187 protein-coding genes, 9 tRNA genes and 1 other RNA gene (1 of these 197 only partly in view) are annotated in these 230686 nt (G+C 38.4%); 112 read left to right on the plus strand and 85 right to left on the minus strand.

All coding sequences use genetic code 11. From position 1 onward, the window contains the following. Positions 1–448: 448 nt before the first annotated feature. The 6 genes from JET18_RS00055 to JET18_RS00080 form a co-directional block, all read right to left on the minus strand. The gene (locus JET18_RS00055) at positions 449–2053 is read right to left on the minus strand and encodes a BamA/TamA family outer membrane protein (protein WP_202088232.1); all 1605 of its coding nucleotides are present in this window, start codon (positions 2051–2053) and stop codon (positions 449–451) included. A gap of 143 nt (positions 2054–2196) precedes the next feature. Next, positions 2197–2985, minus strand: a complete 789-nt coding sequence (locus tag JET18_RS00060; RefSeq protein ID WP_202088233.1) for an SDR family oxidoreductase — start codon at positions 2983–2985, stop codon at positions 2197–2199. 321 nt (positions 2986–3306) lie between these two features. After that, complete coding sequence (locus tag JET18_RS00065) at positions 3307–3981, minus strand: hypothetical protein (RefSeq protein WP_202088234.1); 675 nt, start codon at positions 3979–3981, stop codon at positions 3307–3309. Positions 3982–4014: 33 nt separating this feature from the next. Continuing rightward, entirely contained in the window at positions 4015–5241 is a 1227-nt protein-coding gene (locus JET18_RS00070; RefSeq protein WP_202088235.1) for a 3-phosphoshikimate 1-carboxyvinyltransferase, read from the minus strand. 94 nt (positions 5242–5335) lie between these two features. Continuing rightward, the gene (locus JET18_RS00075) at positions 5336–5662 is read right to left on the minus strand and encodes a nucleotide pyrophosphohydrolase (RefSeq protein WP_202088236.1); all 327 of its coding nucleotides are present in this window, start codon (positions 5660–5662) and stop codon (positions 5336–5338) included. Continuing rightward, positions 5662–7074, minus strand: a complete 1413-nt coding sequence (locus JET18_RS00080) for a hypothetical protein (RefSeq protein WP_202088244.1) — start codon at positions 7072–7074, stop codon at positions 5662–5664. Before JET18_RS00080 ends, JET18_RS00075 begins: the two co-directional genes overlap by 1 nt. A 181-nt stretch (positions 7075–7255) precedes the next feature. Between JET18_RS00080 and JET18_RS00085 the strand changes: the two genes are divergently transcribed. The 9 genes from JET18_RS00085 (at position 7256) to JET18_RS00125 (ending at position 17092) form a co-directional block, all read left to right on the plus strand. Then, positions 7256–7507, plus strand: coding sequence for a type B 50S ribosomal protein L31 (locus tag JET18_RS00085; RefSeq protein ID WP_034707789.1), 252 nt, complete (start codon positions 7256–7258; stop codon positions 7505–7507). Positions 7508–7789: 282 nt separating this feature from the next. Continuing rightward, the gene (locus JET18_RS00090) at positions 7790–8950 is read left to right on the plus strand and encodes a putative sugar nucleotidyl transferase (RefSeq protein ID WP_202088245.1); all 1161 of its coding nucleotides are present in this window, start codon (positions 7790–7792) and stop codon (positions 8948–8950) included. Between the two features lie 459 nt (positions 8951–9409). Next, positions 9410–9919 carry an RNA polymerase sigma factor gene (locus tag JET18_RS00095; protein ID WP_062653934.1) on the plus strand — a complete coding sequence of 170 codons (510 nt, stop codon included), beginning with the start codon at positions 9410–9412 and terminating at the stop codon, positions 9917–9919. Then, positions 9894–10565 (plus strand): hypothetical protein, encoded by a 672-nt coding sequence (locus JET18_RS00100; RefSeq protein ID WP_202088246.1) that lies wholly within the window; start codon positions 9894–9896, stop codon positions 10563–10565. Before JET18_RS00095 ends, JET18_RS00100 begins: the two co-directional genes overlap by 26 nt. 64 nt (positions 10566–10629) lie before the next feature. Beyond that, a complete protein-coding gene (locus JET18_RS00105; RefSeq protein WP_202088247.1) occupies positions 10630–11910 on the plus strand; it encodes a DUF4252 domain-containing protein in 1281 nt (426 codons plus the stop codon). 13 nt (positions 11911–11923) lie between these two features. Then, the gene (locus tag JET18_RS00110; RefSeq protein ID WP_202088248.1) at positions 11924–12424 is read left to right on the plus strand and encodes a DUF4252 domain-containing protein; all 501 of its coding nucleotides are present in this window, start codon (positions 11924–11926) and stop codon (positions 12422–12424) included. A gap of 27 nt (positions 12425–12451) precedes the next feature. Beyond that, positions 12452–13156, plus strand: coding sequence for a hypothetical protein (locus JET18_RS00115; protein ID WP_202088249.1), 705 nt, complete (start codon positions 12452–12454; stop codon positions 13154–13156). A gap of 172 nt (positions 13157–13328) precedes the next feature. Next, positions 13329–14789, plus strand: coding sequence for an IMP dehydrogenase (gene guaB / locus JET18_RS00120; protein ID WP_202088251.1), 1461 nt, complete (start codon positions 13329–13331; stop codon positions 14787–14789). Between the two features lie 434 nt (positions 14790–15223). Continuing rightward, positions 15224–17092 carry a zinc-dependent metalloprotease gene (locus tag JET18_RS00125; RefSeq protein ID WP_202088253.1) on the plus strand — a complete coding sequence of 623 codons (1869 nt, stop codon included), beginning with the start codon at positions 15224–15226 and terminating at the stop codon, positions 17090–17092. Positions 17093–17148: 56 nt separating this feature from the next. On the opposite strand, the gene JET18_RS00130 is transcribed toward JET18_RS00125, so the two are convergent. The 4 genes from JET18_RS00130 to ruvC all read right to left on the minus strand — a co-directional run bounded on the left by JET18_RS00130 (position 17149) and on the right by ruvC (position 21782). After that, a complete protein-coding gene (locus tag JET18_RS00130) occupies positions 17149–17346 on the minus strand; it encodes a KTSC domain-containing protein (protein WP_202088255.1) in 198 nt (65 codons plus the stop codon). 338 nt (positions 17347–17684) lie between these two features. Next, positions 17685–19547, minus strand: a complete 1863-nt coding sequence (locus JET18_RS00135) for an AAA family ATPase (protein ID WP_202088257.1) — start codon at positions 19545–19547, stop codon at positions 17685–17687. Between the two features lie 14 nt (positions 19548–19561). Continuing rightward, complete coding sequence (locus tag JET18_RS00140; RefSeq protein ID WP_202088259.1) at positions 19562–20632, minus strand: DUF4407 domain-containing protein; 1071 nt, start codon at positions 20630–20632, stop codon at positions 19562–19564. Between the two features lie 595 nt (positions 20633–21227). Continuing rightward, positions 21228–21782: a crossover junction endodeoxyribonuclease RuvC gene (gene ruvC / locus JET18_RS00145; protein WP_202088261.1), complete on the minus strand. Its 555-nt coding sequence runs from the start codon at positions 21780–21782 to the stop codon at positions 21228–21230. 289 nt (positions 21783–22071) lie between these two features. On the opposite strand from ruvC, the gene JET18_RS00150 reads away from it, so the two are divergent. Both JET18_RS00150 and JET18_RS00155 read left to right on the plus strand, forming a co-directional pair. Further along, the gene (locus JET18_RS00150) at positions 22072–22563 is read left to right on the plus strand and encodes a hypothetical protein (protein ID WP_202088263.1); all 492 of its coding nucleotides are present in this window, start codon (positions 22072–22074) and stop codon (positions 22561–22563) included. A gap of 2 nt (positions 22564–22565) precedes the next feature. Continuing rightward, positions 22566–23930 carry a T9SS type A sorting domain-containing protein gene (locus JET18_RS00155; protein WP_202088267.1) on the plus strand — a complete coding sequence of 455 codons (1365 nt, stop codon included), beginning with the start codon at positions 22566–22568 and terminating at the stop codon, positions 23928–23930. Positions 23931–23980: 50 nt separating this feature from the next. Here JET18_RS00155 and JET18_RS00160 read toward each other — a convergent pair whose 3' ends face one another. Both JET18_RS00160 and JET18_RS00165 read right to left on the minus strand, forming a co-directional pair. Next, entirely contained in the window at positions 23981–24520 is a 540-nt protein-coding gene (locus tag JET18_RS00160) for a 2'-5' RNA ligase family protein (RefSeq protein WP_202088269.1), read from the minus strand. A 13-nt stretch (positions 24521–24533) separates the two neighbouring features. Further along, positions 24534–25649: a serine hydrolase domain-containing protein gene (locus tag JET18_RS00165; protein WP_202088271.1), complete on the minus strand. Its 1116-nt coding sequence runs from the start codon at positions 25647–25649 to the stop codon at positions 24534–24536. Positions 25650–25808: 159 nt separating this feature from the next. Here JET18_RS00165 and JET18_RS00170 point away from each other — a divergent pair, with 159 nt between their 5' ends. Then, a complete protein-coding gene (locus JET18_RS00170; RefSeq protein WP_202088273.1) occupies positions 25809–27221 on the plus strand; it encodes a pyridoxal phosphate-dependent decarboxylase family protein in 1413 nt (470 codons plus the stop codon). Positions 27222–27444: 223 nt separating this feature from the next. Here the strand turns inward: JET18_RS00170 and JET18_RS00175 are convergent, their stop codons facing one another. Further along, positions 27445–28155, minus strand: coding sequence for a Dph6-related ATP pyrophosphatase (locus JET18_RS00175; RefSeq protein ID WP_202088275.1), 711 nt, complete (start codon positions 28153–28155; stop codon positions 27445–27447). Positions 28156–28284: 129 nt separating this feature from the next. Between JET18_RS00175 and JET18_RS00180 the strand changes: the two genes are divergently transcribed. Beyond that, on the plus strand, positions 28285–31017 hold the full coding sequence (locus JET18_RS00180) for a M16 family metallopeptidase (protein ID WP_202088277.1): 2733 nt from the start codon (positions 28285–28287) through the stop codon (positions 31015–31017). A 121-nt stretch (positions 31018–31138) separates the two neighbouring features. Here JET18_RS00180 and JET18_RS00185 read toward each other — a convergent pair whose 3' ends face one another. Beyond that, a complete protein-coding gene (locus tag JET18_RS00185) occupies positions 31139–34486 on the minus strand; it encodes a methylmalonyl-CoA mutase family protein (RefSeq protein WP_202088279.1) in 3348 nt (1115 codons plus the stop codon). A gap of 357 nt (positions 34487–34843) precedes the next feature. Between JET18_RS00185 and JET18_RS00190 the strand changes: the two genes are divergently transcribed. Further along, the gene (locus JET18_RS00190; RefSeq protein WP_202088281.1) at positions 34844–35176 is read left to right on the plus strand and encodes a hypothetical protein; all 333 of its coding nucleotides are present in this window, start codon (positions 34844–34846) and stop codon (positions 35174–35176) included. Between the two features lie 39 nt (positions 35177–35215). Here the strand turns inward: JET18_RS00190 and JET18_RS00195 are convergent, their stop codons facing one another. Next, complete coding sequence (locus tag JET18_RS00195; protein WP_202088283.1) at positions 35216–36322, minus strand: DUF3667 domain-containing protein; 1107 nt, start codon at positions 36320–36322, stop codon at positions 35216–35218. Between the two features lie 354 nt (positions 36323–36676). Between JET18_RS00195 and rplM the strand changes: the two genes are divergently transcribed. From rplM to rpsB, 3 genes are all read left to right on the plus strand, one after another. Further along, positions 36677–37132: a 50S ribosomal protein L13 gene (gene rplM / locus JET18_RS00200; RefSeq protein WP_034706094.1), complete on the plus strand. Its 456-nt coding sequence runs from the start codon at positions 36677–36679 to the stop codon at positions 37130–37132. Positions 37133–37138: 6 nt separating this feature from the next. Further along, positions 37139–37525, plus strand: a complete 387-nt coding sequence (gene rpsI, locus JET18_RS00205) for a 30S ribosomal protein S9 (protein WP_034706090.1) — start codon at positions 37139–37141, stop codon at positions 37523–37525. A 207-nt stretch (positions 37526–37732) separates the two neighbouring features. Continuing rightward, positions 37733–38494 carry a 30S ribosomal protein S2 gene (rpsB, locus tag JET18_RS00210; protein ID WP_034723189.1) on the plus strand — a complete coding sequence of 254 codons (762 nt, stop codon included), beginning with the start codon at positions 37733–37735 and terminating at the stop codon, positions 38492–38494. 121 nt (positions 38495–38615) lie between these two features. Here rpsB and JET18_RS00215 read toward each other — a convergent pair whose 3' ends face one another. The 9 genes from JET18_RS00215 to tsf form a co-directional block, all read right to left on the minus strand. Then, complete coding sequence (locus JET18_RS00215; protein WP_202088285.1) at positions 38616–39053, minus strand: DUF6759 domain-containing protein; 438 nt, start codon at positions 39051–39053, stop codon at positions 38616–38618. A gap of 9 nt (positions 39054–39062) precedes the next feature. Further along, positions 39063–39758 carry a DUF6759 domain-containing protein gene (locus JET18_RS00220; protein ID WP_228728459.1) on the minus strand — a complete coding sequence of 232 codons (696 nt, stop codon included), beginning with the start codon at positions 39756–39758 and terminating at the stop codon, positions 39063–39065. 18 nt (positions 39759–39776) lie between these two features. Continuing rightward, positions 39777–40454: a tRNA (guanosine(46)-N7)-methyltransferase TrmB gene (gene trmB, locus JET18_RS00225; protein WP_202088286.1), complete on the minus strand. Its 678-nt coding sequence runs from the start codon at positions 40452–40454 to the stop codon at positions 39777–39779. Positions 40455–40553: 99 nt separating this feature from the next. Continuing rightward, positions 40554–41327 carry a DUF6759 domain-containing protein gene (locus tag JET18_RS00230; protein ID WP_202088287.1) on the minus strand — a complete coding sequence of 258 codons (774 nt, stop codon included), beginning with the start codon at positions 41325–41327 and terminating at the stop codon, positions 40554–40556. Positions 41328–41532: 205 nt separating this feature from the next. Further along, positions 41533–42321 (minus strand): hypothetical protein, encoded by a 789-nt coding sequence (locus JET18_RS00235; protein WP_202088288.1) that lies wholly within the window; start codon positions 42319–42321, stop codon positions 41533–41535. A 161-nt stretch (positions 42322–42482) separates the two neighbouring features. Beyond that, complete coding sequence (locus JET18_RS00240; protein ID WP_202088289.1) at positions 42483–45881, minus strand: T9SS type B sorting domain-containing protein; 3399 nt, start codon at positions 45879–45881, stop codon at positions 42483–42485. 114 nt (positions 45882–45995) lie between these two features. Continuing rightward, positions 45996–48836, minus strand: a complete 2841-nt coding sequence (locus JET18_RS00245) for a T9SS type B sorting domain-containing protein (protein WP_202088295.1) — start codon at positions 48834–48836, stop codon at positions 45996–45998. A 138-nt stretch (positions 48837–48974) separates the two neighbouring features. Continuing rightward, positions 48975–51782 carry a T9SS type B sorting domain-containing protein gene (locus JET18_RS00250; protein ID WP_202088297.1) on the minus strand — a complete coding sequence of 936 codons (2808 nt, stop codon included), beginning with the start codon at positions 51780–51782 and terminating at the stop codon, positions 48975–48977. A gap of 228 nt (positions 51783–52010) precedes the next feature. Beyond that, the gene (tsf, locus tag JET18_RS00255) at positions 52011–52838 is read right to left on the minus strand and encodes a translation elongation factor Ts (RefSeq protein ID WP_202088299.1); all 828 of its coding nucleotides are present in this window, start codon (positions 52836–52838) and stop codon (positions 52011–52013) included. A 144-nt stretch (positions 52839–52982) separates the two neighbouring features. Between tsf and JET18_RS00260 the strand changes: the two genes are divergently transcribed. Next, on the plus strand, positions 52983–53744 hold the full coding sequence (locus tag JET18_RS00260) for a DUF6759 domain-containing protein (protein WP_202088301.1): 762 nt from the start codon (positions 52983–52985) through the stop codon (positions 53742–53744). A 66-nt stretch (positions 53745–53810) separates the two neighbouring features. Here the strand turns inward: JET18_RS00260 and JET18_RS00265 are convergent, their stop codons facing one another. The 7 genes from JET18_RS00265 to JET18_RS00295 all read right to left on the minus strand — a co-directional run bounded on the left by JET18_RS00265 (position 53811) and on the right by JET18_RS00295 (position 62603). Next, the gene (locus JET18_RS00265; RefSeq protein ID WP_202088303.1) at positions 53811–54767 is read right to left on the minus strand and encodes an acetyl-CoA carboxylase carboxyltransferase subunit alpha; all 957 of its coding nucleotides are present in this window, start codon (positions 54765–54767) and stop codon (positions 53811–53813) included. Between the two features lie 48 nt (positions 54768–54815). After that, the gene (gene gltX / locus JET18_RS00270; protein ID WP_202088305.1) at positions 54816–56540 is read right to left on the minus strand and encodes a glutamate--tRNA ligase; all 1725 of its coding nucleotides are present in this window, start codon (positions 56538–56540) and stop codon (positions 54816–54818) included. A gap of 213 nt (positions 56541–56753) precedes the next feature. Further along, a complete protein-coding gene (locus tag JET18_RS00275; RefSeq protein WP_202088308.1) occupies positions 56754–57659 on the minus strand; it encodes a glycosyltransferase family 2 protein in 906 nt (301 codons plus the stop codon). Positions 57660–57693: 34 nt separating this feature from the next. After that, a complete protein-coding gene (locus JET18_RS00280) occupies positions 57694–59121 on the minus strand; it encodes a hypothetical protein (protein WP_202088309.1) in 1428 nt (475 codons plus the stop codon). A 33-nt stretch (positions 59122–59154) separates the two neighbouring features. Then, a complete protein-coding gene (locus tag JET18_RS00285) occupies positions 59155–60375 on the minus strand; it encodes a glycosyltransferase family 61 protein (protein ID WP_202088310.1) in 1221 nt (406 codons plus the stop codon). A 66-nt stretch (positions 60376–60441) separates the two neighbouring features. After that, positions 60442–61629: a glycosyltransferase family 4 protein gene (locus tag JET18_RS00290; RefSeq protein WP_202088311.1), complete on the minus strand. Its 1188-nt coding sequence runs from the start codon at positions 61627–61629 to the stop codon at positions 60442–60444. Next, a complete protein-coding gene (locus JET18_RS00295) occupies positions 61626–62603 on the minus strand; it encodes a glycosyltransferase family protein (RefSeq protein WP_202088316.1) in 978 nt (325 codons plus the stop codon). The genes JET18_RS00290 and JET18_RS00295 overlap by 4 nt, the downstream gene beginning before the upstream one ends. 59 nt (positions 62604–62662) lie before the next feature. On the opposite strand from JET18_RS00295, the gene JET18_RS00300 reads away from it, so the two are divergent. Further along, positions 62663–63742, plus strand: coding sequence for a glycosyltransferase family 4 protein (locus tag JET18_RS00300; protein WP_202088318.1), 1080 nt, complete (start codon positions 62663–62665; stop codon positions 63740–63742). Here the strand turns inward: JET18_RS00300 and JET18_RS00305 are convergent. From JET18_RS00305 to pdxA, 17 genes are all read right to left on the minus strand, one after another. Beyond that, a complete protein-coding gene (locus tag JET18_RS00305) occupies positions 63739–64482 on the minus strand; it encodes a polysaccharide deacetylase family protein (RefSeq protein ID WP_202088320.1) in 744 nt (247 codons plus the stop codon). The genes JET18_RS00300 and JET18_RS00305 overlap by 4 nt on opposite strands. Positions 64483–65093: 611 nt before the next feature. Continuing rightward, positions 65094–65849, minus strand: coding sequence for a glycosyltransferase family 2 protein (locus JET18_RS00310; RefSeq protein WP_202088323.1), 756 nt, complete (start codon positions 65847–65849; stop codon positions 65094–65096). Next, positions 65849–67096, minus strand: a complete 1248-nt coding sequence (gene rocD, locus JET18_RS00315; protein ID WP_202088325.1) for an ornithine--oxo-acid transaminase — start codon at positions 67094–67096, stop codon at positions 65849–65851. Before rocD ends, JET18_RS00310 begins: the two co-directional genes overlap by 1 nt. A 223-nt stretch (positions 67097–67319) precedes the next feature. After that, positions 67320–68183 (minus strand): hypothetical protein, encoded by an 864-nt coding sequence (locus JET18_RS00320; RefSeq protein WP_202088326.1) that lies wholly within the window; start codon positions 68181–68183, stop codon positions 67320–67322. A 51-nt stretch (positions 68184–68234) separates the two neighbouring features. Beyond that, positions 68235–69449, minus strand: a complete 1215-nt coding sequence (locus JET18_RS21860) for a hypothetical protein (RefSeq protein WP_228728460.1) — start codon at positions 69447–69449, stop codon at positions 68235–68237. A gap of 76 nt (positions 69450–69525) precedes the next feature. After that, complete coding sequence (locus tag JET18_RS00330) at positions 69526–73764, minus strand: C40 family peptidase (protein WP_202088327.1); 4239 nt, start codon at positions 73762–73764, stop codon at positions 69526–69528. Positions 73765–73781: 17 nt separating this feature from the next. Continuing rightward, complete coding sequence (locus tag JET18_RS00335) at positions 73782–74573, minus strand: hypothetical protein (protein WP_202088328.1); 792 nt, start codon at positions 74571–74573, stop codon at positions 73782–73784. Between the two features lie 57 nt (positions 74574–74630). Next, a complete protein-coding gene (locus JET18_RS00340; RefSeq protein WP_202088329.1) occupies positions 74631–75002 on the minus strand; it encodes a hypothetical protein in 372 nt (123 codons plus the stop codon). 93 nt (positions 75003–75095) lie between these two features. Next, the gene (locus tag JET18_RS00345; RefSeq protein ID WP_202088330.1) at positions 75096–76433 is read right to left on the minus strand and encodes a DUF3289 family protein; all 1338 of its coding nucleotides are present in this window, start codon (positions 76431–76433) and stop codon (positions 75096–75098) included. Positions 76434–76562: 129 nt separating this feature from the next. Continuing rightward, positions 76563–77060 carry a YdcF family protein gene (locus JET18_RS00350; protein ID WP_202088331.1) on the minus strand — a complete coding sequence of 166 codons (498 nt, stop codon included), beginning with the start codon at positions 77058–77060 and terminating at the stop codon, positions 76563–76565. 4 nt (positions 77061–77064) lie between these two features. Further along, a complete protein-coding gene (locus JET18_RS00355) occupies positions 77065–78978 on the minus strand; it encodes a type VI secretion system Vgr family protein (protein WP_202088333.1) in 1914 nt (637 codons plus the stop codon). 180 nt (positions 78979–79158) lie between these two features. Beyond that, positions 79159–79566 carry a type VI secretion system tube protein TssD gene (gene tssD / locus JET18_RS00360; RefSeq protein WP_202088335.1) on the minus strand — a complete coding sequence of 136 codons (408 nt, stop codon included), beginning with the start codon at positions 79564–79566 and terminating at the stop codon, positions 79159–79161. 291 nt (positions 79567–79857) lie between these two features. Beyond that, the gene (gene accC, locus JET18_RS00365; RefSeq protein ID WP_202088336.1) at positions 79858–81213 is read right to left on the minus strand and encodes an acetyl-CoA carboxylase biotin carboxylase subunit; all 1356 of its coding nucleotides are present in this window, start codon (positions 81211–81213) and stop codon (positions 79858–79860) included. A 99-nt stretch (positions 81214–81312) separates the two neighbouring features. Continuing rightward, positions 81313–81798, minus strand: coding sequence for an acetyl-CoA carboxylase biotin carboxyl carrier protein (gene accB, locus JET18_RS00370; protein WP_202088337.1), 486 nt, complete (start codon positions 81796–81798; stop codon positions 81313–81315). Positions 81799–81925: 127 nt separating this feature from the next. Beyond that, positions 81926–82129 carry a 50S ribosomal protein L32 gene (gene rpmF / locus JET18_RS00375; RefSeq protein WP_007843326.1) on the minus strand — a complete coding sequence of 68 codons (204 nt, stop codon included), beginning with the start codon at positions 82127–82129 and terminating at the stop codon, positions 81926–81928. A 66-nt stretch (positions 82130–82195) separates the two neighbouring features. After that, positions 82196–82729, minus strand: a complete 534-nt coding sequence (locus JET18_RS00380; protein ID WP_202088338.1) for a YceD family protein — start codon at positions 82727–82729, stop codon at positions 82196–82198. Between the two features lie 84 nt (positions 82730–82813). Further along, positions 82814–83905 (minus strand): 4-hydroxythreonine-4-phosphate dehydrogenase PdxA, encoded by a 1092-nt coding sequence (pdxA, locus tag JET18_RS00385; protein ID WP_202088339.1) that lies wholly within the window; start codon positions 83903–83905, stop codon positions 82814–82816. Positions 83906–83953: 48 nt separating this feature from the next. On the opposite strand from pdxA, the gene JET18_RS00390 reads away from it, so the two are divergent. The 3 genes from JET18_RS00390 to JET18_RS00400 are packed head-to-tail and all read left to right on the plus strand — an operon-like array spanning position 83954 to position 86695. Further along, on the plus strand, positions 83954–84538 hold the full coding sequence (locus JET18_RS00390; protein WP_202088340.1) for a riboflavin synthase: 585 nt from the start codon (positions 83954–83956) through the stop codon (positions 84536–84538). 1 nt (position 84539) lies between these two features. Beyond that, the gene (locus JET18_RS00395) at positions 84540–85994 is read left to right on the plus strand and encodes a sensor histidine kinase (RefSeq protein WP_202088341.1); all 1455 of its coding nucleotides are present in this window, start codon (positions 84540–84542) and stop codon (positions 85992–85994) included. Continuing rightward, the gene (locus JET18_RS00400; protein ID WP_202088342.1) at positions 85994–86695 is read left to right on the plus strand and encodes a tRNA1(Val) (adenine(37)-N6)-methyltransferase; all 702 of its coding nucleotides are present in this window, start codon (positions 85994–85996) and stop codon (positions 86693–86695) included. Before JET18_RS00395 ends, JET18_RS00400 begins: the two co-directional genes overlap by 1 nt. A gap of 96 nt (positions 86696–86791) precedes the next feature. Here the strand turns inward: JET18_RS00400 and JET18_RS00405 are convergent, their stop codons facing one another. After that, positions 86792–87502: a cell division ATP-binding protein FtsE gene (locus JET18_RS00405; RefSeq protein WP_202088346.1), complete on the minus strand. Its 711-nt coding sequence runs from the start codon at positions 87500–87502 to the stop codon at positions 86792–86794. A gap of 154 nt (positions 87503–87656) precedes the next feature. Continuing rightward, entirely contained in the window at positions 87657–87815 is a 159-nt protein-coding gene (rpmH, locus tag JET18_RS00410; protein WP_039365072.1) for a 50S ribosomal protein L34, read from the minus strand. Positions 87816–88049: 234 nt separating this feature from the next. Here rpmH and JET18_RS00415 point away from each other — a divergent pair, with 234 nt between their 5' ends. Then, positions 88050–89054: a DHH family phosphoesterase gene (locus JET18_RS00415; RefSeq protein ID WP_202088347.1), complete on the plus strand. Its 1005-nt coding sequence runs from the start codon at positions 88050–88052 to the stop codon at positions 89052–89054. 86 nt (positions 89055–89140) lie between these two features. Here JET18_RS00415 and JET18_RS00420 read toward each other — a convergent pair whose 3' ends face one another. The 6 genes from JET18_RS00420 to tilS all read right to left on the minus strand — a co-directional run bounded on the left by JET18_RS00420 (position 89141) and on the right by tilS (position 97065). Continuing rightward, positions 89141–89968: a patatin-like phospholipase family protein gene (locus JET18_RS00420; RefSeq protein WP_228728461.1), complete on the minus strand. Its 828-nt coding sequence runs from the start codon at positions 89966–89968 to the stop codon at positions 89141–89143. A 65-nt stretch (positions 89969–90033) separates the two neighbouring features. Continuing rightward, positions 90034–90816 (minus strand): alpha/beta fold hydrolase, encoded by a 783-nt coding sequence (locus JET18_RS00425; RefSeq protein WP_202088348.1) that lies wholly within the window; start codon positions 90814–90816, stop codon positions 90034–90036. A 449-nt stretch (positions 90817–91265) separates the two neighbouring features. Next, positions 91266–91784: a biopolymer transporter ExbD gene (locus JET18_RS00430; protein WP_202088350.1), complete on the minus strand. Its 519-nt coding sequence runs from the start codon at positions 91782–91784 to the stop codon at positions 91266–91268. 196 nt (positions 91785–91980) lie between these two features. Next, positions 91981–93531, minus strand: coding sequence for a T9SS type A sorting domain-containing protein (locus JET18_RS00435; RefSeq protein ID WP_202088351.1), 1551 nt, complete (start codon positions 93529–93531; stop codon positions 91981–91983). A 152-nt stretch (positions 93532–93683) separates the two neighbouring features. After that, positions 93684–95750: a protein-disulfide reductase DsbD family protein gene (locus tag JET18_RS00440; protein ID WP_202090657.1), complete on the minus strand. Its 2067-nt coding sequence runs from the start codon at positions 95748–95750 to the stop codon at positions 93684–93686. Beyond that, positions 95740–97065, minus strand: a complete 1326-nt coding sequence (tilS, locus tag JET18_RS00445; RefSeq protein ID WP_202088352.1) for a tRNA lysidine(34) synthetase TilS — start codon at positions 97063–97065, stop codon at positions 95740–95742. Before tilS ends, JET18_RS00440 begins: the two co-directional genes overlap by 11 nt. Before the next feature lie 90 nt (positions 97066–97155). Here tilS and JET18_RS00450 point away from each other — a divergent pair, with 90 nt between their 5' ends. From JET18_RS00450 to JET18_RS00475, 6 genes are all read left to right on the plus strand, one after another. Beyond that, a complete protein-coding gene (locus JET18_RS00450; RefSeq protein WP_202088354.1) occupies positions 97156–97989 on the plus strand; it encodes an OmpA family protein in 834 nt (277 codons plus the stop codon). Positions 97990–98462: 473 nt separating this feature from the next. Next, complete coding sequence (locus JET18_RS00455; protein ID WP_202088356.1) at positions 98463–98615, plus strand: CCPGW family putative bacteriocin; 153 nt, start codon at positions 98463–98465, stop codon at positions 98613–98615. A 379-nt stretch (positions 98616–98994) separates the two neighbouring features. After that, on the plus strand, positions 98995–99642 hold the full coding sequence (locus tag JET18_RS00460) for an O-methyltransferase (RefSeq protein ID WP_202088357.1): 648 nt from the start codon (positions 98995–98997) through the stop codon (positions 99640–99642). Positions 99643–99730: 88 nt separating this feature from the next. After that, the gene (locus tag JET18_RS00465) at positions 99731–100447 is read left to right on the plus strand and encodes a C40 family peptidase (RefSeq protein ID WP_202088358.1); all 717 of its coding nucleotides are present in this window, start codon (positions 99731–99733) and stop codon (positions 100445–100447) included. Positions 100448–100464: 17 nt separating this feature from the next. Continuing rightward, entirely contained in the window at positions 100465–100932 is a 468-nt protein-coding gene (locus JET18_RS00470) for a DUF1648 domain-containing protein (RefSeq protein ID WP_202088359.1), read from the plus strand. 20 nt (positions 100933–100952) lie between these two features. Further along, positions 100953–102182, plus strand: coding sequence for a 3-deoxy-D-manno-octulosonic acid transferase (locus tag JET18_RS00475; protein ID WP_202088360.1), 1230 nt, complete (start codon positions 100953–100955; stop codon positions 102180–102182). A gap of 282 nt (positions 102183–102464) precedes the next feature. Here JET18_RS00475 and JET18_RS00480 read toward each other — a convergent pair whose 3' ends face one another. From JET18_RS00480 to JET18_RS00490, 3 genes are read right to left on the minus strand one after another with little or no spacing between them, the layout of a single operon-like run. Continuing rightward, positions 102465–103091, minus strand: coding sequence for a deoxyuridine 5'-triphosphate nucleotidohydrolase (locus JET18_RS00480; RefSeq protein ID WP_202088361.1), 627 nt, complete (start codon positions 103089–103091; stop codon positions 102465–102467). Beyond that, a complete protein-coding gene (locus JET18_RS00485) occupies positions 103091–103846 on the minus strand; it encodes a glycosyltransferase family 2 protein (protein ID WP_202088362.1) in 756 nt (251 codons plus the stop codon). Before JET18_RS00485 ends, JET18_RS00480 begins: the two co-directional genes overlap by 1 nt. A gap of 22 nt (positions 103847–103868) precedes the next feature. Then, the gene (locus tag JET18_RS00490) at positions 103869–104846 is read right to left on the minus strand and encodes an acyltransferase family protein (protein WP_202088363.1); all 978 of its coding nucleotides are present in this window, start codon (positions 104844–104846) and stop codon (positions 103869–103871) included. A 199-nt stretch (positions 104847–105045) separates the two neighbouring features. Here JET18_RS00490 and JET18_RS00495 point away from each other — a divergent pair, with 199 nt between their 5' ends. The 14 genes from JET18_RS00495 to JET18_RS00560 all read left to right on the plus strand — a co-directional run bounded on the left by JET18_RS00495 (position 105046) and on the right by JET18_RS00560 (position 124192). Then, complete coding sequence (locus JET18_RS00495; RefSeq protein WP_202088365.1) at positions 105046–105519, plus strand: lipocalin-like domain-containing protein; 474 nt, start codon at positions 105046–105048, stop codon at positions 105517–105519. 185 nt (positions 105520–105704) lie between these two features. Continuing rightward, positions 105705–108518 (plus strand): leucine--tRNA ligase, encoded by a 2814-nt coding sequence (gene leuS, locus JET18_RS00500; protein WP_202088367.1) that lies wholly within the window; start codon positions 105705–105707, stop codon positions 108516–108518. A 240-nt stretch (positions 108519–108758) separates the two neighbouring features. Beyond that, a complete protein-coding gene (locus JET18_RS00505; protein WP_202088369.1) occupies positions 108759–109622 on the plus strand; it encodes a MotA/TolQ/ExbB proton channel family protein in 864 nt (287 codons plus the stop codon). A gap of 68 nt (positions 109623–109690) precedes the next feature. After that, complete coding sequence (locus JET18_RS00510; RefSeq protein ID WP_202088371.1) at positions 109691–110293, plus strand: ExbD/TolR family protein; 603 nt, start codon at positions 109691–109693, stop codon at positions 110291–110293. Positions 110294–110308: 15 nt separating this feature from the next. Further along, complete coding sequence (locus tag JET18_RS00515) at positions 110309–110881, plus strand: ExbD/TolR family protein (protein WP_202088373.1); 573 nt, start codon at positions 110309–110311, stop codon at positions 110879–110881. 23 nt (positions 110882–110904) lie between these two features. Beyond that, positions 110905–111744, plus strand: a complete 840-nt coding sequence (locus JET18_RS00520; protein ID WP_202088375.1) for an energy transducer TonB — start codon at positions 110905–110907, stop codon at positions 111742–111744. Positions 111745–111819: 75 nt separating this feature from the next. Continuing rightward, positions 111820–112017 (plus strand): DUF308 domain-containing protein, encoded by a 198-nt coding sequence (locus JET18_RS00525; protein ID WP_081987447.1) that lies wholly within the window; start codon positions 111820–111822, stop codon positions 112015–112017. Beyond that, on the plus strand, positions 112007–112882 hold the full coding sequence (locus JET18_RS00530) for a PstS family phosphate ABC transporter substrate-binding protein (protein ID WP_202088377.1): 876 nt from the start codon (positions 112007–112009) through the stop codon (positions 112880–112882). Before JET18_RS00525 ends, JET18_RS00530 begins: the two co-directional genes overlap by 11 nt. 92 nt (positions 112883–112974) lie before the next feature. Next, positions 112975–114624, plus strand: coding sequence for a tetratricopeptide repeat protein (locus tag JET18_RS00535; RefSeq protein ID WP_202088379.1), 1650 nt, complete (start codon positions 112975–112977; stop codon positions 114622–114624). Between the two features lie 82 nt (positions 114625–114706). Beyond that, a complete protein-coding gene (gene bshB1 / locus JET18_RS00540) occupies positions 114707–115426 on the plus strand; it encodes a bacillithiol biosynthesis deacetylase BshB1 (RefSeq protein ID WP_202088381.1) in 720 nt (239 codons plus the stop codon). A gap of 35 nt (positions 115427–115461) precedes the next feature. Beyond that, positions 115462–115537, plus strand: a tRNA-His gene (locus JET18_RS00545). A gap of 601 nt (positions 115538–116138) precedes the next feature. Next, complete coding sequence (locus JET18_RS00550; protein ID WP_202088383.1) at positions 116139–118376, plus strand: RCC1 domain-containing protein; 2238 nt, start codon at positions 116139–116141, stop codon at positions 118374–118376. Positions 118377–118687: 311 nt separating this feature from the next. Then, positions 118688–119122, plus strand: a complete 435-nt coding sequence (locus JET18_RS00555; RefSeq protein ID WP_202088385.1) for a hypothetical protein — start codon at positions 118688–118690, stop codon at positions 119120–119122. A gap of 24 nt (positions 119123–119146) precedes the next feature. Continuing rightward, positions 119147–124192, plus strand: a complete 5046-nt coding sequence (locus JET18_RS00560; protein ID WP_202088386.1) for a DUF4132 domain-containing protein — start codon at positions 119147–119149, stop codon at positions 124190–124192. Positions 124193–124368: 176 nt separating this feature from the next. Here JET18_RS00560 and JET18_RS00565 read toward each other — a convergent pair whose 3' ends face one another. Beyond that, positions 124369–124704 (minus strand): DUF3276 family protein, encoded by a 336-nt coding sequence (locus JET18_RS00565; protein WP_034701927.1) that lies wholly within the window; start codon positions 124702–124704, stop codon positions 124369–124371. 99 nt (positions 124705–124803) lie between these two features. Then, positions 124804–126465 carry an ABC transporter ATP-binding protein gene (locus JET18_RS00570; RefSeq protein WP_202088388.1) on the minus strand — a complete coding sequence of 554 codons (1662 nt, stop codon included), beginning with the start codon at positions 126463–126465 and terminating at the stop codon, positions 124804–124806. A 90-nt stretch (positions 126466–126555) separates the two neighbouring features. Here JET18_RS00570 and JET18_RS00575 point away from each other — a divergent pair, with 90 nt between their 5' ends. From JET18_RS00575 to JET18_RS00590, 4 genes are all read left to right on the plus strand, one after another. After that, positions 126556–127461: a transcription antitermination protein NusB gene (locus tag JET18_RS00575; RefSeq protein ID WP_202088391.1), complete on the plus strand. Its 906-nt coding sequence runs from the start codon at positions 126556–126558 to the stop codon at positions 127459–127461. Position 127462: 1 nt separating this feature from the next. Continuing rightward, complete coding sequence (locus tag JET18_RS00580; protein WP_202088393.1) at positions 127463–127981, plus strand: DUF1573 domain-containing protein; 519 nt, start codon at positions 127463–127465, stop codon at positions 127979–127981. Positions 127982–127985: 4 nt separating this feature from the next. After that, on the plus strand, positions 127986–128360 hold the full coding sequence (gene yajC / locus JET18_RS00585; protein WP_202088395.1) for a preprotein translocase subunit YajC: 375 nt from the start codon (positions 127986–127988) through the stop codon (positions 128358–128360). 579 nt (positions 128361–128939) lie between these two features. After that, positions 128940–129674, plus strand: a complete 735-nt coding sequence (locus JET18_RS00590; RefSeq protein ID WP_202088397.1) for an SDR family NAD(P)-dependent oxidoreductase — start codon at positions 128940–128942, stop codon at positions 129672–129674. Here the strand turns inward: JET18_RS00590 and JET18_RS00595 are convergent. The 4 genes from JET18_RS00595 to ku form a co-directional block, all read right to left on the minus strand. Next, entirely contained in the window at positions 129671–130210 is a 540-nt protein-coding gene (locus JET18_RS00595) for a hypothetical protein (protein ID WP_202088399.1), read from the minus strand. The genes JET18_RS00590 and JET18_RS00595 overlap by 4 nt on opposite strands. Before the next feature lie 47 nt (positions 130211–130257). Beyond that, entirely contained in the window at positions 130258–132129 is a 1872-nt protein-coding gene (gene ligD / locus JET18_RS00600; protein WP_202088401.1) for a DNA ligase D, read from the minus strand. A gap of 71 nt (positions 132130–132200) precedes the next feature. Beyond that, on the minus strand, positions 132201–132803 hold the full coding sequence (locus JET18_RS00605; protein WP_202088403.1) for a DNA polymerase ligase N-terminal domain-containing protein: 603 nt from the start codon (positions 132801–132803) through the stop codon (positions 132201–132203). Beyond that, positions 132803–133588, minus strand: coding sequence for a non-homologous end joining protein Ku (ku, locus tag JET18_RS00610; RefSeq protein ID WP_202088414.1), 786 nt, complete (start codon positions 133586–133588; stop codon positions 132803–132805). Before ku ends, JET18_RS00605 begins: the two co-directional genes overlap by 1 nt. A 42-nt stretch (positions 133589–133630) precedes the next feature. Between ku and JET18_RS00615 the strand changes: the two genes are divergently transcribed. Together JET18_RS00615 and JET18_RS00620 are read left to right on the plus strand one after the other, a co-directional pair. After that, positions 133631–134302, plus strand: a complete 672-nt coding sequence (locus JET18_RS00615; protein WP_228728462.1) for a Crp/Fnr family transcriptional regulator — start codon at positions 133631–133633, stop codon at positions 134300–134302. Between the two features lie 157 nt (positions 134303–134459). Further along, the gene (locus tag JET18_RS00620) at positions 134460–135731 is read left to right on the plus strand and encodes an adenylosuccinate synthase (protein ID WP_202088416.1); all 1272 of its coding nucleotides are present in this window, start codon (positions 134460–134462) and stop codon (positions 135729–135731) included. A 79-nt stretch (positions 135732–135810) separates the two neighbouring features. Here the strand turns inward: JET18_RS00620 and JET18_RS00625 are convergent, their stop codons facing one another. The 4 genes from JET18_RS00625 to JET18_RS00640 form a co-directional block, all read right to left on the minus strand. Continuing rightward, positions 135811–137142, minus strand: coding sequence for a M12 family metallopeptidase (locus tag JET18_RS00625; protein WP_202088418.1), 1332 nt, complete (start codon positions 137140–137142; stop codon positions 135811–135813). Positions 137143–137483: 341 nt separating this feature from the next. Further along, the gene (locus tag JET18_RS00630) at positions 137484–138215 is read right to left on the minus strand and encodes a carbon-nitrogen hydrolase family protein (RefSeq protein ID WP_202088420.1); all 732 of its coding nucleotides are present in this window, start codon (positions 138213–138215) and stop codon (positions 137484–137486) included. 44 nt (positions 138216–138259) lie between these two features. Next, positions 138260–140014: an aspartate--tRNA ligase gene (gene aspS / locus JET18_RS00635; protein WP_202088422.1), complete on the minus strand. Its 1755-nt coding sequence runs from the start codon at positions 140012–140014 to the stop codon at positions 138260–138262. A gap of 158 nt (positions 140015–140172) precedes the next feature. Beyond that, on the minus strand, positions 140173–140532 hold the full coding sequence (locus tag JET18_RS00640) for an ankyrin repeat domain-containing protein (protein WP_202088424.1): 360 nt from the start codon (positions 140530–140532) through the stop codon (positions 140173–140175). 111 nt (positions 140533–140643) lie between these two features. Here JET18_RS00640 and JET18_RS00645 point away from each other — a divergent pair, with 111 nt between their 5' ends. Beyond that, on the plus strand, positions 140644–142038 hold the full coding sequence (locus JET18_RS00645) for an MATE family efflux transporter (RefSeq protein ID WP_202088426.1): 1395 nt from the start codon (positions 140644–140646) through the stop codon (positions 142036–142038). A gap of 270 nt (positions 142039–142308) precedes the next feature. Continuing rightward, positions 142309–142428 (plus strand): 30S ribosomal protein THX, encoded by a 120-nt coding sequence (locus tag JET18_RS00650; protein ID WP_202088427.1) that lies wholly within the window; start codon positions 142309–142311, stop codon positions 142426–142428. Positions 142429–142480: 52 nt separating this feature from the next. On the opposite strand, the gene JET18_RS00655 is transcribed toward JET18_RS00650, so the two are convergent. The 3 genes from JET18_RS00655 to JET18_RS00665 form a co-directional block, all read right to left on the minus strand. Beyond that, the gene (locus tag JET18_RS00655) at positions 142481–143140 is read right to left on the minus strand and encodes a DUF937 domain-containing protein (protein ID WP_202088428.1); all 660 of its coding nucleotides are present in this window, start codon (positions 143138–143140) and stop codon (positions 142481–142483) included. An 83-nt stretch (positions 143141–143223) separates the two neighbouring features. Continuing rightward, complete coding sequence (locus JET18_RS00660; protein ID WP_202088429.1) at positions 143224–144483, minus strand: protein O-mannosyl-transferase family; 1260 nt, start codon at positions 144481–144483, stop codon at positions 143224–143226. Position 144484: 1 nt separating this feature from the next. Further along, positions 144485–144994, minus strand: a complete 510-nt coding sequence (locus JET18_RS00665) for a DUF2480 family protein (protein WP_202088430.1) — start codon at positions 144992–144994, stop codon at positions 144485–144487. Between the two features lie 164 nt (positions 144995–145158). Between JET18_RS00665 and lpxB the strand changes: the two genes are divergently transcribed. The 11 genes from lpxB (at position 145159) to JET18_RS00720 (ending at position 159989) form a co-directional block, all read left to right on the plus strand. After that, the gene (gene lpxB / locus JET18_RS00670; protein WP_202088431.1) at positions 145159–146262 is read left to right on the plus strand and encodes a lipid-A-disaccharide synthase; all 1104 of its coding nucleotides are present in this window, start codon (positions 145159–145161) and stop codon (positions 146260–146262) included. A gap of 12 nt (positions 146263–146274) precedes the next feature. Beyond that, entirely contained in the window at positions 146275–147360 is a 1086-nt protein-coding gene (locus JET18_RS00675; protein WP_202088432.1) for a glycoside hydrolase family 99 protein, read from the plus strand. 219 nt (positions 147361–147579) lie between these two features. Further along, on the plus strand, positions 147580–149349 hold the full coding sequence (locus JET18_RS00680; RefSeq protein ID WP_202088434.1) for a ComEC/Rec2 family competence protein: 1770 nt from the start codon (positions 147580–147582) through the stop codon (positions 149347–149349). 144 nt (positions 149350–149493) lie between these two features. Next, complete coding sequence (locus JET18_RS00685; RefSeq protein WP_202088436.1) at positions 149494–150156, plus strand: succinate dehydrogenase cytochrome b subunit; 663 nt, start codon at positions 149494–149496, stop codon at positions 150154–150156. A gap of 16 nt (positions 150157–150172) precedes the next feature. Then, positions 150173–152185: a fumarate reductase/succinate dehydrogenase flavoprotein subunit gene (locus tag JET18_RS00690; protein ID WP_202088438.1), complete on the plus strand. Its 2013-nt coding sequence runs from the start codon at positions 150173–150175 to the stop codon at positions 152183–152185. A 24-nt stretch (positions 152186–152209) separates the two neighbouring features. Then, positions 152210–152977 carry a succinate dehydrogenase/fumarate reductase iron-sulfur subunit gene (locus JET18_RS00695; protein ID WP_039365171.1) on the plus strand — a complete coding sequence of 256 codons (768 nt, stop codon included), beginning with the start codon at positions 152210–152212 and terminating at the stop codon, positions 152975–152977. A 282-nt stretch (positions 152978–153259) separates the two neighbouring features. After that, a complete protein-coding gene (locus tag JET18_RS00700) occupies positions 153260–154786 on the plus strand; it encodes a TlpA family protein disulfide reductase (RefSeq protein WP_202088440.1) in 1527 nt (508 codons plus the stop codon). A gap of 166 nt (positions 154787–154952) precedes the next feature. After that, positions 154953–156359, plus strand: a complete 1407-nt coding sequence (gene rlmD / locus JET18_RS00705; RefSeq protein WP_202088442.1) for a 23S rRNA (uracil(1939)-C(5))-methyltransferase RlmD — start codon at positions 154953–154955, stop codon at positions 156357–156359. Positions 156360–156394: 35 nt separating this feature from the next. Further along, positions 156395–158869 carry a zinc-dependent metalloprotease gene (locus tag JET18_RS00710; protein WP_228728463.1) on the plus strand — a complete coding sequence of 825 codons (2475 nt, stop codon included), beginning with the start codon at positions 156395–156397 and terminating at the stop codon, positions 158867–158869. A gap of 6 nt (positions 158870–158875) precedes the next feature. After that, positions 158876–159355 (plus strand): DUF6452 family protein, encoded by a 480-nt coding sequence (locus JET18_RS00715; protein ID WP_202088445.1) that lies wholly within the window; start codon positions 158876–158878, stop codon positions 159353–159355. Then, a complete protein-coding gene (locus JET18_RS00720; protein ID WP_202088447.1) occupies positions 159321–159989 on the plus strand; it encodes a DUF6048 family protein in 669 nt (222 codons plus the stop codon). The genes JET18_RS00715 and JET18_RS00720 overlap by 35 nt, the downstream gene beginning before the upstream one ends. 341 nt (positions 159990–160330) lie before the next feature. On the opposite strand, the gene JET18_RS00725 is transcribed toward JET18_RS00720, so the two are convergent. Further along, the gene (locus JET18_RS00725; protein WP_202088449.1) at positions 160331–160552 is read right to left on the minus strand and encodes a hypothetical protein; all 222 of its coding nucleotides are present in this window, start codon (positions 160550–160552) and stop codon (positions 160331–160333) included. 262 nt (positions 160553–160814) lie between these two features. Here JET18_RS00725 and JET18_RS00730 point away from each other — a divergent pair, with 262 nt between their 5' ends. From JET18_RS00730 to JET18_RS00740, 3 genes are all read left to right on the plus strand, one after another. Next, positions 160815–165209, plus strand: coding sequence for a GEVED domain-containing protein (locus JET18_RS00730; RefSeq protein WP_202088457.1), 4395 nt, complete (start codon positions 160815–160817; stop codon positions 165207–165209). Between the two features lie 266 nt (positions 165210–165475). Then, complete coding sequence (locus JET18_RS00735) at positions 165476–170452, plus strand: GEVED domain-containing protein (RefSeq protein ID WP_202088460.1); 4977 nt, start codon at positions 165476–165478, stop codon at positions 170450–170452. Positions 170453–170877: 425 nt separating this feature from the next. Continuing rightward, complete coding sequence (locus JET18_RS00740) at positions 170878–173298, plus strand: fibronectin type III domain-containing protein (protein ID WP_202088462.1); 2421 nt, start codon at positions 170878–170880, stop codon at positions 173296–173298. A gap of 373 nt (positions 173299–173671) precedes the next feature. Here JET18_RS00740 and coaE read toward each other — a convergent pair whose 3' ends face one another. From coaE to ruvB, 4 genes are read right to left on the minus strand one after another with little or no spacing between them, the layout of a single operon-like run. Next, positions 173672–174295, minus strand: a complete 624-nt coding sequence (gene coaE, locus JET18_RS00745) for a dephospho-CoA kinase (protein ID WP_202088464.1) — start codon at positions 174293–174295, stop codon at positions 173672–173674. Between the two features lie 9 nt (positions 174296–174304). Next, positions 174305–175171 carry an MBL fold metallo-hydrolase gene (locus JET18_RS00750; protein WP_202088466.1) on the minus strand — a complete coding sequence of 289 codons (867 nt, stop codon included), beginning with the start codon at positions 175169–175171 and terminating at the stop codon, positions 174305–174307. Between the two features lie 14 nt (positions 175172–175185). Continuing rightward, a complete protein-coding gene (locus tag JET18_RS00755) occupies positions 175186–175797 on the minus strand; it encodes an FMN-binding negative transcriptional regulator (protein ID WP_202088468.1) in 612 nt (203 codons plus the stop codon). Between the two features lie 6 nt (positions 175798–175803). Then, positions 175804–176826 (minus strand): Holliday junction branch migration DNA helicase RuvB, encoded by a 1023-nt coding sequence (gene ruvB, locus JET18_RS00760; protein WP_202088470.1) that lies wholly within the window; start codon positions 176824–176826, stop codon positions 175804–175806. A gap of 193 nt (positions 176827–177019) precedes the next feature. Here ruvB and hutI point away from each other — a divergent pair, with 193 nt between their 5' ends. The 5 genes from hutI to JET18_RS00785 all read left to right on the plus strand — a co-directional run bounded on the left by hutI (position 177020) and on the right by JET18_RS00785 (position 184352). Then, positions 177020–178246, plus strand: a complete 1227-nt coding sequence (hutI, locus tag JET18_RS00765) for an imidazolonepropionase (protein ID WP_202088472.1) — start codon at positions 177020–177022, stop codon at positions 178244–178246. Positions 178247–178249: 3 nt separating this feature from the next. Then, complete coding sequence (locus JET18_RS00770; protein WP_202088474.1) at positions 178250–179344, plus strand: DUF695 domain-containing protein; 1095 nt, start codon at positions 178250–178252, stop codon at positions 179342–179344. 248 nt (positions 179345–179592) lie between these two features. After that, positions 179593–181605, plus strand: coding sequence for a BCCT family transporter (locus JET18_RS00775; protein WP_202088475.1), 2013 nt, complete (start codon positions 179593–179595; stop codon positions 181603–181605). Positions 181606–181745: 140 nt separating this feature from the next. Further along, positions 181746–182669 (plus strand): formimidoylglutamase, encoded by a 924-nt coding sequence (gene hutG / locus JET18_RS00780; RefSeq protein ID WP_202088476.1) that lies wholly within the window; start codon positions 181746–181748, stop codon positions 182667–182669. Positions 182670–183059: 390 nt separating this feature from the next. Next, positions 183060–184352 (plus strand): aldehyde dehydrogenase family protein, encoded by a 1293-nt coding sequence (locus JET18_RS00785; protein WP_202088477.1) that lies wholly within the window; start codon positions 183060–183062, stop codon positions 184350–184352. Positions 184353–184553: 201 nt separating this feature from the next. Here the strand turns inward: JET18_RS00785 and pyk are convergent, their stop codons facing one another. Genes pyk through JET18_RS00810 form a run of 5 tightly spaced genes read right to left on the minus strand, consistent with a single transcriptional unit; the run spans position 184554 to position 188732 of the window. Continuing rightward, a complete protein-coding gene (gene pyk, locus JET18_RS00790; RefSeq protein ID WP_202088478.1) occupies positions 184554–185999 on the minus strand; it encodes a pyruvate kinase in 1446 nt (481 codons plus the stop codon). Further along, the gene (locus JET18_RS00795) at positions 185992–186465 is read right to left on the minus strand and encodes an IPExxxVDY family protein (RefSeq protein ID WP_202088479.1); all 474 of its coding nucleotides are present in this window, start codon (positions 186463–186465) and stop codon (positions 185992–185994) included. The genes pyk and JET18_RS00795 overlap by 8 nt, the downstream gene beginning before the upstream one ends. After that, on the minus strand, positions 186443–187204 hold the full coding sequence (gene rnc / locus JET18_RS00800) for a ribonuclease III (RefSeq protein WP_202088480.1): 762 nt from the start codon (positions 187202–187204) through the stop codon (positions 186443–186445). The genes JET18_RS00795 and rnc overlap by 23 nt, the downstream gene beginning before the upstream one ends. Before the next feature lie 9 nt (positions 187205–187213). Further along, complete coding sequence (gene fabF, locus JET18_RS00805; protein ID WP_202088489.1) at positions 187214–188458, minus strand: beta-ketoacyl-ACP synthase II; 1245 nt, start codon at positions 188456–188458, stop codon at positions 187214–187216. Between the two features lie 34 nt (positions 188459–188492). Beyond that, entirely contained in the window at positions 188493–188732 is a 240-nt protein-coding gene (locus tag JET18_RS00810) for an acyl carrier protein (protein WP_002976354.1), read from the minus strand. Between the two features lie 357 nt (positions 188733–189089). Here JET18_RS00810 and JET18_RS00815 point away from each other — a divergent pair, with 357 nt between their 5' ends. The 18 genes from JET18_RS00815 (at position 189090) to JET18_RS00900 (ending at position 205972) form a co-directional block, all read left to right on the plus strand. Further along, the gene (locus JET18_RS00815; RefSeq protein WP_202088491.1) at positions 189090–190505 is read left to right on the plus strand and encodes an aldehyde dehydrogenase family protein; all 1416 of its coding nucleotides are present in this window, start codon (positions 189090–189092) and stop codon (positions 190503–190505) included. Between the two features lie 68 nt (positions 190506–190573). Beyond that, positions 190574–191368 carry a helix-turn-helix domain-containing protein gene (locus JET18_RS00820; protein WP_202088493.1) on the plus strand — a complete coding sequence of 265 codons (795 nt, stop codon included), beginning with the start codon at positions 190574–190576 and terminating at the stop codon, positions 191366–191368. A 409-nt stretch (positions 191369–191777) separates the two neighbouring features. Beyond that, on the plus strand, positions 191778–192068 hold the full coding sequence (locus JET18_RS00825; protein ID WP_202088495.1) for a hypothetical protein: 291 nt from the start codon (positions 191778–191780) through the stop codon (positions 192066–192068). A gap of 14 nt (positions 192069–192082) precedes the next feature. Continuing rightward, positions 192083–192898, plus strand: coding sequence for a hypothetical protein (locus JET18_RS00830; RefSeq protein WP_202088497.1), 816 nt, complete (start codon positions 192083–192085; stop codon positions 192896–192898). A 132-nt stretch (positions 192899–193030) separates the two neighbouring features. Continuing rightward, a complete protein-coding gene (locus tag JET18_RS00835) occupies positions 193031–193450 on the plus strand; it encodes a transposase (RefSeq protein ID WP_202088499.1) in 420 nt (139 codons plus the stop codon). Between the two features lie 30 nt (positions 193451–193480). Further along, the gene (locus tag JET18_RS00840) at positions 193481–193780 is read left to right on the plus strand and encodes a helix-turn-helix domain-containing protein (protein ID WP_202088501.1); all 300 of its coding nucleotides are present in this window, start codon (positions 193481–193483) and stop codon (positions 193778–193780) included. 25 nt (positions 193781–193805) lie between these two features. Continuing rightward, entirely contained in the window at positions 193806–194081 is a 276-nt protein-coding gene (locus tag JET18_RS00845) for a hypothetical protein (protein ID WP_202088503.1), read from the plus strand. A gap of 300 nt (positions 194082–194381) precedes the next feature. Beyond that, a complete protein-coding gene (locus tag JET18_RS00850; protein ID WP_202088508.1) occupies positions 194382–195173 on the plus strand; it encodes a helix-turn-helix transcriptional regulator in 792 nt (263 codons plus the stop codon). A 161-nt stretch (positions 195174–195334) separates the two neighbouring features. Next, complete coding sequence (locus JET18_RS00855) at positions 195335–196129, plus strand: LuxR C-terminal-related transcriptional regulator (protein WP_202088511.1); 795 nt, start codon at positions 195335–195337, stop codon at positions 196127–196129. Between the two features lie 291 nt (positions 196130–196420). Beyond that, a complete protein-coding gene (locus JET18_RS00860) occupies positions 196421–197743 on the plus strand; it encodes a tyrosine-type recombinase/integrase (protein ID WP_202088515.1) in 1323 nt (440 codons plus the stop codon). Positions 197744–197776: 33 nt separating this feature from the next. Further along, positions 197777–198577: a hypothetical protein gene (locus JET18_RS00865; RefSeq protein ID WP_202088517.1), complete on the plus strand. Its 801-nt coding sequence runs from the start codon at positions 197777–197779 to the stop codon at positions 198575–198577. A 102-nt stretch (positions 198578–198679) separates the two neighbouring features. Then, a complete protein-coding gene (locus tag JET18_RS00870; RefSeq protein ID WP_202088519.1) occupies positions 198680–198958 on the plus strand; it encodes a helix-turn-helix transcriptional regulator in 279 nt (92 codons plus the stop codon). Between the two features lie 510 nt (positions 198959–199468). Next, positions 199469–200731, plus strand: coding sequence for a hypothetical protein (locus JET18_RS00875; protein ID WP_202088521.1), 1263 nt, complete (start codon positions 199469–199471; stop codon positions 200729–200731). Positions 200732–200849: 118 nt separating this feature from the next. Next, on the plus strand, positions 200850–201590 hold the full coding sequence (locus JET18_RS00880; RefSeq protein ID WP_202088523.1) for a hypothetical protein: 741 nt from the start codon (positions 200850–200852) through the stop codon (positions 201588–201590). Between the two features lie 391 nt (positions 201591–201981). Further along, the gene (locus tag JET18_RS00885; protein WP_202088524.1) at positions 201982–202557 is read left to right on the plus strand and encodes a hypothetical protein; all 576 of its coding nucleotides are present in this window, start codon (positions 201982–201984) and stop codon (positions 202555–202557) included. Between the two features lie 121 nt (positions 202558–202678). After that, positions 202679–203275: a hypothetical protein gene (locus JET18_RS00890; protein ID WP_202088525.1), complete on the plus strand. Its 597-nt coding sequence runs from the start codon at positions 202679–202681 to the stop codon at positions 203273–203275. A gap of 544 nt (positions 203276–203819) precedes the next feature. Further along, entirely contained in the window at positions 203820–205460 is a 1641-nt protein-coding gene (locus tag JET18_RS00895; protein ID WP_202088526.1) for a hypothetical protein, read from the plus strand. A gap of 17 nt (positions 205461–205477) precedes the next feature. After that, a complete protein-coding gene (locus tag JET18_RS00900) occupies positions 205478–205972 on the plus strand; it encodes a hypothetical protein (RefSeq protein ID WP_202088527.1) in 495 nt (164 codons plus the stop codon). 438 nt (positions 205973–206410) lie between these two features. Here the strand turns inward: JET18_RS00900 and ssrA are convergent. Continuing rightward, positions 206411–206809: a transfer-messenger RNA gene (gene ssrA / locus JET18_RS00905) on the minus strand. 150 nt (positions 206810–206959) lie between these two features. Next, on the minus strand, positions 206960–210793 hold the full coding sequence (locus JET18_RS00910) for a T9SS type B sorting domain-containing protein (RefSeq protein WP_202088533.1): 3834 nt from the start codon (positions 210791–210793) through the stop codon (positions 206960–206962). 402 nt (positions 210794–211195) lie between these two features. Between JET18_RS00910 and rpsU the strand changes: the two genes are divergently transcribed. The 17 genes from rpsU (at position 211196) to JET18_RS00995 (ending at position 224073) form a co-directional block, all read left to right on the plus strand. After that, a complete protein-coding gene (gene rpsU, locus JET18_RS00915; RefSeq protein WP_202088535.1) occupies positions 211196–211393 on the plus strand; it encodes a 30S ribosomal protein S21 in 198 nt (65 codons plus the stop codon). 82 nt (positions 211394–211475) lie between these two features. Further along, on the plus strand, positions 211476–212363 hold the full coding sequence (locus JET18_RS00920; RefSeq protein WP_202088537.1) for a tyrosine-type recombinase/integrase: 888 nt from the start codon (positions 211476–211478) through the stop codon (positions 212361–212363). Further along, positions 212360–212650, plus strand: coding sequence for an HPF/RaiA family ribosome-associated protein (locus JET18_RS00925; RefSeq protein ID WP_202088538.1), 291 nt, complete (start codon positions 212360–212362; stop codon positions 212648–212650). The genes JET18_RS00920 and JET18_RS00925 overlap by 4 nt, the downstream gene beginning before the upstream one ends. A gap of 109 nt (positions 212651–212759) precedes the next feature. Beyond that, positions 212760–212833: transfer RNA gene (locus JET18_RS00930), tRNA-Thr, on the plus strand. A gap of 19 nt (positions 212834–212852) precedes the next feature. Then, positions 212853–212933: transfer RNA gene (locus JET18_RS00935), tRNA-Tyr, on the plus strand. A gap of 85 nt (positions 212934–213018) precedes the next feature. Then, positions 213019–213091: transfer RNA gene (locus JET18_RS00940), tRNA-Gly, on the plus strand. A 95-nt stretch (positions 213092–213186) separates the two neighbouring features. Then, positions 213187–213260, plus strand: a tRNA-Thr gene (locus JET18_RS00945). 21 nt (positions 213261–213281) lie between these two features. After that, positions 213282–213362 (plus strand) — tRNA-Tyr (locus tag JET18_RS00950). An 85-nt stretch (positions 213363–213447) separates the two neighbouring features. Further along, positions 213448–213520 (plus strand) — tRNA-Gly (locus tag JET18_RS00955). Between the two features lie 42 nt (positions 213521–213562). Next, positions 213563–213634 (plus strand) — tRNA-Thr (locus tag JET18_RS00960). Between the two features lie 488 nt (positions 213635–214122). After that, positions 214123–214803, plus strand: coding sequence for a response regulator transcription factor (locus JET18_RS00965; RefSeq protein ID WP_202088539.1), 681 nt, complete (start codon positions 214123–214125; stop codon positions 214801–214803). Beyond that, positions 214804–216168: an ATP-binding protein gene (locus JET18_RS00970; protein WP_202088540.1), complete on the plus strand. Its 1365-nt coding sequence runs from the start codon at positions 214804–214806 to the stop codon at positions 216166–216168. Between the two features lie 367 nt (positions 216169–216535). Further along, positions 216536–217777, plus strand: coding sequence for a TolC family protein (locus tag JET18_RS00975; protein WP_202088541.1), 1242 nt, complete (start codon positions 216536–216538; stop codon positions 217775–217777). 3 nt (positions 217778–217780) lie between these two features. Continuing rightward, positions 217781–218866, plus strand: coding sequence for an efflux RND transporter periplasmic adaptor subunit (locus JET18_RS00980; RefSeq protein WP_202088542.1), 1086 nt, complete (start codon positions 217781–217783; stop codon positions 218864–218866). 204 nt (positions 218867–219070) lie between these two features. Beyond that, complete coding sequence (locus JET18_RS00985; RefSeq protein ID WP_202088543.1) at positions 219071–222169, plus strand: efflux RND transporter permease subunit; 3099 nt, start codon at positions 219071–219073, stop codon at positions 222167–222169. Positions 222170–222408: 239 nt separating this feature from the next. Continuing rightward, positions 222409–222969, plus strand: coding sequence for a hypothetical protein (locus tag JET18_RS00990; protein ID WP_202088545.1), 561 nt, complete (start codon positions 222409–222411; stop codon positions 222967–222969). Between the two features lie 9 nt (positions 222970–222978). Then, positions 222979–224073, plus strand: coding sequence for a hypothetical protein (locus JET18_RS00995; protein WP_202088546.1), 1095 nt, complete (start codon positions 222979–222981; stop codon positions 224071–224073). A 412-nt stretch (positions 224074–224485) separates the two neighbouring features. On the opposite strand, the gene JET18_RS01000 is transcribed toward JET18_RS00995, so the two are convergent. Then, positions 224486–225985 (minus strand): DUF4394 domain-containing protein, encoded by a 1500-nt coding sequence (locus tag JET18_RS01000; RefSeq protein ID WP_202088547.1) that lies wholly within the window; start codon positions 225983–225985, stop codon positions 224486–224488. A 330-nt stretch (positions 225986–226315) separates the two neighbouring features. Here JET18_RS01000 and tuf point away from each other — a divergent pair, with 330 nt between their 5' ends. From tuf to JET18_RS01035, 7 genes are all read left to right on the plus strand, one after another. Further along, entirely contained in the window at positions 226316–227527 is a 1212-nt protein-coding gene (tuf, locus tag JET18_RS01005) for an elongation factor Tu (protein WP_202088548.1), read from the plus strand. 55 nt (positions 227528–227582) lie between these two features. Further along, positions 227583–227653, plus strand: a tRNA-Trp gene (locus tag JET18_RS01010). Between the two features lie 12 nt (positions 227654–227665). After that, positions 227666–227872: a preprotein translocase subunit SecE gene (gene secE, locus JET18_RS01015; RefSeq protein WP_034723808.1), complete on the plus strand. Its 207-nt coding sequence runs from the start codon at positions 227666–227668 to the stop codon at positions 227870–227872. A gap of 18 nt (positions 227873–227890) precedes the next feature. Next, positions 227891–228433 (plus strand): transcription termination/antitermination protein NusG, encoded by a 543-nt coding sequence (nusG, locus tag JET18_RS01020; RefSeq protein WP_034749670.1) that lies wholly within the window; start codon positions 227891–227893, stop codon positions 228431–228433. Between the two features lie 370 nt (positions 228434–228803). Continuing rightward, the gene (locus JET18_RS01025) at positions 228804–229421 is read left to right on the plus strand and encodes a hypothetical protein (protein ID WP_202088549.1); all 618 of its coding nucleotides are present in this window, start codon (positions 228804–228806) and stop codon (positions 229419–229421) included. Between the two features lie 13 nt (positions 229422–229434). Further along, entirely contained in the window at positions 229435–230082 is a 648-nt protein-coding gene (locus JET18_RS01030) for a hypothetical protein (protein WP_202088550.1), read from the plus strand. Positions 230083–230090: 8 nt separating this feature from the next. Then, positions 230091–230686, plus strand: partial view of a hypothetical protein gene (locus JET18_RS01035; RefSeq protein ID WP_202088551.1) — the 5' portion only. It continues 73 nt past the right edge of the window; the window shows 596 of its 669 coding nt (coding positions 1–596); its start codon is at positions 230091–230093; its stop codon lies off the right edge, out of view.

A 230686-nucleotide genomic window follows, 5' to 3' on the forward strand; every position in this document is an offset into this window, starting at 1 on the left:
GGCAGGAGTAATTTTTTAAACGCAAAGTTTGAATATCATGGTTTAATATTTTAGGAATGCAAAGTAGAGAATCAATTGAAATTGATTCGATGAAGCGTGTGGATAAAATGTCCGCTTATTCAGTGGTGCAGCCACACCTCTTTGCTTATCTTGAAATTAGGAGATATAGCCTGGAAACTTTGCGTTAAATCAAACTCTGGTTACCTCTAGATGAGTATAGATAGGACAGGAGTAATTTTTTAAACGCAAAGTTTGAATATCATGGTTTAATATTTTAGGAATGCAAAGTAGAGAATCAATTGAAATTGATTCGATGAAGCGTGTGGATAAAATGTCCGCTTATTCAGTTGCGCGGCCAAACCTCTTTGCAATCCTTGAATCTAGAAGATATAGCATGAAATCTTTGCGATAAAAAAATCTGGCTAATTTTGATTAAATAAGTGAATATCTAGAATCTACTCAGGATTCCCCAGTGGATCTTAATATCATTGAACTTAAAAGGATTCCCGAATTCATTACCATTCGAAAGCTGGAAACTCATCAGACCAATAGGAATAAAGAAGTTGAACCCGAGGCCTACACTGTAAAGCTTAGGCTTCACATTTAAAGATTTATTATTGAGCTGCCCGTATTGCCCGAAGAAATCAAAGAAAGCCTGACTGCCTATGAGATAACGGTATTCCAGGCCGGCATAGTAATAAAAATCGGCGGCAAGGGACTTCTCATTGAAACCCCGCATGGAATTCCAGCCCCCAAAGCGGTACAATTCATTCGCAGAAAATTCCACCTTAGAATCCATCATCGCGCCTTCTCCTTTTATATTGAGGAAATGATTGCCAGAAATGTGGTAATTATGCTCTCCAAAAAAATAGAACTGGTTCTGGTTCGCTTTAATATTGTCTTTCGTATACGTGGTGGTCAGATAATCATAGCCGGCATTGATTCTTGTTTTGTACAGGAAAAGATCAATATCCGTAGGTTCCGTCATTTCAAACCAGATTCCAAGTCCTTTCTTATTGTAATCCTTTCCCTGAACATACAGCGTATCAATGATACTAGATGATTCCAGGGTTCCTCTAAGTCCGATCTTATTTCTGCTGTTCACATGATAATAGAAAGCCGGGAGGAATTTTACATTGGCAAACGTAGAATCCTGTCTGAAAATATTGACTTTCAGATTCATTCCGACGTTGGATTTCAGCAGATACGGAATATCCGTCTGAAGGTCAAAAGTCTGCCCTTTATCCGGGTTCCTCTGCCAGTAAAGATTCACGGTTTCAAAGCCATTGAACATATTCCTGAAATTCACATTCAGTGTTCCGTTCAGCGTAAATTTTTCTGTTTTATCGTTTCCGAAACCGATTACCCCGTCAAAAGTATTCGTCTTTTTCTTTTCCATAAATAAGTAAATACTTGTGGAATCTTTGGTGAATAATGTTTGCGGAGGCCGCTCCAGCGTAACAAAAGCATGGCTCTGGAAATTTTTGCTGATGGCTAAAAGGTTTTTATCGTCGTAGCTTTTTCCTTTAAATTCTTTTTCGAGGTTCTTCATAAACCTTCTGGGAACCCTTTCATAGCCTTTCACGACAAAGTTATCTATTGTACGTTTGTCATTTTTGTTGATATCCAGCTCTATGACCGGGTAACCGTTTTTCTGACCTTTGTATCTGGATTTAAGACGGCTGAAAGCATACCCGTCATCAATGTATTTTTTGTTGATGCTTTTCTTTGTTGAATCTAAATTTTTAGTAAAAAAATCTTTCTGGATCTTTAATTTCAAAGCGATAGAATCGGAAAGGTCAACGTAGGTTTCATTAAAGTTTTTTCCTTTGTCGTAGAAAATTTCCGTGCTGTCGCCTTTTACTTTTACATCCTTCAGCTGAGTGAAGAAGTAATTGCTTTGCGACAATGAATCCAGAAACTTCGCCGCCGAAAGAGAATCTTTTACTTTTTTCCTGACATTGGTTTCTGTATCAATAAGCCAATACTGTTTCTTCTGCGCTTGTACAAAAACGCAGAACAGGATAAAAAATATTTTTAGAAATAACTTCAATTCTCTATTTGCTTAAACCATTAACAGATATTTAAAGAATTAATGTAAATTTTCTTTTATACTCAACTTAAATAAAGCGAAACTCACTTAATACATCTTAACGGTTCAATCCCGGATTTAATAATTTTTTTAAATAACTGAATTTAGTCCAGTTTATTATATTTTTTCATCAGATTTTCATAGGTTCCCTGAGGAAGAATCCATTTCAGAGGAACGCCTATTTTCTGTCCGAATTTACCAAAATAATAATGGGCCTTCCATTTATTCTTATTCAGGAGGTTTTCTACATAAGCAGCCACTTCCAGAGGTTCAGTTCCGTCACCCACATGCGAATTCATCAAAGCATACACTTTATCGAATACATTTTTATAAGGCTCGGAAACCTTTGTTCTCACGCGGTTTTCTGCAATATTGGTCTTGATGTCACCCAGATGCAGCGAGCAGACATCGACATTCCATGGATAAACTTCATATCTCATAGCCTCCGTTACTTTATCCAGCGCAGATTTTGAGGCCGAATAAAACCCGCGGAAAGGCAGTCCCATTTCACTTCCGATGCTCGAAACATTGATGATTTTTCCGAATTTATGTTCCCGCATTTTAGGGAGAACAGCACTCATCATCTGGACAGAGCCTACAAGATTCAGGTTGAAAAGTTTTAGAATGTCTTCCTTGGTGGAATCTTCCACCGCTCCCACCATTCCCATTCCGGCATTATTGATCAGAACATCAATTCTGGATTCTGTTTTTAACACTTCAGCGATGGCATTCTGAACAGCCTGGTTATCGGTAACGTCTGTAGGGATAGATTTGAAATATTGGCTTTCCGTATGTTTCCGGCTTAAACCGTACACCTGATGACCTTTCTTTCCAAAATATTCAGCCAGTACAAAACCTATTCCTGATGAGGTTCCAGTGATAATAATCGTCATTGAATGGTATATAATTTTTTAGACTATTAAATTTTATTACGGTCACGGTTGAATTTCTTCACAGTGCAAACCGTATTTTCAGCAAATGTAAAAAAAGAAACAGGAAGTCTGTTATTAATTTGCATCTTAAATGATTTGAAGTTTAAACTAAATTGTTAGTTAACGATTCGGTGGAATAACCGTGTCAAGGTTTCAAACCTTGACACGGTTATTGTATATTAATAACGAGGATAATTTGTGGATAACTCTGTGGATAAGTATGTGAGTAAAAATAAAAAGAAATGAGAGAAATTCAATTTCCGCTCATTATGTTGTTGATTATCAGTAATAAATCTCTTTGTCTGAACCGGGGATTTTAAATTTGTTTTCCCCAATCCTGAATTTGTTCATTTTAATCAAGGTTTTAAACTGATGGGTGAATTCTTTGTGATAATCCTTCGGAATGTCTTTTTCTTCATCGTCGCAGGAAGAGCGCTCGTAGTCAATAATTACCTTTCCGGTAGAAAAATTGATCTCGTTCAGATCATTAAAATCACAGGTATCTTCAAATCTGGAATGAGAACCGATGAGGTAAAAATCCCCGTTCTGAAACCTGAATGTATGTTTGTAAGTCTGCGTATGTCTTGAATTGGTATTAAAGATCTGGGTAATTGTTAGGCTGTTGTTTTTGATGGATATTTCCGGAGGTGAATTGCTTTCAGCATAAAAACCTGTTCCGCTGGAAACAAGGAATGTCTTGCTTTCCTGCCAGATTTTCTGCCTTCCGTCAATGTTTTTCAAGATAAATAATGTTCTTGGAAAGTCCTCACGGTCATTTAAATTACTTTTAATATCTGTATTGAAAATGAGGACAGTTTCTGCCTTTCCGTCTTTATCCAGGTCACCTTGGGCTTCTGCAATTTGTTTATACCCTTCCGGAACTGAAAAATCCTTCAGGTTTTGAGCATGAAAACCAGTAACACAAACTAAAGCGGAAAAGCAAAGAATATTTTTCATCTTTTAAATACTATACCATATTCCTTTTCCGGATTATTCCTGTATCAGTATACCGGCAAGATCCTTCCAAAACATCGGGTAAGACTTTTCTACTACATCTTCCTCCTCGATATTCAGTTCATGGATTAAGCAAAACGGAGCAAAGCTCATGGCCATCCTGTGATCCTGATACGTTCTGATAGAGATATTGTCTTCAGGTTCTCCAAAACTTACAGATTTAATCGTAAGATCCGTAATTTCTGTTTCTGTGCCGAGTTTTTTCAGTTCATTATATAAAGCCTGAAGTCTGTCGGTTTCTTTTACCCTTAACGTTCCCAGTCCGGAAATCTCAAAAGGTATTTTTAATGCCGCTGCGGTTACACAAAGAGTTTGAGCAATGTCCGGGCAGTTATTCATATCCAGAATAATTTTTTCAGGGAAAATAAAATCAGGCTCCGGCTGAAGGGTCAGCTGATGCTGATCTTCTGTGAAAGTTGTTCTGATTCCGAAAAACTTTTCATAGATGTTGGCGATTGCGGAGTCTCCCTGAGTAGATTCTTTATAAAAACTTTTCAGATGAATAGTTTCTCTTCCCAAAGCGGCAAAAGAATAGAAGTAGGAGGCAGAGCTCCAGTCGCTTTCCACTTCATAATCTGCTGCTGACAATTCCTTATCTGCATTAAAGTTTTCCACTTTAATGGTATTTCCCTCAAAGCTGTTTTTAATTCCGAACCTTGTCAGAATATCCAGCGTCATTTCAATATAGGATCTGGAAGTAACTTCTCCCACTAAATGAATTTCCAGTCCGTTTTCCAGTTTTCCGGCAATAAGAAGGAGGGAAGTAATGAACTGGCTGGATATATTAGCTGGAACATTCACCTGTTTTTGAGTGATCTTCCTTCCTGTAATTTTCAAAGGCGGGAAACCCTCATTTTCTAAATATTCAATCTCTACTCCCAGATCTCTTAAGGCAGTGACCAGATTTTTGATCGGTCTTTCCTTCATTCTTTTAGATCCGGTAAGTATTGTAGTTTTCCCTTCAAAAGTGGAATAATAGGAAGTCAGGAAGCGCATGGCGGTTCCCGCGTGATGAATGTCCACTGTTTCTGTATTTTCAGACAGTGCTTTTTTTAGCAGCTGTGTGTCCTGGGAATTGGATAAATTCCCGATCTGTATGTTTTTAAACAAACTTTCCAAAATCAACAAACGATTCGAAATACTTTTCGAACCGCTGATCTGAACTGTTTTATCTGATGATAATTTTGATTTTTCTAGCTTCATTATTTCTTCAGTTTAAAGAAGTCAGATGACAGACTTCAGAGATCAGACTGTTACTTGTCTGCCATCTGAAATCTGATGTCTGATGTCTGATCTCTTATTTTAATTTTTCATTATTCTGATGCCGCTCCTTATCACGGTCAGTCTTAATCTTCATTTTATTATCGAAAGCATCCTGCAGATTCACTCCGGTTTGGTTGGCTAAACATAAAGTGACAAACAGTACATCTGCCAGTTCTTCTCCCAGGTCTTTGCTTTTATCGCTTTCTTTTTCGCTCTGTTCGCCATATCTTCTGGCGATAATTCTGGCTACTTCACCGACTTCTTCAGTCAGCATGGCCATATTCGTCAGTTCATTGAAATAGCGGACGCCGATGGTTTTGATCCATTCGTCTACCTGCTGCTGCAGCTGTGTGATTTCCATTATTGATAAGCTCCCAAAGTAGGGCTGGTGGTTCTTGATACATTGACAATATCCATTGGAACAGTTCCTGCTACGGCTACGTTTCCTTTTCCTTTTGCCGGAGATGCAGGTTTTACCCTTAAGTTCATCTTGGCTGCAAAATAATTAAGGAACTGTGGATCTTCGTTTTTGATGCTCTGTACTACATTCACGTTCGTATCGAAATTGAAGCCTGCTTCAGAAGTACCGGAATATTTGAGCAGCGAGTTCTGAATCAGGAATTCAAACTGCTGTCCCGGAGTCTGTTCAAAATTCACAGAATTATCCCTGTCTGAAAACACAATACTGTTCTTTATGTCAAGACGCTGAAGAGCTCCCTGTTCCGTGGTTCCTGCTGCATTCTTCCATTCATTCGTCGCTGTTATTCCATTTCTGTTGAATGATCCCATTGATTTGGAATAGTTGGCAATGGTAGCGTGTGTATAGCTGTGGTTTCCACCTCTGAAGATCCCGATGCATGACTCACCGCAGTTGTTCATCACTAAATTTTTAGCGGTCACTGCAGAACCTACTGCATAAATTCCGTATTCAAAGAAATTGTAAATAAAAGAATTATTGATATTGGCGATCGTGTTCTGCTTCATGTCCAATCCTCTGGTTCCTCCGAAAAGTCTGGCAAAATTCATATTAATGTTTGAATTAGCTTCCATGCGGATAGAATTCCAGTTTTTAGGAAGAGTGTCGTGATCCAGGTCATTTCTGCTGCCGCGAAGAATAACTTCATCATTCAGGACTCCGTTGATATTTAAAGTAGCGCCTGTTGAAACTTTCATTCCGCTGTTGTTATGGAAATAGACTTTAGTTCCCGGCTGGATATCCAGTGTTATATTCGGATTAATGGTAAGATCACCATAAATAATTTTTGCTTTGTTTTTATCCCATGTGGTATGGCTGGCAATTACATTTGGATTGGTAGGAGTTTCAATGAAGAATTCTGCATCCTGAACTACAGAGAACAATGTCACATGCTGCTGTCCTGCACCGCTGCTGAAAAGAATTTTGTCTTCAGCAATAGCTTCCGGTCCCGTAGCTTCCGGAGCAATTTCAACGAAAATATACATGCTGTCTTTCTTTCTCAACGGCACATCTTTGAAATCATAACCGGGTTTTCCGTCTACATTGATCCTGTATAATGATGTACTTCCTTTTTCCAGATTGATTCTTGGAATCAAAACATCCTTGTCTTCATTATTATATACCTTTACAAGATACGTTTCAGAACGTACCTGATGATAAACCGTATCACAAAATACCGTGTCTGCTGAAAAACGCAACTGCTGTGAAGGAGCATCAAAAGTAATCTCGTCCTTATTACATGATACTGCCATAAGGAGCATCCAGAAAGAAAAAGCCAGTAATAGTTTGAATTTCATTGAAATTAAAGTTTAAATAGATTCCAAATTTAACGAAAATACTTTGAATTTCTTATGAATAAAAAATATTGAATTCAGTATTTGGATATTCCAAAAAATGTTGTACTTTTGCAACCTAAAATTAGCAGAGAAATACCATTACTATTTCGGAAGCAAACTTTAATTTTTTAAAAATTGTATTATGAAAAAAGGAATCCACCCAGAAAATTATAGACTTGTTGTTTTCAAAGATATGAGTAACGACGAGGTGTTTCTTTGCAAATCTACTGCAGAAACAAAAGATACTATCGAGTTTGAAGGACAAGAATACCCATTGATCAAAATGGAAATCTCTTCAACTTCTCACCCTTTCTACACTGGTAAAGTGAAACTAGTTGACACTGCAGGTAGAGTTGATAAGTTCATGAACAAATACAAAAAATTCGCTAAGTAATTTTTTGATTTTACAACATACAGAAGTCTTCCAATTTTTGGGAGACTTTTTTTGTATTTAGAGATTAGAAGTTAGAAATTAGATGCTAGTGTTGTTGCAAGACAAATTTTTGTAGAAAAAAAGATATCAGATATTATATTTATTGACTATCGATACGGCGGCCTCCATCCTCTAACTTCTAAACTCTAATTTCTAACTTCTAATTTTCTTTTGTATTTTTGTTCTGAACAGAAATTAGAGACAAACTCTAACTTCTAATCTCTAACATCTAACTTCTATATAATGCAATTAGTATTTTCAGATGCTCAATATTGGGAAGATTTTCTTCCACTCACCTTTACACGCCCAGTTGCGGCTATGCGCTGCGGAATCCTGACTTTCTCCGAGCGATGGCAGAAGATCCTGGGAAATACGGAGATATCTTATTTTACTGAAAATTATCTTCAGGATAAATTTAAAAATCCCGAAGAAAAAGAAAGTCTTTTCCTGGTTGCCAATTTTCTGCCTACAGAAACTGTTATTCAGCAGATAAAGGACCTCAAACAAGGTGAAGCTTTGGTGTATGAGGATGAACTGATCGCGGCGAGAATCAATATGAAAGATTTTTCCCTGAATCAGATCGAAAAAATGACGGATATTAAAGAAAATCTTACATTCTTCAAAAGACCGGCAGATTTATTTACCTACAACCATCTTGCCATTGATTTTGATTTTGATCTGCTGACGGAAGGAAGAGTTTCACAGGAACTTTCCTCTACCAACGGATTTTTAGGAGATAAAAAAGATCTTTTCATTGAAGAAGGCGCTCAGATAGAATTTTCCACAATCAATACAATGACCGGAAAAATCTATGTCGGGAAAAATGCTGAGGTGATGGAAGGCTGTAATCTTCGTGGTCCTATAGCGCTGGGAGAAGATTCCAAGTTTAATTTAGGGTCAAAAATTTATGGTGCCACGACTGTCGGTCCTCATTGTAAAGTTGGAGGAGAAGTGAATAATATCATCATATTCGGGTATTCCAGTAAAGGGCATGAAGGTTTTGTCGGGAATTCTGTAATCGGTGAGTGGTGTAATTTCGGAGCCGATACCAATTCTTCCAATCTGAAAAATAATTACAGCCACGTCAAGCTATGGAGCTACAGAACGAAGGCTTTTGAAGATACCGGACTTCAGTTTGCCGGCCTGATCATGGGAGATCATTCTAAAACGGCGATCAACACCCAGTTGAATACAGGAACAGTTATAGGCGTTGCTTCCAATATATTTAAACCCGGCTTTCCTCCCAACCTTGTGGAAAACTTCTCATGGGGAGGCGGTAAAGATGATGAGAGATTTAAACTTGACAAAGCTTACGAAGTCGCAGAAAGAGCTATGGCAAGAAGAAAAGTGCCGCTGGCAGATGACGACAAAGCAATCCTGAAATATATTTTCGATACCTATTAATATTGAAAGCCTCCATTTCGGAGGCTTTTGTGTTAGGCTAAAGTTAATTTTCCCACAGAGGGCACAGATTTTCACAGAGGGCTATGGCTAATGAACATTCTGTTTTTTCAATATTTTAAGTATAATATGATCAAAAAATAATACACAAACATCTGTGAAAATCTGTGCCATCTGTGGGAAATAAAAGAATAAACCATTAAGGAGCTTTAAGCTTTTAAGAATATTAAGATTGGCTTTGTATTAATTTATTTAAATAAAAATTGAAGCAAAAGCTAATGTTTTTAAATTATTATTTAAGAAAGAGAAAAAATAATTACTTTTATAGAAATCGTTTAAATCCTTCTGTAGCCGGTTTTTAGAAGCATTTTGAACCATTTGACTGCCGGAAATATCATTTTTTTTATATGATCGTGTAATAGAATTAAGATTTTAATTGTCTTACTAATAGAAACAAAACTCATGACCCAGGAAACTTTCAAGAATACGGTGTTTATTCTCAAAGACGAGATGTATCGTTTTGCGAAAAGATTCGTTATGAGCAGTGATGAAGCAGAGGATGTGGTGCAGGACCTGATGTTGAAATTCTGGCAGAAGAAGGAGGAACTGGAGCAGTTTGGAAATTTGAAATCCTATGCTCTGAAATCCGTCCGGAACGAATGCCTGAACCGGCTGAAGCACCATGATGTGAAGTTGGGATTTGCAGATTTGCAGCTTCACCGCTCGGAATTGTACAGCATGGATATCAACAATCTTAAGGAGCATATTATAGGGTTTATCAACCAGCTTCCGGAAAAACAGAAAATGGTGATCCATCTGAAAGATGTAGAAGAATATGAAGTCTCGGAAATTTCCGAAATGCTGGAGATGGAAGAAAACGCAGTAAGAGTAAATCTGATGCGGGCGAGACAAAAAGTAAAAGAACAAATATCACAACTGATGAGCTATGAACAAAGATCAATTTCAGAATAAATACGACGAGATCTTCCAGGACATAAAGGAAGAAAAGATGGAATGGAGTTTTGAAGATTTTCTTCAGAAAGCGGAAGGAGAAGTTACGGATTCTGAAACCGGCGATGCTCCAATTATCCCGCTCCAAAAGAACAAACCTTCCTTCCCGAAATGGTTCTGGATGGCGGCAGGAATTGTACTTCTCTTTAGCGTTGGTTTTTTCTTTAACAACTACCAAAATGGGGTTGCAGAAAGAGAAAAACTGGTGAAAGATGAGGTTTTAAAACAGAAATCAACATTTATTGAGGAAAATAATGACCATCAGGAACAGGTAGCGGTTAATCATACCGATTCTATTTCCGGAGCTAAAAAAGATTCCGTTTTCCAGGAAAATTCATACGCAGAAAAAGATGTTCTGGATGAAATTTTACCAAAAAGAGGCAGGCTTAAAAAAGAATCCAAGCCAAGATTTGTCAACAATTCTTCATTTAAAAATAAAGCTTCAAAAGATTCTACAGGTTACAAAGATTCGTATGTTATTGTAAACGGCAAGAGAATCGATAATGTAGATGAAGCCATCAATGTGACTAAATATTCATTCCAGATATTTGCAAATAACGTTAGTGAAAAGTTAGTACAGCCTACGGTGGTAGACGACGATTATTAACAACAAAAAAGATGATGCACCTGATCAGGCAAAAGTAATCAGCTTAAGAAATAAAAATTGACTCATGAAAAAAATATTCATAATATTCGCACTCGCTTTCTCTCATTTCTTTACGGTGTATGGCCAGAGAGATAAATTCGATATGCTTTTTGAACGCTACCAGGAGGTAGAAGGCGTTACTTCCATTAAAATTGCAAAACCGATGTTCGGAATGCTCAGCAGTCTTAACATTGATGATTCCCAGCTGGATCAGATCAAACCGCTGCTTTCAAAGATCAACGGTCTGAAAATTCTTATCACAGAAGGTTCTGATAAAGACAGTACTGTGGAAGGACGTAAAGTTCAGGATAATCTTTCGAGATTAAGCAAAGATGTTTCAATGTATCTGAAAAATCTGAACTATAATGAAATCATGGCTGTGAATAATTCCGGAGCAAAAATAAAATTTCTTGCTTCTGATGTAAAAGATGGGATGCTGGATGATCTTCTGCTGAGTATCGACAGTGGAAAAGGAGAAAATATCCTTGTCATGCTGGATGGAAAACTTTCTATGGATGATGTGAATAAAATCATTAATTCCAGTGAAACCAAGATCAACCCGGTGACCAATACAAGAAACAGCCTTACTTCTGAAAATAATTCATCTTACCTGAACGGAGAAGCCAGAAATGTAGGCGAGTTTTCGGGAATTAATGTAAGCACAGGAGTCAATGTGGTATTCAAGCAGGAAAGTCCTACCAGCGTAAAAGTAATCGCGGATGCAGATAAGCTTCAGTACATCATTACAAAAGTGGAAAATGGGGTTTTGAAAGTGTATGTAGACAATAAAGGAACCAAGAACTTGAGATTTAAAAACTTAAGTGTTAATATTTCCTCTCCAAGGATGGATAATATTAAAGTCACTTCCGGAGCTAATTTCAGCGTGGTGAATTCCATCAAAGAAAATGATCTGGTGATTGATGCTTCTTCCGGAGCTAATGTGAAAGGAGACTTTAAAATCTCTAATACAATAGATGTTGGAATTTCGTCCGGAGCAAACATCAGAGCCGGAATGACAGCCGGAACCCTTATGGTAAAAGCTTCAAGCGGATCCAATGGAGCCATTGAAGGAAAAGCAGATTCGGGAATCATAGACATCAGCAGCGGAGCGCTACTTAAAGCAGACAATATGAGACTGGATCATCTGGAAGCAGCTGCTACATCCGGTGGAAATCTATCTGTAAATGTTTCCGCCAGGTTAAAAGTAAAAGCCTCTTCAGGAGGATTGGTAAGATATAAAGGAAGACCTGAAATAGAATCCAACATCAGCAAAACATCCGGAGGATCTCTGAAACCAATGGATTAAAAAAATAATCACCATGAAAACTTTAAAAAACATTTTTTTAGGAATCTTCACAATGTTCATGCTTCAGTCGTGCATTGTATCAGGAAGACCCAATATGGATTTCGTTAAGCACTCCGGGTACAATTTTAAAGAAGCCAACTTTGCAAGTTTCAATGTTCCGGTGTTTTTAGCAAAACCTTTTATTAAAAAAGCATTAAGAGAAGACGGTGAAAGTGAGGAAGTTATTGCCCTGATCAAAAAAGTCTCAAAGATAAAGATAATGACGGTCAATAATGGCAGCAAAGATATGCTGAACGAGTTCTCCAGATATTTAAATGACAACGATTTTGAGGAATGGGCGACCATAAAGCACGATGGTGAAAATGTTAATGTAAGGGTGAAACAAAACGGGGAAACCATTAAAAATATGCTGATTACCGTAAATTCTAATAAAGAGCTGGTTTTTGTGGATGTAAGAGGAAGTTTTACGGCAGATGATATTTCAAAAATGATTAATGCCGCTACTGACAAATAATTTTCAACACCAATCACGATATATATTATGGAAAAGCTGATCAGAGAAGTCCGTATTCTAAAAATTTATGCCGTTTCCCTTACCGTTGTATGCATTCTTTTTTTCTTCTTAGGATTTAAAAACCAGAAAACCAGTCAGCGTTTCGAAGAAATAGATGTGGAACGGATCAATATCATCGAGAAAGATGGAAGCCTGAAAATGGTGATCAGCAATAAAACCCGGCAGCATCCCGGAATGTTCAGTAAAAAAGAATTAAAGCCCAGAGAAAGAGAAGCCGGAATGATTTTCTTCAATGAACTGGGAGACGAATGCGGAGGGCTTGTATATGGTGCAGATAAAGACGGTTCCGGAATGGTGTATTCCGTAGACCAGAGAAATACAGACCAGATCATGCAATTGCAGTATATGGAAGGAACCGGAGATAAAAAGAACAGAACCTATGGCCTTAAACTTTGGGACAGACCGGATAATTTCACCATGGAAGCAATCATGAAATTTGAAGATTCCTTAAAGAAACTGAATGATCCTGCGGCCTCCAAAAAGGCTTATGCAAAGCTGGGACAGGAGGGCAAACTTACCCGCGAACGGTTTTTTGCCGGAAAAACAGGTGACGGAGATGTGGGACTTTTCCTTAAAGATTCCAACGGGCGCATCCGTCTTAAAATTTATGTTGATAAAAATAATCAAACCCATATTGATAAGCTGGACGAAAACGGAAAAATTGTTCAGTAAATAAAAACTAAATCAAGTAGTTTCATACTATACTAAATTATTTTGTACAATAAGCCGTTCTTCATAAGAGCGGTTTTTTGATTTAATTTATTGATTATTAATTTTTATTTAAACTATTAAAAAGGATTTTCATATCTCGCTAAAATAACCTAATTTTGCACAGAAAGTAAAGATGTCTATTCATAACAAAATTGTAGAGACAGCCATCACTTTCGATGACGTTCTTCTAGTCCCTTCTTATTCAGAAGTTTTACCTAACCAGGTATCATTAAAATCAAGACTTACCGACAAAATTACGCTGAATGTTCCGATAGTTTCTGCTGCGATGGACACAGTTACTGAAGGAGATCTGGCCATTGCTCTGGCAAGAGTGGGAGGTTTAGGTTTCATCCACAAAAACATGACGATTGCTGAGCAGGCTGCACAGGTAAACCGTGTAAAGCGTTCAGAAAACGGAATGATCTCTGATCCTGTTACTCTTTCAAAAGATCATACTTTGGCTCAGGCTAAAGAAACAATGGCTAAGTATAAAATCTCAGGGCTTCCTGTAGTAGATGCAGATAATGTACTGATCGGGATTATTACCAACAGAGACGTAAAATATCAGGAAAACCTTGATATGAAGGTAGAAGAGATCATGACCAAAGAAAATCTGATCACTTCCGATAAAAATACCAACCTTGAAAAAGCAAAAGAAATTCTTCTGAAAAGCAGAGTTGAAAAGCTTCCGATCGTAGATAAAGACAATAAACTTGTAGGATTAATTACCATCAAGGATATCGACAATCAGCTGGAATATCCGAATTCGAATAAAGATCACAAAGGCCGTCTTATCGTAGGTGCAGGTGTTGGAGTTGGAGAAGATACCATGGACAGAATTGCAGCATTGGTGAACGCTGGTGTTGATATTGTGGCTATTGATTCAGCGCACGGGCATTCTAAAGGAGTTCTGGATAAAATTTCAGAAATCAGAAGAACGTACCCGGATTTAGATATCGTAGGAGGAAATATTGTAACGGCTGAAGCGGCAAAGGACCTTATTGAAGCGGGTGCCAATGTTCTTAAAGTAGGAGTAGGACCAGGTTCTATCTGTACAACAAGAGTGGTTGCCGGAGTAGGAGTTCCTCAGTTATCCGCTATTTATAATGTTTACGAATATGCTGCATCCAAGAACGTAACCGTGATTGCAGATGGTGGAATCAAGCTTTCCGGAGATATTGTAAAAGCTATTGCAAGCGGAGCAGGAGCTGTGATGCTGGGATCATTACTGGCAGGAACAGACGAAGCACCGGGAGAGGAAATTATCTTCCAGGGCAGAAAATTCAAATCTTACCAGGGAATGGGAAGTCTTTCCGCAATGAAGAGAGGAGGAAAAGAAAGATATTTCCAGAGTGAAGCTAAGAAATTTGTTCCGGAAGGAATTGAAGGAAGAGTACCGCACAAAGGGAAATTAGAAGATGTGATCTTCCAGTTGACCGGAGGTTTAAGAGCTGGTATGGGGTATTGTGGAGCGAAAGATGTTGAAGCTTTACAAAAAGACACGAAAATGGTAATGATCACAGGCAGCGGATTGAAAGAATCCCACCCGCATGATGTAATTATCACTCAGGAAGCTCCTAACTATTCTTTTTAAACGTTTTAAAACTTAAAATACCAATACCAATACTGATGTGTTGGTATTTTTTTATGTCAAATATTTCAGCGTTGAAATGAAATGTTAATCGTATTTAAAAAAATAATTTCAACATTTTTTTTGATTTGTGTGAACAGTATCATTAAAAAATTATTTAAAAATAGGATAATTTGTAATACCATAATTTTATATTAAATCATAAAATTCAATTAATATTATTGAAATAATTCACCTTTTTTTATGTTTTTTATTATTTTTATTAATGTTACTTGCTGGTTAAAATTTGCGCTCATATTCTATATTTCAATGTTATTTTTTATAATTATAGAAAATATTTGTAACAAAAATGAGTTTTACCTACTAATAAAGGGTGTATGTGTAGCTAATTGTAAAAATGGTTATATTTACAAAATATAAAATTTAATATTTGAAGTATGAAGAAAATTTTCCTTTATGGAGCTTTGCTGTTTTCTTTTTCGCTGTCTGCGCAACAGCAGCAGCCGAAAATGTGTGGTTTTGATGATATTCAGGGACCGCTACAAAGACAAAACAGCGAAATCGATGCCGCTATCCGTCAAATGAGAAACAAAATTCTTAGCAGTAATAAGAATGGAGCTGCTCAAAACGGAGCTGGTTTTAAAACGGTTAATGGAGTTTATGAAATTCCTGTTGTGGTACACGTAATTGTACCGACAGGTTCTGCAATCGGAACGGCTTATAATAAAAGTGATGAGCAGATTCAGGCATGGCTGGATCACTGCAACCAGATGTATGCAGGAACCTACCAATGGGCTCAGGGCGTACCTGCAGATTTTGGAACAGCAGCAACAATGCCGATTAAATTAGTATTGGCAAAAAGAGACCCGAATTGTAATGCTACTACCGGTATTGTAAGATATAATGGAGGAACTCTTCCAGGATATGATGCCAATGGAGTGAACCGCCAGGGTACTGGTGGTGTTACCACTGCACAGGTAAAAACCATTGCTCCTCACTGGCCGGAAGCTTCCTACTTTAATATTTATATCATGAATAAAGTAGACGGCGGCGGCGGTTACGGAATTATGGGTTGGGCTGGACTGCCTCAGAATGTTGATTCAGCGTATGAATCATTTATGAAATCGTTTGTGGTTACGCTGCAGGATGATATTACCCTGGCTCATGAATTTGGACACAGTATGGGACTTCTTCATACGTTTGGAAATGCGAATGCACAACCTCCTGCCGGGACTACATTAACTACTTACTGTCCTGCAACTACTAATGACTGTAGCGTAGATGATGATGGGGTTTGTGATACAGAAAGATCAAGAAGCTTACTAAGTGATTTCCCGACGCCTACCAACAGTGCTATGAACTATTGTACAGGGGCAAATTATCAGGGAGTTCAGTATAATATGATGAACTATACCAACCCTACAGCCTTCAAATTTACCAATGGGCAGCATGACAGAGCGGCTACGTATTTCTTTTTAATGAGAGGTTCTTTAGGCACTTCACTTGGAGCTACAGCTCCTGCACCTACATCAGCTATCGGAACGCCTATTGCAGCATGTACACCAACTGGATTGACTACACTGGCTAATTATTTTGTAGGACCTACTTTGGTTAAATTAGGAAATATTAATAATGCAAGTACTGGAGTTTGGCAAAATGCAACCAGTTATTATGTAGACTACACAGGAGCAAGCTGTTTAAGAGCAACTTCTACTCAGCTTCTGGTAAGCCAGACACACAATCTTCAGGTAAATGTTTCTGGTAGTGAGAATGAAGTAAGAGCTTGGATTGATTTTAACAACAATGGGACATTTGAAGCTAGCGAATTGGTAGCATCAGGAGATAATATTGTAGCAGATGCTAGTACATCAATTGGTACATTCAATACAACGTTTACAGCTCCGGCTTCTACAGTACTTAACACCCCATTAAGAATGAGAGTAATTGTAGATGACGAGAATACAAACATGACACCTTGCGGACAGTTGAAATATGGGCAGGCAGAAGATTACACGGTGAAATTTGTTACTGTTTTAGGAACAAGTGAAGTGAAAGCTGATAACAGCGATCTTGTGATTTATCCTAATCCTGTTGCAACAGGTGAGAACGTATTCATTAAAGCTAAAAACGGTAAAGATCTGAAAGTTTCTATTTCTGATATGTCAGGAAGATTGGTAGCAAGTCCTTCTGTATCAAATGAAGGAAATGATATCTACAGAATCAACCAGCAGCTTGAAAAAGGAGTTTATATGGTTCAGATTTCCAACGGAAAAGAAAGCAAAACTTCTAAACTGATCATCAAATAATTTTTTGATTATATAAAAAACGAATGTCCCCAATATTGGGGACATTTTTTATGGTATTAACTGACCTTGATAAATTTGAATTTACGCTTGATGACACTGTTTAGAAAACGTCCTTTAGATCGTGCTTCCATGAATTTTTCAGATATAGCCAGCGGTACTTTAAGATAATCATACACAGCTCCGGACTGATAAATAATTCTTAATACTTCAGTCTCAGGAAAATAAATATAACTGTTGACTACACTTGACGGCATACCCTATACCGAGCAAAAAATATTCCTAAAAAAACCTTTCAGAATTAACTGAAAGGCGAATGTTTATGAACTAACCTGAGTCCGGGATAAGGCATTTTCGTTTTTATAATAGGGTAAGGAAGTTTGAAGCCGGAAGAGGGAAGTTATTGAAGTCCAAAGGCAGAAATACACCGCGGTTTTATTAATTTTTTGAATCCGCTTCAACAAATTTAAAGGCAGTTATTTAATATTATTGTCCAATAATAACTTCCAGCCTCTAGCTTCCCGCTTCCCGCCTTTTAATCTTAACTTCTTATCCCGAACTCAGGTTAAATTAGGTTTTGTATTATGCTTACATTTTATTGGCCCAGCATTTTATGGTAATCCGCGATGTGAAGATACCCTTCCTCTTTAATACTTACTTCCAGATGATGTTTTCTGGCCGTTTCGTAAATCTCTTTAGGATGCATGCTTCCTTTTTTGCTAAGCTCAATGCTCATATCTTTCAGAAGATCCAGATGAAGGATAAGATCCTCTCTTGTCTTTTTCGCGAGGTCCTGGATCAGCTTTTCAATTTTTTTATCTGTAATATCATGCTTCATGCGGTGCGGATATTCCTCAAAACTGTAATTGGCCTGAAACTCTTCATCAAAACCATATTTCCTGATGTAATCTGTGGCAAGAACCGTAGCCTGCTCACGATCATGGCTTCTTCCGATACTTGCATTATTTTCCCCGAATACAATTTCTTCAGCAATTCCTCCCGCAAGATAAATTTTAATCCGGTCCAGTAAGCTTTCTTTGGTATCGTGAATCTGATGCGGGAAAGTAAATCCTGCCGCATAACTGCTGGCTACTTTACTCTTCAGCTGAAGGGGTGCGAATCCGGTGTAAAGCATATATGAAACAGCATGTCCGCATTCATGAACGCTTATATTGGCTACTGCATCCTCCTGATTAGACTGGCGTATACGGTCAATCCGTCCGGTGTATGGTATTTCTATGATGCGTGTCCCCACTTTTCCGGAAATCGCTTTCCTGTTCACGAGATAATCTATTTCAATGGTTTTATCCTCATTGATGATAGCCTCAAAAAGAAATTTGCTGAGGTTGGTATCCAGAATATCCACCACACTGCTGAAGACGGGCCGTACACCCTGAACCGGAAAAACGCCGTTTCTGTAGATCAGCTCGTTGATATTCTTAGTGATTTTTAAACTGACACCGAATTTTGATTTCGTTTTGCTTTTAAGATTATTGATTTCCCTTTGTACCAATTGCTGAAAGTCTTCCGTCTTTAACGAAAAATAGATCAGATGGATATTTCCGAACCTGGCCACCTGCTCCGGCCGGAACTTCCTTGAAAGGGCATTTTTAATATCTACAACGGTGATTTTCTTTGTAAAAGCATGGTAGATATTTGCATCCACATCTGCCTCACTGGTTTCCTTGGACATCTGAAACGCCTCGTCCAGATTCCCGCTGATGATGATCAGCATTTTGCTGTAATCTACAGGCTCGTAGATCTTTTTCTCTTTTTGTTTTTTTAAGATCAGCTTGATCATATCTTCCTCTTTCATATCGATGATGCTCATCACATCATCTTCCATACTGAGGTATTTCTTCAGCTCTTTGGCGTCCCAGAGATTGAGATATGGATTTTCCTCCACTTCTGTTTCGCCACCCTGCTTTCGGCGTTCATTTTCTTTTTTGCGTAAAAGATAGGAGAACAGATAATGCTCTAGATCATCGCGTTCCCTTCTGCTTAAACGTCCGTCACTTAATAGTTCCCAGAAATCTGTAAACTTGGTTTGCGGAACCGGTGTACCGTCGGGATCAAGAGTATTGAAACGCTGGATCTCATCAAAGAGTACAATGCTGGGTTTTTCGTCATTCAGGCGGTTGCTTTGGAAAATATCGGAGACACTTTTGCTCCATGAAGTTTCATCACTGTTGCTGAGTTCTATCTCTACAAAACGGTTTTGAAATTCCAGAAACCGGACGGTTTTTCTTACAAGATCTGTTTTGCCCACACCCGTCATTCCCCATAGATTAATCACTACAGGACGGGTCAGGATTTCCGGCATGAGGTACCAGATCTGGATGTATTCCATTAAATCATCAATAATCTTATCAATTCCGATGAATTCTTTTTTCAGAAATGCTTTGCAGTCGTCCAGCTTTTTCTTTTTCTTCTGGATCTCTTCTTTATCAATAATCATGCGTGAAAAATACGCTAATTTTTTAAATTATCCTTAAAATCATCAATTCTGAAATCAGTCAGTGCATTTCCTTTTTCTATTTTCTCCTTTGAATAAAGCCTGAAATCATTTTCTGTCTTTTCTAAAAGGTGGTCATAAGGTCCTACATGCGAGATCAGTTTTACAAGTACCGGAGATATTTCAAGACAAATGAAAAGTCCCATGATGAAAGCCGCTGCCAGCCCAATGATCGCTGAGTTTTTTCCAAGCTCATCCAATGCCTGAAGCCTTGCCGCAAATCCGTTGAATTTATCCTCAAAGGTATCCGAAGTTTTTCTTTCCGTCTCCAGATTCGTATATACTTTGGAGATTTCTTTATCTAAATATTCAACTCTGGGCGCATTTTGTTTTTGGAAGTTTTCCAGATCCTGGCGGCGTTGTTCCTTCAGCTCCTGCTTACGTTTTGCATTGGGACCATAGCCTTCTTTTCCGCTCGTCAGTCCGGACTGCTTTCCGAGAATTTCTTTCTCAAGTTCTACTGCTGCAGAATCATAAGCTTTCTGATATTGAATGGTCTTTTCAGCAATCTGCTTTTTTTCAGCCTCAAAAGGGCCGCTCTGCTGCAGAATTCTGCCGCTCATTTCACCCTGAAGCTGTTTTTTATTTCTCTGAATAATAGTATTCAGCTGCTTATTGACCTCTTTCTCAAATATTTTGAGCTCCAATGGTTTGGAGATGATAATCCCCAGAAAAGTAGCCAGAATCAGACGCGGAACAGCCATCAGAATCTGATTCCACCACGTACCTGTCTTTTTAATAGAGGAAACAATGTATCGGTCTAAGTTGAAGATCATTAATCCCCAAAGAACCCCGAATCCCACAGAAGTCCAGATGTTATCAAAAACTGTATACATGGCGTAGCCCGCAGAAAGTGTGGCAAATACTGCCGTAAATAATACAATACCTCCAATTCCGGAAAATTTATTCCATTCACTCGGGGTCTTTCTCAAAATATGAATGTTTCCTCCGGAGCATACCATCAGAAACTTCTGGAACCAGTTTATTTTATGATTCGTTTGATTTATAGTTTGTTGGTTTGTTTTCATTCGTGAAAATTTATACAAATGTAGTACTAAAAATCATACCAATGTAAAAGATAGTATTATGTTTTGCCAAGTAATTAGTGGCGTTTATTTAATTGTTTGATTATCAAATTTTTAAATTTTATTTGGAAAAGTGTTTCCTTTAAGTCATTTTATGATAAAAAGTAAATGATAGCATTGAAATTTAAGCCGTGAATTTATGTTTAAATAATGATGTATTGCGGAACAGAAATGTGAAAACAAATGCTCTGCTTATAGCTGACATTATTTCATAATCTGCATAAGTTAAAAAAATGTAACTTAGATCTTTGTTTATTTTTTTAATGTAAAAGAGTTTTCTACCACTCTTTTTATATCTTCTGTGAATCTTTAGGACTGTATTTTGAATCTAAAAGATTCATGTGTCTATACTTTTGATAAAAATAAAGAATATCTCCATTCAGGTAGAAATGGAATTTGAAAGCACTAGAATTAAATAACATTTGACCTCCATTTGATTTAGATTCTTTACTGAAGAATCATTTTAAAATATTTTATGGTAAGACAAAGAAAGTTCCATTGATATTGGATTAAATCACAGTGGTTTTATCATTAAAAATTACTTCACCCTCCCCGGATTCTGCTTCAAGAAACTATCCCACCCGCTATAAGACTTGGTATCCGCAATGGTTCCGGAATTAAAATGATGACATACAGCAACCGCGAGGCCATCTGAGGCATCAAGATATTTCGTAGGAAATTCTTTCAGTTTTAAAAGGTTCTGAAGCATTCCTGCCACCTGTTCCTTACTGGCGTTTCCGTTTCCGGTGATGGCCATTTTAATTTTTTTAGGTGAGTATTCCGTGATAGGAATATTTCTGTAAAGGCTGGCAGCCATAGCAACTCCCTGGGCCCGGCCCAGTTTAAGCATACTTTGTACATTTTTTCCGTAAAATGGAGCTTCAAGGGCAACTTCATCGGGATGATATTCATCGATGAGTGCTAAGGTTTTGTCAAAAATATATTTCAGTTTGGTTTCATGATTAGGGTATTTTTTCAGGATCAGTTCGTGGATGGAGACCATTTCCATTTTACCTTTTATCACGGAAATAATACCGAAACCCATAATGGCCGTTCCCGGATCGATGCCTAAAATTATCTTCTCTGAAATCATGGTTCAAAGATATAACTTTCTAAACTTTTTTATCCGGGAAAAGAATGATGGATAATAATCTGATCTGAGATTAAGAAATCAAGAGATGAGGTCTTAAAGCTCATGATAATTTTAGATACTGCTTTCTGATCAATGATTTTTAGATGTAAATAAAAATTTAAAAAGACTATAATTATTCTTTTAACTTAACCATTCGCCATCATTTTTAATGCATAAATGTCTTGCTTGAAAATTAAATAATAATATTCAATATATCGGGAAATATTTATAACTTTAAAATAAAAATCTTATGAAAAATGTAATCAGTTTTTTTATGGTTCCCTTGTTTTTGCTGTTTAGTTTTCAAAAAGGCAGCAGGCTAAATAGTTCCGGAGAAGAAATTTCCGGAGCTGAAGCCAGGGCAGAAGGGAAAATTCTTTATCTGTTTTTCAAGGCTGATAAAGAAGTTTCCGGAAAAGAAAGAATTATCCTTCAGGAAAAGAAAATTACTGAAGGAAGGCTGAAATCTAACCCTGCTTTTGACAGAAGCGAGCTTGAAGCCGGAGACTATATCGTCATTCTTTCGGATTCCGGAGGAAAAGAGATGATGAAACAATTGGTGAAAAATCCTTTGCATCCTGAAATGGAGGTGTATGAAAAAGAAGGAATCAGCAGAAAGAAAATACCACTGGAAAATACGGAATTCAGTGTTCGTTCTGTTTATTCCGAACAGATCCGGATGGTAAAAATCGAAAAAGTAACAGAATCCGGAACGGAACTTTTATTCACCCAAAAATTATAATCATGAAAAAAACTTTACTGGCCCTTATAGTGGGAAGCTGCTGCATGGCACAGACTTTTCAGACTGTTCCCCTTCTTCAGAACGGAACGAATGATAAACGCATCATTATAGCAGTGTTAGGAGACGGTTTTACGACGGCACAGCAGACTTCTTTCGTCTCGTCGGCACAATCTACCGTCAATTATCTTTTTACAAAAAGCCCCTATACGGAATATAAAAATTATTTTAATGCCTATGCGGTAAAAGTAGTTTCCACAGCTTCCGGCGTAAAGCATCCCGGAACAGCTACTGATGTTGCAGAGCCGGTGATTCCGGTTTCCAATCCGAATAACTATCTGGGATCTTCTTTTGACTTCGGGGTTCACCGGTGTATTTACAGCAATACAACCAACAAAGTAGCCCAGGTGCTCGCAGCAAATGTTCCTGACTATGATATTACTTATGTATTGGGAAATTCTACAGAATATGGAGGATGCGGCGGTGCTTACGCTTTTGCATCTCTTAATAATTCATCCAATGAGATTGTAGTCCATGAACTGGGACATTCATTTGGAAAACTGGCCGATGAATACTGGTTCGCAGGCTCCGGAGAATCTCCTAATAAAACCCAGACTTCAAGTCCAACCACCGTAAAATGGAAAAACTGGGTAGGATTGAACAGTGTAGGGGTGTATCCCTATTCGGAAAGCCCTTCATGGTTCAGGCCCCACCAAAGCTGTGAGATGAGATATCTTAACCAGCAGTTTTGTTCTGTTTGTAAGGAGGCCATCATTGAGAAGATACATTCTTTGGTTTCACCGGTAGATTCTTATACACCGGCCAATACTTCCACAGTAAATGCCAATTCAAACGTAACCTTTACGGTGAATGAAATTCTTCCGAATCCCAACACATTAGTCAATTCATGGAAACTGAACGGAACTTTATTTTCGTCTACATCCAATACCCTTACCATTTCTCCTTCCCAGCTGAATATGGGAAACAATACTTTAATCTTTTCGGTGAATGATAATAATCCGCTTTTAAAAGTGAATAATCACAGCACGCTTCACTTTACCAATGTCACGTGGACTCTTAATAAATCTACAGCCCTTAAAATGACAGAAGTTAAGGCCGAAGAAAGAAGATACAGCATCTATCCAAACCCTACCGACGGTGAATTTTTCATCCGGGGAAAACAGGACTTTGCAAAAAATGTGAGAGCTGATGTTTATGATACTTCCGGAAAGCTGATCAAAGCGAAAACGGAACTTAAGGATCGTTCAACGCTATTGGTGGATATCCAAAATTTTCCGGCAGGAACTTATCTTGTGAATGTATATGAAAATGAAGGTATGATTATCTCACAGAAAGTGATTAAAGACTAAAATGATTTGATTTAAAATGCTAAATAAATGCAGGGTTATATATCCTGCATTTATTTTTCCGTGATACTCCCTGTGAGTTTTTTCTCGGCAATAGGAATCCATCTTCCGTCATGGCGGAGAAGCAGGATTTTATCAACTATGAATTTAGTTTTGTATTCTTTGTCCCTGTAAACTTCCCAGGCTTTCAGATAGTTGTCAAAACTAAGATTTCTGTAACCAATGGTCACATGAGGCGTAAAAGATTTCACCCCAAAGCTGAAAGGCTGCCTTATCCTTTCATGAAGAATATTTAAATGTTCATTGGGTTCGGGATGTATAAAGAGGACCGGATTTTTAGGATGGGGAAAACTTCCGAAACCATCCAGTACGATTGCAAAAGGAGGAATGTTTGTATCTATTTTTTCAAAGGCAGCATGAATATCACTTTCCAGTTCCTGATCTCTGTCAAAAGGGGCAAGCAAAGTAATGTGGGCGTCATTGGTTAATGCTTTTGAATTGTCATAATTCTTAGCAAGATCTTGTTTGAACACCCTCACTTCATCAATGATGTCCTGTGGAGGGTAAATAGCAATAAAATACATTTTTTTCATACTGCAAAGTAAATTAATGTTTGGTTTTAAGCTGCAACAGCGTATTTTCCAGATGGTCTGTAATCTTCTTAACTTCCACATGAGGCCTGAAGGTTGAACTTTTCCCCTTCTCTTCATCAGCAATATTCGATAAAATAATGACGGAGGTTTTGGTCTGTGGATAATAAATATTCAGAGACGGGGAGCCTTTAATGTAGCCGCTGTGGAAATAACTTTCAGGCTTTCCGATATTCATCATAATTCCGTAGCCGTAGCCCATTTTCCCGAGAATCGCATGATGTCTTTCTGCACTTTTGGATAGAAACTGCTTTAAGGTCTCAGGTTTGAGTATCTTTCCGCCATAAAGTGCATTGTTCCAGATGTGAAGATCCTGTATCGTGGACAAAATACCGCCTGCAGGAGTTCCGATATCCTTTCCTGCCAATCGTTTCGGCATATTCGGAACGGCTGCAAATTTTGTAGTGTTACCCAAATAGGCACTGGCAAAATCTTTTCCTTCAAAAACACTTCCTGTGGATGAATTTTTCATGCCCGCTTTTTTGAACAGTTCCAAAGCATTTTCATCAAAGGTTTTCCCTGAAACAGTTTCTACAATTTGTCCCAGTGCATTAAACCCGTCATTCGAATAGAAAAAATCCGAGCCGCTTCTGAACATCAGCTTTCCTCCAAAAGTATTTAATCCCGAAGTATGATTTAAAAGCTGATGAATGGTAATGTTTTCATACTCTTTGGTCTGAAAATTTTTCAGGAATTTAGAAGCTTTATCCGTAACATTCAGTTTTCCCTGTTCCATCTGAAGAAGGATAAGGGAAGCGGTAAACTGTTTGCTGACAGAACCTATCGCAAAAACTGTATTGCTGTCGATTTTTACTTTCTTCTGAAAATCAGAAAAGCCCTGGTCTTTCCTGTACAGTTGAAGCGAATCCTTAAATACGGCAATACTTCCATTGAAGTTATACTTTTTAAAAACAGAATCGATCTGTTGTTCCAGCAGTGTTTTCTGGAAAGCGGTAATCGTAGAATCGATGATGGCATTTTTGTCAACCGGAGCTGCCGGAGTTGCCGGAGTTTCTGTTGTGCATGAACATAGACAATAGAAAAGGAAGAGGAACGTAAATTTTTTAATCACAGTGTTGTATTTTGAATTGAAAATTAATGATCTTGCAGATACACACTTAAATGTAAGAAAATCATTTGAAGTTTCAAAGACTAGCAAAATTTATGCTAAGCCGCGATATCGTGTTAAAGTATTTAATATTTTTGAATAGATATTTATACCCCAATCATCATGAAAGAATATTTGAAGACGGATTCAGAAAACATAGACCATATCCTGGAAATGATCAAAAAACAAAGCGTTGAGTATCTTGATACGCTGGCAGACAGGCCTACTTCTGTCAATAATACCTTGGTTTCAGAAAAGGGAGATCTTCTGGAATCCGGTTTTGGAACTGAAGAAACCCTGAAAATATTCAATCAGAGGTTTGAACCTATTATGGTAGGATCATCCGGTCCCCGGTACCTGGGATTTGTAACCGGCGGCTCTACTCCTGCTTCCATCGCAGGCGACTGGCTGGCCACGGTCTATGATCAGAATACCCAGTCTACAAGCGGGCAAGGCGATATTTCTGCAAATATAGAGATAGAAACTATTGAAATTTTACTGGATCTTCTGGGGCTTCCGCAGACTTTCCTGGGAGGTTTTGTAAGCGGAGCTACCATGTCCAATTTTACCTGTATGGCTGTTGCCCGGCAGTGGTTGGGAAAAGAGCAGGGAAGGGATATTGCTAAAGATGGGATGTCAGCAGCCATCAAAATACTTACCGCTACTCCTCATTCATCCTCCATAAAATCGCTGTCCCTTCTAGGAATGGGAAGCGGCAATATGATCAGAATAAAGACGGCTGCTGAAGACCGTGAAGCCATCAGTATACAAGATCTTGAAGAACAGATCATCAAACTTAATGGAGAGTCTTTCCTCCTGATTTCAAGCGGAGGAACTGTTAACACTGTTGATTTTGATGATTTTAAAGAGATCAGCAGATTGAAGGAAAAATATAAATTCTGGTGGCATATTGATGCGGCATTCGGAGGTTTTGCAGCCTGTTCAGATGATTACAAGCACCTGGTTTCAGGGTGGGAAAATGCAGACAGCATTACGGTTGACTGTCATAAATGGCTCAATGTTCCTTATGAAAGTGCTGTGTTTTTTATCAAAGAACAGTACAAAATTTTACAGGTAGAGACTTTTCAGAACTCAAACGCACCGTATTTGGGCGATCCTCTGGAAAATTTCGGGTATCTGAATTTTCTTCCGGAGAACTCAAGGAGATTAAAAGCGCTTCCCGCATGGTTTTCTCTCATGGCGTATGGCAGAAAAGGATATCAGGAAATTGTAGACCGTAATATATCTCTGGCCAGGAAGTTTGGGCAGATACTTGCAGAAAGTAATGACTTTAAACTGCTGGCTCCGGTAAGATTAAATACTGTTTGTTTTACTTTAAAAGATGAATCCGGGCAGGATAAAGTCAATGCATTTCTTGCCGCACTCAATGATACGGGAAAAGTCTTTATGACGCCCACTTTTTATAATCAGCATAAAGGAATAAGAGCCGCTTTTGTCAATTGGCAGACCTGCGAAAAAGATATTGAGCTGATAGTTGAGGTGATGAAAAAAATAATCACAGATTTACAGGACTAGAATACTGTTTATTTTAACCTGAGTTCGGGATAAGAAGTTAAGATTAAAAGGCTGGAAGCTGGAAGCCTGAAGAGGGAAGTAACTAAACATTTACCTTTAAATTTACTGAACCGGATTAAAAAAATTAATAAAGGCCACAGTATATTTCTACCTCTGGACTTCAATAACTTTCCTCTTCCTGACCAATCTTAAAAAAACAAAAATGCCTTATCCCGAACTCAGGTTATTTTAAGATCAGATCGCAGAACCAGAAGACATATTCCCCGTCTTCATCTTCAGGGCTGTTTTTAGGTTTGGGATAAGTTTTCTTTACCGTTTCCCCGATTTCAAACGGCACGGGTTCTTTAAAAATTGGTCCGTCAAAAGTAAACGTGTGAAATTCCCCGTTTTCCCCGCACGGATCAGCATTCTCCGGAAGATCATTGATGAAGCTCTCGTCAATGATCCTTCCTGCAAAACTTTGGTCCAGATAGGTTTCATTCACACAGGTTACAATCGTTTTAAAGCCAAGATCCAGAAATTCACGGATGAGGTCTGTTGTATTCTGCTTCCACAGAGGAAAAACGGCTTCCATTCCAATTGCTTTCAACTGGTCTTCGCGGTATTTTCTAAGGTCTTCCAGAAAAATATCTCCAAAAATGGAATGGGTAACGCCTTGAGCTTGTATTCCGCTCATCGTACGGGTCATGATTTCCCGGTACTGTTCCATAGAAGGCTCTTTCGGGATTTCCATTTTAATTAAATTCAACCCTAAACTTTCAGCTTGTTTTTCCAGTAATGAAACATGAACACCATGCATGGAAATACGCTGGAATTCTTCATTGATGCTCGTCAGCAGTGAAATAATTTCAAGATTTTCCTCTTTTAAAGTTTTATATAAGGCAAGGGCAGAATCTTTCCCGCTGCTCCAGTTGAAGATGGCTTTTGGCTTCATTTGAATAAACCGTATTGTTTAAATTAAGATATTAAGATGGAAATGTAACTTTTTGGTGATTTAAATCGTCTAATTCTGCATGTAAAAATGGTGAAAACTTATTAAATTTAGCAAAATTAATTAAACCGCATGAAAAATTTTATTATCGGGACCGCTGTCCTGTTTTTTACGGGAGCTGTAAACCCGGTTTTTTCTCAGAAAGGAGATGCTCCGAAATTTGTGAGCAATACTGAAGGGGTAAAAGAATATACGCTGAACAATGGAATGAAAGTTCTTTTGATTCCGGATGCTTCACAAAGCAATATGGTAGTGAATATCATTTATAACGTAGGTTCTAAGCATGAAGGCTACGGAGAAAAGGGGATGGCGCATTTACTTGAGCATATGCTGTTTAAAAGCACTAAAAAATTAGGTGATATCAAAAAGCAGCTGTCTGATAAAGGAGGTAACGCCAACGGAACAACCTGGTACGACAGAACGAATTATTATGAAATTTTCCCTTCCAATGATGAAAATTTAAAATGGTCTCTGGAAATGGAGGCGGACAGAATGATCAATGCGACCATTCTTCAGTCTGATCTTGATAAAGAATTTTCTGTAGTACGAAATGAATTTGAGATCGGGGAAAATAAGCCGGGAGATGTTTTGATGGAGCGTATCGTGTCAACAGCCTATTTATGGCACAACTACGGAAACAGTACGATCGGAAGTAAAGAAGATATTGAAAGGGTAAAGGCACCAACCCTTAGAAAATTCTACGAAAAACATTATCAGCCGGATAATGCAACATTGGTTGTAGCGGGTAAATTTGATGAAAATCAGGCTTTAAAATATATTACTCAGTATTTTTCTGTGATTCCAAGACCATCAAGAGTTTTAGACCAGACTTATACGGTTGAGCCGGCTCAGGATGGTGAGCGTTTTGTTGAGCTGAAGCGTTCGGGAGACAGCAAAATAGTTGGAGCCCTGTATCATACAGCTCCCTATGCAGATAAAGATTATGCGGTACTGGATGCTTTATCGGAAATCCTTACGTCTGACCCTTCCGGTTATTTATACAAATCAATGATTGATTCTCACAAAGCGGCTTCTGTGTATTCTTACCAGCCGACAGTAAGAGATGCTGCATTTATGTATTTCGGACTTGAAGTTCCTGCAGATAAAGATGTAAAAGCTGTGGAAAATGAATTCAGAGCAGAGCTTGATAAGGTTTCTGCCATCAAGTTTACAGAGCAGGATGTACAGAGAGCTAAAGCGAAAATTCTAAAGCAAATAGAAAATACAAAAAACAATACAATTGGTTTTGCTATTAACTTAACAGAAATCGTAGGGGCAGGAAGCTATAAGCTGGGAATGCTGTACCGCGACAGTATTGAAAAATTAACCCTGGCGGATATTCAGAGAGTTGCGGACAAATATTTCAAAACGAATAACAGAACAGTGGGAGTATTTATTCCTACAAAAGATGAGGTAAGAGTTAAGAATAATGAGTTTTCTGATGAGCAGATCGCTGCACTTACAAAAGATTACAAAGGGAAAGCTCTGGAAAAAGCCGTAGCACCTTTTGAAGCCAGCATTAAAAACCTGAAAGCTAATCTTTCCGAAGGAAAATTGAGCAACGGGATGAAATATGGCGTTATCAAAAAGGAAATCAAAGGAGGAAAGATACTGGGAAGTTTCCGTTTTCCTGTAAGTAATACCAAAGACCTGAATGGAAAAGCTCAGATCGGGGCTCTGATGGCTCAGGTAATGAAAACAGGTACCAAGTCTCATACAAAAGAGCAGATTCAGGATATGCTGGATACATGGAAATCAAGCATCAATTTCTCATTCAGCGGACAGACTTTATATGCGAATGTAAGTACATACAAAGAGCATCTGCCGAAAGTAATGGATCTGATGAAAGAAGTTTTAACGGAATCCAACTTCCCTGAAGCGGAACTGGCAAAAACAATCAATGAATACAATACGTATCTGGAAGGTTCTTTAAATGATCCGCAAGCTTTGGCATTCACGGAAATTGAAAAGATCACAGAAAATTATCCTAAGGAAAGTATTTTCTATACGCCTTCTTTCAAAGAACAGATTGATACCAATAAAACCACTAAAAGACAGCAGCTGGTAGATTTTTATAACCAGATTCTGGGAAGTAATAATGGAGTAGGCACGATGATTGGTGATATTGATTCCAAAACGGCTTCTTCTCTGATGGAAAATACGTTTGCCAAGTGGAATTCAAAATCTTCTTACGAAAAAATTAAGCCTGAACTTTTCGCCACCAAAAAACAGGATAAAGAATATCTGACTCCTGATAAGGAAAATGGAGCGGCAGTAGGAAAGATCAGTTTCTCTATGGACAAAAACAGCCCTGATTATCCGGCTTTTGTTATTGCCAACGAAATGCTGGGAAGCGGCGGTTTCCTTAACTCAAGAATCCCGATCAGACTTAGAGAGAAAGAAGGGATCAGTTATGGAGCAGGTTCCTATATCAGTGTTCCTTCTGATAATACGGTGGCATCCTGGGGCTGGTATGCATTCTTCAACCCAACTAAAAAAGATGCTGTGAATAAAGCATTAAAAGAGGAAGTAAACAAAGCTCTTAAAGAAGGATTCACAGAAGAAGAACTGAAATCCAACCTGAATTCCTGGCTGAATTCAAGAAAAACAGATCTTGGAAACGATGCTACTTTAGTGGGGCTTGTGAACAGCCAGCTGCAGTATGGTATTCCGTTGGAGGATTATGATGCTCTGGAAGCTAAAGTTGCAGCCCTGAAATTGAACCAGGTGAATGATGTTCTTAGAAAATACATCAGCGAAGACAAATTAACCTCTGTTTTTGCGGGAGATTTTAATAAGAAATAAATTTCCGTCATATACATAAACTAACCCGCAGATCAGTTCTGCGGGTTTTATTTTTGGATACAAAAAACCTCAGGGAAATTTCCCTGAGGTTTTAATTTATAAATTGCCGGTCCGGCTGCGGTTACATATTTCTTCTGTACTTGCCACCCACTTCAAACAAAGCATTGGTGATCTGTCCCAGAGAACAGTATTTCACAGCATCCATCATCACTCCGAATAAGTTCTGCTGGTTGATCGCGGCGTACTGCAGCTGTCTCAAAGCCTCTTCAGATCTGGAATCATTGGATTTCTGGAAATTATGAAGGTTTTCAATCTGAACCTGCTTCTCCTCTTCAGTAGAACGGATAACCTCTCCCGGACGAACCGTTGGAGAACCGTCTTTTCCAAGGAAAGTATTCACCCCGATGATTGGGTATTCTCCGGTGTGTTTCAGCCATTCGTAATGCATAGACTCTTCCTGAATTTTAGAACGCTGATACATGGTTTCCATAGCTCCAAGAACACCGCCTCTTTCTGTAATTCTGTCGAATTCTCCATATACAGCTTCTTCCACAAGATCCGTTAATTCTTCAATGATAAATGATCCCTGAAGCGGGTTTTCATTTTTAGCAAGACCTAATTCCTTATTAATGATCAGCTGGATAGCCATGGCTCTTCTTACAGACTGCTCGGTAGGGGTTGTAATCGCCTCGTCATACGCATTGGTGTGAAGGGAATTACAGTTGTCATAGATCGCATAAAGTGCCTGAAGCGTTGTTCTGATATCGTTGAAATCAATTTCCTGGGCGTGAAGAGAACGCCCTGAAGTCTGAATATGGTATTTCAGCATCTGGCTTCTTTCGTCGGCTCCGTATTTCAGTTTCATGGCTTTGGCCCAGATTCTTCTTGCTACACGGCCGATCACTGAATATTCAGGGTCGATACCATTGGAGAAGAAGAACGATAAATTCGGGGCAAAATCATTGATGTCCATTCCTCTGGATAAATAATATTCCACATATGTGAAACCATTGGCCAGCGTAAATGCCAGCTGGGAAACCGGATTGGCACCCGCTTCCGCAATGTGATACCCTGAAATAGAAACGGAATAGAAGTTTCTTACTTTTTCTGTGATAAAATATTCCTGAACGTCACCCATTAACCTTAGAGCAAATTCAGTGGAGAAAATACAGGTATTCTGAGCCTGATCTTCTTTTAAAATATCAGCCTGAACCGTTCCTCGAACTGTGGCAATGGTCTTAGCCTTAATTTCCGCATAAGCTTCTGCGGGAATAACTTCATCTCCTGTGATTCCCAATAGTTTTAATCCTAAACCATTGTTGGAAGGAGGAAGTTCACCGTTATATTTAGGTCTTTCTAAACCTTTATCGTCAAATTTAGCCTTTAAAACAGCCTCTACTTTAGATTCCAAACCATTTTCAGCAATGTATTTCTCAACATTCTGATCAATAGCTGCATTCATGAAGAACGCCAGAAGCATTGGAGCAGGCCCGTTAATCGTCATTGAAACCGAAGTCAATGCATTCACCAGATCAAATCCGGAATACAGTTTTTTAGCATCATCCAGCGTTGCGATGGAAACCCCAGCATTCCCAATTTTACCATAAATATCCGGTGGTAAAGCAGGGTCCTGGCCGTAAAGGGTTACAGAGTCAAATGCCGTAGATAAACGTTTTGCAGGCATTTCTGCAGATACATAATGGAATCTTCTGTTCGTTCTTTCCGGACCTCCTTCTCCTGCAAACATCCTTGTTGGATCTTCACCCGTTCTTTTGAAAGGATAAATTCCTGCAGTGTAAGGGAATCCTCCCGGAAGGTTTTCCTGGCCTTTCCACTTGATCAGGTCACCCCAGTCATTATATTTAGGTAAAGCAATCTTTGGTATTCTTAAGTGGGATAAAGACTCCGTTGAGGTTTCCACCTTAATTTCCTTGCCTCTTACGAAATAAGAATAAAACTCTTCATGGAACGCTTTTTTCGTGTCGTCCCAGGTTCTCAGGAAGTCGATGTTTTCCTGTTGAAGTTCCTTTTCAGCTTTCTGATATTCAGCATCCAAAGCTTCGTTGGAAATAATTTTTTTCACGCCTTCAATATGATACATTGTTCTGGCCAGCTCAGCCTGCTTTTCAATGTTTTCATCATATATTCTGTTGTTTTCCACAATTTCAGAAAGGTAACGCACTCTTTTCGGAGGGATAATCGTTACTTCATCCGTAATTTCCTGTTCAGCGAAAGTTTTTAGATTTAAATCCGAAAACTTATCATTTACTTTTGAAATTAACCGGTTGTATAATTCCGTAGTCCCGTGGTCATTGAACTGGGAAGCTTTGGTCGCGTAAACCGGCATTTCATCCAGTGGCTGTTCCCACAGCAAATGGTTTCTCTGGAACTGCTTTCTTACCGCCTGAAGCGCATCAAGAGCTCCACGTTTGTCTGATTTATTTAAAGCAACCAGATCTGCATAATCCAACATGTCGATTTTTTCCAGCTGGGTGGAAGCTCCATATTCAGGAGTCATCACATACATAGAAACATCTGCAAAATCAGATACTTCCGAACCGGACTGCCCGATTCCCGAAGTTTCAAGGATAATCACATCCGGATGAGCCAGTTTCAGGACATTCAACGCAGAGTGGATGAACGGAGAAACGGAAACGTTATTTTCTCTTGTCGCCATTGAACGCATATAAACTCTCGGATCATTGATCGCGTTCATACGGATTCTGTCTCCAAGAAGTGCTCCTCCCGTTTTCTTTTTGGAAGGGTCAATGGAGATAATGGCGATTTTTTTATCAGGATTGGAACGGATGAAACGTCTTACCAATTCATCTGTTAATGAAGATTTTCCTGCTCCACCAGTACCTGTGATACCGATGATCGGGATATTTAAATCTTTTGATTTTTCGTCAATGGCTTGTACAAGCTCTGGTTTTTCCTCTGAAAAGTTTTCAACGGCAGAAATAATTTTTGCAATGCTTGTTGAATTTTCAAAATCTATTGAATCCAGATCATTGGCAGTAACTTCCTTACCGGTTGCGAAATCCGATCTTTTAACCAGATCATCAATCATTCCCTGTAAACCAAGCTCACGGCCGTCATCCGGAGAGTAAATCCTGTCGATCCCGTAAGACATGATGTCTTCAATTTCTTCAGGCAGAATAACACCACCGCCACCACCAAAAATTTTGATTTGTGGGGAGTTCTTTTCTCTTAAAAGGTCATAGATATATTTAAAATATTCATTGTGGCCGCCCTGATATGACGTTAAGGCAATGGCGTTGGCATCTTCCTGAATGGCTGTGTTCACCACTTCCTCTGCTGATTTGTCGTGGCCAAGGTGGATCACTTCACATCCTGTTCCCTGGATCACGCGGCGCATGATATTGATCGCAGCATCGTGCCCGTCAAATAATGACGCCGCTGTTACGATTCTTACTTTGTTGGTTGGAGTATATTTTTGGGTTTCCATAAAAAATCTAGAAAATTTCTGAATTCTCAAATATAATAATAAAATAAGAACCTTTTGGTTTTCATTAATGATTTGATTTTTAGTAGGTTGTTGAGATTGAAGATGAGGTTTTTTCCCCGTCTTAACAATCATTCGTTTAAGATAAGGCTGGGAAGATGATAAATAACGAAAAATCAGAATGCACTTGTGTAAGATAACCTTACAAAAACTTTTGAAAATGGTACAAAGAATAGTGACTTCCGGTTTCCATGATCCTTTAATTCTGATTGCCGGAGCCGGGTAATATTAATTTTCAAATTAAACCCATTTCCAAATTCTCAAATTAATTTCTCTATTTTTGCACCATACTTTACAGATATGCAAAAAGCTTTGGTGTATTTCGCTTTGGGAACAGGAGTGAGCTTCCTGATCAATTATTTCTTTTTAAGTTCACAAAATATAGGACTGGATTTTTATTATGCCGTTGCCTTTGGATTTGCCTGGGGACTGGCTTATTATCTGGATACACCGGACTTTTCACTGCCTAAAAAGCTGGGCTTATCTTTTGCAGCCATGGGCGTTCTTGTATTTATTGGCGCTTTGATTTTCAGTCTTGAACTGGCGATCCCGTCCATACTGAAATTTTCTACCGTTTTTGTCGCGTACTATCTGATTGCAAGCTTCCGGGGAAGCAAATCATTAAGAAAATAAAAATATAAGGCTCTTCGTTTTGAAGAGCCTTATTTGATATTAGTGAAGCATCATGAAACTTACCAGGGCGAGACCTGTGAGTAAAAACATGAATGCAAAGAAGTTGAGGAAAAACAATGTGCCTCCAATGATTACGCTCACTATCCCATGCGTATGATAAACACGGTGGTGGGCAATAAAGAAGTAAGCCATACTGTACAGGGCCAGAATAGACATTATAAAATATAAAAGTATATTAAGCGCACCAAGATTGATGAGACCGGTTAGCTTGCCTAATAAAAATATAAACAGGATGATCAGCAGTAGGAATGAGAAGTAATGCAGCGTGAAAATTCCGTGATCGAAATACCACCATTTTTTCTTCTTATGGAAAATCCATAAAAAGAAGGCAAACAGAGGAAGGTATAAGAAAAGAGCCTTAGGTAAATTATGAAAAGATTTTTCTGTCATATTTTTATAAAGTTCTTTTTTCGTCATTCCTTTTTCTTTAAGCTCGAAAAATTTGTGAGCTAAAGGATTCACCATGAAATCAAGGGAAGAGGGATCCTTTGCAGCGGCTGAATCATAGGATTTTTTTGTGTTATATCCTGAAAAGCTAAAGTCATTATCTATGGCCTTATCCATATCAAGTGTTTCTTCAATATCTTCTAAAGTGGCAGAATCCGACAGTTTGCTCAGGTTTTTCAACATAATAGAATCTTCCTGAGACAGATTTTTTTGAGTCTTTATACTGTCGAATACTCTCTGTACCCCAGGTGATTTCATCTTTTCCAATAAATCTACTTTCAATGAGTCTTCCATTTCGGGACGATCACTAAATCCCACATTTTTCATGGGAAGAAGGGCAAACATGAAGAAAGTAATAAAACTGACGAAAATATACAGTTTTACAGGAGGCACATATTTCTGTCTTTTGCCTTCGAGATAAATATTGGTAAGTTTTCCCGGGCTAAGCAGCAGATTTTTCAAAGTACCCCAGAACTGGCCGTCATAATGGGTGAAGTCTTCAACGAAGTGGGTGAACAGGAAGTAAAAAGGATGCCGGCTTTCAGTATTTTCCTGTCCACAATGGGGACAGTATCGTTCTTCAACCTGATGCCCGCAGTTCAGGCAGGTTTTATCTTCTCTGATTTTTCCGTGGCTCATGGATTATAAGGAATATGGTTTGGTCGCAAATATAAATATTTCGCCATATTAAATAATCACATCGGTAATTTTTTAGGTGAATTTTTAATTGATGTTAATAAAAAAAAGAGTTTTGCTATCAAACTCTTTTTTTTGTCATCTGTGTTTTTAGAATCTCGAAACTTTTTTTTTCATTGCTCATTCATTTTACAAGTACTGTGCCAACTCTAAAATGTTTGTTAAAATCTATCAGAACATCTTAAAATTCCTGTAGTTATATAGATTAAATAAAATATGTTTTTGGGTTACAAAAATTATTTGTACCTTTGCACACCCTTTTAGGGGAAAATTATGTTTAATCTTTAACTAAAACGTGTGAATACATTAAGTTACAAAACTGTTTCAGCGAACAAAGCTACTGCTAATAAAGAATGGGTTGTGGTAGACGCTGAAGGACAGCCGTTAGGAAGACTAGCTTCTACGGTTGCAAAGATTTTGAGAGGTAAGCACAAAACGAACTTTACACCTCACGTAGATTGTGGTGATAACGTAATCGTTTTGAATGCTGGGAAAATTACGCTTTCCGGAAATAAGTGGGCTGATAAGACTTACATCTGGCATACAGGTTACCCTGGTGGACAGAAGTCTATGACTGCGGCTGAACTTCAGAAGAAAGATTCTTTAAAAGTATTAGAGAAGTCTGTAAAAGGTATGTTGCCTAAAAACAGATTAGGATCTGCTTTATTGAAGAACCTTTATCTATATGAAGGAACTGAGCACAAACATGAAGCTCAACAGCCTAAAACAATTAATGTTAACGAATTTAAATAATTAATTATGTCTATAGTTCACAAAATCGGAAGAAGAAAAACTTCTGTAGCTAGAGTTTATGTGAAGCCAGGTTCTGGTGTTATTACAGTAAACGGTAAAGATGCTGCAACTTATTTCTCTACAGACGTGATGGTTTACAAATTAAACCAGCCGTTCATCCTTTCTGAGACTGTTGGTCAGTATGACGTTACCGTAAATGTTTTCGGTGGTGGTAATACAGGTCAGGCAGAGGCTATCAGATTAGGTATTTCAAGAGCTTTATGCGAGATCAACGCTGAGTTCAGATTAGCATTGAAGCCTGCTGGTTTACTTACAAGAGACGCAAGAATGGTGGAAAGAAAGAAGCCAGGTCAGAAAAAAGCAAGAAAGAGATTCCAATTCTCAAAACGTTAAGATTTCTTGTGGGCGAATGGCTTATGGCTGTTGGCTACAGAAATGTATTAAATTTTTTTTAAACTTAATCTCGGCGAAAAGCCAATTGCCAAAAGCAAAAAGCCAACCGCCAATTGCCCGTTACGTTTAGCATCCAAACACTTCTCCCATCTAAAGAAGTTGTTGATTGTTTAAGAAACGGAAAGTAAACTAACAAAAACAGAAAACATGGCAAAAGCAAATGTAAAAGACCTTTTAGAGGCTGGCGTACACTTCGGTCACATGACCAGAAAGTGGAACCCAAATATGGCTCCATACATTTTTATGGAGAAAAACGGTATTCACATTGTAGACTTACATAAAACAGCAGTTAAATTGGATGAAGCTTGTAGCGCTTTAGAAAAATTAACTTCTGCAGGTAAAAAAGTTCTTTTCGTAGCGACTAAGAAGCAAGCGAAAGAAGTAGTTGCAAAGCATGCTGCTGAACTTAATATGCCTTATATTACAGAAAGATGGCCTGGAGGTATGCTAACGAACTTCGTTACAATCAGAAAGGCGGTAAAGAAAATGAACCATATCGACAAAATGAAAAAAGACGGTACGTTCGAAACTTTATCTAAAAAAGAAAGATTACAGGTAGACAGACAAAGAGCTAACCTTGAGAAAAACTTAGGTTCTATCTCGGACATGGTTCGTCTTCCTTCTGCAATCTTCGTTGTAGATATCATGAGAGAACACATCGCTGTAACTGAAGCTAAGAAATTAGGTATTCCAGTTTTCGGTATTGTTGATACAAACTCTGATCCAAGAAAAGTAGACTTCGTTATCCCAGGAAACGATGATGCTTCTAAATCTATCGATATGATCTTAAACATTGTTTCTGATTCTATCAAAGAAGGTCAGTCTCAAAGAAAAGCTGATAAAGAAAAATCTAAAGAAGAAGGAGAAAAGGTATCTGCTGAAACAGATGCTGATTTCGATGCTGAATAATTAAAGATTTTCTTTAATATAGGAAAAACGCTGAACTTTTGTTCAGCGTTTTTTTATTTGGATGAAGAAGGAAAGGAACTTAATTCCATAATAAAACCCGCTGTGCAAGCGGGTTTTTATTTTAATTGCTGATCTTGATAGCGTATGAAGTTGAAATAAATTTCGTAGACTGGTAAGAAGAATTACACAGCATTCCTGAAAGCCTGTAATTCTGGTTTTTCTGAACCATGGTATAGCCAACCTTACCTGATGCTATGGGGATCTTTTTAAAGAAGCCGTTTCCGCTTACCGTAAGCACCATATTGCAGGGAGATTTGTTCTCTACTGAAATGGAAGTTCTGGGGTTGTCCGGAGAATCACTATTAAGAAGATCAGTCAGAACCTCTGCCGTCTCCGGTTTATATGTTTTGATTAGCTCCGAATATTCCCTTTCCGTACTCATTGCTGTATTCCCGGAACCGGAAGCAGGATAGGTGGTTCTTACAGGATAACTGCCGTAGTTTGCATTACAGCTGATGAGAATAAGTGAAATACCGGAGAAAACAAACAGTTTTTTCATACAATATTTTTATGATCTTTTCTTTTTTTTGGATTTTGCCGGAGCGTCTTTCTTTTGATCCGTTACAAGATTTTGACTGGGATCAGAGCGCAGACTGCCGGGATTATCAATCACTACAAATATACTTTTTTTTATATCTTTTACAGAGATGTATTTGATGTCGCAGACATTGCTGTTTAAAGTATATGAGCCTTTATTGAGGACTATAAAATTCTCACCATGCGCAGGCACTGCCAGGTTGTAAAAATCTTTTCCTTCAATTCTAAGGACAATATTACAGTCGGAATTATTTCTGAACAGAAGAACAGCCTCTTTTCGGGTAATATCTTCATCGAACATGGCGTTCAGAAGCTTTACCGTTTTTTCTTTATGCTGATCGGATGTTTCTGCAATCAGTTTCTTAAACTCTTCTGCATCATCAGAACCGGAGTTCCGCATAAACCTGTTTGGAATATCGGTCATCACGGGCCGCGCCTCCATGGGCTTGGCATTCTTTGAGCCTTTCGTCCATTCAGAATTCTTCAGGGCTATAAGTTTCGGTTTCAGCACACTCCTTTTTGGGTCATCAGGATGTGCATTTTTAAGATAGTCTTCAATTTCTCTGATATTTGTGCTTTTCAGGATGTCCTTAGTGTTTTTCTGCGCAGTGGCAACACCCGGAATCAGGGAAATGAAGAGGAGGGTCGTTAAAAGTTTTTTTTTCATCAGTGTGTTTTTGTCTCATCAGCTTATCCGGAATTTAATGTAAGTAATCGTTTTTCCTTTTGCTGAGAAAAGTTCTTCGTAATAGGTTTTTATATCTCGTAAATGTTCAGTGTTCGGATCATACTCAGGAGCACCGTAAATATCGTGGTGGGCGGAAATGATCTCGTAACCGGCACCCTGTAAATAGCCTAATGTGTAGCCATGCAGGAATTCTGAATCCGTTTTTAAGTGAATGATTCCACCCGGTTTCAGAAATCTCTTGTACCGCTCCAAAAAGTCAGGATGCGTCAGTCTGTGTTTCGTACGTTTGTATTTGATTTGTGGATCCGGGAATGTGATCCAGATTTCGTCTACTTCGTTTTCAGCAAAAAAATGATCCACCAGCTCAATCTGTGTTCTCAGGAAAGCCACGTTATTCATGCCGCTTTCTACCGCTTCTTTAGCTCCAAACCAGAATCTGGCCCCTTTGATATCAATCCCGATGAAGTTTTTTTCAGGAAATGTTTTCGCAAGTCCCACAGAGTATTCTCCTTTTCCACAGCCCAGCTCCAATACGATAGGATGATCATTCTTAAAGAAATCCGTTCGCCATTTTCCTTTCATTGGAAAGCCGTTCAGCGCATCTTCTCTTGTCGGTTGGATAACGTTTGGTAAAATCTTGTTTTCTGCGAATCTTGCTAGTTTATTTTTGCCCATCGAGTCATTTATAAAATCCCGCAAAAATAGCAAATTTTACATAGATTACCTTGTCTTTTAATCATAAAAGACATGTACTGAGTTGTATTTATAAATGATTTACTGCGCTGCTGCAGAACCTAAAGCCACCATAATGGCTTTTTGAATGGTTTTCTGGGAAGCATACTGTGCACCGCAGACAAGGCTGGTGAAAAGATACTGCCCTTTCTCAATCACAATCGAGCTTTCATCATGAGCAGGAACGGCGAGTCTGTATTTGGTGGTTCCTACGCCTTCCATTCGTACAATGATATTGCAGTCGGAATTATTTCTGATGAGAACTGTGGTTTCTGTAGCGTTGGGATCGTTATTGAATAATGCGTTCAATATTTTTACCGTCCTGTTTTTGTGCTCCACAGGATTTACGGTCATCAGCATATTGAATTCTTCAGCTTCGGCATTAGGAACGGCTGCATTGGCAGCTGTATTCACTACGAATGTATTTTGGGCTGTACTTGGCGTATACACTACGGTAGACTGTTTGGCGGCAAGTTCCGCTTTGTATTTTGCAATCTGTTTCTGTTTGATAATGGCATTCATTTCATCGAAACTGATCTTTGTGGAAGGTCTTCTTTTCAGCAGGGCAAGCATTTCCTGCATATCTTTTACTTTCTGGTCGGCCGGATGTGCATCTTTAATGTACTGGGTCATCATTTCCATGACGCGGGGCTTCAGAACAGATCTTCGCGGATCATCAGGATGGGCGTCTCTGAGGAATGCGTTGATCTCATAGATATTTTTGCTTTTTAAAATATTACTGTAGTCTTTCCCTTTTTTCTGGGCAGACACACTGAAAAATAAAAAGGATACAAAAAGTAAAAGAATTTTTTTCATTGACAAATATTAAGTAAAAGTTGGGTGTTTCTCTCTTAATTTGTGTTTGGCCAATTAGTTTTTCATTTATAACAACGAAATACTTTAGTTTTTATTTTAGATACTTTGTGAAGTTAAATTTAAGCATATTTTAAATAAAAAAAGAAATGTGGATTATAAATTATCATATAATCCACATTTCCTTGAATATCTTACTTTTATAAAGCTATTTGATAACCTCCTGAAGATTCGAGGTCTTAAGTCTTTTCTGATAAATAGGCAGGTATTTTTCGATAGGAACTTTAATCGCTTCAAAATTGCCGGCCAGTACATACGCTTCAATATTTTCTGAAGTATATACAAACTGAAGGAAATTATCAATCAGGTTTTCAGGAATCTTGAACCTTGTAAAATAATCTTTTCCAAGATAACTCTTGATCTGGGAAACCGAATTATTCATCCTTTCATAAGCCATATAACGCTGTTTTTTCTTTCTGTCTCCGGAAAGGATATCATAAATACTCTCCAGACTGAAAGTAAGGCCGCCGTCTCTTAATCCGGCCACAGGAAGCTGAGGCGAAGTTCCGTCGCCTTTCGGTTCCGGAAGCCCGATTACCTTTTTGATGGCCAGCCCTTTATCTTCTTTTCTTATCGAATTTACATCATACCTTAAATTTCCGGTAGGCTTAAACCGGGTAAGCACAATTTCCTGGATTTCATAATAGGCGATTTTCAGCTCAATTAAATTTTTCTGCTGCATCATCTGTGGCGTAAGCTTTACATCTTTCCGTTCTGTGACGATAGATGTAAAACGGATCACGTCTCCCGGAGCTGCAGGAATAGTATAGGTGCCGTTGTAATCAGTAAGTACGGTTTTCTGGGTATTCAGATTGGTCACATAAACCTGGTTAAGGTACAGGATAGAATTATCTCTTAAAAATACCTCTCCGGAATAAATCTGTGCACTGACTTTTGCCAGAAAAACCAGCATAAAAAGGGTAATTAGCTTCTTCATATAATTGGGGCAAAATTACGTAGAAATACAGCAATTTATACCTGCTTAGATCATGATTACAGGTTAAAGTTATATTAAACTTTAAGATTAAACTGTTAATGAATGTTATAAACTTGCATTAATAAAAAAGATACAGGGAAATTTACGCTGAAAATGTTGAGTTATAAACGTTTTACTAAGAGCCAGCTAGTGTATTTAACCGTTGTTGAAGTACCATATTCCGTCCAGGAGATGAAATACCAATAGGTGGCTGTAGGTACAGGTCTTCCACCCATTCTTCCGTCAAAAGTGTAGCGGTTTTGCGGGCTTCCTCTGAAGATTTCTGCACCGTAGCGGTCGAAAATCCTGAATTCAAGATTGGTATGGCTCATCAGGGCAGAATAATCTATATGATCATTATGACCGTCATCGTTCGGGGTAATGGTATTGATCAGGTTAATAATAGCGAACTCTTTGCTTACTTCATCACATAAATTAGAGTCTCTTACAAAAACTTTATGCGCACCTCTTGGTACATTGTTGAAAACATTGGTGCTCTGCCAGCTCACTCCATCCAGGGAATATTCGTAAGGAGGTGTACCGCCGCTTACCCCTACGGTTACTGTGCTTCCGTTGATCTCGATAGTTGTGATCATTGGTAAAGGTGATTCCGAAACCGTAACATACTGTCTGTAAACGCAGCCATTGAATGTAAGCTCCACCCAATACGTTCCCGCAGAAACATTAGTAATGGAAGGCGAAGTAGCTCCTGTACTCCATAAATATTTTTCAAATCCGGGACCTGCATCCAAAGTTGTGGTGGCTTTAGGACAGATGATCACGTCTTTTAATTTATCTGATTTTTTAGGGGTTTTAATTGTGATTCTTACCGATCCTACCTCAGGACATACTCCGTTTTTCTCGAATCTGATATAAAAAGTCTGGGTACCGGTGATATTCACGGTTGCTGCGAGAGCATTAACGTCATTCTGAGCATCCGCCAAACTTCCGTGGAAGGTAAACGTCACGTTCGGATCCAGTGTAAACTGAGGAATGAACTGTGAAAGATTGACAGCCTTTATTCCGTCAAGATCATCATCACAGGTCGTGGCGACCGCAGCTGTTGTTATTAAAGGAATACGGGCTCCTATGCTGAACTGTAAAGGTTTTACAACCACTGCACAGCCGTCCGGAGATTCCACCCGGATGTAAATAGTGGTCGCAGCAGTGTAGCTCCAGTTATTAGGAAGGGTATTGGCGTTTCCGGCATTGGCATCATCAAGGGAAGCGTAGTATCTTACATTCACAAAATATCCCGGATTGTTCAGGACAATTCCCGTTATATTCGGGAGTATTACAGTGACTGTTCCGTCCATATTATCATCACAGAACACGCCGTTATAGTTGTCCAGAACAATCGCTAAATTGTATAGAGAAAGGGTGATCTGGGCAATACTTTTACAGCCGATGTCATTTTTTACCACAGCATATACGATCGTACCGTTTGGTGCGGTATAAGAATTGGGTGTAGTGATCAGCGCTCCCGGGTTTTCTGTCTGAGCATCAGTCAGAGTAGGGTAATAAGTGATCGTTACCGGTGAATTGTTTGTTACGTTGGCAGTCGTAAGATTGAAGGTTCCCTGCCCGTTGATATTACAGGCATTCAGGGTTACATTCGTTACGGTGAGCGCCTGAATATTGATGGTAACGGTTACCGTTTCGCAGTCCGTAAAAACAGGATCATTCCCACAGAATGTATAAGAGAAAGTATCGGTTCCGGTGCTTCCCGGTGTGGTAACGTTATAGGTAATAACACCTGTCGCAGGATCTATCATCGCTGTTCCTAGTGTAGGAGGAGTAACGATGGATACTGTAGAGGCTACGGGCGTCTGCGCAGAAGTACTGAATGCAGGCGTGATGGTCTTCGTTGTACATAAAGTATAGGTTGCTGTACTCAGTTTTGTACAATTCAGGACTTTAAATTCTTCCGTTACCAAAGGAGCACAGCTTCCCATGGTTACCGAGCAGGTATAAAAACCGGATTGTGTAGGGGTTATTGATGATGCAGTAGCTCCGGGAATAATATTTCCGTTCACGTACCATTGATAGCTGTCATAGATGATCGGGTCCACGGTAAGCACAATACCCGGAACACAGGTTCCTCCGGACCTTAAAATGACAGGCTGCGTAGGAAAACCGGCAAAAAATCCGCCATATCCCACTGCGTTACTTCCGGCAGTGATTCCTGCAGTAATGGCTTTATCGGAGACAACAGTGATTGTTCCCGTTACATTCGGAATACCATAAGTTACCCAGTTATTGGTTCCCGTCATATTGAATGGCCCCGTTGTAGCGGCCGGAACCCCGCCGTTTACGGTAACATTGGCTCCCCGCTGGGTAATAAGGTTCAGTTTTGTTGGAATATTCAGGATTCCGGATGGATTAGCCGTGGAATGAACAAAGTTTTCATCTATCATTCCCAGCTCATTAATCTGTTTGGGAAGATAACAGTTCAGTGCAGGAATAAAATTGAATCCCCCGGTAGCCACCTCACTTCCTGAAACAGCATCCCCGGCAAGAATCTGGTAAACGTAAGCGTTTTTGGATGTTTTGAGATAAAGGTTATAATGATTGGCTCCCTGCAATACATATTTTGTATCAGGAACAACAAAATATTCTCCTGTATTTAAAGTAATCAGCGGAGGAATTTCATTATTGACAAAAACCTGGGTATTATCCTGCGTGGCTATCACAATAGCCCCTTCCATATGAGAATCCTTACTTCCGTTTCCTTTGACAAGAGCAAATTCATTGCCTAGTCGTTCCACCGGAACAGCTTGATCCATCAGGATATCAGAGCTTGATGGGAAATTTCCCGCATACTGACCGTTAAAGTTCCCGTTGGTAAGGTTCACGGGCTTGGTGGCCGTTATTTTAGCACCGATAAATCCGGTAAAATTTCCGGGAATTGTGCCTCCTCCGTCAAGAATATAGGATTGTCCTTTATTAAGAGTAACCGTAAGGGTAGGGTTTGTAGCTCCGGTCATTCCGTTTGAAAACTGTACTGTAGGCTTATACCCTGTAATAGTAACTGTTGTATTATCTTCTGTAGCCAGGATACCGGCCATAAAATTTAAAATGCTGTTGCTTACTGTAATAGGAGCATGGGCAGCATAAAAATTTTTTCCTGTAGAAGGTATTCCTTTTGATGTGATGATCTCGGCATGATTAAATACGGAGAACCTTAAATTAGCATAAAAAGGGAATTCTGCCTTCAGATATAAACCTTTCGTAGTAGGCGTGAAAAGATCCAGCTGGCTGGTCGTGATGATGTACTTTCGCAGTACATCAAATTTCTGAGGATTATTTTTACTGATATTTACTGTTCCAATAAGCACATTATTGTTGTAGATGCTTACCGGGAAAGGGGTTGTTCTGTTGGTGGATAAATATAATTTCTGATAGTGATTGGGATTCGTGCTTCTGTCAACCATCGGAGCAAACCAGTGCTCTCTGTCCAATTGGGCAAAGGAAAAGGCGAAAAAACAAAGTATAAACAAAAAAGATAAATTTTTTTTCATTCAGTGAACTGGGTTTAACACAAATTTAATAATAAAATGTGTTAATGCCTTGGAAAAATAATAAAAAAACCGCGATGTTAAAACCGCGGTTAAAAAAGTTATATTTTTCAGGGATTATTCTCTGCCTTTAACGAGGATCCAGCCTGTGTAATTGATCTGGGCCTGCTTGCCGGAAGGCTCATTCCAGTGAATTTCAAACCAATAGTTTCCGGTAGGAACTCTCTTGCCGCCTACAGTGCCGTCCCATTTGTACCCGTTAGATTTGTCACCCTGGAATATTTTGCTGCCGTAGCGGTCAAAAATAGAGAATTCCAGATTCTTTTTACCGGACAATAATGAGTAGTCAAGAACATCATTTACCCCGTCATTATTGGGTGTGATAGCGTTGATCAGGTTAGGAATTGTAATGTCCACTTTGATAGGATCACAATTGTAGTTGTCCTTTACATATACAGTATGGCTTCCTCTCGGCAAATCTGTAAATGTATTGGAATCCTGCCACTGAATATTATCAATTGAATACTGGTACGGAGGAGCTCCGCCTATTACGGACACTGTAATCGAAGTATTGGAAATGTCAATATTGGTAACCACCGGCTGGTCGGAGGCGTATACTTTTACGGTCTGTAAAGTCACACAGTCTCCCGTTTTAAGCTTCACCCAATATGTTCCCACACCCGCATTATTGATGGTCTGTGTAGTGGCCCCTGTGCTCCATTCATACCCATTAAAACCAGGACCTGCATCGAGGGTGGTAGTATCTTCAATACAAATCACCTTGTCAACAAGTACCGCCGATTTCACCGGAGGAAGAACGGTAAGGGTTACTTCTGCAATTCTGTAACAGCCGTTGGCGTTGATCACCTTTACATAAGCAACACCGTTGGGTGCTTCATAGTTTGCAGGGTTTAGAATCTCATTGGTATTGTTATCTGCATCCGTAGGTGAGGGATAATACCTTTTGGTTACTCCTAACTGTGTAGTAACGGGTGCGTTGGTAAGATTAAATAAACCTGTGGCCGGATTGGCTTCCAGAAAGCAAACCCTTAAAGAAGCATTGTTCACAATAGGGCTTTCCGATACGGTTAAATTCAATGTCACCTCTTCACAGTCTGTAAAATCCGGATTATTTCCACAGAATTTATAAACAAAAGAATCCGGGCCTACATAATTGAAACCGGGAGCATAGCTGATTACTCCTGTAGCCGGATCAATGACTGCATTCCCGTTGACAGGAGGTGTAACGATTATGACACTCCCCGGGACTACAGATTGTGTTGAATTGGTAAATGTCGGAACAATAAGTTTTACCCCGTCACATACCGTTGCGTTCGTTGTCGTTTCCGTAAGACACGTAAATACTTTATACACGGGAGTGGTGATCGGCGGGCATGAACCTACAGTGATCTTTACCGTATACTCACCGGACTGTGTCGGAATATAGGAATTGCTTATTGCAGTCGGAATAGGGGTATTGTTTCTGTACCACTGATAAGAATCGAAGCTGTCATCTACCTCCAGCACAATTCCGGGAATACAGTCTCCCGTCTGCTTGGCAATAACAGGGATTGAGGAGAATCCGGCAAAATACCCGCCGTAGCCTACCACACCGCTCCCTCCGGAGATTCCTGCAGTAACTGCTTTTGATGAAGTGATGGTCATATTCCCGGTAACATTCGGAACAGAGTAGGATACCCATGATGAAGTTCCCAATACAGGATAAGGACCCTGAGCAGCCGGAGGAGTAGCACCATTTACAGTAACGGCAGCTCCCGTCTCTGTAAGAATATTAAGTTTAACATTGTTGGTTGTTGGAGGAAGAATGTTGATATTGCCTATTTCATCAATCTTTCTCGGAAGATAACAGTTTAATGGGGGAATGTAGTTGAATCCCACAGTAGCATTACTTGCAGCTACACCTGCCAGCAGCTGATACACGTAAACATTTTTGGTGGTTTTAATGTACATATTGTAGTGGCCGTTACCCTGGTTGATGTAATTGGTGTTGTTCAGCTTGTTCACTCTGTAGCTTTCCCCTTCACTCAACGTTATTGCAGGAGTTGCCCCGTTATTGATGAATACCTGGGTTCCGCCTTCGGTGGCAACGATCAGGGCGTCTTCCATTCTTTCGCTGATGTCTCCGTTTCCTTTTACAAGAACGAATTCATTTCCGAGTCTGTCTGTAGGTACAGATTGGTCCATGACAATATCAGCACCATCATAAAAACCACCGGCAGGGATGATCGCAAACTGACCGTTAAAGTTTCCGTTGGTAACAGAAATAGGTTTATCAGCCTCTATTTTGGCTCCGATAAAACCTTCTTTATTACCTGCCTTGTCGCCAACGCCTTCAACGATGTAGGATTGGCCTTTGTTTAAAGTAAATGTCAGGGTTGGATTGGTCACACCTGTCCATCCGTTCGAAAAGATCACATCGGCAGAATAATCTGAAACGGTAACCTGAGTATTGTCTTCCGTAGCCATAATGCCGGTCGTGAAATTCAGGGCGACAACAGGGTTTTCAATAGGCGAGACTACTGCATAAAACTTTTTGCCGATTCCTGCTTTTCCTTTAGAAGTAAGAATTTCTCCGTGGCTGCTTACGGAAAATCTGAAGGTAGCAAAATAAGGTTTTGTTCCTTTTGTGTACAGCCCTTTATTCACCGGAGTGAATAGCTCGGAAGTATTGCTTGTGATAATGCTTCCAAGCGGAATAGTAAATGTTTGCGGGTTTCCTTTACTTACGGTTACTGTTCCCAACAGCGTATTGTTGCTGAAAATCTCTACAGGAAATGGAGTAGTGGAGTCTGTAGAAAAATACAGGGCCTGCTGCGGTGAGATGATGTTGGTGCTTCGGGCTGCCATGGGAGCGAACCAGTGTTCGGTATCTCTTTGGGCAAGAAGCGGGTTGATGGTAACGAGTAATAAAAGAAAACTGAGTAAAAGTTTTTTCATTTTTATGGGAATTAGGATTGTCGCAAAAATAGCAGAATATTTAATGTGTCATTGAAAAATGTTTAAAAAATATTGAATTTAGGTTAAAAAAAAACCGCGATTTCAAATCGCGGTTAAATATTTATTGTTAAGAATGGTTTATTCAATGTTTTTTACTAAAATCCATCCTGTGTATTTGATCGGAGTTTTTTCTTTATTGGTTTCAGTCCAGTTGATATGGTACCAATACGTTCCGGTGACAAGCTTTTTATCATAATGTCTTCCGTCCCACTTGTAATTATTGAATTTATTTCCTGTGAAGACCATATTTCCGTAACGGTCATAGATCATGAATGAAAGGTTTTCTTTGTACCCTAATTCACTGTAATCAATGAAATCATTTCTATTATCACCGTTAGGAGTAATAGCGTTGATCAGGTTCGGAACCGTTACTTCTACTGTTGTAGGATCACAGTTATACGCATCTTTTACGTAGAATGTATGCTGGCCTCTCGTTAATCCTGTGAAGGTATTGGAATCCTGCCAGTTGGTTGGTGAATCTACAGCGTATTTGTAAGGTGGTTTTCCTCCGTTTACGATTACTGTTGCTGTTGTATTGGTAATTTCAATCTTGGTGATTACCGGATCTTCTGCTTTTCTTACTCTTACGGTCTGTTTTAGGAAACATCCGTTTTTACCAAGGATTACAGAATATTCTCCCACTCCTACATCCTGGATAGAAGCTGTTGTAGCGCCTGTACTCCATAGATAAGATTCATATCCAGGTCCCGCATCCAGATTGGTTTTGCTGTCTACACAGATATACTGGTCTACAAGAATTGGAGATTTTTTTATCAGAAGAGCAATCAGTTCAATTTTTGCAATAGCTGTACAGCCTTCAGTGGTTGTAACTTTTACGTAAACAAATCCTCCGGTAGACGGGTAGTTTGCAGGAGTCGTGATTTCATTGGTTCCAGCATTAAGGTCTGGTAGTGTAGGATAATATTTCTTAACTACTGTAAGCAAATTGGTTACATCTGCTTTTGTAAGATCAAAATAAGCATATGGGTCTACATCATACTGACATGCTTTGATTAATGCATCTCTTACCACGAACGGTACCACAGTAAGGTTTAATGTTACCTGCTCACAGTCGATGAATTCAGCGGCATTACCACAGAATTTATAAACAATCTGATCCGGACCGTAGTAGTTGGCAGTCGGTGTATATGTAATCGTACCGTTTGCGTTAACTACAGCTGTACCGTGTGCCGGTGGTGTAATGATCACCACTGTTCCTGCTACAGGAGTCTGGGTAGAAGAAGTAAATGCAGGAGTAATTACTTTGGTTGAACATGCATTTAATGTCTGTGTAGTCAGTTTTAAACAGGTATGTACCTTATAAATCGGTGTTGTAATCGGCGGGCAGGTACCCATTGATACTTTTACCGTATAGTTTCCGGAAGTCGCCGGTGAATAGGTATTGGCTGTTGCACCAGGAATTGCCGTTCCATTGAGGAACCACTGATACCCTTCGTAGCTGTCGTCCACTTCCAGGATAATTCCAGGGGCACATTCTCCTGTTTTTTTCGAGATCACAGGGATTGACGAGAATCCGGCAAAGTAACCGCCATATCCGGCAGAACTGTACCCACCGTTGATCCCGGCAGTGACTGCTTTGGTAGAAGTGATGGTAATATTTCCGGTAACATCCTCTAAAGCATAGGTCTGCCACTGGGTATTACCCGTCAGCGGATAAGGTCCCTGTGCTGCAGTTGGTGCCACTCCGTTTACGGTAACACTTGCTCCTGTTTCTGTTAAAATATTAAGTTTTAAGGAAATTGGAGCCGTAATGTTTGGCATTTCGTTGATTTTTCCAATTTCATCAATTTTTCTTGGAAGGAAACAGTTCAATGGCGGAATATAATTAAATCCATTGGTAGCATCACTTGAGCCTACTCCGATAAACTGGTATAAATAAACATTTTTAGAGGTAGAAATAAACATATTGGAATGCGTTCCTGCACCTGGCTGAACTACATAGCTTGTTTCGTTGATTCTGTACCATCCTCCTGCATTGATCGTTTGAATAGGTGTGGTAGAGCCATTTAAAAATATTTCTGTGTTGTCTTGTGTCGCAATGATAAGACCGCCTTCCATATTCAGACTGGGAGCGGTAGATTTTGTTTTTACCATGGCAAAAGTGTTCCCAAGTCGGTCTGTAGGTACAGACTGGTCAAGACTCGGGTCTGTTCCGCTTGGAGAAGCTGAAAAGTTACCGTTACAGCTTCCGTTGGTAAGGGTAATCGGCTTATCTGCCACGATTTTAGCCCCCATAAAACCTGACTGGTTGACAGAGGCACTTCCCGGTCCGGCCAGAATAAATGATTTTCCTTTATTTAAGGTAAAAGTATGGGTGGTTCCGGTAGGAGTACCTCCATAAAAAGTTACCGGGTTAGTCCAGGTTACCGTTACGTTAGTATTGTCTTCAGTGGCAAGAACTCCCGCTGTAAAGTTATAAAAACTTGAAGTGTTCGTATTGGGAGCAGTAGCTACAAAGAATTCTTTTCCTGTACCTGCTTTTCCTTTACTGGTAATAATTTCACCGTGTACCGACTGTGCAAGCCTTAAACTACAGTAGAACGGCTTGTCTCCTTTTAAATATAATCCTTTTGAGCTTATCTGGAAGGCATCGGCTGCCGTAGTCGCAGAAATAAGATCCGGGTCTACCGTATAAGTCTGGGGATTTCCTTTGCTTACCGTAAGGGTAGTAACGGGAGTTGGTGAATTATTGTTGTATACTTTTACTTCAAAAGGAACAGTAGAGTCCGTAGAAATATAAAGCCTGTTGGAATATCCTCCATAACTATCATAATAAGGAGCAATCCAGTGCTCGGTGTCCCTCTGTGCAAAGAGGGTGTTGACTGATAAAAGAAGTAATACCAAACTGAGTAGAAATCTTTTCATGTGTGTGGAATTAGGATTTCTACAAATTTAAAATAATATTTGAAATAGTATTAAATAAATATAACAAAAGTTAAAAATTAATCACGATTTCTAAATAAAAGCCATTCGGAATATGAAACTTGTAATTTCATATCAGGCGCGGTTCATAGATTGGCTTAATATCCGGATGGAGCAAAAAAAGATCCCGGTGAAATTCACCGGGATCCGTATAGGTTCTTTGAAAGATGATTAAGCAAGGCTTACTCTTACAAATCCTGTTACTTTAAGATCAGCATTTACAGATTTTACATAGTCAGCTACAGAAATAGAGCTGTCTTTGATGAAATCCTGGTGTACCAAAGTATTGTCTTTGTAGAATCTCTGCATTTTACCTTTCAGGATATTGTCGATAATGTTTGCAGGCTTACCTTCTTCAGTAAGTTTATGTCTTTCGATTTCCAATTCTTTATCGATTGTTTCCTGAGAAACTCTAGTTTCGTCAAGAGCGATAGGGTTCATGGCAGCAGCCTGCATAGAAACAGCTTTAGCAGCTTCGTCAGCTCCGTCTACTTTAGCAGAAAGTGCAGTGATAGCAGCGATTTTGTTTCCAGCGTGGATGTAAGCTCCAAGGAAAGGCCCTTCGATTCTTTCGAATGCTCCGATCTCGATTTTCTCACCGATAACTCCTGTCTGCTCGATTAACTTATCAGCAACAGTAAGTCCGTGGAAATCTGTAGCTAAAAGCTCTTCTTTAGTTGCAGCGAAGATAGCCATTTCAGCCAGTTCGTAAGCAAGCTCAATGAAAGCTTCGTTTTTAGCAACGAAATCAGTTTCGCAGTTCAAAGAAATTACAACACCTAAAGTGTTATCTTCGTTTACTCTTGCGATTACTGCACCTTCACTAGATTCTCTGTCAGCTCTGTTTGCAGCTACTTTCTGTCCTTTTTTTCTAAGGATATCTACTGCTTTTTCGAAGTCTCCTTCGGCTTCCACTAAAGCTTTCTTGCAGTCCATCATACCTGCACCTGTTTGGTTTCTTAATTTTGCTACGTCTGCAGCAGCTGGTGTATAAGACATAATATCTATTATTTTTTTATTTAAGATTAGTATTAATTTTTAGCTTAATTTTAGAGCAGTGCAAAGATAATGATTTTAATGATAAACTAAAAAATGACTTTTCACGTTATTGATATATTTAATACTATTTTAAAGGCTTGATTAATGAAAAAAATCTTTCTCCTTATATTTTTATGCATTTTTACACTAGGTTTTTCCCAAAAAAAGAAGAAATCGAAATCTAAAGCTGTTGTAGAAAAAGAAACGGTCATCATCTATACAGAGCAGGATGCCGAGGCTTCAAAAGAGGCCAGAATTATCGCAGGCTTCCTGAAACAAAATCCGGGACATGCCAAAACAGATTATTTTAAAAGAAAACTGATCGATATGATTATGGCAGATAATTCTCCGGAAGCGAAACCTACCATTAAACCAATCAGTAAAGAAAAAATTGAAAATATTGTTAAAAATAATGAACTGAACAGCGGGAAAGTGATGGTTTCCAATAAAGCATCTGCTGACAATAATGCCAAAAACACGGATAAAACGAATGAGGCTATTAAAGCTTTGAAGGAAGAAAGACTGGCAAGCTATGCTTCGGTAAGTTCAGCCAAAACTGCGGGTGTTGCGAAATCAGAACCCAGTGATGCCAATAAGAAAACAGCAGCAATGCTTACCCATCTTTTCAATAATGACATCAATAAAAATGAAGCTTATATCAATATCAAGAACAGATCAAACTGTAATCTGATCGTAAAAATAAGCGGAAAAAAATATTATAACCTGAGTGTTCCTGCCAAAGGACAAAATTTTATCCTGATCGATAAAGGAGAATATGTACTGACCACCATGGTGTGTGATGCCAAATACTCTTCCATTAAGAAAGTAACACAGGACATTGAGATTGCCCTCAATATCGCCGATTAGAAAAAGAACAACAAGAAGGAAACTATAAAAAAACGGTTAAGAAATTTTCTTAACCGTTTTTGATTTTTATCCTTTAAACTGCCCCATCGCAATGAATTTCTCCTGTCTCTGGGTTTCAAGTTCCTGTCCTGAGAATTTTGAAAAGGCTTTGATATTCTGTAAAATTGAATTTTTAAGATTCAGATAAGCCGTTTCAGGGTCGTACTGAGCGCCTCCAAGCGGCTCCTCAATAATACCGTCAATGAATTTTTCTCTTAAAGCATCTTTAGGGGTAAGGTTCAATGCATTGGCTGCATCTTCCTTGTGATCCCAGTTTCTCCATAGAATAGAAGAACAGCTTTCCGGTGCAATTACAGTGTACCATGTGTTTTCAAGCATGTATACTTTGTTTCCTACACCTATTCCCAAAGCTCCGCCGCTTGCTCCTTCACCGATGATATAAGTGAAAATAGGCGTTTTAAGCTGAACCATTTCGAAAATGTTTCGGGCAATAGCTTCACCCTGACCTCTTTCTTCAGCTTCCAAACCAGGATAAGCTCCCGGTGTATCTACTAAAGTGACTACAGGAATGTTGAATTTTTCAGCAAGCTTCATCAGTCGCAAAGCTTTTCTGTATCCTTCAGGATTCGGCATCCCGAATCTTCTGTACTGTCTTTCTTTGGTGGTTCTCCCTTTCTGGGTTCCAATGATCATTACTTTCTGACCGTCCAATGTAGCCAAACCGCCAATCATGGCAGGGTCGTCTGCGAAATTTCTGTCTCCGTGAAGTTCCAGAAAACTTCCTTTATCCACCATTCCGTTGATATAGTCTATCGTATAAGGACGATCCGGATGACGGGATAATTGTACTCTCTGCCAAGGGGTAAGATTTTCGTAGATTTCTTTTTTCTTTTCTAAAATCTTATCCTCAATCTGGCTGCATGCTAATTTTACATCAACACCACTTTCTTCTCCTACTAAAGAACAAGTTTGAAGTTGATCCATTAGATCTTTTATAGGAAGTTCGAAACTTAAATATTCCATTTCTTGAAGTAAATTAAATCTTTCAAATTTATGAAAAATTATGAAAAACTATTTAAAATTATTGATCGCATTGTTTATTCGGGAGATACTTTCCTCTTTTCCAATCAGTTCCATGATATCCGGAACATCAGGACCTTTCAGTTCTCCTACCAGGGCCAAACGCAGCGGCATCATCACTTTTCCCATTCCCAGCCCTTTGTTTTCGGCGAAATCGTGAACGGCCTGTTTTAGGGTTTCAGAAGCAAATTCTGTAGTGTTAAGGCCTTCTGCCAGTTCTCCTAAAACAGCAGATGTTTCTTCATTCCATGCTTTTTTAGACGCTTTTTCGTCATAAGAAACCGGAGCTTCGAAGAAAAATTTTCCGTTTTCGTAAATATCAATTGGGAAGGTTGCTCTTTCTTTCATCAGATGAATAATTTTTAATAATTTTTCATCCTCAATATTTAAGTTTAAATCTAAATTTTTAAGAATAGTTAATAATTCTTCATTAGATTTTAATTGGATATAATGATGATTTAGTGATTCTGATTTTTCTTTACTAAATCTGGCTCCGGCTTTATGAACTTTATGTAAATCAAATTCTTTGATCATTTCTTCCAAAGTGAGATTTTCTTTATCGTCAGCAGGAGACCAGCCTAAAAGCGAAATCATATTAATAAATGCCTCAGGAAGATAACCGCTTTCTCTATAGCCTTTTGAAACATTTCCTGTTTTAGGATCCGTAAAGTTTAAGGGAAACACAGGGAATCCGAATTTATCACCGTCTCTTTTGCTTAATTTCCCGGAAAGGCCCTTCTTTAAAAACTGTTTTACAGAAGCCGTCAGCGGGTTGTCTTTATCATTTTCTCCCAGCATGGATTTGAATCTCGGGCTTTTTACCTCTGCAAAGAAAGATTTAATAAGCTCTGCGGATTCATCAAAAGAAAACTGACTGTTTTTCAATACAAATTCTTCCGTAAAAGATTTTGTAATACTGTCTATATTATCTTTATTAATTAAGGTAGATACGTCAGGTTTCAGGATTAAAGAAAGATGGGCAAACTGCGGTGCTTTCCAGCCCATTGCTTCATACAGTAACGTATGCAGGCCTAAAGACGGCAGCCATTCTTCACCACGGATCACGTGGGAAATTTCCATTTCGTGGTCATCAATGATGTTGGCGAAATGGTACGTAGGCATTCCGTCGTTTTTTACCAAAACTTTATCGTCCAGCGTATTGGTATTCACGGAAGAATGTCCGCGGATAATGTCTTCAAGATTCAGGGTTCTGTCCACCGGCATTTTGAATCTCACCACATAAGGTGTTTTTTCATCCAGCAATTTCTGCACTTCTTCCTCAGAAAGGGCAAGACTGTTTCTCAGCTGGTTTCTGGTTCTGTTGTCATAAGAGAAAACCTCTCCTTTTGCTTCAAACTCAGCACGGATGGCATCAAGTTCTTCAGAGGTATCAAAAGCGATGTAGGCATAGTCTGTTTTCAGGATCTGCTCCGTATATCTGTCGTAGATATCCCTTCTTTCAGACTGTCTGTAAGGTGCAAATTTTCCTCCTTTCTTAGGACTTTCATCGGGAATGATTCCGCACCATTCTAAAGCTTCTTCGATGTAATCTTCAGCTCCTTCTACATATCTCGCCGTATCGGTATCTTCAATCCGAAGTACAAATTCACCACCCTGGTTTTTAGCAAAAAGATAATCATATAATGCGGTTCTTACGCCTCCCAAATGCAAAGGTCCTGTAGGACTTGGAGCAAAACGAACTCTTACTTTCTCCATTTCAATAAAAATTTTGTGCAAATTTACTTAAAATTAACCGAGTTAGAGTTAAGAATATTAAGATTAAAAGGCCGGAAGACGGAAGCCTGAGGCTGGAAGTTACTCTCAGACGGATAATTTCTTACGGTTATTGTAAGATTTGATTCAATATTTAAAAGAAATTAATAAAATCAGAGGACAGCAGATCTTTAGAATTACCGATAAGTTCCTGTCTTATTTAAGCATCAGCAGTTTAAAGAACAGCACGGGATTTTTATACTTGATCCTGTACTTTTCCTTTTTCCATTCCTTGTGCAGTCTTTCTTTTTCAGACTCCGAATCTGTTTCCGATAAAAGGATCTCGTATTTGAAATGAACGAGCTTCAGGAGGTACTTTTTATAAAGTTCCCTGTCGGATTTTATATAATCCAGGTATTTATGGGTCACTTTTTCATAGGAATCCTGCATCACCTTCCAGTTTCTTGAAAGGCTTGTGGAAAGAATCCTGTAGTGGAATAATTTTTTATCGATGAATCCAATCCTGTACCCTCTGGAAGTCAGTCTTAAATTCATGTCCCAGTCTTCAGTATTAATATTTTCATCAAACGGATGCTGTACCAGAAGTTCTCTTTTTACAAACGTTCCTACATTCGCTGTTTTGTTTTCCGAAACATTTTCATGGAAGAAGTTGGGAAGGCTTTCTATGATCTGTTTTTTTTCTTTGGGCGTATAAATATCTGTGGTTTTATCTTCAGACTGGTAGTATTTATACCCATCAGAAAGGATAAAATCTACCTGGTTTTCTCCGATGTAAGCTACTTTTTCTGAAAGATGGTCTTCTGTAAACCAGTCGTCTCCGGAAAGCAGGGACACATATTCTCCCGAAGCCTGTGAAACCGCAATATTGATGTTTTTTGCCACGCCAAAACTCTCCGTATTCCTGATCATTTTATAAGGCTTGTCAAACCTGGCAAGAACCCGTTCTGCATTTTCAAAAGTTTTATCCTTCGAAGCATTATCCAAAAGAATAATCTCATAATGGGGATAGGTCTGCGAAATTGCGGAAAGGCACGCCTGTTCAATGAACTTTTCATGGTTCATGGTAATGATGATAAGGCTTACAAGAGGCGGGTTGTTCATTGATATTGGATGTGAAAATGTTTTCTGTTTAAAATTAAGGATGTGTCCTGTAAATGAAATAATAATATTCCTCAGTGGATTTCCTTACTAAAACAGGCTTTTGAGTCTGAAGAGAAAAATATTTGTATATCTTTTCTTCAAAATCTAATCTTGAAATAAATTTATGATAATCTTTTGAAATAAGAATAATATAATCCGGATCTGTTTTTTTCAGATAAGTAAGATAGGCATCCCAGTCTTTTTTCTTTTTAGTCAGTAATAAAGTGGCATTATTCAGTCCCCACGTATCATATAAGTAGCCATCTGAAAAATAAGCAATGGCTCCGGCATCAGAATTAACGACTTTAAACTTCTTATTTTCCTTTACAGATATTTCCTTCAGGTATTTTCCAATGTATATGGGGCCGTTTACCATGGCTTTTGAATAGGCATCTATATAAAAAGTTCTATGAGAATTCAGATACCTGCCATAATTGAAAAGTCCGGCTATGCTTAAAACAAATAAGGCGATATTTAATTTTTTATTTTTAAAAACGTCTAAGGTTTCATAGCGCAGGAAATAAATGTAATATACAAACAATGGGAATCTATAACGGTCAAAAAAATTCATAACCTCGTCTATGAAAAAGGAATAGTAAATGATAAAAAAGAATAACGGAGCATAAAAAACTAATTTAGTTTTATAATTCCTCACCGCATAAATGATGATTGGCAGAAAGACAATGGTAACTGTTATGAAATTCTGGATTTTTGCCGCTGAAAATTCTCTGATGTTTTTTAACAGGAAAGGGAGAGGAATCAGTACGTCATAGTAATACGCCGTATATAAAAAATACAGTGTTACTGAAGCTAATACACACAGCGCTCTTTTAAAAAATATTTTGCTGAAAAGCTGAGTGTCAATCACGAAAAAAAGCGTGAATACAATAGATTCCGGCCGGATAAATGGCAATATAAAGGCTAAAAAATAAGCAATATTGTGATTCCTGTATTTCAGAAAAAGAAATAAGACAGTGGCGAAAAAAACAGTTTCCAGGCCATGAGAGATATTAAACGCGGACCACACACTGAAGAAAACTGAAAATACCAGTATGAAAATCTTTGTGAAGAGGGATTCATGTATTTTAAAGCTTTGAAATAATGAGGCGAGGAGCACCGTAATCAATAATAAACTTATGCCTTTATTGACGTAAACAGGGTTAATGATAGGTTCAAAATTAAAAAAAAAGCTTTGAATAAGCATCCATACCACACTGGTCTGTCCGTTTCCCTGAACGGTGTCTATGATATTATACCACGGTTTTCCTTCCTGAAAAAAATGCTTCGAATAGGTAAGGGTAATGTATGAATCATCCAGAAATGTATCTCTTAACGTATACGTGAGATAAATTAATGGAAGTGAAATTATAATTAAAAATATTGACGATAAGAATAGATCATTCTTACTATTTTTTTTCATCATATTGTACCGGTGTGTTTAAGGGCTAAGGGAAAATTATGTATTTAATAACTGCTCCAGCTTCTTATCAAAAGTTTCAGGATCCAATCTGTAATCTTCGTGGAATCCTTCATCATCCTGCGGATAAATATAGAAAAAAAGATCAAAACCTACTTCTTTGGCCAAAGTAGAAAAAATAGCAAAATTCCCCCATACGGAACTGAACCAGCTGAGACCTTTAGCACCTGCATTGGCAAACAGTACATTCGTCCAGGCGGCACCGCTCGGACCGATAATGTATTCCGCGTTGTTGATCAGGTAGATCTGCTCGTGGATATTCAGGTCTTCAAAAAAGACTTCTTCAAATCCATGCTTCTGTGCCAGACCGAAAATTTCTTCCTCATTGTATTTTCTGTACTGGGATCTTCGGGAAATAAATATCCTTTTAACCGGCTGGATATGCACTTTGGCTAGATCCAGATTGTCAAAAGCAGTTTTTCTGAGATATTGCAGTGATGATTTCGACAGTTTGGTAAATCCGGCTTCATAAGTCATTCCCGGCATAATATTCGGAACCGCGTAATTGTTGCTCGTGATATGCCACAGCTTTTTGAACTGGTAATAGTTTTTATCGTGGTTGAGGAATAGAATTTTGTAATCTTTGAGAAAGAACATCAGCAGGTCTTTCAGATTTTCTACTTTCTGTACGTCTTCATCTACAATGATCAGCTTGTTTTTGGCATCAGGAATATGCTGAAAAAATTCAACCTTGGAAAGGATATCTACCAGAAAATGATAATAATTGAAGGTAAAAGTTCCACCCAGAAAAATAGCTTCTTCATCGTAATATACATTCTTGTGATTCTTTACCTTGGCAAGCGTCATCGAATGCTGCATCAGATTATTGGTATTGTAAACATACGTAATCCTGTCGTCATCATGCCATTTCTCGTAAAACAGCTTTTCTTTTTTCAGATCTAAAAAGTATGTGGAATTGGGAATGCAGAGTACATTTTGAAGCGCAAAAATCTCTATGGGATTTTTAGGTGTTTTTATAGAAACCTGAGGCGTATCAAACGTTTTAGGCAGAAACAATTCGGACTCCTGTTTTTCACTGATCCTGATTCTTTCCGTACAGTATTCAGACGGGATAGAATCCAGCGGTAAAAAATCGGTTACAAGCCTTTTTGCTTTTCTGAAAAAGGATTTGATATAATATTTTTTTCTAAGTGCCTTAAGCTGCTTTTCTAAATTTTCAATTTGTTCCTTCGCATTCATATTCTAAAACTTGGAATAACCAAAGAATTTCGGTCGTCGTTTCACCTGATGTACAGCGTGTATTTTCTATATAATTTCCCGGTAATAGCCTATGGTTTCATCCACCATCTTATCAATCCCGAATTTTGCTTCTACTAATTTCCGGGCATTCAGTGCCAATCTGTTTCTCAGCTCCTCATCTTCAAAAATAAGACTGATCTTTTCGTGAAAATTTCCTTCCTCCGCAATCATCCCGTTTACAGGTTCTTCTATGATCTCTTTAAAGGAGTCTATAGCCGAACATACAACGGGTTTCTGCATCGCCATTACCTCGAGCAAAGATAAGCTAAAATTTTCACCCTTGGAGGGGAAGCATACCACCTCTGCTTTGCTGATCAGCTGTACAATTTCACTTCCTGTTTTATTTCCGTAAAAGTGAACCGAATCTCTGGTTCGGGAATCCTGAATATTCTCAGCGATATAAGCCGGGTAGTGGTTGGGATTTCCTATGAAATGGAGGGATGCCTCCGGATAGTTTTTTTTCAGTTCAATAAAATTACTGATAAGCGTCTCTGCACCTTTTTCAAAAGATACATTTCCTAAATAGAAAACAGATTGTGGAATAATTTCTGCGCTGGGTTCAGGCTTATAGAATTTTTCATCAATACCGTTATAAATCAGCCTTGGATTTTTGATGTCAAACAGGCTTTTATTGATGGTTTCATTGTATTTGGAAATGGCAATAATATTTTCAGCCTGCTTAAAAGCTTCTTTCTCACAGAAAATTCTCCCCTTATGAACTTTTTTGTAGCCGAAATATTTTTCCAGTACAGACCATGAACCGTGACATCTGATCACGTATGGAATGTTTTCAGGAATTGAAAGTGCTAAACCGTCGAAGTCATGGGTTTCTGCAATATCAAAATGTAGATCGTTCTTTTTGATCCAGGCATTTATTTTTTCAGAAATTATTTTTTTCTCCGATAAATAGGTTTTAAAATGAATCTGCTCGAAAGCTTTTATTTTTCCGGTAAAAGACCTTAGCAGTTCAAGGAGTGGATTGGCTTTGAAAATATCTTTGATTGAATGAATCTTCACACCGTCTTCCTCCACATCAAACGCATACTTTGAAATTAAAAATACATGTACGGATATGCCCCTTTTTACCAGTTCCGTGCACAGGTTTTTATAGAAAACGCCTGTACCGCCCACTTTAGGGCCTCGTGAACATTTGTATTCCCGGGTAACGATCAGTACACTTCTTATTTCTTTCATGAATTCAGTTTAAATACAGTGTTCACCCAATGGTCAAGGGTATACTTATCATAAACTTCTTTAGGCAGCTTTTCGTATGGAGTATGGAAAAAATCTTTTTTGATGTTACGGAAATTCTTATCCAGCACCAGAATATTACGGGGATTATAGAAATCGTAAGTTTTGATGGTAGGATTATCCGTGATGATTTTCTTTTCCAGCGCCATGGCTTCAAATATCCTGAAGCTCAGGCCGGTCTGGTCAGCACGCATCAGATCAAGAATCACTTTTGTATTCTTGTAATAATCCGGCAGTGCATGATGAGGTATTTTTTTTCTTCCGAACTTTAAAATCTCAATATTTTTCTGGTCAACAATCTGGTTCAGTTTATTTTTCCAGCCTTTTTTACCCACCATATATACCTCGAATTTTATTTTCATGGCACATACCCTGTTGATCAGCAGGTTTAAAGCTGAAAGTCTTTTCTGATCATAAGAAGTGATGTAGAACAGATCCAGCTTCGGATGCTGCTTCTCGGCAGGAATATGATCCAGATAATTATAATTCGTGATCTTTTCGAATCCGAAATTTTTTACATCATTATCGTCGAAGGAAAAAATAGTGTCAAAATAGTGCAGAAGATGGGTGGCAGGGTTTCTTGCCATGCTGTCATAAAGGTAGGCGATATTCCGGTCTGCATATTCCCTGATCTTCTTATGGATGCTTTCGTCAATCGCTTCAGGATTGATGACCAGAATCTGATCCTGTTTTCCAATTTTTTCCAGAGATTCCAAAATGAAACTTTGTCTTTTGTGATATTTGGGGTTTTTGCCCAGAAAAATCTTGCTGAAAGTGTTTTTCAAACGTTCACCAGTATTTTTATGGGTAAAGGCTCCGATGTTGATATGGCACGCCTGAATGCCTTTATCACTCAGTTTTTCCACTATGTGTTCATCATAATGCCAGAAATCGAAGCTGATTAAACAAATTTTCATACTGCAAAAATAAAAATTTCATAATTAAATTTATATTTTTGATGAAAACCCTGAGCGGAATGCAAAAGAAAATTCTTATTGATGCTGAAAGATTAAAGTACCCGAAGTCGGGAATTGCCAACGTATGTGTTTCATTAATAAAGGGTCTGGACGAAAAAGCCTCTGATTTTAACTATACTTTTTACGGTCCGAAAAAAAATATTCCACAGACAAAAAAAAACTTTACAGTCATCGATTGGAAGTTCTGGCAAAAGAAAATTCCTTTTAATACCGGTAAGTTTGCTCTTATTCACACTGCACACCAGCTTTCCGACTATTTTCACAGCATAAAAAAAGGGCAGAAGAAGGTGGTTACCCTTCATGATCTGAATTTTTTGCATGACAACAGCTCAGAAAAGAAAGTCAGTAAAAGTAAAAATCTCGTTCAGAAAAACATCGGCAATGCGGATGCGGTAGTTTGTATCTCAGAATTTGTAAAAGATGATTTTATAAAAAACAAAGCACTTTTCAGTTTAAAAGATACTGTGAAAGTGGAAGTGATTTACAACGGACTTATCTTTCCGGAATCTGCGGATTTCAGTTCTAAAAACAGCTACAGTTTTATCGGAAAAAAATTCATCCTGAATATCGGAGTGCTTTTCCCTAAAAAAAATCAGGAAGTGCTGCTGGATCTTATTTCTCAAAATGACAGGCATCTTGTGCTGGTTACTTCTTCTGCAAAATCTGCATACAAAGAGAAGTTTTTAGAGAAAATCAAAACATTAGGACTGGAAGACAGGGTGCATATTCTGGAAAATGTAGATAACAGCGAAAAATATTTTCTTCTACAGCAATGTGAATCGTACTGTCATCCATCATTGGCAGAAGGTTTTGGAATTCCCCCTGTGGAAGCTATGTATTTTGGAAAACCGGTTTTTTTAAGCCGGCTGACAAGTCTTCCCGAAATTGGCGGGAATCTGGCATTTTATTTTGATGATTTTTCAGCAGAACACATGCAGCAGGTTTATGCATCGGGAATGCAGGCTTATGGCTCAAAATCAGCCGAATTTGCTTCCCAATTGAAGGAAAGAGCGCTGAAATTCGGTTATCTGGAAATGGCGGGTGCCTACGAAAAACTGTACAGTGAACTGCTGAATTAAAGCTTGATCTTCCCGAGTCTCAATTTCCATTTAAAGATATCGAAACTGTCGCAGCCTTTGATATCAATCCTTTTGATCTCAAATTTATTTTTCCACGGATAATAGTCGATATTGTTGCCAATACGTACGGCAGAAGTGATTCCGGCATTTTCCAGGAGGGAGAAAAATGCTCTTTTCTGTTCTCTTTTCTTCGGAAATTTACCATAAGGGTAGGCGAGTACCCTGGTAAAAGGAATTGCTTTTTCTTCAAGAATACGGATGTTTTCATGAATGTCATCTGCCGCCTCCTCTAGAGAAATCTGTGAATAGTTTCTGTGGGCGTGGCTGTGCAGGGCAATTTCTACATATTCAGGATTAAGTGAACGGATTTCTTCAAAGGTCATCATCTCACGGTTTGCATCTGCTTCATGATTCTGGATAATTCCGGTCGGGATGAAAATTGTTGCTTTCAAACCGTATTTTTCCAATAATGGAACCAGATACTGAAGGTTGTTGAGGTAACCGTCATCAAAGGTAAGAATCAGCTTGTGTTTGAGCTGGCAGCATGTAGTGAGATCATTAAAAAATAAGGTGTTATAATGGCTTTTAATGTACTGAAATTGCTTTTCCAGAGCTTCAGCAGAGACCGTAAGAAAGTCTTTACCGGAGATTTCTTTCTCTGGCAGCACTTTATGATACATGAGGATGCGGACACTGCCGGATTGTGAAAACCCAAGTGACCTTTTAATAAATCTGAACATGGTTATCTGAATTTGAGAGCCATCAATTTTTGCAGATTTTACCTGCATAAAATCTCAGATACTCAATATATTCTTTCGTTTTTGTTTATGGGTGGATATTCACCCTGAATATTGTATGAGTCTATGTAAATTGACAAATGTTACAATCTTCAAAATTAATGAAATATCAGATGCATGAGCTTAAAAAAAAATTAAAATTCTCTTTAAAGGATCTGACTGACAGGTATAAAGCTAAATAATATGTGCTGAATAACAGATGAAAAAGGATAAAAGAAAGTAATAAGCCTATCAACAACTGAAAGCTTTAACGAAGACCATTAAAATAACCTGAGTTTGGGATAAGAAGTTAAGATTAAAAGGCAGGAAGCTGGAAGCTAGAGGCTGGAAGTTACTATTAGACAATAATATTAAACGTTTCTCTTTAAATTTGTTAAATCGGATTGAAAAAATAATAAAACCGCGGAGTATTTCTGGCTTTGGACTTCAATAACTTCCCTCTTCGAGCCTCAAACTTCCTTACCCTATTTTACAGGGGAAAATGTCTTAAAACAAACAGCCGGCTGAGAATAATAAATCCGGCCGGCTGCTGTTATTTTGAATCTGAAAGAATACTATTTGAATTTGTAGAGCTCGTTGATCTTTATATATTTCAGAAAGGTATAAAATGCACCTGTTATAGAAATATAAAACCCTGCAACGCCATCCAGAAAACCTAATTTGAAAAAATAAGTTTTCATAAAATCGAAAAAAGGAGCAAATATGATCTTAAAAAGGGATACTGATTTTCCGTTCAGTACCTTTTTTTCAGCCATCAGCTGGGTGTAATTATTGATCTTCTCAATATGATGGGCGATACTTTTATAGGTGTAATGATTGATATTTCCGGGCAGTTTACCTTTTCTGTCTTCTGTTATAAAACATTCGTGAACCAGATCATCAGAATACTTTCCGTGTCCCTTTTTGAAGAATCTTTCTCTCCATACGCTTCCCCAGCCGCCATATCTGATCACTTTTTCCAGCAAAATATTGTTGAAATGAATCTCATACACGTTGTAGGAAGGATTGGAACTTTTTAGAATTTCTTTAATCGCATTCACGGCCATTTCATCCGGAACTTCATCGGAATCCAGGAACAGAATCCATTCTCCTGAAGCTTGCGACAGGGTATAGTTTTTCTGACAGCCGAAGCCGTGGAATTTTTTACTGATAAATTTTACCTTCGGAAATCCGGTACAGATCTCTTCGGTTTTGTCTGTGGAAAAAGAGTCAACGACAATAATCTCGTCAGCTATTTCATGAATACTATTGATACTTTTCTCAATGATTCTTTCTCCATTTAAAACAATATAACAGACTGATAACTTCATTAACGAAATTCTGTGATAGTTTTTTCAATGATTTTTACGCAGTCCAAAAGCTGCTCTTCTGTAATAACCAAAGGTGGTGCCAATCTGATAATATTTCCGTGGGTAGGTTTGGCCAGAAGCCCGTTTTCTTTTAGCTGTAAGCATAAATTCCATGCTGTAGAGCTTTCCGGAGTATCATTGATCAGGATGGCGTTTAAAAGTCCTTTTCCTCTTACTTTGGTGATAAGGCTGTTTTTTTCGATAATCTTCTGGATCTCAGCTCTGAAAAGCTGGCCCAGCTGTTCTGCTCTTTCAGACAGTTTTTCATCGGCAACCACATCTAAAGCGGCTACTGCCACAGCACATGCAATAGGGTTTCCTCCGAATGTAGAACCATGCTGCCCCGGCTTGATCACATTCATAATGTTATCATTGGCCAATACTGCGGATACTGGATACATTCCTCCGGAAAGTGCTTTTCCTAAGATCAGAATATCCGGCTGTACATTTTCGTGGTGGCACGCGATCAGCTGTCCAGTTCTTGCAATTCCGGTCTGAACCTCATCAGCGATAAATAATACATTATGTTTTTTACATAGCTCTGAAGCGTTTTTAAGGAAACCTTCGTCCGGAACATAAACACCTGCTTCACCCTGAATAGGCTCCACTAAAAATGCTGCGATATTTCCGGCTTCTCTGTTCAATACTTCTTCCAGTGCTGCAGTATCATTGTAAGGAATTTTGATGAATCCCGGTGTGAAAGGACCGTAGTTCTGGTTAGCATCCGGATCATTTGAAAAAGAAACAATAGTGGTTGTTCTTCCGTGGAAATTATTTTCACAAACGATGATCCTGGCTGCGTTTTCAGAAATTCCCTTTACTTCATAGCTCCATTTTCTGGCTAATTTTACGGCAGTTTCTACAGCTTCTGCTCCGGAGTTCATAGGAAGAACCTTGTCAAATCCGAAAAGAGTAGTGATTTTCTGCTCATATTCGCCCAGGTTTGAATTGTAAAATGCTCTTGATGTAAGGGCCAGTTTCTGTGCCTGTTCTACCAATGCGCCTACAATTTTAGGGTGGGAGTGTCCCTGGTTCACAGCAGAATATGCTGAAAGAAAGTCATAATATTTTTTGCCTTCCACATCCCATACAAATACGCCTTCTCCGCGGTCAAGAACCACAGGAAGAGGATGATAATTGTGTGCTCCGTGCTTTTCTTCAAGATCAATAAAATACTGTGAATTTTTTGCTGTTGCTGCTGTTGACATATGTTTTGGTTTTGGGCAAATTTAAGGATTATTAATGAGATGGCTGAACAAAAACGTAATACAGTACACGTTGGGATTTAAAGTGTATTTTCGGGCTATGTACTGCTGTTTTAGAAAATATTTCTTTTCTGATATGATGGTATAGTTTTTATATCTTTCGGGAAGGGTTTTGTATTATTTTAAAAAGGTGCTTTTGTCATGCTTTTCCTTTCCTGACGAAAGATTATTGATATTCAATTTCCTGAATCCTTTCGCTTATTTTTCCTTCATTATTTGAAGTAATGTTGGATACAATATTATTCTGATGATCATAGGTAAGACTGTTTTTTGTTGTTCTGCCTGTTTTATCCGGAAAAACGATGGCTGTTTCGATCGTATTTTCTTTTGCATCAAATTTGTTGAGGAGTGTATTTTGAATTTTTCCATTCCTTTTGGTAATGACGGTATCAGGCATATCAGCTAAAGTCCGGAACTGATATTCCGTGACGTCAATATCTTTCGGGTTGTCTGTGGAAAAGCTTTTGGTCTGTACAATCTGATTATTTTTGTTGTATTTACATTCTATCACCAGGTTTGTAGATTTAACGGATTTGATGATGAAATTCTCAGAATTATAATAAAAGGTTTCCTCTTCATCTATCTCATCCTTATTTTCTTCATATCTTCCATAACTGACCATTTTAACAAGCTTATTCTGATCATCATAGGTAAAAACCTGCTTCGCTGTATGAGTATTGTTTGTTATGCTGTCTAGCTTGCTATTGCTGTAATGATAATACGAAGTTTCCATTTCTTCTTTTTCTCCCTCCCGATACAGTTCTCTTTTTGTTATTATTCCCGCCTTGGAAAAGAAAATAGTTTCGTAATATTTTGTGATCTTGCCACCAAAATTAGAATGTGTTACTCGTAATTTTTTTATGTCTCCATGCACGCCGTAATCTTTTTTACTAAGAAGATTTCTGAATAATAGATCTTGCTTTAAAATTACCTCATCCAGTTCCTGTGCAGAAACAGACACCGGGAGGAGTAAAAGAATCAGCAGCGTGAAAACTGATTGGAGGGATTTTTTAATTGAAATAGTGGTCATTATTATTTGTGTTTAAAAAAAGCATAACCATTTTGGGGCTATGCTTTTGGATTATTTTTTAGGATGCTGCTTTCGCCATTCTGTTATATTCATTGGCTTGTTGTCTGGTCCGCATGTTCCGTTATATTCACATTCTTCGACGAAGTATTCATCGTAGTCTGCGTTGTCCCACCATTCTTTGAATTTAGGAAGATTGAAATAATTGTTTTTCTCCAGGATTTTAATATCATCTTGATTTAGAAAAAAACGTAATCTGCCCATTATTCTGGATCCGTCTCCGTGTCCTGAAACAAACCGTTTATCATATTTGTACTGTTCTGTAAAATAGGCTATGTTGGCAAGTATTTTAACTTTATTTTCATTTGAAATACCTCTTTCTTTATTATCTGCAAAATATTCAATGTAATTTTGAATGTTATTAAGTAAAAATCTATTGTCATTCGACATGTCATTTTGTATATCCGGCGTATATATTTGTTGTAAAACTTTAAAAGTATTAGTGTGTATTTTTACTGTTCCATCACACTTTTTGATCCAAAACAGTTTCCCAAAATCCTGTGGATTGTTTTTTTCAAATTTTGTTTTTTCTATAACCCATTTTAAAAGCTGTGTATCATCAGTGTAGCCAAATGATTTTACTAAATTCATCATGAAATTTTGATCATTAAGAATAAGCCATTTATAGTGAGCTTTATTATCATTGAATAGATACATATTAAGAGTTACAACAAACTGACTATTATTTTTTTGGGTTTGTATAAGATTAGGTAAATCTTTCCACTGTGCTATTGTCTGATTACCATCATTTGTTTCCAAGTTTATTGGGCTTTTTTCATATTCAGAAAGGTTTGGATATAATTTTTGATAATTAATAATTGAAGGTAGTGGATAAAAAAATGTTATAATTTTATTTTTTTTGGACACATATATATTCTGGTTATCGGCCGAGAGGGCATTAAAAACTAAATCTTTATTACAAGGTTCATATGTGTCAATTTTTAAGTAGTTTAAAGCTGAAGAATAATCAATAGTTCTTCCGAATATATTTTTTATTTTATCAGAAAAACTCTTTTGATCTAATGGCTTATAGCCGTTTGATTGTAATAGAGAATCTTCAAAACTTATTAATGCATTAAGGTCATTTTCTGAATAATCATCATAACTTCCATATTCTGATGCTGCTCCACTTTTTATTTGTCTAATTAAAATATCTTTAAAATCATTTTCAGAAAATTGAGTCTTAACGTTATTTCTTGAATTATTCATACTATTATTTTTTTCCTGACAGTTAATTAAAATAAGGCAGCATAGTATTATTATGCTACTTATTTTTTTATATAATTTATCTAGAACTTTCTCCATTTTCATTTGATTCAATATTTAAATTTAATGCTATTTTACTTGCTGCATCTGGAGATGAGTAACTATCACTTGGTGTAAGTTTATCATTCTCTTTTATAATATATCCTTTCGGCTTATAAAAACCTCTAAAAATTTTATAATGTTTTGTGCCGTTTTTTTCTGTCCACGAAACAAAAACGCTTCCACTACAATCATAGCGTGACATTTTTAGCATATCTGCTTGATTTCCACCTAAACATGCATACATTTCATTACCTGATAATTTTCCAAATACAAAAGTACAATGTCCTTTGGTATCAATATTTGTTCCTGTTGAATCACAATCTGAAAAAACTGCAACTACTCCATAAAAAGCTTCACATTTTTCGGCATTTGAGCTTGTAAGAAACATTCTTGAACCAGCAGAATGAGGGCTAGGATAACCTTTTTGCTCAATACACCAACATACGAAAGAAGCACACCAAGCTACACCACTTCCTGAATCTGTACCACCACCATCTTTATGATAGATTCTAATTCTATTATCAATAGTACTTTCTTTTTTTCCACCATAAATTTTTGCTTCAGCTATAGCTATATCCATCCACGGTGCTCTTCCACTTAAATTTGGTAAAATACCACCATCTTTGCAAATATTTTTATCATATTTAAACCATGTTTTAAGATTAGATAAACCTATTTTGCGATCATCCCATCCATTAGGGTTTACTTCCAATTTATGAGAAGGTGAATATCCATTTAATATTTTACATATCAAAAAATAGTACTTTTCTTCTTCACCTTCCATTAATAATGCTGTTTCATTTAAAGATTTTCCTAGTGCTTTACTAAAGTATTCTCTTTTAAATTTCATAGCATCTTTTACAGCTTGAGAGTAATCTTTTTTCTCTTTAAATGTAGATATTTTTTTGTATTCTGACCAAAACCACCCACCGCTATCTACGGCTAGATAAAGCTTGGTTGCAACTAATTCAGGATAAATTACAATATTTTCAGGCACTTTTTCATCATATTTTTCATATGCAACAGGATTGCTGCCATCTCCTGTGAGTTGTTGTATCCCACGCCCTTTATATTTATATCCACTTGATGCATGATCACTTTTTTCTTCCCCTGCAGTTCTAAAAAAGCTGGTTTCAGAATAAACATTCGCTAAAAAAGCTATTTTTTGGATACATTTATTAATTGAATATTTACTAAACATTGCATTTAACTCAAATGTTAAATCTGCAAAACTCTCACGGTCCATAGTTGTAGACTCCCAAATTTCCTCTTTGCCGCGCATATGTTTAACTAGGCTTCTAACTTCTGCCTCTGTAAAGGCTCTGTTACAATAACAAGTCTTCTGCTTCCTCACCTCCGCCATTTCCACCATCACAGGCACCACGTCATTATCAATTACTTCCGGTGTTTCCTTTTGTGAAACCTTAAGGCATCCGCTTTCATAAAAGATAAACTGTTTTCGTAATTCAAGCATTTCTTGCTGGGTGAAAGGAGTTCCGTCTTGTTTATAAGCCTTAATTCCCAGTTTTTCCATGTCTTCGGTGCGTACCAGATCGGCGGGAAGGGTATTATTGATGGTGACCTGTATCTTTTCGGCTTTCCAGATTTTTTTGGCAGGATCTGCGGGGTCTTTCAGCTGTCGGGAGACCTGGGCGATATAGTAGTCGAAATTTTTAGGCGGGGTTTTCCATTCTTCTTTGGCTGTGAATGAAACTTCTAACAGACCGTCTTTTCCTACTTTTTCATCTTTGAAGTTTTCTTTGCTTTCGTGGGTGTAGATGATGTGGTCTTGTTCGTTGAGACTTTCTTTCGGGACTTCTTTGAAAACATCTATTTTCAGAGTCTCTTCTGTCATATTCACTGTATGGACCCAAATTTTGTGGGTCTTTCCATAGAAGGTCTGCATACGCTGGATATCTTTTCCATCTTCAGTAGAAAACATGATGGAAACAATCTTTTGTTCTGAAGTGATGACAAGTTCTTCATTGGAGTCCAGAACTTCAAGATAAGTCGTGGCCGCATCTATCACTACAGGCTTTGTTCCTGCTATTGAAATGCTGGCGGGCAGTACAACCTCTGTAGATGTAGATGCCTGTAATTCTATGGTGAATACAAGACGATACTTTGGTGTAGGATTTTCAGTTGTTTTGGGAATAGCGGTATCCAGTTTTTTCCTGTAATCTTCAGTGGTGTTGATCATAAAAGAGGCTTTTCCTTCGCTGTTGAGGGTTACAGTCTTTTCCTCCAGCATATATTTTTCCTTTTCCTTGTAAAAATCATCGCCTTCGCCTTTTACCCAGATTTTCACTTTCAAAGCCTGATTTTGTAGTCCGTCAATTTCAATAAAGCCGTAAGTGTCTTCTCCAAAACCTGTTTCCGTACGCTTTACACCGGTTCCATAGGCCCAGAGTGCTCTTTTAACAGCAGGTTCAGAAACTTTTATTTTGGTGTCAGTTTTTTTACTGTCCGTGTTATCACCTGTTAAATGAGCGGAGATTGTAAATTCACCCAGCTCGTTGAACGTAAGGGTGCCATCACCATTATCGGTAACGTTCTGCGGAACTTCTATTTTTATAGCTTCATTTCCTGTCAGTGTTGCAATTCTTGCGGCGGCAGTGTACTTCACTTTGGTTCCCTTGGGAATATTTCCTGCGGGCAGTGTAAATTTATCAATGACATTTTTTATAATCTCAAAATTAAAAGTGTCCGATCCTGAGAATGCGGGCTGCTTTCCTGGCCCCACGGGATTGGCATAAGCTTCCAATGTGTATTTTCCTAAATACTGCCCGGTGGACAAATGGGCATCCTGGCTGAGGAATGCATCTGCTCTTTTATTAATTAGGGGTGTCTTGAAGGATGCAGAATTTTCAAAGGCTGCAATTCTTCCAGATCCTTCCTTTTTCAGATACCAGTGTGCTGTTTTACCTGCTGCGGGAAGATAGGCAACATTGAATCTGGATGCCTGAACTTTCAGCATATCGCTTGAGCGGAGTATTCCCGGTTCACCGGTTACACCCATAATACCCAGCGTATTTTCAATTTTTATCTGAACAGATTCAGGTTTTGGGTCGTTGGCATCTGTGAATGCTTCCACGGTATATGTTCCTCCATTTTTAAATGTAAGCATTGCTGTATTTCCAACTTTGTTTACCTCAACGATATGAGTAGCGGAAGTCCCGGTCAGGCTGTTGTACAAAACTGTTGTCCCTTGCTTTATCCTCCAGTTAGCCGCGGTTCCAAGCGGGTTGAAAATACTACGGTTCAGTATTTTCATCTGGTCGGCAGCAGTATTGAGTTTATATTCGATGGATACAGGAATGGGAATTTTGGTCAGTGTGGAATTTCCCGGAACACTTATTTTCTTTACAAAATCTTTTACCACTTCAATGATAATAGCACAGTTTTTATCCCCTGCTTTTTTTCCGTAAGCTTCTATTCTGTACTTTCCTTCCGGCAGGTTTTCAAAGATCTTTGCCATGGGCTGATTGAAAATACTTCCCAGACCTATAAATGTTTTAACCTTGTCCTTGGTGTCTTCTCCTTTGAAAAGGGCCCAGATAATTTTTGTAACATCTCCTTTGAACTGTGCCTGAAGGTAGAGGTTATCGGCAGTAAAAGAAGGTAAAAATGAATTCCAGGGCGAAGAAGGCATTGAAATATAATAATAGATTCCGGTGGGTTTAGCTACCGGTACCGGAAGATTCATTGAAATGGATGATACGGAAGTAGAGGAGGAAGTTCCTGATGAGGTTGCCCATTGCGGCGAGGCATTGGCTACGGAGAACTCGTCTGCTTCCTTCACATCAATCTGGGAGACATTGTTGGATTGTCCTGTGGTGGCAAATTCAACAGTTCCCTCAAGCCCATATCCGGGACATTTGGCTGTGGAGACATCAAGCAGTACCTTCATACTTTTGTTAAACTCTACATTTTCGTAATAGTCTTTGTATATGAGTTTGCATCTGTCTTTACAATCATAAGTTTTGCCATCCGGAGCTTTACATTTGCCAAATCCGTTTCCACCGCCAAAACTTTCAGCCTTGTCGTCCAGATAAGTAGTTACAGGTTTGTTTTGTGCAAAATATTTATTTTTTCCAAGTTTTTTCTTCTGGCTTTTTACTTCCATCGGAACGGCAGTCCCTTTGGAATTGTTGGCTGCAGAACTGCTGCAGAACGCGGTAGCTCCTTCTACAATGATTAATCCTTTATTCGCCATGTCATGTGTTCATCAAGTTATATAATACTGCTTGTCTCTCTGTATAATATCTTGTCTCCGTCAGAAAGGACAAAATCTGCCTTCTTTTTTGAATAGTGTCTTTTCGGGGAGTTATATTCCATCTGTATATGGAGTTCTGCTTTGTATTGTCCTGCCAGGTGCAGATATTTTTTCTCTATTTCCTCTTTTATAGGATCAGGAAGTATGGTTTCTGAAGTGAAAAAAGCATCAAATCCGTAATCCCTTTGTTCTGCTATAATAGTTCCTGTACATTCTATATCTCCGATTCCTTTAATATTCCATGTGAAAGATTCGTGGGTTTTTCCACCGTTATCCACATAGGAAGGAGCAAAGAGAAGAAGGTTCCAGAAGGGTTCTTTCAACTTATTTCTGTAAAAGATATTCTCATCTTCAAGAGCCGTCAGATACTGGTTTCTGAACAGGTCTGCATTCTGATATTTTTCCTGAATACCTGCCGTTTTCTGCTTCCAGTTTTCTACATTTTTGTTATGGTTGGAGGCGTTAAGAAAAACTCCCTTTTCGTCTACTTTTACTTCAACAGGATAAGAACTCTGTTCCAGCTCATGAAGAATTTCCATAAAACTGTTTTCAGAAGGCAGAGGTGTGTCTTCCAGCTTTTCTATAAGCCAGTTTTTTGTGTGGTCTTCATTTTCAGTTTCTTCTATATTGATTTTGCAGGAAGAATGAAAGCCTTTTTTTTCACCAAACTGTACTTCAAGTGAGCTGTCCACATGATAGCTATGTGTTCCTGAAAATTTCTGAAAAGGTTTTACGCGGTTTTCTTCCATACTTTTTATTATTTGCGGTTGTCTATAATTATTTTCTCCGGCATGAAATGTAGATTCTTATTTTACTTTATCCAATATCATCTTACCATCCTTGTAAATCACAAGATGTTCTTCAGAGTGATTTCCGGATGTATCATACCATACTTTACAGACTAAATTATCCTGATGGCCTTCAATCCCTCCGAACTCATTATCTCTAGCAGATTCCCGCATATTTTTTTTATAATTGCTGAAAAATGAGTCTTCATAAAATAAAATCATTTTTGCGTTCTTAATATCTTTTTTGTTTTGATCCAGATAACTGTGAATATATAAAGCCAGTTTTTCAGGCTCATGATTACTGTAGCCGGAAATTGTATAATATTGAATTCCAAATTCCAACTGTGAATTAAATTCTTTATCTATTGGTTGTATATTGATGTCACTCATTTTTGTATTGTTATAAATTATAATACCAGCAAGTACAGCCAGCGCGAGAATTATGATTGTAAAAATTTTTTTGCCCATGGATTTAATCATTTTTTAGAATGTACCTTTAAATTCTCCTACAATATCTATTTTGGTAATAAATGGTTTATACCCTCTGAAATGCTGCAAAATAAACCAACTGTAAAATATATCCTTATCATATTTTTGAATATCGGGATAATCTAACCCAAAATGATCATAATAAATATATTCCAGTCCCATTTCAAAACTGCGTCCGTTTTTTTTGTACCGGGTTATATAGACCTGATAAGCCCAGACATCATTGATTGTAATACCTAAACCACTGAATTTATCACTGAATTTTGGATTGTCTACTCCTCTGTCAACAAGATCTTTATAAAGAATTCCATTTGAAGAATCTGTGATTTCCAGATTTTGAATTTCGCCATTATTTTTAGTTAGGTAAGCCTTTATTACTGATTTTATTGATGAAATGAAAGCTTGTGATTTCTCATGCTGAATAACAGCTTCTGTAAGGGTTTTATCTGAAAATTCGCCTCCTGAATTGGCCTGCATTCTGTCAACCATTTTTTTTGCAACAGTTTCTATTTCCCCTTGTGAATACCATTCAATCTCGCTTTTGAAAATTTTAAAAAGATCGTCACTGGATTTTTTACAGAAGTTTTCTACTTTTTTTACAGTAGAATCAGCATTATTGGTAGCATTGTCTGCCCGGGAAGTGGTATTGTACCAACTATCCTGTTTTTCTACATCATAATTTTCGGAATATAATTCGGCTTTAAGTTTATCAAATCCTACCTTATTTTCCGGATAGTCACCATAAAGCATATCTATTGCTGTGTCGTTACTGCTGACTTTTTTTCCGTCCTTAACAATAATTTTTTTTCCTTTTCTTCTGGTTCCCTGCAGGATCAACATAGGAAATGTAAGTTTCTTGATACTTACCTCCACACTCACCTGATCAATCGGGTTTTTGAAGTAGGCATACACCCGCATATTATAGCATGGCAGTTTCACCTGTATGGTTTGGGTACTTCCTTCAATGGAAGAATAATCAAAAAAGAAAGGAACAGATGTACTACCGATTTTCAGTTGCCACAGAAGTTTTTTATACTCTCTTTTTTCCGCAGATCTGTTAAATGTGGCCTTGAACCAGTACTTTTCACCTTCTTTGGGCTTGCTTATTTTTCCGCCGTTATCATCAAATGGGCCTTCAACTTTAGTGACCAGTAAAGTATTGTCTTTCTTAGCCTCATATTCATCCAGCTTCTTCCCACCCTTTTTCCCATAAAAAGTATTTTCCTGCGGAGATTTAAAATCCAACGCACCTTTGGAAGCATCTTTCATGATATGTTCTGCTTCCTTATAAGATTTGCCAAAGACATTCCGTATGATATTTCCTCCTTCCATGGTTGTTGTTCTAAAGTTTTACAATGGATGTTCTGCTATACTTTTATTTGCTGAAGTTTTAATCTCTTTTTATAAATAGAATGCAAAAAATTCTCTAAAAATTGAATAGATATCTCTGATCTCAAAATACTAAGGACTTGAACTGCTTATCTGATCAAAGTGATTCTTTTTAAATAACTTTTTAATCCGGGTCTGATGATAATACTGAGAGACCGAAATCATACTTTTATAATGCAGGCTGTCAGCAATTTTTATAGAATTAATGACCGTTTTCTCCGTATTATCCCCATAATTGTCGGTAATGATCTTATCAGAAGGAATTTTATTCTCAATCAGATATTTTCTCATTTCGTTTCCTTCCCAATAGCCTTCTTTGCCAAAGCCTCCGCTTACCAGAATTTCTTTTACCTTCTGAGCTCTGTATAATTCAATACTTTCGTCCAGACGGGCTTTTAATCTTGGTGATAAGGTTCCGTCTTTATTCACGGTGTTGCCAAAAACTACGGCCAGATCAGTGTTCTGTTTCGTATCTTTTAGTCCATCGGCAATGATGTAAATAGAATGAATAACAAACCAGATGATGCCCAGAATTAAAACAGACCTGAAAATTTTTTTCAAGAAATTCATTGAGTTACTGCATTTTTACCTGCTTGCCGCTATTGATATTGACTTCTTTCGCACTTTCCACATTGATTGCGTCTTTCGTACTGATGTAGGAGCCGGCTTCCATATTCTCCGTGATATTTTTTGCTCTCGAACTTCTTCCGGCTTCTGCAGTTTCAATGATATTGCTTGCCGTCAGGTTATAATCATCATTGGCGGTTTCCGTAATATCTTCTCCGGCCATAATGTTGATGTTTCTCTGTGCCGAAGCTATAATATTTCGTCCTGCATTGATCTGCACATTTTCTCCTGCGGTGAACGTCATATTTTTGGGTGCATTCACTGTGATATTTCCTTTTCCATCCATTAAATACGTATTACCGCTTGGATCTTCTATGAAAATACTTCCTTCCTGATCATTAAAGATGATCTTGTTTCCGCTTCTGGTCTGGATGGATTTGATATGATTATTAAGACCGCCTCCCAGTGCTACCTGCCCATGGAACATTCCGCCCATGGCAAAAGGAAAGTCAGGGTGATGGTATTCAAAACCTACCATCACCTGATCTCCCACTTCGGGAATAGCTACAAAGCCTCTGTTCTGCGTGATCGCATCGGTTCCTCCTGCATCAGGGCTCATCATTCTGATAAAATGGGTGGTGTCCGGATTCCGCTGCCAGTCAAACTGTACCTGTATCCGTCCCTGGTTCATAGGGTCTGTATTGGAAATAACTGTTGCGACCTGTGGCTGCGCATTAGGAATTATAAATTCCGGTTTCGGCATGAATCCTGTGCCTTCTGCAACGGCCTCAAAGCTTCCGGTATAATATCCGCGGGCATTCACTTCATGGGTAACTTCTGTAACGGTTACTTTGGTGAAATAAGAGGTTTCGCTGGTATCTGGCTTACGCATTTCAATGTCTGCGCAGCAGCCCGGATATAAAAACGGGACCGTTGTATTCCCTGAAACTGTAAAAACTTCCACAGCTGCACTGCCAGCCGCACTTTTCTGTGAATCGTCAACATCCATAAACATATTGGCATTCACCGGGGCAGGGGAGAGTGAGCGGGTTTTGAAAATATTGTTATTCAGTTCATAGGCTTTGGCCGGAATTTCTCCCAGGTGCCTGATATTATTTTCAGAGCCTTCCATTTTCGTATGGCTGCTGCTGTTATATCCAAAATATTCGGGTTTGGTATGAACTGCTTTCAGTTCTACCTGAACGTCACTTACATTACTGCCATAAATCAGGCGTACAGGCTTTTCAGAAGGCGGAAGTTTTCCAAAATGGAGCGTCTCACCGTCATAGTAAAACTGTTCACCATAGGCTTCTGCCGTTCTTGCCAGAAAGTTATAATGTGTTTCGTTGTATTGAGAGCTGTAATTGATGTAGCTTTTGTTTTGCGGATCCACTCTGAAATCAAATTTTGAAGAACCGAGTGCGTCTTTAATGATCTTATCCGCTATAATTCCTGTATTCACGGACTGTGCGCCTCCAAAACTTTGGGTATGAGGTGCAGAATCCATAAGGATCGTGGGGCTTTGCCCTTTAAGTACAATATTCCCGAGGCTCATTTTTTCCTGGCTGAATGCCGCTTTTGTGATGACGCCTACAAAAGTTCTTTCCGGACTTTCGTTTTCGTAGTCCTTATATTTAAAGACAACGGTTATTCTTTTTCCTAAAAACTGGCGGGCTTCCTCAAGGTTATGATTTTGGGCGGTTCCCAAAGAGTCATGGGCAAGGATCAGTTCAAAATGATGATGCCGTCTTGCGCTCTGCTGTAAGCGGAAATGCTTAAAATGGTTGACTGATTTTCCTTCAATCACAATGTCCATTTTTACCACACGATTGATCCCGGGAATATGGTTTACAGAGATCTTATCAGCATTTGCAGGAGTTTTATGATTAGGACGGAATGAAAAGTTGCTGTTTTCTTCCATGATTATTATTTGTTTTGGTGTAAACTGAAAAAATATAAATCTTATCTCATATGTGTGCCTCTACTTTTTCTTTAGAAAATAAGCATAGAAAAATGACTAGAGTCAAAAAAGACAGAACAGCATCCCTTATATCGGATATACCATTCTGTCTGCTGTTTTTTTGATTTAGAAATTATATTCTTAAGATGTAGGCCATTCTGCTAAATAAGAAGAATTACCCAGATCGATTTGTTCCGCACTTACTACGAAGCTGATCAGCATACTGTTTTCATCTATTGCATCGAAGTCTACTTCGTGCTGAATCACATATCCGTTTTGCCACTTCAAAGTAGTTAATGTTCCTTCTTCGTGAGATTTGTTGAATGTAATTTCTCCTACAGTAGGCTTGTACTTCCCGTTAAGAAGACTTTCCAGGATGTCAGATTTTTCAGTAGCCTCTACTGTAATTTTGATCAATGCGTTGGAAGGGTCAGATGCTACTCTTCCTGATACGTCTGTAGAACGGGATACACTGTAGTTAAGTTTTAATAACTTTTGTCCTTCACCGTTGTTGAATTTTAGAATTCCTCTTGAATTTCTTTCTGCCATGATAAGTAAATTTTAATTGTTAATACTATGTGTTTTGTTAACTTATGTCACCAAAAATAGAAGTAATTCCATTATCTCAAAAAAAAAATTGAAGAAATTTTAAAAAGTGTAGTAATTCTGCGACTAACAAGTGTTAGGTAATTTGTTTACTGGTAATCAACGGCTTATAAACACCTTCGTTAAGGGATTATTAACTTCCGATGGATAGGGGACTGGATGGAATCTGAAGGTATGGGCATAAAAAAAACTGCCTCGAAAAGAGGCAGTTTAAAATTTATATTTAAAATAATCTTAGTGATTATCATATTTTTTATCCATTACAAAATCCTCCATGAATTTTGTCGTATAGTTTCCTGCAAGATAATCTTCATTATCCATCAGCTGTCTGTGGAAAGGAATAGTAGTCTTCACTCCCTCAATATAGAATTCTTCCAGGGCACGTCTCATTTTGGCAATCGCTTCTTCACGGGTTTGAGCCGTTGTGATAAGCTTAGCGATCATTGAGTCATAGTTGGAAGGAATAGTATATCCGGAATAAACGTGCGTATCTACTCGGATTCCGTGTCCTCCAGGGATATTCAATCCTGTGATTTTTCCCGGAGACGGTCTGAAGTCTGCATAAGGATCTTCCGCGTTGATTCTACACTCAATTGAATGTAATTTCGGGAAGTAATTGATTCCGGAAATAGGAGTTCCTGCAGCAAGAAGGATCTGTTCTCTGATCAGGTCATAATCAATTACCTGCTCAGTAATAGGGTGCTCTACCTGGATTCTTGTATTCATTTCCATGAAATAGAAATTTCTGTGCTTGTCTACAAGGAATTCAATAGTTCCCACACCTTCATAGCCAATGAATTCAGCCGCTTTTACAGCCGCAGCACCCATTTGCTCACGAAGCTCGTCCGTCATGAACGGAGAAGGCGTTTCTTCGGTCAGCTTCTGGTTTCTTCTCTGTACAGAACAGTCTCTTTCAGAAAGGTGGCATGCTTTTCCATACTGGTCACCGGCAACCTGAATTTCAATATGTCTGGGCTCTTCAATCAGTTTTTCCATGTACATACCTCCGTTTCCAAAGGCCGCTACAGCTTCCTGAATAGCAGATTCCCAGTGGTCTTTAAGGTCTTCAGCTTTCCATACGGCTCTCATTCCTTTTCCACCACCACCTGCAGTAGCTTTGATCATTACAGGGTATCCTGTTTCTTCAGCTACTTTTACAGCATGCTCATAAGATTCAATCAGCCCGTCAGAACCAGGTACGCAAGGAACACCTGCAGCCTTCATGGTTGCTTTGGCATTCGCTTTATCCCCCATTTTTTCAATCTGCTCAGGAGAAGCACCAATGAACTTGATGTTGTTCTTCTGGCAGATTCCGGAGAAGTTGGCATTTTCAGAAAGGAATCCGTAACCTGGATGTATAGCATCGGCATTGGTAATTTCCGCAGCAGCTATTATGTTAGGAATTTTCAGGTATGAGTCTTTACTCATAGGAGGGCCAATACATACCGCTTCGTCAGCAAATCTTACGTGAAGACTGTCTTTGTCTGCAGTAGAGTATACCGCAACGGTTTTGATCCCCATTTCTTTGCACGTACGTAAAATACGCATTGCAATTTCGCCACGATTGGCTATTAATATTTTTTTGAACATCTTCTTCAATTTGAAAATTAGATAACTTGAAAATTAGATAATGTTATTTTGAATGCAGAATGAAGTCTAACATCTAATGTCTAACATCTAATTTCTAAATTAAGATGGATCTACTAAGAATAAAGGCTGATCGTATTCTACCGGAGTAGCATCGTCTACTAAAATCTTAACGATTTTTCCGCTGATTTCAGAATCGATCTGGTTGAATAACTTCATTGCTTCGATTACGCAAACTACTTTTCCTACGGAAACCTCGTCACCTACATTTACAAATACATCTTTATCCGGAGACGGCTTTCTGTAGAAAGTACCGATCATTGGAGATTTGATAACTACATATTTGCTGTCATCAGATGCTGCTTCCGCTTTTTCAGCTGGTGCCGCTGCCGGAGCTGCTGCATGAACCGGAGCCGGAGCTGCTGCCTGAGGCGCTGTATGGTAAACCGCCGGCTGTGCATACACCGCATCGCTGCCTGCTAATGGAGTTTTAATAGTGATTTCGAAATCTTTAGTTTTGTACTTCACTTCTGAAACTTCAGCCTTGGATACAAACTTGATAAGATTTTGTATGTCTTTAATGTCCATAAATTTGATATTTGATTTTGTCCCAAAGATACCAAAAAAACATAAAAAACAACAAAAAACCGCTCGATTTTATCAAAATCGAGCGGTTTTTGTATTAAAATGAGGCTTTTTCAGTGAAAAGCGACTCTTAGTTTTCTTCTGTAGTTGCTACTTCTTTTTCCAATACTACTTTACCTCTGTAGTAAAGTTTTCCTTCATGCCAGTGAGCTCTGTGGTAAAGGTGAAGTTCACCAGTTGTTGCATCTTTCGCTAATTGAGGAACTACTGCTTTATAATGAGTTCTTCTCTTATCTCTTCTTGTGGACGACTGTCTTCTCTTAGGATGTGCCATTTTGAATAACTTTTTTAATTGATGAGCGATGAGATTCATCATCTCATCATATTTAAATTATTTTATTTAATTATTGTCTTTTAATTTTCTCAGCGCGTCCCATCTCGGGTCGCTCTCATGTTTTTCCTCTTCTTCAGGTTCTTCAATATCTTTTGGACTGAACTTGTTCAGGATTTCCAGATCATCATCGCTTACATTCGGTGAAATTTTTTTCATCGGTATAGAAAGCTGTACATTTTCGTAGATCAGCTGTGCCACATTGAAGGCGTGATCTGAGGCTGGTATCGTAATGACGTCTTCATTGCTGTCGTCATATTCTTCACCAAAATGTACCAAAATCTTGATCTCGTTTTCAACAGGATGATCGAATTCATCATTTGTAATATCACAAATAAGCTCTACAGTCCCGTCTACCTTGATCACAAATTCTAAGAAAGTAGTATGCTTTTCAAGGAAAACATGGGCTACTATTTTAGGATTTGTAAATTCCTGTTCAGTGTCAAATAATTGAAAGAACGTTTTATCTATCTCAAATTTAAACTCGTGCTTTCCGTTTTTAAGTCCGGAAAAGCTTACGTCATAGTTTCTTAACTTGTCCATAAAATGAGTGTGCAAAAATATGCAATTTTTTTATAATAACAAATAAAATCCCAAACAAATTAATTTAAAATTTGTTTCAACGAATTATCCTTCATTTTCATCCGGCAGATCTTCATCCACTCCATTGTCTACAGCCATTTTTCTCGGCTGCATTCTGTTGCTCATCAGATCGTTATATTCACTTCTGTTTTTAAAAATTTTAATAGCAGTGAAGATTGCTTCGGTAAAACTCTGCTCATCAGCGATGTTTTTTCCGGCAATATCATAGGCCACTCCATGGTCCGGAGAGGTTCTGATAAACGGAAGTCCGGCGGTATAATTTACGCCTTCTTCATACGCTAAAGTTTTGAAAGGTGCCAGTCCCTGATCGTGGTACATCGCCAGCACAGCATCAAAATGTTTGTATTTATTCGGCTGAAAGAAGCTGTCTGCCGGATAAGGCCCGAAAGCCAGGATCCCATTGTCAGAAAGTTCTTTGATAGCCGGTTCGATGATTTCAATTTCTTCTTTTCCGATCACGCCGCCGTCGCCTGCATGAGGATTCAGTCCCAGTACGGCAATTTTTGGTTTTTGTACACAGAAATCCTCAATCAGGGTCTGATTCAGGGCTCTGATCTGTTTTTTTATTTTTTCTTTGGAAATATTTTCCGCTACGCTGGCAATTGGGATATGATGGGTGGAAACCGCTACTTTAAGATCTTCCGTAACCAGGAACATCAGTCCTTTTTTACTGAATTTTTCTTCAAAATAGCCTGTATGTCCGGCATGTTTAAAGCCCATTTTTACCATTTCATCCTTGTTGATAGGCGCAGTAACTAGAACGTCAATATCTCCTTTCATTAAAGCTTCTGTAGCCATTTCCAGAGAGTCGATGGCCATTTTGGTAGATTCCTCCGTTGGAACGCCCAGTTCTACGTTCACATTATCCTTGGTAAGGTTCACCATATTCAGTTTTCCGGGCTGGGCCTGTGAAGCTTCGTTAACGTAGTTGAAGTTCAGATTCAGCTTAAAAATATTTTTCTGAAAGGTAAATAACTTGCCCGAGCCAAAGATGACCGGAGTGAAAAAGTCCGTAATGGTTTTGTCTGTCAGGGACTTCATGATGATTTCCGGGCCGATGCCGTTAAAATCACCGATTGAAATTCCTACTCGTACTTTATGGTTTTTTGCACTCATTTTGATTATCTTTGAACATTATAATTTACAAATTTAGCAAAAAATAATATGTTCACAGGAATTATTGAAGCAGTAGGTGTTATTGAAAAGATGGAACAAAAAGGAAGTAACATAGATTTTACCTTAACATGTCCTTTTACCAGCGAGTTGAAAATAGACCAAAGCCTTGCTCATAACGGCTGCTGCCTTACCGTAGTTGAGATTAAAGATAATCAGTATGTGGTAACAGCCATCAACGAAACTCTTGAAAAAACAAATCTCGGAAATTGGGAAGTAGGGACGGTGGTTAATCTTGAACGATGCATGAAAATGGATGGAAGATTAGACGGGCATATCGTTCAGGGACATGTGGACAAAACCGGAGAAGTTATAGGGATCGAAAATAAGGACGGAAGCTATTTTATTAGTTTTAAATACGAAGACAACGGTAGTTTTGTAACGGTTCCACAAGGTTCCATTACCGTGAACGGAATCAGTCTTACCGTAGCGAAAAGTGAGGATACGCAGTTTTCCGTGGCCATTATTCCTTACACCTGGGAATTTACCAATATGCAGCATCTTAAAATCGGAGATAAAGTTAATTTAGAATTTGACATCATTGGTAAGTATATTGCTAGGTTAATTAAAAAATAGGATGCCGATAAATAAATACAAAGGATATAGCTTGAGGAACCGGGTATTTTTTGGTTTCTTACTCGTATGTTTTTTAAGTGTTGTTGCCACATCACTGGTTCCCTATTTTGTCCTGAGAAATAACTCCATGCAGCAGAGTACTATCGATATGCAGGAGAAAACTACTGCCGTAATGAGGTATCTGGATTACGCGGTGAGCCGTACCCTGGTAGAGACAAAAGATCTTCCGCAGGTATTGGGGAATAAAATTTTCGAAATAGCGGATATCAACCAGCATGATATTGTCATCTATGATCTGAAAGGAAACTATCTTCTTTCCAATAAAGATGAAAGTCTTATTGATCAGAAAACCATTCCCCTTAATATTGTGAATAAAATTCTGGCTACCAATGCCAGAGTGGATATCAAAGGGTACGACAAAACTAAAGATGCAGGACGCACCTCGTCTTATCTCCTTTTAGAAAATAATGAACTGGAACCTATAGGAATTGTTTATATTCCTTTGTATCATAATGAATCGGCTTATCTGGATGTTCTTCACCAGTATGTAAAATATATTCTTCTGGTAGATATTTTCCTTATTCTGTTCAGTATCTGGATCAGCTGGGTGACTTCCAACAGTCTGGCTAAAAATATCACTAAATTTTCTGATATGATCACGCGTATTACTTTGTTTGAAAATGAAATGCGCCCTATCAGATACTATAAAAATGATGAGCTTAATGCATTGGCAAGAGCTTATAACAGGATGATCCTTCAGATTCAGGATCAAAAGGAAAGACTGCGTTTCAAGGCTTCAGAAGAGGCTTGGAGAGAAATGGCAAAACAGGTGGCGCATGAGGTTAAGAACCCGTTGACCCCGATGAAGCTTACCATCCAGAACTTTGAAAGAAAATTCGATCCTGAAGATCCGAATATAAGAGAAAGAGTAAAACTGATGAGTAAAACCATGGTAGACCAGATCGATCTGATTGCTACCGTTGCTTCAGCTTTCTCAGAATTTGCAAAACTTCCCGAAAAAAATAACGAAGTCATCAATCTCAACACCGAGGTGGAAGATATTCTTCGTGTTTTCAATGACGACAGTATTTTTATGCACTCGAATAAGGCGAATATTATGATCAATATGGACAGGATCTACCTTTCCAGGATCATTACCAATCTTGTGACCAATGCGAAGCAGGCTCAGAGCGATGAACGTAAGCTGATCATCAATGTAGACGTGGAACAGCATCAGAGAAGGGTGATGATCTCCGTACAGGACAATGGAGTAGGAATTCCTGATAATATGTACGAAAGAATATTTGAACCGAATTTTACTTCGAAAAACAGCGGAATGGGCCTTGGTCTTTCTATGGTAAGAAAAATGATCGAGGACTATAAAGGAGAGATCGCTGTGAAGTCAGAGCTAGGAAAAGGATCCACATTTACGATTACCCTGCCTACCAATTTATAGTGAAGCCTTTTACATTTAAAAACTTTGAAATTCAACAATCCAAAGACGTTTTCCGTGTTGGGACGGATGGGGTTTTGCTTGGAGCTTTAGCAGATGTGGAGAAGGCCTCAGAAGTCCTGGAAATCGGTACCGGAACCGGGTTGATTTCACTGATGCTTGCGCAGAGAAATGATCAGGCGGTTTTCCTGGGACTGGATATTAATGAAGCCGCAGTGCAGCTTACTAAAACGAATTTTGAACATTCTCCTTTCCATGCAAGGCTGAAAAATATTCATCAGGATCTTAAAAATTTTGAGACAGAAAAAAAATTCGATCTCATTGTTTCAAATCCGCCTTATTTTGAGGAATCCGGCTCTGAGAAAGATAAACTGGCCCGTCAGACTGTAGAATTGAATTTTAAACAGTTGATTACTGTTTCTGCAAAACTTTTGGCTGATCATGGCATTCTGTCTGTTATTATTCCGGCTGAAGCCGGGGATGATTTTATTAAAACAGCTTTGGAAAACACTTTGTTTTTGAAGAGGAAAGTTAATATAAAAGGAATTGAAAATTCAAAAACGAAAAGATTAGTTCTGGAATTCTCATCTGTAAAAAATATCCCCGAAGCGTCTGATTTTGTGGTAGAAAAAAGTCCGAGACAATACTCGGACCAATATCTTGAACTCACCAGGGAGTTTCATGTCTTTAGAAGTAGAAGTTAGAGGTTAGAAATTAGAAGTTAGAAATGTCGTGAGGTTAATCTCTGGACTTTTTAATTTCTGAATCTCTTAATCTTTAAATTCTTCAATCTTTCAATTTTATTCAAATAACTCAGCTGTATCCAGTACGGAAACTTTTCCGTCTTCACATCTGATTGCTTCTCCAGGGAAGTTTTGGATCATGTGATAGTCATGGGTGGCCATTACTACAGCGGCTCCGTTTTCAAGGGCTACCTGCTTCAGAAGAGTCATAATTTCGTTGGATGTTTCCGGATCCAGGTTTCCTGTAGGTTCATCGGCCAGGATCAGGTCAGGATGGTTCAGGAGGGCTCTGGCAATAGCGATACGCTGCTGCTCACCTCCGGAAAGCTCATGCGGCATCTTATGCTTTTTACTCTTCATGTTTACACTTCCTAAAACCTCATTGATACGGTCTTCTATTTTTACTTTATCGCTCCATCCTGTTGCTTCAAGAACGAATTTCAGGTTTTTCTCAACCGTTCTGTCCGAAAGCAGCTGGAAATCCTGGAATACAATTCCTAATTTTCTTCTCAGGTTGGGAATATCTGAAGGTCTTAGTTTGGCAAGATCAAATCCTACCACAGAACCATGTCCTGATGCCAATGGAATATGTCCGTAAAGTGTTTTAAGAAGCGAACTTTTCCCGGAACCGGTTTTTCCGATAAGGTAGCAGAATCTGCCCTTTTTAATGTTCAGATTAACATCAGAAAGAACAGTGAAATTTTTTTGTGCAATTTTTGCATGCTGTAAGCTTATAATATTATCTCCGGAGATATTTGTATGCGGCATAATTCAGTTTTATCGTACTATTTCTAAAATATTTTTCAGATCTTAAAAGTAGAAAAAAGAAGCTTAAGAAACCTAAACTTTGGGAAATTTTAACAACAAAAAATGCCTGAAAAGCTACTTTTCAAGCATGATTTGTATATGATAATCCGAGATATTATCTCTTAGCGCGCGCAGCACTAACAGTTAAACTCTTTCTGCCTTTAGCTCTTCTTGCTGCCAAAACTCTTCTCCCGTTTGGCGTAGACATTCTTTCTCTGAAACCGTGTTTGTTTCTTCTTTTTCTTTCTGATGGTTGGAATGTTCTTTTACTCATTACTATATATTTAAATCGTAATTAATCTATTAATTTTCAGGTTGCAAAGATATAGAAATTTTTAAAAGTTACAAACTTTACTTATCTTTTTTTAGAAATTATTTGAAATGTTTTTTATCCTCATTCCTATAAGCTGTATCTGGAAATGAAATCCGGGGACAGAAATTATATTGAAATGATTTATTTAAAAGCTCTATCTTTGAAAACTCAAATTTAAAGAAAAATAAACACACGATGTTTACACCCGCTGAACTTTTAGCTATCAATACGCTGCTTACGCCTGAAAATAAAATAGTTATCCTTACGCACTATAATCCGGATGGTGATGCTATAGGTTCCAGTCTGGGACTGAAACATTACCTGAAAGCAAAAGGAATTTCCGCAGAAGTAATTGTACCTAATGATTTTCCGAAATTTCTGAAATGGATGCCGGAATCTAAAAAAGTGATCATCGGAGAATACAAAAGAAAGTATGCATTTGATATGATCAGTGGAGCTGATGTGATTTTCTGCCTTGATTTCAATTCTCCTTCAAGAATTGGGATTTTGGGCGACTGGCTGACGAAGTCGAGAGCTAAGAAAATCCTTATCGACCACCACCAGCAGCCTGAAGCATTCGATTTTGTTTATTCGGATACGGTAATTCCTGCCACCTCCCAGATGATTTATCATTTTATCGAAGCTTTGGAAGATGAGGCTCTGGTTAATCAGGATATTGCAGAATGTCTTTATACAGGAATTATGACGGATACAGGAGGTTTCCGTTTCCGTTCCACAAGTGCTACAACCCACAGGATTATCGCAAATTTAATAGAAAAAGGAGCAGATCCGTCTGTGATTACCTCCAATACATGGGATACCAACACGGTTTCCCGCCTTCATCTTCTTGCCCTTGTTTTGGGGAGAATAGAAGTGGTGAATGACGGAAAGGTTGCCGTATTGTCCCTGACCAGAAACGAACTGAAGGAATATGGCTTCCAGAAAGGCGATACGGAAGGTTTCGTGAATTACGGGCTGAGCATCGCAGGGGTGAAAATGGCAGCTTTCTTTATGGAAGATCTGTATGATGATTTCATTAAAATATCTTTCAGAAGTAAGGATGATGTGGATGTGAACCAGTTTTCAAGAAAATACTTTAACGGAGGCGGACACATCAATGCAGCCGGCGGAAAATCCGATGAATCCCTGGCGGACACTATTGAAACGTTTAAGAAAAGATTGACGGAAGAGGAGATTTAAGAAGGAGAAAAGGTAAAAAGGAAAGTCGTTTCTGAAATATTGGACGTGTTTATTTCAATATGAGATAACACTCTAACTCTCAAGCGTTAACTCTCTCTAGCTTTCAGACCTCCCAACCCCTTCACATACCCCTTGCTTTCAAGTTCTTCACAGGTGTAATCATATACTTCCTGAAACATGGTATCCAGGTTTTTCTTGCTGAAAAGACTGAACTTGGTCATTTTCGGAGGATCTAAAAAAATATCACAGGATTTTACTTTGGAATAGACTGATTTGGCAATGGCCAGATGGAGAATCCTGTCGAATTCCTTCATTAAGCTCATTTTATTAAGCTCGTCGTAGCTTATTGAATTCACGTGGGAAGCGATCAGGAAATCACATTTGTCGATAATCGGTTCTATGGGGAGATTGTCTAGGACGCCTCCATCTACATATATTTTTTCGCCTATCCGTACAGGAGGGAGAATGAACGGGACACTTGATGAAGCCAGCAGCGGGCTGAAAAGTTCTCCTTCAGAAAAGAAATCCACGATTCCATGAGTCATTTCCGTGGCGGTAACATAAACAGGGATTTTTAAGATCTTAAAATCATTTTCAGGAAAATGGTCGTTGAATAGTTTTAAGATAAAATTAGAGCTGAAAATTCCATTTTTGGAAAGCTTCAGGTAAGACCTCGAAAAAAAAGTGGTTGTTTTCACAATATCCATCATTTCATCCGGCGATTTTCCAAAAGAATAAAATGCTCCCACAATAGATCCTGCGCTGGTTCCGGAGATAATATGAGGTTTGAGATTATATTCTTCCAACGCTTTCAGAACAGCAATATGAGCTATTCCACGCATTCCTCCACCGGAAAGTGTAAGGCCGATAACCGGAGGTTTCTTTTTTTTGAACGAGAATAAACCCATTGACATAATTATTCCTCACTAAGATACAAGAAATTTTGATATGCGATGGATAAAACCTGTCTTAAAGGTTTTTACAGGACTAATTTTTTAGGAAGGTTATGGAGAAGCTCTGTATTGATAATTTCCGCGCAGATCACAGGTTTTTCCCAGTGTCCGTTATGTCCGCAGTCCAGGATGTAGGATTTTACATTGGTCCTGTCCGGAAGATGTTTGATCATCAGGTCTGTTTTTACCGCATTATCATGTTTTCCGGCAAGGACCAGAATTTTGGCTTCCAGATTCTCCATGATGTGTTTTTTATCTGTTCTTTCCACCATACCTTTTACGCAGGCAAGGGCTCCGAGATTATTGGTAGACAGGGCAGTTTCAAGGGCAATTTCAATTTTTCCTTCCAGAATATCTCTTTCATCAGGATTGAAAAGATTGGGAATGCCGGCTCTTACGTAGTGGGGGAATGCGTCTTTGATAATTCTGTAACTCTTAATACGCTGCTGTTTCTTTTCTTCATCATCAGGAAAATAGGTCGAGAAGAATAAAGTCAGGCTTTTAAGGGTCTGAGGGAATTTTTCCGCAAAGGCAAGCGAAGTATAGCCTCCCATGGAATGTCCCAGCAGATGTACTTTGTCCAGTTTCTCATGATCCAGAACTTTTTTCACTTCATCGGCCATGAGTTCCATGGTGTGAACTTCGGCTAGAATTTCGGACTGTCCGTGGCCGGGAAGATCTATTTTCAACAGGGAAAAATGTTCAGAAAGGTGAGGTTCCATATCGCTCCATATCGAAAGGTTTTCCATAAAGCCGTGAAGCAGCACCAAAGTTTCTTTTCCGTTTCCTTTTCTTTCAAAATTCAGCATGATCTTATCTATTTACGGTTAAATATTCCAGGAGATCTGAAATAGGTTCTATCCTCAAATTTAAATAAAAAAAAATAGGCTTTATCTAAAATGAGATGGCTTTTTGTGGTTGTTATCCAAATAGTAGTAATCCTATTAAGCGTAATTTCAACCACTAGCTTCATCAATGGCGGAGCCATCTTCTTTGCTATCCTCAGATAAAACGGTTTGGCAGATAACTTTTGCGTATAATAATTCTATATTTTTGATCTGCGAGTAGGTTTGTAATGGATTGATAGAAATATAAATGAAGGATTTAACGCAAAGTTCGATTCTGAGACTGCATATTTTAAGTAAAGCAAAGAATTCTGACTTCGTCAGTGATTAAGCGTAAATAAGACATCCGCATGTAAAATTCTAATATAAAAATATACAAAAAAAGACTGCCCTTTGAGACAGTCCTTGTAATATTATTGGGTTAATTCTGTGTAAACTTTCTTTTCCCACGGCTTTATATCGGTAATACCGTACCTTTCTTTTTTGGAAATGGCGATATTATCCAGGATGTCTACAAAATTTTTATAATTGGCTTCATCCGTAGGTTTTACAATGACAGTGAAATTTTCCGGGATCGGAGCATTTTTATAGGCTTCAGAAATGATTTTTGAGATTTTTACTCCACTGAAATCTGTTTCTTTAAGGTTCCCGGCATTGAGATCTTTCTCATTGCTCTGGTGATAAAATACCCTGTTGTCTTTTCCTAAAATAAACGTAACCTGGTTTTTTTGGTCCATAACAACGGGGCCACTTGGAGGAGTTCCTTTTGCGGGAAGTCCCAGATCCATTACGTTGGGTTTGGTAAAATTGGTAGTGAACATAAAGAAGGTGATCAGCAGGAATCCCAGATCTACCATCGGGGTCATGTCTACTCTGATTAGTTTTTTCTTTTGTTTGCCTCCTTGCTTTTCTTGTGCAATTACTTCAGCCATAATTCAAAATTTTTAAATGTTAAACGGTATTTGATAAAATGTAAAAACCCGATCGTAGTTTGGTTGAATCCATACAAAGTTTATACCTAAATTTCTTAAATAATACAAAAAAGCATAAATCAATTATAATTTAACATTTAAATAATTTGTTGCGTCTTAATTTCATAATGTTTTATGAAAGTTTAAGTGTTTTATTTTATTTCTTTATAATGAGTTTGTCCGATACAATAATTTCTCCTTTGTACTGAACCTGAATGAGATACATTCCATTGGGGATTTGGGTAATAGAGATGCTGATCTTTTCCTCATTGTATTTTTGGCTGAATACTTTTCTTCCGGACACATCAGTAATATTTACAACCGTTTCTGCGGGAAGATGATCCAGATAAAGAATATCTTTTGCCGGATTGGGATACATAACGGGCTTATTAATAAGGTGGTTTTCTGCTGTGTTTAATTGAGCGGAGCTTAATTTTACGATCCATGCATCATTGTTTCCGTGGTAACCTGTAATGTTTCCGTCTGCAGAAAAAATCATACCTGCGATTATATATCCTCCATCAGCGGTCTGCTGAATGGAATAGGCTTCATCAAAATCACTTCCACCCAATGGTTTCTGCCATTGTATGTTTCCTGTGTCATCTAATTTTAAGATCCAGCAATCGAAACTTCCATGATTTCCTGTAATATGACCGTCTAAAGAACCAGTTGCCCCGGCGACAATATATCCTCCGTCAGAAGTTTGTTGGGTAGAATAGGGGTGATCTTCACCGCTGCCCCCAAAATATCTTTGCCATACTGTATTTCCATTAGAATCTAATTTTGCCACACAATAATTAGATGTTCCAAACATTAGCGGTATTTCAGAGTTTGTAGAATTAGACATGCCGGCAACAATATATCCTCCATCTGATGTTTGTTGGATAGACTGTGCAGTATCAGCAAGATTACCCATCAATGATTTATCCCATTGTATCGTTCCTGAGGCATCTAATTTTACGATCCAAAAATCTCCGCTTCCATAAGTTATACTGATGTCTCCATTAGTAGAAGTACCTGTACCTGCCATAATATATCCTCCGTCAGAAGTCTGTTGGATTGAATTTGCTCCTTCATAAGAAGTTCCGCCCAGTGACTTCTGCCATTGCATCGTTCCCAAGGCGTCTAATTTTACAATCCAGTAATCGGAAATTCCATGATTTCCTATGACATCTCCGTTGGTAGAATAAGATTCACCGGCAATGATATAGCCGCCGTCGGTAGTTTGCCGGACACAATTGGCGTTGTCATTAGCACTTCCACCCAATGATTTTTGCCATTGCAGAGTTCCTGAAGCATCTAATTTTACGATCCAGTAATCAGAATTTCCATGATTTCCTGTCACATCTCCGTCGTTAGAATTAGATTCTCCCGCAATAATATATCCTCCGTCAGAGGTTTGCTGGATAAAATTGGCGTTGTCATTAGAACTTCCACCCAATGATTTTTGCCATTGTATCGTTCCTGAGGCATCAAGTTTTACAATCCAGTAATCAGTACCTCCATGATTTCCCGTCACATCTCCGTCGGTAGAATTAGATAATCCGGCAACAATATAACCCCCATCTGAGGTTTGCTGGACAGATTTTGCATGCTCTCCCTGGCTTCCACCCAGTGATTTCTGCCATTGTATAGCAGGGGAGGTCTGTGCCGGCAGAAAGGAATAAATGATAAGAGAAAATAAAAAAGTAAATTTAAAATATTTCATATGTAATTGTAATTGAGTGACTCAGGGTGTAATTTAACAAAAAAAATAAATTATTCTCAAATCAATTAGTAAGTGTTGATATTCTTCTAATAAGTGTACAAAAAAGCCTTACCAAAATAAATTGATAAGGCTTTATAATATTTAGATTAATCTTACTTTGCTGTTTTATAATAATTAACTCCGCACTCTAAGAATTTTTTAAAATCTTCTTTCGGCATATATCCGGATACCGGTGTGTTGATCACTTTTCCGTCCGGTGTGATCAGAACGTAATGCGGCTGGGAATTGTTGTTGAAATTCACCTGCTGGAATAAGCTCCATCGGTCGCCAATTGTTTTTACTTTCTTCACCTGTCCGTCTCCAAGATCAATTTTTGTTTTCTGATCTTCAGGAAGTTCTTCCTTATCATCTACATACAAAGATGCCAGGACTACATCATTCTGAAGGATCGGAAGGATATCCGGCTCGCTCCATACGAATTCTTCCATTTTCCGGCAGTTTTCACAACCGTATCCGGTGAAGTCGATCAGGATCGGTTTATCTTCCTTTTTAGCCAGTTCAATCGCTTTAAAGAAATCATGTTCGGGATGCATGCCCAGAATTCCGTCTTTTTCATCGTGGAAATAACTTACATTCAGTGGAGGCAGAATTCCGCTTAGTAACTGAAGTTTCGGACGCTCAGCAGGAATTAATCCCTGAATCAGGTAGATCACGAAACCTATTCCTAAAACCCCCAATATCTTTCTCGTCAAAGAGATTTTCGGTTTTTTATCATCGTGCGGAAATCTTATGATTCCGAATAAATATAAAGCCAGCCCTAAAGCGATAATGATCCAAATGGCAATGAAGAGTTCTCTTTTCAACAGGAATGTTTTGGATACCAGATCTGCTTTTGACAGGAATTTCAAAGCCAAAGCCAATTCTACGAAACCAAGAACCACTTTCACAGTATTCATCCAGCCTCCGGATTTCGGAAGACTCTTCAATGCCTGGGGGAATAGAGCCAGCAGTCCGAAAACTATAGCCCACGCCAATCCGAATCCAGCGAGTGCAAAAGTAAGCAGCATCGGAACATTGGAAGATCCCGTTACCGCACTTCCTAATAAACCTCCCAGAATTGGTCCGGTACATGAGAAAGAAACAATAACCAGCGTTAATGCCATAAAGAAAATACCGATAAGTCCGCCGGCCTCTTCTGCTTTTGAAGATTTATTGGCAATAGAGCTTGGTAATGTAATATCGTAGTATCCGAAGAAACTTCCTGCAAAGAAGATGAATATGATAAAGAAGGCTATATTCAGCCATACACTGGTAGAAATTTCATTGAAAATATTTCCGGCAATTCCATCAATAAGGTGGAACGGAAGACTTAACAGAACAAAGATCAGAAGGATGAAAAATCCGTAGATCAAAGCATCTCTTTTGCCTTTTGCTTTATTTTTGTTTCCTTTTGTAAAGAAAGAAACCGTTAACGGAATCATTGGAAACACGCAAGGAGTAAGCAGAGCGATTAAACCTCCGGCAAATCCTAAAAATAAATACGTCCAGTAGTTTTCGCTAATCTTTGTGGATGCCGTTCCGCAGTCGGTCAAAGGTTTCTGGAAATCAATCGTTGCTATTTTCAGCTGTTTCGGGTCCAGTTTTGAAGTTTCCGTTACAGCAGTTTCCCCTGTTACAGGCGCTGCAACTACAGTTTCTACCGCTTTTACAGAATCTTTTGCAGCATCGGTTTTTTCCTCCGCAGTTTCTTCAGCAGCTCCTTTCGGCGTTACTTTTTGATTGAATTCTAAAGTATTGGGAGCCAGACAAACCCTGTCGTCACAAGTCTGATACGTGATTTCTGAAACCACGTCTCCCGGTTTTGCGGGATCTTTTAATTTGAATTTCTGTTTAAAGCCCGCTGCGTTGGAATAATACACAATGGTTCCGCCAAAAGCCTCCGAGAATTCTTCATGCTTCTTACCAACCTCAGTGAATTTTCCGATCAGCTCAATATTTTTCCCTGAAACCTTGTATTCAGTAGGAATTCCTGTGTCTTCAGGAAGGTCTTTGGAATAAATATGCCAGCCGCTTTCCATGGTAGCGTTTAAGACAGCTTCGTATTGATTGTTCCCCAAATCGTTGATGGTGAACTTAAATTTTACAGGATTCTTGATCTGTGCATTAATTCCTGCCGCTAAAAAGAGCAGCACTACTAAAAACCAGTTTCTAAATTTCATTGTTCTTTTCATTAAAAATTTTGAGAATACTTTTCGTTTTCTCATCCTTTGTATATCGTCTGTCCTGCCTTAACGGAACTACTCCAAGTATGGAATTGCTGCCATCACACAGGATCCAGATTTTTTGCCTCGCTAAAATAGATAATTTTTCGTCCCTAAAAAACTTAGAAACTTTCTTTTTGCCTGAAAAACCTGCGGGATAAAACTCATCACCATCCTGCTGTTTTCTCAAACGCAGTGGAAACTGAAGTTTTGCCGGATCGAAATGCCATTCAAAGCTGTTATTGATTCCCTCAATATTTTCAATCACGTTTTCAAGGCTGATATTGACTTCATCGTTGGAAAACTCAAAATTTTCTGTCAGAACAATATCTTCTTCAATGTCTTTCCGATCATTTTTTTTGGATAAAAGTAATTCATTTCTGCTGATAATCAGTAGGTAATCATTAGAAATGAATTGGCTGCCACTTTGTGCTGAGAAGATTTTTTTAATCTCTTCTTCGTTTTTAAAGCCGTATTTTTTTAGGATTTCGAATTTTACAAAATCACTTTCTTTGTTTAGCTTTTCTTTTGATATAATTTTTTCTCCTAAGTTAAACGTCGAAATGCTGTTTTCTATCGATTCAATCTGCTTTTGGACAAAATCTTTTGTCTGATTTAAGTAATCTGAACTTTTTTTAAAGTTTTCCAGAAAATGGTCATTCGTTTCTAAAAGCCTGGGAACGATTTCGTTTCTGATTTTATTCCTTAAATAATCATTCTTTTTATTGGACAAATCTTCCCGGAAATCAATCTTGTGTTTCTCCGCATACTGATAAATTTCTTCTTTTGAAAAATGCAAAAGCGGACGGAGAATCTGATTACTTGCTGCCGGAATGCCGCTAAGCCCGTTGATTCCTGAAGCTTTGGAAAGATTGATGATGAATGTTTCCAGCTGATCATTCAGATGATGGGCGGTAACGAGAAATTCCAGCTTTTCCCGCTCCCTGATTTCCTTAAAAAAACGATAGCGGAGTTCCCTGGCCCAGAGCTGGATAGAATTTTCCGGCTTTTTATCCTTTTCCGAAACCTCATACAGATGAAACGGGATATGATTTTTCTCACAAAAGTCCTGAACCGTTTTCTGATCAAGATCCGCATCTTCTCCCCTGAGTTTATAATTGATATGGGCCACCTGATACACAATTCCCAAACCCTGAAACAGAGAGGCTAAAACCATAGAATCCGCACCTCCGCTTACCGCCAGAAGATAGGTGTGGTTTTCCGGGTTCCGGACAAGGTTTTCAAGCTGGTTTTTAAAACTAATATTTTCCAAGAGACAGGTTGGGAATTTCTTTCCTGCAAAGATAATCCATATAATTCAATTGAATTTTCCTAACTTTGATTCGTCTAAAAATGATTATTTATGAAGATTATTAAAATTTTAGCAGTTTCTGCAATGGCGCTGGGATTGACATCTTGTATCAGCAAAAAACAATACGACGCTTTAAGTTCAAACTACAAGCAGTGTATTGAAAACATTGGCGAAAGACAAAGAGAAATCCAGGATTTAAAGTCTCAAAATTCTGCATTGACAGGGGAAAATACCCTTCTGAAAAGTCAGCATGATGCTTTGAAATCATCTTTGGATGCATGTCTTTCCAATACAGGGAAAAGTTCTGCCAATATCGATAAACTGGTTGGAGAAATTAATGCTTCCAATTCTTATATCAAACAGCTGATTTCAAACAACGCTAAAAACGACAGTCTGAACATGGCACTGTCTAACAAGCTTAAAAGATCTCTTGATAATGTAGCAGACGATGATGTACAGGTGAAAGTGTTGAAAGGAGTGGTAATGATCTCGCTTTCAGATAAAATGCTGTACAAAACAGGAGACTACAATATTCTACCTGCCGCTCAGGAAGTGTTAGGAAAAGTAGCGAAAGTGATCAACGATTACGATAAATATTCTGTATTGATCGAAGGTAACACAGATAATGCTCCTTTAAGCTCTGCCAATCTGCCAAGAGACAACTGGGATCTTTCTGCATTGAGAGGTACGGCTATTGCTAAAGTGCTTCAGACACAGTTTGGAGTAGATCCGGCAAGAATTACAGCAGGTGGACGTTCCGAGTACAATCCTAAAGCAACGAACATGAGTGTTTCAGGAAGAGCAGAAAACAGAAGAACGGAAATCATCATTATGCCTAAGCTGGATGAATTCATGAAATTAATGGATATTGCTCCTAAGAAGTAATAGAAACCCATTCCTATACATAAAGAATCCCGAATTGCTTCGGGATTTTTTTGTTTGTCAGATCAGTTCTTCTTTTTTCAATAATGAAATGATCCGCTGCAAAAATGAATTGGATATTTGAGTTTTAGTTTTTTTTTGCGAAGAATCCGCTTTGCCTGTTGGCCCAGCGGTCTTCTGATTCCCTGTGTTAATTAGTTTTCCCTCTACATTCATTTCCTTTTTCTTAGTGTTTTTACCCCTTGTTCTCTGCAAATGTATAACTATACCATGAGAAAAAACACCCGTGTTTTCCCGGTATTTTCCATGGGGTTTTTCCGGTATTTGTATTTGAAAATGGTTTTTCTATTAAATAATATAAGGTATAATGTTCTGGTTAATAGAATAATGGTTATATTTGATTCCCTTCGGTGGGAAATAAAAAAGAGGCATCCGAAAATCTTTTAGAGTAGGAAAACCAAATTAAAATTATTATTATGAAAAATTTAAAAAAACTTTCAAGAGGAGAAATGAAAAATGTACAAGGTGCTGACTCAAGATGCAACCCGCAAATCATTTGCCAAAGAACCAGTGACTGCTGCCCGGGATGGGTATGTGCCACAAGGGGACGGTATTGTGTAGCGCTTTGATGAATCTTTCTACATACAACGTAGATATATAGTAAGTGAGGGGAGATTAATTTCTCTCCTTTTTTGTTAAATGTTGAGGTAAATAACTTGAGTTCGGGTTAAGACATTTTCGTTTATATAGTAAGGTCAGGAAGTGTGAAGCCTGAAGAGGGAAGTTATTGAAGTCCAAATGCAGAAATACCCCGCGGTTCTTATTAATTTTTTAATCCGCCTGAACCGATTTAAAGGTAAATGTTTAATGTCATTGTCTAATAGTAACTTCCAGCCTCTATCTTCCAGCTTCCTGACTTTTAGTCTTAACTTCTTATTCCGAACTCAGGTTAAATAAGGTGTCCCAAAGAAATTTTAAATGCTTAAATTTGTGTAAACAAAAAAAAGTATGAGTTTTTTTGAAGAAAAAAATCCTGAAATGGACAGGTACCTGGAAACCCATGCTTCTTCCGAACCTGAAATTCTGAAAAAGCTGAGGCGGGAAACCTACCAGAAAACCACACAGCCGCATATGATATCCGGATATCAGCAGGGAAGACTCCTGACGATGGTCTCCCAGATGCTGCAGCCTAAGAATGTGCTGGAAATAGGAACTTTTACAGGGTATGCCACCTTGTGCCTTACTTCAGGTTTAACCAAAGACGGAAAAATCACTACACTGGACGTGAATGAAGATCTTGCCTATCTGCCTAAAAAATATTTTGAAGAAAGTGAATATGCCGCACAGATTGATTTTAAACTTCAGGATGCCAAAGAATTTTTGAAGGAAACAGACGAGATTTTCGATCTGGTTTTTATAGATGCGGACAAGGAAAATTATGCAGAATATTTCAGGCTGATCAAACCAAGAACAAAATCCGGTTCCGTAGTGATGTTTGACAATGTTTTATGGTACGGAAAAGTATTGGAAGAAAATCCTAAGCAGAAATCCACACAAGTCATCAAAGAACTGAATGATTTAGCCGCAAAAGATGATGATTTTGAAAATCTTATTTTACCTTTGCGTGATGGAGTGAACTTCCTTCGCAGGAAGTAATTAAAATATTTAAAGATTAAAATATTAAAAGATTTTACGGACTGTAATTTTTTAATCTTTAAATTATTTAATCTTTTAATCTTAATACATGAATAAAGGAATTTGTAACGTTACAGTAGCACCGGTCCGCGCAGAGAATTCTGACAAGGCGGAAATTGTTACGGAAATGTTGTTTGGAGAAAGTGCAGATATTTTGGAAGTGAATAAAAACTGGACCAGAATAAAAATGCATTATGACGGCTATGAAGGATGGATAGACACCAAACAGCTAAGGCTTGTATCAGAAGAAGATCTGGCCAAAAGAAAAGTTACCGTAGTGACCGAAGATTTCTCTTCAGTGCTGATGAAGGATGGGAAAACTTTGCTTTCCATAGGTTCTGAGGTAGAATTTCCTGTCGTGGCCTCAAGAAGAAGCCATGATCTTCGTGAGAGCATTGCTTTGGCCGCTAAAGAATTCCTTAATGTCCCTTATTTGTGGGGCGGCAAAAGTTTTTTTGCAGTAGACTGCTCAGGTTTTACACAGCTGGTGTATAAAATTCATGATATTAAATTGCCGAGAGATACTTATCAGCAGGCAGAAGTAGGTGAGCCCCTGACTTTCGTTGAAGAAAGCCAGCCGGGAGATTTAGCTTTCTTTGAAAATCCTGAAGGAAAAATTATTCACGTAGGAATTATGCTGGATAACCAGAGAATCATTCATGCTTCAGGGAAAGTGAGAATTGATATTCTTGATTCCACGGGGATTTTTAACAAAGAAATGAATAAACATACCCATAAACTCAGAGTGATTAAAAATCTGCTCTAATCATAAATACAGTCTGAATGGAGAATATTTTATTTTTAATCTTTGATATTTTTAATTTCGGACTGCTTGTTTTTTTCTGGTGGTTTACTGTGAAACACTATAAAACACTGCCTGCAAGAATTCCTGTCCATTTCGATTTTGATGGGAAAGCAGACAATTTCGGCAGTAAACTCTATTCTTTTATCACGCCGGTTCTGGGAACTGTTTTATATTTTTTCTTCGTGTATGCTTTGAGACACCCCGAAACCGCCAATTTTCCTGTAGAAATTACAGAGCAGAACAGAAATGCGCAGTTCCTGATCATGGAAACCTTTTTAAGGTGGCTGTTCGTACTGGTTATGCTTATCTTTATGAACGGTCAGGATTATATGTTCAGGTATTCCTTTGATGATACGGTGAAGCCCAGAGTTCCTTTGTCTACAGCTATCTTGTCTCTGATTGGAAGCCTGATGGTGGTTTTTATTTTAGTAGGCCTGTTCAAATGATACAATCAAAAAATAATTAAATGTCTTTCCTATACAGCATATTCGTCAGCCTTCTCATTTTCGGAATGAAAGTTTTTTCTTTGTTTAATGATAAAACTAAAAAAGGCGTTGAAGGAAGAAAACAATCTTTAGAGAAAGTAAAAGCAGCATTTTCGCCATCAGACAGAGTGATCTGGATGCATGCAGCCAGCCTTGGTGAATACGAGCAGGGTCTTCCTGTTTTGGAAAAGCTGAAAGAGAAATTTCCGGGACATAAAATCCTTGTTACTTTCTTTTCACCTTCCGGCTACGAAAATGTGGTGAAAAAGAAACATATTGCTGATGTCATCTGCTACCTTCCTTTCGATAAAAAAAATACGGTAAAAGAATTTGCTGCCCAGTTTAAAACGGAACTGTTTTTTACGGTTAAATATGATTACTGGTATCATTTGCTGGCTGAGCTTAAAGAACAGGGCGCTAAAATTTATGTGATCTCGGCTTTGTTTTATGAAAGACAGGCATTTTTTACTTCCTACGGAAAATGGATGGTGAAGCAGCTTAAAAAAAATGTAGACTGGTTTTTCCATCAAACGGAATTCTCTTTTGCACTGGCTAAAAGTATCGGGCTGATCAATTCTTCAGTAACCGGAGATACCAGATTTGACCGGGTAAAACAGCTGAGAACAAGAAATAATCATGTTGAATTCATTTCAGATTTTATAGGAGATCATCAGACCGTAGTTTTCGGAAGTTCATGGCAGGCGGAAGAAAAGATTGCCGCCGCTATTTATAGTATGAATCCTGACTTAAGACTGATCATAGCACCTCATGACTTAAAAAGAGTGGCACATCTTAAACAGACATTCCCGGATGCCTTATTGTACAGTGAAATTCAAAATACTCAGTTTTCAACACAGAATCCTCGGCTTCTTATCATTGACAGCATCGGTTTATTATCAAAATTATATTCGTATGCAGATGTGGCTGTTGTAGGCGGAGGCTTTCATGATGCGGGACTGCATAATATTCTGGAGGCAGCTACATTCGGCGTACCTGTCATATTTGGAAACCATTACAGAAAAAATCCTGAAGCTGATGGACTGATTGAAGCCAACGGAGGAAAATCTTTTACAGAAGAATATGCTGCTGCAGACTTTGTTCTGTTCCTTCTTAATAATGAAGAGGAACTCAAAGAAATGTCGGATAATGCTGAAAAATTTGTCAGTGAAAAACCTGATGCGACTCAACTGATTCTTCAGAAAATATCTTGAGTTTTAGAGTTGCGGGATTCGGGTTCGGAGTTACGGGGTTTTAGAGTTGCTGGTTATTAGTTGCTGGATGCGAGATACGTGTTGAAAAAGTGTGTAAATCCGAAAGTATTTAATGAACGGTAAACACTTGGTGACTGAAGTTCCCGAAGTCACCATTCTTGCATGGCAAAATTCACATTTCACTTGTACAGCAAAATTGACGATTGACATTTCCCAATCCTGGTCTTAACCCAAAAAAGTCTCGTGTCTGATGTCTGAAATCTGATGTCTTTCTCCCTCAGATTACCTCAAAAATCCCTGGCTTTTAGTATCTTTTATAATCTGTTCGATAGTTTCAGGAATATGGTCAGCCTGAAGCCAGTTAAAATCAAGGCCGTTATTGATGCAGAGTTTCTGTAGATAATGATTTTCAAGTATTTTAATGCGGACTTCTTCTAATATTTCATCGATTTCCATCCAGTAATCCTCGTCCAGCTTTCTCGTTAGTGCAAGGGCTTTGAATACTTTGTTGATCATATAAATATAAAGCTTGTACACATTATCGAATCTTTGTCTGCTGAGGTCTTCATTGTGATCTAAAATTCTGTTGACCAGCAGAAGATTGAGCGAAACTTCCCCGAATTTGTCGGTGGTTATCTTGACATGTTCTGTAATGTCTGCACTGACAGTACGAACGGTACTCATGAAATATTTGGCATTTCCGATATACTTTGAAGCCAGAAGAATTTTTTCTGCAACGTGTTCTTCCATGGCATTCCGCTTATCATCGGTAGTTTCCTGATCGATCAGCTCGAAATACAGTTTTTTTGACAAAAGCTTATCCTTTTTCAGAAGCCTGAAAATAAGACGGTCTTTTTCAATGTTGGAAAAGGCACTTAATGCTGCTTTAAATTCTTTTGAATACTCCATTAATTAAAAATTTTAGAATATTTCAGAAAACCGTTTATGGCCCAGTTGGCTGTATAATAAAGAGATTTTACCGTAGAAAACCCCATAAAGTCTTTGTAAACCAGGTACTGATCTTTGATGATATTCTTTTTCTTTCTGGAAACACTGTTTTCACGCATTCTGTACTTGGCGAGTGTCTTGTTGATAGGCATTCCCTCTGGTATTACCTTTAAAAGATTCAGCCACATCACATGATCCTCACGCTTGCTTTTTACAGGGAATAAAAATTTTCCAACCCTTTTGGTATCGTACATGGTGGAAACCGGAGCCAGGCGGCAGGTCTTCAGAAGGTTTGAGAAGGTGACGACTTTGTCAGCCAGGAAATCCTTTAAAACAGGCTGTAGCTGTTCATTACATCTGGAATAGTTGCAATACACCAGCTCTGCATGATGCTCCTCCATATAATCTGTCATGGTTTCCAGGTATTCAGGATACCAGAAGTCATCCGAATCCAGAAATGCGATGTATCTTCCCTGAGCTCTTTCAAGGCTGTTGTTCCGGGCATTTCCTGCACCGCCGTTCTTTTCCAGAACCTGCAGTTTTATCCTGGGGTCATTATACCTTCTTATAATTTCTACCGTATTGTCTTTGGAAAGGTCATCCGTGATCAGCCATTCCCAGTTTTCATAGGTTTGGTTTAAAACAGACTGTATCGTTTCTTCGATAAATTCAGCAGAATTGTAACAGGGAGTGATGATGGAGACTAAGTCTTTCATGTGTGTTTTTACTGGGGTAAAATTATAAAAATTTTTTCTCATAAAGATGCCAGGATGCAATTCCTACGCCTATAACCACCAGCATGCATATAAAACTCATGAAAAAAGGATTGAAATTGGCAAACAGCCCAAGTGTGGCAAATACCCTGATGATAGGGAAGTGGAATATATAAATACCGTAAGTGAAATCTCCGTATTTACCGAAATTATTCAGGAATTTAAATGAATAGGCGATATACAGTACGATAATACTGATCATGATAGGCGAAAATAATTTGATATGCAGAATCAGATCAATCCAGACGGTAATGATGGCAATGATGAAGAGTGTATTTTTATATTTGATAAACTGGTCAAAATAAAAATAACCCAGCATTCCACCGATGAAATAGCATAGTGAACCAGGAAGCTGTTTGGAAATAGAAATTTTTCCGGCCATTTCAAAATAATTAAGGAATATCAGAGAAAGAAAATACAGAATAATAAGGCTGAGATTCCTGTATTTATTATTTTTTCCAAATAATAAGAAGATTAGCGGAACTGCAAAATAAAAGCACATCTCAATTTTAAGGGTCCATAAGGCACCATTCACTGCTTCGTTTCCGAATACTCCGGGAAGGGAGGGGGCCATGAAGTTCATGAAGATGGAATTCCAGAATAAATATTTATAAACCTGTGCATTTCCAAAATAATCGGAAAAAGAAAGCGTACTTACCAGACTCAGAAGTACAGCACAGAGCAATACAACCAGTAAATACGCGGGAACAATCCTGTTGATCCTTTTCTTAATATAGCTTTTCAGGCTGGAAGATCTTTCGTAGCTCCTTGCAATAAGGAACCCGCTGACAATGAAAAACGAAAAAACAGCAATTTCTACGGGACTATTAGATAAAAATTCAAGCTGGCTAGAGTCACTTAAGGCTCCCAGGTGTCCTACAAAGACAATGAAAGCGAGGAGAACACGGATGAAGTCAAAATTGTTTTTCGTTATACTCTGCATTTTTGTTTTTCTTTCTGCAAAAATAGTTTTTTTAATAAAATTGGAAGCGTGGAAGAGATTCAATATTTGTTAAATAAAGGTTATTTTAAGGGTTCCTGCTTTAAAATTTTCAGAAATATAGATTATCAAAATAATTTTTCACAAAAAATAGTGTTATAAATCAAAAAAATTATAATTTTAGCCCTTGAAAATTTTATTTATGAAGAAATTAGCATTACTATTTGCAGGTTTATCATTATTTGTAGCTACAGGATGTAATGATGATGGCGATACTACCATGGAATATCCCCTTGTAGGTGTCTGGCAGCCGCTGAAAGAAGTGGTTACCACCGTAGAAGTGGGGGAAGATCCGGTTTCAGATCTTATCACCTATACCGATTGTGAGAAAGAGGGAAGATGGAGATTCAATACCGAAGCGAGCGGAAAAAGAACCAAAAACGGTGTGATCGGGACCGCGCCGGATTGTATTATCGTATCAGATCAGAATTTTACCTACACGTATGATAAAAGTGCAAAAACGGTAGTGCTCAAATTTCAGGGCATTGTAGAGCCTGTCAATGGTAAAGTCGTTACCCTCGATGAGACAACCTTGAACCTTGCGATAAGAGAAGAGACTCAGGATCCGACTGTATATAAAACAAGAACATTTACCATGAGGAGAATTCCTCAATAAATTTTACAGTATATTCCTTAAATACAGATCTCATCTCCGGATGGGATTTTTTTGTTGAAGGGAGTATTCTTTAATTAATTAAAATTAAAATTTCCATTTCTTTTAAAATCATTATTTTTGTGAAAATTAGAGTGGAAGTTGAAAAATCCAACATCTAATATCTAACATCTAATATCTATAATAAAGTGTTTTACGATCATCAGCAGATAGAAAAAAAGTGGCAGAAGTACTGGGAGGACAATCAGACCTACAAAACCTCCAATAACACAGACAAACCTAAATTTTATGTTCTCGATATGTTTCCGTACCCATCCGGAGCAGGGCTTCACGTGGGGCACCCGCTGGGGTATATTGCATCCGATATCTATGCAAGATATAAAAGACATCAGGGTTTCAATGTCCTTCACCCGGTAGGGTATGACAGCTTCGGGCTTCCTGCTGAACAGTACGCGATTCAGACGGGGCAGCATCCGGCAGTGACTACCGAGGAGAATATCAACAGGTATGAAGAGCAGCTGAAAAAGATCGGTTTTTCATTCGACTGGAGCAGAGAGGTGAGAACTTCTGATGCATCCTATTATAAATGGACGCAGTGGATCTTTATCGAACTGTATCATTCATGGTATAATAAAAATACCGATAAGGCAGAATCTATCCAGACCTTGATTCAGCATTTTGAAGAAAAGGGAACAGAAGGATTGAATGCCAATCAAAACGACGAATTGAGTTTCACAGCTGAAGAATGGAAAAATGCTTCAGACATTGATAAAGAAGATATCTTATTAAATTACCGTTTGGCTTACCGGGCAGAAACTACCGTAAACTGGTGTCCTGCTTTGGGAACAGTATTGGCCAATGATGAGGTAAAAGACGGAAAATCTGAAAGAGGAGGATTCCCGGTATTCCAAAAGAAAATGATGCAGTGGAGCATGAGAATTTCTGCTTACTCCGAAAGATTATTGCAGGGATTGAATACACTGGATTGGCCGCAGCCTCTTAAAGATGCCCAGGAATACTGGATCGGAAAATCCCAGGGAGCTCAGGTTCAGTTCCAGGTAGAAGGTCATGACGAGATCGTTGAGGTTTTTACCACAAGACCTGACACAATTTTCGGGGCAACATTTATGGTGCTGGCTCCTGAAAATCCTTTAGTGGAAGCTATTACTACAGAAGCTCAGAAAGTGGAAGTAGATACTTATATAGAAGAAACTTCCAAAAAAACCGAAAGAGACCGAATGGCTGACGTGAAAAACGTGAGCGGTGCTTTTACGGGAAGTTATGCTGTTAATCCTTTCAGCGGTGAAAAAATGCCAATCTATATTTCAGATTACGTATTGATGGGCTATGGAACAGGAGCTGTAATGGCCGTTCCTGCACATGACGAGAGAGATCACAGATTTGCAAAGAAATTTAATCTGACGATTAAAAAGGTAGTAGATACCGATGAAGATGTTCAGGAAAAATCTTTCGACTCTAAAGATTCAGTTTGCGTGAACTCTGATTTCTTAAACGGATTGAATTATAATGATGCCAAATCCAAAATAATTGCGGAAATAGAAAACAAAGGAATTGGCCACGGAACCACGAACTACAGACAGCGTGATGCTATTTTCTCAAGACAGCGTTACTGGGGCGAGCCCGTTCCTATATATTATAAGGAAGGAATGCCTTATACACTTCCGGTTTCTGCTTTACCGCTTGAACTTCCTGAAGTTGAAAAATATTTACCGACGGAAGACGGAGATCCGCCACTAGGAAATGCAAAAGTATTTGCATGGGACGAAGAAAATCAGAAAGTAGTTTCTACAGATCTTATTGATGATAAAACCATTTTCCCGTTAGAATTGTCTACCATGCCGGGCTGGGCAGGAAGCTCATGGTATTTCCTCAGATATATGGATCCGAATGATCAGGAAGTTTTTGTTAAAAAAGAACTGGCAGATTACTGGGGACAGGTAGATCTATACATCGGAGGAAGCGAGCACGCAACCGGTCACTTATTATATTCCCGTTTCTGGAACATGTTCTTAAAAGACAGAGCCTATATTACCCATGATGAACCTTTCCAAAAGTTGATTAACCAAGGAATGATTTTGGGGATGAGTGCATTTGTGTACAGAATTGATGGAACCAATCAATATGTGTCTAAAAATCTTGCTAAAGATCATCAGACGCAAAAAATTCACGTTGACGTTTCCTTATTAAAAGGAACCTCTGACGAATTGGATACCGAAGCCTTCAAAGCCTGGAGACCGGACTATGCTGAGGCAGAATTTATTTTAGAGGACGGAAAATACATCACCGACCGTGAAGTAGAGAAAATGTCCAAGTCTAAATACAATGTCGTAAATCCTGATGATATCTGTGAAGAGTACGGAGCAGACGGATTAAGATTATATGAAATGTTCTTAGGTCCATTGGAGCAGTCCAAGCCTTGGAACACACAAGGATTAAGCGGAGTGTACGGTTTCCTTAAGAAATTCTGGAACCTGTATTTCAACGGAGATACTTTTGAAGTGTCTGACGAAGAACCTACAAAAGCAGAATACAAAGTTTTGCATACCTTAATAAAGAAGGTGGTTTATGACATTGAGAATTTCTCATTCAATACCTCCGTATCTTCATTTATGATCGCTGTAAACGAGCTTCAAAAAATAAAATGCAACAAACGCAATATTTTAGAACCATTAGCCGTTATCATCTCTCCATATGCGCCACACATCTGTGAAGAGCTTTGGAGCCTGCTAGGGCATAAGGAATCCGTTGAATTCGAGAAATTCCCTGTATTGAACGAGGAATATCTGGTAGAAGACGAAATAGAATATCCGGTAAGTGTAAACGGTAAAATGAAGTTCAAAATCTCACTTTCCGCTCAGTTATCAGCCAAGGAAGTGGAGGATTTGGTGATTTCGGATGAAAAAATGCAACCGATTTTGGAAGGCAAAACACCTAAAAAAATCATCGTTGTTCATCACCGTATTGTGAATATCGTAATTTAAAAAAAAGTTAACATTGGCAAATTAAAAAAAATGAGGGTCTTATTTTTTTAAATTTCTAACTTAAACGTTAAAATTGGGAAAAATAAATAAAATATTTAAAAAAAATTATTATATCGAAATCGTATTAAAATTTCTTTATCAGAAAATTGCAAAATGTTTATTTAAGACTCTTGCATTTTAATTAATTTTGCCTTTAATTTACACCCTGTAAAATTTTAAAACAATATAATTTAGTTAAATATGGAAATGAATGTTTCAAAAAATGATGAGCAAGTAGTTGCTAGAAAAGCAGGAGGTTTAAACCCGGCTGTTATTATTCCTATTCTTTTCGCTATAGGAGTTTGTATTTATTTATTCGTACTTGGGAATCCAGGTAACTTTAAGGATGCAGAAAAATTAGGAAGTGGGTCTGTAGCTTTCTCAAGCGTTGAAGGAAAAGACATTCACCCGGAATCTTTCTTAGGGATTATCTACAAAGGAGGGGTTATCGTACCTATCTTGATTACTTTCATGATTACTGTAATCGTTTTCTCTTTTGAAAGATATTTCGTACTAGGTAAAGCTGCTGGGAAAGGAAACCTAGACAACTTCGTAGTTCAGGTAAGAAGCCTGTTGAATCAAAACAAAATTGATGAGGCTTTAGAAGAGTGTGACAGACAACAAGGTTCTGTAGGTAACGTAGTGAAAGAAGGTCTTACTACTTACAAAGCTCTTTCTCATGATACTACTTTAAATAAAGAGCAGAAAATGGTAGCTCTTAACAAAGCTATCGAAGAGGCTACTACTCTTGAAATGCCAATGCTTGAAAAGAACATGATGATTCTTTCTACTTTAGGAACTGTTGCTACCCTAATTGCACTTTTAGGAACAGTAATCGGGATGATCAAAGCATTCTTTGCATTAGGTTCAGGTGGTGGTACTCCAGATGCTGCTGCACTTTCTACAGGTATCTCTGAAGCCTTGATCAACACGGCATTAGGTATTGGTACTTCAGCGATCGCTATTATCCTTTACAATTACTTTACTTCTAAAATTGACGGATTAACTTATAAGATCGACGAGATCGCTATGAGCATCCAGCAGTCTTTTGCTGAATTCAACTAAGAATTGAATTTGTAGCAAGGAATTTGCATTCCAATTAATAGAAGTTTAATTAAAAATAATTCAAAACAATGGCGAGAGTCAAACCAAAAAGACATGGAGTAGTGACGGATATGACGGCAATGTGTGACGTTGCCTTCCTACTACTTACGTTCTTTATATTGACCACTCAGTTTAAAAAACCTGACGTGGAGCAGATTAAACCGCCATCTTCAATATCAGAGAAGTTACTTCCTGATGCAAGTTTGATGACTATCAACGCTACTCCGGATGGAAAATTCTATTTCCAGCCTGTAGAAAATGCATCAGAGAGACTACAGCTTTTAGAAAAAATGGGGCAAAAGTATAATATCACTTTTACCAACCAGCAAAAAGCTGCATTTCAAAAAGTACAAGCGATTGGGGTTCCTATGAACCAACTGAAAGGCTATCTCGATTTGTCAGATGAGGAGCAGAAAAGCTTTAAGAGTCCTAAAGGGATTCCTATGGATAGTACAAATAAGCAGTTAGTAGACTGGGTACAACAGAGTTTGAGCGTAAATCCTGATTACAAATTAGCAATCAAGGGTGACGTTACTACTGAGTATCCTAAAGTTAAAAGCCTGTTTGAAGGTTTAAGAGATATTGATTTTCTTAAATTCTGGTTGATTACATCACAAGAAGGTAAACCATAATAATATCATTTAGAAATGGCAGAAGTACAAGTACAGGAAAAAGGCGGCAAAGGCGGCAAGGTACGTTCCAAGAAGCAGAATACCAGAGTAGATATGACTCCAATGGTGGACCTGGGTTTTCTATTGATTACCTTCTTTATGTTCACAACCACATTTAGTAAACCGAATGTAATGGATTTAGGGCTTCCGGCTAAACCTAAAGAGGATCAGCCGAAACCACCTCCAACAGAAATTAAACTTTCTAACTCAATTTCTTTATTATTAGGTAAAGACAATAAGATTTTCTGGCATCAGCAGGATAATTCATCTTTAACTGATCAGACTCTTAACGAGACTACCTACGATAGAGAAGGGATTAGAAAAATAATCGAGAAAGCAAAAGCAGGAGCAGCAGATAAAACAAAATTCACTGTTATTATCAAGCCTACTGACGATGCTGTATATAAGAACTTTGTAGATATTCTTGACGAAATGGCCATTACCAAAAGTGAGCAGTACGGGGTAACCGATGTGAAGCCTTGGGAAAAAGCTATTTATGATAAGAAAGTTGGGAATAATGGAGCTGCGGCTGCACCAGCTACAAAGTAATTTAACCATAAAATTGTATATCTATGGCAGATGAAAATGTATACAGTCAGAATCTTACTTTAGATGAGATTGTATTTGAAAATAGAAACAAGGAATATGGTGCCTATGATCTTAGACATCAGTATCCGAGACTTCTGACAAAATCTTTTATTGTTGGAACGGCATTATTCCTGGTTGCGGCTTTGTCTCCTTTTATTTATCTTACAATTAAGAGACTTACTGAACCACCTAAACAAGAAGTGAAGGCTGATTTGGTAAACATTATTGAAGAAGACCCAATCATTGAGCAACCGAAAGAAGAAGAACCACCTCCACCACCTCCTCCAAAAGAAGAGGAAAAAATTGAGGTTATTCAGAACGTGGTTCCTGAGCCTGTAAAAGCTCCGAAAATTGAAACACCACCGCCGCCAATTTCTAAGCAGTTAGAAACAACGACAGGTTTGAATAACCAGGAAGGTGTGAAAGCTCCGGCTTATACTCCACCGCCACCACCGCCATCTACAGGTAACAAAGCCAGTACAGCGGAAGTAAAAACAAACAACCCTAATGAGATCTACAAAGACGTAGACCAGTCTGCAGAATACCCTGGAGGTATGGCAGCACTGAGAAAATATCTTGGGGAGAATTTTGATACTTCTCTGATGGAAGGAGGCGAAGGAACTCTTAAAGCTAAGCTTAAGTTCGTTGTAGAAAGAGACGGAACTGTTTCTGCAGTTACTATTGAAGAGAAATCTCCAAATGGAGACTTCAACAGTGAAGCGATTCGTGTAGTGAAGAAACTGAAAAAATGGACTCCTGCGAAAAGAAACGGGGAGAGCGTTAGATCTTACTATAGCGTACCGTTCACGATGAACTTTGAATAAGACTTATTTATTCGAATTATAAATAAAAAGAGAAGCATATGCTTCTCTTTTTATTTTTTTTGGTATTTTTGTTGTATGATGTTCAATTGGTTATCCTTAGTTACAGGATTATTTTATATCGTACTGGGAATTGTAGTGATTATCTATAAATTCTTCTTTACGATTTTGGAGCCTGCTATTGCCTATGCAATGGGTGCAGTGCTTATTCTTTATGGAATTTTTAGAATCTATAGAGCAGTTTCAAGGATTAAAGATTCAGGAAATGAGAAATAGTTTAAAAATCGCATTGCTTTCTATAATGAGCATCGCTGCTGCAGGCTGCAAGAAAAAAGAGGATAAATCCCCATCGTATCACAAAGGAGACCTTACCATACTTACCGATGAATCTTTCAAAAGCGTTACTGAGGCACTGGCGGACGGATATATGATCAATTATCCTGAAACTCATATCAAAGTCGTAACCCAAAAAGAAGATCTGGCTTTTCTTGATCTGTTGAAAGATAAAGCGAGAATAACGGTGATGTCCAGAGATCTTACCCCTGAAGAGAAAAAAGCATATGAAGAACAGGTAGATCTGAAATTTCTTCCTGCTAAATTTGCGGCCGATGCAGTTGTTTTTGTGGTTCCTAAAGATTCTCCGAAAGAAAGTATTTCTATGGACGAAATACAGAAAGGCCTTGAAGCTGATACCAAGAATTTTATTTTCGACGGAACCAATTCAAGCAACCTGAATTTTGTAGCGCAAAGGCTGAAAAAGCAGCCTAAAGATTTAAAATTCTCCATTATTCCGGGAAATCAGAATATCATTGAAGAATTGGGTAAATACCCTGATAAAATTGGAGTTATCGGTTTGAATACATTCAGCCGCCCTTATGATAAAACCTCTGAGAAACTTAGAGAAATGGTTAAAGTTCTTCCTGTAGAAGTTAACGGAAAACTTTATACCGCTGATAACGAAGGTTTGCGCGAGATGAAATATCCGTTTACCCGTGTCCTTTACTTTTTAACCAATGAAGGGAATTTTAACATTGCAAACGGATTTATCAGATATTCATGTACGCAGCTGGGTCAGATGATCGTGCAGAAAGAAGGTTTGCAGCCTTATAATATATTTAAAAGAGAGGTGCAGATGCGTTAAAAATTATTAAAAAGTATAATGCCTCTCATAAAAATAGTGTTTTGGTCTAAAAATTGTGGAGCATATAGCTCAAAAAGATAGAAAAATATAAAATGAAAGATATAATGATTATGAATGTAAAGAAGATTGCTTTTGGAGCAGCCGTAGTATTTTTTGCCGGTTTAGCCTCTGCACAGACACTGCAGGATGGTATTAACAGCATTGACAGTGATAAATTTGCTCAGGCTAAAACCAATTTTACCGATATGGTTACGAAGGCACCTACAGCAGAAAATTACTTCTATTTAGGAAATACTTACCTGAAGCAGGGTGAGCCTGATTATGCTAAAGCCATCGAAAGCTTTAACAAAGGTCTGGCAGCTGATAACAAAAGCTACCTTAACAAAATCGGTCTGGCTACTGTAAAATTAGGTAAAGGAGATAAAAGCGCTGTTGCTGAGATTCAGAAGATTGTTACTGATTCCAGAGAAAAAGATGCTGAAGTATTATTCAGAGCAGCAGAAGCTTTAACCTTATTTGAAAAAAACAGTGCTCCTGATTTAGCGATTCAGTTCCTGACAAAGGCTATTGAAAAAGCTGAGAAAAAAGGAGTTCCTGCTCATTATTATTATACGCTGGGAGATGCCTACAGATTAAAAAGAGTTCCTGGTGATGCCATGTCTGCTTATGACAAAGCACTTCCGTTAGCTAAAAATAAAGCATCCGTTTACACAAGAATGGCTACGCTTTGGATGGCTGCACAGCAATGGCAGCAGGCTAAACAAAGCATCGATAAAGCAATTGGTGTAGACGCTACTTATGCTCCTGCTTACAAAGCTCTGGCATCATATGATATCAGATATCAGGAGAATGCAAAAGCAACACAAGACCTTATCAACTATACAAAATATGCTGATGAAGATCCATATACACAGTTAGAAATTGCTAAATTATACTTCACAAACGAAGATTATGCAAACTCTAAAACGGTATTGGATAAAATCTTTGATAAAATTGAAGATCCAATCAAGTTCAAGTTAAGAGCTTACCAGTCTTATGCAGATGGAAACTATGCTGAAGCGAAGCAGAATATGGATACTTTCGTATCTCAGGCTGAAAAAACAAGAATCCAGCCAGCTGACCAAGGTCTTCAGGGACTTATTGCAGCAGGTTTAGCGAAAACTGAAACCGATGCGGCTAAAAAGACAGCTTTAACTACAGAAGCACAGCAGAAAATTGCGATTGCTAAAGCAGCTAAAGATGAAACCATGAAGTGGGATATCGAACTTGCGAATATTGCAGGTGGTGGTGCTTCTCAGGCTGAAGCGGAAAAAGGACCTACAACTCCTGAGATCGAAGCATTGAAGAAGAAAGTAGCTGCTAACAAAGAGGATTCTGATTCTTTATTTAAATTAGCTACAGCTTACCAGGACGTTAAAAACTGGAACGGAGCTGTTCTTACATGGCAGAAAATGAGTGCACTTCTTCCGGATTGGGCACCAGCTTACTACAGCCAGGGATATTCTTACCAACAGGCAGGAAATAATGACGCTGCAAAATTAGCGTACGAGAAATTCATCAGTACGGTAAAACCTGCAGATGCGGAAGCTAACAAACAGACTTTGGCTTATGCTTACTTTGCGGTAGCGTATATGAACAAAGATTCTGATCTTGCAAAAGCTAAAGATTATGTAGCTAAGTCTTTACAGCTTGATCCTACTTACCAGGATGCTGTAAAATTAAATGCAGAAATCAATAAGTAATTTAAAATTTAAATTATAGATATTAAAACTTCCCATTCGTAATGTTTGGGAAGTTTTTATTTTAAAGCTTATCTTTGAATTTATGAAAACAGATATACTTGCTTTTGGAGCGCATCCTGACGATGTAGAACTGGGATGCGGCGGAACAATCGCTAAAATGATTTCGGAGGGAAAAACCTGTGCCATCGTAGATCTTACAAGAGGAGAGCTCGGAACAAGAGGAACGGATGAAACCCGAAAAATAGAAGCAGGAAATGCCGCAAAGATTCTTGGAGTTTCTGCCAGAGAAAACTTAGGCATGAAGGATGGTTTTTTGATCAATTCTGAAGAATACCAGATGGAGATCGTAAAAATGATCCGCAAATACCGTCCGGAAATCGTCTTGGCCAATGCGATTGATGACAGACATCCGGATCATGCAAAAGGAGCGAAATTAGTGTCGGATGCGTGCTTCCTTGCCGGACTTAGAAAAATTGAAACCCAATTGGATGGAGAAAACCAGGAAGTGTGGAGACCAAAGCAGATTTTTCATTACATCCAGTGGAAAAACATCAAACCGGAATTTGTTATAGATATATCAGAACATCTGGATAAGAAAATTGAGGCATGCATGGCATTCAAAACCCAGTTTTATGACCCGGCTTCCAATGAACCTGTTACTCCAATTGCCACAAAAGACTTTTTTGAAAGCCTTACTTACCGTGCTCAGGATTTGGGACGTTTGTCGGGAGTGACTTATGCTGAGGGATTTACGTCTGAGAAGCTCATTGCGATGAAAAATTTTGACGGAATTGTTTGGTAATTAAAAAATCTTGCCTATATTTGCACTCACAAAACGGTGATTGTAGCTCAGTTGGTTAGAGCGTCGGATTGTGGTTCCGAAGGTCGGGGGTTCGAGACCCCTCATTCACCCAAGAAAAGTACACTTTTACAGTGTACTTTTTTTATTTCTATACTATTCTAATGCCAAATTAATAAACACTATCTGGTGTGTAAATTCTCATTGACTGTTTGATACTCCGTAAGAAAAGTATATTTTTGCAGTTCACAACATAAAAATGTCATTATGACGATACATGTTGCGAGCAAAAACTATAACCTTAACTTAAAAACATTAAACCATGAGAATGAGAAAAATCACCCTGAATTTATTCTGTTAATTCAGCAATACTGATTGTTTCCGGCAACCTGGATCCAAAGTAAATCCTCAAATTTTTTTTACAGGTGCAAGTGGTGTAATCTTACACCCTTTATTAGATTATTTCTTGTAACGAGATATAATCTTTACTGATACGGGAGAAACTTCGGGTCTTCTACCGGTAATGATGCAGTATTATTTAATTGACCAAATACTTTTTAAAATCACAGCTCGCTTTTTTATGAGTTAATTGATTTTGAAAGATTTTCATTTCATATGGAGTTCAGAAACCATTCAAACGAAGCGGAACCGAAAAGCTAAACGAGTAGGAAACATTATGAAACTAAACATGAAGAAATTTATTTTATTAAAAACCATGAAAAAACTCTACTTTTTATTCTTAATCCTCAGTTCAATTTCTGCATTGGCACAAACGTATACTTACAAAACATACAATACTTCGAATTCAGAAATAGGGAGCAATTATATTGCTGATATTAAAGCTGACGCCAATGGATTGTTATGGCTTGCCACTTATAACGGCGTTTCAACTTTTAACGGAACAACTTTTACCAATTACAATACTGCCAATTCCGGTATTGCATCCAATTCAATTATAAAAATTCAAATTGATGGCCTGGGCAGAAAATGGATTGCCTCTCAGCTTAATGGAATTATTCTGTATAACGGAACGACATGGACCAATTATACAACCTCCAATTCAGGTTTACCAACGAATGCAATCAATGATATAGCTGTTGACGGACAAAATAATCTTTGGATTGCTACAGACTCCGGTCTTACAAAATTCAATGGTACAACATGGTCTAACTATTCCTCTGTAACGGATCTGAATTCTGTGGCAACAGACAGTAATAATGGAGTTTGGGTTACCAATGGCGGTGTATTGTATAAATTTAATGGAACTGATTATGATTTTATAGCGCAGGGAACTCAAAAAATATTGAGAATTGCCAACAATACGATCTATTTGCAAGGTTCAGACAGTTTAGTTACAGTAACAACGAGCGGAACTAACCTCACATTTATCTATCAAAGCACTTCTTGTCTTGCAGGATATAATCCTAACGCCGTGGATGTTGACAGTAACAGCAAAGTATGGATTGGGTTTAATGGATCAGGTTTGCAAAACTTTACGGATTGCACAACTTACACCACAACCAATACAAATTTAGGTTTGCCTGATGACTATTTCAGTGCAGTCCGTACTCAATCTTCAGGGACTATCTGGCTGGGAACATTACAGCTTGGTTTAGTGAAAATGTCGCCAAACGCTGGTCTGCCAGGTTGTTTTCAAAAAGTGAATGCGGGGAGTCTGCATAGTGTAGCTATAAAGACAGACGGAACATTATGGGCCTGGGGGAATAATTATTCAGGACAATTAGGAAATGGGACAACCACTAACAGATCAACCCCAAAACAAATAGGAACGGGTAATAACTGGAAAGAAATTGCCGGTGGAAGCAACCATACCATTGCTCAGAAAACAGATGGAACGCTTTGGGCCTGGGGAGCCAATTCTGGTCAATTGGGTAATGGGACAAATACAGAGCAACATACCCCGGTACAAGTAGGAACTGCTGCTGATTGGAAAACGTTTGATACCGGAATGTATCATACAGTAGCTATAAAAAATAACGGAACCCTATGGGCCTGGGGGCTTAATCCTTATGGGCAGCTAGGTACCGGTAACACGACTACCAGTTTAGTGCCGGTTCAGATAGGAACTGCTGCCAATTGGTTAGCTGTTCAATGCGGACAGGATTTTACCATTGCATTAAAAACAGACGGAACACTTTGGGCCTGGGGCAGCAATACTTATGGAACGATCGGAGATGCTACCAATACCAACAGGCTGATACCTACTCAAGTTGGAACCGCCAGCAACTGGCAAAGTCTTGGTGTTGGAACGCTTCATGTCACTGCACTGAAAACAGACGGAACACTTTGGACCTGGGGATATAATGCTAACGGACAATTAGGAGATGGAACAACGGCAAATAAAAATATTCCAACACAAATCGGAACAGCCACTAACTGGCAGACCATTGCTTCAGGAGGAAATCATACCCTTGCTATAAAATCCAACGGAACACTGTGGACATGGGGAAGAAATCAATATGGGCAATTAGGAAACGGATCGACTACGAACACCAACGTTCCTGCACAACTGGGCAGTCTTACGAACTGGAAAGCTATTGCAGGTGGAATATCACATACTTTTGCCTTGAAGAGCGATGGAACTGTCAGCACATGGGGGTTAAACCTTTATGGTCAATTAGGTGATGGTTCTACTGTGGATAAAAAAGTTCCAACAGTTATTGCCTGTCCAACTTTAGGTGTTGATGACTTTACCATGTCAAAGAATTCTCTGAAGACATATCCGAACCCGGTGAGTGACAAGCTTATTGTTTCGTTTGATCAGAAGATATCTTTGGTATCGGTGTATAATCTGTTAGGTCAGGAAGTGTTGAGCAAAACAATAAATGCTAATGAAGGCACATTAGATTTTTCCGGTTTAGCATTGGGAGTTTATTTGGTTAAAGTCAATTCAAATGATGAGACTAAGACATTGAAAGTCATTAAAAAATAAAAGATATCAAAAATTAAATCAGTGAATTGCCAAATCATATGATCTGGTTTTTGACTATGATTCATAAAAAAAGTACACTTTTTAAAGTGTGCTTTTTTATTTCTATACTTTCTCTTTATCAGAATCAATGAAGTTAATTTCATCTTTGCTTCCTTTTAAATGGGTGGACTATCCTTGCCAAGGAACACCACATTCAGGTCAAAAAAAATGTAATTTTTCCAGATTGGTGACTTAATTCATAATCTTTCTTCAAGGTTTTAAAACAGCATCCGTTAAAAATTTTCCTATATTTATTGATATCAACTTCACATATGGAAATAAAGGTTACGGTAAAGCAATTAGGTAAGAAACATCCTGTTCTTTCGGAGCAGAAGCTTGAAATCGGATATGATGATTCCAAAATATCATTGGAGGAGCTACTTAAACTAATTGTTCAGCAGCAGGTGGAAGCATTCAATGCCCGGTCATTTGAACTGGAAGATACAGATTATGCAAAAACACCTTCGGAGAATTATCTGAATATTCTTACGGACACCGGTAAAGCAGGCTTCGGAAGTATTTATAATGAAAAGAAAGCCAATCTTCAAAAGGTACAGGAAAATGCGGTACAGGCTTTCGAAGACGGAATGTTTGCCGTATTTTATAATGACGGGCAGCTGGAAAATCTTTCCGAAACGATAGATCTGAGCCTGAAGCATACATTTACGTTCATCAGGCTTACCTTTCTAGCAGGAAGTTATTGGTAATTAAAAACACTGAATCTCAAATAAATGGAAATCACAGAAAAATTAGAATCGAAGAAAATTGTAAATTATTATAAAAATTTACGGAAAGATTTAAAAGAGCAGACGGAAAAGGGAATATTATCCCAACTATTTTCAAAACCCAAACTGAAAAAGGAAGTAGCAGAATTAGGTTTACTGATCATGGGCAAATTCAATTATTATCAGGAATTGACCTTAGGCTCAGAGCAGTCCGAAAAGCTTAAAAAATACATCAAACCTGATATCTGGGAAGATAAAGAATATTATAAACTGCTGGTATATTTCTTTGGCGACCATGCTGATCTGGTAAAACATGCCTGGAATAAAATGCCTTACAAAATGTATCAGACAGGCTACTACAGACGTTCTTTCCGTGCACCAAACAACGAAAAATATGTGCTTCTTAATCAGGTTAATCTGATAGGAGGCCTTTTGCAGTTTCCCAGTGTCTATTCTTATACCAACGGGGGACAGCAATATTATAACCTGACCCTGGAAGAGCAGATCACCTACGACAGCCAGATCTCAAACAGCTTAAACCAGTTCTACATGTGGTCTGCAGCCATTGACACAGGAAATACGGCTGTTTATCAACTGATTGAAGATATTATTTTCAATAAACATCCTGAAGGGAAAGTATCCAGAAACATTATCAAAGCTTTGCTCAACAGTGAGCAGAAACATTGCTGGGAACTCGTGGAAAAACTCCTTTTGGCGGCTCAGCGGCAGGAAGGCTTGAGACAAACGATTCTGGAAGCTCTGGATGAAACCAGCATCGGCGCTCTGGAATATATGACGAATGTGATTGTAGAGCATAAACTCACCCGCTTTTCATCCGTTGTCCGTTCCATAGATACATGGACAGGCTTGGGTTGGGATGCTGAAAAGGAATCAGTGGTAAAAAATATTGTGTCACTGGCTCATACGTATTTCAACAATCCTGAACTGATTCCGGATGCTGTAAAAAGCAAGAACAATAACGAAGTTTATATGGCACTTTGGGTACAGTCTGTATGGGATGTGGAAAAAGCTGTGCCTTATCTGCATCAGCTGTATGACCATGGTAATGTGGAAAAGAAATGTCTGGCCATAAAATTCGCGGGAGAAACCTTCGATCCGTATATCCAGATGCCGTTATATTACAAAGCGGTACTGGAAGGTGATGTACAGGTTTTGGCTTTTGCAGGCGGGCCTTTATCAACATTATTAAGCGCCAATACGGGTTCAAAATTCTATATCAATAATCCAGACTATCCTGATTTCTTTGAAAAACTGCACGGGCTTACCCAAAAGATTGATATAAAGGAAAAGAAATTTGAAGGAAAAATATTCTCCTGGCTCAATGCGACATTCAGTAAAAGTAATTTATACGCGTCGATGTTTTATTTGGTAGGTGATGATAAAGAAAAACTGGACCTGGTTCTTTCTTATTTTGATCAGTTTGACCTTGCATTGCGTGAACAGTTGTCGAGAGGTATTTTAGGAGATTTCTACTGCTATTCCTACTCTTATAATTTCGGAAAGAAAAAGCAGGCCGTAACGCCGTTTCAGAAAGAATTTGCTTTTAAAATCATAAAAGACAGAGGAGAATCTTTAGTTGCTTCCGGGATCAACGTGCTTCAGCAGAATCCTTTAAACAAAGAGGAACTGATGATTTTCTTTGATATGTTCAAAAGAAAAGGAGGGACTCTTCGTAAAAAGCTGATAGAATTAGTCGTACAGCAGGAAGATGGAGTAGTGAGTCCATTAGTTGAAGAATTAATGGTAAAAGGAGATATTGAGCAGCGAACTGCTTCTCTGGATATCATGCTTCAGCTTCAAAAAGACAAAAGAGTGGCTGCCCAGATTGGAAGCTGGACGAAACAGTTTTCAGAAAAACCGAAAGTGTCCGAAAGAGAACAAAGCCTCTTAGACCAGCTTAATCCTTCTGATGATCAAAAAGTGCTTTCCGCAGAAAATGGATTCGGGTTCTATGATCCGTCGGTCGTTTCAAAATTTGAATTGCCTAAAGTGAACACTGATTCCGTGTATGCACAGGCTACAAAAAAGGATAAGTATGGTTTTACGCAATCCATCAGTCAGATTAAAGGAGAATTACAAAAACTCAATGAATTATTCCTTAAAAATAAAGACTATGAATACGAGGTAGATGATTGGAATGGGTCAAAAATAACCGTATTGATGGGCAACACCTTCCGGCATATCAGAAATAATACGGAAGGTTTCACTTCTGCACAAATTGCTGAAAATTATCCTCTGCACGAAGTATGGGCACAGTGGTATAAAGATTCAGGACTTCAGCCGCGGGATTTATTCCTGCTGACGTTCGCTGAAAACTGTGACCGTAAAAAGTTCAGAGACTTTCTGGAAAACTACGTATTCTATCACAAGGATATTATTCCTAATCCTTTGAAAAGTGACTATTACTGGGATAATCCCGTTAAAAGGATCCTGGAAGTTTTACAATATAAATTTGTATTTGAGGAGAAAACAGATTTCCTGATCGATGCGTGCAGTACTCTGTTTGCCCACTTGCCGGATGACGTGATCAACTACAAAGCAAAAGAAAACAACTATTACTATGGAGGAGGAACCGGCTGGCAGCAACTCGGGTTTTTCAATATATTTTTACAGGCTGTTCCGTTTAAAGGCCTTACCGATGAGCAGTATGTCAAACAGTGGAATCTTTACCGCTGGATGCAGTACAATGGTCTGGAAGAAAATAAAAAACATTCGGTTCCGAATTTCTATTTATTCTGCAAAGCGTATGAGCTGAACGTTATTACAAAAGACGAGCTTTATGAAGGGATTTTCACAGCAGACTCCGTCATAAGGGATCTTACCGGAGCAAAGACGACTACAGTTTACCACCATCAGGAAAGATATACCGATACGTTTCCTTTCCTGAAACCGATCATCGAAGACATTCAGAATAAATTCCTGGATGTAGAACTTATTCGCGGTGATGCGAATACTGCCGTTTCTCAGTTTGTGCAGGAGTTTCAGACTATCTATGGAACGAACCGTCTTGTGCAGCTGTTGAAAGGGCTCGGGAAATCGACATTGTACGCCAATTATATCTACAGTTATGGCAACGAAAGTATGACCAAGCAGAAACTGTTCTCTTACCTGATCAAAAATTCTCATCCTTTGGAAAGTGATACTCAGGAATCATTCAATGAGATGATGAAGAAAGAAAAGATTTCAGAACTCCGTTTGATACAGGCTGCCGTTTATGCGCCGCAATGGCAGAAACTCATCAGTACTTATTTAGGCTGGAAAGGACTGGATTCAGCAATCTGGTGGATGCACGCGCATACCAAAACCAGCGCCTATCAGGCTCAGAATTCAGAACTGGAAAGTGAAGTGGCTAAATATTCATCGGTAGATGTTCAGGAATTCCAGGATGGGGCAGTAGATAAAGACTGGTTTACACAAGCTTACAAAGAACTGGGAAAAGCCCGTTGGGAAATGCTGTATGAATCTGCTAAATATATTTCAGATGGAAACGGACACCGCCGGGCAAGACTTTATTCTGATACGCTTACCGGTGATTTAAAAATAAAAGAAGTAACAGCTAAAGTAAAAGATAAGCGCGATCAGGATTATCTCCGTGTGTACGGACTTGTGCCATTGAGCAAAGCCAATCCGGAGAAAGATGTTTTAAGCCGCTATGAATACATTCAGCAGTTTAAAAAAGAAAGTAAGGAATTTGGTTCCATGAAACAGGCGAGTGAATCGCTGGCGATTCGGGTGGCATTGGAAAACTTAGCCAGAAATGCAGGCTATCCGGATCCGATCCGACTGACCTGGGCGATGGAAACCAAACAGATTCAAACCATTTTATCAAAAGAAACGCAGGTGACGATTGATGGAGTAACGGCAGGTCTGATTATAGAAGACGATGGAAAAGCCGAAATGGTCGTGTTCAGGGATGATAAGCAGCTGAAATCCATTCCGCCGAAAATCAAGAAAGACAAAGCGATTGTAGAATTAGGAAACTACCGCAAGATTATGCGGGAACAGTGGACCCGCTCCCGAAAAGGACTGGAAGAAGCCATGATAAGAGGCGACGAGTTCTTTTTTGCAGAAATTAAAAACCTTTTTGAGCATCCGGTTATTGTCAAGCATCTGGAAAAGCTCGTCTTCATTTCCAATGATGATAAAACAGGATTCTATCATGACGGAAATCTGGTGAATGCTCACGGAGAAATTCAGGAATTAAATGATAGCAATACACTGAGAATTGTCCATTGTGTAGATCTTCATCAGCATGGCGTCTGGAGCGATTATCAGCACTATTGTTTTACAGAAAAACTGATCCAGCCATTCAAACAGATATTCCGGGAATTGTATGTGCCTACACCGGATGAGCTGAAGGAGAAATCAGTGTCGCGCCGGTATGCAGGCCATCAGGTTCAACCGAAACAGGCATTGGCTTTGCTTAAAACACGAGGCTGGAAAGTAGATTACGAAGAAGGTCTTCAGAAAGTCTATCATAAAGAAGGCTTCCAGGTGAAAATGTATGCCGCAGCCAATTGGTTTTCACCAGCCGAAGTAGAAAGTCCGACTTTGGAAACCATAGAATTCCATTCATTAAAAGATTATAAAAATATTCCTTTTGAAGATATCAATCCAAGACTGTTTTCAGAGGTGATGCGGGATATAGATCTGGTCGTATCAGTAGCTCACGTAGGCGGAGTAGACCCGGAAGCCAGCCATTCTTCCATTGAAATGCGTTCAGTACTTATGAAAGAAACGGCCCGCTTATTTAAACTGGATAACGTAAGTATTGAAGGCTCGCATGTATTGGTGAAAGGTAAAATGGGAGAATACAGTGTACATTTAGGCAGTGCGGTGGTTCATCAGGTTCCGGGCAAATATCTGTCTATCCTTCCGGTTCACTCCCAGCACAGGGGAAGACTGTTCCTGCCTTTTGCCGATGATGACCCGAAGTCTGCAGAAGTAATGTCTAAAGTATTATTACTGGCAAAAGACGATGAAATACAGGACCCAACCATTCTTACGCAGATCAAAAGAGAATTTGTTTAACGTATAATAATGATCCTCCTATAAAGAGTATATTTCTTGGAAAGTATACTCTTTTTTTATACCAATTCTAAAGAATATCCCTTTAAATACATTATACTTTTTACATCATACTTTGTACAAAAAAAGCCACAAAAAAAGCACCTTTTTCAGATGCTTGTGTTTTTAGATATTCTTTTTTAAACTTCGTCGTCAGAATCAATTGTGAATGATTTGCTTTTGAAATCTTTGTCGTGTTTTTCTGATATTACATCCTCACCCTTTTCGTTAATGATGAAATCTGTGGATTCATTAAACATCTCCTGAAAACTCTTAAAATCCTCTTTGTAAAGATAAATTTTGTGCTTCTCGAATGTAGCTTCCCCATTCTCCCCGAAGTTCTTTTTACTTTCGGTAATCGTAAGATAATAATCTCCTGCTTTCGTCTCGCGCACATCAAAGAAATAAGTTCTTCTCCCTGCTTTTAACACCTTAGTGAAAATTTCATTTTCATGGCGTTCCTTGTATTCACTCATTGTTAGATATTTTTTAATCTTGTTAAGAACAAATATAAAAGAATTCTTTTAATCACAAAATTTTTTTTATGATTTATTTAACAATTGAGAACGAAACGGCTAAGCAGTTACAGAATTGGCAATTTCAGTCAGGTTGATGATTTTATCCGCTTTTTGAGCGCTAGACTCTCTGTGTGTGATAATTATGGATGTGGCATTGCTGATTTTTCTATCGATATTTTCGAGAATATTCTGCTCGGTTTCCGTGTCCAGAGCAGACAGAGAATCATCAAAAATAATGATATTCGGGTCCTTAATTAAGGCTCTCGCGATGCATATTCTTTGTTTCTGACCCCCTGAAAGCATCACGCCGCGTTCACCTACCAGTGTTTTATACTGCTCTTTAAATTCAACAATATTTTTATCGACGTCTGCAATTTTTGCATATTCCACGACTTTCTCATGAGACGGATGATCAATGGCAAAACCGATATTATTTTCAATGGAATCCGAGAATAAATAGCTTTCCTGAGGAATATAGCCAATGAAATTCCTGTAATTCGTGAGGTTATGATCTTTCAGGTTTTTACCATCAATTAAGATCTCGCCTTCCGTAGGATCAATCAGCCTGCAGAGAAGTAAGGCAATCGTAGATTTTCCGCTTCCCGTTTTGCCCATGATCGCTAAGGATTCTCCTGCTTTTATGGTGAAACTCAGGTTATCCAGCGCTCTGATTCCCGTATTGGGATAGACGTAGGAAACATTTCTGAATTCAATATCCCCTTTAATAGGATAGGTCTCAAAGTTCGTATTAATGACCTCTGATTTTTTATCCAGGAATTCATTAATCCTTTGCATTGAAGCCTCGGCTCTCTGGTTCACGGAAGTTACCCAGCCCACCATGGAGAACGGCCAGATCAGGATATTGATGTACATGAAGAAATCTGCAATTTTACCCACACTCAGCTCTCCTGCAATATATTTCTGACCACCGATTAAAATCACCGCCACATTCAATAATCCGATTACGAATAAAATAATAGTAAAGAAGTACGCTTCAGTTTTTGCTAAATCCAAAGCTTTGTCCTGATAGTCAGTTACTTTTATCCCATAGTTCTTTTTGATATAGTTCTCCTTAGCGAAAAACTTCACTACCCGGATTCCTGAGAAACTGTCCTGTACAAAAGTAGAGATCGCAGACTGGCTCTTCTGCATGATCTTCGATTTCTTATTGATAATCGAACTTACCTTAAATATAATATAGGATAAAACAGGAAGCGGGAGAAGCGTCCATAAAGTCATGGATGCATCTGTTTTCACCATATAAATACTGGTAATCAAAAGCAGGATCACCAAATTCACCACATACATCACGCCCGGGCCAAGATACATTCTTACCGCCACAACATCTTCACTCAGCCTGTTCATCAGATCTCCAATGGTCGTCTGCTTATAATCGGTAAGGGATAATTCCTGATAATGTCTGTAAATTTTATTTTTCAGTTCGTATTCTATCCTTCTTGAGGCCACAATAATCGTCTGCCGCATCATAAAGGTAAAAAATCCGGTAAGGAGGGATGAGCCCACAATAATGGCCACATAGATCAGAACCTGCTTGTTAAAACCTAAATGTCCGCCTTTGGTAAGCTCGTCCACAGATTTTCCTACAAACTGAACTTTATATATATTAAAGAAATTACTGGCAATGATAAATAACAACCCCCAAAACAAGAGTATTTTGTGCTTCCAAAAATAAGGGTTTAAGGTTTTTAGCGCTTTCATAAAGTTTTACAAATTTACAAAAATGTAGACACACTACGAATTTCATCAATTTTAATTTTTGTATCTTTGCACCCATAAAAAGCTCTTTGAATGTTAGGAAGACGACAAATCCGTGAAAAAATAGTGCAAACAGTGTATTCATACTACCAGAATCCTGTAAAATTTGATGTTTTAGAGAAAAATATGTTCTCAGGAATAGAGAAAATCTATAATCTCTATATCTATCAGATTAACTTTTTGGTGGCTCTGAAAGAATTGGCAGAGACCCAGATCGAGATCGGAAAAAATAAATACATTAAAACCGATGCTGATATCAATCCTAATCAAAAATTCATCAATAATCAGGTATTGATCAAACTGGAAGAAAATCCCGAGAGATTGTTTTTCACAGGTCAGCACAAACAGCTGAAATGGGATATGCATGATGATGTACTGGTGAAAACTTTTCAAAGAATTACCGCAGGAAAACGTTATCAGGATTTTATGAAAGAAGACGGATACTCTTTTGAAGATGATCAGAAGTTTATCGGGAAGTTATTTTTAAGATACATCGCTGAAAATGATGATTTCCAGGAATATCTTAGTGATAAGGAACTTTCATGGTATGATGATATTCATATTGCCAACTCTATGGTGCAGAAAACAATTGGTTTCCTGAAAGAAGATGAAGAAAGCAGAACTTTAATTAAAATGATTAAAGATGAAGAGGATAAAGCTTTTGCCGGAAAACTTCTCAGAGATACCCTGAACAATTGGGAAGCTAATGAGAAAAAGCTGAGTGAAAGACTTGAAAACTGGGATCTGGAAAGAGTTTCCCTGATGGATAAAGTAATTCTGGCTACCGCTATTTCAGAACTGGATAATTTTCCTTTTACCCCTTCAAGAGTTATTATCAATGAATATATTGAAATTGCAAAAGTATTTGCAACAGACCGTTCCAATATCTTCATTAACGGAATTTTGGATAAATATTGTAAAGATCAAAATAGAATTTAACATGAAAAAGACGTTATCAATTATCGCTTTGTCTATTATAGGCCTTGGTTTAGTTTCTTGTAAAAAAGAAAACCAGCAAGCTGCAGCAGGTGCGGAAGCTGCTAATATCACAGATTCTACAGCGGGTGCCACGAATTTAGCGCCTACTACCGATTCAGCGGCAGTTCCGGCAGCCAATACAACAGCAGCGCCTGTTTCAAACCAGCCGTTAACATCTGTTGCATTATCTGAAAGCAACTTCGATTTTGGAAACATCAAAAAAGGAGATAAAGTAGAGCACATCTACGAAATTACCAATACAGGGAAAAATCCTTTAGTGATCTCTGAAGTAAAGCCTGGATGCGGATGTACAGCTCCTGATTTTACAAAAGATCCTATCCTTCCTGGTAAAAAAGGAAAAATTACTTTGCATTTTGATTCTTCAAGCTTCGACGGAAACGTTCAGAAGTATGCAGATGTATTTGCCAACGTGGATAAAGCTCCTATTAAATTAACGTTCACAGCGAACATCCAACCATAAAATAATGAATACATTATCAATCTTTTTACAGGCAGCAGCTCAGGGAGGAAACTCTTCTATGATGTTGATCATGATGGGGGTCATGTTTGTCGGGTTTTATTTTCTGATGATCAGACCACAGATGAGAAAACAGAAGCAGGAAAAAACCTTCCAGGAAACTTTAAAAGTAGGAACCAGAGTAGTCCTTACTTCAGGTCTTCACGGAAGAATTGCTCAGGTTCAGGATGATGGATTTGTGATTGAAACTTTATCCGGAAAACTGAAATTCGAAAAAGCGGCCGTTTCAAGAGAATTTACTGAAGCCCGTTTTGGAGATAAAGCAAAAGCAGCTGCTGATAAAACAGCAGAGAAAAAAGAAATTGATACTGAAAAGAAATAATTTTTCAGTTTGAAAATATCAATCGGCGCGGTGAACGAAGTTCACCGCGCCGATTTTTTATAGAGATCAGGAAGTGAGATTTTAGACATCAGACTTTCTTAGGTTAAGACTAAGATTGAGGCTAAGAAAGGTCAATGGTCAATTTTACTGCGCAAATATCTGGTGGCGGAGGTTCCCGAAGCCACCAGATATTTGTCATTTACCCAATATTTTTCGGATTTACACTTTTCAACCCTGCCTCCAACACGCAACTCACACCCAGCAACTAATAACTCTCAACCTTCCAACCCTGAAATCCACATCATAAAAACATCCGCTTAATCAGTGGCGAAGCCACATCTCTTTGCTCATCTCAAAACTATTACATATTATTTTAAAACTTTGCGTCAAAAAAATCTCCCACAGATCCCACCGATTGCACAGATTTTTTCAGCCAAATCAAGTTGTTGCTTCTATAAAATACGTGTTTTAAAATAAGTTTAGGCGTTCAAATTAGTGCTATCCGTGAATTCATTCGTGAAATTTGTGTTTAAAAGCATTTTCAATCAAAATTAAAATCAAATAAAATATCTTTGCGCGATGAATCAAAACACAGGAAAAACCGTTCTCATTTTAGGAGCTAATTCAGATGTCGCCAAGCAATGCATCAGGCAGTATCTTGAAAAAGGATATGCTGTAATAGCTGCTTCTCGGGATACCGCATCTCTTGAAAAATTTGTTCAGGACAACCATCTTGATCCTTCAAGGGTAACCATTCTTTATTTCGATGCCGTAGATTTTGATTCCCACCAGAAATTTTATGATGAACTTTCTGTAAAGCCACATATTGCAGTATATGCCGCAGGCTTTCTGGTTGATAATGAAAAAGCACTGAGGGATTTTAAAGGGACACACCAGATGATGCAGGTGAATTATATGGGAGCAGTTTCCATTTTGAACATTATTGCAATGGACCCCAATAATACTAATCTTGAAAGAATTATAGGACTTTCATCTCTTTCCGGAGTGAGAGGGCGGAAAAGTAATTTTGTCTATGGAAGTACAAAAGCCGCATTTACGCAATATCTGGCTGGTCTTCGACAGGAACTGGCTTCAAGAAATATAAAGGTGAATGCTTTAGTCATCGGTTATATAAGAACCAAGATCAATGCAGGGCTGGAACTTAATGAATCTCTTATCATGGAGCCGGATTATGTGGCAAAACATATCGTTAATGCCGGAAATTCCTTCACGATCGTTCCGAATTTTAAGTGGAAGATTATTTATTTGATTTTGAAAGTGCTGCCGGAAAGTTTAGTGGCAAAGCTTCCTTAATTTTGTTGTTTTGAATACTTTTGAAGATAGTTTAATATGATCTCAAATTCATCATTTTTAAATTCAGATTTTTGAATAATAAAAGATAAATTATTGATTGGATTGATGATAACAGTGTCATTTGATCTTACGTAAAAAACCTTTTCCCAAACGGAACAGATAGTATTGAATACATTTTTAAATTCAATGCTGTGGTCATTTAAAATAATGAAAGAAGTTTCGTTCTTAGCTTTTAACTCAGCAATAATCTCTTCTGTTTCTTTTTTAAATTTCTTTCTGGAAACAAAATAGTGATTGAATAAAATGAAGCAATATCCGCAGAAAAAAACGCCGCCATATTTAAATATATAATGAATTAAATTTTTATCAAAATTTTCTATGGGATAGAATCCTAAAAATAAAAAGACTAAAGTAAAAAGTACAATTTTCCACCAGTTTTTTAGTGCTTTACCCCATACATATTTAAAATAAAAATTTTGGTTTTGCCTTTCAAATGTTTCATTAAAAGGAATTTCGATCTTAATAATTTCATTCATGGCTATCAGTGGTTATGATCATTTTTGACCGTTCCAAAAATAGAATTTTAATCACCATGCTGCAATAGCTCCAACGCCTTCATCATATCAATTCCCTTTCCAAGAACAGGTTTAAATAAATCTCCCTTTTCCTTGATTATTTCCAACGCATTATCAATCGTAAAATCCGTCGGCTTCAAACCTGGCTTTACTTCATCCCACTCCAGAGGCATAGAAACGGAAGCTCCTTCTTTAGGCCTTAAACTGTAAGCACTTGCCAAGGTCTGTCCGGTTCTGTTTTGAAGATAATCAAGATAGATTTTTTTATCATCCCTTTTCTGTAAACTTCTTTCCAAAGTAGTAATTTTAGGAAGCTTTTCATTCACCTGTTTCATCAGGATATGGGCAAAATCCTTTACCTGGTCGAAATCATATTTTCCACCCATCGGAATATAGATGTGAATTCCCGTACTTCCCGAAGTTTTGCAGTATCCTTTAATTTTAACCGAGTTTAAAACCTCATTCACCTGAAGGGCAGTTTCAATCACATCATCAAATGAATTTTTCTTGGACGGATCGAGATCCAGTACCAGATAATCAGGATGTTCAAGGTCCGGCAGGGCACTGTTCCACGGGTTTAAATCGATGCAGCCCAGATTATTCAGATAAGCCAAAGTTGCTTTATCATTACAGTACACATAATCTATATATTTATCGTTGGATTCAGAATAAACCTTTGTTGTTTTAATCCAGTCCGGCATATGGTCTCCCGCATCTTTCTGGTAAAAGCCCTGTTCTTCAATTCCGTTGGGGAAACGGTTCAGAGATAAAGGTCTGTTTTTCAGGTAAGGCAGTATATAAGAAGCAACGGACTGATAATATTCAATCACATCACCCTTCGTAATTTCATCTTTTGGAAAATAAATTTTATCCTGATTCGTGAGTTTTACCTTGTGCTTATCCAGTGTTATTTCCTTCTCTTTTTCGGTGTTCTCAGTTTTTTTTGACGAAGTTTTCGATTTCATTTCTTTAGATTTTACGTTGATTGGACTGATGGTAATTTCTTCAGGTTCTTTATCTTCCCGGATGGCCACAAAAACAGGGTGGCGGTAAATGCCATCTTTTGTAATCTCCGAATATTTGATCTCGCAGACCAGTTCAGGTTTCGTCCAGGTTACAGGCATATTGGTTTTCGGAACCGTTTCAAAAGGCGACGTTTTTATGATCAGCTTTTGAAGCCTTCCGTAAAGCTGCTGCAAAGATTCATTATTAAATCCCGTTCCTGTGTGTCCGCAGTAGATCAGCTGCCCGTCAATATATTTCCCCAGAATAAGTGCTCCGAAACTTTTTCTCGAGCCTCTGGGTTCCGTAAATCCACAGATAATGGCTTCATCCGTATTGGTGAATTTTATTTTGAGCCAGTCCGGACTTCTGTGGTTTTCTATATATAAACTGTCTGCTTTCTTGGCGATCATTCCTTCCAGTTTCATCTTTTTCATTTGATTGAAGAAAGCCAGGCCGTTTTCGAGAATGTGGTCGCAGTATTTAATGATGTCTGTTTCTGTTAAAGCTTCCTTTAAAAGTTCTTTCCGCTGGAGAAGAGAAAGATCTTCTGTAGAATGGCCGTTCAGCCAGAGGAGATCAAAGACCTGATAAGTTAAAGCCAGGTCAGGATTATCACCAATTTGCTGTAAAAGCTGGAAATTAGGTTTTCCATGTTCATCGTAGGCGACAATTTCTCCGTCAAGAACCATTTTATGCTGCTGCTGTTCAAGATCTTTGGTGACCTTTTCAAATTTCGATAAAAATGAAATTCCGTTCCGGGAATAGAATAGGGGATGGGTATGGCTGAGATCTGCAATGGCCCGGTAGCCGTCCCATTTTATTTCAAAAACCCAGTCTTCATCATCAAATGCTTTTTCAGAAGATTTGGCCAGCATCGGCCTGATAAATGAGGTAAGCTTCTTTTCATTCGTTAGAGAATTGAAATTTCTGAATCTCTTTTCCGAAGTTATGACTTCTTTTCTGCCTTTATTTTTAGGCTTTTTTTTTCCTCTAAAAATTTCGTTACCAAAGATTTTGGTGATGTGTTTTCTTCAGCATCATAGGGACTTTCTGCAAAATCATCTTTATGTTTAATGAGCAGCCACGCATTGTCTTCGCTGTTTTTCATTTTAACAAGAGCGAATTCCCCTTTCAGTTTTTTTCCATGTAAAATGAATTTTAATGAACCGGCATGAAGTTCTTTTAAAAGCTCTTTTTCGGGGGGTATTTTGGTTTCCTCCAGCGGTTCGTAGGTTCCGCTGTCCCAGACTTCCACCTGTCCGGCTCCGTAATTGCCTTCCGGAATGTTTCCTTCAAAATCTTTATAATCATAAGGGTGATCCTCTACCATCATGGCCAGACGTTTGTCTTTGGGATCAAGAGAAGGACCTTTCGGAACGGCCCAGCTTTTCAGAACACCATCCATTTCCAGCCGGAAATCATAATGAAGCCTGGACGCCGCATGCCTCTGAATCACAAAAATAAGTTTGTCCTTACTTTTTTTCGTTTTCCCTTCAGGTTCTGTAGTTTCATTGAACTTCCGTTTTTCGTTATAATCTTTCAGAGCCATTATGATGCAGATTTAGATTTTGAATTTTGTAAACTGGCTTTTAACTGAGCCATAAGATCAATCACTTTACCCTCTTTGGCAGGTTCTGCTTTTTTAGCTTTAATATTCTTACCTTTTGCTTTCTGTTTGATGATTTTCATGAGGGCATCAGAATACGTGTCTTTATACATTACCGGGTCAAAATCCTGGGAAAGCTGTTTGATAAGACTTACCGCCATTTTTACTTCTGCCGGTTTCGGGGCTTTCTTAGCCGGGATCTTTAAATCTTTATAATCTCTGATCTCCTGATCAAAACGGAGCCTGTTAAGGACCAGGATCTCATCATTATAAGGTCTGATCATCCCGATGGCTTCACTTTCACGGAGTACAAATGTGCCTATTCCTGCCATTTGTGTTTCCTGCAAGGCTTTAAGCAGAAGTCTGTAGGCATTTTCACCATTTTTCTGAGGCTCCAGATAATAGGGATTTTCAAAATACACACTGTCTACTTCAGCTTCTTTTACAAATTGGTCTATGGAAAGTATTTTTGTTTTTTCGGGGCTTGCCGCTTCATAATCCTCTTTATCAAGAACGATGTATTTATCGTCCATGAGATATCCTTTCACAATGTTTTCCCATTTCACTTCTTTTCCCGTGCTCTCGTTGACTCTTTTAAATTTAATATTAGAAAAATCAGATTTGTCGAGCATATCGAGATCCAGTTTTGTAGTTTCTGTGGCGGAGTAGATTTTTACGGGGATATTGACTAAACCGAATCCAATGGCGCCATTCCAAATTGCTTTCATTGTCTTACGTTTTTAAAAATCAATCAATTAACATGCCGCCAAATGATTATGTGGTATATTTTAGAGGCTTTGTTGCCAAATGGCAATGGGTTTTTCATTCCGTTTTTCTACCTTTATATTTCCCCGCTTACGGACGAAAATCATATGGAAGAACTTTTTAATTACATCCGGAAATTTGGAATACTCAACCCTGAGGAACGGCTGCTGATTGCCGATGGGCTGCAGGAAATCACTATTGAGAAGGGTGAACATTTTATAGAAGCAGGAAAGGTAAGCCGGAAAATTGCTTTTGTAAAGGAAGGAGTGTTCCGGTCTCTGTATTACAATAAGCAGGGAGATGATTTTACCCGTTATTTTATCTATGAAGGAAGATTCATCGGGGATTTTTACGGTTTTGCGGATCAGATGCCTTCGCTGGAGTATATTGAAGCGGTCACCGACGGAACAGTATTGGCCATTGACCTTGAACACTTCAAAAAACTGGAAAAGGAAATTACCATCTGGCCTGTACTATTCGCGAAACTCCATGCTTTTGTCGCAGAGAATAAACTGAAGGTAGCAAGCACCATGCTGAATCTGGATGCCAAATCAAGGTATATTCATTTTTTAAACCATTATCCGGGGCTGGCCAACCGTGTTCCCCAGTCTATGCTGGCTTCTTATCTGGGAATAACACCTTCTTCTTTAAGCCGTATCAGAAGGAATATTGTATAAAATATCAATAGAAACGGGCTTTAGCCCGTTTTAAAATAAAAGCAGAATCTCCACCGGCTTTAGCCGAAACTGAATAAAAGTATATCCTCTCTTTTTGCCAAATGACAATGGCCTCATTTTCAAACGGTCATAGCTTTGTATCATAAAATTTAAATATATGGACATTGTTTTAGGCCTGCAGTGGGGCGATGAAGGAAAAGGAAAATTTATTGATCTGATCAGTGAGGATTATGATATCACGGCCCGTTTTAACGGCGGTGCGAATGCAGGGCACAGTATAGAACGCAACGGAAAGAGAATTACACTTAAATCTCTTCCTTCGGGAATTTTTATGAAAGATGTTCAGAACGTCATCGGAACAGGAACTGTGCTGGATCCTGTGAGTTTCAGAAACGAGATTTTAAATTTACAGAAGTTTGACGGAAGCCTTGAACCGGAAAAAAATCTTGTGATTTCACAAAAAGCCCATCTTGTCCTTCCAACGCACAGACTTCTGGATGTTTTTATGGAAGAAAACCCGGATTATACTACGATAGGAACCACTAAGAACGGTATTGCACAGGCTTATTCCAATAAAATTTTAAGACAGAATCTAAGGGTGGGAGATATAGAATCCCCGGATTTTAAAAACAGGGTCATTCATATCTTAGAAAGAGGTTACAGATTTCTTGCGGGAGGAGACAGGGTTCTTCCATCTCTTGAAGAGATCAGCAGTGAGTTTTTTGAAGCGATAGATTTTCTGAAGACATTCAAACGTACAGAAACGGAAATATTTTTAAATAAAGCCTTATCAGAGGGAAAAAAGGTATTGGCAGAAGGATCACAGGCTGCGATGCTGGACATCGATCACGGAACGTATCCTTATGTAACCTCTTCATCGACTACGGCTGCCGGAGCGAGCAGTGGTCTGGGGATTTCTCCTAAAAAAGTCGGTGAAATATTCGGGATTGCGAAAGCGTATTGTACAAGAGTAGGAAACGGAATATTCCCGACTGAGCTTTTTGATCAGGCAGGTGAAGAAATCAGAGATAAAGGACACGAATTTGGCTCAAATACCGGACGCCCGAGAAGAATTGGCTGGCTGGATCTTCCGGCTTTAAGATATGCCATTATGATCAACGGTGTTACCCAGGTTATCCTGACCAAAGCAGATATTTTAAGCGGAATGAAATCTGTGGCTGTCTGTACCCATTATGAGCTGGAAGACGGAACACTTGAAATGACTGCCGGAACGCTTCCTGAAAACGCCCGCCCGGTTCTGAAAACACTGGAAGGCTGGGAAGGAGATATTTCAACGCTTAAAAACGCATTTGAACTCCCTGAAAAATTAAAAGATTTTCTTTTCTTTCTGAATAATGAGCTGGGTGTTCCCGTGACTTATCTTTCTACAGGGCCGGGAAGACAGCAGATTTTGAAATTAAACAGTTAATAAAATAAGTTTATAATATACAAAAGAGGTTAGGAAATTGATATCCTAACCTCTTTATATTTGAATTGAAAAGTTTAAGTTAATTAACTTTTGTAAGTTTAAAACGCTGTTTGGTAGATGCCTGAACCGTTTGATCCGTGGTGCCGATCACAATAGGCGTAAGATTAGCGGTTAAACCACTTTTTACTTCTAATCTCAGGGATGGTGCATTTTTAGGCGCGAATCCAAATCCATTATTTCCAAGATTGAACAATAACCATTTCTGGGCATCTGTACTGGAATTGGTTCTTAGCTCTACCGCTGTACCATTCACTGTACCGCTGCTTTTTACGGTTAATACTTTTGTAGGATCCAATAAAGATTTGATGATGTAATACCCGTGATCTGATTTAGTGAAAGTAAATCTCTGGTTATTTCCTGTAGAGGCTGAATTCAGTACTAGGCTGGTGCCATCTGTAGCGGTGGTTCCTGAGATACCTAAATTTTTATCCGTTGCCAGAGCGGTTGTCAGTGTATACGTTCCGTTGATGGTAGAAGTAGCATTAACAGGTCCGTACAGATGATTGATCCCGGCATAGTCACCGGCAGATAATCCTGTTCTTTGCTTGGTGAAAGTAGAACCGTCCAGTTTCGTCATGACAGGCTGGCTTGAGTTGATAGCAAAATCTGTGGATTGATACATCATGACTGAACCGAAATCAAATGCCCCATGTCCTCCATAATCATTATAAAGATTGAAATTATGATGAGTTCCTGCCTGTGCCTTGGTGACGTCTACAATAATGTATTGATCTCTGTCCGGACGGCACTGCTCGTGCATGATTCCCATAGAGTGCATCACTTCGTGGGCAATAATGGCCGGATAGGTAATATTATAAATTTTAATGCCATTTACTCTGTTTTTTACCCATCCGAGCGGAGAACTGTTGCCTGTAGAATAGGTAAAAGTGATATATTCTGTTTGGTTCGTACGCTGAACAAACTGCATACTGGTTTGAGAAGAAATCATATCAAACGCTTTGTTGATATTGGTAAGGAATGTATTGTAGTTCTGAGTGCTCAGGGTTCCCTGGCTCGGCAATGTATAATAAACAGTTGCATTGGGCCATGTCTTAATGAAGGAACTTACAATGGTACTCTTCTCAGATGTTGACAATTCAGAATTGGCCTGCATCTTTAATTTGTTAAACTGTTCCGCTGAAATAGTAATATCCTCTGCGTAAAAATATTCGCCGTTTACTTCATTAACATACGTGTAAACCCCATCAATCAATAATTTGTGAATCGTTGTATTATCCAGCTTAGTGGTTGAATAATCAGTAGAATCAGCCTGGGTGTTTTCAATGTCCGATCTGCACGAATTCAGGGCCAGAACAAGGCATCCTGATAATAGTAATAGTTTGCTTTTCATATCATTTAAATATTGGTGTATTGGTAATGTTTTTCAAATATGAATAGTGGTATTATCAACATATTTGCATTTGAATTATAAATATACTAATAAAACCTGTATTTAAACGTAACATAATATAATAGTTGTTTTACTATTTATTTCATTGAATAACGTATTTCTTTCGTTAATAAATTTATTTTATGTGATTTTATTCTATCAAATTAAAATTTTAATTATTTCACAAATATTTGACATAAGAATTAAGGAGCCCCCAATTATTAATGAGTACAGAGTTAAATTGAACATTGTTGTGGTTTTGGACAAAAAAAGACGAATATTTTTCTTCGTTTTGGTAGGTATTAGTTGATATGAATTTTTTCGATCCGGTCATTATCAGTGTCTAAAATCAGAATTCCTTCATCCTCTCCATTGAGCTGCCCCAGTAAACTTCCTGTTTTACTCCATATGGAAGATTTTCCGGCGCATTCATAACCTCCGGATTCTCCAACAAAATTGGCCATCAAAACATGCATGTGAAATTTTTCTGCGATGCTGGATAGTTTAATAATGTCATCATCAATTCCATTGACTGAATTGAGAACACTTGCCGTGTAAATAGTTGCCCTTGTGTGATAAGCTTCCTGCGAATGGGCAGGATCAGATAAATCATAACAGATGGCCAGTGATATTTTATTCTGCAGCAATTCCAGCTGGCAAAAGCTTTCTCCACTTGAAAAAATATTGATTTCTGTTGGGAAAAGATGACGTTTTGAATAAACCCCTCTCTTTTTTCCCGGCTCGAATATAATGCTGCTTATCAATAGCTGATCACCGGACTTTGTCGGCATTCCAATAACGATGCTCATGGTATGGCCATCTGCCATTTTTTGAAAAACATCTAAAACCTGATCTTCATAATCTATGGAGAGCTTTTCTGCCAGTTCAGGTTCGTAGCCGGTAATCGAAAGTTCAGGAAAAATAATCATATCCACATTTTCAGTTGCTGCTTCTTTGATTATTATTTTGTGCTTTTCAATATTTTTCAGAATATCTCCCTTGATAGGATTGATTTGTGCTGCTGCAATTTTCATAGGATGTCAAATAAAAAAGCGGAGAAAAAATCTCCGCTTTCAGTTTATGCTTTTAAGTTCAATTGTATTTCCAGTTCATCCAGCTGTGCTTCAGCGATGGATGCCGGCGCGTCGATCATTACATCACGCCCCGAATTGTTTTTAGGGAATGCGATATAATCCCTGATCACTTCGTTTCCGTCAAGAATAGCCACCAGACGGTCAAATCCGAACGCTAATCCACCGTGAGGCGGTGCTCCGTATTTAAAGGCATTCATCAGGAATCCGAATTGAGCTTCTGCTTCCTCTTTGGTAAATCCTAAAAGATCGAACATTTTAGATTGAAGATCTTTGTCAAAAATTCTGATAGATCCGCCGCCGATCTCGTTTCCGTTAAGAACCATATCATAAGCATTAGCTCTTGCTTTCCCCGGATCTGTTTCCAGTAAGTGAATATCTTCAGGCTTGGGAGACGTGAAAGGGTGGTGCATCGCGTGATAACGTCCGCTTTCTTCATCAAATTCCAATAACGGGAAGTCTACAACCCAAAGCGGAGCAAATACATCGCCTTTTCTTAGTCCCAAACGGTTTCCAAGTTCCATTCTCAAGGCAGAAAGCTGGGCTCTTACCTTGTTTTCGTTTCCGGATAAGATCAGCATTAAATCACCTTCTTTTGCTCCGAATTTTTCAATGATCTTCGCCAGGTCTTCTTCGTTGTAGAATTTGTTGACCGATGAGGTTTTCACACCGTCATTCTGGAATTTAGCCCAAACCATTCCGGATGCCCCGATCTGTGGACGTTTTACCCAGTCAACCAATTCATCAATCTGCTTTCTTGTATAATCAGCACATCCTTCCACATTGATGCCGACAACCAGTTCAGCATCATCAAATATTTTAAAGTCTTTTCCTTTTACCAGTTCATTAAGTTCCACGAATTCCATTCCGAAACGGATATCCGGTTTGTCGTTTCCGTATTTTTTCATCGCATCTGCAAACGTCATTCTCGGGAAAGCTCCGAATTCCTGACCTGTAATATCTTTGATCAGTGTTTTGGTCATTCCTTCAAAAACATTCATAATGTCTTCCTGCTCTACGAAAGCCATTTCACAGTCGATTTGGGTAAATTCCGGCTGTCTGTCCGCTCTTAAGTCTTCATCACGGAAACATTTCACGATCTGGAAATATTTATCCATTCCACCTACCATCAGAAGCTGCTTGAACGTCTGCGGCGATTGGGGAAGGGCATAAAACTGTCCCGGGTTCATTCTGCTTGGAACCACGAAGTCTCTTGCGCCTTCAGGAGTAGATTTAATTAAAACAGGAGTTTCCACTTCAATAAATCCTTCATCTGAAAGGTAATTTCTAACCTTCTGGGCCATTTTATGACGGAAGATCAGCTTTTCTTTTACAGGATTTCTTCTGATATCCAGGTAGCGGTATTTCATTCTTAATTCCTCACCGCCGTCCGTTTCATCTTCAATGGTGAAAGGTGGAAGCTGGGATTCATTAAGAACCGTTAGTTTCTCAACTAAAATTTCAATTTCTCCGGTTGGAATATTCGGGTTTTTGCTTACTCTTTCAATTACTTTTCCGGTAACCTGAATGACGAATTCACGACCCAGTTTTTTAGCCTCTTCCATCAGCTGGGCTGAAGAACGGTCCTGATCGAAAACCAACTGAGTAATTCCGTAACGATCCCGAAGATCTATCCAAATCATAAATCCTTTATCACGGATAGTCTGTACCCATCCGGAAAGTGTAACTACTTCATTAAGATTTTTCAGAGATAATTCTCCGTTCGTGTGTGATCGAAACATAATTATTTGTTTAAGGTTCAATGTATAAGATATAGGACTGAGCTTTTTGATCATTAAATTTTCAATCCTAAATTCCGGATGCAAAGATAGGATTTTTGAAGGTTTTATAAACAAAAAAAACTTCCTTTCGGAAGTCTTTGTATATTATTGATGGGCTTTTAATTATTTACAGCACCTTTTTGTATCAATAGTTGTGCGGTTTGTTCTTTATTCCCTAATTTAGCTAATGAAAGAGGAGTTTTACCGTTACATTCCTTATTGACATCTGCCTGATTGTCTAATAAAAATTTCACAATATTATTTCTGCCATACAATGAGCTGAAGCCTAATGCACTGAAAGTTTCATTTTTAAGCGGAAAACATTTATTGTAATCTGCTTTTGAAAAATTCTTTTTAAATACAGCAACGTCATCAGACTGAATAGCCTGCATCTGGCTTTTGCTAAGCGATTGAGCAGACAGCATATTGGCAGATACTGAAATGACAAGTAGAAAGGCAGTAGAGATTATTTTTTTCATAAGATTCATTTTAACAATATACAAATCTAATTAATTTTTTGATATAGGTAACTTATTTTTTATAGGAATTGAATTTGTATTTTTGAGAATCAGATAATTATTGATTAGAAAATGGCTAGATATATAGATTTTTTGAAAAAGGCATTCAGCGGCGAAGAGGTCGATTATACCAAAATAACGATAAGAAGCGCCGTACTTCTCCTTGCCATTCCTATGATGCTGGAAATGGCTATGGAATCTGTTTTTGCATTGGTGGACCTGTATTTTGTAGGTCACCTGAAAGATAGCGGATACGCCATCCAGACGGTGGGCTTAACGGAATCTGTGCTTTCCGTGATGTATTCTATCGCGATTGGAATGAGTATGGCTGCTACCGCATTGGTGGCACGGAGAATCGGGGAGAAAAATCCGGAGCAGGCTTCCAGAAGTGCTGCGCAGGTTTTGCTGGTATCATTTACCATTACAATCATTCTGAGTTTATTCGGTGTTATTTATGCTGAGGAAATCCTGATTCTGATGGGTTCAAAGCCTGAAGCAGCAGCCTATGGAAAAGACTTTACCAGGATTATGATGGGAAGCAGCGTGATCATTATGCTTTTATTTTTGATCAACGGAATTTTCAGAGGAGCAGGAAATGCAGCCATTGCCATGAAATCTTTATGGATCGCCAATATTGTGAATATCATCCTCTGTCCGGTTCTGATTAAAGGTTTCGGACCGGTTCCTGCGATGGGACTTACCGGAGCTGCTTTAGCTACAACAATCGGGCGCAGTATCGGAGTCGTTTACCAGCTGTATCATCTTCTGGTGGCAGATACCCAGATCCGTATTGCGCTTCCTTATTTTACCCCAGATTTTAAACAGATAAAAAGTATTGTCAAAATTGCAACACCCGGTATCTTCCAGTTTGTGATTGCTTCCTGCAGCTGGATCTTTCTGGCACAGCTGGTTGCCACTACGGGAGGAGAGAATGCTTCTGCGGGTTACCAGACCGCTTTGAGGCTGATGATGTTCTTTATGCTTCCTGCATGGGGGCTGAGCAATGCCGCGTCTACGCTGGTAGGACAGAATATGGGAGCCAATGAAATGCTGAGAGCAGAACAGTCTGTCATGAAGACGGTAAAATATAATGTGATCTTTATGCTGGCGGTAAGCCTGATATTTTTCCTGCTGGGAGATTTTCTCGTAGGCTTTTTTACCCAGGAAACGGAAATCAAAGATTTTGCTAAAAATGCCCTGCACATCATGTGTACCGGATTTATTTTCTACGGAATCGGGATGGTGCTGATCAATGCTTTTAATGGAGCAGGTGATACCTGGACGCCAACCTGGGTGAATTTTTTCGGATTCTGGCTGTTTCAGATCCCGCTGGCGTATTTTCTTTCAAAACATTTTGGAATGGGACCGAAAGGGGTTTTCATCTCTATTCCCGCAGCAGAAACCTTGATTACCATCGTTGCTTTTATTCTGTTTAAGAAAGGAAAGTGGAAGACGGTGAAAGTGTGAGGGGAAAGGAAGAGGGAGGATGAAGGATGGAAGTTACTGGAAGGGCTTGTAATGGCTGGTGGTTGGTTAAATTTGATGAAAGGAATCTTTAAAGAGGAATATGAATAGTTAAAATTGGGCGAAGGTTATTTTTTTGTGCTGAATAACTTCCCTCTTCCAGCTTCAGACTTCCCTTCTTTATTTATTTTTATAAAAATTTTAACAGCCTGGATTTTTTGATGTAATGCATATTTTTTAATTTAGTGATAACCAATAAAAATAAGTATAACTATGGGAAAAGGAGACAAAAAATCAAGAAGAGGAAAGATCAATTCAGGAAGCTATGGTAAAAGAAGACCGAGAAAATCTTCCAAGTCAACAGGTTCATCCGAGACTAAAGCAAAGAGCTAAAAATAAAAAGGCTGAAGATCACTCTTCAGCCTTTTTTATATACAAAATTAAATTATTTACCTCCTAAAATATTACCAAGGATGCTTCCTAATCCGCCTCCCTGCTGTTGTTGCTGGCCACCGCCGCCTCCAAGTACGCTTCCCAGAATATCGTTAAGCGGGTTTCCGCCAGCCTGTGACTGGCCGTTTCCTAAAACGCTTCCTAAAATATCATTCAATGGATTAGACTGCTGCTCCTGAGCCTGGTTGGATGCATTACCAAGAATTCCTCCTAAAAGATCTCCAAGGCCTCCTGCTCCTACATTGTTCTGTTGTTTTTCCTTACCGATATATCCCATGATTACCGGAGCCAGCATTGCTAAAATAGGCCCGATTTTGTCAATAGAGATTCCTGTATTTTGAGAAAGCTGATTTTCAACGTTGCTTTTCTGACCTCCAAAAACGTGGTCAAGGATAGATCCTCCTTCTGCCTGTCTTGCTTCTGCCTGAGTTGCATCATCCAGAATGCTTCCGTCGTGGTCTTTATCCAAAGCGTTATTTAATGCTTCTGCTTCTTTAGCATCCTGAGACTTGTTTCTAAGGTAAGAAATAACGAGAGGGGCAGCTACTGCCAAAAGGGCAATAATCTGGTTTCTGCTGATTCCGAATTTGTTTTCAGCCTGTTCAGCAACCTGATTGCTGGTGTTACCTGTAAGTAGGTCAATTAAACTCATAGTTTGTGTTTATTTTAAAGTATTAAGTAAATCAAAGTTATCAAAAAAAGTTATTCACAATTTTTTTTATTTCACAATTATTGTTAAAGTTTTTTGATCTCCTCTTCGGTGTATCCTTTGCTTTTCTTCAGCTTTATATAATCGTTGGCACTGGTGATTACCCAGTAAACGGGCTCAGTAGCGGTCTTTTTATCAATCGTAAATTCCAGGATTCCGGCGTTGTCATTCATCCAGGGAAGCATATAATAGTTCAGGCCTCCTTTATACTCTTTGAACGCATGAACTTCCTTTCCTTTTTCCGTAGACAAAGCAGCTTTATACACTGCCACATATCCGAGAGGAATAAGAAGGCATGCCCACGAATATTTTTTAAGAAAAGTATATTTTGGAAGAGAAAGCGCATATCCTATGGACAGGGCAAAAATATTATTGAAAGGAAGGAAGAAAACATAATTATCCGAAACAGCATAAAATGTTGAAAACCCATAGACGCATACCGACCCGGCAAGAAAAACATAAAACATTTTTCTGTTAAATCCATACAGAAATACAGCACCGATTACCCCGAAGAATGTAAACACATTGAAATTATAGATCAGGTAGGCAAATGACTGGAAAAAATCTTTGAGATACTGAACGGAAGTTTTCTTGAAAGAATCCTCTACCCAGTTACCACGGTCAGAGCTGTAAACGGAATTGACCGAATATCCCTGAGACATATTGAGAATAAACAGGGATACAAACAGGACACCGAAGATCAGCAACGAGCTGTACGCATGCTTCTTCTCATTTCTGAAGTAAAAAAGAAACACCAGAAAAGCCGGAATCAGAAGGATATTCTGAATGTGAACCCAAAGACTGATTCCTAAAAAAAGACCGGCTGCAAGAATATAATTTTTTTTATGGTCTGTAAAACTTTTAATAATGGAAAAGAAAAAAAGGCTTATCCAAAAGGAATTGTAGGTATACACTTCCACAATCTCCGCATTTCTCCAGAAAGAAAAACTAAACCCAAATACAAATGCTGCGGTAAGAGACGCCCATTCCGTTTTTGTAAGAGTCTTTACCGTGAGATAAATAACAGGAACTGTGGCCGCTCCCGAAAGAATAATAAGCACGCGGCTTGCTTCAATGGCATCAAGACCTGTGAGATTTTTAATGAGAATAACCGTATTGATATAAAGAAAGTGGGTAGTCGCCGTAGCTGTCGAAATATATTCACCTTTTTCCGCTTCAAATACAAAACCGATACAGTCTGCAAAAGGAACTCTTGTAAAACTTCCGGCGAAATAAATCACCAGAAAAATCAGAAACAGAAAAACAGCCGATGCATATTTCTTCATATTAATTCTTTACAATAGGAACATTGGAACATGCTTCCCCGAACATTAATGATTTTACTAAGGGTTTCAGCTGTTCAACAAGTTCTATATAGGCATTTTCAGGGATTTCCTTATCTGAGCAGCCTTTTACCAGGACTCTTTTGCCTCTCATTTCTTCAAAATCATGGGTCTGAATGACGTTATGCATCAGAATCACTTCAAGATCCTCACGGTTTCCGAAGACGATTTTTTTAGCAACGTCTGTAAGTTTAGCGGTTAACACAAAATATGCCCACAGCGGAACAATAGTATCTACAGAATTATAAATATAGATGTAAGCGTCTTCATATTCGTGAACGTCTATTGCTTCTACCTTTTCTCTGAAATCTTTTTCCTTCAGGATCATTTCCTGGAAAAGAAAATCTTTAAGGTCAATACCCTTTCTTACCCCTTTAGGAATCAGGGTAGAGAGGTCAAAATTCACCAGACCGCTTTCAGCAACTTTGTTTCGGATTTCAAATTCTTCTGACATTTTTATCATTATCTTTGGACAAATTTACAAATTAAGATCAAGCAAACCTTAATTTGTTCTCTATCCTTACCATAGAAACCTCCCATGATTCAAAATCATTCTGTCATTGAGATCTGAGGAAGTGTTTATGGTGATTATAAACCAATAAAAAGATTTCGAAAGAAATGAAATACTATATTATTGCAGGAGAAGCTTCCGGTGATCTGCATGGAAGCAATTTAATGAAAGCCCTTTTACAGAAAGATCCGCAGGCCGAAATAAGGTTCTGGGGCGGTGATCTGATGAATGCTCAGGGCGGAACACTGGTAAAACATTACCGGGACCTTGCTTTTATGGGATTCCTTGAAGTGGCAATGAACCTAAGGACAATTCTGAATAACATCAAGTTCTGTAAGGAAGATATTAAGAATCATAAGCCTGATATTCTCATCCTGATTGATTATCCGGGCTTCAACCTGAGAATTGCCAGATTTGCAAAAGAACTGGGCATCAAAGTGGTGTATTATATTTCTCCACAGCTGTGGGCCTGGAAAGAAGGCAGGGTAGAGATCATCAAAAAATATGTGGATGAAATGATGGTGATTCTTCCGTTTGAGGAAGATTTTTACAAAGGTCATGGTGTACATTCCCATTTTGTGGGCCATCCGTTGCTGGATGCGATTTCCAGCCTGAAAGACATCAATATCGACGGATTTAAAAAAGAAAACGGACTCAACGAAAAAGAGATCATCGCACTTCTGCCCGGTTCCAGAAAACAGGAAGTGGAGAAAATGCTGGAGATTATGCTTTCTGTGAGGCCTCATTTTAAAAACTATCAGTTTGTGATTGCCGGTGCACCAAGTCTTCCGAAAGAGTTTTACCAGAAATATGTAGATGACAATGTTCATTTTGTTTCGAACAGAACATATGATCTGCTGAGATGTTCAAAAGCGGCTTTGGTAACTTCAGGAACGGCAACCTTAGAAACAGCTTTGCTTAATATTCCGGAAGTGGTTTGTTACCGCGGAAGTAAAATTTCATATGCTATTGCCAAAAGACTGGTGAAAAACATCAAATACATTTCTCTGGTGAATCTCATCATGGACCGGGAAGTGGTGAAGGAGCTGATCCAGACGGACCTGAATACCAAAAATCTTGTAGAAGAACTTCATAAAATCATTGACGGTGAAAAGAGAAGCCAGGTTTTGGAGGATTACAGCCTTTTAAGAGAAAAACTTGGTGGAAAAGGAGCAAGTGAGAAAGCTGCTGAGGTGATTTTAAATATGTAATTTTTTTTAACCATGAATTTTAAACGTTTACTGATCATCATTGTACTCTTGGGTATCTCCGTGAAAAGCTTTGCCCAGAATAAATCACGGGACCAGGTTCAGATTTTCTATTACGGATGGTATGCCAATCCTGAAACAGATGGAAAATATGACCACTGGAACCATGATATTTTACCCCACTGGAACAATCCGAAGTGGAACAATCTGGGAAATCACCAGGGAGGAGATGATATCGGGGCTAATTTTTATCCCGCCCTGGGAAATTACAGCTCCAATGACCCTGAGATCATTAAAAAACACATGAAAATGATCAAAGATTCAGGAGTGGGAGTGGTGGTTTTAAGCTGGCTCGGGAAAGATTCCTTTGTAGATAAAAGTATTAACAAATACCTGGATATTGCGGATCAGTTTAATCTGAAAGTCACTTTTCATATTGAGCCTTTCTATAAAAATATAACAGAGCTTAAAGAACAGCTTTCTTATCTTGTGAAGACCTATTCCCATCATCATGCCTTTTACAAAAAAGATGGAAAACCGTTGTATTATGTATACGACAGTTATAAGATCTCTCCTGAAGAATGGTCAAAACTTCTTTCAAAAAACGGCGAAAATACGGTCCGGAATACAGAATTGGATGGACTTTACATTGGATTGTGGGTAGAAAAAGAACACGCAGATTTTTTTAAAAATTCCGGCTTTGACGGCTTTTATACCTATTTTGCAAGTGAAGGCTTTGTTTTCGGAAGCACAACTTCCAACTGGAATGATCTTTCCCGGTATGCAAAAGAACATCATCTTGTTTTCATTCCGTGCGTAGGTCCCGGCTATTCGGATACCAGAATAAGACCGTGGAACGAAGCCAATTTTAAAAGCAGGGAGAATGGAAAATACTATGAAAGAATGTTTGATACGGCGGTAAAAGTCAATCCGGATTTCATTGGAATCACTTCTTTTAATGAATGGCATGAAGGCACGCAGATAGAACCTGCGATCCCTAAAAAGGCCGGAGATTTCAAATATGAAGACTATGGAAAAGATCCGTGGTTTTACATTAAAGAAACCAAAATGCTGACAGACCGGTTTTTAAAAAGCAAATAAACTGTACATTCAGAATAAAAATCTATTTTTCTGTTAATAATTTTCAAATATAAAGCTGTCTGTTGAGATGGCTTTTTTTTTGTGTAAATAGAATTTTATAGGAAATAATCAGGTGCTTAATTATTCATTAAACTGAAGGACATGGCTGCAATCCTGCAAAATCCGTGTTATTCAAAATTCAAATAAATTGATATTTTTTTGACCGTAAAATAATATCAGTTGAGCCAACAACCTCTTCTTATTCTGGCTGTGTGCTTTATCCTCGGAATCTTTTGTGAGGACATGCTATTGTTGAATAAAACTTCGATTCATGTTGTAGCCGGGATCTGTCTGCTGATTATTATTGCCTGTTTCTTTCATTCCTATTTTTTACATAAAACAAAAGCGGTTCTGCTGGGCCTGCTGTTTTTTGGAGCGGGAATAATCCTTCATTATTTTAATACGTTTACTCCGGACAGCTTATCAGTTCCCCAAAATACAACAGTCACTTTTAAGATCTCGAAGAAATTAAATTCTACAGAGAAAAATAAAAAATATGAAGCTTTTGTCCAGACCGGAAAGGAAAGCTTCAATGTTGTTCTGTATCTTCCAAAAGATGAAAAAGAACTCGATTTCAGGCATTACTATAAAGGGGAAGCCTATCTTTCCAAACCCAGATCCCCTGAATATGATTTTCAGTTCGATTATGCACGCTATCTGAGAAGGAAAAATATTGAATACCAGTGTTATATTTCCAGAGGAGTTTCTTCCGGAGAAAGAAGCGATCTGACTTTCAACGAACGGATTCAGCAGCACAGGTTTGGAATCCTGAAAAAGATCGATAACGCTGAGCTGTCCTCAAAAACCAGAGAGTTTTTAAAAGGAATTATTCTGGCAGACAGAACGGAAACCGATCCGGAAACCGTAGAGGATTTTAACAAATCAGGAATGGTGCATCTTCTGGCTATTTCGGGTACCCATATCGTTGTGATTTTCGGGATATTTTATTTCCTGCTTACCAGATTCAGTCCGTTGAGGTTTAGAAAATATGCAGTGGTTACCAGCATTGTTTTTATCTGGCTGTTTGCCGCACTCATTGGTTTTGGAAGCTCAGTGATGAGGTCTTGTATCATGCTGACGGTGTATTTTGTCTATGTGCTTTTGCAGAGAAAGCCGGATTTGCTTCACTCTCTTTCATTGTCTGCCCTGATTATTCTGGTTGCAGATACCCAGCAGATTTTCGATATAGGTTTCCGGCTCAGTTTTCTTGCGGTTTTGGGGATTTTCTGGCTTAATCAGCCTCTTCTGAACTATTTTCCCAGGCAGAACGGTTATTTTAAAAAGCTGATCTTCAATGCGGTCACTATATCTATTGCGGCGCAGGCAGCGGCCCTTCCGCTGATTCTTTTTTATTTTCATCAGTTTTCACTCGTTTCCATTCCTGCCAATATTCTGATTGTTCCATTTTCAGAACTCATCATTGTATTTTCCTTCCTGATGGCCATTCTCATTTCGTTACAGATGGATTTCGGATGGATCAATGGGGTTTACGATATCTCAATACAGATTTTACTGAAACTTATTCACTGGTTTGCAGAAGCAGACCTGTTGTTTTTTTCAGATATTCCGATGAATGGAGTGGAGGTATTTTCACTATTTGTGATTGTTTATTGGATGAGACCATTGCTTTTAAAGATTGATTTTAAAAATTCAATGAGATTATCGCTAGTGATCATCACTTTTTTTATGATTAAAACAGGATTTAATATCTACGAAAACCGGAAAGATGAGATCATTTTTCATGATTTTAATAAGGCTAAAATAGTGTCTGTAAAGAAAGGAAATAGGGTGTGTTTCTGGATCGCTGAAAATTCAGATAAAAAGAAGCTGCTCAGGTTTATAGCGGGTCCGTACTGCTCTTCGCGGCGTATCAGAATAATGGAAATAAAAACGCTTCCTGAAACGGCACAAAAAGTAGTTTATCATGGCCGGATTTATGATTTGAAATAAATAAAAAGGATTTACCATTTTTCCCGTAAATAATGTGCTGGATTCTTATTTAGAAAGATTACAAACTGGCTAATTGTGAGATTTCTCACTTTTCGATATTGTTAACATTTCTTAATTTTGTGGGAAATTCAAATTTAAACTTATATGGCAGGTTTAACGAGTTCTACGATAGGTAGAAAATATGCGATGGCATTATCAGCTCTATTTTTGCTGATCTTTCTTATACTGCATTTGACGACCAATTTGTTATCAGTCCTGAACCGTGATGCATTCAACACCGCATCAGATTTTATGGGCTATAATCCTTTTGTGCAGTTCTTAATGCAGCCTGTTCTTGGTTTTGCAGTTCTGTTCCATTTCATTATGGGATTTGTACTTGAAATTAAGAACAATAAAGCGCGTCCGGTAAAGTACGCTTCAAACAACCCTTCCGTGAACTCTTCATGGATGTCCAGAAATATGATTATTTCCGGAGCTGTTGTTTTGGCTTTCCTTGCGCTTCACTTATATGATTTCTGGCTTCATGAAATCAATTACAAGTATGTAGAAGGAATTGCTCCTGACGCAGAACGTTTCTGGCCGGAGTTGCATGAGAAGTTTGCAGACCTTTGGAGAGTTGCTCTTTATGTGATCTCTTTTGTTTTGCTTGGACTGCATCTGGCGCACGGTTTCCAGTCTTCATTCCAGTCTATCGGAGCGAGACACCCGAAATACACTCCGGTAATTAAAGCTTTTGGAAAATGGTATTCTATCCTTATTCCTGCAGGTTTTATTTTCATTGCAATTTTTCACTTCGTAACTCAATAATATCAATATACCAATTATGAGTAAATTAGATTCAAAAATTCCGGCTGGTCCTTTAAAGGATAAATGGAAAAATCATAAAGACCATATGAACCTTGTTGCACCAAACAACAGAGATAAGATTGATATTATTGTTGTAGGTACAGGTTTGGCAGGAGGTTCTGCGGCAGCTACTCTGGCTGAGCAGGGATATAATGTAAAAGCATTCTGCTACCAGGATTCTCCAAGAAGAGCGCACTCTATTGCAGCTCAAGGGGGTATCAACGCCGCTAAAAATTATCAGGGTGACGGTGACTCTACCTACAGATTATTCTATGACACCATCAAAGGGGGTGATTACAGAGCGAGAGAGGCCAACGTTTACAGATTGGCTGAAGTTTCTGCCAATATTATCGACCAGTGCGTTTCACAGGGAGTTCCTTTCGGTAGAGATTACGGCGGCCAGTTAGATAACCGTTCATTTGGTGGGGTTCAGGTTAAAAGAACATTCTACGCAAAAGGACAGACAGGTCAGCAGTTATTATTAGGTGCCTATTCTTCAATGAGCCGTCAGATCGGTAAAGGAAGAATTAAAATGTACAACCGTCATGAAATGATGGAATTGGTAATTGTAGACGGAAAAGCAAGAGGAATTATCGCAAGAAACCTGGTAACAGGTGAGATTGAAAGACATTCTGCTCACGCTGTGGTTATTGCTTCAGGAGGTTACGGAAACGTATATTTCCTTTCTACCAACGCAATGGGATCCAACGTTTCTGCAGCCTGGAAAATCCACAAAAAAGGAGCGTATTTCGCAAATCCTTGTTATGTACAGATTCACCCGACTTGTATTCCGGTTCACGGAACACAGCAGTCTAAACTTACTTTGATGTCTGAATCTCTTAGAAACTCCGGAAGAATCTGGGTTCCTAAGAAAATTGAAGATTCTGTAGCCATCAGAGAAGGTAAATTAAGACCTGAAAATATTAAAGAAGAAGATAGAGATTATTATTTGGAAAGAAGATATCCTGCATTCGGAAACCTTGTACCTAGAGACGTTGCGTCCAGAGCGGGTAAAGAAAGATGTGATGCCGGTTTCGGAATCGAGAATAATGATACCAAAGAAGGTGTTTACCTGGATTTCTCTACAGAGATTATCAAAAAAGGTAAAGAAGCTGCTATCGAAAAACATATTCACAATCCTACAGATCAGCAGATCTATGATTTAGGAAAAGCCTGGGTTGAGGAAAAATACGGTAACTTATTCGTTATGTACGAAAAAATTACAGCTGATGATCCTTACAAAACGCCAATGAAGATTTATCCTGCAGTACACTACACCATGGGTGGTGTTTGGGTGGATTACAACTTACAGTCTACTATCCCGGGATGTTTCGTAATCGGTGAAGCTAACTTCTCAGATCACGGAGCTAACAGATTGGGAGCCTCTGCTTTGATGCAAGGTTTGGCAGACGGATATTTCGTTCTTCCTTACACGATTGCAGATTATCTTTCAGCAGATATCAGAACGGGAGCAATTCCTACAAATTCTGCAGATTTTGATCAGGCTGAAAAAGAAATTAAAGATAAAGTACAGTTCTTCTTAAATAATAAAGGAACGCATTCAGTAGATTATTTCCACAAAAAATTAGGACACATCATGTGGAATAAAGTGGGGATGGGAAGAACTCCTGAAGGTTTGAGAGAAGCTATCGCTGAAATTGCTCAGGTGAAAAAAGAATTCTGGGCAGATGTGAAAGTTCCTGGAGATGCAGATGGAATGAATACTGAACTTGAAAAAGCTTTCAGAGTAGCGGATTTCATCGAACTAGGACAACTGATGGCGATCGATGCTTTACACAGAAACGAATCTTGTGGAGGACACTTCAGAGAAGACCATGCTACTCCGGAAGGGGAAGCAGAAAGAGATGATGTTAACTTCAAATATGTTGGAGCCTGGGAATATCAGAGTGATGATATCACCACAGAAGTTCTGCATAAAGAAGACCTGATCTACGAAAACATTGAAGTTAAAGCAAGAAGTTACAAATAATCTCCAACCTATAAATAAATAATTATGAGTGCAAAAAAAGGCCTTCATCTTACCTTAAAAATTTGGAGACAAAAAAATAGCAAAACTAAAGGTCAGTTTGAGACCTACAAAATATCAGATGTTTCTACAGATTCCTCATTCCTTGAAATGCTGGATATTCTGAACGAAAATATCATTAACGAAGGAAAAGAACCTATTGCTTTTGACCACGACTGTCGTGAAGGAATCTGCGGTATGTGTTCCCTTTACATCAACGGTAGAGCGCACGGTCCTGATACAGGTATTACTACTTGTCAGCTTCACATGAGAATGTTCAAAGACGGTGAAACCATCGTTATTGAACCATGGAGAAGTGCTGCTTTCCCGGTGATTAAAGACTTAATGGTAGACAGAAGCGCATTTGACAGAGTAATGGCTGCAGGTGGTTTCATCTCGGTAAACACTTCAGGAAATACGCTGGATGCCAATGCAATTCCGGTTCCTAAAGAAGATGCAGACAAAGCAATGGATGCTGCGGCTTGTATCGGATGTGGAGCTTGTGTGGCTACCTGTAAAAACGGTTCTGCAATGTTATTCGTTGGAGCTAAAGTTTCTCAGTATGCTCTTTTACCTCAAGGTAGAGTAGAAGCGAAGCGAAGAGTTCTGAACATGGTGAAAGCGATGGACGAAGAAGGATTCGGAAACTGTTCAAACACGGGTGCTTGTGAAGTAGAATGTCCGAAAGGAATTTCTCTTGAAAACATCGCGAGAATGAACAGAGAATACATGGCAGCTCTTGCCGACAGAGGATAAAACCTATTATAAATACATACAAAAATCGTCTTCATTATGGAGACGATTTTTTTATTTTGGCATTCGGTCTGTTAAATTTTGTTAAGGTATGAAAAAGATAGAGGGATCTTTTACCGAATAATTCTATATTTGATGAAATCAGTTTTTTTGGAAAGAAAAAATCTATGATCAGAAGGGCTCAAAATCCCTTTTCATAGGTTTTTATAAAATTTTCAAAAAAAATAAATAGTGTTAATCAACAAGCCGTAAAAAACGTATTTTTGCGTAATATTAAAAATTGAAATGAAAAAATATCTTTTATTGTTTATCATCACAGCTTTTGTGATGTCTTGTTCAAAAAAAGTTGAAGTTAAAGGAAAAATTACCGGAAGTTCACCACTTGAAAGAATTGAGTTTGTGGAAGCTTCGGGTGTAGCAACTCTTCCGCTTGCAAATATTGGTTTAGATAAAAACGGAAACTTTACAGGAAGCTTTGAAGCGCCTAAAGATGGAATGTATGTAATCAACTATGCAGGAAAACAAAACCTTATTTACCTGGAAGGCGGACAGAAATTAAATATTTCCGGAAACTCAATGACCTTCCCTAATGAATTCGTGGTGACGGGAGATGCTAAGAAAAATAACGATTTCCTTCAGGCCAGCCAAAAGTTTTTGGGTGAATACGGAAGTAAAATCAACATCCAGCAGCTAATGTCGGGTGATGAAAAAACATTCCTGAAAGGCGCTCAGAAAATTGAAGCTGATATCAACAAAAACGTAGAAGATGTTGCTCAGAAAAATAATCCTAGCAAAGGGATTCTGGAGTGGAAGAAGAATGATGTGAAAGTAACCATCCTGAACCTTCTTGCCAATTATGAAATGACTCAGCGTCAGATGTCGGGAAATCCTTCATTTAAAGTTTCCAAAGCTTTCAAGGATTACGAAACAAAGCTTGAAGAGAACAAAGATCTGATGGTAAAAACCATTCCATTATACAGACAGTATCTTCTTGTGAAACTGAGCCCTGATTTCCAGAAATTTGCAGAAGCAAAAACAAAAGGAAAAACAGATGTGATCACTTCTGAGATTTTTGCACAGTTCCTGAAAGATAAAAAAGATATTTCGCAGACCGCTAAAGATTACCTTTTGGCATTTGTAGTGGCTCAGGATATCCATCCGGGTGCTCCAGCGAAAAATACGGAGAAAGTTAAAAAAATCATTGATACAGATATTACAGATGCAGGGATCAAAGCTGATCTTGGAAAAATGCAGATCGCTGTAAACGGTCTTAAAGTAGGAGAAGCTGCTCCGGAAGCATCACTGGTAAAAGCAGACGGTAAATCTTACCAGCTTGCAGAAAATAAGGGTAAACCATACATGCTGTTCTTCTATGCATCATGGAATCCTTACATCAGCGAAGGAACAGTTCCGGTATTGAAAGAAGTGGTAAATTTCTACAAATCCAAAATGAACTTCGTTTTTGTAAACGTAGATGATACAAAAGATCAGTTTGTGAAAACAAGCAGTGCATTACTGAAAGGAATTCCTGGAACGAATGTATATGCAGATAAAGGTCTGGATTCTGATATTGCTAAAAAATACGGAGTGTACGGATTCAAACTTCCTTGCTTTGTAATTGTGGATAAAGACGGTAAAATTGCCAGCAGATCATTTGTAAACCTTGGCGAGCAGGAAGTAGTAACCATTCTGGATAAGCAGACAGGTCTTTCCGCTCCGAGAGTACAGCCTAATCCTCAGATGATGCCGCCGGGAATCACTGTAGATCCTTCAGCCCAGCCTGCCAATCCGCAGCCTGCACCTACAAAATAATAAACTTTAATATAGAGGGAAACCTTATCTTCGGATAAGGTTTTTTTTATTGTATTTTTGCAGATTGAAACCGGATGCTTTCCGGCATATTAGAAAATAGAAAAAATAGAATTGGCGGATGAGACTGGAGAGTTTCATTCGTGTGTTAAAGAAATTGAGTTTACGGATGAGAAAGAAGAAAGATATAATTCTTGAAAATATTAAGCTGTTCGGGGCAGGTGCAAAAGGCGTTGCCATAGGAAGAACGGAAGAAGGAAAAACGGTATTGATCTCCGGAGCTGTTCCGGGAGATGTGGTGAATGCCAGAGTAAAGAAATCCAAATCCAAATACTACGAAGCGGAAACCGTGGAAGTGGTTGAAAAGTCTCCATTCAGGGTAGAGCCTAAATGTGTTCATTTCGGGACCTGCGGCGGATGCAAATGGCAGAACATGAGCTACGAAAAGCAGCTTGAATTCAAACAGGAAGAAGTATACAACAATATCAAAAGAATCGGTGGAATTGATGATTTTGAAACCGTTCCTATTTTAGGGGCAGAAGAACAGTATTTCTACAGAAATAAAATGGAGTTTTCCTTTTCCAACGCGAGATGGCTTACCCAATACGAAATAAGCTCCGAAGAGAATTTCGGAAGCAAAGATGCTCTAGGATTCCATATTCCGGGAATGTGGAGCAAAATCCTGGATCTTAAAGAATGTTTCCTGCAGGAGGATCCTTCCAATGCCATTCGTCTGGCTGTGAAAAACTATGGTGTGGAACAGGGATTGGACTTCTTTGATGTAAGAAATCAGGAAGGCTTTTTAAGAACCCTGATGATGAGACAGAACTCCAAAGGAGAGTGGATGGTATTATTCCAGCTTTACCGAGAAGAAAAAGAGAACAGAGAAAAGCTGTTCCAGTTTTTACTTGAAAAATTCCCGCAGATCAAAACATTGGTGTATGCCATCAATCCAAAGCAGAATGACTCTATTTATGATCTGAATATCAATGTGTATTTCGGGGAAGGTTTCCTGATGGAGGAAATGGACGGACTGAAATTCAAAATCGGCCCTAAATCATTCTTTCAGACCAATTATAAGCAGGCACTCGAATTATATAGAAAAACCCTTGAATTTGCAGATCTGAAAGGAGATGAAGTGGTATACGACCTTTACACCGGAACCGGAACCATTGCACAGTATGTAGCAAGAAATGCCAAGCAGGTAATTGGGATCGAATCTGTTCAGGAAGCAATCGATGCAGCCATTGAACATGCCGAATTGAACGGTCTTACCAATACCACATTCTACTGCGGAGATATGAAGAATGTCTTCAATGATGAATTTCTGGAAAATCACCCGAAAGCAGATGTTCTGATTACCGATCCGCCAAGAGACGGGATGCACCAGAAAGTAGTGGAGCAGATCCTGAAGCTTGCCCCGGAAAAAGTAGTGTATGTAAGCTGTAATTCAGCGACGCAGGCGAGAGATCTTGCTTTGATGAAAGAACATTATACCTTAGTGAAAATCCTTCCGGTAGACATGTTCCCGCAAACTCACCACGTTGAGAACATTGCATTACTGATCAAAAAATAATACCTAAATTTGAATATATTAATCTGAAAATTTAAATGAAAAGAGTGAAAAACCTGGGTGCTGCATTCATTTTATTTGTTTTGACATTGAGTCAGAACCAATTGAAAGGGCAGGAAAAAGATTCTACAGCAGTAAAAACAGATACAGCTAAAGTAAAAAAGGACGATCCTAAGAAAAAGCCTGCAATAAAACCTTACAAAGAGGTTATTACAGATAAAGCGGTTTCAGATCAGGGTGTTTTCACGGTTCATAAAATTGAAGATAAATATTATTTTGAGATTCCCGACAATATGTTGAAAAAGGAATTTCTTCTGGTAACAAGACTCACCAAGGCTGCTGCAGGCATGCGGTCCGGAAATACCGGTTATGCAGGAGACCAGATCGGGCAGCAGGTAGTTGCATTTGAGAAAGGTCCCAAAGATAAAATCCTTCTGAGATCTATTTCTTTCGTAGATTATGCGAAAGATTCTACCTCAGATATGTACAATTCTGTGATCAGAAACAATGTGCAGCCTATTATTAAATCCTTTGATGTAAAAACCTATGGATTGGCTAAAAAGTCCTCAGTAATTGATGTCACGGATCTTCTGAATTCCGATAACGAAACCGTTTCTTTCTCGGTAATGTATAAAGATGCCTTCAAAGTCGGAGCTTTTCAGAAAGATATGTCCTTTGTGAATTTTGTAAAATCATTCCCGGGGAATATTGAGATCAATACCACCAAAACATTTGCGCGCACACTTGGGAGACCGCTTCCGGGAGCTACTCCTGCGAATACGCCTAAGATCAGCGGAAATTATACCGTAGAAATCAATTCCTCATTTGTGCTCCTTCCGGAAAATAAAATGCAGGCGAGATACTTTGATCCGAGAGTTGGGTATTTTACCGTAGGATACACAGATTTTGATGTAGATCCTCAAGGGGTAAAAAGAATTTCTTTAGTGAAAAGATGGAGACTGGAGCCAAAGCCCCAGGATCTTGAAAGATATAAAAAAGGCGAACTGGTAGAACCGGCTAAACCAATTGTTTTTTACATAGATCCGGCCACCCCGAAAAAATGGGTGCCTTATTTGATCCAAGGTGTGAATGACTGGCAGAAAGCTTTTGAAAAGGCAGGCTTCAAAAATGCCATCTATGCCAAAGTTCCGGATTCAAAAGTGGATACGGAATGGAGTCTTGAAGATGCGAGGTTCTCGGCTATTGTCTATAAGCCTTCAGATGTTCCCAATGCATCAGGTCCTTCCATTTCAGATCCCAGAACAGGAGAAATCCTTGAAAGCCATATCAACTGGTATCATAATGTGATGATGCTTTTAAGAAACTGGTATTTCGTACAGGCCGCCCCTAACGATGAAAGAGCAAGAAAAGTTAAATTTGATGATAAACTGATGGGCGAACTGATCCGTTTTGTGTCTTCCCACGAAGTAGGACATACTTTAGGATTAAGACATAACTTTGGTTCAAGCTCTACAGTGCCGGTTGAAAAACTGAGAGATAAAAAATGGCTTGAAAAAAATGGTCATACGCCTTCCATTATGGATTATGCGAGATTCAACTATGTGGCACAGCCGGAAGACAAAATCGGTGACTCAGGAATTATGCCGAGAATCGGAGATTATGATGACTGGGCGATTGAATGGGGATATAAAAGATTCTACGACTATAAAACTCCAGATGCGGAAAAAGAATATCTGAATAAATGGGTCATTAAAAACCTTAAAAATGAAAGACTTTGGTTCGGAACAGAAACCAATCCTTTAGACCCGAGATCTCAGAGTGAGCAGGTAGGAGACAATGCCATGATTGCAAGTACCTACGGAATCAAAAATCTGAAAAGAATTGTAGATAACCTTTATCAATGGACAGAAACTCCAAACGAAGATTATGAAAATCTTGGAACAATGTATGACCAGGTGATCACACAGTTCAGAAGATATGCCGGACATGTTTCAAAATATATAGGCGGCCAGATGGAAACGCCCAAAACGGCTGAACAGTCCGGACCCGTATATGAAGCTGTTGCTAAAAAAGACCAGCAGGAAGCCATGAGATTTTTAGAAGAAAATATTTTTACAACGCCGCAATGGCTGATCAAAAAAGAGATCTTTGAGAAAACCGGAAAAACTCCGGTGAAAACAATTGAAGAAATTCAGAATGGTGTTCTTTCAAGAGTTTTAAGTCCTGTTGTTTTGCAGAATATGTATCAGATGGAAGCCGTGGAGCAGGATACTTATACTTTGGTGGATCTGTTCTCAGACCTGAACAATTCCATTATGAAAAAAGATAATCCTGATGTGTACGGAAGAGGCCTTCAGAGAAATTATGTAGATCAGATGATCAAACTTGTCGATTCAAAAGCACCGGACAGATCAGATGTTTCTGCTATTGTAAGGGGAAATTTAAATGAAATCAAAAAAGACCTTTCTGTAAAAGCATCTTCTAATAAAGTGAATAAATACCATTATGAAGAGCTTATTTTTACCATAGAGAAAGCTTTGGATCCAAAATAAAAAAATATGAAATATTATAAACATATTATAATCGTACTCTGCAGCCTTTTTGTGATATGGTCCTGCGGCGGAGATGATGATATCTGTGAGAGCGGTGAAGGAACCCCAAGAATGAAGGTCGCATTCAAGTCTATGGCCTCCGGTAAAGAAACACCGGTCCCCTTGCTGTTTGCAGCAGTAGATTATGGTTCCGGAAAGGTACAGCTGGGTAAATATGAAAACATCAGCTCCATATTGATTCCGCTCAGAGTAGATGATTCTCCCTATACAGATGTTTATTTCAGAATCCTGGAGACTGGGGTAGAATCTCATGTCAGAATCAATTATACCACCAAGACCACCTATGTTTCTCCGGGATGCGGAATCAAGAAAACATACGAAAATTTAAATTCAGAATTAATACAATCCAATCCTGTGCTGAAATTAGAAGCAGGACAAAACCAGATAGAGAATGAAAACAAGACTAATCTTTTCCTTCTTTTTTAGCCTGATAGGAATCCTGGGGTTCACTCAGGAGAAAAAAGAAACGAAAGAAACTAAAAAAGTACACGAGAAATATGTGCCCAATTTTATGGTTGGTTTTGATGTGCTCAATGCCGGTGTTTCGTTTTTTTCAGACAGGGTGCTTTACCAGGGTTTTATTTCATCTAAAATCAAAGGAAATATTCACGCCGTGGCAGAAGCCGGGTTTGAAAAAAATGTATACCAGAAGAATGGGTATGATGCAAAAGCGAGCGGGCCTTTTGTGAAACTTGGAGCATTTTATATGCTGGCTAAAGACCGCGAAAATGAATTCAACGGCTTTTATGTGGGCGGAAAAATAGGCGGTGCATTTTATAATCAGGAATATATGGCTGTTCCGGTCCGTGGATTCGGAGGAAGTTCTTCTTCCGTAGCATTTCCATCTTCATCACAAACTTCCGCATGGCTGGAAGGAACATTGGGGGGAAGAGTGCAGCTTTTTGAATCTGATTTTTATATAGATGTTAACCTTCAGCCTAAATATCTGGTATATACTTCCAAGCAGGATGATATTACCCCTATGATTGTCCCTGGATTCGGGAGAAGTTCCGGTAAATTCAATATGGGATTTGCATGGAATATTGCCTATAAGTTTTAATGAAAAATACAGCCAATTTGCAGGTAAGAATAAAATGTTTCTACCGAAAATAATAAAATATGTATACAATTCATAAAAATCCTCAGATCCCCATCTGGGGATTTTTTGTGAACAATTGATAAATCTTAAAAATATTAATATAATTATTGTTTATTATTGAAGTTATAAAATTAGGCGTTTTATGTTAATGAAAATGTTATATTTGTAGTGTTAATTTAATATTTCAATAATTGATTCAACTGATTCTTATACAGATCAAAACATGATTATGAAAGTAATGGTGGCTTATAAATATCAGCCTGAAAACGCATTCAATAGTTTTATATACGTGAAATAGAGGATTATACGGTAAATAATATACTGAACCTTTCTAAAGATTTCAGATGAAGCGCAGTGTAAAATTGATAATCCAGCCGGTCAGATGGCAGGAAGTGGGAAAACCAGCCACGGAACATCACGGTTTCATCCCTTGTGAGAAGGGATATGTAATTAGAGTTGATGAAAAGAAATGACCAGTTCATATCCGGATTGATCCAAAAATAATCAAAAAATAAAATCCTCATATTTTTCGTAGTATTTTATATTTTAATGTATAAATGTGTAGTTATTATAGAATTTTAACAAAAAAATATTTGAATGGATGTGATAGTAGTGAAAAAATTATTAGATTTGTGTAATTATAAAAATATTAGCGTATGAATTAAAAACTACTCTTTTCAATACAGTCTAGCTGTATAAAATGGTGTTTCAAAAAGTGTACTTGAACACCAACAATAATAGGAAACACTATACTTACTATCGTTATCATTTTAAATTTGAAAAAATATGAGTGTATTTTTACTCTGTAAGATGGGCAGGCCGTTCCGGATGCTCATTACATTGCTTTGTATGGTCTTCGGACTATTTGCACAGGCACAAACAGTTACTATTGGTGCCGGAACCAGTACTCAGAGGTATCCTTTGGGTGCTTATTTTGGGTTCCAGAGAGATGCATCACTTTACACTGCCACGGAAATCAACCTGCCTGCAGGTGGAAACGTTCAGACAGTGGCATGGAATGCAACCGTAGCAACAACCACAAACATTCCTGTAAAGATTTATTTAAAAACTGTTCCGGCAGGAACTACTACTTTAACAGCACAGAACTGGGCTACGGCCACTACCGGTGCTTCTCTGGTGTATTCCGGAAATTTAAGCGGTATACCTGTAGGATGGAATACTTTCACACTGCAAAGTCCTTTTTACTATAATGGTACGGAGAACCTTGTTGTGCTGGTTGAAACCAACTACGGTGGAACCGGTACCGGCTCAACAGCCGGTAATTCTTATACCTACTCGAATGCTGCATCCCAGCATATGTATATAGAGGATGACAATTCAGCACCTACGGGGACTGGTACAGTTAACTCTAACAGACCGAATGTCCGACTGACTTTTGGGCCGCCTCCTACATGTATCCCTCCTTCCGGAGTAGCATCAGGTACGGTAACTCCAACAAGTGCAGTGATTAACTGGGTTGCCCCTTCACCTGCACCGGCAGCAGGATATGATATCTATTACAGTACATCTCCTACAGCGCCAACGGCTGCAACTACACCTTCACAAACAGTGACTACCGGAACAACGGTTACCCTTTCGCCTTTAGTTGCTAATACAACGTATTATGTCTGGGTGAGATCAAGATGTAGTGCAACAGATCAGAGTACGTGGTCAGGACCTGTTACGGTTTTAACGGCTTACTGTACTCCGACAGCAGGGAGTAGCTCATCAACGTATTACCTGAAAACGGTAACTACAACAGGGGGAATCTCCAACTTAAATTACACAGCCACTTCTTATGGGGCTTACGTAAATAATACAGCGACTGTATTTTCAGGACTTCCTACTAACACAATAACAGTGAATCTGGCTACCAGTGGTACCAGTACTTATTATCACTATGTGTGGGTAGACTGGAATAATAATATGAGTTTCAATGATCCGGGAGAAACTATTCTGGCTACTACTACCTATGCAGCAACCGGAACCGGAACTATTGTAATACCTGCAGCACAGCCGCCAGGAAACTACAGAGTAAGAACAGCAACGTCATTCTCAGGAAATATTACTTCTTGCGGACCGGCTCCTTGGGGGAATTATGTAGATTTCACATTGAATGTAATTGCTTTACAGCCATGTACTACTGCGCCGCCAACAGGTCTTACGGTTTCAAATATTACCCCTACAACGGCTCAGATCAACTGGATTCCTTCTACAGGAGCAACGTATGTACTTCAGTACAGAACACTGCCTGGAGGACCTTGGATTCCGGTGAATATCACAACGCCGCTTGCAAGTACGTATACAATAAACAACCTTACTGAACTTACACAGTACGAATTCCAGATAGCTACCATTTGCGGAGGCACGCAGGGACCTTTCTCTACGCCTACGCCGTTTACTACACCTGCTATCACCTATTGTAATTCAGGTTCTACCAGTACTACCATTGATGGTTTCATCAGTAAAGTAGCTGTGAATCCGAATGCTGCAACACCAATGACCAGCATTTCAGATTTCAGTAATTATACAGATTACAGTACAGATCCTACAAGACTTGTTACTTTGGTAAGAGGTTTAGGAAATAACACGATTACAATTGATAAGACATGGCCGGGAACTCAATGGTCATTCGGAACAGGAGTATGGATTGACTTTAACAGAAACGGAATTTTTGAAACCTCCGAACAGGTATTAAATTCACCAAGTAACACAACCACTCCGGTAACCGCTACTTTTGCTGTGCCTAACGCAGCGGGAGGTGTTTATACAGGAAACTTAACGACTCGTATGCGTGTTGCATTAAGAGAAAGTGCTTCTCCTTCTGCTTGTGGAACTTACACCTGGGGAGAAACGGAAGATTATGCCGTGAAGCTTATTGATCAGCCGCCATGTACTACGGCTCCGCCTACGAATATTACGCTATCCAACCTTACAGCTACTACAGCTACTGTAAACTGGTGGGGAGCTGCCAATGCGATTTATACCATCAGATGGAAACTGGCATCAGCACCAACGTATACTATTCCACCTGTTACTTTAGGAGCTGGTGTAACAAGTTATACCATTCCGGGACTTAATGAGCAGACTCAATATCATGTACAGATTTCTACTACATGTGGAACAAGTACTGGAGCATATTCTACTGCGGTACCATTTACAACTCCACCATTGACTTACTGTCCGATGACAGGAACAGGAACGAACGACCACATTGCGAATGTAACCGTTACTTCTTCAAATCCTGGAGTACCTGTAATGAGTAATACAACCGTACAGACGAACTATACGAACTATACAACGCCTCAGACACTGATCACCCTTGATGCAGGTTCTTCAAATAACAAGATCTCTGTAGCAAAAGGATGGACTGGTGCAACGGCTAACGTTGCGGTATCTGCATGGATAGATTATAACAGAAACGGAGTTTTCGAAACTTCAGAACAGATTATAAACTCAGCAGCGAATACGGCTACTCCGGTTACCAATAACAATTTTGCAGTTCCGGCAAATGCTTATACAGGACCGTTTAATACAACAATGAGAGTTGTTGTGAAACGTACAAGTGCTCCGGTATTATGCCAGAATGCAGTGAACGGAGAAGTGGAAGATTATGCTGTGAAAATCAGACCATGTAGCAATGCTACTCCAAACCAGCCTAACATTACACCAACGCATAATACAGCTACGGTGAACCTGACGGGAGCTGCAACGAATGTAACTTACCTTGTAAGATACAGAGCACAGACAACTCCTCCGGGAGCATGGATTGAAGTATATGCTTCTGCATTGCTGGGTAACCTTCCGCTTGTACTGACAGGTTTAACTCCGGCTACCATTTATGAACTGCAGGTGGCTGCGGTTTGTGGAGATGTAATCGGAACATTTACACCGATCAAAACATTTGTAACAAGATGCGACCCTACACCTCCGAATGTTACCGTAAGTAATATTACAACCAACTCAGCACTGATTACCTGGGCTCCGCTTGCTGCAAGCTCTACGTACACGCTGGAATGGAGAAAAGTAGGAGCGCCAACATGGACTCAGGTTCCGAACATTGCGCCTCCTACCAACACACATCTGCTAACCAACTTGGATCCATATACAAAATATGAAGTAAGAGTTGCTAACAAATGCGTTGGAGAAACTGCTCTTAACCCGTATTCGAATCCAAAAGTATTTACTACGGAAAGAACATGTGAACTTCCTCCTCCGGGATTAACGATCACTCAGCTTACTCCTACATCAGCAGAAGTTATCTGGGACGGTTTCCCTGGAGCTACTTATCTCCTTAGATACAGAAAAGTAGGTATTCCAAGTTGGACGAATGTTTCTTTAACAGCGCCTACTTATACCATTACAGGATTAATAGAAGAAACGAAATATGAAATGCAGGTGGTGAATATCTGTAACGGTACGCCGGGAACATTCACGCCTCCGTACTATTTCACAACGCCTACGGTTATGCATTGTGCAATGGGAGCTATCAATACATCGGTAGAGCATATTTCCAAAATAACTGTAGTTCCGAACGGAAGACCTAAAATGGAAAATACTTCAGGTCCTTCAAAATATACAGATTATACAGGAGTTCCGGATACATTCATTGAAATGGTTCAGGGATCTGCCGGAAATACCATTACGATTGAGAAAAAACTGAACGGAACCAATGATCCTGTAGGTATTGCCGTATGGATTGATTTCAACAGAAACGGATATTTTGATATTGACGAAAGAGTGTTCACATCTCCTGCCAATACAACAACTCCTCTTACAGGAACTTTCAGTGTGCCTGTAGATGCTTACGTAAGTATGACTACTCATAAGTATGTAGTAATGAGAGTGGCATTGATGAGAGGTGGTGTTCCGGTAAACTGTATGAATTTTGATGATGGTGAAGTAGAAGATTACTCAATCAGAATCGCTAAGCCGGGAGTACCGAATTCTCTTAACCAGACGGATATCATGATTTATCCTAACCCGGTAAGCTCAGTATTGTATGTGAAAAACATCAGCAAGAAAGCTAAGTACAAGATCTACAATTCTGCAGGACAGATTATCGGTGACGGTATCTTACTGAACAACCAGGTGAATGTAAGTAAATTGATCAACGGAGTTTACGTAATAGATATCGAAGACAACGGTATTACCGTTCAAAAGAAATTTATTAAAGAATAATCGTAAATTTTAAATTGATAAATAGATAAAGCCCTCAGAAATGAGGGCTTTTTTTGTTAGGGGTAATTATTATTTAAGATTTTGTAGAATTTTTTTAATTAATAATTCAATATGTGTTGATATTTTATTAAGTAAATAGCTAATTAATTATTATTTTCAATATCGTGTAATTTTTTATTTAGTTCTCAATAAATTAATGCGTTTATATTCTTATTATTAAAAAATGTATTAGATTTGTGAAATTATTACAATATATCGAAAAAGTTATGAAAAAAAAATCTATTTCTTTCTTTTTCCTTTGTTTGTTTGCAATGATCCATGCCCAATGGACACCTGCCGTGTTTAATGCAAAAGGAGTAGATGATGGCTCTAAAACCGACAGGTATTATTCCTTGGATATTTCACAGCTAAAGCTACAGCTGAGCAAAGCAGAGGAAACAGGTAAAAATGCAAAACCTGTTATTATTTCTCTTCCTACACATGATGGGAAGGTTGAGAAATTCGCAGTCTACAGCTTTCCTGTTGTAGTGAAAGAACTCGCAGACCAGTATCAGCTGGGCTCTTATGTTGGAGTAGGGATAGACGATCCTTCCAAATACTTAAGATTCAGTCTTGCGCCTAATGATTTTCAATCGATGATCATGCAGGATGGAGGCTATGAATTTATAGAACCGGCGAATGCCAGCAAAACAATTTACAGGGTTCATCCGAAAAGCGGGAAAAACAAAACCGGTTTCGTATGTTCCACTGAAGAAAGTGAAAGTGCAAAGCATGAGATAGAAGGGCTTCACCAGAAAGGAAAGGCTTTCTTTAATCAGCCAGGTGATTTTTCAAAAAACTCAGATAAGAAATACAGAACGCTGAGATTAGCACTTTCAGTCTGTGGTGAATATACCCAATACCATGGAGGTACGGTTGCCGGAGCATTAGCGGCCATGAATGCAACCATTACCAGAATCAACGGAGTGTATGAAAAAGATTTTGCTCTTCACCTGAATCTGCAGAATTATCCGGGACTCATTTACACCAATGCAGCCACGGATCCTTATTCTGCTACCGAGAATGGAGTAGCTAACGGTATCACAGGCTGGAATTCCCAAGTACAGAATGTAATTACTGCAGGGGTAGGTAATGCCAACTATGATATAGGACATTTGTTTTCTCCTCCCGGAGCCGGTGGAAATGCCGGATGTATAGGATGTATCTGTCGGGATAATACATCACCTACTTCCAATGATAAAGGTTCGGGATGGACCTCTCCCGGGGGCAATCCACCGGTGGGAGATAATTTTGATATAGATTATGTAGCCCATGAAATAGGACATCAGCTTGGCGGTGTTCATAGTTTTTCATACAGTGCCCCTCAATTGGGATCTCCTACAAGTGTAGAACCCGGTTCAGGTTCAAGTATTATGGGATATGCGGGTATTACCGGACCTACTACAGATGTCCAGCCACACTCGGATCCTTATTTTAATGTGACGAATATTACGGCTATTCAGGCCAACCTGATCAGCAAGACGTGTGATATAGAAACCACTATTACGAATACACCGCCTGTAATTGCACCCCTTACTACTTATAATATTCCTAAGGGAACAGCCTTCGTTCTTACAGCATCTGCTACGGACGCAGAAAATGATCCTATGACTTTTAACTGGGAAGAGGTGGATATCGCCAATGAAGTGATTAATAATGCTAATTTAGGAAACACGGCCACTGGTCCTTCTTTCAGATCTGTGGCGCCAACTGCGAGTCCTACCCGCTATTTTCCAAGACTGTCTTCCGTACTGGCAGGTGTTTTAAATAATGCCAACAGCCTTTGGGAAGCCGTTTCTACCGTAGCAAGAACAACCAAATTCACAGTTACGGCAAGAGATAATAACCCCAACGCGAATCAGCAGCAGACACAATCTGCCACACAGACGATTATCGTAGGAAATAACGGTCCTTTTATAGTAAACCCAACTACAGTTTATAATAATGGTCCTACCAACGTCACATGGAATGTTGTCAATACCAATGCAGCGCCTTATAATGCAGCCAATGTAAAAATAGATTTCACCACGGATAACGGTGTCACATGGAATGTGGTAGCAGCTTCAACGCCTAATGACGGAAACCAGGCTGTGGATTTTACAGCTTTTCCTTTAACCGTAGGAGGTACAGCTAAGATCAGAGTAAGTGCTATCAATAATGTATTCTATGCAATAGGTACTGCAAATATTGATACGCTTCCAATCTGTACAACCAATGCTCCTGGAGGAATTACGGTGACAGCCATTACACAGACACAGGCAACCGTAACATGGAATGCATCATTTAATGCAACCTATGTTTTCCAATACCGTGTGGCCGGAACTACAGCATGGACTACAGTGAATCCGGCACCGACGACCAATACCGTTACTCTTACAGGACTGGCGGCAGGAACTCATTATGAATTCCAGATCGCGAATGTATGTACAGGAACACAAGGTACTTTTTCACCTGTTTCAACTTTCGTAACGTTATATTGTGCGGCAACTTCTACCAGTACGGATAATGGATATATCTCCAATGTAACGGTAGCAGCTACCAACTCTTATACGATGAGCAACAACTCGGCTGCTGCGAATTATACAGACTATTCTGCCGATGCTGCCAAACTGATCACACTGGTACGTGGATCTGTTAACAATAATTTTTCAATCTCTAAATCCTGGCCGGCTGCTACATCAAGTAAAGCGGTAAGTGTATGGATCGATTTTAACAAAAACGGTACTTTTGAGACTACAGAAAGAATTTTAAATGCAGGCAACAATACAGTAACTCCTGTAACGGCAACATTCACCGTACCGGCAACGGCTTATGCAGGACCTCTTACAACCCGTATGCGTGTTGTTCTTAGAGATACTTCGAACCCGGCTGCGTGTGGAAACTTTACGAATGGGGAAGTGGAAGATTATGCAGTGAAGCTGATTGATCAGCCTGCGTGTACAACGGCTGCACCTTCCAATATTACTGTAACCAACCTTACACCGACTACCGCTACGGTTTCGTGGATTGCAGCAACCAATGCAACCTACGTTTTAAGATACAGAAAAACCGGAACTGCAGCCTGGACCACAGTAGATCCTGTGCCGGCTCCGGGAAATAACTACACGATTCCGAACTTAACGGAGCAGACTCAATATGATGTACAGGTAGCTACAAAATGTAATGGAACTCAGGGAGGATTCTCACCTTCTACACAATTTACGACTCCGCCAATTACGTACTGCCAGATGACAGGTACAGGAACTAACGACCACATTTCGAATGTAACTGTGACTTCCGTGAATCCTGCCCTTACACCAATGAGTAATAACTCTGCACAGAATAATTACACCAGCTATACCACACCGGCTACCCTTATTACCCTGGAAATAGGTTCAGCAGGTAACCAGATTTCCGTAGCAAAAGGATGGACAGCTGCTACTGCCAGTGATGCAGTAAGTGCATGGATAGATTTCAACAGAAACGGAACATTTGAAACATCGGAGCAGATCATGGCTTCAGCATCAAGCACCACAACACCGGTTACGGCTAATTTTGCTGTTCCTGCAGGCGCTTATAACGGACCATTGACTACGACAATGAGAGTGGTGCTGAGACGTTCCAGTGCTCCTGTGATGTGTCAGAATGCCATAAACGGTGAAGTGGAAGACTATGTGGTAAAACTGAAACCATGCAGTACAGATACCCCAACGAATCCAACGATTGGAACAATAACCCATAATTCAGCGGTTATTAACTGGACAAGTGCAACGAATAATCTTACTTATCTGTTGCAATACAGAGTACAGGGAACTACAGCATGGACCTCTGTATACGTTACGGCTGTTCCGTATACATTAAATAACCTGACGCCTTACACTACCTACGAAGTGCAGATCGCGGCTAACTGTGGTACTTCTGTAGGAAACTTCACACCAATCAGAGTATTTATGACAAAATGCGACCCTACGCCTCCGGGGATTACAGTGACCAATATCACTACAAATTCAGGACTCGTGACATGGTCGCCACTGGTAGCAGGATCTTCTTATATCATGAGATGGAGAAAAGTAGGAGCAGCGGCATGGACTACTGTAAACTTACCGGCTCCGCCTGCCAACACCTATCCATTAACAAACCTGGATCCATATACTAAATATGAAGTACAGGTGGCCAGCCAGTGTACAGGAGAGCCTAACCCTAATCCGTATTCCAATCCTGTAGTATTTACCACCTTAAGAACATGCGAACTTGCTCCTCCGGGATTAACGATCAACCAGCTTACTCCTACAACGGCTGAAGTAGTATGGGATGGCTTCCCTGGAGCAACGTATATCCTGAGATACAGAAAAGTAGGGATTCCAAGCTGGACTAACATTCCAGTGGCTGTGAATGCTCATACAATAACAGGATTAATAGAAGACACGAAATATGAAATGCAGGTGGTGAATATCTGTAACGGTACGCCGGGTACTTACACCCCTCCGTATTATTTTACAACACCAACTGTGATCTACTGCCAGATGACTTCCGAGAGCTCAGCGAATGAGCATATCTCCAAAGTAACGGTTATCCCGAACGGAAGACCTAAGATGGAGAACGCTTCCGGACCTTCAACGTATACAGATTATACAGGAGTTCAGGGAACATTCATTGAAATGGTTCAGGGTTCTGCAGGGAATACCATTACCATTGAGAAAAAATGGAACGGAACCAATCACGACGAAGGTATTGCGGTATGGATTGACTTCAACAGAAACGGTTATTTTGATCCTGAAGAAAGAGTACTGGCATCACCACCAAACACTACAAGTCCTGTAACGGGAACATTTACTGTGCCTAATGACGCTTTTGTAAGCATGACCAGTTACAAATATGTAGTGATGAGAGTGGCTCTCATGAGAGGCGGAATTCCGGTGAATTGTATGAAGATTAAAGATGGAGAAGTAGAAGATTACTCTGTCAGAATTTCTAAGCCTGGAATTGCCAACCCGGTTAACCAGACGGATATTATGATTTATCCTAACCCGGTAAGTTCAGTGCTGTATGTGAAAAATATCAGCAAAAGAGCGAAGTACAAGATTTATAATGCGGCAGCGCAGATCATTGGTGAAGGTATTTTACTGAACAACCAGATCAATGTAAGTAAACTGATCAACGGGGTTTATGTCATAGATATCGAAGACAATGGAAAATCGGTACAAAAGAAGTTTATTAAAGAATAATATTTAAATTTCAAAAATAGATAAAGCCCTCGTAATGAGGGCTTTTTTAATTATGGGTTTTGTATGATTTTTTTTTCGCTTTAATTTATATTTTATGAATTTTTTTTAGTTATAATGTTTTTTTAAATTATATTTTTAATATTTAATAGTTTTTGTTATTTAATAATCATTTTATATGTGTGTTTTGTTTATATTTGTCAAATTATAAACAGAAACGATGAGATTATTGCAAATCATCAAATGAATTTGAGAAGATTTTGTTATTTCACGTAATGTTGATGTTCAAAAATACATATGTTTGGTTAGAGAAAAGATAATGCTTTGGGAAATAGTATTTGATGGCTGATGGATAAGCAATGGGTTTGTCCGTATTCATAGATTAAAACAGGATCAGAAAATTTACAACATATAATATAGAAAAAGCTATGACTAAAAACTACTCTTTATTAACCATGTTATTATACCTCTTTCTTATTGGTTTTATAACAGGTGCATGTATTCCTACAACCTCACCTTTTCCTTATAGCGAAAGTTTTACCGCGAGCAATGGTAATTTTACTTTTGTGAATGGTACACAAACCAATAAATGGTTCTACGGCAGCGCATCGGGAAATCCACCTAATGCTATTTATATTTCCAATACAACAGCAACTGCCAATAATTACAATATAGCTGCTGCCAGTGTTGTTCATGCCCACAAAGATATCGTTATTCCTGCAGGAACCACAGTTTGCAGCGTATCTTTCGATTGGAGGGCTGCAGGAGAGAATGCCCAGGACTACCTGAGAATATGGCTTGTTCCTGCCAATTATACACCTGCAGCAGGAGTACAGATTACCCCGGCGGCTGGAAGAATAAAAGTAGGGACCGATTATAACGGACAGGGTACCTGGCAGTCCTATCTCAATACCAATGTGAATATAAGTTCTTTTGCAGGTGCCAATATGCGTTTGGTATTTGAATGGACGAATAATGCCAGTGCGGGTACACAGCCGCCGGCTACTGTAGATAATATCCTGATTAACGCCTGTTTTCCACCAACCGGGCCTACCGCAACCGCAGTAACACCTACCACCGCAACCCTGAACTGGACAGCACCCGCTCAGGTACCGGCCAACGGATATGAATACTATCTTTCAACCGTAAATAATGCGCCCAATAATGGTACAGCAGCAACAGGAACTTCAAATAATGTTTCTGTTAATGTAAATCAACTATCAGTAAACACTTCCTACTTTTGGTGGGTACGTTCTGCATGCAGTGCAACAGATAAGAGTGCCTGGGTACCGGGACCCGGTTTTACAACAAAAATATGCAGTACAGCTACTTCTGTAGTATCAGTCAATGCAATTACCCATAATTCAGCTTCGGTAACCTGGCCTCTGAATAATGGAGCAGATTCTTATAAAGTAAGATACAGAGCCGTAGGAACAACAACATGGAATACTGTAAATCAACCCGTAGCATTCCCTCCGGCAGCCGGAAATGCTCTTAATTTAACGAATTTAATCCCGAATACTTTATACGAAGTAGAAGTAGCCTTGGTATGTAATGATACGACAGGACCTTACTCTCATAATGAATTTACAACAAGATGTGATCCGTCTCCTCCGAATGTAACCGTAAATAATATTACAACCAATTCCGCATCAATAGCATGGTCACCGGTAGCCGCAAACCTTACCTACAGACTGAGATGGAGAGAAGTGGGAACCATCCCATGGAATTTTGTCAATCTTCCGGTACCTCCTGCCAGTACCTATGTTCTTCCAGGCCTTGCTCCCAACAAAACGTATGAAGTTCAGGTAGCCAGCCAGTGCCCTCCTGAAACGTTCTCGAATTCGAAAGTATTTACTACGGAAAGAACGTGTGAATTGCCGCCTTCCGGGCTTACCATGCTTCAGCTTCTGCCTACAACAGCACAAATCACATGGGATCCTTTCCCTGGAGCCACTTATATTCTGAGATACAGAAAAGTGGGAATTCCGAGCTGGACAGAAATTCAGACGCCTAATAACACGTATACATTAACAGGGCTGATAGAGCTTACCAAATATGAGCTTCAGGTTGCCAACATCTGTAACGGGACACCTGGCAGCTTTACACCTCCGTACTTTTTTACAACACCTACAGTACAGTACTGTGGTATGGCGTCAGGAAGTTCAGCTGGAGAACATATTGCAAAAGTTACCGTAAAACCGGCCGGCAGACCTCTGATGGAAAATACATCAGCAGCATCAGTCTATACGGATTATACACAAACTCCGAAGGCATTGATAGAGCTGGTTCAGGGTTCTACCGGTAATGAGATTACCATAGAGAAAAAATGGACAGGTACGAACTATAATGAAGGAATTGCGGCGTGGATAGATTTCAACAGGGACGGAGAATTTGGTATTGATGAAAGAATAATGGCTTCTGGCCCTAACACGGTAACGCCTGTTAAAGTAACCTTTGATGTGCCGGCCAATGCTGTTGTAAGCATGACTGATGATAAATATGTGGTTATGAGAGTGGCAATGAGAAGAAATGATATTCCTGTAGCATGTACGAATTTTGCGGAAGGAGAAGTGGAAGATTATAAGGTCAGAATCTTTAAAAATGCAGTATTTAACCCGCTTAATCAGAATGACTTCTTATTCTATCCAAATCCGGTAAGCACAATTTTGAATGTTAAGAATATCAGCAGTAAAGCCAATTATAAGCTTTATCACGCTGGTAAGCTTGTGTCAAGCGGAGTATTGCTGAATAATAAAATCGATGTGAGCCAGCTGGTGAGTGGAGTATATGTCATTGATATCCAGGATCAGGGGAATTCCATTCAGGGGAAATTCATCAAAAGATAAACCTTAAAATTTTAATAAACGAAAAGACTGTTCTATAAGGACAGTCTTTTTTGTATATCAGAACTTTATGGGCGGATGTTTTATTTACGCTTAATCACTGACGAAATCAGAATTCTTTGCTTCCCTTAAATCAAACATATATTCATAGAAATTTTGCGCTAAAATCTCCCGCAGATCACACGAATGACACAGATTTTTTTTGCTTATCAGATTAGTGTTATCCGTGAATTTATTGTGAAATTTGTGTTTGAAATATTTCATCTTTGCGTTAAATTCTTAATGTCTGCCTGATAGGAATTTGCATTTTTATAAATTCGTAACCAACTCCGGGATTCTAAAAACCCCGTCAGAATTGTTTCCGGCGGGGTTTATTTTATTCGATACTGAAGATGATCTGTTCGGTCTGTTCCTTAAGATCCTCCAGGTTAGTATTGTTGTGAATAATACAGTCTGCCAGCTTGATCTTATCTTTTTCCGGCATTTGCTTTTCCATGACGGCTTCTACTTCACGGTAGGTTTTTCCGTCCCTGTCCATCACTCTTTTCGCTCTGATATTATCTTCGGCAGTCACCAGAAGCGATTTGTAGCATTGCCTATTCAGCTTTAATTCAAATAATAAGGCTGTTTCCTTAAAGACTAAATATTTAGTCTGCTTGTTAAGCCATTCTTCAAAATCAATCCTTACCGCCGGATGAATAATTTCATTTAATTCATGAAGCTGTTCCTTATTGCTGAATACTTTTTCGGCGACAAATTTTCTGTCGTACAAACCATTTTCATCATAGGCCTTATCGCCCAGTAATGCTTTGATTCTTACTTTTAAATCCTCGCTTTCGTTCACGATGGCTTTTGCCCGGTCATCGGAATAATAAACCGGGAATCCGAATTCCTCAATGAATCGGGCTACGGTTGTCTTTCCTGAACCAATTCCCCCGGTAAGTCCAATGATCTTGGGTTCCGGTTCTGCTTTCTGTGTTTCTGAATGTAATTCTTCCATAGTTCAAAATTAATATCCAAAAACATCATTAAAGCTGTGGATCTCGTCCAGTCTTACCCCTTTTTCAGTCATTTTAAGACTCGCCAGTTCGTTGTGGGCATCGTGCTCAAAGAACAGTAAATATTCGTTATCTACGCACTGTTTCAGGAACTTTCCTTTCTCTTCCATAGTCAGGAGAGGTCTGGTATCATATCCCATCACGTAAACCTGGTTGATGTGTCCCGCAGTAGGAATAAGATCCGCTGCAAACACAATTGTCTTTTCCTGGTACTGGATCACCGGAAGCATTTGTTTTTCCGTGTGTCCGTCTACGAAAATCACATCCATCTTCAGATCAGGAGCAAAACCATAATTTCCTGTGGTAGGAAGCGGCAGAAAGTTAAGCTGTCCGCTCTCCTGGATTGGAAGGATATTCTCTTTCAAAAAGCTTGCTTTCTCTCGTGGATTAGGTTCTGTAGCCCATTTCCAGTGGTTCTCATTCGTCCAGAACTGTGCATTTTTAAAAGCAGGTCTGTATCCGGTTCTGTCGTCATTCCATTCAATAGCGCCACCACAGTGGTCAAAGTGAAGGTGCGTAAAGAATACATCCGTAATATCTTCTCTTACGAAGCCGAATTTCTTTAGATTTTTATCAAGACTGTCATCTCCCCAAAGCGAATAATGCCCGAAGAATTTATCATCTTGTTTATTGCCGAGACCGCAGTCCACAAGGATCAGCTTCTTGCCGTCTTCTATAAGCAGGGATCTGGTTCCCAGTTCAATCAGGTTTTTGTCGTCTGCAGGATTGGTTTTTTCCCACAGACTCTTTGGGACGACTCCAAACATGGCACCGCCGTCCAGTTTAAATTTTCCACATTGTATTGGATATAGCTTCATATATATTTTGATTATTATTTCTTTATTAATTTCATTTTCTCCGCAACTTTTCTGCCGTTCTCATCGGATTGTTCAAGTTCTGAGATAATATTCAGATAATCATGTTCTTTCCTGTTCTGAGAAAGTTTCTGCTTGATGAATATTTCCGTCGGAAATATTTTCATTCCGAAAGCACCCTTCATTTCTTTTTCCACAAATTCTCTGCCCATATCTTTGACCATCATCGGACACTTCTGGAAATTTTCATATTTCGCAGTTAGTTTTTCCAGATGATTGTACAGTTCATCATGATTCATCAGCTGCACTTTTCCGTGGATCTGTACCGCTTCATAATTCCATGTGGAAACATTGATATGATCATACCAGCTGCTCGAAATATAAGCATGAGCTCCCAGAAAATCACAGAGCACTTCATCTCCGTCCTTAATGGTCTTTGCCTGAGGATTGGCTCTGGAAATATGAGTTTCCACATAGATATTCTCAGGATCATCTTCATTAAGCATCATCATCGCATGAGTCGCTCTTATTTTTTCAACCGAAGAAATAAGTAAGGCAAATGCATTTTCCCTGATGATTTCTTTCATCAGTTCATCATCTTCACTTCTGTATAACTTTGGAACAAACATAGATGGTTAAAATAATTCTCCAGGACTTTTCGGTCTGGTTATGTTTAAATGCTGATAAGCTTTGTCGGTCACTTCTCTTCCTCTCGGTGTTCTGATGATGAATCCTTCCTGAATCAGAAACGGTTCGTAAACTTCTTCCAATGTTTCCGGATTTTCAGCAATGGAAGTCGCCAGCGCGGAAATTCCTACCGGTTTTCCTTTGAAGTTTTCAATCATGACACGCATGATTTTATTATCCATTTCATCCAAACCAAATTCATCCACATTAAGAGAATTCAATGCATATTTTGTGATGTTGATCTCAATTTCTCCGTTCCCTTTGATCTCAGCGAAATCACGTACCCTTCTTAGCAGAGCATTCGCAATTCTGGGAGTTCCACGGCTTCTTCTCGCAATTTCTATAGCGGCATCTTCATAAATCTTACATCCCAAAACCCTTGCACTTCTCTGAATAATCATCGATAAAAGCTCAACCGAATAATACTCAAGCCTGCTTTGAATTCCAAATCTGGCCAGCATCGGCTTTGTCAGCATTCCGCTTCTTGTGGTAGCACCTACCAAAGTAAAAGGATTCAGGCCGATCTGTACACTTCTCGCATTAGGGCCGGTTTCCAGCATAATGTCTATCTTATAATCCTCCATGGCAGAATACAGGTACTCTTCCACAATAGGCGACAGACGGTGGATTTCATCAATAAAAAGAACATCATTTTCCTCCAGATTCGTTAGTAAACCCGCTAAACTTCCGGGTTTGTCCAAAACAGGACCGGAAGTAATCTTACAGCCTACTCCAAGTTCATTCGCGATAATATTGGCTAAAGTGGTTTTACCAAGACCCGGCGGACCATGAAGAAGAACATGATCAAGAGCACCCCCCCGTTTTTTGGCAGCACTGACAAAAACTTCAAGGTTTTCCAAAGTTTTTCTCTGTCCCGCAAAGTCCTTAAAACTCTGGGGACGGATCTGCTCCTCCTGCATAAGCTCTTCATGCGAGTAGTTTTCCCTGTCTGGATGTAAAAAATCTGGCATTAATTCATTTCATTTACCTCAAAGATAACAAATTTAGACTAAGGTTGAGGTTTAGACTGAGAAAATTCAGGGATTGAAAAGGCTGAGACAGAGGCTGAGGTTAAGGTAAAGGCTAACTTGGATTTAGAGGATTAATATATTTTAAGTATTTTTGAGAGTAAATTAATTATAAACAAGCGGTAGCTTAAGATCAATGAAGTTAATAGGCCCTTTCAAGCAGATAATAACACTTGCCAATCTTCCTTTAAGAGGAAAACTTTCCGATGAACAGATAGATATTATTACAGACGGAGGAATTGTGGTGAATCACGGAGAAATTCAGGAAGTTGGAAATTTCGAAACCCTGAAATCTGAAAATCAAAATATAGAGACTGAAACCATTGAAGGAGAGCAGATTGTTCTTCCCGGGTTTGTAGATGCTCATACGCATATCTGTTTCGGGGGAAACCGTGCCAATGATTTTGCGATGCGTAATGCAGGGAAAACCTATCTTGAAATTGCAGAAAGCGGCGGCGGAATCTGGAGTTCTGTACAGCATACGAGAAATGCTTCAGAAGCGGAATTGTTAAAAACATTAGTGGAAAGAATCAATTTTCTGGTGTCACTGGGAATTACAACGATTGAAATAAAAAGCGGTTACGGTTTAGATGTGGAAAACGAGCTGAAAATGCTTAGAATAATTAAAAAAGCACAGGATCAGACGAAAGCTAAACTGGTTCCTACCTGTCTTTCCGCACACCTGAAGCCAAGAGATTTTGAAGGAAGCAATACAGAATATTTAAATTACATCCTGACCGAAATTTTACCCAAAGTAAAAGAAGAAGGACTTGCCCAGCGTGTAGATATATTCATCGAAAAATCTGCATTCCAGCCAGAAGAAAGCAAAGATTTTCTTGTTAAAACTAAAGACTTAGGTTTCGATATTACGGTTCATGCCGACCAGTTTACTCCGGGAAGTTCAAGAATTGCCGTGGAAGTAGGAGCGAAATCTGCAGACCATCTGGAAGCAACCATTGACGAAGATATTGAGTTTTTAGCACAATCAGATACTGTAGCTACTGCACTTCCGGGAGCAAGCTTAGGATTGGGTGAAAAATTTACACCAGCCAGAAAATTACTGGATGCCGGAGCGATCGTAGCGATTGCCAGTGACTGGAATCCGGGATCTGCACCGATGGGGAATTTAATTACCCAGGCTTCTATTTTGGCAACATTTGAAAAACTAACGACCGCTGAGGTATTGGCAGGAATGACTTTCCGTGCTGCCTATGCCTTAGGTCTTGAAGATATCGGAAAGCTGGAAAAAGGTAAAAAAGCAGATTTTGTGACTTTTAAAACCGATAATTTCCAGAATGTTCTGTACAATCAGGGAAGCCTGAATGCGGAACATGTGTATATTGGTGGAACTCAAATTCATTAGAGTATGGGGATTTTTGATAAGATTCTGGGTAAAAAACAGCCGGAAAAAGGAAGCAGAACCTACAAAGAATTCTGGGATTGGTTTTTGACCAAAGAGAAAGCCTTTTTTGAAGTGGTTAAAAACAGAGAACATATTGAAACGCAGTTTTTCGATATCATGGCTCCTGAACTTTCAAAAGTAAATGAGGGATATTATTTCCTCTCAGGAATGTCTGACGACCATACCGCAGAGCTTATCATTACGGTAGAAGGTGATGTTAAAAAGATTATTTTTGCAGAAGAACTTGTTGCCGCTGCTCCAAAGATGGACCACTGGAAGATAACCGCCCTCAAACCTGAAACAGATATTGAAAACGTAGGCATCCGGATGAATGACTGCGAGTTCACAAAAGACAATATTTACTTTTACTCCAATGAAATAGAAGGCTATCCGGATGAGATAGATCTGGCATTCGTCTATAATGATCTGAACGAGGAAAACAGAGGTGCAGCCACAACAGGAATCTGTATTTTTCTGGATAATTTCCTCGGTGAACTGAATTTTGCCACTCAGATTGATACTTTCAGTGTGATTGGTAAAAATGAAGCTGAACAGGAACTTATTCCGATAGAAAAGTTAAAAGAATTTCTTCTCTGGCGAGAAAGGGAATTTACAGAGAAGTATAAAGATATGAAGCTCGAAACGGAAGATCAGTTTTCCCTTCTTGAAGCTACTTTGGAAAACGGAATGCCGCTTATGGCCACTGTGAATGCTTCTTTGCTGAAGTACAATGCAAAAGCATCGTATCCATGGATTTCGGTGCTGAAGATTTCTTATGACGGAAGCAGGAATGATGGTTTTCCGGGAGAAAAAGATTACAATGCAATGAATGATATTGAAGACCGGGCTGCCGAACTTCTTAGTCCGGAAGACGGGCATCTGTACATCGGAAGAGAAACGGCAGACAGTTCCAAAAGCATTTATTTTGCCAGCAAAGACTTCAGACAGCCTTCAAAAATTTTGGATCAGATCATCAAAAAAAATCCTCAGTATACAATTTCGCTTGAAATTTACAAGGATAAATACTGGCAGAGTTTTGAACGCTATAACGTCAATTAAAGCAGATTTTTAGCGGGCTGGGACAGGCGGATGAGACCGATTCCCGGCCTTGATTTTTATTTTTTTATATAAGTTTCCTTATATTGTGCCCCCGTTACTGTTCAATCTTTGAAGAAAACAGTAACTTTCTATAGTTCTTAAGTACACTCCTTGATAAGGAAAATAAAGCAGTCATATTATTCTTTGAGTACTTCAGCCAGGGCTATGCCAGGTGTCTGTCAATATTAAAATACGAAAAAATAAAGGTGATGAATTTTAAAAATCTAAAGTCTACTTTCAATAAAGGTGTTACTGTTCCAAGTCTCATTTTTATTATCGGAACGTGTTTTCTTTCGGCTCTTTATCCCAAACCGACGGAAAATATCTTAAACGGGATTAAACAGTTTATATTTGTCAATCTGAATTGGGTGTATGTATGGGCAGTCACTTTATTTGTGGTCTTCCTGGTTTACCTGCTCTTCAGTAAATATGCAAACATAAAGCTGGGCGCTAACGACAGCAAACCGGAATATTCCTTTTTTTCCTGGATTTCAATGCTGTTTGCAGCAGGAATGGGAATCGGACTGATCTACTTCAGTGTAGCAGAACCAATGCAGCATTATTCCTCAGAAGTTTTTGCAGATAATCATTACGTAAGCAGAGCCAAGCAGGCACAGTTATATACCTTTTTTCACTGGGGAATTCATGCCTGGGCCATTTACGGAGTTGTCGGACTTTCATTATCATACTTTGCGTATCGTTACAGACTCCCGCTTTCCTTACGAAGCTGTTTTTATCCATTACTAAAAGATAAGATTAACGGCAAATGGGGAAACGCGATTGATGTATTTGCCTTATGCTGTACTTTCTTCGGACTGACCACGACTTTAGGATTTGGGGTGGTACAGATCAGTTCAGGATTAAATATCCTCCATATCACCGCGGAAAACAGTTTTACCAATCAGGTGATTATTGTGATCAGCCTTATTGCACTTTCTGTTTTTTCAGCGATCAGCGGAGTAGATAAAGGTGTAAAGATTTTAAGCAATATCAATGTAATGAGTGTGATTGTCTTATTGCTTTTTGTCCTGATATTAGGCCCGACGGTCTATCTGATAGGAAGTTTTACAGATGGATTGGGAAACTATATCAATAATTTTTTCAATCTTACTTTCAATACCCATGTTTATGAAAAAAATGCCTTGCCATGGTTTTATGACTGGACTATTTTATACTGGGCGTGGTGGATTTCATGGTCGCCTTATGTAGGATTGTTTATCGCAAGAATTTCAAAAGGACGTACCATCAGGGAATTTATTCTCGCAGTTTTAGTCCTTCCTACCTTATTCAATTTTATCTGGATGTCTGTGTTTGGAAACAGTGCGATCTGGTTCGATTTAAATGTAGCCAACGGAAAATTAAGCCAGCTGGCATCCGATCCTGATGCACTGATGTTCCGGTTTTTAGAATATATGCCTTTATCAACCCTGACTGGGTTTTTCGTTATTGCCATCATTATTATTTTCTTTGTGACTTCCGCCGATTCGGGAATATTTGTCATGAACAGCATCGCTACTAAAAACTCCACTAAATCTCCGAAATGGCAGATCGTATTCTGGGGTATTTTACTTGCCGTGCTTTCCCTTTTATTGTTGAATGCAGGAGGGTTAAAAGCACTTCAAAGCATGACTTTAATTACGGCATTGCCCTTTTCAATCATCGTCCTCTTATTTATCGTCAGCCTGATGAAGGGATTAATTATTGACCAGAAATATTATGATACGAACTTTTCTGCTTCCACCGTTCCCTGGTCTGGGGAATTTTGGAAAGAGCGTTTAAAAAATATCGTCTCCTTTAAAGATAATTCCTCAGTAGACCATTTTATTCAGGTTAAAACAAAAGAAGCCTTTACAGATCTGCAGCAGGAATTTGCAGCCAATGGAATTGAGGCGAAAATAAACCATTACGAAAGTCCTGTCAGAACAGAAATAGAAATCCACCAGGGAGTCGTTAATAATTTTATTTACGGTGTTGAAAACAGAGTAAAAACCGTTTCTGAATACATGATCAATGAAGAAAATCTTCCTGATCTGGATGATAAGAAAACCCACTATCCAAGATCCTATTTTGGGGATGGAAGAGAAGGGTATGATGTGCAGTATTTTACAAAGAACGAACTGATTTCTGATGTCCTCAAGCATTATGAGCGGTTTCTGGAAATTGTTTCTGAAGAGCGCAATGAAATGTTCATCAGCAGTAATGCCAATCAGGGGAAAGAATAACCTGAAAAAGCCCATTTTTAGAGAATGACGGATGTCATGGAATGCTGTTGAAATTGAATACAGGAGCGTTTTAATATGTTAACAATATTATTTAGATTTACCATATAAAACCATGTCATTAAAAATTTAATTTAAATTCTATGTTTCAGGACACTTGGAAAGGCAGATTAGACGGAGAAGAACTTCTTTTCCACAGAATATTTCAGAGAGTTAAAGAAGAACATCATTACGATAATATCAAGGCAGATGATTTTGTCCTGCACGGTTTTGCTGTGGATGAGGGCGTAAGAAGGAATAAAGGCCGTCAGGGCGCTAAAGATGCCCCTGATGTGATCCGCAAAAATATGTCAAATTTCCCGGTCATCCGTCCTGATTTTTCCCTTTTGGATTTCGGAAATGTGACCTGCGAAGACGGTGATCTGGAAAGTACACAGAACAATCTTGCTAAAAAAGTATCAAAAGTACTTCTGAAAGGAGGAAAATCAATTGTTCTGGGCGGAGGTCATGAAGTGACTTATGCACATTATTTAGGCCTTAAAACAGCCTTTCCGGAACAGAAAATAGGGATCATTAATATCGATGCCCATTTTGACAACAGACAGCCTGAAGAAGGAGTAGGGCCAAGCTCAGGAACCGGATTCTGGCAGATCGCACAGGAAGGACCGATCAATTCACTGCATGTCGGGATTCAGAGAAATTCAAATACCCTGAAACTCTTTGATATAGCCCATCAGTACGGGATGAAATATATCCTGGCAGATGAACTTTTTTTTGAAAATCTTCCTTCAATTTATCAGCGGATAGATGAACTGCTTGAGAGTGTGGATTTCGTCTATCTCACCATTTGTATGGATGTTTTCAATGCTTCAATTGCCCCGGGTGTTTCAGCTTCAGCATACAACGGTATTTTTGCAGATACTCCTTTTATGCATTTTTACAGGCATATTTTAAAAAGTAAAAAGCTGATCGCGTTGGATGCAGCAGAAGTGAATCCTTCCCTTGATATTCAGGACAGGACGGCCAGGCTTGCTGCATGTCTTGTGAATGAATGGTTTATGATCTGAGGATAGAATTATATTAACCCATCGGGCATTTTGAATTCTTGTATTTCGGAACTAAGTGAAACGCCTTTGTTTATCTTAGTTTAAAGAATTAAAATCAATTTTTGTCTTTCTTTGCGTTTTAATAATCGCAAGGCAAAACAAAGGCTTTTAAAAAAACAATTTAATAAAGATAAACAAAGGCATTTCATTTAAAAGAGTAAGACAAAAAGATACTGCTAGTTATCAGATAATTAAAAATTACTTTCAAAATATACAGCGGGCTATATTATTTTGATAGAGAAAATCATTCTTTTATTTACCCTTTAAGGAACAAAATTTGTTACTTTCACGATGCTTTTAGAATAAAGGCATTAATAAATTCATTTTTGAATTTAAAACAGAAATTATATTATGGAACAGTTAATTGAAAATAAGCTTATTAAAGCAGATAAGACATTTTCAGAATGGAGAAAAGTACCGTTTGAAGAAAGACAGAAGCTGATTGCAAAAGCGGCAGAAATTTTAAAAAATAATTCAAAAAAATTCGGGAGGATCATTACGGCAGAAATGAATAAACCTATTTCAGAGTCAATTGCTGAGGTAGAGAAATGTGCTTTAATGATGAATTATTATGCGGACGCTGAAAATATTTTAAAACCCGAAAAAATTGAATCTGAATTTTCTTATTCTGAAGTTCATTACGTTCCGAAAGGTGTGATTTTAGGAGTAATGCCATGGAATTTTCCTTTCTGGCAGGTTTTGAGATTTGCTGTTCCTGCGATTCTGGCTGGAAATACAGTAGTTCTGAAACATGCTTCCATCTGTTTCGGAAGTGGAAATGCTATCGTAGAGGTTCTTTTGGAGGCCGGTTTTCCGGAAGGTGTTTTCCAGAACCTGGAAGTGGGGCATAAAGCCGTAAAGGAAATTCTTGAGCACGATGCTGTAAAAGGAGTGAGTCTTACAGGCAGCGGAAAAGCGGGTGGAGAAGTAGCTTCCATCGCCGGTTTAAATATCAAAAAATCTTTACTGGAATTAGGCGGAAGTGATGCTTTCATCATTTTCGATGATGCGGATTTGGATGCAGCAGCAAAAGCAGGCGTAAAATCCAGACTTCAGAATTGCGGACAAACCTGTACTGCCGCTAAAAGATTTATTATTGACGAAAAAATTGAAGATGAATTTTTACCGAAATTCATTGAAGAATATAAAACATACGAAATCGGAGATCCTTTGAATAAGGAAACCAAATTAGCAGGAATGGCAAGACCGGACCTGGCCGATGAGCTGGAAGCCCAGTTCAACCGTGCGTTGGAAAATGGGGCCGAAATTATTATTCCTCTGGAAAGAATTTCTGAAAATGAATTTAAACCTGGTTTAATCCGTGTTCAGGAAGGAAATCCTATTTTAAAAGAAGAACTTTTCGGACCTCTTGGCATGATCATGATTGCTAAAAATGATGAAGAAGCTTTACAAATGGCAAATGATATTCCTTTTGGACTTTCAAATTCCGTTTGGACGAAAAAAACAGACCGTCAGTTATTCTTCATCGAAAACCTGGAATCAGGAACGGTTAATATCAACAGAATGACGAGTTCTGATCCGCGTTTTCCATTCGGTGGAAGCAAGGCTTCAGGATATGGAACGGAGCTGTCTTTATTGGCCTTAAAAGAGTTTGTGACGGCAAGAACGATTGTGGGGAACTAAGTTGTATGATGTACAATGTAAAATGTACAAAGTACAAAGTATAATGTATTAATGTAATTTACAGTTATTAAATATAAAAAATCCCGGAAATAGACATTTCCGGGATTTTTTTGTATGCTTGTCAAAAAGTAATTTTGCTTATTGCTTATTGCTTATTGCTTATTGCTTATTGCTTATTGCTTATTGCTTATTGCTTATTGCTTATACTGTCGTCAGTCTCAGCGTATTCGTTTTCCCTCCTTCATAAGACGGAGTCGCATTGATATTGATAACAAAATCTCCGCTTTCGATATACCCGTGATTGTGAGTCAGCATATTTACCTGAATGATCGTCTCATCTGTAGACTTTTTCATGTCATAATAATATGCGTGAACTCCCCAAAGAAGGTTCAGCATCGTGATTACTCTTCGGTTTCCACTGTATACGATGATGTGGGAATTCGGTCTGTGAGCGGCAAGCTGGAATGCTGTATATCCTGAATGCGTCAGAGTAACAATAGCAGAAACGTTGGTGGTTTTAGCAATTCTTACAGCGGCAAGACATACCCTGTTCGTAATGAACCTTTCATCGATGCAGTTATAATCTTTTTCGATCGGCTCATTTTTATGCTGATAAAAATGGGTCTTCTCGATATTTTGTACAATTTTCGCCATGTTTTCCACTACCTGAACCGGATATCTTCCTACAGAAGTTTCTCCTGAAAGCATCACAGCATCGGCGCCATCCAATACGGAGTTGGCAACGTCATTTACTTCTGCTCTCGTTGGGGTAAGGCTGTTGATCATTGTTTCCATCATCTGGGTAGCAATAATCACCGGTTTTGAATAGAATCTTGCCTTTTCTACCAGATTTTTCTGGATAGCAGGAACTTCTTCCATCGGAACTTCCACACCAAGGTCACCACGGGCAACCATCAGTCCGTCACATTCCAATAGAATTTCGTCAATATTTTTAACGCCCTCAGGCTTTTCAATCTTAGCAATGATCGGTGTTTTGAATTTACCGTTCGGATGGCTGTCGATCAGTTTTTTCAGGTCAATAATGTCTTGTGCGTGACGCACGAAAGAAAGCGCGATCCAGTCTACCTCCATATCAAGCATGAAATTGGCATCCTGAACGTCTTTTTCGGTAAGAGCCGGAAGTGATACATTGGTATTCGGCAGGTTGACCCCTTTCTTGGAACTTAGAGGTCCCCCTTGAATCGTCTTTGCTTTTACCGTATCTATTTCGTTGGTTTCAATAACTTCCAACATCAGTTTTCCGTCATCAATAAGGATTTTCTCACCAACTTTTACGTCCTGAGGAAACTGCTGGTAAGTCATGTAAACCTTGGTAGAATCTCCCTCTATTTTCTCATTCGTAAAGGTAAGAACATCACCAGGGTTCAGGTAAGAACCTTCTTTTACAACACCCACTCTCAGTTTCGGGCCCTGAAGGTCTCCTAAGATCCCCACAGAATAACCAAATTCCTGATTAAGCTCTCTGATAATTTCAATATTATTTCGAACTAAGTCGTAGTCTGCATGTGAAAAATTTATTCTGAAAATATCAACACCTGCTTTCATAAGTCCTAACATTACCTCCTTCGATGACGAAGCTGGCCCTAGTGTTGCGATAATTTTTGTCTTCTTTAAATACTTATTCATAATACTGGATAATTTGATAAAGTTCTTCTTCAGAACTCAGTGTGTAATCTTGTATCGGAAACACAAGATTTTCCGGGAGCAAAATTACGGAAAAATCAGGAATTTGTTCCGATGTATGCAGAATATATTCCACATCTACCTGATTATTTAATAAAAATTTAATGTTTTCTTCTTCTGTGAAGAGCTCGGTCTGTAGTTTTTTTTGCTTACTTTCCGAAGATCTGTTGGAAATAAAGGTAAAACAGGTCTTGGTAGATTTGTGGTAGGCCTCAAATCTGGGAAAAAAATAATCATAATAAGCCCCGTGAATAATCACATCTTTCTTTCTGGAAAAGGCAAGGCCGTTGATTTGATTTATTTTGTAGAAAAACTCATGAGCGGGTACATCTTTTGCTAATCTTACCAATCCTATGGCAATATCTTCAAATTCTATATCATCCGGATCATAAAGTTTTTGAATTTCCAAGTATGTTTTCTTTTTTGTTTAAAATATAAAATGCCCGCTGTGCTGCTTTTTCTTCTGCCTTCTTTTTGGAAGTTTCCGTCGCGTTGGCGATCTTCTCTTCTCCCAGCCAGACATGGCACCTGAACACCACAGATTTATTGACCTGGACTTCTTCGCAGGTCTCGTATTTTATATTTACTTTTTTCTTCTGGCTCCATTCAAGCAGAAGACCTTTGTAGCTTACAATTTTATTTTCAAGCTTGTTAATTTCAGTAGGCGTAAGCAATCTTTCCAGAATGATCCTTTTGCAGGTATCATAATGAAAGTCCAGATAAACAGCACCAATAAGTGCCTCAAATAAATTTCCGGAAATGTTTTCACCCAATGCCGCAGATCCCTGCTTCTGCAAAAGATCGATAAGCTTCAGGTCTTCACCTAATTTATTAAGATTCTTCCTATTAACAATTTTAGATTTCATCTGCGTCAGATATCCTTCATTAGCCTGAGGATAGGTCTGGAACAGATGACAGGAAATAATTGTACCCAAAACAGAATCTCCCAAAAATTCAAGTCGTTCATAATTGCTGTCTTGATTTTTAGAAGAACTTTTTAAAGAAAAGGCTTCACGGTAAAGAGCGACATTCTGAACCTCTGCACCGATGATTTTTTTCAATTCGGTACTCAGGAAGTAGTCTCTCTCCGTTAATTTTCTTTTTCTTTGTCTGAGAAGGAATTTAGAAAAGTATTTCTGTAACTCCATTCATTGAATTTAGATTTTCTTAAATAGAACGCAGGCGTTGTGCCCGCCAAATCCAAAAGTATTGCTCATGGCTACTTTTACATCTTTCTTCACAGCGTCGTTGAATGTGAAATTCAGTCGGCTGTCAATGTTTTCATCATCAGTAAAATGGTTGATGGTAGGCGGAACGATACCATGAATAATAGTTCCTAATGCAGCGATAGCTTCAATAACTCCGGCAGCTCCCAGAAGGTGCCCGGTCATTGATTTTGTAGAATTGATCTGAATGTCAAAAGCGTGCTCGCCTAATAATTTCGAAATTGCGTTGGATTCTGCAATATCTCCTAATGGAGTAGAGGTACCATGCATGTTGATATGGTCTACTTCATCAGCAGTTAAGCCTGCATCTTCCAGACAGTTTTTCATTACCAGATAAGCGCCAAGGCCTTCAGGATGTGGGGCAGTCATATGGTGTGCATCTGCACTCATACCGCCACCCAGCAATTCTGCATAAATGGTAGCGCCACGTTTTACCGCGTGCTCGTATTCTTCAAGGATGATACACCCTGCTCCTTCGCCCAGTACAAAGCCATCTCTGTCTTTATCAAAAGGTCTTGAAGCGGTTTTAGGATCATCATTTCTTGTAGAAAGTGCCATCATCGCATTAAATCCACCGACACCACTTGCTGTAACGGCTGCTTCAGAGCCTCCGCATACAATCACGTCAGCTTTTCCAAGCTGGATAATCATCTTAGAATCTATCAGAGCGTTGGCTGAAGAGGCACAGGCTGATACCGTAGTATAATTCGGCCCGTGGAAGCCATACTCTATGGAGATATGTCCTGGAGTGATATCCGCAATCATTTTAGGAATAAAGAATGGGTTGAATCTCGGAATTTCCGTATTGGCCCATCCTAAAACTTCAGTTTCGAATGTTTCTAAACCTCCGATTCCTGAACCCCAGATTACCCCGACTCTGTTTTTATCCACATTGTCTTCAATAATTCCGGAGTGTGCTACCGCTTCTCTTGCGGCTACAAGCCCAAGCTGCGTATTCCGGTCCATTTTCTTTGCTTCTTTCTTATCGAAATGCTGCAACGGATCGAAACCCTTCACTTCACAAGCGAACTTTGTTTTAAAGTTTGTGGCATCAAAAAGAGTAATCGGAGCAGCACCGCTCTCACCTTTAAGAAGATTTTCCCAGTATTCTTTTGCATTATTTCCAATCGGTGTTATTGCGCCAAAACCGGTTACAACTACTCTTTTTAATTCCATAAACTTTTAAAATTTTCTTTTTTGTTGAAGAATATTATTTATTTACTACTTCTTCGATGTAAGCGATAGCGTGACCTACAGTAGTAATTTTTTCAGCCTGATCATCAGGGATTTGAATATTGAATTCTTTTTCAAATTCCATGATTAACTCAACTGTATCCAATGAGTCAGCTCCTAAATCGTTAGTGAAGCTAGCTTCAGGAGTTACTTCTGTTTCTTCAACGTCAAGCTTATCAGCGATGATAGCTTTTACTCTTGATGCAATGTCTGACATAGTAAATTATTTTTTTAATTGTTAGATGGTGCAAATATATAAAATTCTTCACGATAAAACATTTTTTTAGTCTTTTTTGTGGGTAGACTATCCTGATTTTGGCATGAAAAGTTTTAGTGTTTTAATTTTCAGGCATTTATGTTGAGCAGATAAATCATATCCAAATTGATCGCTCTGAGCTGTTTAATCGGTTGATCTGATATTATGATAAATGATCGGTTGAAATCTGAATCAATACTCTTTTGAAATACGCTGTGTATTTTCTGAGCTTTTTAACAAAGTTGAATTGAGCTGTCTGGCAAAACACTTCGTCTGAAATTGCCTGAACTTTGTCTCATGCAATTAAAACAAAAAAATATGAAACGTATAGACACCGCTTATATTGACGGAAAATTTACAGCACTGCATGGGACAGAAATCTTTGATCTTATTAATCCTTCCAATCATGAGAAAATAGGGGAAGTGGTTTTAGGAGACAAAACGGATACGCAAAAAGCAATTGCTGCTGCTAAAACAGCTTTTAAAACATTCTCCAAAACAACAGTGGAAGAGCGTATTGAAATTCTTGGAAATTTAAAAAGAGCTGTAGAAAAGAGAGAAAACGAACTGATCGAAACTATGATTCTGGAATATGGTGGAACCCGGCAGTTCTGTACCATGAGCTTTCAGAATATGCTGGGCTCTTTTGAACATATGATAGAAACGTTACGCCATTTCGGGTTTGAAAGAAAAGCGGGAAAGACCCTTGTGCAAATGACCTCTGTAGGAGTGGTAGGTATTATCACGCCCTGGAATTCCAGCAACAGTTTTATCTGTAATAAATTTGCCACAGCAGTTGCTGCCGGATGTACGGTTGTGGTAAAACCTAGTGAAATGAGCGCTCTTCAGACTCAGCTTATTATAGAATGCTTTCATGAAGCGGGTCTGCCGGATGGAGTTTTCAACGTAGTCAACGGATTGGGAAGCGTAGTTGGTCATGAAATCGTCAGTCATCCGGATGTTGCTAAAATATCTTTTACAGGCTCTACCCATACAGGAAAAATGATTGCTAAAGGAGCTGTAGACAGCATGAAAAGAGTAACGCTGGAGCTTGGCGGGAAATCGCCTAATATTATTCTGGAAGACGCAGATTTTAAGAAAGCCATTCCCCAGGCGGTTTTCGGGGCTTATATGAACAGCGGGCAGGCGTGTATTGCTCCAACCCGTTTGCTGGTGCCTCAATCTAAGCTGGAAGAAGTGAATCAGCTTGTGAAAGAAACAGTTCTTCAGGTTGTTGTAGGAAATCCTGCGGATGAAAATACCCACGTTGGACCTATGGTTTCCGAAAAGCAGTATGAACGCGTGCAGAGCTATATTCAGCTTGGTTTAGATGAAGGAGCTGAATTATTAGCCGGTGGAACGGGTAAGCCCGAAGGCCTTGAAGATGGGAATTTCGTCAAAGCTACTGTTTTCACCAATGTACGGAACGATATGCGTATTGCACAGGAGGAGATTTTCGGGCCTGTACTTTCTATTATCACCTATCAGGATGAAGAAGACGCTGTTGCTATTGCCAATGATACCGAATACGGTCTGGCTGCTTATGTGACTTCTGCGGATGAAAGCCGTGCGTTGAAAGTGGCCTCTCAGATTGAAGCGGGAAGGGTGTGTGTGAATGGTTTTAAACATGATCCGCTGGCACCGTTCGGAGGATTCAAGCAATCGGGGGTTGGAAGGGAGTTTGGTACGTATGGTTTGGAAGAATATCTGGAACCGAAATCCATTTTGATTTAAACGAACAAAAATATTAAATTGAACAGTCAAGTCAGAAGCTTTTTTGACTTGACTTTAATATAACCAAAATGCCCGAAAGTATCAATTACATCAATTATTCCTGTTATTTCACCACGTTTCGTGAAGGTGAGCAGTTTGCGTCTTACAATTCGTTATCTATGGTGATTTCGGGAGAAATGGAGCTTAATGACGGTGTTCACAGGAGCGTGTTTCGCAGCGGCGATGTGTATCTGGTAAGGAAAAATCAGTTGCTGAAATTTCTGAAAAAGCCGGGTGAAGAAGCAGAATTTAAATCGTTGTCTATCCGGTTTGATGATGAAATGCTGAAACAGATGAGTACGGAAGAAAATTTTGTCCTTCAGGAACGGGTGAAAACGCCTGCTTATATTGAGCTGTCTGATGTGCCGCATCTGAAATACTTTATGGAATCTCTGCTGCAGTATCAGGATCTGCTGGAAAATAAATCTCCTGAACTGGCTCTGTTAAAGCAAAAGGAAGCCCTGATTCTTTTATTTGGGTACGATCCGCTGCTGAAAAATATTCTGTACGATATTTCTGATCCGTACAAAATAGATCTTGAGGGATTTATGCTCAGGAATTATCATTTTAATGTAAAACTCGACCGTTTTGCTTACCTCACCGGAAGAAGTCTGGCTACTTTTAAACGTGATTTTGATAAAATATTCAAAACTGCTCCGGGAAAATGGCTCCTTGAAAAAAGACTTCAGGAGGCCCGGTATCTTTTGGAGAAAGGGAGAAAAGCGTCTGATATTTATCTTGATCTGGGTTTTGAGGATCTTTCCCACTTTTCATTTGCCTTTAAGAAACAGTATGGCTTGCCGCCAAGTAAGCTGTCACTATAAAACAATCCGTTTTTGTATATCCTGATCAATTACAAGAGAATTTATTTAGATTCTCTTTTTTTGTGGAATAAAGCGGAATCTTTCATTCTTTTAATCTTGCAGCAAAAAATATTTTTACCGAAATCTCTTTTTGCTGATTCTTTAATTTTTCACCATGTGTTGAATGTGTGGCTGCTGCTAACACTGTCTTTCAGGTGAATTATAATAAATAAAAATGTCTTTTTATTAACATAATATTAAGAGTGAAAATGAAAAATGACAGATATCTGCTATATGTTTTGATTTTCCGGCCTACTAACTTTGTCCCCAGATACTTCCGATACAGTTCGGCTAAAAAAAACACAACCATTTTGCTCAATTAAATTACAGATCTTTTTAAAGAATTGTAATCAAATATAAATGAAAAACGATGAAAAAAATAATGATTTTGACAGGTACAGTATTATGCACTTCGTATTTTTTTGGACAGGTTGCCATTAATACTGAAACTCCGCATCCATCAAGTATTCTTACCGTGGCTCCAACAGATTTAAAGGGACAGTATAAGGGAACTCTTTTAAGCCCTATGACAACGAGCCAGATCAGCAATATACCCAGTCCGGCTAACGGCCTGATGGTGTATGATACTGAAAAAAGGTGTTTAAAAGTGAATAAAGGAACTCCGGCCGCATCCCGATGGGTGTGTATAAGAATTAAATAGCAAAAAATAAATGTATGAAAAAGAATAAATTAACTTCTATAATAGGTATAGCAGCGGGTATTATTTTATCAAAAGGGCAAGTCGGAATAGGCACTTCAGCACCTGATGCCTCTGCTAATCTGCATGTATCACCAACCAATACCTCCAATCAATATAAAGGAACTTTATTGGGGACAATGTCTACGGCCAACCGAAATTCTATTTCCCAGCCGGCAACAGGTCTGATGATTTATAATACAACGGATAATTGTCTGCAGGTAAATAATGGTACACCAGGTTCTCCCCGCTGGGAATGCCTGAGCGAAGAACCTAATCTTCCTTTCGGGACGATGACTTTTGGACGGTATAAACCTATCTACCCCGGGATTACCGCAAGTGTAATCTCTATACCTCCTCCTCAATATAGTTCTACCAATAATCAGTTGTATGGGGCTTATCCTGCCAATGGAAATTTTGCTTCGAATGATCTGTTCCGGATAGATGTGGGAAGAAGAACCGGAGATACTTATTCAGCCGTCCTATATAATGTTTCAGGAGAAAGAATTACGTTCAACTATAACAGTAATGCCTATCACAATCCTGTATTGGCTAGTAATATCAGTTTAAATAATAATCAGGGAAGATTTATAGACGGTGATAATATTACTTACTACAGAGAGGCGCAGAATTGCTATGTAACGGTCACTTCTCCGGCTAAATGGGCGGGAAGAAAGTTTTTAATAGGAGTGAATCTGTTTAAAGAGGACATTTCGAGCGTTATTGAATTGGGAGGGAATGCAGGCGGAAAGGAAAATCAATCTATGCTTACTTATATTTTTGAATTTAAATAACTGTTATTTGAGTTCTACATCATATAAAAGACACATTTTATATATTTTATTATGATTACAGGTCTTTTTTAAGGCTTGTAATCTAATAAGAAATATTCGATTCTATATTCAACAGCTTAAAATAGAGAATGAATGGATTTTAAAAATATACATATAGGCGGGATGATTCAGAAAAGAGTATTGGAATCCGGAATTGAAATACTCCGTATTTGTAAATTTCTTAAGTGTTCAGAAGATGAAATCAATATTATGTATACTTCAAAAAGTCTTGATTCGGAACTTATCCTGAGATGGAGTAAACTTTTGGAATATGATTTTTTTAGAATTTATACCCAGCATTTGATTTTATATGCTCCGGTATTGGTCAGAGAAACTGAGGTAAAACAAAAATCGGAACTGCCAAGATTCAGGAAGAACATTTATACAAAAGAAATTATTGATTTTATTTTAAGCCAGATAGAAAACGGGGAAAAAACCAGAGCTCAGGTGATTGAGGAGTACAGAATCCCGAAAACCACATTATACAAATGGCTTGGAAAATATAAACCGTAAGAGTACTTATCTTATAAATACAAAAGAGTCATGGAAAATAAAGAACCTGATTATGTGAGGATTTTTTCAGACATCATATCGAAAAAGTTTCCGGAAAAAAAATCCAGCTGCAAACATTTCCTGAAAAAGGAAAAGCTATCCTCGTTGGAGGTTATAGCCCTCAATCGTATTTTATTTCATGATGGTGAAATAAATAATGACCACCGGTCTTATGATCATGAAAGTATCACTCAGATATTGGAATATCAAAGAAAACACAGAATGACGAATACAGAAATAGCCTCAGTATTTAAATTAAGCAGGAATACTTTGGCTGCATGGAAAAAATAATTCAGGGAAAAACAAAACTTAACAAATGAAAAATATTTCTGGCATGGGTAATAAAAAATTTTACTTCAACAAAAAATATTATTTCTATGATAGAAATCAAAGCATCATCCTATCAGAAGACCAGCTGGTAGGAAAAAAGATGGATGATCTCGATGGTTTTTTCACCGATTTTAAAGTACGGAAAATACATCCAAAGGAATGTGTTTTTGTCCTGAAAAGATCATTTTTCGGAATATTCAAATTAAAACTGCATTTATATCTTACCGAAGATACGGTATATGATTATGCTATTCTCAATTAAACTTAACACTGCATCGGTATATTCTTTTATTCTTTCTATATTTTTTAGAGTTTGATTTAATTCCTTCTATCAATTTGTTTGGATACCGATGCTTTGTTTTATGCAGGATTTACAATCTGTAAGTGTTTTACGGATTCCTTTACAGTATGGGCAGTGTCTTTTTAAAGATAAACGCTCCTTCTTTAATCATTTCTTATAACCATTTAAACGCTTCATTATTTCTTTGAGGTTTTTCACGAATGCTCCTGTTGTATCCGGACAGGCATCATTGGCGTGCGTTAAATTAATATCTGTTATGTTATGAAAAAAAAGATTAATCCAATAGATGAAAAACAGTTCTATGATTATTTTGCGAATAACAGTGAGCTTCCTGAGGATTATTTTGATTTTTTTTCGGCTGCAATTAAAAAAGCTAAAAGCTTCTCTATAGGTCCCTATTTCTGGTTTATTACGAATAATACCAAAATGAGAACTGAGCGGATCAGTAAAAATATTGAGCAGTTTACCCCTTACAGCAAAAAAGAATGGATGAACTCAGATACTGAATTTTTTATCAATCTGTTTCATCCGCAGGATAGAGGTCATATCATGGCTGCGTTTGTATTTTCTGCTACTTTACGGATGCAGCTTCTAAGGGAAGGAAAAACCGAACTAAGATTTAATTACTACGGCAGGATGATCAACCGGGATGGGGATTATCGTTGGATTCTGCTTCAATCTCCTCTTCAGATTATTAGTCATTATGCAATAAAAGCTTCATTGGTTGTTATTTATGACCTCTCCCATTTTATTATTCAAAGTCTGCCGCTGCTTTCCATCATAGATTTTGCAGATAATGAAGTTCAGTATTTCAAGCATATTGATCAGCAAATGCATAAAATAGATACGGAAAAGCCTCATATTACGGAACGCGAAAAAGACGTTCTTAAGCTTATGGCACAAGGTTTCAATAGCCCGGAAATCGCGGCGAAGCTTTTTCTTTCTTATCATACGGTGGAAAACCATAAACGCAACCTCAGAAAAAAAACAAATACTAAGACTTCCGCAGAACTGATTGCTTATACGATGAGCCATAGTCTGCTTGTACTTTAGCAAACTTTCATGTATTAACCAAAACTTTAAACCCTTATTTCTAAAGTCATAGACTAAGGGGAATATGGACAGGAATTGCTATGGCTTATTAGTTTTCATTGGTATAATTATCGCTATAGATTTAATAATCGGCATGTATAATTTAATATCCATAAAATATTATGAAAAAAAGGATTAATCCAATGGATGAAAAGCAGTTTAACGATTATTTTAATGAGAAAAACGGTGAACTGCCTGAAAATTATTTTGATTTTTTTGATGATTCCATTCAAAATGCTAAAAGTTTTGCTATCGGGCCCTATTTGTGGTTTATTAATAATGGGACAAGAATGAAAACAGAACGGATCAGCGAAAATATTGAACAATTTACTCCTTTCAGCAAAGAAGAGTGGATGGATTCAGGGACCGAATTTTTTATTAATCTGTTTCATCCGCAAGACAGAGAGTATTTGATGGCTGCCTTTGTATTTTCCGCCAATGTCCGTTTACAGTTTCTAAGGGAAGGAAAAACCGATGTAACCTTCAATCATTACGGCAGAATGATTAACCGGAATGGAGAGTATCGCTGGATATTACTGCAATCTCCGATTCAGATTATTAATAATTTCGAAATAAAAGCTTCTATAGTCTTTATTTACGATCTTTCCCATTTCATTATTCAAAACCTGCCGCTACTTTCCATCATGGATTTTACGGATGATGAAGTTCAGTATTTCAAACATATTGACCAGCATCAGCTTAAAATAGATGTCGATAAACCTCATATTACCAATCGTGAAAAAGACGTCCTGAGGCTTATGGCACAGGGTTTCAACAGTCCGGAAATTGCAGAGAAACTTTTTCTCTCTTATCATACAGTGGAAAATCATAAACGTAACCTCAGAAGAAAAACAGATACAAAAACTTCCGCAGAGCTCATTGCTTATACGATGAATCATAGCCTGCTTGTACTTTGAGTAAATGATGTCAACTTAAAAATAAAAAAAACACTGTAGCTGTACAGTGTTTTTATTTTGATGGTGATAATCTTGGTGGAGTTGGAGGGACTATAAATAATTAATCAGTTTAAATTATACCGATTTTTTATTTTGCTCTATATTATATTAAATGACTGTTAATAAAGGGTTTTATGACTTTATTAAAAATTATGAAAGTTAAATAAATTAAGATACGGTTAATAATTACTGACTAAATACTGACTAACCACTGACTAAGTTGTATCTTTGTGTTGTTCAAAACTTACAGATATGGCTACTATCAAATTTATTCTACAGTCCAAAGGACAAAATGCACCCATCTATGCCCGTCTTTCAATTTCTGCCAAAGAATCATTTAAACGAAAAACCCGAGAAACAATAAACCCGGATCAGTGGAATCCAAAAACGGGAAAGCCTAAAAACATTCAGGCAGGAACAGAGGAAACTTTAAAAGAAATTGACAATCTAAAATTGAAACTAAAAGAAATTGAAAGTTTTATTTTGGAGCAATACCGGAAACGAAACGAAACCGAAATTATAAACGGTATTTGGTTAGAAGAGGTTTTAACAGCCAATTATAACGGTGGGCGAAAACTTTCACAGTTAGATTATTTGGATAATTATTTAGAATATTACAAAACTGATGTATTGCCATTTCGGACAAATAGGGGCAAACGAATAGCAGATGCCACTACGAAAAAACAAATAACCATTATCAATAAAATTAATGCATTTGTAAAGACAGGAAATCGACGGTTAAAAGTTTCTGACTGGAACGTTTCCGTATCAAATAAATTTGAGCAGTTTTTAGATGAGCAGGGAATAGCAAAAGGTACAATAGGACGTTATATTAAATATCCTAAAACGATTATTAACCATGCTAAAACTCTAAATATTGAAGTCAGTAAAAACATAGACGAAATTAAAGGTTACACCACAGAAACCCCGACCATTTTTTTAACAGAAAAGGAACTGCGAGATATACAGCAATTGACATTCTTAGAACCTCAACTGGAAACCGCAAAAGATTGGTTAATTATCGGATTTTATACCGGGCAAAGAGCGTCCGATTTACTGCAAATGACGCCCAAAATGTTTACAAATATCGACGGACATACATTTATTAATCTACATCAACAAAAGACTAAAAACGGGGTTTTAATTCCGATGCACGATGAGGTTAAAAAGATAATTGAGAAAAGGAACGGACAATTTCCGCCCGTTTTTTCTGCAAATATTGAAAGTGCGAAAACCATATTTAATAACCATTTACGAACCATAGCGAAAAAGGCAGAAATAAACCGTTTGGATTTCGGTAAAAAATTCGATCCAAAATCAAAACGATTTGTTTACGGTCAGTACCCGTTATGTGAAATTATTTCGTCCCACGTCTGCAGACGGAGTTTTGCGACGCACAATTATATTAAGGTTCCGACACCTATAATAATGGCAGTAACAGGTCATAAAACCGAAAAGGAATTTTTAAATTATATCGGTAAGGATTTTAACGACCAATCAAAAGAAATTCTTAATTATTGGAACCATCCCGGAACCGCCCCGGAATCACCTGAAAAAACTAAAACCGCTAATTAATATTATATTTGTTTAAACGTTCAAACCTCAGTAATGGAACTACCTATGTACCAAGCCTTAACCGAATTTCAAGATTGCTATTTAGATGCATTTGAAAAATTTCCCGAATTCACATTATTGGAATATTTGAGGGAATATAAAAAAAAATACGAACTTTTATCTCACGAGAATATGACGCTATTATCTAAGTATGGTGGTGAATTAATGACGATAGCCAATCATTATAACATGTATGGGAAAACTCTTGGTCTTACAAATATGTTACCTCCATACATAGTAAATGATCACGGGTTGTCATTAGGGCAAATTATCAGAGAAATAAGAGCGGGAAAAAAATTTGATGAGGAAGAGCAAAATAATTTAACAGATATATTTAAGAAATATGAAAACTGTAGAAATGAGTTAGGAAAACATGTAACTGTAAATGTTACTTTAGAGAGCATTATTTTCTTAATAAACGAGAAAATTGATAACGCTAAACAGGCATTTAGGGAAACTGATCGGAAACCAATTTATAGTGTACAAGATAATCCAGAAGTGGATTTTTCCGATAATTCAGACAAAGTAAAATTAATAATGTTAGAGAGATTAGGGATAATAAATTATATCAAAACCATTCAGACCAAACCCGATACAATTTCACACACGTCCGAAATACTTTCTGCAATTACTGGAATAGACAGCAAAACGCTAAATTCTTATTTATATCCGATGTTAAAACCATGTAGAGATGACGACGACAAAAATAGTCCTTATAAAAACCCTGAAAACTTGGAAAAGGCAGAAAGGGAATTAATAAAACTTAAAATTAAAAATATACATGCTAACCATTAAAAGTTAGCATTTTTTAATTTAAGTAAAATTTAGTATTACTAATTAATTACTAACAACATCTTCGTAACAGATTTAACGAAACAATTAAAATCTGTTATAAAAATGGAAACAATTAATTTTTATGGTGTAACACCTGCCGACCTGATTCGGGAAATTGCAAACGAAGTAAAAAGTACTTTATTTGCCGACATTCTAAAAACCCTAACCGAAAACGAACCTAAAAGGTATTTGTCAGCTGATGAGGTTTGCCAAAGGTTTGCGGTAACAAAACCCACCATTCACGAATGGAGAAAACGGAAAATTCTAAAATCTTATAAATTAGGTTCCCGGGTTTATTACCGTTTGGATGAAATTGAAAACGCAATGATTATTAACGATTAATATTTATTGCCATGGAAAAGACGTTCACACCGGATCATTACAAATTAACGTGCATACTTGACGAGGTTAAAAAAACATTTAGACAATACAAGCTAAATTCTGCAGACCGCCCTGACCTATTGCCGGAGTTAGTCCGTACGCAAAAGAATAACGGTTATAATTCCATAACGGGAGCCGAAAACCTTTTGATTATACGGAATGCGTCCAACTGGACGAAATGCACTCTAATTGGATTACGACCCACGGGAATACCTAATTTCTACTATTCAGATTTGCCCGTAAAAGGTGTAAAATCTTTAATAGTGGTATTTGTTCCTGACAACGAGAAAACGATGGTTTTAAGGGTATACAAACAATTCTATCCACATTTAGCAATTGACCGCCACAGGATAATAAATTCGATCATTCAGAAATTTTAAATAAAAAAGGGAGCGCAAAAAAACTGCATTCCCTTTAGGCGTTCAAACCTTACAAATAGTAACTATTTGAACCGTAAAGATAGTAAAAATAATGCTGGATTATATCAAAATAATAATAGTTGATACACTGCAAATAAATGAGGTTTGGAACCATTCAGACCTTATTTATCACAGTGAACATACCTATTTAAATAAGTCTGACGGCACTTTAAAAAAAGTAGGAAAAAAGTCTTATTTAAACCTAAATTTCACACGATACGAAAACCGGTTAGAGATAGACGGGAGTTTGCACAAATTATTTAATACAGGATTGCACAACGCTAACGATTTTACAGTTACAGACTGCATTAATACGATTAACAAATTTTGTATGCAATTCGGAGTTGATCCGGAACTTTGCAACGTCATAGGGTTAGAATTTGGAATTAACGTGACCGCCCCGAACAATGTTTCTGATTTGGTTAAATGGTTAAGATTTCACCACCGGAAACAATTTGTAAAATTCCCGAAGTTAGAACAGTGTTATTTTGCCGGTACTGATTATTTCGGGGTTAAGGCATACAATAAAACACTACAGTTTCCGCAATATGCAGAGCCAAATATATTTCGGTTTGAGGGCAAAACCCGTCAATCCAAATATTTAGTTTTAAAAGGAATAAAGACATTAAAAGATTTGACTGATCCGACAATTTTCAGACTGTTGTCAGATGTCATTTTAGCGGAGTGGGGAAACGTATTAATATTTGATAAACGAACGAAAAAAGGCGTTAAATTTTGTAACACTGATTTTTGGCTGGAAATTCTCGAAAGTAACCACCGGAACACCTTTATAAAGTCGAAGAAAAGATATTATAAATTATTAGGAAGAAACGGTCTGCAAAACCTTATCTACACGGTAATAGATGAGAAATTGAAACTATTAAATGAGTGTGCAAATTCTACGATTTCAGAACTGGGTAAACTTATAAAACCTGAAACCACAAATGGAGTAAAACCGCAAAAAATCGGTGTGCATATTCCAACTATAGTAAAGGTGGAAAACAACCGACAGCCGGAACCCACAGTTTACCGTATTTGTTTAGTAACTGGATTAGATATTTCTATGCAGAAAAAGGATAGTGTTTTTTTATGTATTGCTGGTTTGAAATATTACCGAGAAAATGAACCTGCTAAATATAACTTGGTTGAAAGGCAATATTTAACCAAAAAAACAAAACCTTTGAAATGGGAAGAGCAATTGTATTATATTTCGCACAATATCCGAAATGCCTACACAAACAAAATACACAATCAGAAGAGTTTTGAAAAAAGAAACTACAGCCCGAATCAGCTACAGTTTAATTTTAGAACCTAACAAAAGTTAACATTCTGAAAGTTATTTATATATTTATATCTGTATTAACTAGCTTACCTATATGATAAACTTTGTTTTCGGAGGTCCAAATATCAATGTCAAATTTGATAAATTAAAAATGGACCAAAAACTTTTAAATTTCAATAAAAATTTAGAATGTCCTAACTGTAAATTTAGGTTCAATGATAATAACTTAAGTAAGTTTTCTTGCGGGAATTGTAGAGAGCAGATCTTTATTAGAAAGATCAATAATAAAAATTACTACATAACTAAGATACAAAATGAAGAGATTGGTAATATCAAAAAATCCTACGCTATCATAAATAAATATTATAATTCATTAATTATTTACGGTTATGAACAAGTACAACTTGAAAATGAGCTAGGTAAGCTAAATTGGCAGGATACACAAACAATTAAAGAATTTATTTGGTCTGCTCTTAATAATCTTACATTAATTAAAACAGAAGATATTTTTACTCGAAGTAATTTGTTTTTTACAATGGCAAGATATTCAATAGATGAAATGGACGGCAAAGGGGTTTACGAATATCAGAAGAAAGGTTTTGATTTAAGACTAAAAGATTATGCGAAAACATCATCGTCATTAGTTAATGATTTAGTGATAATAATAGCAAATCAAGACAATCCTATTTGTCGCATTGATAATAATAAGAAATTTCCTCTTCAAGAAATGATAAAAAATCCCTTATTACCACATATAAATACAGGAGATAAATATGGCTGTAAATGTATGTACGGTCGTACTGTTGAACGAGACAAAAAAGGACGTATAATATTTAACGATGAAGAGGAAATCCAGCGAGCAATTGATAATATGAAAAATAAAAATAAATAAATCGAACCTAACAAAAGTTAACATTTCATTTAACATAGCGGGAATCTTATTGACAATGAAATATATGATTTTGATCGAGAATTAAAAAAAGAGCGTGGAATTGATATTGAAAAATAAAATTTTTGAAAGTCTAAAACTTTAGTTAGATTTGCAATTCACATTTTAACGAAACAAAAGCGTTAGCATTTATTATACCTTGCGGAATCTGGTAAATTCAAAATTAGGTGTATTTAAATATGCGAATGCTCATGCCATAGGCGTGGGCTTTCCTATTTATTTACCTAATGGCTTACCAGGGCCTCGCAAGAAATAGATATGGTTAAGTCCCACGCTTTCTATAATTAATAAACTTTTCATATTGGGACTAAGTGAAATAGAAAAAATACAGCAAATGAAAATTTTTTTAACTCTATTTTTAATCGTCTTATCAACAATTTTAAAGGCACAAAATAATGAATTTACTATTACTGATGATGGCTTAACAAAATATGTTATCACTGAAATAAATGGCACTAATAAAGAAGCGGCATATAAAAAAGTAATAGACTGGGTAAATAGAGAATTTGATACTCCTAACAAAGTAATAAAAGGAATGATCGAGAATGAGTATATAAGGATTGAAGGTGTAAGTAATACAGCTATGAGACGCCCAGCGATTGGAGGGATTATTCTCTGGCCTATTAAATTTGAAATAGAAATATCATTAAAAGACAATAAATATAAATTTGAAATTATATCACTTCAAGAAGAAGATGCATTATTTCCTAAGTTTTCTTCGTCTCCTTTTACTAATTTGGATTTATCCAAACCCACAAAGTCAAGCGGATATAATTTTGTAAGAAAATCAAATGGCGAATTTAGAAATAGATATAAATACGTGTCGGATATTTCGGTTTATTTTAATAATTTAAATGGTAAATTAAAAGAGTACATATTAGGATCAAATAATAATAGTGATAATTGGTAAGCTTTGAATAATCATTAAAATCCGATGCAGGTTAAAAAGGATTAGGCAAAGAAAATTTAATGAAACGCTTGCTGTTTTCCTTAATAATTTAGGTTTCGAAAATTAGACGTAAATTTATTCTATGGGACGGTACGCAAATTTTCCATTAACGGTTGAAGACTTAAGATTTTTAGATCTTAAATTTTTATCTAAACATGACTATTTATCACCTAACTCTATACAATCAGGAGTTATAACATGGAGTAATAAAACAGGGGATAAAAACAGCATTTCTGTGTCTAGCATCATAGATAATGACGCCGGGGTCCTGACCTTGAATTATATTCTCAACAACGATGAAAAAATAAATTATCAAATACAGCTTGCCTCTAAAACCTCCAATCTAGGAAAAGGTTTAGTTTGGTTTTTTATCTGTCCCTTCACGGGTCGATATTGCCGTAAATTACATCTGATCAATGGTTATTTTCAACACAGAACAGCAAATCCTAATTTAATGTATGAAAAACAAATTGAGCCGAAAATATGGAGGGTATGGAATAAGACATTCGGAGCAGAATTCAATGACCATTTATATTTTGAACTGCATAAAAAATACTTCAAAAAATTTTATAATGGTAAAATAACTAAACGGTATGCCCGGATAAGAAAAAAATTAAATCAGAGAGATGAAGTAGATTTAAAAGAATTGGAGAAATTATTTTCCAAAGACTATGAATAATGATTATTACATTCTTGAAAATATTTTTATCTTCGTAGCAATAATTTCAACGAAAACAAAAGCGTAAGCTGTTATTTGGGTCAGAGAAAACCGCTAATTTTCCTCAAGCAAACCTTAAATGACAGACTTGCGCCTGTGTTCCTATACGGGTACGGGCGGGGTCTTTCTGGTTTGTGGGTTCTTAGCGGTACCTCTCTGACGGATTGACCTTTGCTCCGTACCTTTCTGTATTTTCTCATCATTTTATAATAATAGAAATTTACCAAAGATACTGGCTGGATATTATGTAATACGACATGTTTTGTCGCTGCTGCATGATACTTTTGTGTGTGACAAAGAAACAGGAACAACTTTAAACATTATTATTATGAAAGTACTTAACCGATCGCCTGTATAATTGCTAAACAGATGATTTTAAAGCATTGGAAATTAGCTACTAGCAAAAATCAAAGCTTATAGAATTGTCATAACAGCTTCATTTAATATCACATATTAGTGATAATGAAAATTTAATTATATTTAACACCTAAAAACCAACAATTAAATGAGAAAAAAAATTATTCTCAGGCTGTTTTTTCTAACAGCCTTCATGGCCTTACTGTGGTCATGCCGTAGTGAAGATTTTGCAAAAAATGAAAGTGAATCTCAACGAAATAATGCAGATTTTTTCAAACATCAAGTTTCAAAATTCTCTAAAGACGCTCCAGATTATATTAGCATTCTTGAAAACTACAACAAAGAGAAGGACTTTCTTTCTACAATGAGTGATCAGAAAGGAATGCCTTTATGGGATAAGATGAAGGTGATAGCAAAAGAAACAGAAACAGGACTTATAATTCCTCTTTCTCATGATAATGAAAATATGAGTTCAATTATTTTTGTTTCTTTTGACTCCAAAAATACCGTGACTGGTATAAATAATTGTGATAACAATACTCTTCAAAATATTGTTTATGATGGAAAAATTGAACATGACATTCGCGAAGAGCTCCTTTATACTTTTATGTATATGGATAATCAGACATTTGGAAATGAATATTTCACAGCTATTCCAGAAGATTTATTCAAAGGCAAGAAGTATAATTTAAGATATGGAAGAATGAAGTTAAAAGACTTTGAAACTCCAGATATTTCAGGAAATGAAGCAAATAAAATTATTACTACTGAATCTTGTAGTAATTACTGGTCTTGCAAAAACCATGAGACTTGGAGTTCTTGTGATCACTGTGGCTTATGTTATATGACATCTTGTACAACAGTATTAATATATATACCAGAAGGACCTTCAGTTCCAGGTGGTGGAAATCCTGGAAATCCTGACAATGGCGGTGGCGGAGTCCCGGGCAGTGGCCCACCTCCTAAAGACCCTTGTAGAGTACCCGTTGAGAATGGCCCGTTTTATAAACTTCATAATCCTTGTGAAAACGGGAACCCAGATGATACTTTTGGAGAAGATCCATGCAAAATAGCAAAAGGACCAGTGAGTAATGTAAATAATATTATTCACGTATCCACTATAGCCAGTGAAGTAAAAGCCTTGGAATCACACGCCAAAAACAGTTTTACAGAATATGGAATGGCTGTTGTCAATGCCGGATCATCTATTATTGCACAAGATCCATATAGTAACAATGATCCTTCAAACCCCGGATCAGTAAACATTATTTATCCAACAATAGGTGATCCTCTTGTTGATGCGCATAGCCATCCAAGTCATGGCGCTGCACCTCCTTCTGTTAAGGATCTGTATGCTACGATTAATACGGCTCAAATATATCCTACATATTTAGGTTCTTTTGTTTTCGCACATAATGGTACAAAATATGCTTTTGTCATTACAAACAAGGAAAAAGCATTGTTATTTTTAGAAAATTATCCAATTTCTGAAAACACTACAAATGAAGGAAGAATTTTTAATACTAAAAGTGATTTAGGTACTGACTTTAATGAAATATACAAAAGCTTTATGTCAGGTAAATTTCCGGCGTATTCAGGAAGCGATCAAAATGACGGTATGGAATCAGCATATGCATATATATTGGAAAAATATGATGTGGGGATTAATTTAGCTAAGACAGATGCAGGTGGACAACTGAAACCACTTAAATCTGTTTCATTTAAACACACCATTCCCGCATCTGGTGGAAAAAAAGTAACAGCTTTTAAAGCTGAACCATGTCCTTAATTTTAAATCAAAATACTATGAAAGCAAAAATATTTATCGCACTATTCATTTTTTTATTATTTACTTTTTGTAAATCACAAACATCTGAGCCAGTGAGTTTAACTCAATATCCTAATTTATATAGTGAGACAATTTCTAAGATTAATAATATAATACCTACTAAATCTAGCTATTATGGTCAACCACTTTCTGTTTTTTTACAAGCCCTAGCACAGCAAAATTTAATTATAAAAGCATACGATCCGGGGCCTTATAATAATAAATTTTTAAAATTAATGTTCATTAATGACTCTGAAAGTTCGACAAAAATATGGAGGAACTTTTATGTAGAACCACATATTGAAATTACTTTCCAGCAGCCTTTCGATTTTCAACAGGCCAGTACAATATTAAATCAATATCATTGGTTCTGGAATTCAAATTCTGAAAATTTTTATAAAGATTTAATTATTGCAAAAATTGAGTTTTGGTATGTAAGTGGAATTTCAGATAGAGATGCCCCACCTAAGTAATCAATAGAATAGTAGTATAACTCCTCTAAAATTTTAGAGGAGTTTTTAATTTATTAGGTAACAACTAAAAGTTAGATTTACACTTGCTATTTCATTGTAAAATTATTTAATAACATATATTAAATTATAAGAGTTTCATTGAATGGTTGGGAAAATGTTGGGAAAAATTAAAAAACAAAAACCGTAATACTTTATATAATTGAGTATTACGGTTTACTATTGTGGTCCCAACTAGACTCAAGGAAGTAATTTTTAGAACTTGATAAACCTGACAATGAACTTAGCAAAACTTAGTTTATCAGATGCTGATAAATGCTAACAATTCAAATTCTCTGAAATTAAGGGAAATAGAAAAATTTGTTAAAAAATGATAGTTACTGACTAAATACTGACTAAAATAAAAATAACCGCCTGAAAAACAAACGGTTATAGCTAAATTGGTGGAGTTGGAGGGATTCGAACCCTCGTCCAAACAAGCAATACATAAGATTTCTACATGCTTATTCTACTATTGGTTTTCGACTGGAGGCAGAGAGCAGACACCCAACTTCCAGCTTATCTTCTGAAATTTTCGAGTTCCAGCCAAAGCATCTGAAACCTTATTCCCGCATTCCTATATCCCAGGATCAAACGCCGCAGAACAGAGCATTTGTGGAATATCTTGCTTCCTTACTATCTTCAGGAAAACGCTTGATCTACTATACTTCGATATTAAGCTGCAAGAGCGAACTCTTCGTTGCCAGTTAAAATTTTGTAGCAAGGGATTAAAGAGATCGCGCTACGGTTCTCTGCATGCTTACTTACCCATTGGTCTTGCTGTCGAAACCAGTCAACCCCATGAATAAAGTGAAGGCAAAGATAATGCTTTTTGTTCAAATACAGTTAATATCTCATATTGCTTTTTTAATTATGCTGTAGAGATTATATTTTGAACCCTTGAAATAATAAAACTGCCGGCAAAAAAAGCTGCCGGCAGGTGAAGATTGATTAATCTCTGTTTTTTAATAAGATCCATCCGGATATTTCTACCGGTTTTTTGGTGATCTTATCTTCCCAGAATAATCTATACCAATACGTGTCGGAAGGAAGTGGGCTGTCCAGATATCTTCCGTTCCATATCGGGGTTTTTGTACTGATTTTAAAAATAGTTTTTCCGTACTTGTCAAAAATACTACCCTGGAAATTACCATACTTGCTGATTTCGCTGAAATTGATCACGTCATTTCTGCCGTCATTATTGGGAGTGATCACATTGGACATGAAAAACGTGTAATAAGTTGCATTGGTTTCGCATAATGCACCTCTGTTTCTTACTTTAATAGGATATTGTGTATTTCTGAGCACATGGGTAAATATGTTGGATGACTGCCAGGTTACTCCTCCGTCTATCGAGTATTCTGCCGGAAGGTTTCCGCTGTTTTTGATATTGATGGTTAATGTATTGTCTTTATAGTCAATACTTAGAATTTCCGGAGTAACAATATATTTTACCGTAGCAGTAAACGTTTTTGAACAGACGCCATTGTTTATGGTGACTGAATAGGTTCCTGCAAGCTCTATATTGATGGTTTGGGTTGTTGCCCCCGTATTCCATAAGTAAGTGTAATTAGGTCCGGCTCCGGCATCCAGAATGGATTTATCACCTTTACAGATTTCAATATCTTTTAAGGTGGAAACTATTTCAGGAACCACTTTGATCGTTATCGTGGCAGATGTTTGAGCAGGGCATCCGTTAGAGCCTGTTCCTGTTACGGTATACGTTGTAGTTGTGGTGGGTGAAACCACTTGTGTATTTCCATTACCTGTAAGTCCGGTCCATGTATACGCAGCAGCTCCTGTTGCAGTAAGGATTACAGATTCCCCAAGACAGATGGTGGTTTTAGGAGCTGAAACGGTAATAGTCGGAGGTGTTGTATTTTTTATAACGGTTACCGAAGCTTGATTCACGCATCCGGAAGGGGTTGCGCTTGTGATGGTAAGGGTGTAAGTTCCTGCGTTATTCACCGTAGGAGTTAAAGTATTGGCTCCCGAAACAATAGTTCCTCCATTGGCAGCTGTCCATAGAAATGTAGCTCCAGGCTGATAAATAGAAGCTGTTGCGTTGAGGGTGACCTGTGGATTAACACAGGTAATCTGCTCAGGTGGTGCAATGTTTACTGTGATTGCATTATCCATCGCAACGATTACGGATTTTTGATACTGGCATCCGGAAGGTGTTGTTGCCGTAACGGTATACGTGCCGGGTACGGTAATCGTGTTGGTGGCTCCATTCACGCCATTTGACCATGTAAATGTATTTCCTGTGCCTTGTGAAGTGGCGGTTAATACCGTTGAAGATCCCTGGCAGAAACTAAGATTTCCTGAAACCTGCAGATTGGGATTGTTTTCTGCTGCAATTGTAATAGAAGCCGGAGTGCTTGAGCATAATCCGCTTGATCCTGTTAAAGTATACGTTCCGGGAGTTGTAATCGTGATAGATTGCGTTGTTGCGCCTGTGGACCACGTATTCCCTGTTGTATTGCTTGAAGTTAAAGTAACGCTTCCTCCATAGCAGATCGCTGTAGAAGATGCACTGATGGTTGGTACAGGATATTGCGTCACGGAAAGCTGCAGTTGAGCCACTTTGAAACAGGTTGCAGATTTTACCCGTACATAGATCGTAGCATTTCCCGAGTTATAAGCCGTAGGATTTGCAATGGTATTCGCATTTCCTGCAACCGCATCCGCTTGATTCACATAATAATCAAAACTTATCGCTGCGGTTGTACTGATATTAGGCTGTGATGAGGTAAGATCAAAAGTGGCGGTCGCTGTATTGGAACATTGGCTTAAGCTTGAGTTCTGTACAGCAGGAACAAGGCCCTGGGTCACTGTGACAGATTTCGTGTACTGACAGTTGGCAGGAGTTTTCATCGTAACCGTATAAGTTCCCGGAGCGGTTACCGTGATTGATGGTGTTGTAGCGCCTGTAGACCATGTGTAGGTGTTTCCCGTTCCCGATGAAGCGGCTGTAAGTTGTGTACTGGCTGAATCACATAAAAGCAAATTCCCTGTCACCGTTACATTGGGATCACTCTCCTTATTTATGGTGATTGAAACTGGACTACTGGTACAGCTTCCGCTTGTGTTGGTTAAAGTATAAGTACCTTCGGTTGTAATAGTGATTGATGGAGTTGTTGCACCGGTTGACCACGTATTCCCGGTGGTACTGCTCGATGTGAGCGTAACATTTCCTCCATAGCATATCGTAGGAGAGGATGCTGTGATGGTAGGTGTTGCAGATTGTGTAATATTTAATTGTAATTCTGTAATTTTAAAGCAGGTTGCTGATTTGACACGAACATAGATTGTTGTATTACCCGAGCTGTAAGCGGCAGGATTCGTAATGGTATTCCCGTTTCCTGCGACTGCGTCTGCCTGATTTACATAATAATCAAAACTTACATTGGCTGTTGAGCTGATAGCAGGCTGCGACGAGGTAAGATCGAAAATAGCAGTTGCCGTATTAGAACATTGGCTTAAACTTGAATTCTGAACAGCAGGGACAGTTCCCTGTGTTACCGTTGCTGTTTTTGTATACTGGCAGTTGGCTGGTGTTTTCACGGTAACTGTATATGTTCCCGGTGCCGTAACTGAAATTGTATTTCCCGTGGCTCCTGTGGACCAGGTGTAAGTATTTCCCGTTCCGGTAGAAGAAGCAGTAAGCTGCGTACTGGCCGATTCACAGAGTACTAAATTCCCGGTGATATTGACAGTAGGGTCAGTATCCTGAGTAATAGTAGTGGAAACCGGAGCGCTTGTACAGGTTCCGTTTGTTGTGGTTAAAGTATAGGTTCCTGGAGCTGTTACCGTGATAGATGATGTAGTGGCTCCCGTAGACCATGTGTTTCCTGTGGTCACATTGGAAGTTAAAGTTACACTTCCTCCCGGACATAAAACAAGGGCCGACGGTGTTATTGCGGCAGTAATACTTTTGTTTCTGAAAACAATGGCATTGGTCTGTTTACAGGCATTGATCGTGCTTCCCGGACTGTTCGGGTCATGGTAGTTAATGCTGTAATAATAAGTATTCGTAGTATTTACGGTAGCAGGGGAGGTGATTGGGTTCGTTCCGGTTGCTGCATTATTGGCACTGTTAAAATAAGTAACGGTGAAATTGGGGTTTCCGTTTAATATTCCAGCAGATAAAGAACTGAAATCGAAGGTGGCAGTCGTGCCACAGATTGGGATCTCGCGTGGTGAATTGGCGTTCGGGCCCGGTGTTCCCGGTGGTATAAACGGATTCGGAGCTGAAGATGTATTATTAAAAGGGGAAACAAAAGTAGCCGTTCCTCCCCATGTCAGATTAAAAGTATATACCGTAGTAGACCAGTTATCCAGATATAAATAATAAGTCTGTCCCGCAACCACATCCATATAACGGCAGTAAGGGTCGCTGAAGCCTCCCGGTGATGAGGTGTTGGTATTCGTCATATTCATTCCCGTGCTGGTAAGGTCTCCTGATGCATTACACCGGATCGGGCTTCCCAGGTTGGTGCAGCTTGCGTTAGGTCCGTAGATGGCCCAGTCGTAATCCACAGGTCCCGTAGGAACAAGATTAAATGTCAGGGTTCCGCTGGTTGCAATGGTGAATTTATACCATACGGAATGATGTTCCCCGGATAAGCATCCGCCGACATTTTCGTTGATGTTTCCAATTCCCGATGGCGTATAATTGATATTAGAGTTTCCACACACCGTAATGGCGGAATTACAGTCTTCCTGAGCAGAAATAAAAGTATAGGAGGTGAATAAAAATAAGAGGAGTAATTTTCTTACCATATTGAACAAAGGTATTTTATAAAGAAAAATTTGAAGAAAATAAAGTATGTTTTGTGTTAATAGAGCACTATCAGGGGAGTGTGGGGAAGAAATAGAGAAAAAAAGAAGATATTGCAAAAAGAGAATTCTTTCCCGTTGTTTTCATAGTGGTCTGGTTTTTAGAGTTTTAATCATCGCAAATCTAATTAAAATAAATTTATCATAAAGTATTTTCGTTATATTTTAAATAAAATCATGTTATTAGTTAAAATTATACGTTTTTAATGTTAAATTTAAGTTTAATATTAATGATTTGTTAATTTATTAAAATGAGATAATAGCCTGAAAAATATTTTTTAGATGGTATGACTTGCAGATTAATGAAAAAATGTTAACTTTGCAATCCAAAATGAGATGTAAAATATGTTAATAATTCCAGTAAAAGATGGGGAATCCATCGACAGAGCTTTAAAAAAATATAAAAGAAAATTTGATAAAACGGGTACAGTTCGTCAATTAAGATCTAGACAGCAGTTTATTAAGCCTTCTGTAACTTTAAGACAAGCTAGACTAAAAGCCGCTCACAAACAGAGAGGGCTTAGCAAGGAAGAGCAGGCTTAAGATTTTTCTTAACCACATATAAATTCACTTCTTAAATATTCGTATATTTGAGAGGTGAATTTTTGTTTTTATACCCTAAGTGATGTTGGATAAATATTTAGAATATTTACAGTTCGAAAAGAGGTATTCGCCTCATACCGTTACAAGCTACAAAAAAGACCTTGCAGATTTTTTACATTTCTATGCCAAAACAGAAGGTTCCGAGGACATTTCCAAAGCGGATAAAAAAGTGATCCGGAATTTCATCGTAGAACTCAGTGAAAATAATATTGCCAAAAGGAGCATCAACAGAAAACTATCAACACTCAGAAGTTTTTATTTATTTCTTTTAAAAATTGGCGAGATTAAAGTTTCTCCAGCCGAAAGTATTTCCTCCCTTAAGTTTTATGCTGAAAAACAGATTCCTATGTCTCAGGAAGAAATGCAGAACCTTAATGAGCGTGTTCTTTCCCAGGAGCATGATATCCTCGAAAAATGCATTATCGAAGTGCTGTACCAAACCGGGATGCGTAAAGCAGAGCTTTGTGGCCTGATGTTTGAGTATGTAAATATAGGCGGAAACGAGCTGAAGGTAATAGGGAAAGGAAATAAAGAACGTTTTATTCCCATCTCCAAGGACCTGTCGCATCTGCTGGAAAGTTATCTGGCTGTAAGGAAACCTGAGACCGAATATAAATCATATTTTTTTGTCAATAAAAAGGGTAAAAAACTCTCTGAAAAATTTGTTTATGTGGTAGTTAATAAGTACCTTAGTCTTGTAACAACGAAAGAAAAAAGAAGTCCTCACATCCTGCGGCATAGCTTTGCTACACACGTTTTGGATAATGGGGCGGAGATCTCCAAAGTAAAAAAAATATTAGGGCATTCCAGTCTTGCCAGTACTCAAGTCTATACGAATGCTAATATTGAACAATTGAAAAAAGTGTTTAATCAGGCTCACCCTCGAGCATCTAAAAAAGAAGAATTATGAAGATCACAGTTCAATCAATTGGTTTAACTCCACACGAACCATTAGAATCACACATTGACAAAAAAGTAAGCAAATTGGAAACCTTTTATGATAAAATTCATGAGTGCAAGGTGTTCCTGAAAGTTGAAAATAACGCGGATAAGAATAATAAAACAGCCGAACTTATTTTAGGCGTTCCGGGCGATGATATCGTTGTAAAAAAGACTTCCGGAACTTTTGAAGAAAGTTTAGACCTTTGCGTTGATACCGCTAAAAAGCTATTAATCAAGAAAAAAGAAATGGCTTAGGAAAAAAAGTCAAAAAAAGTTATAGAAAAGTTTGAGAATTCAAAAAATCCGTTCTATATTTGCACTCGCAAAAAGGGAACAGCGATCTTTTGAATTCTTTTTTATATTTGCCTCCATAGCTCAGTTGGCCAGAGCACGTGATTTGTAATCTCGGGGTCGTGGGTTCGAATCCCTCTGGAGGCTCTTTTTAATATAAACATGAGGGGAGATTCCAGAGTGGCTAAATGGGACTGACTGTAACTCAGTTGCTTCGGCTTCGTAGGTTCGAATCCTGCTCTCCCCACATTTTATATTAGATTAAAACTTGTGTGTTTAAAGGATTTTTCCTAGATTTGCACAGCGTTACCAATAATTTTGGAAACAAAATTGCGGAAGTAGCTCAGTTGGTAGAGCGTCAGCCTTCCAAGCTGAATGTCGCGGGTTCGACCCCCGTCTTCCGCTCAAAAAGTTTCACTCTGTCTGAGGGTGATTTTTTTTTCACTGCTGAAAAACGTAGAGTAGATTTTCTCTAAAGTTTCAGACTACAATTTAAAATTGCCTCCATAGCTCAGTTGGCCAGAGCACGTGATTTGTAATCTCGGGGTCGTGGGTTCGAATCCCTCTGGAGGCTCAATTTTAATATAAAACATGAGGGGAGATTCCAGAGTGGCTAAATGGGACTGACTGTAACTCAGTTGCTTCGGCTTCGTAGGTTCGAATCCTGCTCTCCCCACATTTTATATTAAATTTAAATTTGTGTATTTAAAGGAATTTTCCTAGATTTGCACAGCGTTACCAATAATTTTGGAAACAAAATTGCGGAAGTAGCTCAGTTGGTAGAGCGTCAGCCTTCCAAGCTGAATGTCGCGGGTTCGACCCCCGTCTTCCGCTCAAGAAAAATCATGCTGCTCAGTGTGATTTTTTTGGTTCAATGCCGACTTAGCTCAGCGGTAGAGTGCTTCCTTGGTAAGGAAGAGGTCACGGGTTCAAGTCCCGTAGTTGGCTCACCAGATTTCCCGGATATTATTCGGGATTTTTTTTTTGCCCTCAATTCAAGTAAATTACTGGAAAAGGAATAAGAAAAATAGTCTTTGGGTTGATACTCTGATGTCGTTTTAAACATTTTAATAATCGCAAGGATAAACAAAGTTTTTTGAAATGAAACTATTTTAATAAAGGTAAACAAAGGCATTTCATTTAAAAAAGTAAAACAATACCAAAGTTCAACCAGCTCTTTTCTTTTTAATGTAAACAGGGAGGAATAAAATTTCAGGGCTGGAATCCTTGTATTTCGGAAATAAGGGAAACGCCTTTGTTTATCTTACCTAAAGAAATTAAATCAATTCTTTGTTTTTCCTTGCGTGAAAAATCTGCTCAGTAAAAAATTTTGCATGAAAATTCAGCTTAAAATTTAATTAAATCTGTTCATCCGCTTCTAAGTGATAACACAGGAACATAATTTTTTTGTTAAATTCGTATAAAATAAGATCTTGATGAATATTCTTTTATTGGAAGACGACCTCATTCTTTCTGCGGAACTTTGCCGGTTCCTGGAATCCAACAACTTCACCTGTGATAAAATTTATGACGGTGAAACCTTTCTCCGCCAGATCAAAAACAATACCTATGATCTGTATCTGCTGGACATCAATGTTCCTAAAATAAACGGTCTGGATGTATGCCAGACCATCCGTTCTTTCGATAAAAATACCCCGATCATCATTATTTCTGCTTACGGAGATATTTCCGATAAAAAAGATGCATTTACACGACTTGCCGATGACTATCTGGTGAAGCCTTTTCAGTTTGAGGAATTGCTGCTTAGAGTCAATTCACTCTTAAGAAGAAAAGCGCCGTCGGATTCTTCCGATCAGGATATTATCCGGGTAGATGACCTTATCATCAACAAAACGGAGCAGAAAGTATACAGAGCCGGAAATGAAATAGCACTTACGCTGAAAGAGTTCCAGCTGCTGGTTTATCTTGCCGAAGCGCAGGGAAGAACCGTTTCCAAACAGCAGATCACCGAACATGTCTGGGAACATAATTTCAATACCAACACCAATACAGTAGAAGTTTACATCAACTTTTTGAGGAAAAAGATCGATAAGGATTTTAAACTGAAGCTCATTCATACCCGTTCCGGATTCGGATATTACCTAAGCCCATTATAAATGTCTTTAAAAAGAAAGATAGCCCTAACGATCAGTATCGCTTTTTCCCTGCTTTTTGCAATGGTAATGGCGGTGATTTATCTTTCTTTTAATGATTTCAGAAGAGATGAGTTTAAAGAAAGGTTCAGGCAGCGCCTTGAATTTACCTCACATTTTATTTCCAAGTCTAAGGATTTTGAAGAAGAAGCTCCTGTATTTTTTAACGAAAACTCGGACAATATTCTTCTTAATGAAACCATATTGATCTTTAATGCAGATAAAGAACTGATCTACAGCACCATCAAAGACAGGAACGTTACCTGGGATAATGCCCTGCTTAAAGAACTGGATGAAAAGAAACTCATTTACACCGAAAAAACGGTTCCGGAAATTTATGCAGCCCTTCGTAACATCAATGGCGAAAATTACTATATCCTTACCAGTGCTTTGGATACCAACGGGAAATCCAAACTGGAATATCTTAAATACCTTCTGATCACAGCCTATGTGATGAGTACGCTTCTCATCGGATTTTTCAGTTATTATTTTATGGGGCAGTTTTTGCGCCCTCTGGAAGACCTGAATACTGAAATTTCAGAAGTCACAGCCCATAAACTTACAAAACAGATCCCTGTTCAGGACTCTGATGACGAGATTAATGTCCTGGCCAAATCTTTTAATACCATGATTGTAAGACTGAATGATGTATTCCAGTCTCAGAAAGATTTTACCGCAAGTGCTTCCCATGAGATAAGAACGCCCATTACAAGAATGGCATTCCAGCTGGAAAACCTGATCAAGTTTGAGAACCATTCCCCGGAAACCCTGACTTCCCTAAAGCAGATCCAGCGGGATGTATACCAATTGTCTGATCTTACCAACTCTCTTTTACTGCTTACCAAATTTGATAAGGAAAATATCCAGAGCATTTACGAAGAGGTTAGGATTGATGAAGTTATTTTTGAAGCCTTCGAAGCGGTGGAAAAAAGTTATCCGTCCCTGAAAATGGATTTTCTGATCTCGGAAGACACCTCGGAAAACGGTCTTTTAACCATCAGCGGCATCCAGTCTCTGCTGGTGATTGTCTTTATCAATCTTTTTAAAAATGCAGCGGTGTATTCTGATGATACGGAAGTGGATATTCTGATCACTGAAACCATCCATTATCTTACCGTTGATGTGACTTCCCATGGAAATACCATTCCTGAGGAAGAACAGTCGAAATTATTTGAAGCTTTTATGAGAGGAAACAATTCCCAGAATATTTCCGGCTCCGGCCTTGGGCTTCGTATCGTCAAGAGAATCCTTGAATATCACGGTGCCGATATAGTGTACTCTTCTCCTTCTGAGAACACCAATAAATTCAGTGTTATTTTCAACAAATAACAATCAGGTTTATAATTTCCACTTGATGAAATTAATACCTTTTAAAACTTACCTTATTTTCCTGGTTGATTTTCAAAACTAAGCGAAGCGGCTTTGTCTGTCTTATGTAATACCATTCAGCCTAATTCTTTGTTTATCCTTGCGATTATTAAACACAAGGACAACTTAAATCGTTTTCACTTTATTTCCGAAATACCAGAATTGAAATGTATAATGAATATTTTAAATTAATCTTATAAAAATCATCCATATTATCCAGTTTTTCCAATATTCTCAATGGTTTAAATTCAAATTTAATATTTTTTTAAGGCTCCTTTAAGGGCATTTTAATCGCGTAAGGGCAATTTTGTACCATAAAAAAGATAGAATGAACAAAATTGCAGGGCTGTTTATTGCCATTTCCTCATTCATGGCAGGACAGCAGCAGATGTCGCTTTTGGACTGTGAAGAGGCTTTTCAGAAAAACAATCTTCAGCTTCTGGCAGAACAATACAACATTAATATGGCCGATGCAGATATACTGCAGGCCAGGATATGGGAACTTCCACAGCTGAGCGGACAGATCAATGCATACAATCCTGAAGGTAAAAAAGCCTTTGATATAGGCCACGCCAAAGGAGCAGAGATCACCCAGCTGATCTATATGGGCGGAAAAAAGAAAAATGAAATTGCCTTTGCAAAATCCAATAAAGAACTGGCCCAGCTTCAGTTTTCACAGCTTCTTGTGGACCTGAGAACACAACTTCACACGGCTTACTTCAATCTGTATTACGAGAAACTGAAACTGGATAATACCAATAAGCAACTCGGCTATATGAATGATCTTTTAAGTGCTTACCGGGTTCAGTCGGCTAAAGGAAACGTTTCCCTGAAAGATGAAGTAAGACTTCAGAGCCTCGTGATCCAGCTTAATAACGACAAACTAGGTATCAATAAAAACATCCTTGAATTTGAACAGAATTTAAAAGTACTCACAGGAATCCAGGATGAGATCGAACCGCAGCTGTCTGATGCTGATGCGAAAGAGATTCTCGCGGCACAGCCTTTCGGAGATGAAGAGGAACTGAAGAGAAAAGCGCTGGAAAATAATGCCGATTACCTGTATTTTCTGAAATTAATAGACAACAGCAAGCTGTACGCGCAATGGCAGAAATCCCTGAATGTTCCGGATCTGAATGTAGGCGCCGGATGGGATCAGAACGGAGGAACCTTTAAAAATGAAGTGAATCTGATGGTGGGAATTCCTCTGCCGTTATGGAAATCCAACCAGGGAAATGTAGAAAAAGCCAATTATGCCATCCAGCAGAACCAGAAGAATGCAGACTATCGGAAACTGAACCTCGAGACTAAAGTTCAGGCCGCCTATAAAACATGGAAGGGACAATATGATCAGCTTGCAGAGATTAAAACTACAGATCTTAACAATATGGAACTGGTATACGAAGGCATGCTGAAAAATTTCAGGAAAGGAAATGTCAACCTGATAGAATTTACAGATTTCATGGATAGCTACCGCGAAACGGCTCTCCAGATCTATGATATGAAAAACGATATCATGCAGTCTGCAGAAGAACTTAACCAACTCATACAAACGAAAATCTTCTATTAAACAATGAAAAAATATATAATACCTGTACTGATAGCCTTATCCCTGTTGTCTTGTACGAAAAAAGAAGAAAGCAAGGCTCCCCAAGCCAAAAAAGGATTTGAACTAAGCAATACGATGCTGAACTCTATTTCTCTGGCCAAAGCCGAGAAAAAAAACATAGAAGATCAATACAGTTTTTACGGAAAAATATCTGCCGATAAAAACAGCTACATCGATGTATATCCATTGGTAGGCGGAAATGTTTTAAGTGTGAATGCTGAATTAGGGGATTATGTGAAAAAAGGACAGGTGCTGGCGACCATCAGAAGTACGGAGCTTGCCGAGGTGCAGAAAGATGTAAGTGATGCCAAGACTGATCTTGTAGTTGCCCAAAACAACCTGCGTGTAGCCAAAGAAATGTATGAAGGAAAACTGAATACAGAAAGAGAAGTCCTTGAAGCCAGAAGTGTGGTACAGAAAGCCCAAGATCAGATGCAGAGAGCGACAGCTGTAAGTACGGTTTACAATGTGAAAAAAGGAAATATCTATAGTGTTCTTGCACCCATCAGCGGATATGTCGTTCAGAAGAACATCAATAAAGATATGCAGCTGAGAAGCGACAGAAGCGAAAATATTTTTGATGTGGCCAATACCACCAATGTATGGGCCATCATGAACGTGAATGAAGCTGATATTGAAAAAATAAGTCTGGGAATGAAAGCACAGGTTTCTACATTATCTTATCCCGATAAAGTTTTCGACGGAAGGATTGATAAAATATTCAAGATCATTGATCCGGAAACCAATTCAATGCAGGCCAGAGTAGTGCTGGATAATGCCAACGGCCTTCTGATTCCGGAAAGTAAAGCGACCATCAAGGTATCCAGTTCAGAGAATAGCACAGCGCTGACAGTGCCTTCAAAAGCAGTGATTTTCGATGATAACAGAAGTTTTGTGGTCGTTTTTAAATCCAGAACCGATATAAAAGTTAAAGAAATAAAAATATTAAAGCAGGTAGGAGATGTTACTTACATTTCCGAAGGTTTGTCTGACGGGGAACAGGTTATCACCAATAACCAGCTGCTGATTTACCGCTCATTGAACAGCTAAGTCTATTTAAAACCATTAAGATTAATTAAAAAATTAAGCTCCGAATTAGAAATCGTTTAGCTTATTCAGATTCGCCTGCGAATGGCTTAACTATTCTTAATCTCTTCAATTTCCTTAATGGTTCAAAAAACTATTTAAAGTTCAATATTCAAAGAAAAATCAAAAATTTTTCAACGGCTTTTTTAGGTCACCAATCAATCTATCATGAATAAATTCATTAAAAATATAATTGCTTTCTCCTTAAAGAATAAGGCATTTACCTTTATCTGGGTAGCTATTTTAGCCATTGCGGGGTTCATCAGTTTCAAAAATATGCCCATTGAAGCTTTCCCCGATGTTACCAATACCCAGATTGTCATTATAACCCAATGGAATGGCCGTAGCGCAGAAGAAGTGGAACGTTTTGTGACTACCCCCATCGAATTGGCCATGAGCCCGGTCCAGAAGAAAACCAGTGTGAGAAGTACCACGATGTTTGGACTTTCCATTGTTAAAATTCTTTTTGACGACGGGGTGGATGATACTTTCGCCAGAAATCAGGTGAATAACCAATTAAGAACCGTAAGCCTTCCTGATGAGGTGGATCCGGAAGTTCAGCCACCCTACGGGCCAACCGGGGAAATTTTCAGATATACGCTGGAAAGTAAAACAAAAGATTCCAGAGAACTGCTCACCCTGCAAAACTGGGTAATAGACCGTGCGCTGAGAGGTGTTCCGGGGGTAGCCGACATCAATGTTTTCGGAGGCCAGGATAAAGTTTTCGAATTAAGTATTGATCCGAGGGCTTTGGATAAATACAATCTTACACCCCTACAGGTATATGATGCGGTGACGAAGAGTAATTTAAATGTCGGAGGTGATGTTATCGAGAAAAACGGTCAGGCCTATGTGGTAAGAGGAATTGGTCTGGTAAAATCGGTAGCGGATATTGGAAATATTACGATTCAGAATGACAGCGGAAATCCGGTTTTGGTAAAATATGTGGCGGATGTTCATGAAAGCTCGATGCCGAGAGTAGGGCAGGCCGGTCTTAATCAGCATGAAGATACCGTAGAAGGAATCGTGGTGATGCGGAAAGGAGAAAATCCGCGGGAAGTTCTGGTAGGTGTAAAAGCGAAGATCAAAGAACTGAATGAAAAGATCCTTCCGAAAGATGTGAAAATGGTGACTTTCTATGACCGTGACAACCTGATGGATTTTACCACGCATACCGTAATGCATAACCTTATTGAAGGAATCATTCTGGTGACAGTCATTGTCCTTATCTTTATGGCGGACTGGAGAACGACATTCATTGTTTCCATCATTATTCCGCTGTCTTTATTGTTTGCATTTTTATGTTTAAAACTGGCGGGAATGAGTGCCAACCTGCTTTCATTGGGAGCGGTGGACTTCGGGATCATTATTGACGGAGCCGTCGTCATGGTGGAAGGGCTCTTTGTAATGCTCGACCACAAAGCCCTCAAATATGGAACGGAAAAATTCAATAAATTATCCAAAGGAGGCTGGATCAAACAGACGGGAACAGGTTTGGGGAAAGCTATTTTCTTTTCAAAATTAATTATCATCACCTCGCTGATTCCTATTTTCTCATTTCAGAAAGTAGAAGGGAAAATGTTCTCGCCTCTTGCATTTACTTTAGGATTTGCGCTTGTAGGAGCATTGATATTCACCTTGACCCTGGTTCCTGTGCTTTCCCATATCCTTTTGAATAAAAATGTTAAGGAAAAAAATAACCCGTTTGTTAATTTTTGGGACAGAATTGTACTGAAAGGATTCAACTATACCTTTAAACATAAAAGGATGAGTTTAATTGTTGCCATATCTTTCATGGTGGTGACTTTATTCTCCGGAAAATTTTTAGGAACAGAATTTCTTCCCCAGCTGAATGAAGGTTCACTCTGGATCACTGCGGAAATGCCGATGAGTTCTTCATTGAAAGAATCTCTGAAGACTGCCGATTTTTTAAAGAAAGACATTATGAGCTTTCCTGAAGTTACCGATGTTCTTGCCCAGACGGGACGAAGCAATGACGGAACAGATCCCAACGGTTTTGGATTTGTACAGTTTGCTGTTAACCTTAAACCCAAAGAAGAATGGAAACGTAAGATCAGCTATGAAGAACTGATCGAGGAAATTGATAAAAAACTCAGAAGCTATCAGGGAATTACCTTCAATTATTCCCAGCCGATCTCGGATAATGTGGCGGAAGCTGTAGCCGGTTTCAAGGCGGAAAACGGAATCAAGATCTATGGTGACAACCTGGAAACTTTAGACCAGTTGGCCGATCAGGTTTTAAAACAGATCAAAGATGTAGAAGGCGTAAAAGATCCGGGGATTATTAAAAATATTGGCCAGCCGGAAGTAAGTGTCGTGCTGGACAGGGATAAAATGGCGGCTTACGGAGTCATGCCGGATGATGCGCAGTCTGTTCTGGAAATGGCTTTCGGGGGTAAAACGGCTTCAGAAATGTTTGACGGGGAAAGAAAATTCCCGATCCGCCTCAGATACTCCCAGGAATACAGAAAAGATGAAAATGATATCGCGTCACTGATGGTTCCTACCCAGGACGGGGCAAAGATTCCGCTGAAAGAGATCAGTACTATTGTAAAAGATAACGGAGCTGCCTTTATTTACAGGGACGATATTAAAAGGTATATCGGGGTTAAATTCTCGATCCGTGACAGGGATTTGGGAAGTACGATTGCCGATGCCCAGAAAAAAGTAGCGAATATTGATCTTCCCGATGGGTATTCCATTGGCTGGACAGGTCAGTTTGAAAACCAGCAGAGAGCTTCGCACAGACTGGCGCAGGTGGTTCCGGTCAGTATTCTGGGGATTTTCTTCCTGTTGTTCATTCTTTTTGGAAACATGAAAGATTCCTTGCTGGTACTGGCGAATGTTCCTTTTGCATTGATCGGGGGGATTATTGCCCTGCATCTTACGGGAATGAACTTTGGAATCTCAGCAGGAGTGGGAATGATTGCCTTGCTCGGAATCTGTATTCAGAATGGGGTGATTCTTATCACGGAATTCCATCAGAATGTCAAGAACGGGCTGAGTTTGGATAATGCCATATTAAACGGCGTTAAATCCAGAACACGTCCTGTGATTATGACGGCATTGATGGCCTCGATAGGACTTATGCCGGCGGCTTTGTCTACGGGAATTGGCTCGGAATCTCAAAAACCATTAGCCATTGTAATCATCGGGGGGCTTATTACGGCAACCGTCCTTACCTTACTTATTTTCCCGATTATTTTCTGGATTTTTAACAGAAGTAAAAAATTACGATCAATTTAGTCTTGTTTTATATGACTTCGCCCCGGATTTTTCCGGGGCGAAGTTTTTTTAGCTTTATTTTGTATGATTTCAATAAAATAATTAAATTCGGCGATTATTAAAAACACACAATGATTGAAAAAAGAATGAACTTCCGACCTTTCCGACATTTGTAGAAAAGTTTCCCTTTATTCTCAAAAACACAGCCTTACAAAGGCTCTTACTAATAGGTATTAATTTACAAATGTTAAAACACAAATATGAAACGCTACAAGAAATCTGTGCTTTTCCTGTTTGGTTTTCTAATCATTCTGCTCCCGTTGCAGCTGATTTTTAAACTAAATCTCGAAGAGACCTACCCATCCTTTAATTTTCCGGGATTTTCCTCATACCCTATAAAAGACGGAAAGTACATTAAATTTACAAAAACAACTTCCCATGTCATTTTTAAAGATGGGACAGACAGTATTTTATCCAAAAATGATTATCTGGGTGCCAGAATACCAAGAACCATACAGATCACCCTGATGCAGAATTTACTTTTTCCTAAGAAATCCCCGATATTGGATAGCAGGATAAACAGCCTGCCGCTCTATAAAAGAGAACTTTATCTGCTGAAAAAATCTATCCTTAACCGGAATATTAAAAAAGTAGATTTAAACGAAAGCAAAAAATTCATCGTAGAAAAACTAAGAGAAAGGTTCCCGGACAAAGAAGTAACAGGCATGGAGGTGATCAATGAAACTAAAGATTTCGATATCACCACAAGAAAAATGAATGATACAGCCGTCCGTGATACTGTACTGAGTTTCCGATTTTAAAAACTAACGATGATGAATAAATTAAAAGAACTTCCTTTCACCAGTTACCATCCGAGTGATGAGTTTCTGGCTTTTTACCGAATATTTTTCTCTATGTTCCTGTTATGGACAGGCGTATCAGATAACAGCTGGATTCATTCTATTCCGAATAGTGCAATGCATCCGCCTATCAGCTTGCTGTCTTTTATAGACTTCATTCCTTCAGAAGCCTTTTTTGTGGCATGCAGATATATCGTGTATTTCGCATTGCTGATGATTCTGATAGGCTTTAAGCCAAGGCTATTTGCAATACTTTATATGGTGGTGTATGTGCTGGTCAATAATTATGCTTATTCTTTTGGAAAGGTAAATCATGATTTTGTGTATACCCTGCCGATCTTAATTATGGCATTTTCCCCATGGAACAGAAGGTACAGTTTCTTTCCGGAGCCTGAAAAAGAAACGGATGAGCCGGCGAAATCATGGCCTATGTTTATGATGAGCCTGATTTTTAGTTTCGGAATGTTTACCGCCGGGTTTTCCAAAATTTTAGGAGGCTGGCTGAGTATGGATACCCAATACACACAGATCTTTTTCAGTCAGTACCGATATATCCTGGAATGGAAAGATTTTCTTTCGGATGTTTATGATGGGATACACTCTAAGATATTCTGGGAAATCCTGGACTATTTAACCGTCTTTTTTGAAACCATTTTTATAGTATCTTTTCTTTATCCGAAATTTTTCAGGTTGATGCTTCTGCTGGCCATTTTTTTCCATCTGAATGTGCTTCTGATGCTGAATATCTCATTTATGTATTCAATAGGCCTGTATACTCTTTTTATTCCTGCTTATTTGCTTCCCGCGGGTTTCAGAAGTAAGGTGAAAAGAACGCTTAGCCGTATATTTAATCCAAATTACAGAGGAATTGCCATCGCAGTGACCGTTCTGTATGTATTGCTACTTTGGTTCTTTGATATCAATATGATCGGCTTTATATTTAATGAGCTTTTCTCTTTTGTGTCTTTTGGAAATAATTCTACCCCGCTGATCCTGATGGTAGGAGCTTTCTTGTTGGGGCTGTACTTATTGATCCGGTCATTCAGGAAATTTGATGTCAAATAAAAAGAATTATGGGTTCTTAATCTGGCAGTCTCAAAGATTAGAATATTGTGTAAATCTGCAGTGAGGCTGTATAAAAAGCTTCCCAGGAATAATCCCCGAATCCAAAAGTTTCGGGGATTATTTTGTTGTTTATTCTTTAAGACTTATTTTTTCGAGGTTGCGGGTAAAGTAGTAATTTTATTAAACGCAAAGTTTGAAGATCATACTTTATATTTTAGGAATGCAAAGTAGAAAATCAATTGAAATTGATTCGATGAAGCGTGTGGATAAAACGTCCGCTTATTCAGTGGTGCAGCCACACCTCTTTGCTTGCCTTGAAATCAGGAGATATAGCATGAAAGTTTTGCGTTGAAATTAGTCAAAAAAAGGCCGTCTCACTTTTGAGACGGCCCATATTATTATGATGAAGTCTTTAAAATCCTAATCCTACTGCAAACGCTTTTACAGCATTTGGGTAATCGGAAACGGCTGTTGCGGCTCCTGATGAGGTATTAACGGTATACAGTTTTGTAGAAGTTCCCACGGTAGCCATCAGATATGCTTTTTGGCTTACACTTCCGATATCAAAACCGTTGGCATTGGTCACATTGATTCCTAAAGAACCTGTTTCTACAAGAGTTCCGTTATTAGGAGGAGTTTGCTGATACAGTTTATCTGTATTATGATCGATCACGAATAGAGTAGTAGATGTAGTTCCTGCAAAATTATTGGTGTAAGCAGCGGCACTGATCATCGCTGTAACCGGATTGATGGCGGTATCTGCTGCTGTGATGCCTCCGGTAACAGGATCTAAACGGAGATTTTGTCCGGTATTACTTACTACCCGTATTTTATCAACCATTGGATTGAAATCAAATCCGAAATCTGTTCCGGCGAGTAAAGTGGCAAAAGGCGAGCTTCCTACAGCAGTAGCGGCACCGGTTCCCAAATTGATGGTATAAATTCTGCTTGAGCTTCCCAAAGCATACAGCTGGCCATTCAAAGGACGGAAATCTATACCCAGAATATTTTCTCCGGTCTGTAGTCCTGCCACTGTTTTTGAAACCGGCATCGGGTTGTTCGGATTGAAGATCTGCAGATTATTTGAATTGTCAATAGCATAGGCAACAGCTTCGGTTGGAATCGCAAGATCTATAATAGCCTGTGGAAATGATCCTATAAAAGTGGCTTTACCGTTATTCAGATCCAGAGTATGCAATTTTTCGTTTAAAGCGAGTAAAGCTGTGCTGTTATCAAATTTAATATCAAAAGCCGCCTGTCCTGAAAATGTTGCTCCCAGATTTCCTACTTCCACCAAAGTTCCGTTATTCGGAGGATCCTGTTTGAATAGTTTTCCGGAAAGGGGATCTATATCATATAAAACAGTAGAGGAAGCACCCGCTTTGCTGTTCGTGTAAGCTACTCCGTTGATGCTTGGAGTTCCGCTGCCTGAAATATTGGTGTCAGTAGCTGCCACAGCTCCGGTCTCAGGATGAAGTCTTAAATTTTGTCCCGTATTACTTACCAGCCGGATTCTGTCTACCGTAGGATTGAAATCAATGGAAGCTATGGATCCGGAAACGGCAGGACTGAAAGCCGTGGTGCTTATCATTCTTGCAGAGGCGCTGGCTGTATTGATAATGTATAATTTGCTGGCATTTGACAGGGCGTATAATTCTCCGGTAGCCGGTCTAAAATCTATACTCATTAATTTTTCACCGGATGTAATGCCTGTAATGGCTGTTTTAGCTGCAAATGTTTTGGGATTATTGGCATTGAAAGAAACCAGTTCATTCATTCCTGTAAGCCCGTAAGCCATAAGATCTGGCCCGGTTACATTGCTGTCCGGCATCATCGGATCATCAGAATCGTCGCACGAAAAAAAAGTCGTCACGGTCATCAGAACCAAAAAGAAGTGTAATAGTGTTCTCATAATAGTATTTTTAGAGGTTTATACTATGTACGAGAAAACAATTAAAACGGTTTTTTTGGCATGAATTTCAGGGTTTAAAAAATATTTTTGGGATCTATATTATTCAGAACGAATCAGATACTTTCTTTTTTGGAATAAAAACGTTTACAAGGATTTTTTTCAATTCAGAAAAATGTGTAAATTTGCAGTCTCAATACATTGAAATATAAGGTTTGTGCTTCATTGATTTGAATATTGAAACTTTTTTAAATAAAAAGGTTTTGGTATTTAAAAAATCATTATATTTGCACACCGAAAAATTGAAAATAATAAAATAAATAATTTTAAATCATGGCAAAGGAAACGTTTAATCGTAACAAACCACACTTGAACATTGGTACTATTGGTCACGTTGACCATGGTAAAACTACTCTTACAGCTGCTATTTCTGCTGTATTAGCTAGCAAAGGTCTTGCTGAGAAAAAAGACTTCTCTGCAATTGACTCTGCTCCAGAAGAAAAAGAAAGAGGTATTACTATCAATACTGCACACATCGAATACGAAACTGAAAAAAGACACTATGCTCACGTTGACTGTCCAGGTCACGCGGATTACGTAAAGAACATGGTAACTGGTGCTGCTCAGATGGACGGAGCTATCGTAGTATGTGCTGCAACTGACGGACCAATGCCTCAAACAAGAGAACATATCCTACTTTGTCGTCAGGTAAACGTACCTAGAATCGTTGTTTTCATGAACAAGGTTGACATGGTAGACGATGCTGAGCTTTTAGAGCTTGTTGAAATGGAACTTAGAGATCTATTGTCTACTTACGAGTTTGACGGTGATAACTCTCCAGTAATTCAAGGTTCTGCATTAGGAGCTCTTACTGCTGCTACTGCTGCTACTCCTGATACTGAAGACAAGTGGTTCAAATCAGTTGAAGAATTGATGGATGCTGTTGATACTTGGATCGAGCAACCACCAAGAGATACTGACAAGCCATTCTTGATGCCAATCGAAGACGTATTCTCTATTACAGGTAGAGGTACTGTAGCAACTGGTAGAATCGAGGCTGGTGTTATCAACACTGGAGATCCAGTTGATATCGTTGGTATGGGTGATGAGAAATTAACTTCTACTATTACAGGAGTTGAGATGTTCAGAAAAATCCTTGACAGAGGAGAAGCTGGAGATAACGTAGGTCTATTGTTGAGAGGTATTGAAAAAACTGACATCAAGAGAGGTATGGTTATCGCTAAGAAAGATTCTGTTAAGCCACACAAAAAATTCAAAGCTTCTGTTTATATCCTTTCTAAGGAAGAAGGTGGACGTCACACTCCATTCCACAACAAGTACCGTCCTCAGTTCTACGTAAGAACTACTGACGTTACAGGTGAGATCTTCTTACCAGAAGGTGTAGAAATGGTAATGCCTGGTGATAACTTAGAGATCACTGTAGAATTGTTACAGCCAATCGCTCTTAACGTAGGTCTTAGATTTGCGATCAGAGAAGGAGGTAGAACAGTTGGTTCAGGTCAGGTTACTGAAATCTTAGACTAATCATCTTAAAATAAATAAGGCTTCCGGAAGGAAACTCTCCGGAAGCTTTTTATCTACGGGCATCGTCCAATGGTAGGATACCGGTCTCCAAAACCGTTGATCAGGGTTCGAATCCTTGTGCCCGTGCAAATATTAATTATGAGTTCATTTGTTGATTTTTTAAAAGGTTCTTATAACGAATTCAGACATAAAGTTGAATGGCCAAAGTGGTCTGATCTTCAGTCCTCCACTATTGTAGTAACTATTGCTACAGTGATTTTGGCATTATTTACCTTTGGAGTTGATGAATTGTTTTCAAAAGCAATCAGCAACATAATAGGAATGCTAATTAACGTGTTCAACTAAAAAAAATGTTTTCCCATAATGAGCGAATTGAAATGGTATGTGCTGAAAGCGATCAGCGGACAGGAAAATAAAGTGAAAAACTACATTGAGACAGAAATCAAACGTCTAGGGTTTGAGCAGTACGTAACTCAGGTGGTTATTCCTATGGAAAAGGTTATTCAGATCAGAAACGGAAAAAAAGTTCCTAAAGAGAAGCCTTACTATCCTGGATACTTAATGATCGAAGCTGATCTGATGGGAGAAATTCCTCACGCAATTAAGAACATTCCGGGAGTAATATCTTTCTTAAGTTTAACGAAAGGTGGAGATCCTGTTCCCATGAGAAAATCTGAAGTAAACAGAATGCTGGGAAGAATGGATGAGCTTTCAGAATTTGCAAGTGATGTTGAAATCCCATACATTGTAGGTGAAAACGTTAAAGTAATTGACGGACCTTTCAATGGATTCAACGGAACGGTTGAGAAAATTCTTGAAGACAAAAAGAAAATCGAAGTTTCTGTATTGATCTTCGGTAGAAAAACTCCAATGGAGTTGAGCTATATGCAGGTAGAAAAAGTATAATTCATACTTTCTTATAAATATAAAGACCACTGTTTCAGTGGTCTTTTTTTATTCAATAATAAGATCGTTTATCGAATGCCTTTATAAAGACTTTTTTTGTTGCGAATTCTTTAATTTAAAGTTTTATTTTTGATTTATTTTCACTTAATTGTGACTATGTAGTGTATTTTCATCGTAATAAATAATTATTTTTTAATTTATTTTCATTTGGCATGTTTGTTGTAAAGTACTAGCAGATTATTCCATAAAGTTTTACCTTTTTTATGTTTATGCTCTGCACCGCAGAAGTATAGAGGCTTTGTCGGGCTTATTGAAAAACAGGTAACCGTAACTTATGAATTAATAAAACACACACAAAAACATAAGTCCAATGACTAGAATTATTTCGATGGTACTTTTATTAAGTGCTGCATGCATGAATGCACAGGTGGGTATTAATACTGCTAACCCTGAAAAAGAATTATCAGTGAACGGGACTATGAAAACATCAGGAATGGTTTTTAAAAGCCCTTTAGAGAAATTGGGAGCTGATGAAAACTATACTTTTGTGATCAAGTCTCCTGCTCCGGAAAACAAAATTACGGCCTACAATGATTCCTTTGTTCCGAATTCTCCGGCACCCATTAATCTTATTCAGTTTAAAATCACCTGTGATCCTTCAGATAAAGACTGGGTAAACCAGTTTGATACCAAGATTAATTCCAGTAAATTTCTTGTTGTGATCTCATCATTTGGATTTACACAGGCTGTAAGAACTTATTCTGCAGACTGGCTGACTCCGGTGCCTCAGATTTTCGCCTATTCTTCAGGTGGAACCTGGAAACTGAAGGCAGATTACCAGGGTTTTGCCCCGGACAGTTCTTACCCAACGGGTGTATGGACGCTTAATCTTCTGGTTTTTGATAAAGCTTACGCAAAAGAAGTAAATACTACACAGGACCTGAGAGCTTCTACCACTGGTGCAGCTGCGGCTCCGTTAATTCAATAAAAAACATTACATAATGAAAAAAATAACCACCTTATTCCTTGTGGCAGGAACTTTTTTTGCTGCACACGCTCAGGTTGGAATTAATACTTCTAATCCACAGGGAACTTTAGATGTAGCCGGAGAAACATTAGTGGAATCTTACCTTGTAGATACAGCGAATTCACCGGCAAGAGGAAATTACTTTCTTCTGACCCGTTCAAAAGATACCAGCCCGGTTGGAAAAATCAAAATGCTCGATATTTCACTTCGTAATGTAGCGCCTGTGAATACCTATAATATCATTCTTAAAAATGTAAGCCAGGACGAGGTCATCAATCTGAATACCGGATTGGAAACCGGAAAATATGTAGTAGCGATTACAGGTGCTGTTTTTTCAGATGCCATATCTGCGGTAAATACAGCTACCACCCCTAAATCTTTCGGAGCATACTCTACGGAAGTGACGCAGGTGACAAGCGGAGGGAAGACCTATCATGCAGTTAATTTAAGTTTTAAAGGTGCAGGAACTGTTTCTTCAGCCAACGGAACCTGGACGCTTACCCTTAATGTATTCGAAAGATCACTGGTAAAAGATTGGGGAACATTCAACGGATCTGTTTCTGCATCTGCTTCACCGGGATATTCAGGAGTTTCAACTAACACGCCTTTGGGCCTTCAATAATGATGATCATGGAAAGAAAAATGTATATCACAGTGATCCTGTTTCTGGGAATGCTGATCAATGCCCAGTCGGGAAAAGTAGGAATCAAAACCACTGACCCCAAAGAAACCCTTGATGTGAACGGAAGTACCTATACCAATTCATTATATCTGAGAAATCCGGGAGAACCTACAATGACCGGGGGAAGCTTTTTGGCCACATCTGAAAATTCGCTTCAGCTGTACGATCCAACTTTGGAAAGCAGCGGACTGTTTAATTATCTTAAACTTTCCCTTACCGGAGTTTCAGGTGCAGGGATTACGGACTATGATACTAAAATTGATGCAGATAAATTCCTTGTGGTGGTTCATAATTACTCATTTAAAATGAATGACGGGACCACGAATGTAGTTCTGGACTATGGAGATAACGGAGTGAATGATAACAGACAGGGATCTCCGGATGTAACTTCATTCAAAAGTAACGGAACATGGCACATCAGAGCAAGATTCACAAACAGCAGACTGATCGCTCTTACTTCTGCCAATCCGGCAAGAACCTATAACAACTTTACGGTAGATCTTTATCTGATGGCTTATAAAAGACTCATCACGAAACAGAATAT

It is taken from the genome of Chryseobacterium endalhagicum (genome assembly GCF_016745235.1).
Classification (GTDB): domain Bacteria; phylum Bacteroidota; class Bacteroidia; order Flavobacteriales; family Weeksellaceae; genus Chryseobacterium; species Chryseobacterium endalhagicum.

Bases quoted from the DNA above. Each gene is read 5' to 3' on its own strand.
- JET18_RS00090 (WP_202088245.1), top strand. From the start codon at position 7,790: ATGCAATTAGTATTTTCAGATGCTCAATATTGGGAAGATTTTCTTCCA.
- JET18_RS00460 (WP_202088357.1), top strand. From the start codon at position 98,995: ATGAGTTTTTTTGAAGAAAAAAATCCTGAAATGGACAGGTACCTGGAA.
- JET18_RS00855 (WP_202088511.1), top strand. From the start codon at position 195,335: ATGAAAAAAAGGATTAATCCAATGGATGAAAAGCAGTTTAACGATTAT.
- JET18_RS00845 (WP_202088503.1), top strand. From the start codon at position 193,806: ATGAAAAATATTTCTGGCATGGGTAATAAAAAATTTTACTTCAACAAA.
- JET18_RS00260 (WP_202088301.1), top strand. From the start codon at position 52,983: ATGAAAAAAATCTTTCTCCTTATATTTTTATGCATTTTTACACTAGGT.
- yajC (WP_202088395.1), top strand. From the start codon at position 127,986: ATGAATACATTATCAATCTTTTTACAGGCAGCAGCTCAGGGAGGAAAC.
- JET18_RS00140 (WP_202088259.1), bottom strand. From the start codon at position 20,632: ATGAAAACAAACCAACAAACTATAAATCAAACGAATCATAAAATAAAC.
- JET18_RS00380 (WP_202088338.1), bottom strand. From the start codon at position 82,729: ATGGACAAGTTAAGAAACTATGACGTAAGCTTTTCCGGACTTAAAAAC.
- JET18_RS00230 (WP_202088287.1), bottom strand. From the start codon at position 41,327: ATGAAAAAAATTCTTTTACTTTTTGTATCCTTTTTATTTTTCAGTGTG.
- JET18_RS00645 (WP_202088426.1), top strand. From the start codon at position 140,644: ATGGCTAGATATATAGATTTTTTGAAAAAGGCATTCAGCGGCGAAGAG.
- JET18_RS00650 (WP_202088427.1), top strand. From the start codon at position 142,309: ATGGGAAAAGGAGACAAAAAATCAAGAAGAGGAAAGATCAATTCAGGA.
- JET18_RS00190 (WP_202088281.1), top strand. From the start codon at position 34,844: ATGCAAAAAGCTTTGGTGTATTTCGCTTTGGGAACAGGAGTGAGCTTC.
- JET18_RS00740 (WP_202088462.1), top strand. From the start codon at position 170,878: ATGACTAAAAACTACTCTTTATTAACCATGTTATTATACCTCTTTCTT.
- JET18_RS00660 (WP_202088429.1), bottom strand. From the start codon at position 144,483: ATGAAGAAATATGCATCGGCTGTTTTTCTGTTTCTGATTTTTCTGGTG.
- rnc (WP_202088480.1), bottom strand. From the start codon at position 187,204: ATGGAGTTACAGAAATACTTTTCTAAATTCCTTCTCAGACAAAGAAAA.
- JET18_RS00245 (WP_202088295.1), bottom strand. From the start codon at position 48,836: ATGAAAAAACTTTTACTCAGTTTTCTTTTATTACTCGTTACCATCAAC.
- JET18_RS00355 (WP_202088333.1), bottom strand. From the start codon at position 78,978: ATGGAAGAAAACAGCAACTTTTCATTCCGTCCTAATCATAAAACTCCT.
- JET18_RS00075 (WP_202088236.1), bottom strand. From the start codon at position 5,662: ATGGAAATCACACAGCTGCAGCAGCAGGTAGACGAATGGATCAAAACC.
- JET18_RS00590 (WP_202088397.1), top strand. From the start codon at position 128,940: ATGAATCAAAACACAGGAAAAACCGTTCTCATTTTAGGAGCTAATTCA.
- rpsU (WP_202088535.1), top strand. From the start codon at position 211,196: ATGTTAATAATTCCAGTAAAAGATGGGGAATCCATCGACAGAGCTTTA.
- JET18_RS00275 (WP_202088308.1), bottom strand. From the start codon at position 57,659: ATGAACAACCCGCCTCTTGTAAGCCTTATCATCATTACCATGAACCAT.
- JET18_RS00860 (WP_202088515.1), top strand. From the start codon at position 196,421: ATGGCTACTATCAAATTTATTCTACAGTCCAAAGGACAAAATGCACCC.
- JET18_RS00895 (WP_202088526.1), top strand. From the start codon at position 203,820: ATGAGAAAAAAAATTATTCTCAGGCTGTTTTTTCTAACAGCCTTCATG.
- JET18_RS00980 (WP_202088542.1), top strand. From the start codon at position 217,781: ATGAAAAAATATATAATACCTGTACTGATAGCCTTATCCCTGTTGTCT.
- JET18_RS00295 (WP_202088316.1), bottom strand. From the start codon at position 62,603: ATGAAAATTTGTTTAATCAGCTTCGATTTCTGGCATTATGATGAACAC.
- tsf (WP_202088299.1), bottom strand. From the start codon at position 52,838: ATGTCTTATACACCAGCTGCTGCAGACGTAGCAAAATTAAGAAACCAA.
- tuf (WP_202088548.1), top strand. From the start codon at position 226,316: ATGGCAAAGGAAACGTTTAATCGTAACAAACCACACTTGAACATTGGT.
- rpmF (WP_007843326.1), bottom strand. From the start codon at position 82,129: ATGGCACATCCTAAGAGAAGACAGTCGTCCACAAGAAGAGATAAGAGA.
- JET18_RS00110 (WP_202088248.1), top strand. From the start codon at position 11,924: ATGAAAACTTTAAAAAACATTTTTTTAGGAATCTTCACAATGTTCATG.
- JET18_RS00390 (WP_202088340.1), top strand. From the start codon at position 83,954: ATGTTCACAGGAATTATTGAAGCAGTAGGTGTTATTGAAAAGATGGAA.
- accC (WP_202088336.1), bottom strand. From the start codon at position 81,213: ATGTTCAAAAAAATATTAATAGCCAATCGTGGCGAAATTGCAATGCGT.
- JET18_RS00175 (WP_202088275.1), bottom strand. From the start codon at position 28,155: ATGAAGCCAAAAGCCATCTTCAACTGGAGCAGCGGGAAAGATTCTGCC.
- pdxA (WP_202088339.1), bottom strand. From the start codon at position 83,905: ATGAGTGCAAAAAACCATAAAGTACGAGTAGGAATTTCAATCGGTGAT.
- JET18_RS00330 (WP_202088327.1), bottom strand. From the start codon at position 73,764: ATGGCGAATAAAGGATTAATCATTGTAGAAGGAGCTACCGCGTTCTGC.
- rocD (WP_202088325.1), bottom strand. From the start codon at position 67,096: ATGTCAACAGCAGCAACAGCAAAAAATTCACAGTATTTTATTGATCTT.
- JET18_RS00065 (WP_202088234.1), bottom strand. From the start codon at position 3,981: ATGAAAAATATTCTTTGCTTTTCCGCTTTAGTTTGTGTTACTGGTTTT.
- aspS (WP_202088422.1), bottom strand. From the start codon at position 140,014: ATGTTTCGATCACACACGAACGGAGAATTATCTCTGAAAAATCTTAAT.
- JET18_RS00240 (WP_202088289.1), bottom strand. From the start codon at position 45,881: ATGAAAAAAAATTTATCTTTTTTGTTTATACTTTGTTTTTTCGCCTTT.
- rlmD (WP_202088442.1), top strand. From the start codon at position 154,953: ATGAGAAAGAAGAAAGATATAATTCTTGAAAATATTAAGCTGTTCGGG.
- gltX (WP_202088305.1), bottom strand. From the start codon at position 56,540: ATGGAGAAAGTAAGAGTTCGTTTTGCTCCAAGTCCTACAGGACCTTTG.
- JET18_RS00515 (WP_202088373.1), top strand. From the start codon at position 110,309: ATGGCAGAAGTACAAGTACAGGAAAAAGGCGGCAAAGGCGGCAAGGTA.
- JET18_RS00220 (WP_228728459.1), bottom strand. From the start codon at position 39,758: ATGAAAAAAAAACTTTTAACGACCCTCCTCTTCATTTCCCTGATTCCG.
- JET18_RS00625 (WP_202088418.1), bottom strand. From the start codon at position 137,142: ATGAAAAGCAAACTATTACTATTATCAGGATGCCTTGTTCTGGCCCTG.
- JET18_RS00750 (WP_202088466.1), bottom strand. From the start codon at position 175,171: ATGAAGCTATATCCAATACAATGTGGAAAATTTAAACTGGACGGCGGT.
- coaE (WP_202088464.1), bottom strand. From the start codon at position 174,295: ATGGAAGAATTACATTCAGAAACACAGAAAGCAGAACCGGAACCCAAG.
- JET18_RS00235 (WP_202088288.1), bottom strand. From the start codon at position 42,321: ATGAAGAAGCTAATTACCCTTTTTATGCTGGTTTTTCTGGCAAAAGTC.
- JET18_RS00490 (WP_202088363.1), bottom strand. From the start codon at position 104,846: ATGCAGAGTATAACGAAAAACAATTTTGACTTCATCCGTGTTCTCCTC.
- JET18_RS00560 (WP_202088386.1), top strand. From the start codon at position 119,147: ATGGAAATCACAGAAAAATTAGAATCGAAGAAAATTGTAAATTATTAT.
- JET18_RS00320 (WP_202088326.1), bottom strand. From the start codon at position 68,183: ATGACCACTATTTCAATTAAAAAATCCCTCCAATCAGTTTTCACGCTG.
- rpmH (WP_039365072.1), bottom strand. From the start codon at position 87,815: ATGAGTAAAAGAACATTCCAACCATCAGAAAGAAAAAGAAGAAACAAA.
- JET18_RS00485 (WP_202088362.1), bottom strand. From the start codon at position 103,846: ATGAAAGACTTAGTCTCCATCATCACTCCCTGTTACAATTCTGCTGAA.
- JET18_RS00470 (WP_202088359.1), top strand. From the start codon at position 100,465: ATGGAGAATATTTTATTTTTAATCTTTGATATTTTTAATTTCGGACTG.
- JET18_RS00830 (WP_202088497.1), top strand. From the start codon at position 192,083: ATGAAAAAGAATAAATTAACTTCTATAATAGGTATAGCAGCGGGTATT.
- JET18_RS00480 (WP_202088361.1), bottom strand. From the start codon at position 103,091: ATGGAGTATTCAAAAGAATTTAAAGCAGCATTAAGTGCCTTTTCCAAC.
- JET18_RS00340 (WP_202088329.1), bottom strand. From the start codon at position 75,002: ATGAGTGACATCAATATACAACCAATAGATAAAGAATTTAATTCACAG.
- JET18_RS00685 (WP_202088436.1), top strand. From the start codon at position 149,494: ATGGCAGGTTTAACGAGTTCTACGATAGGTAGAAAATATGCGATGGCA.
- JET18_RS00815 (WP_202088491.1), top strand. From the start codon at position 189,090: ATGAAACGTATAGACACCGCTTATATTGACGGAAAATTTACAGCACTG.
- JET18_RS00695 (WP_039365171.1), top strand. From the start codon at position 152,210: ATGAGTGCAAAAAAAGGCCTTCATCTTACCTTAAAAATTTGGAGACAA.
- JET18_RS00920 (WP_202088537.1), top strand. From the start codon at position 211,476: ATGTTGGATAAATATTTAGAATATTTACAGTTCGAAAAGAGGTATTCG.
- hutG (WP_202088476.1), top strand. From the start codon at position 181,746: ATGTTTCAGGACACTTGGAAAGGCAGATTAGACGGAGAAGAACTTCTT.
- JET18_RS01000 (WP_202088547.1), bottom strand. From the start codon at position 225,985: ATGAGAACACTATTACACTTCTTTTTGGTTCTGATGACCGTGACGACT.
- JET18_RS00420 (WP_228728461.1), bottom strand. From the start codon at position 89,968: ATGTCAATGGGTTTATTCTCGTTCAAAAAAAAGAAACCTCCGGTTATC.
- JET18_RS00150 (WP_202088263.1), top strand. From the start codon at position 22,072: ATGAAAAATGTAATCAGTTTTTTTATGGTTCCCTTGTTTTTGCTGTTT.
- fabF (WP_202088489.1), bottom strand. From the start codon at position 188,458: ATGGAATTAAAAAGAGTAGTTGTAACCGGTTTTGGCGCAATAACACCG.
- JET18_RS00570 (WP_202088388.1), bottom strand. From the start codon at position 126,465: ATGAAAGCGCTAAAAACCTTAAACCCTTATTTTTGGAAGCACAAAATA.
- JET18_RS01030 (WP_202088550.1), top strand. From the start codon at position 229,435: ATGAAAAAAATAACCACCTTATTCCTTGTGGCAGGAACTTTTTTTGCT.
- nusG (WP_034749670.1), top strand. From the start codon at position 227,891: ATGAGCGAATTGAAATGGTATGTGCTGAAAGCGATCAGCGGACAGGAA.
- JET18_RS00970 (WP_202088540.1), top strand. From the start codon at position 214,804: ATGTCTTTAAAAAGAAAGATAGCCCTAACGATCAGTATCGCTTTTTCC.
- JET18_RS00450 (WP_202088354.1), top strand. From the start codon at position 97,156: ATGAAGATTATTAAAATTTTAGCAGTTTCTGCAATGGCGCTGGGATTG.
- JET18_RS01025 (WP_202088549.1), top strand. From the start codon at position 228,804: ATGACTAGAATTATTTCGATGGTACTTTTATTAAGTGCTGCATGCATG.
- JET18_RS00525 (WP_081987447.1), top strand. From the start codon at position 111,820: ATGATGTTCAATTGGTTATCCTTAGTTACAGGATTATTTTATATCGTA.
- JET18_RS00115 (WP_202088249.1), top strand. From the start codon at position 12,452: ATGGAAAAGCTGATCAGAGAAGTCCGTATTCTAAAAATTTATGCCGTT.
- JET18_RS00690 (WP_202088438.1), top strand. From the start codon at position 150,173: ATGAGTAAATTAGATTCAAAAATTCCGGCTGGTCCTTTAAAGGATAAA.
- JET18_RS00080 (WP_202088244.1), bottom strand. From the start codon at position 7,074: ATGAAATTCAAACTATTACTGGCTTTTTCTTTCTGGATGCTCCTTATG.
- JET18_RS00510 (WP_202088371.1), top strand. From the start codon at position 109,691: ATGGCGAGAGTCAAACCAAAAAGACATGGAGTAGTGACGGATATGACG.
- JET18_RS00630 (WP_202088420.1), bottom strand. From the start codon at position 138,215: ATGAAAATTGCAGCAGCACAAATCAATCCTATCAAGGGAGATATTCTG.
- JET18_RS00160 (WP_202088269.1), bottom strand. From the start codon at position 24,520: ATGAAAAAAATGTATTTTATTGCTATTTACCCTCCACAGGACATCATT.
- JET18_RS00070 (WP_202088235.1), bottom strand. From the start codon at position 5,241: ATGAAGCTAGAAAAATCAAAATTATCATCAGATAAAACAGTTCAGATC.
- JET18_RS00715 (WP_202088445.1), top strand. From the start codon at position 158,876: ATGAAATATTATAAACATATTATAATCGTACTCTGCAGCCTTTTTGTG.
- JET18_RS00620 (WP_202088416.1), top strand. From the start codon at position 134,460: ATGGACATTGTTTTAGGCCTGCAGTGGGGCGATGAAGGAAAAGGAAAA.
- JET18_RS00290 (WP_202088311.1), bottom strand. From the start codon at position 61,629: ATGAAAGAAATAAGAAGTGTACTGATCGTTACCCGGGAATACAAATGT.
- JET18_RS00865 (WP_202088517.1), top strand. From the start codon at position 197,777: ATGGAACTACCTATGTACCAAGCCTTAACCGAATTTCAAGATTGCTAT.
- JET18_RS00475 (WP_202088360.1), top strand. From the start codon at position 100,953: ATGTCTTTCCTATACAGCATATTCGTCAGCCTTCTCATTTTCGGAATG.
- JET18_RS00100 (WP_202088246.1), top strand. From the start codon at position 9,894: ATGAACAAAGATCAATTTCAGAATAAATACGACGAGATCTTCCAGGAC.
- JET18_RS00350 (WP_202088331.1), bottom strand. From the start codon at position 77,060: ATGAATTTCTTGAAAAAAATTTTCAGGTCTGTTTTAATTCTGGGCATC.
- JET18_RS00910 (WP_202088533.1), bottom strand. From the start codon at position 210,793: ATGGTAAGAAAATTACTCCTCTTATTTTTATTCACCTCCTATACTTTT.
- JET18_RS00595 (WP_202088399.1), bottom strand. From the start codon at position 130,210: ATGAATGAAATTATTAAGATCGAAATTCCTTTTAATGAAACATTTGAA.
- JET18_RS00820 (WP_202088493.1), top strand. From the start codon at position 190,574: ATGCCCGAAAGTATCAATTACATCAATTATTCCTGTTATTTCACCACG.
- JET18_RS00890 (WP_202088525.1), top strand. From the start codon at position 202,679: ATGGGACGGTACGCAAATTTTCCATTAACGGTTGAAGACTTAAGATTT.
- JET18_RS00425 (WP_202088348.1), bottom strand. From the start codon at position 90,816: ATGCTGAATTTTGAAAGAAAAGGAAACGGAAAAGAAACTTTGGTGCTG.
- JET18_RS00975 (WP_202088541.1), top strand. From the start codon at position 216,536: ATGAACAAAATTGCAGGGCTGTTTATTGCCATTTCCTCATTCATGGCA.
- JET18_RS00180 (WP_202088277.1), top strand. From the start codon at position 28,285: ATGAAAAATTTTATTATCGGGACCGCTGTCCTGTTTTTTACGGGAGCT.
- JET18_RS00520 (WP_202088375.1), top strand. From the start codon at position 110,905: ATGGCAGATGAAAATGTATACAGTCAGAATCTTACTTTAGATGAGATT.
- JET18_RS00615 (WP_228728462.1), top strand. From the start codon at position 133,631: ATGATTATGTGGTATATTTTAGAGGCTTTGTTGCCAAATGGCAATGGG.
- trmB (WP_202088286.1), bottom strand. From the start codon at position 40,454: ATGGGCAAAAATAAACTAGCAAGATTCGCAGAAAACAAGATTTTACCA.
- JET18_RS00885 (WP_202088524.1), top strand. From the start codon at position 201,982: ATGAAAATTTTTTTAACTCTATTTTTAATCGTCTTATCAACAATTTTA.
- ruvC (WP_202088261.1), bottom strand. From the start codon at position 21,782: ATGATTTCAGAGAAGATAATTTTAGGCATCGATCCGGGAACGGCCATT.
- JET18_RS00810 (WP_002976354.1), bottom strand. From the start codon at position 188,732: ATGTCAGACATTGCATCAAGAGTAAAAGCTATCATCGCTGATAAGCTT.
- JET18_RS00095 (WP_062653934.1), top strand. From the start codon at position 9,410: ATGACCCAGGAAACTTTCAAGAATACGGTGTTTATTCTCAAAGACGAG.
- tssD (WP_202088335.1), bottom strand. From the start codon at position 79,566: ATGGCAGAAAGAAATTCAAGAGGAATTCTAAAATTCAACAACGGTGAA.
- guaB (WP_202088251.1), top strand. From the start codon at position 13,329: ATGTCTATTCATAACAAAATTGTAGAGACAGCCATCACTTTCGATGAC.
- JET18_RS00435 (WP_202088351.1), bottom strand. From the start codon at position 93,531: ATGAAATATTTTAAATTTACTTTTTTATTTTCTCTTATCATTTATTCC.
- JET18_RS00105 (WP_202088247.1), top strand. From the start codon at position 10,630: ATGAAAAAAATATTCATAATATTCGCACTCGCTTTCTCTCATTTCTTT.
- pyk (WP_202088478.1), bottom strand. From the start codon at position 185,999: ATGAATAAGTATTTAAAGAAGACAAAAATTATCGCAACACTAGGGCCA.
- JET18_RS00875 (WP_202088521.1), top strand. From the start codon at position 199,469: ATGCTGGATTATATCAAAATAATAATAGTTGATACACTGCAAATAAAT.
- JET18_RS00415 (WP_202088347.1), top strand. From the start codon at position 88,050: ATGTTTACACCCGCTGAACTTTTAGCTATCAATACGCTGCTTACGCCT.
- JET18_RS00825 (WP_202088495.1), top strand. From the start codon at position 191,778: ATGAAAAAAATAATGATTTTGACAGGTACAGTATTATGCACTTCGTAT.
- JET18_RS21860 (WP_228728460.1), bottom strand. From the start codon at position 69,449: ATGAATAATTCAAGAAATAACGTTAAGACTCAATTTTCTGAAAATGAT.
- JET18_RS00835 (WP_202088499.1), top strand. From the start codon at position 193,031: ATGGATTTTAAAAATATACATATAGGCGGGATGATTCAGAAAAGAGTA.
- ruvB (WP_202088470.1), bottom strand. From the start codon at position 176,826: ATGCCAGATTTTTTACATCCAGACAGGGAAAACTACTCGCATGAAGAG.
- JET18_RS00880 (WP_202088523.1), top strand. From the start codon at position 200,850: ATGGACCAAAAACTTTTAAATTTCAATAAAAATTTAGAATGTCCTAAC.
- JET18_RS00665 (WP_202088430.1), bottom strand. From the start codon at position 144,994: ATGTCAGAAGAATTTGAAATCCGAAACAAAGTTGCTGAAAGCGGTCTG.
- JET18_RS00305 (WP_202088320.1), bottom strand. From the start codon at position 64,482: ATGTTCAGATTTATTAAAAGGTCACTTGGGTTTTCACAATCCGGCAGT.
- hutI (WP_202088472.1), top strand. From the start codon at position 177,020: ATGAAGTTAATAGGCCCTTTCAAGCAGATAATAACACTTGCCAATCTT.
- JET18_RS00455 (WP_202088356.1), top strand. From the start codon at position 98,463: ATGAAAAATTTAAAAAAACTTTCAAGAGGAGAAATGAAAAATGTACAA.
- JET18_RS00195 (WP_202088283.1), bottom strand. From the start codon at position 36,322: ATGAGCCACGGAAAAATCAGAGAAGATAAAACCTGCCTGAACTGCGGG.
- JET18_RS00550 (WP_202088383.1), top strand. From the start codon at position 116,139: ATGAAAAAACTCTACTTTTTATTCTTAATCCTCAGTTCAATTTCTGCA.
- JET18_RS00185 (WP_202088279.1), bottom strand. From the start codon at position 34,486: ATGGAAACCCAAAAATATACTCCAACCAACAAAGTAAGAATCGTAACA.
- JET18_RS00710 (WP_228728463.1), top strand. From the start codon at position 156,395: ATGAAAAGAGTGAAAAACCTGGGTGCTGCATTCATTTTATTTGTTTTG.
- JET18_RS00345 (WP_202088330.1), bottom strand. From the start codon at position 76,433: ATGGAAGGAGGAAATATCATACGGAATGTCTTTGGCAAATCTTATAAG.
- JET18_RS00870 (WP_202088519.1), top strand. From the start codon at position 198,680: ATGGAAACAATTAATTTTTATGGTGTAACACCTGCCGACCTGATTCGG.
- JET18_RS00335 (WP_202088328.1), bottom strand. From the start codon at position 74,573: ATGGAAGAAAACCGCGTAAAACCTTTTCAGAAATTTTCAGGAACACAT.
- JET18_RS00285 (WP_202088310.1), bottom strand. From the start codon at position 60,375: ATGAATGCGAAGGAACAAATTGAAAATTTAGAAAAGCAGCTTAAGGCA.
- JET18_RS00215 (WP_202088285.1), bottom strand. From the start codon at position 39,053: ATGAAAAAACTGTTTGTTTTCTCCGGTATTTCACTTATTCTCATCAGC.
- JET18_RS00770 (WP_202088474.1), top strand. From the start codon at position 178,250: ATGGGGATTTTTGATAAGATTCTGGGTAAAAAACAGCCGGAAAAAGGA.
- JET18_RS00755 (WP_202088468.1), bottom strand. From the start codon at position 175,797: ATGTTTGTTCCAAAGTTATACAGAAGTGAAGATGATGAACTGATGAAA.
- JET18_RS00280 (WP_202088309.1), bottom strand. From the start codon at position 59,121: ATGATGAAAAAAAATAGTAAGAATGATCTATTCTTATCGTCAATATTT.
- JET18_RS00640 (WP_202088424.1), bottom strand. From the start codon at position 140,532: ATGAAAAAAATAATCTCTACTGCCTTTCTACTTGTCATTTCAGTATCT.
- rpsB (WP_034723189.1), top strand. From the start codon at position 37,733: ATGGCAAAAGCAAATGTAAAAGACCTTTTAGAGGCTGGCGTACACTTC.
- ligD (WP_202088401.1), bottom strand. From the start codon at position 132,129: ATGCTGGCCAAATCTTCTGAAAAAGCATTTGATGATGAAGACTGGGTT.
- JET18_RS00995 (WP_202088546.1), top strand. From the start codon at position 222,979: ATGATGAATAAATTAAAAGAACTTCCTTTCACCAGTTACCATCCGAGT.
- JET18_RS00840 (WP_202088501.1), top strand. From the start codon at position 193,481: ATGGAAAATAAAGAACCTGATTATGTGAGGATTTTTTCAGACATCATA.
- JET18_RS00265 (WP_202088303.1), bottom strand. From the start codon at position 54,767: ATGGAATATTTAAGTTTCGAACTTCCTATAAAAGATCTAATGGATCAA.
- JET18_RS00465 (WP_202088358.1), top strand. From the start codon at position 99,731: ATGAATAAAGGAATTTGTAACGTTACAGTAGCACCGGTCCGCGCAGAG.
- JET18_RS00395 (WP_202088341.1), top strand. From the start codon at position 84,540: ATGCCGATAAATAAATACAAAGGATATAGCTTGAGGAACCGGGTATTT.
- JET18_RS00990 (WP_202088545.1), top strand. From the start codon at position 222,409: ATGAAACGCTACAAGAAATCTGTGCTTTTCCTGTTTGGTTTTCTAATC.
- JET18_RS00250 (WP_202088297.1), bottom strand. From the start codon at position 51,782: ATGAAAAGATTTCTACTCAGTTTGGTATTACTTCTTTTATCAGTCAAC.
- JET18_RS00900 (WP_202088527.1), top strand. From the start codon at position 205,478: ATGAAAGCAAAAATATTTATCGCACTATTCATTTTTTTATTATTTACT.
- JET18_RS00985 (WP_202088543.1), top strand. From the start codon at position 219,071: ATGAATAAATTCATTAAAAATATAATTGCTTTCTCCTTAAAGAATAAG.
- JET18_RS00405 (WP_202088346.1), bottom strand. From the start codon at position 87,502: ATGCCGCATACAAATATCTCCGGAGATAATATTATAAGCTTACAGCAT.
- JET18_RS00085 (WP_034707789.1), top strand. From the start codon at position 7,256: ATGAAAAAAGGAATCCACCCAGAAAATTATAGACTTGTTGTTTTCAAA.
- JET18_RS00310 (WP_202088323.1), bottom strand. From the start codon at position 65,849: ATGAAGTTATCAGTCTGTTATATTGTTTTAAATGGAGAAAGAATCATT.
- JET18_RS00300 (WP_202088318.1), top strand. From the start codon at position 62,663: ATGCAAAAGAAAATTCTTATTGATGCTGAAAGATTAAAGTACCCGAAG.
- JET18_RS00720 (WP_202088447.1), top strand. From the start codon at position 159,321: ATGAAAACAAGACTAATCTTTTCCTTCTTTTTTAGCCTGATAGGAATC.
- JET18_RS00170 (WP_202088273.1), top strand. From the start codon at position 25,809: ATGAAAGAATATTTGAAGACGGATTCAGAAAACATAGACCATATCCTG.
- JET18_RS00735 (WP_202088460.1), top strand. From the start codon at position 165,476: ATGAAAAAAAAATCTATTTCTTTCTTTTTCCTTTGTTTGTTTGCAATG.
- bshB1 (WP_202088381.1), top strand. From the start codon at position 114,707: ATGAAAACAGATATACTTGCTTTTGGAGCGCATCCTGACGATGTAGAA.
- JET18_RS00580 (WP_202088393.1), top strand. From the start codon at position 127,463: ATGAAAAAGACGTTATCAATTATCGCTTTGTCTATTATAGGCCTTGGT.
- accB (WP_202088337.1), bottom strand. From the start codon at position 81,798: ATGGACATTAAAGACATACAAAATCTTATCAAGTTTGTATCCAAGGCT.
- JET18_RS00605 (WP_202088403.1), bottom strand. From the start codon at position 132,803: ATGGCTCTGAAAGATTATAACGAAAAACGGAAGTTCAATGAAACTACA.
- JET18_RS00575 (WP_202088391.1), top strand. From the start codon at position 126,556: ATGTTAGGAAGACGACAAATCCGTGAAAAAATAGTGCAAACAGTGTAT.
- JET18_RS00555 (WP_202088385.1), top strand. From the start codon at position 118,688: ATGGAAATAAAGGTTACGGTAAAGCAATTAGGTAAGAAACATCCTGTT.
- JET18_RS00440 (WP_202090657.1), bottom strand. From the start codon at position 95,750: ATGAAATTTAGAAACTGGTTTTTAGTAGTGCTGCTCTTTTTAGCGGCA.
- secE (WP_034723808.1), top strand. From the start codon at position 227,666: ATGAGTTCATTTGTTGATTTTTTAAAAGGTTCTTATAACGAATTCAGA.
- JET18_RS00700 (WP_202088440.1), top strand. From the start codon at position 153,260: ATGAAAAAATATCTTTTATTGTTTATCATCACAGCTTTTGTGATGTCT.
- JET18_RS00785 (WP_202088477.1), top strand. From the start codon at position 183,060: ATGGAACAGTTAATTGAAAATAAGCTTATTAAAGCAGATAAGACATTT.
- JET18_RS00655 (WP_202088428.1), bottom strand. From the start codon at position 143,140: ATGAGTTTAATTGACCTACTTACAGGTAACACCAGCAATCAGGTTGCT.
- JET18_RS00530 (WP_202088377.1), top strand. From the start codon at position 112,007: ATGAGAAATAGTTTAAAAATCGCATTGCTTTCTATAATGAGCATCGCT.
- JET18_RS00155 (WP_202088267.1), top strand. From the start codon at position 22,566: ATGAAAAAAACTTTACTGGCCCTTATAGTGGGAAGCTGCTGCATGGCA.
- JET18_RS00675 (WP_202088432.1), top strand. From the start codon at position 146,275: ATGAATTTTAAACGTTTACTGATCATCATTGTACTCTTGGGTATCTCC.
- JET18_RS00965 (WP_202088539.1), top strand. From the start codon at position 214,123: ATGAATATTCTTTTATTGGAAGACGACCTCATTCTTTCTGCGGAACTT.
- JET18_RS00495 (WP_202088365.1), top strand. From the start codon at position 105,046: ATGAAGAAATTAGCATTACTATTTGCAGGTTTATCATTATTTGTAGCT.
- JET18_RS00850 (WP_202088508.1), top strand. From the start codon at position 194,382: ATGAAAAAAAAGATTAATCCAATAGATGAAAAACAGTTCTATGATTAT.
- JET18_RS00505 (WP_202088369.1), top strand. From the start codon at position 108,759: ATGGAAATGAATGTTTCAAAAAATGATGAGCAAGTAGTTGCTAGAAAA.
- JET18_RS00430 (WP_202088350.1), bottom strand. From the start codon at position 91,784: ATGGCTGAAGTAATTGCACAAGAAAAGCAAGGAGGCAAACAAAAGAAA.
- JET18_RS00925 (WP_202088538.1), top strand. From the start codon at position 212,360: ATGAAGATCACAGTTCAATCAATTGGTTTAACTCCACACGAACCATTA.
- lpxB (WP_202088431.1), top strand. From the start codon at position 145,159: ATGAAATACTATATTATTGCAGGAGAAGCTTCCGGTGATCTGCATGGA.
- JET18_RS00130 (WP_202088255.1), bottom strand. From the start codon at position 17,346: ATGCCGTCAAGTGTAGTCAACAGTTATATTTATTTTCCTGAGACTGAA.
- JET18_RS00125 (WP_202088253.1), top strand. From the start codon at position 15,224: ATGAAGAAAATTTTCCTTTATGGAGCTTTGCTGTTTTCTTTTTCGCTG.
- JET18_RS00725 (WP_202088449.1), bottom strand. From the start codon at position 160,552: ATGAGGATTTTATTTTTTGATTATTTTTGGATCAATCCGGATATGAAC.
- JET18_RS00135 (WP_202088257.1), bottom strand. From the start codon at position 19,547: ATGATTATTGATAAAGAAGAGATCCAGAAGAAAAAGAAAAAGCTGGAC.
- JET18_RS00730 (WP_202088457.1), top strand. From the start codon at position 160,815: ATGAGTGTATTTTTACTCTGTAAGATGGGCAGGCCGTTCCGGATGCTC.
- JET18_RS00775 (WP_202088475.1), top strand. From the start codon at position 179,593: ATGAATTTTAAAAATCTAAAGTCTACTTTCAATAAAGGTGTTACTGTT.
- rpsI (WP_034706090.1), top strand. From the start codon at position 37,139: ATGTCTATAGTTCACAAAATCGGAAGAAGAAAAACTTCTGTAGCTAGA.
- JET18_RS00565 (WP_034701927.1), bottom strand. From the start codon at position 124,704: ATGAGTGAATACAAGGAACGCCATGAAAATGAAATTTTCACTAAGGTG.
- ku (WP_202088414.1), bottom strand. From the start codon at position 133,588: ATGAAAGCAATTTGGAATGGCGCCATTGGATTCGGTTTAGTCAATATC.
- JET18_RS00535 (WP_202088379.1), top strand. From the start codon at position 112,975: ATGAAAGATATAATGATTATGAATGTAAAGAAGATTGCTTTTGGAGCA.
- JET18_RS00060 (WP_202088233.1), bottom strand. From the start codon at position 2,985: ATGACGATTATTATCACTGGAACCTCATCAGGAATAGGTTTTGTACTG.